Here is a 230,686-nt window from a genome sequence, read left to right as displayed (position 1 = left end):
TTGGCCAGTTATATACTTAGGTTGAATATAGTTCAACTATTTTTTATCGTATTTTTTGTCTGGGTGGCCTTGTTGCTTTTCAGGCAAAAACTACTATTTAAAACAGCTTCCATAACCGCGGTCATGGTTTTTAGTATTGGTCTGATAGGATTTTACAAAAAGTTGGCACATTATTTATATAAACGATTTAAATGGCAAGGATTCTTTTTTCACGATTGATTTTCATCATTTTTTGCTTAGTATATACTGCCGAAGGCTTTGGGCAGGAAAGCTATTATATATATCAAAAAACGGGAGAACCTTTGTTTTCTTCGGATAAAAAGGCCATTAGGGGCGTATATTTTGAGACTTTGGATACCTTGAGACTTTCGGATGATGAAAAGGTTACCCTTGTAAACCAAACAGGGGAGATTTTTGCTTTGTCAGGCCCAAATGCGTATGTTTTTCAGGATATTTCGAAAAACAAGGTGCAATTAAACCAAACTTCGTTTACAAGAAAGTATTTTACGTATGTGTGGACGCAGTTCACAAACCGCCGAAAAAGTAAGCAGGAAGCCGGGGTAGTGTATAGGGAAGATAGAACGATCATCAAACATTTTCCAGTGGATAGTGCCAAATTATATCAGCCCAGTATATTTTTCCGTTGGGAGAACAATTCAGAAGCCGATTTGGTTTATCTTTTTCTAAAACAGCGTGATGGCGACCATATTACCAAAATAGGAACCGCTTCAGATTCTATGCTACTTTATGTGGACAATAATCTTTTGAAAAAGGGAAGACAATATGAATGGGCCATTAGTCTGGAGCCATTTCCTAGTTTGAAGGACATAAAATACAACACACTTACTTTGTTGGATGATGAGACTTTTCAGGAATTGAAAAAGGAAATGGATGTCTTGATCAAAACGTTTACGTTATTGGGATATCCAGAGGCCAAGATTAAGGAAGCTATCTGTGCGGATTATAAATTTTGCCCCTATTAAACAAAGGCCTTCATGGATTCCGAACTTATACAGAAACGATCCAAAAGAAAATTATTATGGAGGGATGCTTTTTTGAGCACTATACTTTCCTTGATAACCTGCTTCTTGCTATCGCTACTTTTCGTTAACCTTAACTTTTTTAATCCCCTAAAAAAGGCCTTGGAGGACTTTAGTTTTCTGGATATTTACTACAGCGAACAAATGCATCCGAATTCGGATATGGTTTCTGAGATTGTATTGATTAACATTGGGCATGAAAATCGGGAGACTATTTTGGAGGGTTTGCAAAAGGTTCTCGATGAAAATCCAGCCATAATCGGTTTTGATGTTATGCTCCAACATTTTGATAAAACTAAGACCGATACCCTTTTGGCCCAAACACTGAATGATGAAAAAGTAATATCGGGCTATATTTTAAAGGAAAATCAATTCTTTTTGAATCATCCATTTTTCGTGCGCGATGGAAAACAGGGTTATGTAAACTACAATTTTGGCTATCAGGATGCGGTGGTTCGCGAATTTACGCCCACTCATGAATTTCAGGAGAATACTTTTGAGGCATTTCCTGTAACCGTTGCCAAGGCATATATGACCACGGATGAATGGTACGCCAGAGGTTATCCCAAAAAAATGTTGAAACCGAAATTGATAAACTATAAGAGTGATTACTTGGGATTTGTCCATTTTCCTTTAAAGGATTTTCTTTCTTTTCCCGATAAAAAAATGGTAAAGGACAAAATTGTTTTGTTCGGTTATTTGGGCAGCCCTACCGGAAACCCCTTTGATGTGGAAGACAAACACTTTACCCCTTTGAACAAGGTAACGGCCGGTAAAAGCATCCCCGATATGTATGGTATGGTCATACACGCCAATATCATTTCAATGCTCCTGTATGATACTTTTCTATATGAAGTTCCTTTGTTTTGGATTGTTATCCTGACCTTTTTACTAAGCTTTTTGGCCAGTGCCTACTTCATTTGGCTGGACACGAAATTAAAGATCAGTTATAGGACCGTACGTAAAGCCATTTTATTCGTTTTTACCGTACTCTTTGTTTGGTTGACCATCGCCCTGTTCAAAAATGGGATTGTCATCAAATCTGCTCCCATTATTGCCGTGACGCTTTTTAGTGCAGGATTTGTAAAGTTTTATAAGCATTTGGTAAAGTATATCAATACCAAGACGGTATTCAACTCTTATTATAAGTAAAGGCGGGTTATTTTTCCCTCGCTAGCTCCACAATCTCTTTTTGAAACCGAAGGTCATTTTTCAAAATGGCAAAGAAGTCGGATATGAAATCGTGCGCCGTCTCATAGCTTTTAGATTCATTGAATAAGGGTTTATGCGCTTCCAGTATTTTTAGGATTTCTGATTCTTTTGAAAGAAAATGCATGCGGGTATCTTCAAAAAGGGCAAAATTTCTTTTAAATCCCCGGTACTGGCGTTCGGTCACTTTATCAATGTCCAAAGAAGTGTTATTTATGTTGGATACAACGGCATAGGAAGCATTCACCAGACCGCTCATATCAAAATCATAGGGAATGGGATAACTTTTTCCCTCTTTAAAAATCAGTTTTTGGTTGTGACTGTAGGCCGTTGAGAAATCGGTATTCCCGATCATAAACTGAAAAAATGCATTGATGATGGAGATAGTCTCCTCTTGGTTTAAGGGGTGCACAAAACGTTTAAGCACTTTGGCATCATGGCGCCTGGCCACCACCTTATCATCCTCGATAAGAATGGTTAGCAAGGTGTGGTTTTTTGCTTTTCGAGCGGCCCACGCTCCCTCATCGTTGTAAAGACTGTTTTTTGAGTCATTTAAAAAAATAGCCAAGGGGTGTAGTTCATCTTTTTCACCACGGGTATCCGTATATTCCAAGGTTGCCAGGCGGGTTTTAAAGTGGATAGGCGATAGCAATTCATACATTTTATAGGCCAGATACTCCTTGAGTACATCATCGTTACTACGGTCTTCCAAAAGACAGGGCAGTACTATTTTTACGTTTTTATGGTTTTCAAAAGGCGTGCTTTGGGTACCGCCTCGTTTAAAGTAGATTTTTAAAGGCGTAAAATAGCAGGTATTCCTTCTAAAGTTCCCCCGGGCCCTAAGGGATATGGGAAGGGTATCCCAATTTTGGCCTTGCTTGTATAGTAAATTGGTATGAATGCCCTTTTCTTTATTCGTCTCCTTTTTTATTTGTTTGTTAGTATAGGAGAGTTGGAGGGGCAGTATTTCTTTCGATTCAAATAATGGATTATTTTTTTGTTGAGCCTCAGCGTCAAATAAACAGCTTAGCAATAGTATATATAAAAACTCAATTGTTCTCATGTTTGAAAAAGTTTCAAATTAACTTTTTGAAATTTTTAAATATGAGTTCGTACTGTTAGTAATACCACCTTCGGTCTTATTCGTTTGAATCCGAAATATATAGTAATCACCAGATGACAACTCATTTAAGGGGATGGTTTCTTCCTTGGAATCAGATTCAGATCTAGTTGTACCCCGTTGATTATAGGTTAGGACGGTGACATCTTCGATAATTTCATTTGTTTCAAATTTATTGCTCAGAAAAACATCATAACTTAAATTGTCTATGTTTTCTCTGTCATTCGACCATGAAACAACAAATTCGGTTATTGTTGTTCTAAAGGAAATTTTAGAAGGTAATGGCAGAACATCCAATATAGGTTCAGATTCACTAAAAAAGCCTTGTTGATTAGTGGGGATTTCTTCGCCAGAGTTTAGTCTTCCAATAATTGACCATAGATAATTCTTACCCCTTTCCAAGGTAATTATCGTATCCAGTTTTATACCACTTACATTATAATTGGAAGTTGAATTATCATCTTCCCTTATCAATTGTATGCTAAATTCTTTGAAACCTGTTTCACTGTCTACGGACCAAGAAAACGGTATTTCTAATCGATTGTTTGTGGTTGAAACCCCTCCTTCACATAAACCATCTGGTTCAATTAGGGTAATGGAATTATCTTTAGGAATAAATTCACCCTCACAGGATACAAAAATGAGAGCTAGTATTACGAGTATGGAGAAATATCTAGATTTCATTTACTTAATTTTTAATTAATTTAATGGTGTTGATAACTTTATCCTCGGAAATGATTTTACAGAAGTAAGTTCCATCGGATAATGATTCCAAATTCACTTCCCAATTTGATGATTTTTGATTCAATCCTTCGAAAGTAGCTACAACTTTGCCTGTAGTATCGTAGAAAATTAATTTTAAGTTATTTGTACTTGATAATCCATCAATGTGAACAATACTATTTGCCGGATTTGGAAAAATCTTTAAATCGTTAAAGAAAATCTCATGATCTATTATACCTTGGCATTGAGTTTCCCCTATAATTTGGATTGAATTTTTTCCTATTTGTAAAGGAAGGTTAAATTCATTAGGCCCATCATTTTCAAATCGATGCTGGTATCTTTTATCATTTATTAGTACTTCATAAAATTTACTTCCTGATACTTTCAGACTCGCTTCCTTTTTCTCCGAATTAACCATTGAGGATAAAAGCTGAGGAGAATTTAAGTTCTTCCGAATAGTCAAATTAAAAGAAGGTGGAATAATCTCTTCATTATCAATAGCGGTTAATCTAATCACATATTCACCAGCAGGCAATTCATCAAAAGTAATGTCACTATCTTGAGCTAATTCTTGGTTCGGAACATTTTCTTGAGTTGGTAATAGTTCTGCTATAAAATTGAATTGGGTATTATTAGCTACCGAAATCGAGCCTTCATTAAATCCAGGGCAGGTTCGACTGCTGACTGTTGCCAGGATTTGACTTGGGTCAAATTGGTCACCTCTTTGTTCACTTACAATGAAAATAGACTCCGTCTTTTCAATTTGCCTGACCTCATAATTAGAGCCTGAACTTAATTGAATTTGTATTCTTTCGTTTTGAGGTTCAACCACTGTATCTGGTAAGGCCTCAACCGAAATTAAACCACGATTTTCACCGGAATTAATAGTCACATAAAACTCATTACTCTGAGATATGTCTACCTTATTATTATCATTACCATCAAATATTAGATAATCTACGCCTGTAATTGGTTGATTATCTTCTCTTTGAATCGAAAATTTAACCAAAATATCTTCGCTTGCAGTTAGAGCATTATTGTCTTGATCAAGTAATAAAACTTCAAAAAAGGATGTTGAACCCCTAGACTCATCTTCATATATTAACTGATTGTTATCTGCAACATCGGCAAGAAAAACAAAGTTTGTAGACCTATCCGTATCCAGTATAGAAACTTCTGCAAACTCACCTACTTGAACCTTATATCCAAAACTATCCACCAAGGTAAAAATTACCGACTCGCTTGGTTCTGGCTCTTGATTATTTGCGTCTTCATCAATCGGAACTACCACAACACTAGCCTCTCCATTTTGATCTAATGGAATGCTAAAAATTTGAGCGTCCTCATCAACTACCTCAATATTTTCCATAGGAGATAGTTGGTAGTCTACCAAATAAGTAGCACTACCCGTAAGTTTAAATTGAACTTTAATGTCTTCTACATTAGGATTATCAACCTTAAAAAAGACTTCTCCGTTTACAGCTTGAGGTTGCTCTTCCGAAGGTTCACTGGCATTTGATATTATAGTTTGAAATTGTGCAAATGGGGCTTCTATTATAACAAAGGTGTAATTACCACTTTCATCAGCACCTAAAAGGTTAAGATTATTCTGCGATTCGAAGTTTAAAGTAAAATATTCCAGTGTATCACCTTCATCAACATTGTCGGCTATTGTTAATTGCGTAAAACCATCAATTTCATTATTATTAACAACCTTTACCAATTCTTCCTCTATATTTTCCGTAAAACTATAATCATCTGTGTTGTTATTGAATGGGATATAAACACTTCCCTCTGGAGCAAATCCATTATTTGTTACATTTAAATTAACTCGATATTCTGACCCTTCAGGAGCTTGCTGTTCAGAATTATAATTAATCGTTATTTTTTCGCCTTCTTCAACAAAATACCAAAAACAACATAAAGGACTACCCACCTCATCTATTTGTATATTCCCCTCAAAAGAAATGTCGACTGCAAATGGTTGATTTGGATTAAATTTATTTTTAATAGTAACTGTAAAAGTGAACGAATCTTGAATGGTATAAACTTGATTATCATCAGAGAAAATTTCAAATTCATAAACTTTATCACCACTATTAACTCCATCATCAATTGCAGTAAATTCTATAAACCCATCCGGATTATTTGAATTAACAGTGATAGTTTTAAAAAGATTATCAATTTCAAAATCACTTGAATCTTCAAAACCATCTTTTATTATAAAAACTTGAGGATTGTATTCGGTACCATCCAAAGCAAATTCATCTGCTTCAAAATTTAGAAAAAAAGTCTGACCTTCAATAATTTCGAAGTTGGGTGAAGTTCCAGTTACATCACCAGTTACACTTGGTATTACTGTAAATACTGAACTAGAAGGTTCATTAATAGTAACACTAATTCTTAAAAAACCATCTCCGGCAACTTCTTCCCACTGATACCCTACTGGTTGGTCTAAAATGATATCTAGAACCTCGTCCGCATCGTCACCATCATTGGCTACAATTACGTAAGTTAAAACTCCATCAGGATTAGCATTAGCATCTACTGTAACGTCAAATGAGGTTTCTGGCCCAGTATAATCTGCACTTTGAGCGGTAGTATTACTCAAATCTAATGGTATAGTAAAAGAAGTTCCATTTATGCCATTTATAGCTTCTATTTGTATCTCTAAAGTCTGTCCTTCTAATATTTCATAATTATTTCCATTCGGTGTAGCTCCTATTACCGTTGTTCTCAAAAGTATTGGTGCATTTAAAGTGTCTGTCACCGTTACCACAAAAGTTTCTGGCGTTTGTATGGTATAAGCAGCTGTATTGTCGGAAGCCACCGTTATGGTATACACCTCATCACCAGTATCGTTACCATCATCCAATGGTGTAAAAGAAATACTACCATCGGGATTTATAGCATTATCAACAGTTATAGGCTGGTTTAGTCCAGTAATCGAAAAATCAGCGGTTGCATCAACGCCATTCTTGGTCACCAAGATAATTGGATTATATACAGTTCCGTTTTGAGCGGTTGCATCTGCATTAAAATTCAAGGTAAAACTATTTCCTTCTGTAATTTCGATTGCAGGCGGGTTACCTGTTGTACCAGGGATGCTCGCCGTTATCGTAAAAGGTTGAAGATTACAATTTGTGGAATAAGATGTCCCAGCGTCAATTGACCAAGCCCTTTGTGCAAAATCAAGGTTGCTAACTTGAATGCAAGTTAAGTTTGGATTGCCAGTGGCGTCCAAATCAAACAAGTTTTGATCTGCTGTACTTACATCCAAAGCAGAGAATACATTGTTTTCCACATAGAGTTCGGTTAAGGTAGTGGTAGTAGGCAATGAGATAGTAGTTAAATCATTGTCGCCAGCATAGACACTTCCAATTACGTTGTTATTGGAAAGGTCCAATGAGGTCAACGTATTTCCGCTGATATTCAAAAAGGAAAGCTGACCATTTTGACTTACATCTAATTCGGATAAGCCCGAAAATGATGCCCCTAAAGATTCTAGATTGTTCAGAGAACCCAAATTGGCCAAGGTCGTAAGATTGGGACAATTATTAGCCAATAGTGTTTCAATGGAAGTGGATTCATTAAGCTGGATGGTTCCAAAATTATTATCACTTATATCCAAATTGGTAACGTTGGGGACGCCACCAAAACTGATGGTGGACCCGGGAGATCCAATACCATTGTTTTGTAGTTCCAACCTTGTTACATTCGTTAAAAATGGACCATTGGGTGGGCGATTTTGGAATCGAATTGGCTTACCTCCCAAATTACAGTTGTTTGCACGTATTTCAACCAAACTTAGATTCTGTAATCGTAGCTCATCTAAATTGTTGTCACTAACATTTAAAATTTCCAATGAGGAGAAATCCTCAAGACCTGATAAATCGTTAATACCCTGTCCAGAAATATCCAAGGAAAGTCTACTAGAAATATCAGAGGTTAGTATAAGGCCATTTGGGGGTCCACCTTCGGAATCAATTCCCTGGGTTATTAAGGCTAGTTCAAAATTGGTGTCAGGTATAAAAGTATATCCACAATTTTCACTATAAGTGGTTGCGGCATCTTTACTCCAGTTTCCCAGTAGGGTTTGTTGTTCGGAATAAGTTACATCATCCACTTGGATGCAAGCTAGATTTGCGTTGCCATTCAGTTCAACGGATGTGAGTAGATTATTTGCCCCGTTTTGTAAATTAACAAAAGTCAAGGATCCATTATCACTATTTAATCTTGTTAAATTAGTGTTTTGTGATAAATCTAATGTGGTAATCTGTGATTCGTATGTATCCAAAGTCTCTAGTGCGGATAAAGACTTAACATCCACATTTGTCAAAGGGTTAATAGCTAAACTAAGATCTACCAAATTGGGTACACCACTTAAGTCAATATCGGTAATTTGATTATCAGCAAGCTGTAATGAGGTCATACTGCTCTTTCCGGAAAGATTAATAGTAGAGAACAAATTACCCCGAGTAACTATTGTTAAATTTGTTATAGCGCTATTTTGAGAAATATTTACACTTGGTAAATTTGGCACATTAATTATTGTTATATCTTCTAATAATAAGTTAGCACTGAAATCAATTTCTTGTATTGTTGCAGATTGATTGTTTGTAAGGGTAAAGGCAGTTAAATTGGAAAAAGCTTCCAAACCTTGAAAATTTGTAATATTATAACTAGTCAGTTGCAATTGAGAAATAATGGATATATCAGCAGTCAATATTTGACCATCGACAGCCCCCCCTTCTGAATCATACCCCTGGTCAATTAAAGCTTGTTCAAAATTTGCGTCAGGAATAGCCGTATATTGACCATAAGACCAAGTCGTAACAATTAGTATAATGAGAAGTAGTAATTTTTTTTTCATATTCAATCTTTTTAAAACACCTCTTCCAAAACAGGAAGGCTGATTCCAAAATAAACGTGATTTAAAGGTTTGCCAGTAGCTATATTAGCTAAGGCAGCGCAACCGGCCGTGATGTATTTATAGCGAACTGCCAACCCAACATGGATACTACTTGTTTCCATTACATACGCAAAGGGGATACTTACGCTAAAATCCGGGGTTTCAAACCGCGGAGCCAACGTAGCCATACCAAACCTCGAGTTGGTAAATTCATCTTCCTTGGAGGTCAGTGCCTGTACATAGTTGAAGTTTACGTAGTATTTATTGTCATTAAGGACTAGGTAGTCGGCATTGATATGTAAGGAACGAGGAAGCGCAAAAGTGACGCTGCCCTGTTGTATAGGCATATCCAAATCATTATTTCCATTCAACTCATTAAATAGCGTAGGTAGGTCGCTGGTTGATAGAGGATTACCCGTATACGTTATTTCCCGTTTCTCTATATTATTATCCTGTTCAGAATTTCTATCTTCTTTACTATACTTTACACTACCAATATCCAAAACAGCCGCGCTCAATCGTAATTTATAAGTATTCACAGTTGCACTACTGTTTCTAGCCCCAACCCGGTTGGTTTCCCTGGGTCGCCATTCGTATACGAGGCCAATATCTCCCCCAATTCCCTGTCCATTATAATCAAACCCAAAGCTGTAGGTGTAAAAGCCTTCGGTATCCATATTGCTATTTGAGGGAGGAAACTCGTTACTGGTATTTAAATAGGTCAGTTTCTCAACGCTCGTTACATTTCCATTTTCATCGGTTGTAATGCTACCTCGAACTTCGGTACCCCGTCTACCTGCCAAATATTTAATGGTACCACCAATTTTTAAAAAGTGATAGTTACCCCTAATGGCGGCAAAAGCATAGTTGATACCAAATTCGTCCCATTGGTGGGTGGTATTGTTGAAGTTGGATGTATTTATGGATATGGAGCCGTTATAATCGGCATTGCTCAGTCGTGCCCAAAGCCCTCCATTGTATCCTTGGTAATCCGTATAGGAACGGGAACGCCATAAAAATGCAGCGGCATGTCTGGGAGAAAACCCCCAAAGCACTGATGGCAGCATAATATCCTGATTTACGGCAGAATTGTTCTCATTGCTCGCATTCCCCTCGTTTTCGGAAAATTTTAGGGCATTAAAACCATTTGGATTTTGGTTGATGTCTTGAAAATCGGTTTCGCCAATGTCCGTAGGGTTGAAAAAGTGATAGGACATGCCGTTGATATGATATCTGTATTTGGATTCAACACTGTTGGCCGGGTTTTGTACCACGTTATAGATGCCGCCATAGTTATCAAAAACGGTTCCGTGTCCATATTGGGCAAGTGCCAGAAATGGTAAAAAAAGTATAAATGATATAATATAGTGGTCTCTCTGCATTTGGTTGGTGGTTTGAAAGTCCTTACGGACAAATAAGGGGATTTTCAATATAGAAAATTTTCATGGTTTTTATCATTGTTAAAATGCTTTTTGTCGATAAAAAGATAGGTTTATCGATAAAATCAAATATAATGGGTTAGACCAAATGAAGAAATACCCATTACTGGGTATAATTTGGAATTGGGTATTGATAATCAATTAATTACAGGGAAGGAAATGGCTGGTATATATTAAAGAAAACACCTACAAAATATCACTTTTCAAGTATTGTTAGAACTGAATATCCATTATTTTTCTTTCCTGATACCGACCTTCTTCGGTCTGAGGAATGTCACTTTTTAAGGGAACCAGACTTGCGGTAATTTCAGTTGGAAAAAGAAGGCCTTGGAAATCTTTATAATTTCCATAAATTATTTTTCGTTCATTGTTTTCCTTATCCTTTGGATTTCCTTTTTTAAAAGATTCGATCAGTTCTTTTTCTACGATGGCATACAGCAATCCCGTGGCCGTTTGATAATAATAGCTTTTTTCTACGGTCACACGTTTCCCCTTTTTTTGTAGGTCACCAAATTCCAGGCGTTCCTCGGGCAGTTTGAGTTCAAAACATTCGATGCCGTCGATTCTTTCCCTTCCGTCGTAGGTCGCTACCTCTGGATTGGACAGTAAAACAAAGTCTTCAAAAAAATTGCTCAAGCTTGGCTCAATGTCCTTTTTAAACTCATAGTCATCTTGTTTTTCTGTACCTATGCGGGGAGCACCTTGGTTCCATTTTTCCTTATCTGAAAATTTCCATAATAACGAGTCGTTTTCCACTTTGTAATTCTCACTGTAATCCCGTCCCTCCAAGGGCTTGTTTACCAAGATGATATTTGGGTTCAGCACATATTCATGTTCAAATTCATTGGATACGGCATTTAAGCTTTGACCAATTTTTTCGGTAATTTTTTCGCTAAATTTTAGTTCCCTTATTTGGCCTAGTTCCTTTTGACCTCCAACTGACTTATAATACCTGTTAATAATATGTTCTGGAAGAATATCCCGATCCGGGGTATTTTCATTTAACAGAACCGTTCTTTGGGTTGGATTATTGATCCTGTTCCATCCTTCTTTTATGGCTTCCAAACGTTCTGCCCTTCCGGGATGGGTGCTAGAGGCTTTTTCAGGATAGTTTTTGAACATGCTTTGCGCTTCCTCAAGCGTACTTCCCATACGTGCCATGGTAGACCCGGCAAACCGGTCTGCACTGATCTCATACCTGTGATTGCTCCCCACATTGTTCAAAGAATGATAGTTTAAAAGATGACCCACCTCATGGGCCAAAACCCCTATGGAAGCCCAATCCGTACGGGAACTGTTCTTCATTTTGGAAAGCCAAATGGGGTCATATAGGATATATGGGTCTTTTTTACCACTATTGTCTTCTTGTATACTGGCCAATGCGTTTTGAATATTTGGGCATTGCCTAATTTTAAAGGTTCTGTTTAAGCCCATCTGGGCCATGATTTCGTCCACGATAGCTTCGGCTTCGGGGTCGGCTTGATAGCTTTGGTTGCCAAAGCAATTTTCATCCACTTCTTCGTATACAATATCCTGTTGGAAACCCTGACCAACAGCTGATTGGTAGAACCATAAGAACAATAGTAAAGTGAGATATTTCAAACCTTTAAAATTTGGTTAATAGCTTGATGCTTAAAGAGGTATATAACGTACCCTAACAAATCCCTAAATGTGGGTTTCATACTATTTTTAAGACTTAGAGTTGTAAAATACTAAATTTTGTCAATTGTTTAAAATGGATGGTGCGTACAGTGCTTTTTAATTGAATTTGGTAATTAAAATGCGTACCAATTGTAGGTTATTGTTTTTTTGATTTGAAATCTTTACTCTTTCTTTTGTGGTACACAGGTATTTTAAGTCCAAGGAATATGTCTGCCAATTGGGCATTATTGCCTAGGTTGGAAAATAAACTTCCAGAACCTATCAAAAGCGGACCCAATCGCAACCCTAAGCCTATTGAGGTTCCACTTAATTTACTATTGGAAATAGGCAGGTAGGCTCCAAAAATCCTGGATTCATACCTTGGTGTTAGCGTAATGAGATTCAAAGGGTTGTTATTAAAAGTGGCATTCATATCCAACAAACCTTGGTTTATATTTAGGTTCAGATACCATTGCTTGGTTAACCAGTAATCAACGTTTAAATTAATGGTGGCAGGTAGTTTCCAGGCTTGGTCATTTACAAGGGTTTGTGGAACAACCTGATCCTCAATGGCCGATATGAAATCTTCTTCTAGATCTTGGGCAGCAAATGTTGCGTTAATTTGATAGGTGGAACTCTCTGTATTGCGATAGGTTATTTTTCCAATATCCAAAAAAGATAGGCCCATTCTTAGTTTATATTGATTGAATCCCCTAGGATTATCGCCATTGGAAGGAGCTAAGGATGAGGGGGTTCTAAACTCGTAAACAACGCCAAAATCAAAACCATACCCTGATGAAAGGTTGTCAAAATAGTCAACATCCCCCTCAGTTTCCGTGGCACTAAAGGCATAGGAAAGGTCACCGTTTAGGGATACCTCTTCGATACTGGAATCGTACTGGCCATTAAGCTGCGTACTGCTACCTTGAATAGCCCCTCCGCCAAGAAGGTATTTTAAAGAAATCCCTCCTTTTAACCTATGGTATTTTTTTTGTAGCAGTATTGAGCCATAGGATAGGCCTATTTCAGCCCATGCGTGTGTGGTAAAATCCATATTGTTCGCAACAAAATCAAAGTCCTGGTTGGCAAATCCATCATAAACACTTTCAAAAAGAGTACCGTTAATATTGTTTATGTTTCCAATGGCCCTAATTCTTGTAAATAGTGCAAGTCCGTTTTTCTCATTAAGTGAAAATTGTATGGAAGGCCCCAATACATCCAAGTTTATCAAAAAGTTATTAGTATCGGAAGCAAGTCTCTCCAAACTATCAAAACTATCATTTTCAATAAAAGAAGTGATATTCCCCAAGGTTAAGGGGGTGTAATCAGTACTTGCTATACTATTGATGGAAAAAAGGTTGAGTTCCCACTTAGTACGGCTGTCCGCAAGGCTACCCGGATTGATAATGGTGTTATGTATTCCGCTAAAATTATCTGTAAAAAGACCGCTATAGGATTGGCCGAAGGTTTTACTCCAAAGTATAAATAAGAATAGAATATACGCGTATTTCATAAGGTTATCCAAGAGTTTGGTTATGATCAAAAATAGAAGGCGGGCATACCTGATTCAATACCTAGTAAAGGGTATATATAGTTCTCCTTAGTATCGATTTGAAGGAGTAAGTAAGTTTCTTTGAAGCCAGTTGAAGAAAAACTTGGTCATTCGCCAAGTGCCCGTATCAAAAATTTGGAAATATTGTTCTGGTTACTTTGATAAAGTTCAAGATATCGGTCCCAATTTTGGGTCTTTGCATTGATTTCACGTACCCTAACCTGAACGGTCTGCAGCACTTTCATTTTTGGTATTACCTGATAGTTTATTTCTGGAATTTCCCTTTTTTCTCCATCGATGAACTGTTCGTCCAAAAGAATGGGATTAATGTGGAATTCCTGGGCCTTATCATCCTCGTCAAAATAATAAAATCCAATGTCCAGAATATAGTTTATTCGGTTGCCTGGTCCACTTAGTTTACACAAGGAATGATTGAGTTCGTAGGATTTTAGGCCTAGATAATAATAACCTTCTACATTTTTTACGGTACCTAGGTCAAAGACAAATCGATTGATTACTTCCTGTCCCCCAAATTCGTTGAGACCAGATTGTTGGAAGACCATATTTTGCTCAGAATCTAGTTTTTTAAAACTTCCGGAATTCTCAAAAAAGGAATAACTGGCAAAATATTCTTTATTGAAATTATCAGGATTATAGAATAATTTGGAAGCCCCATCGACCAACAAGGGTATCAGTCTGACGGCCAAAGCACCCAGGGCCAGCCCAAAGGTTTCCTTAGTATCCGTTGATTCCGCTTTAAATAAGAGCTCTCGTTTAATCTCTTTGAAATCGGTCTTTACAACCTCTTGGTTTTTCAGGGCATAGTGCGTTTCAACTTGGGAATATCCGGAAACATGGGCAATCATAAAAATGGTTAGAATGTACAATGACCTGATAATCATTTTCTTTGAGTATTTCAATTATCTTTAAAAATAGGGGAAAAGATTAAAATTCATACTTTTTTTCCAAGGCGTACCTCAATAACTCTCCTTTTCCCTGGATTTCTAATATGCGCATCATGTTTTTTCTATGGGTGTCAACTGTGTGTATACCAATAAAAAGTTCATCCGCAATTTCCCTTGAGGTTTTTCCTTGTGCGATCAAGGATAATATTTCTTTTTGTCGCTTGGTCAACAGACCTTTGCTGGAGGCTTTTTTTTGATTTTCTGCAAATGAGAGATCAATATTGCCATCATAATAAGTACCGCCTTGTGCAACGGTCAAAATTGCCTCTAAGACTTGGTTTAGGGAAGCGTTTTTAAGGATATACCCGGTTGCGCCGGCATGTAACATTTTTTTTACGGCCCCCTCTTGGTCGAACATGGTAAAGGCCAAAACGGTAATATGGGGGTGTTCTTCTCTAATTATTTTTGTTGCTTCAATCCCGTCCATAATGGGCATTCTGATATCCGTTATTATTACATTTGGATTTCTTTTCCGTACCACTTCCAATAACTCCTGCCCGTTATTGGCTGTGCCTACAATTTGAATGTTTTCCTCGTATTTGAGTAGAAGCTCCAAACCATCAATCAAGGACTGATGGTCTTCGGCGATTGCTAACCGTATCATATGGGTATATCTATAATTATGGTCGAACCTTTACCAGGTTCAGATTCTATGTGAAAAGTGCCCTCCAATTGGGATATTCGTTTGTCGATACTTTTGAGGCCCATTCCATCTTTTCCTTTCTTTAAGGTTTTAGGGTCAAAACCTATTCCGTTATCTTCGACCAAAATGTTTAGTACATCACCGTGGTTGGTGAGGTGTATGTTTGCCATTGTGGCCTTGGAATGTTTAATAATATTGGTCGTTAATTCTTGTATAATTCTGAAAAGGTTGAGTTCCAAGCTGTTTTCAAGCCGATTGTCCAAACCAAAATCCTGTACCGATACCGCTATTCTATTTGATTGCGAAATTTTATCAGCCATTTGATTAACAGCCCTTAATAGTCCTTGTTTCGCAATGACCCCGGAATTTTTTTCATGGGCGATGGCCCGTATTTTTTGATAGGCCTCTTCCAATAGTTCATTGGTCTTATCATAAAGTTTTTGCTTGTTACTTATTGATTTTTCTTGCAAGGAGTTGAAATGAAGTTTTACGTTTGCCATCAATCCACCTAAATCATCATGAAGGTCATGGGCGATGCGTTGCCGCTCTTTTTCCTGCCCTTCTATCATGGCATCAATAGTAGCAAGTTCTTGGTCCTTTAGAAGTGTTGCTACTTTCTGTTCCTCCAATATTTTTCCCTGCTCAGCGAGCAATTGTTTGCGCTTGGTATTTTTATAGGTAAGCACACCAATGACCGACCCAAAAAGAAGGGCCAGTCCAAGCCCCAAGGTCCAAATTTTTATTTTTTTGTTTTGGGCATCCAATTCGAGCTTGTCTAGCTTGAGTTTGTCGGTTTGGTTTTGGACGGTTAAAATGGAAGATTCTAAGGTGTTGTTCTTATAGCCCAATTCATATTCTATATCCACTGATTTTCTAAGGTAATAATAGGCAGAATCATACTGATTTTCTTTTTGGTAAATTAAAGAAGTGAGACGGTCATTGTAAAAGGAATCCCTTAAACCTTTTGAAAGACCTTTTGCGATTTGAAGGTAATTTTTGGATTTTTCCAATTTGTTGTTTTGCATATTTATAGCAGCAAGTTGCCACGCGATATCACCACGTAGAATTTTTAAGAAGTTATTTTTTGCGGCCAAACTATCTGCTTTTAAGAAAAAATCTTCAGATTTTTCAAAATCTCCCTCAATTTTATAGTAGATTCCTTTTTCGTAATAATATTTAGGATAAAAAGCATGTGACTCGGGAATTTTTGTAAAAATGGAGTCCAGTTTATCGAAGTAGTGGTAATACTGACTGTCTATCGAGTTTATATCATCATCCGCTTTTGAAAAAAAAATCAAACTGTAAAGAATGACCAATACCTCATCAGTAAGGTCTGACTTTAGTTCGATGAAGCGCTCTAGGAATGGAATATATTGCTTACTTCCTATAAAAATTTCAAATCGGAATAAATCCAATAAAGCTATAAGTGCCGCTTTGGTCAAAATAGGATTGTCAAGTTCGTCACTTAGCTTTAGCGCTTCGGAAAAATTTATATATGCTTGTAGATTGTCTTGTTTGGAGGCATAGGTTTGTTGGTAGCCTGCGATGAGCCGCTTGACGAATCTTATTTCCTTAGGGTCCGTGTAGTCCAATTTCACTGGTGATTGATCCGGGTTTTTGGAAGACATTAAATCTAGCAACGTAGAGAGTGAAACTCTCAATTCACCATTATCAAAAATTTCAACTAGCTCTTTGGCACCTATATAGTCTTGATTTTTTAACAATACAAAAAAGTCGTCTGTATTGACTGCGAACAACCATGTAAAATTGATTAGGTAAGCTATAAGAAATGCAAAGATTCTTTTCACACGTTTAAATTTAAGGTAACAGATAGATTTTTAAGCATTTCCTTTTGTGAAAGTATTGAGTTTGTCATAAAAACCCCCTTTATGACGGTTTCATTAAAATAGAATTTTATTAAAACTTTCTTTACATCTTTTACCTGGTAACCCAAATGGTATTTCATTGTTTGCACCTAGTTCCGTTTCCTTTTCTTTATCATAATCTTCCTTAAGTACTACGTGTCTGCCATCCTTATAAAAGAACTCAAAATCGAAAGCTTTGCCATTATCGGGTTTACAAGCAATTCGACCATCGTCCATAAGGATAGCGTTACCGTTCTTGTCAAGTTCTGGAAACATAGGATTTAAATAACGTTCGGCATGTAGATAACTGCCTTTTTCAAAATGGATATTCTCTAAGTCTTTCTCATTAAGTGAGAAGGTCTGTTGATCGGACAAGGCCCTTGTGTACACTTTAAATGTAATCGTGTTTTTACCATAATTAGAATCGACCACAACGGAATCTATTCCTATAAAGTAAGTAGGTTTATAATTGACAATCTCAAATTCAATATTCTTTAAGGTTCTATACTGGGGTCCTAAAGAGGAATTTTTAATTTTGATGGAGGCATATATTCCATAATTGGTTTGATAATTCTGCCCCGCCATTAAAAGTTGTTTTCGGGTATCATTCAAATCCATGGTTGAACTATATTCCTGTAGTCCAGTTACTTTTTTGACTATAACTTCATTACTTCCCTTAAATTTCTGTCCCAAAAGAGGATGAAAACTAAGACTTAAAAGAAGGAAAGTAATTAGAAGAGGGAATTTTTGAAATGTTTTCATTTTTTGTATAGTTTTTTGGTTTGGTCTTCAAAGATTATAATAACCAACAAAGTAGGCTATACCGGATAGTGGGGATATTTCTAAAAGATAGGAATTTAATCGGATATTGGTTTATCAATAGTGCCTTTATAATCAATATTTTAATGAATAAGCATCCGGTTTATCCAGAAAAAAGGTATGGTTAGTGACCTTAACCAACACTCTGGGTCCTATAAGGAAATATCCCCCATGATGTACTTTGTTTTGGTTCTGGTTACCTTCGTTTTGTTGATTCTTGTGGTATTAGCCATCATCGATTTAAGAAAGTCGACCAAGGAATATCGCGAGTACAAAGATCAGGGAAGCGATACCAAAACCGACCTTTAGATGTATCGTTTTGCCAAGTTTCATTAAAAGTGTCTACATTTAGGTACATTAAATTTTCCTATGAAATGAGCCATAACAAGTCTTGGTTCTATCGAGATAGTTTTTGGCGAAATCGAAGATTCATGAACACCCAAATTAGACAAACTTAAATGATGTAAATAATTACATCTGACCTATGAAAAACAATAGAAATAAACAGATGAATAGATGGACAACTGCAATGATGTGCTTAGGCATATTCTGTATAATGGGATGCAATATGAATTCTAATCACATTACCTATGATCTATATGTAGGAACCTATACGGACGGGGATAGCAATGGTATTTATCAACTGAAGTTCAATGCGAATACAGGGGCCTTAACCAACAAGCAATTGGCCGCCAATATTGAAAACCCTTCCTTCATCAAATTTTCTCCGGATAATTCTATACTCTATTCGGTACTTGAGACCGATACCTTCGAGGATACCTCCGGTGGGGTAATGGCCTATGAACTTTTGGATGGCAAGCTTATTCAAAAAGGGGCCATGGCTACGGTAGGAGCCCATCCTTGCCATATCGCTGTTTCAGATGATGGCCAGTATTTGGCCGCTTCGAGCTATACAGGAGGCAATGTCACCATTTTTAGCTTGGACGAATTTGGTGGCCTTATGAATGACCCCCAGGTTATTGACCTCCAAAGCTTGGATACAGTGAAGACGTCCCATGCACACTCTGCCGCCTTTACAAAGGAAGGGTTATTTATAGCCGATTTAGGGCTGGATGCCATGAAGCGATTTTCTATGGATGCCGGAAAGTTCAAACCAAACGAACAGCCTTCCATTGATTTACCAAGTGGTGCAGGGCCAAGACACTTCACCTTTGGTCAGGATGGGAAGTTCTTATACACCATAAATGAATTGAATTCTACCATCACTGTTTTTGAAAGAACGGGTTCAAAATATATTGAAAAGGAAACCCATACTACCCTTGCGAACGATTTCTTAGGGGAAAGTTACTGTGCTGATATCCATTTGTCCCCTGATGGTAATTTTCTATATGGATCCAACCGTGGCGAACAGACCATCGTCATTTTTAGGGTGGACAAAGCAACAGGTTCCTTGAGTCTGGTGGACAGGGAGTCCGTCCGGGGAGATTGGCCCCGTAATTTTACAATGGACCCAACTGGGAAGTATCTGTTGGTAGCCAATCAAAAAAGCAGCAATATTGTGGTATTCAGAAGAGACCAGGAGCTAGGTACTTTAGAATTCTTGGAAGAAATTGAACTGCCCAATCCCGTTTGTTTGGAGTTTCTGGATTAATATTTACATAGGCCACGTTCCTAAAAAATATCCATTCTTATGTTATTGAATTTTATAAGCTTGGAAAAAAACCATAAGCCCCAAAATCATTATTGTCTTTTTTAAATGGGTGTATTAAAAGCTTTTCTTTAAATTTAGGGTTGACTAATTCAAAGAACTGAAAATGAAATCCAAGTACTCTTTTATGGCCCTCGTGGCCCTTTTCCTATTGCTACTGCCCAGTACAACAGAGGCACAACGTAGAAGTAAATCCAATAGCGCAACTGTTTCCTATCCAGAGGAATTGTACTCCAGCCTTGAATATCGGGGTATAGGGCCTTATCGCGGTGGTAGATCGGCTGCCGTTACCGGCGTGCCGGGAGAACCCAACCTTTACTATTTTGGAGCCACGGGTGGAGGGGTCTGGAAGACCTTGGATGGCGGTCGAACCTGGGAAAATATTTCCGATGGATATTTTGGCGGAAGTATCGGTGCTGTGGAGGTGGCAAAAAGCGACCCGAATGTAATCTACGTGGGCGGTGGCGAAAAGACCCTAAGGGGAAACGTTTCTTCAGGTTATGGCATTTGGAGAACCGTAGACGGCGGTAAAACCTGGGAAAAGGCCGGTTTGGAAAAGAGTAGGCACGTGCCTAGGATCAGGGTACATCCCACGGATTACAATACGCTATACGCCGCAGTATTGGGGGATATCTACAAACCGACAAAAGAAAGGGGCATCTACAAAAGTACCGATGGTGGCGACACTTGGAGACAAGTACTTTTCGTAAACGAACAGGCCGGTGCGGTGGATTTGACCTTCGACCCAAACAACCCAAGAATTTTGTACGCTTCTACGTGGCGCGCCCAAAGAACCCCATACAGTCTAAGTAGTGGAGGGGAAGGATCGGCCCTATGGAAAAGTACGGACAGTGGTGAAACTTGGAACGAGATATCCAAGAACGAAGGTTTTCCAAAGGATACTTTGGGAATCATTGGGGTAGCGGTTTCGCCCAAGAATTCTGAAAGGGTTTGGGCCATTGTCGAAAATAAGGAAAAGGGCGGTTTGTACCGTTCCGAAGACGGTGGTAAAAAATGGTCCTTGGTCAATAGCGACCGAAACCTGAGACAACGTGCCTGGTACTATACCCGTGTCTATGCGGATACCCAGGATGAAGATGTAGTGTATGTTCTGAACGTAAGCTATCACAAATCCATGGATGGGGGAAAAACATTCAAATCCTTCAATGCCCCGCATGGAGACCATCATGATCTTTGGATTTCTCCAGAAAATGGCCAGCGGATGATTATTGGGGATGATGGGGGTGCCCAAATTTCCTATGACGGAGGGGAGACCTGGAGTACCTATTACAACCAGCCTACAGCTCAATACTATCGGGTGACTACGGACAACCATTTTCCATACCGAATTTATGTAGCGCAACAGGATAATTCCACACTTCGTGTAAATCATAGAAGTGATGGTTCCGCTATTACTGAGGACGATTGGGAGGAAACCGCCGGTGGGGAATCCGCCTGGATTGCCGTAGACCCGGAGAATGATGATATTGTTTACGGTGGTAGCTACGATGGCTTCCTTACCCGCGTGAACCATGAAAAAGGCACCGTTAGGGGCATCAATGTATGGCCGGACAACCCCATGGGTGCAGGGGCGGAGGCGATGAAATATCGTTTTCAATGGAATTTCCCCATTTTGTTCAGTAGGCATGACCCCAACAAATTATACACTTTTTCCAACCATGTACACATGACCACGAATGAAGGCCAGAGTTGGGAAGTGTTGAGTGGGGATCTTACCAGGAACGATCCAACAAAATTAGGTTCCAGTGGTGGGCCAATTACACAAGACAATACCAGTGTAGAGTACTATTGTACCATTTTCACTGCCAATGAAAGCCCTTTGAAGGAAGGCTTGTTGTGGGTAGGTAGTGATGACGGATTGATCCATGTGTCCAAAAATGGGGGCGAGACTTGGGAAAATGTTACTCCTTCCAATATGCCGGAGTGGAACATGATCAATAGCATTGAACCTTCAGCTTTTGATGAGGGTACATGTTATGTGGCCGCTACCCGATATAAATTGGGCGATTTCCAGCCCTACCTATACAAAACAACGGACTATGGCCAAACATGGACCAAGATTACCAATGGCATAAATGAGGAACACTTTACACGTGTAGTGCGGGAAGACCCCAAAAGAAAAGGCTTGCTGTATGCGGGAACGGAAATAGGTATGTATATTTCCTTCGATGATGGGGCGAACTGGAAATCTTTCCAGATGAACCTGCCCATCGTACCCATTACGGATTTGACCATCAAGGACAATAATTTGATTGTGGCCACCCAGGGACGCAGTCTATGGATCATTGATGATTTAACGGTACTACATCAATTGGATGAAAGCAAGAAATCATCGGAACATATTCTGTATAAACCCAAGGATTCCTATCGTACGAAAGGGAGGGCAACAAGCAGTCCTTCCAAAACATCCGGACAAAACCACCCTAACGGTGTGGTGACCCATTTTTACATGAAGAATCTCAGTGAAAAGGATAGTGTTCATCTAACTTATACCTCCATGGCAGGGGATACCTTGGCCACTTATAACAACTATACAAAAGAAAAGGACCAAAAACTAGAAGTAAAGAAAGGTGGGAATACCTTTGTTTGGGACACTCGGGGTAAGGGTGCCAAATTGTTGGACGGTATGATACTTTGGTGGGCCAATTTGGATGGGCCAAAAGCGGTTCCCGGTAACTACAAGGTACATTTGAATGTCAATGGGAATTCCAGTATGCAGGAGTTCAAAATTGTCCCAGATCCGCGGGCGGAGGCATCGGTAGCCGATATGCAAAAACAATATGACTTTATTACCGATATCAACACGACCATAGATAAGGCCCACAAGTCCATTGAAAAGATCAGGAACGTAACGGCCCAATTGGATGCATTCACTAAGCAGTATGCAGATAACGAATCCACTAAGGAACTTATCGAAAAGGCCAAAAAGATGAAGGAAAGTTTGGGCGAGGTGGAGAAGGCCTTATACCAGACCAAGAATAGGAGTCGGCAAGATCCTTTGAACTTCCCCATTAAGTTGACCAACAAATTGGGACATTTGAATAGTTTGGTGGCGATTGATGACTTTCCTCCCACGGAACAGGACATTGCCGTTAAGAACGAGCTTACGGCCGCTATCAACAAGGAATTGGACAAGTTTGACGCTGTGATGTCGAATGAGCTAAAAACGTTCAATACATCCTTTAACGATTTGAACTTGAACTATTTGTTTGTTGAGTAATATAAGGTGTTATTCTATTGATCTGTCACTTCTAGCGGCCTATCCAGAGTGTACTCAAAGGGGGGGCGAGAAGTTAAAAAGGCATCAAAAAACTAGAAATTAAATGAAAAGATTACTTGTGATTTTATTCACCCTTGGAGCAACGGGAACCTTTGCCCAATTGGCCAACGAGTATTTCAAACCGATGAAATACCGTAATATAGGACCCTTTAGAGGTGGGCGTTCGGTTACGGCAAGCGGGGTTATCGGTGACCCGATGACGTATTATATGGGCACCACTGGTGGCGGACTTTGGAAGACCGAGACCGCCGGTCAGAAATGGGAAAACATCTCTGATGATTATTTCAAAACCGGTTCCGTAGGCGCCGTAGCCGTTTCAAAATCGAACCCCAACATTATATACTGCGGTATGGGCGAGCATGCCCCAAGGGGAGTGATGACGTCTTACGGAGATGGTGTGTATAAATCCACCGATGCCGGTAAAACATGGCAACATGTGGGATTGGAAAAGACGCAGCATATCTCGCGTATCATCATTCATCCAACCAATCCGGATATTGTCTATGTAGGCGCCCAGGGAGCACTTTTTGAAGGGAATCCTGAAAGGGGTATCTATAAGTCAGTGGATGGGGGGAAAACTTGGAAAAGCACCCTTTTCGTGAACAATTTGACCGGTGCAGCAGAACTTTCTATGGATGCCAATTATCCTGAAATTATGTACGCGGCCATGTGGGAGCACCAACGCAAACCCAATATAGTAATCAGTGGCGGGGAAGGCAGCGGACTCTACAAATCCACCGATGCCGGAGAGACCTGGAAAAAAATCCACGAAGGCCTTCCAGAGGAAAAAGGAAAAATGGCCATAGCTGTTAGCCCTGCTAATTCAAATAAAGTGTACGCCTTGATCGAAAGCGATTCCAATGCGGACAAGGGCGGACTTTTCGTCTCCAATGATGCAGGGGAATCCTGGTCCATGGTGAGTGGTGATAATAGACTGGTACAGCGTGCCTGGTACTACATTGAAGTATTTGCGGACCCCAATGATGAGGATACCGTGTATGTGTTGAGTGCGGCCATGTTCCGTTCCGAAGACGGCGGGAAGACTTGGGAAACCATTGATGTACCGCATGGGGATACGCACGATTTGTGGATAAACCCTGATAATTCCAAAAACATGGTGCTGGCCGATGACGGAGGGGCTACCATTACCTTTGATTATGGTAAAACTTGGTCAGCGCAGGACAATATGCCAACAGCGCAGTTTTATAGAATAAGTGTCGATAACCTGTTCCCATACAATATTTACGGTGGGCAGCAGGACAATACTTCGGTGCGAATCGCCAGTTTGTCCTTGGGAAGGGGCGGTATAACGGAGGAGGACTGGACCTATTCCGCCGGTGGTGAAAGTGCCTTTTTGGCCTTTGACCCAGATAATCCAAGATATGTGCTGGGCGGCAGTTATTTGGGTACTATCGAAGTGCTTGATACGGAAACCAAGAGTTCTACCAACATTATGGCAGCCCCCATACAGTATTTGGGAAGGGAAGCCAGGAACATGAAATATTTGTACAACTGGAACGCCCCGATCATTGGTTCCATCCACGAACCTGGTACGTATTATCATGGCGCGCAATTGGTTTTACGCACACGCGATATGGGGCTTACCTGGGAAGAAATCTCTCCTGATCTAACACGCGATATCGATGCCAAGCAAGGTAACGGTGGCGGACCTTACACTAATGAGGCGGTAGGTGCGGAAAACTACGGAACCCTGGCCTATATGATAGAATCGCCGCATGAAAAGGGAGTGTTCTGGACGGGAAGTGACGATGGATTGGTACATATTACCAAAAATGGTGGGGAAACTTGGGACAATGTAACCCCAAAAGGACTGAGCGAATGCTTGATCAATGCCGTTGAGGTATCACCTCATGACCCCGCTACGGCGTACATCGCCACCACCCGATACAAGTTCAACGACTACACACCGGCCCTTTACAAAACAACCGACTATGGAAAAACCTGGACCAATATTAGTGCTGGTATCCCTTACGGGGCCTTTACAAGGGTGGTTCGGGAAGATGAAAATAGGAAAGATTTATTGTATGCGGGTACGGAACTCGGTATGTACATTTCTTGGAACGGAGGCAAAACATGGGAGCCCTTTCAGCTGAATTTACCGGTAACCCCTGTGTTGGATTTAAAGGTGCATAGAGGGGATTTAATCGTGGCGACCTCGGGACGATCTTTCTGGATTTTGGACAATATCAATACCATTAGCCAGTATGAACCAACCAAAAAGGGCCTGAAATTTTTGAAACCAAATGCGGCCTACGCAGGATCTTGGGGAAGTCCCATGAGCAGCAATGCCAAGGAGGTTACTGCCACGGATGCCTTTGACGGGGTCAATCCGGCGAACGGTATGGTGCTGTATTACGAATTGCCAAAATTGAATGATTCCACCAAGCTTACCATGGAAATCAAGGATTCCAAAGGGAAATTGATTCGCAGTTTTAGTTCGGAAAAGGATAAAGACTATATACCACATAACGGTGGGGGAGCCCCTCCGGCCCCTGTATTGCCAAAAAATAAAGGCTTGAATCGGTTTGTATGGGATATGGGCCATTCGATCGTTCCAGGAATTCCAGGCGTGTATATAGAGGCCAACTTTAGGGGACACCAGGCAATTCCTGGAATGTATACCATAACACTTACTATGGATGGGCAGACGGTAACCACGCAAGGTGAGATCAAACCGATTCCAACCATTGAAATGAAACCGGGACAATTTGAGGAGTACGATGGGTTAATGAGCGAAATGGAACAGAAGATTACCGAGATGCATAAAATGGTCAATACCCTTTTTGAGGTTCAGAAAGACCTAAAGGAAGTGTTGAAGGAAATCGAGGATGAAACCTTAAAATCAAAAGGTGAAGCACTGTTGGAAAAAATGAAGGCGTGGGATGCCGATATGGTCCAAAGAAAGTCGCAGGCCTATGACGATGTGGAGAATTTCCCCAACAAATTTACGGCGGAATATCTATTTCTCTTGAATCAGACCAGCGGTAGTATTCCACGGGTAAACAAATCCAATATGGATAGAAAACAGGAATTGGATAAGCAATGGATACCTCTAAAGGCCAGAGGAGAAGCCTTGCTAAATACAGATATTCCGGCGTATAACAAAGCACTTTGGGAAGCGGGTATTGGGGCATTAAATCCGAAGTAGTTAATTTATTGTTCTTTCTTTTTGAACGTTTCAGGTTTTGTTTTGTAACCGTTTTATTAGTGAGTTAGTTGGATAGTGATATAGTGAGTTAGTGGGATGGTGAGTTAGTGAAATCCTTGTGGAAATAATAAGTGTTTGAACTTGAACTTGACTCTTGTATTTGAATTTGATTTTGTATTTGAGTTTAATAGAATATGACCGAATATTATAATTATATAAAAGCCCTGCACCTGATTTTCGTGATTACGTGGTTCGCGGGGCTTTTTTATATCCCAAGATTGTTCATTTATCATATCGAAGCGCAACAAAAACCAGTGGTAGAGCGAGAAATATTGAGCACCCAGTTTAAGTTGATGGAAAAGCGGCTGTGGTATATCATCACGTGGCCATCGGCGGTCTTGGCTACTTTGTTTGCCATTTGGTTATTGATCTTAATGCCCCAGTGGTTACAACAACCTTGGATGCATATTAAATTGGGGTTTGTACTGTTGCTGATTGTGTATCACTTAAAAAATCACCTCATATTTAAAAGATTCCAGCAGGATGATATCAAATACTCCTCAAATTACATGCGTATATGGAATGAAGGGGCTACACTTATCCTATTTGCAGTGGTCTTTCTGGTTATATTGAAAGGTACTTTTAACTGGATTTTTGGCGTAGTCGGAATCATTGTTTTGGGAATCCTTTTGATGCTGGGAATCAAGCTCTATAAGCGAATACGTCAAAAATGACATTTCCTATGTTAAAAGACGACCTATAATTACTTTGAAGGGTGCTTATTATTCCTGTTACTGGATATACCTTTTCAAAATTGAAATATACCGCTTTCGAAATTAATTTTCGTTCCAAATGTCATGTGTGGTCAACCATGAACCATCTGACTGTCGTCTTAAAATATTTAAATATTTGGAGGAAGTTGTTATAGTTTCCCCACCGTTCTTCGGTGTCGCTTTGACAATAGCTTCACCTCGGCCATAGGCCATGTTTCCTGAAACCTCCACTTCCTCGTAGTAACTATCCAATTCAAGGTTAAAATTATCAAAAAGACCTTGATAATATGCCTCTATCGATTCTTGTCCAATCTGTACATTTTTATTAGGTGCCATGAGTATAGCATCTAGAGTAAAATAAGAAGCAATTGTCTTAGCATCCGATTGATTAAAAGCTTTAGCCCTTTCTTTGCTCAAATTTTCAATCTCAACAATTGCTTTGCTATGTTCGTTTTGAGCAAAAATTGAGGTAAAGACAAGTAAGCTCAAAATATGAGTAAGTTTTTTTCTCAATGTTTTTTGAGTTATAATTACCATTTTTGATGACATATTATTACGATTTCATTTGGTTATTAATTCATTTACAATCTTAAAACTCTTTTCTGAAAAACTCGAATGTATTCTGATAATTGGAGCGTATCAAATGTCTCTTTAAAAATATAAACAATAACACATGGATGGAATTATATATGGAATAATTCGAATTTTAGCTTACAATCTTCAATCAATACGATGTACGAACTATCTTAGGTTTTCTGTACCTAGTGAATTGGTTGTAATTCTTATTTGAATTTATTTTTTCCGTTTGGCTTTAACTTGAGATTTGCGCTTGAACTTGATTTTGAACCCGCTTTGGTGCGATATTTGCTAACTTTGAACGAAATGCCCAGCTTTTGTTAAGTAGATTTTCTTTACGGTCGCGCATCTTCGTATCAATGATATTATTGGTACTGATCGCTTCCGTGCTTATATTGGCCGTTACCATCTATCAGTTTAGGGAAATCAACAGGGATTACCATGAAAACAGAATGGAGCGGAAAGAAGAGCAGATCAGGCAGAGCATCGACTTGACCATTCAAAAGACCACCTATCCTGTCACTACCGAGAATCTTGGTCTCATTTTCAAGGAGGAAATTTATGAGATTGCCGTGGTGCAGAACATGAATTTCAACATTTACAGTTTAGAGGGTGAATTGATCAAAAGTTCACGCCCAAAATTTGAAAACGACCCCATTTCCCTTTGTTTAGATCCGGAAATCCTAAATCAGCTCGATGCCAGCGCTGATAAAAGATATGTGGAGCGGAACAAGGCGGCCGGCGACCAGTATCAGGCTTCCTATACGTATATCGCAGACCGACAATTCAAGCCTATCGGGATATTGAATTTGCCTTATTTTGAGGATAATTCATTCAATGACAAGGAGTTGAACGAGTTTTTGACCCGTTTGGGAGGGGTCTATTTTCTGATGTTCCTTTTGGCCATAGGACTGGCCTATTTCATTTCCAAATATATCACCAGGTCCCTGGAAACCATCAGTGATATGATGGAGCGTACGGACCTTACCCGCAGGAACGAGAAGATCCATTTGGAAAAGCCTGGTGAGGAAATAGAGAAATTGATTTCCTCCTACAATGCCATGATTGATGAATTAAGCCTGAGTGCGGCAAAATTGGCAAAAAGCGAGCGGGAACAGGCCTGGCGCGAAATGGCCAAGCAGGTGGCCCATGAAATTAAGAACCCATTGACGCCCATGCGGCTGAGCGTTCAAAGTTTTCAGCGAAAATTCGACCCCAACGATCCTGATATTGCCGAAAAGGTGGCGGAATATTCCAAGACGCTTATTCAGCAGATCGATACCATGAGCAGCATTGCTTCGGCCTTTTCAAGTTTTGCAGAAATGCCGGCGCAGCAGAACGAAACCCTCAACGTGGTAAAAATCGTGAAACTGGCCCTGGATATCTTCAATGAGGATTACATCCACTTTATTGCGGAAGAAGAGGAAATCATCGCCAAATTGGATCGCACCCAGTTGATACGCGTGGTAACCAATTTGGTAAAGAATGCAATACAGGCAATACCGGAGGAGCATAACTCCCCTAGGATTTTGGTTTCGGTTGCAGTAGACGGGGAAATGGTAAAAATTTCAGTAGCCGATAATGGAATCGGTATCGGAAAGGAAGTAGAGGACAAGATTTTCGAACCCAAGTTCACCACCAAGACCAGTGGAATGGGGCTGGGTCTTGGAATGGTAAAGAACATCGTGGAAACCTATAAAGGAACCATAAATTTCACGTCCCAACCCGGGAAAGGCACGGTTTTTTGTGTTAAATTCCCAAGAGTAGCAAGTATGAGGACCATAAAATAAAAAGCAAGGAATATGTCTTACGAAACGATACTGGTAACCATTGTAGAATCGGTTGCGACCATCACCATCAATCGGCCAAAAAAGCTAAACGCCTTGAACCGGGAGACCATTCAAGAACTGCATGAGGCCATATCGGAGCTCGAGGAGGATGCTGATGTAAAGGTGCTTATCATAACCGGTAGCGGGGAGAAGGCCTTTGTGGCAGGGGCCGATATTTCAGAGTTCGCCGATTTTTCGGTAAAAAAAGGAAAAAAATTGGCTGCCAAAGGGCAGGAACTGTTGTTCGACTTTGTGGAGAACCTTTCCAAACCGGTCATTGCCGCGGTAAACGGTTTTGCCTTGGGCGGTGGTTTGGAACTGGCCATGGCCTGTCATTTTCGGGTGGCAAGCGATAACGCCAAAATGGGCCTTCCTGAGGTGTCCCTTGGCGTGATTCCCGGTTATGGGGGTACCCAGCGCCTTCCCCAACTGGTAGGGAAGGGAAGGGCCATGGAAATGATCATGACCGCAGGAATGATTTCTGCTGATCAGGCTAAAAATTACGGCTTGGTAAACCATGTCGTAACACAGGAGGAGCTTTTACCACTGTGTCATAAGATTGCCGAAAAAATCTGTAATAATTCCTCCGTCGCCATATCCCATGCAATAAAAGCGGTAAATGCGGGTTTTATGAATACTGTTAACGGCTACGAGCAGGAAATTGAGGCTTTTGGGGCATGTTTTGGAACGGATGATTTTGCAGAGGGCACCTCGGCATTTTTAGAAAAAAGAAAAGCTGATTTTCCGGGTTCGTAGGTAAAGCGAACTGACCATGTTTAGAAAAATTTTCCTAGTACTTTTTTTGGCGACACTAAACCTTTCCGTTGCCCAAAAGGCCCATGTTGCGTATAACATTGGCGAAAAATATAATGACAAGTACAAGTATTCCAATCTATTGGCCATTGCGGACGATGGCCAGGGCGGAACGGTCATCGTTAGGGCCTACTACACGGGAATCGTGCTAAAACCAAAGGGGTATTTCATTGAACATTACAATGAGGATTTGGAACTGCTTTCCGAATTCAACTATAAGCTGAAAAATGCCAATTTTGTGGATGCATATATCAAGAACGGTCAGGCATACTTACTTTTTCTGGAATACAATTACGACAGAATGGCCTATGAATATCAAGTTCATAGAAGTCCGTATACGGATTATCAGTTCACCAAGGAGACTATTTTGACCATCCCATCGGATCCCGTGGCGGAGCCGCTGGACAGGAATTACTACAATAGGAATTTCTCATCGGGGTTCACTACATCGGTGTTGTTTAACGATGAGAAATCGGCCTTTGCCATCACTACCCATTTTAAAAAGGGTAAGAACAACCAGCACTATATCCATGTTTTTGATGCCGGACTGAACAAATTGATGGAACATGATTTTTCGGCAGAAGTCGAAGAAAAAAATTATGCCTTTGAGACGATCACCTTCTCGGAAGACTTTAGCAATGTATACTTGGTAGGAAAGGCCTATTTCAAGAAAAAACGTTTCAATGCCACGGAGCGCAAGTTCCAATATGAAATGGTACGCGTTTCCAGTACTGGGGGTACAACGCAGTCGTTTTACACGCCGGGCAAGTTTCCAGAGGCCCTGAAACCTATTTTTAAGGGCAAGGAATTATTGTGTCTAGGTTTCTATGCCGATAGAAAGGATAACCGATATAACGGCATCTCCTACTTTAAAATGAATCCGAGGACCTTGGAAATCGAAAGTCAAAAGTTCAATCCGTTTTCTGAACAGTTCATGAAGGATAAGTTCGGTAGGGAAGACGATAAGACGTTGAAAAACTTGGTATTCAAGGGAATGAACATTACCTCCAAAGGAAATATTTTATTTAATGCCGAAGAGTATTTCACCAGTACCAGTACACAGGCCAATAGTAGTGGTGGTAGGGTGTTGGTCACCAGATATCACCACAACGATATTGTAAGTGCCAAACTGAGCGGGGAGGGCGACTTGATCTGGGCCAGAAATATCAACAAGACCGAAGTTACCCAAGGCGATGGGGCCTACGCCTCGTACAGTTCCCTCACCAAGGACGATACCACCTACTTTTTTATCAGTACCTCTGCCGAAAACCCACAGCAGTTAAGTGACGAACGCATCATGTTCAAACAGGGATTGAGCAGAAATAGGAACGTGTTTTTGATCAAGTTGGATGAACATGGCCGCATGAACTATGAAAAGGTTATCGACGATACCGATGCCCGCTTGCCCCTAATGGTTTCCAAACCCTATATAGACAAATTGCATGACGAGCTCCTATTCTATGCCAAGCGCGGCTCCAAAAAACAATTGGTCCAAGTAGCTGTTAAATAATATCTTTTAATGGATTTATTCCATATTTTTGGAATAAATCCATTAAAATGAATAATTCCCCTATAAAAGGAAGAGGGGCACAGGAAAATACGCCCAACAAATTCCTTCAACATAGTTATGAGACTCGGGACGATTTTCTGGAGTTTTGCCGATTGGAAGGAGAGGAGGCCGATAAAAACAAAACCCAGTACATTCCTATTTTTCCGAAGACGATCGTCAACGAAGTAACGAGTCCGGATGTGGGGATGATGTATTCCATGAACCCTTATCAAGGCTGTGAACATGGCTGTGTCTATTGCTATGCCCGAAATACCCATGAATACTGGGGCTACAGCGCCGGCTTGGATTTTGAGCGAAAGATTCTCGTTAAAAAGGATGCCCCTAAATTGTTGGAGGCAAAGCTAAAAAATACATCCTGGAAAGCTTGCACGATTGTACTATCTGGCAATACGGATTGCTATCAGCCTGCGGAAAAGGAATTCAAATTAACGCGGGCCTGTTTGGAGGTCTTTTTGAAATACCGGCATCCCGTGGGCATCATCACTAAAAATGCCTTGATTTTAAGGGATTTGGACATTATAAAGGAATTGAACGCATACGGATTGATTGGGGTGAATGTCTCTGTAACCTCATTAAGGGAGGAAACAAGAAGAGTTTTGGAACCGAGAACTGCTTCTATCCCCAAAAGGCTGAAGGTTATAAAAGTTCTGTCCGATAACGGCATTCCGGTCAATGCGATGTTGGCCCCCATCATTCCGGGAATCAATAGCCATGAGATCATGGATTTGGCCAAAGCCGTTTCGGAAAATGGAGCATTATCCTTTGCTTTTACCGTGGTGCGATTGAACGGTGACATTGGATGTATCTTTACCGATTGGATTCGTAAAACCCTACCCGATAGGGCGGACAAGGTGCTTAACCAAATCAAGGAATGCCATGGAGGTACGTTGAACGATAGCCGCTTTGGCATACGGAGTAAGGGTGAAGGGAAAATAGCTACCCAAATCCATGATATGGTAAGGCTCGCCAAACAGAAATACTTTAAGGACAAAAAATTCCCTGCATTAAATACGGAATTGCATGAACAATATAAGACGGGGCAATTGAGCCTTTTTTAAGGATTTGGGAAAAAAGTAAGCTGAGTGAAGTTTTAAACTTCGCAGTGTAAGTTAAGGCTTGAGGAGATTTCTAGCGCAAGCGGGCGGAAAAATCCGAATGGATTTTTCCCAAAAGGCGGTGGTCAAGCAATTACTTTTATCAATGTTAGATGCTGGGCTTATTGATGTAAATAAATATAAGTCAACAATGAAATTAATATTGATGCAATCATATTTAGGTATCCATGTAAAGATTTGGCAATAGGTTTTCCCATTTGGAGAAGGCCATAAATGACTGTAACAATTAGGGGAAGAAGACCAATCCCGAGTAACATTAGTCCAACAATCCCTTTTCCTATTCCTGCTTGGCCGTCACCCATTGGGTACACCTCCATTTGGTCAAACTGTGATTTGAAATAGAAAATCATAATGATCACAATCATCAAGAATATGGAGTATAATATATTAGAAATCTTCATGTTGGTTAAAACCTGCGTCTAACGCCGCGCTATGTACGCCATCTGCGCTAGCAGTGGGCGAGTTGTAGCGTTGGTGGCTAATTTTATGGAAATATAGTGAAAGCCTGTAAAGATGATAAGGTTTTATGTCTGGTTTTGGATATTGTGAAATGTATCATCGTTTATCGATAAAATCATTTCGCTAGAGTAAGCTCTAAGCTTGTGCCCTCAGAAAAGCATCATACTCTTTAGTGCATTATTCCACTGGTTTTGAGTACACTACTTGCCCGTTAAAAATGGTCATTTCTACTTGGGTATCTAATAATGTTTCCTCCGGTACGGTCATTAGATCTTGGTCAAAAATGGTGAAGTCGGCCAGTTTTCCTTCCGTTATGGAACCCTTAATACCTTCTTCAAAGGCGCCATAAGCGGCATCAAGCGTATAGGAACGTAAGGCCTGTTCCCGGGTCATCTTTTGAGCGGGTTCATAACCCCCCTCTGGATTCCCTTCCAGGGTTTTCCGTGTGACACTTGCGTAAAAACTGGCAATAGGGTTCAAGGGTTCCACGGGAACATCGGTACCGTTAACCACCGGAATCCCGCTCTTTAAAAGGGCCTGCCACATATAGGCGCCTTCCTTGATTCGTTTTTCTCCCAAACGGTCTATCGCCCAAGGTCGGTCGGAGGATAAATGCACGGCCTGCATTGCGGGAATGACTCCAAGCTCCGCGAACCTTGGAATATCGTCCGGGTGTAAATGCTGGGCATGTTCTATACGAAACCTATTGTCATTGACCATCTGCGGTTTTTCCTTAAAAGCCGCTTCATAGCGGTCCAAAATTTCCCGATTGGCGCGATCTCCAATGGCGTGGGAACAGACCTGAAAGCCATGTTCCAGCCCTTTCAAGGATGTTTCCTTGACAAATTCCATGGGCAAGGTCTCATGGCCAAAATGATCAGGCCTATCGGAATAGGGTTCCAACAACCAGGCCCCTCTAGACCCAAGGGCCCCGTCGCAATTCAGTTTTATGGACCGTATGGTAAAAAGGTGCTCAGGATCTACGTTGGGACCTTTTTTGTACCATTCGTTGAGGAGCTCTTTGTCCCATCCCGTTAACATGGCGTACATACGTATCCCCATTTTACCTTGGGCCTTCATTTTGTCATAAAGGGCAATGGTTTCCCTCCCAATGCCGGCATCATGGAAACCCGTAATACCGTTTCGGTGGCAGGCGGCCACGGCCAATTCGAAGGCCTGAATGTCCTTCTCTGGCGTGTTCTCAGGGATGTGTTTGGTGATAAGGGTCATGGCACGTTCGTTAAACACCCCGGTTGGGAGGCCCAAATCATCCACGATGACCTCACCACCTTCCACGGAAAGGGCATCCATGTTTTCGGTACCCATCAATTGAAGTCCGGCCAATTCCATTGCTTTTGCATTTGCAAAACCGGCGTGTCCGCTGGCATGTCTTAGGTAGACAGGATTATCTGGCGATATGGCACTAAGTGCTTCATGGGTGGGAAAACCTAAAACGCTATTTTCCGGCAGTTGGTCCCATTTGCTCTGGTGCCAGCCCCGTCCCGTAATCCACTCACCGGGTTGTGCTTTTTGGACCGCATCTGCAACGGCATCGATAATTTCCTGAAAGCTTTTGGTGTTGATAAGGTCGAGATTAAGTTCATTGTAGCCGAGACCCATAAAATGTCCGTGCCCTTCGATCAGTCCGGGTGTCATGGTCTTACCCTCCAAATCGATTACTTGGGTTTCTGGGCCTTTTAGTTTTTCGGCATTTTCCAAACTACCGGAAAACAGGATTTTGTTATCAAGGGTGACCACGGCTTCCACCACGGGATTCAGGGAATCCATGGTGTAAATGGGGCCACCGTGGATCAATAGGGTGCCGGTTTGTTTCTTTTCGGTTGTACAAGAAAGTACGACCAGGGCAATGATGACATAGCTGATAAGGACAATCCGTTTTTGAAAGGCAAGCAACAATAGTTTTCTCATGATAGTCAAATTAGTTAATCGGTTGGTTATCAACCTACATGTATTATTCTAAATCAAGATAATAATCAAAGAAAGGTAACATTTGTTGCGGAATTCGGCCATCTTCTGTATAGATATTGTTCGTATGGTTGCCAATATATTCTTCGGCAAAATGTTTTACACCTACGTTTTCCAAGCGCTGACTGAACATTTTACATTGTATGGTAAAACGTTCCCCGGCATTTCTTCCCCAATCGAATTTTATGGCCCTAAGCGCATTGAGATTTTCCATATATTCATCGATCATATGAACGGGCATTTCGGAATACCATTTTTGTAGCACTTCGGGATTGGCAGCAATTTCGTCATTTACATATTCAAAAGGTAAATCAAAATAAAATGGCGGTTTATTGGGGTTTGGGGACCATGACCTTCCGAACGCCATAATGACTTTTCCAAAATAGGATTTTGAAAGATCTTCTATGGTTTTCATTTTGGAAAATTCAACATAAGTATTGCTGTTCGGTCCATATTCCCTTACAATGGTCAGTGCTCCAGGACTCAGCGCATAAACGGTTTGAAAAATATCCGGGTGTTTCATGGCGATTTTTAAAGCACCGTATCCCCCCATACTATGTCCGGTAATTCCTCGGCTACCGGGTTTGGCCAAGGTTCGATAGTTCTTATCCATATAAGAGACCAAATCATAGGCGGTAAAATCTTCCCAGTTTCCAAAAACTCCCGTGTTCGAGTAAAAGCTTCCGTCATAGGTGGTCCGCTGATCGGGTATTACAAGAATAAAGGGGTCAATCTTTTCGGCCGCGATGGCATAATCCAAAAGGTCTTTCATGTAATCCATTAGACTATTGTCGTTCAAAAAACCGTGTAAAAAATAGATTACGGGATATCTGGTTTCTGAACCGTCATAATTTGGTGGCAAATAAACGGACACCTTTCTGGTTGGGTTCTCGCCTAAATCATTCTCCAGGTTCTTCGAATAAATAGAGTCTAAGACCACTTTTCCTTGGAATACCTCTTGAGCGGATAGCAAACTTGTTAGCGATAGAAATAGAATGACCAATATTTTTTTCATAATCTGTGTTTTAAAAAGGTATGTCCAATAAATAAGCCCCAAGCGTTTTTCCGTGTTTGTCCAAGGCGGTGGAAGACGTCACCCCACCTCCAAGAGCATCATACATTACAAAATTGAGCGCGCCAAGTTGAGGTAGATCATATCTTTTGACCTCACCCAGTACCTGTTTCCCAAACCATTTCTTAATAAATTCCGGAGTTAATTTTTCCGAAACCATATTAAAATGTTCAGGGTCATAGACGGTAACGGAAACATTACTGATGTTTCCCTTGTCCCCGGTTCTCACATGAGCAACTTCCCATAATTTCATGGCTAGGTAGTTTTATAGAGTACGTTAATTTCAAAATCATCTTTGGGAACCAATATGGAGGCAATGGAAATAATCTCCTCTACTTTTTTGGTTGCACCGCCACCACCATAAGGACCATTGGTATATAAGGTCTCCACCTCATTGGCAATGAACTGGGCCTGTTCTTTGGTGTTTGTTTTCCCCGCTACCCTTAATCGAACTTCATTGATTTCCTTGGGCATTTCCCCTTCATCAAATAGGGAATTTATACCGATAAGATCACATCGTAATTTCGAGATTGGGAAAGGCAGGTTTTCTAACCTTTTTTCTACGATTTCCTTGGCCAATAGCACCCTTGCAATACAGTTGGGGCCGCCGTAACTTATTTGGCCTTCGCCAATAAAACCATTCAAATAGCCAACGCTTACTTTATACGTTGCCGTAGCCGATTTTCCCGAGGCCCCGGAAAATTCAATAATGTCCTTTTGTAATTCATGGAACGTAACTTTCGAAAAATCAGCGGTGCAATCTGGGGTTAGATAATTTTCCGGATCATGTATTTCATACAGCAATTGTTCCGTACATGTAGCGGTGGTGACCATACCCCCGGTATTCTCCAATTTAGTGATAAAGCCTTCCCCGGCATCATTTACTTCAACTAGGGGAAATCCTAAATTCCAAAGATCTGGAACTTCTTTAATACCGGGATCGGCAAAATAGCCCCCGGTTGCTTGTCCGGCACATTCCAATAGGTGGCCGATCATGGTTCCGATGCCCATTTTTTTCCAATCGGTTTTTTCCCATTCAAACTCATAAAGCAAGGGTGCCAGGAAAAGGGAAGGGTCCGCAACCCTTCCGGTAATGATAATGTCCGCATCGTTGCTTAAAGCTTCAACAATGCCATCGGAGCCCAAATAGGCATTTGCGGAGAATAGGTCCTTATTAATTTCAGATAATGGCTGCCCGGTTTCAATAACAGTTTCTCGGATGTAATCCTGTATTTTATGCGATATGTCATCCCCAATAACTGCAGCTACTTTCAGGTTTTTAAGCCCCAATGTAGTAGCCAATTTTGCAACCTCTTCCATGGCTTTTTTTGGATTGGCCGCCCCCATATTGGTAATGACCTTGATCTTGTTTTTATGTGCCAATGGAAGAACTTTTTCCATCCGATAAAGAAGAAGGTCATTATAGCCTTTTTCCGGATCGGCCTTTTTAGCTTTTTGGGCCAAGGCGATGGTCCTTTCGGCAAGGCCTTCAAAACAGATATAATTTAGATTGCCATGCTCCATTAATTCAAGGGCAGGTTCTAATCGATCTCCAGCATACCCAGCTCCGCTTCCTATTCTAATCTTTTTCATGCTACCAGCTTATTGCTCCAATCATTAGGGATAAAACTAAGATAACCATGGTCACCAAAAATGCCAATGGTATGGTTTTTTTCTGATGATCCCCCAATTCGATTCCCGTGAGTCCAATTAATAGATACGTGGAGCCCGTTAACGGACTTACCGGAAACCCTGTTGTCATTTGACCGATAATCGAGGCCCTTCCTACCTCAATAGCCTCCACACCAAAGTGGGATGCCGTGGTGGACAATAAGGGCAGTATTCCAAAATAATAGGAATCCGGATCAAACAACAGACTGGCAGGCATGGATAATACACCGGTTATGACGGCCAAGTGACTACCTATGGTATCTGGAATGTAAGTTACTGCACTTTCTGCCATGGCATTTATCATCCCTGAACCTTTTAAGATTCCCGTAAAACATCCTGCGGCAAATAATATACTGGCCATTAAAAGAGCTGCCTTTGCATGTGCGTTGATTCGCTCGCCCTGCTCCTTTGGATTCGGGTAATTTACTAGTAAGGATATAGAAAACGCTATCATAAAAATAATATGCGGCGGGGCGATTCCACTGATCAAAACTCCCACTGCGACCAATACAAGGGCAATATTGAAATAATATAGCCTTGGACGTTCCAGTTTGGTATCTGTTTCTTGTTCCCGTGCTATGACATCAATATCAGCACCTTTATTCACACGTTCCCTTTTGCCAAGAATATAGGCGATAACCAAAACGGTCAAAAGGCCTCCAATAACGGGAATCAATAATGGGTTAAATAATTCGGTAACGTTTACCTCCAAAGCTGTGGCTGCCCGTATGGTTGGTCCACCCCAAGGTAGGATATTCATTGTGCCCGCGGCCAACGCGGCTATGGTGGCCAAGGTGGTTCTCTTCATTTGCAACGTATCGTACAACGGTAAAAGTGCCGGAATTGTCACCAAAAACGTTACGGCGCCCGAGCCATCCAAATGAACGGCCATGGCCAATAATGCCGTAGCCACGGCAACCCGGGACGGATTGTTCCCGGCAAATTTCAGTAGGGCCCTTATCAGGGGTTTAAAGGTTCCCGCATCGGTCAATATACCAAAGAATAGAATGGCAAAAATGAACATGACCCCAGTGGGAGCGATGGATTTTAAACCATCGGTTATAAAAGTTGCTATTTCCGTAGTAAAACCACCCAAAAGAGCGGTTACGATAGGAACTATAATCAAGGCTACAACAGCGGCCATTTTCTTGCTCATGACAAGGAACAAAAGAGCAACTATGGTTAAAAGACCCAGCCAGGCAAGCATGTAAAATTAAGTATTAAGTTGGTTTACGTTTTTAAATATAGGGATTTGGACCGTTTAAAAAGTAAAAGGCCAGGAATTAAACCCTAGCCCTTTTATACATTTTTGATTATTGGCCGCTTAGCTTAATTCCCATCCTTTTCGGTAACTTCCTTTTACCCATTCGTTCGCTTTTTCCCAATTGGTTACCCGCATGTTGTCGCCATCCCAAAGGATTTTTCGTCGACCTGGATATTCAAAAGGGTCCCAGTCTCCCAATTTTTTGCCTTCCTTCAGTTTCTTATATTGGAAGGCCTTAATGGCCAAATTACCCATGAGAACTGCTTCGGTCAAAGGTCCGGAGCGTTCAAAGTCAGAAGAGGTTTCCACTCCTTCCAAACATCCTTCCACAAAATTTCTTTGGTGGCCGCCCGTATCCCCAGGAATACGTTTTAAATAGGGTTTTGGAGGTGTCAACAATTCCATGGTCGTTGAGGGCAATAATCGTGCGTTTCTAGAATAGGTATCACAGACCAAAATTCCTCGGGTACCGTAGAAAATGCTTCCACCACCGTTATCTCCAATCGTTTCTCCATCCTTCAATTCATCCGGTAAATCAGGGAGTAATCCACCATCATACCAGTTCAAGGCGATATCGCCATGTTCTGGCGTGTTGAATTTTAATCGTACAATGGACGAAGCCGGACAGGATTCGCTGTAATCTGCCTCCACAAAATCACCCACCCAATTCGTGGTGCAACTTGCCTCGGCTTCGGTTGGATAACCAAGTCCCAAAACACTAAATGGGGTTTCCATAATGTGACAGCCCATATCGCCCAAGGCACCTGTTCCAAAATCCCAAAAACCTCTCCATTTAAAGGGTAGATAAGCATCATTATAATCCCTCATCTCGGCGGTCCCCAACCAAAGGTCCCAATCCAGACCCTTGGGAATACGGTCTTTTCCTTGGGGAACGGGAACACCCTGTGGCCAAACGGGTCGGTTTGTCCAACAATCTACCTTATACACTTTTCCAATAATTCCGGAATCTATCCATTCCTTGGCTTCGCGACTGCCATCACTGGAAGCGCCTTGGTTTCCCATTTGTGTAACGATTCCGTTTTCCTTGGCCACTTGGGTCATTAAACGCGCCTCATTGATATTGTGGGTCAACGGTTTTTCAACATAGGCATGCTTTTTTGCCCTCATAAAAGGCAGGGCAATAGATGCATGCATATGGTCAGGAGTGGCTACCATAATGGCATCCATATCGTTCAGATGCTTGTCATAGACCGTTCTAAAATCCTTGTACCTTTTAACATCGGGGAAATTGGCATAGGTTTCCGCTGCCCTTCTATCATCGACATCGCAAAAGGAAACAAATTTCACTTTTTGAGTTTCATTGAGCCCCTGGATTACACCGGCCCCACGTCCACCAACACCAAATGCACCCAAATAAAGGGTATCACTTGGAGGCACATGGGTTTTTCCCATTACAAAACTGGGAACAATACTAAATGCGGTCGAGGCAGCAACCGTATTTTTTATAAACTTTCTTCTTTGCATGATAAAATAAAATTTGACTGAGCTAGGAAGGTACAAAAAATTGACTTTTTATATAAACCAATCGGATTTTATTAAACCAATAAAATTTAGTCTTTAATTTTTAGGTATTCACAATGCAACCAAGTAGGATTTCAATGTTGTGGATGTCGTTTAAATAAGGCGAAAACCATCACAGATTCTTAGCTAAAAGTTAAAGAATCCCATTTTGCATAAATATATCATAATGGATAATCCATAAGGGGTTTGTAGCCGTATAACAACTAGAACAAATCAAGAACACAAATGAAATCTGAAAATACTTTTACACCTGAATTGAACGCTACCAAACAGTCCGATACCAGACCGAGTATCAAGAACGGATTCTTATTGAAAACCAGACTCCAATCCTTTATCCAAAATGCCAATGCATGGGGGGTCTTTGTAATGGGAAGCACCTTTGTCCTTATGATCGCTTCCATCTATGTAATGTATGTGTTGCAGTCCGATTACGACCAGTTTAATCAAGACCGATTGAGTACCACTTTTGGTATGATTTTTATGGTCATCGCTACCGGACTCTTTGCTTTTAAAGCCGGATTTTTTGTCTATACACTGTACCGATATTTCCGTTATAAGGCAATCGAATCCGTATCCAATGAGGAATTGCCCACATGTACCGTAATCGTTCCTGCATATAATGAGGGAAAACAGGTATACGCCACTTTGATGAGCCTGGCGAACAGTGATTACCCTGTTGAAAAACTACAATTGCTATCCATTGATGATGGCAGTAAGGACGATACTTGGTATTGGATGCAGGAAGCCAAAAGAGTTCTAGGGGATAGGGTCGTTATCTACCAACAACCTAAGAATATGGGTAAAAGACACGCCCTTTACCGCGGATTCAACGAGGGAACTGGAGAGGTTTTCGTAACCGTGGATAGTGATTCCATCGTTAAAAAGGACACGCTTAGGAATTTAGTAAGTCCGTTCGTGACGAATGAGAAATGTGGGGCGGTAGCCGGTAACATTAGGGTACTGAACAACGAAAAGGCCTTGATTCCTAAAATGCTGGACGTAAGTTTTGTGTTGAGTTTTGAATTTGTAAGATCTGCGGAAAGTAGCTTAAATTCTGTGTTGTGTACCCCGGGAGCATTGGCCGCGTATAGAAGGACCGCCGTATTCGCCTGTTTGGATGCCTGGATAAATCAGACCTTTATGGGACAACCTTCGGACATTGGCGAGGACAGGGCCATGACCAATATGATTTTGAAGCAGGGATACCATGTGCTATTTCAAAGAAACGCCTATGCCTATACCAATGTTCCCGAAAAATATAAGGGGCTTTACAAGATGTTCATCCGTTGGGGTAGGAGCAATGTTAGGGAGAATATAGAAATGTCCAAGTATGTTTTTACAAACTTTAGGGAAGGTTCCAAAGCGGGCACTAGACTATTGTTTTTTAGCCAGGCGACCAAGATTGTAATGAGTTATCCTTTCTTGTTGTTCATGTTGTACTTTGTGGTAACACATCCGCTGTTGTTTGTAGCATCCACACTAACAAGCATTTTGGTTTTGTCCACATTCCCGGTCATATTTTATGCAAAGCGATATAATTTCATGGAATCCTTTTGGGCCTATTCGTATAGTGTTATGTACACCTTTGGGTTGTTTTGGATTACCCCATATGCCATAGCCACAGCCAACAGAAGAGGATGGTTGACCCGCGGTTTGGCAGAAAAGAAATAAGTTATAGAGAATTTGAGGATATTTGGAAAGGAGCCGGTCTTAACGGGCTCCTTTTTTATGGATTGGACTTCGCCGATAATGGATTCCATTCTTTATAAAACTGCTCAAGGTAGTCTAACATGAATTGGTGCCTCTCAGCTGCCAGTTTTTTCCCGGTTTCAGTATTCATTTTATCCTTCAGAAGAAGCAATTTTTCATAAAAATGATTGATAGTGGGCGCCTTGGATTTTTTGTATGCTTCTTTGGTCAGCTTTAGATTGGGTGGAATGTCAGGATTGTAGAGCTCCCTATTTTTAAATCCGCCGTAATTGAAAGCCCTTGCTATACCAATGGCCCCAATGGCATCCAAACGGTCGGCATCCTGTACTACCTGTAGTTCCTTTGAAACGAATGCTTTCTTTTTGGAAGTACCTAAGCTGTTTTTAAAGGAAATATGTTTTATGATTTTTACGACATGACCAACGACCTTTTTTTTGACCTTTAGCGATCGTAGAAAATCGGAAGCCATTTGCGGACCCATGTTTTCATCGCCACCGTGAAATTTTGCATCGGCTATATCATGCAAAAGGGCCCCAAGGCTTACCACAAGAATGTCCACATCCTCGTCCTTCGCAATGAACATCGCATTTTGGAACACCCGTTTAATATGGAACCAGTCATGTCCGCCTTCCGCATTTTGTAACGTTTCCTTGACAAAGGTTATGCTCTCCTCAACGATTTCCGTATTGCTCATTTAAAAGGGTTTTATTGAAAACCTCATGGACTTGTCCTGAAGTGTTTTATACCGGAAACTACCGCAGCTTCCGCCTTGGCGAGCAAACCGTCATAGTCCCCGTCGTTTTCAAAAGGTTCGTGAACGTCAAAGGACACTTTTGCGCCCAAGCCCATGGGGAATTTACCAAATCGGACCAATTTCCATGAATTGTTAATGCTAATAGGAACGATCAATGCAGATGGCGCCTTTTTCATCAGCATTTTTAGCCCCATGGGTTTAAAAGGTTTTGGATGGCCGTCCCTACTTCTGGTACCTTCCGGAAAAATAACGGCTGCCCGATTGTGTTTTTCAATATACGCGCCTAGTTTGCCTATTTCCATTAGCGAAGCCTTGGCATCTTTCCGATCGATCAAAACGGAACCGCCGTGCCTTAAATTGAACGAAACACAGGGAATACCTTTGCCAAGTTCCTTCTTGCTCACAAACTTGGGGTGGTGTTTTCGCATATACCAGATAATGGGAGGGATGTCGTACATACTCTGGTGGTTGGTGACGATGATCAAGGGTCTATCCGTGGGTATGGTATAGGGATTCGTGAATCTGTAGGTGGTTCCAAGAATATTTGTGGAACGCATTAGAAACCAGTTGAGCATACTGACCGTTTTTTTAATGCCAGGGTACCCAAAAAGTTTTAACCCCAACCAAAGTATGGGATGAAAAATAACCAATATCAACCCAAAGGCTATAAAGAAAAAGGGGGTGACAATGTAGGATAGCGTTTTTTGCATGCTACAAAAATAAAAAACCGCTCTGGTAAGAGCGGTGATTCCGTATTAAAATAAGAGCTCGTTAGAAGGATTTGTTCTAACAGAATTCGTTATAGGCCTGTACCAAGTTTTCCGCGATCATTTCCGCAGGTCTTCCTTCAATATGATGACGTTCTATCATATGGACCAGTTCTCCGTCTTTGAACAAGGCCATGGATGGTGAAGATGGAGGAAATGGGACCATCAAGTTTCTGGCAGCATTGACAGCTTCCGTGTCCACACCGGCAAAAACGGTAACCGTATGGTCCGGCGTTTTGGCGTTCTGTAAGCTCATTTTTGCGGCGGGCCTGGCATTGGCAGCGGCACAGCCACACACAGAATTTACGACTACCAAGGTAGTTCCTTGTTGTTTGATGGCATTTTCGACAGCTTCGGCCGTATATAATTCTTCAAACCCGGCCGAAGCCAAGTCGTCTCTCATAGGTTTTACTAATTCCGCAGGATACATAGTATTATTTTTTTTAAAATCCGAAATACAAATATAACCAATTTGATATATTTCCTCGGTCACCTTAACGTTTCCTTAGTCATCCGTATTCTGCCTAAAATCATATCTTTGGAAATTATCAAAAGATTGGAATGATTAAATGGATCGGGGCCTTCATAGGCTTTTTTTTAAGGGGATTTGTTGGGGCCATTTTGGGCTTTTTTGTGGGTAGCGCCCTGGACAGTCTCTTTGGCTCGGGTACTGGTAGGGCACAGAGCGTATTTAGTGATTTTACGAGACCTAACGTTTCACCGGCAGATTTTGAACTGAACTTACTTTCATTGTGCTCCATTGTCATAAAGGCCGATGGTCAGGTAAGCCAACAGGAAATGGACTACGTACGGCAATACTTTGTGGGTACCTATGGAAAAGAGAAGGCGAATGCCATTTTTAGGACCTTCAATGATATCAACAAGAAAAGGGAGATTTCCGCACAGCGAATAAGCAGTTTTTTGGCGCAAAGGACGCGTTATGAAGTCCGGCTGCAGTTGCTTCATTTTTTGTTCGGTATCGCCCAGGCCGATGGAAATGTAAGCACGCCCGAAATCAACAAAATCAGGGAAATTGCCGGTTATCTGAGGGTTTCCCGGCAAGACTTTGAAAGTATCATGGCGATGTTCATTAAATCTGCCGATAATGCCTACAAAATACTGGAAATTGAAAAAACCGCTTCCAACGAGGAGGTCAAAAAGGCCTACCGGAACATGGCCAAAAAATACCATCCGGACAGGGTAAATACCCAGGACGAAGCTATAAAAAAAGGTGCCGAGGAAAAGTTCAAGCAAGTGCAACTTGCCTATGAGACCATTCAGAAGGAAAGAGGAATAAATTAAAAATAAAAGACTATGGGGAACTTTTGGTTTTATATTGAAATGGGTCTCAATCATGTATTGGACCTTAGTGCCTATGACCATATTTTGTTTTTATCGGCCTTGGCAATACCATTTACCTTCAAGAGTTGGAAAAAGGTGCTGGTATTGGCCACTGTTTTTACGGTTACGCATTGCCTGTCCCTGATGCTTTCCGTTTTTGAAATGGTGGTAGTCGAAGTGTCCTTGATCGAGTTCTTGATTCCGGTGACCATTTTTCTGACCGCGTTGTTCAACATCATTTATCAACGGCGAATACAGGAACACAATAGCATTTTGTTGCATGTTTTGGCCACAGCGTTCTTTGGTCTCATCCATGGTTTTGGATTTTCCAATTATTTTAAAATGTTGATTTCGGGGGAAGAGGAAAAATGGACCCCATTGTTGGGTTTTGCTACCGGAATTGAAATTTCACAGGTAATCATCGTACTATTGGTCCTATGCCTGGCATACGTTTGTCAGTCCTTGTTTAAGGTGAGGCCATCTATTTTTGTAATAGTGGCGAGTGCAATTGTGTTGTTAATCACAATACCCTTGTTGTATTCAACGTTTCCTTGGTAAGGAGGTCGAAGCTATCTGGGTCCGAACGGAAATTTGAGTCTTTTGGTTGAGTCCAAATAACAAATATTGAGGAAAAGTTAAAATTGTCACTATACCTTTGTAAAGGTATTTAAAGCGGGTATCTTAGACAATCCAAGCATTTTTGCTTCCGGTTACATGAACAAATCGAAACAGGAAAAATACGATAAGGCCTACCTAAGAATGGCCAAGGAGTGGGGCAAACTCTCCTACTGCAAGCGAAAACAGGTGGGGGCCATTATTGTAAAGGATAGAATGATCATTTCCGATGGATATAACGGCACTCCAACCGGCTTTGAGAATTATTGCGAGGACGAAGAAGGCTACACGAAGTGGTATGTGCTCCATGCGGAGGCAAATGCCATTTTAAAGGTGGCCTCGTCAACACAGAGCTGTCAGGGCGCTACCTTATACATAACGTTATCGCCCTGTAGGGAATGCAGTAAATTGATACACCAATCTGGGATAAAACGTGTGGTATATCAAATAGCATACAAGGATGATTCCGGCCTCAGTTTTTTGAAAAGGGCGGGAGTGGAGCTTGAATTTATGCCACAAATAGAGGATTGACCTTAATGAAGAACAAGTATACATATCTATTGCCCACTATAATCGCCTTGGCCCTGGCCATTGGTATTTTTGTAGGTGGTAAACTTAACTTCAACGATACGCCCGAGAAATTATTCACCACCAATTCCAAAAAGGACAAATTAAATAGGCTCATCGATTATATCGACTACGAATATGTGGACGATGTCAATACGGACAGTATTGTGGACGTAACGGTGAACAGCATCTTGGAGAAATTGGACCCCCATTCCGTGTACATCCCTGAAAAGGAGATGACCCGCGTATCAGAGAACATGAAAGGGGATTTTGTAGGGGTTGGCATCAATTTTTATCCTTACAGGGACACCATATCGGTAATACGCGCTGTAAAGGACGGCCCTAGTTTTGCCAAGGGAATAAAGCCGGGAGACCGTATCCTAATGGCGGACAACGACACGCTTTACGGAAAGAACATGCCCAGTGATCTCATCGTTCAAAAACTAAAGGGCAAGGAAGGTACCCCGGTCAAATTGAGAGTATATCGAAAGTCAGAGGATAGAATGTTCGATGTTACGGTAACCAGGGGTGTCGTACCGATCAAAAGTGTGGAATCTTTTTATATGCTTACGGACGATATAGGGTATATCAAAGTGACCCGTTTTGCGGAATCTACATACGACGAATTTAAATCGGCCTTGAAACAGTTACAAAAAGAAGGGGCCCATAAATTGGTCCTGGATTTGAGGGACAATCCTGGAGGATACCTGAACATTGCCGAACAGATGGCGGATGAATTTTTGGAGGACAACAAACTAATATTGTTCACTAAGAACAAAAAGGGAAAAATAGACAAGACCTATGCAACCCGCAGGGGCAGTTTTGAGGATAAACCGGTCTACGTCCTAATCAACGAACGTTCCGCTTCGGCCAGTGAAATTGTTGCAGGGGCGCTACAGGATAACGACATAGGCATCATTGTAGGGAGAAGATCCTTTGGGAAGGGCTTGGTACAGCGGGAAATGGCCTTGGGGGATGGTTCCGCGGTTCGCTTGACCGTATCCCGATATTATACGCCCACCGGTAGGAGCATCCAGAAAAGCTATGCCAACGGAAGTAAGGACTATTACGAACGATTTACAGAAAGATACCATAGCGGGGAGATGGTTTCCGTGGACAGTATCAAGGTGGCCGACTCCCTAAAATTTACCACACCCAAAGGAAAGGTGGTTTATGGAGGAGGGGGAATTATTCCCGATGAATTTGTTCCCATTGGCACCAATGAGGAAGAAGCCGTAGAAAGTATGGATAGTTTAGGGTTTTTATCCTTTTTTGTATTCGAACATCTTGATGAAAACCGGGAACTATATGCGGACTATACGGCTGAAGAATTTTTCAGGTATTTTAGGGTGGACGATATCCTTTTTGAAAAGTTTGTGGATTATTCTTTGGAACGAAATCTCAAAATGAATTTTTATGATTTTGAGGATAACATTAAACTGTATCTAAAGGCCTCCTTGGCGGAGCAACTGTTCAATGCCAATATGCATGCCAAAATAAAAAGCGTGGAAGATCCCATGTTGTTAAAGGTGTTGGAACTGGACAACCCTACCATACAACAAGGGGAGGCCGAAGCTATAGAATCCCAAAATTAATCCTCGTTAATTTTCTTCTGGATTTTTTTGCTTGTATAGAAGATGAGTATCAGGACAATGGCACACAAGGATGCCATAACGCCAATAATGGCCACGACACTATTGCCTTCAAAAGGATTCTCAAAATCAATCAACGTTACGTTGTATGCAATCAGCGCAACCGCACATATCACCAGTATAATCGATAAAGTCTTGTTCATTTTAATCACTTAGGACATTAAAAATACACTAATTTCTATTGATTGAAAAGCTCGTTTATGTTGGCGGCAAAGAGCTTAACGGCAATGGCCATCAGAATAACTCCAAATACCTTTCGAATAACATTGAGACCTCCCTTGCCCAAGACTCTTTCGAGTTTGACAGAGGATTTAAGGACCAAATAGACAAAAATGACATTGACAATAATCGATACGATGATATTCTCAACGTAGTATTCCGCCCTTAGGGAAAGTAGTGAGGTCAGGGTACCTGCACCTGCAATTAGGGGAAAGGCAATAGGTACAATGGAGGCACTTTCAGGTTGATCGTCCTTATAAATGGAGATGCCCAAAATCATTTCGATCGCCAAAAAGAAAATAATAAAGGCACCAGCTACGGCAAAGGAATTTACATCTATTCCAATTAGATTGAGGATTTCCTCACCAAGGAAAAGAAAGGCGACCATAATACAGGCGGCAACGATCGATGCCTTTTCTGATTGGATGTGCCCCACTTTTTTGCGGAGTCCAATAATGATGGGGATACTTCCCAATATGTCGATAACGGCAAACAATACCATACTGGCCGTGGCGATTTCCCTAAAGTCAAAATGAAAGGTCATTCTTCAAAATTTTTTGCAAATCTACGTTTATAAATAAGTCTTTGGATGTTATGAAATTGATAATGTTTAAATGACGATGTAAATGCCGTATCTTTCAGCCCAAAATTTTCTCATGTTTCAATTAGGAAAAACCATCGTCTCCGAAGAAATCATTGAAAACGACTTCGTTTGCAACCTAAATGCTTGCAAGGGTGCTTGTTGTGTGGACGGTGATGCCGGTGCACCATTGGAAGATAAGGAAACGGAGATTCTAGTGGACATCTATGATAAGGTGAAGCCTTTTTTGAGACCGGAAGGAATTGCGGTTATTGAAAGTGAAGGAGCTTTCGTCAAAGGCGATGACGGGGAATGGGAGACACCGCTAATAAACGGAAGTGAATGTGCCTACGTCACCTTTGATGAAAGAAATATAGCAAAATGCGGTATTGAAGAGGCCTACAACCAAGGTAAGATCAAATGGAAAAAGCCCATTTCATGTCATTTGTATCCAGTGCGGATCAGGGAATACTCGGCCCTAACTGCGGTGAACTACCATAAATGGCAGATCTGTGATCCTGCCTGTACGCTGGGCGCCGAATTGAAAGTTCCCATTTACAAGTTCGTAAAAGAAGCATTGATCCGCAAGTTTGGGAAGCAATGGTACGATGAGTTGGAAGAAGTAGCTACGGAACACCTCAAATAGTTGGGATGTGCAGTAATATCTTGGTGCCCGAAGGATTGTTCTCGGTATCATAGATGTCGATAATTTCCACTTGGAAAGAGTTTTGGTAGTCCTTGGAAAAGTTGGCCAATCGCTCTTTGGTTATATCAATACCTACCGATTTTCTTTTTAGCACTTTACGCTCCTTGATTTTTTCGGCGGCATCGCGACCCACCCCATCATCGGTAATGGCAATCCTAATAAATCCTTCCCTGCCCTTCATTACGTCCAACTGAATGTTTTTTTCACCTTCCTTAGAGGATAATCCGTGCCACAAGGCGTTTTCCAGAAATGGCTGAAGAATCAAGGATGGAATTTTTACATTGTGTACGTCAATATCATCCGCAATGTTAACTTTAAAAATTATTTCGTTCGAGAAACGGATATTTTCAATGTTCATATAGAGTTCCACGGTCTCCAGCTCTTCGGCCAGGGATATTTCCCGCTGGGAGGAGGCTTCCAAAATTTTCCGTACCAATTTGGAGAATTTGTTCAAGTAATGGACGGCATTTTTCTTTTCGTTGTTTATGATATACAACTTAATGGAATTCAACGAGTTGAATAGAAAATGCGGATTCATTTGACTACGTAACATCGTCTGTTCCAGGGTGAGTAGTTTCTTTTCACTGCTTAGTTGGTATTGTCTATACAGGATATAAAGAATTCCGGCAGCAAGCGCCAAACCAATAAAGGTGATGAGCAACATGGTCCTATTTTTCCGCAAGGTAATGGCCTGGTTTTTTACTTCTTCTTCCAAGGATTTTAGCTGGTCATTTTGCTTTTCCGCCTCATATCGTACTATCATGTCGTTCACATACCTAACGTTCAAGTTATTGGTAACCTGTTCCTCGTATTTTTTGGACTCCTTATAATAATTCATGGCCTTTTTGAAGTCGTCCTTTTTCATCCATAATTCGGATAAAAATTTATTGGCCTCCGCTATTTCCGATGGAAAATTGTACGCCTTGGCAATTTTTAGCCCTTCGAGCAAATAGGATTCGGCCTGGTTGTAATCGCCTGTGTTCAGATTGGCCCAACCCAAATTATTTAGAATCGTGGCTATTATTTCCTGGTCTCCCAAGGCCTTTGCCCTCGTTAAGGATGACTGGAGCAGTGCAAGTGCCTCGTCCATTCTATCCATATGAACATATACATGGGCAATGCTATAGTTGCATATGATTTTCCCTTTTTCTGAGTTTATTTCTTCATTGTAGGAAAGCGATTTTTGAAAGTTTTCCAAGGCGGGTTCCAACTTTCCCTGTGCTTCATAGCACTCCCCAACATTTTGATGATTTATGGCCAACCCAAGTTTGTTTCCCAGCTCCTTCTCCAATTGCATTGATTCCTTGAACTTTTGAATGGCCAGATCGTATTGTTCCAAAAGCTGATAGATGTTCCCAATGGAGTTCAGGGAAACGTTGATACTTCTTTTAAGTCCTATGGACCTATCCTCCGGTTTAATAGTTTCTGCAAGTTCCAATGCTTCTTGGCTGTAATCAAGTGCGGATTTGATGGCCTCCGTGCGCCTGTAAGCCACACTAATCATATTAAGACTGTAGATTCTAAACTCTATGTTTTCTGCTTGAATCGAGAGTTTAAGAGCTTCTTGAAAAAGGGCAAGTGCTTTTGGATAGTTTGAGATATCCCTATACACCCTTCCTATTTGATTTATGGCATATAGTTCTGCTTCTGGATAGTTGTTTTTCTTTGACGCTTCAATAACGAATCTCATAGATATGGTATCTTTCCGGAACTCCCGTAAAAGGCTGTCTATTTCCGCATAGGTCCTTGGTGTTGCTGCTATCAATTGGGTTATCTTTTGCTTTAGAGAATCCGAAGCATCCTGTGATATAACAACATGTAACGAGAGTACAATACCATAAAAAAGGATAAACCTTCTTATAAATAAAGAAGGTTTCAAGTATGCTGAATCGCAATGATTTTTAAAAAGGTTTAAAATCATGTAAACTTATAACAAATCAAGAAAATCCGATTTCTTTTGTCTGGAAACAGGTATCTTATGATTGGATTTTAAGACCACATATCCGTCCGTCTTAAGAAATTCCTTAATCTTATTTAGGTTGATGATATAGGAATTATGAATTCTGAAAAAGCATTCTTCGGGCAACAGTTGGTTTACTTCCTTTAATTTTTTGGTAAGTACGATTTTCTGACCGTCGGTTAAGAATATTGTACTGTAATTTCCGTCGGATTCGGCATACAAAATTTCATCGCTTTCCAAAAAGAGTAACTTGCCGTCCGTGTTCAAGGTAATTCTTTTGTTCGTGGACCTCGCATTAAAATTGATAAGGATGCTTTCCAACTTCTCGGCCGTTAAATTCTTTGAGTTGAACTTTTTTATCTTGGTAATGGTTTCCTCCAAATCATCGGAATCAATAGGCTTTAATAAATAGTCAATGGCCTCGTTCTTAAGTGCCTTAATGGCATATTGGTTGTAAGCGGTAGTGATGACGACCGGAAAGTTCTTATTAGTTAGCTTTTGGATGAATTGAAAACCATCCATTGTTGGCATTTCAATATCTAGGAAAAGACAGTCTGGTGTATTTCTTTCCAAATAATCCAGTGCCTCAAAAGGATTTGTAAATGATGCCATTACATGAATTTCCTCACTAAAGTTCGTTAGTTCCCAGGTAAGACTTTGGAGCGCCTTTATTTCATCGTCGACGATTACAGCTTCTAACATATTTACACTTTACGGTACGGGGAAGTTAATCAAAATTAGTACTTAGAGTATACACTCATTGGTAATTTGTATCAATGGATAATTTTTCAGTATAACTGGTAAAAATTGTAAAATCAGTCGTTTACGGGGTAAAAATCAAGTTAAACTGTAAGAAAATAAATACAAAGAGTAATTTTTTTTGGAACCCCTAAAATCCTGCCTTCCGATTATACAAAAAAGAATGCAGTTTATACATGTTGCCCACGGCAAGGCTATTCTTGTCATAAATTCGTAGTGGATAATTGTGCAACTTGTAAATTAACTGATTATGAAAAGATGCTTGCTTATGTTCGGGATATTATTGGTGGTCGTAATTGTAGCATCTATACTGGAACACAAAAATTCAGAAGAGGTTTTGAACGAAAAATTGGCCATAGGACAAAATTCGCCTAAGACGATAGTTAATGCCCGTAATTAGATATTGAGAAAGGGATGTATCGTTTCATCATTAAAATAGTGAAATATGTTTCTTTGGGCATAATGCCCTTTGTTCTGATTTCCAATGCAGGGGATGAAATTGACTATGGCTTTTCTGAAGTTATAAATCACGATTTGATTCCGAATCAACTAGATTTTGGTTTTCAAAGCGAAAGATCTGAGACTGGAACTATTATTAATAGTTTGAATCTTGTATTTACGGATACTAGGGATAACGGTAGGATGGAACTTGTTATGAGAATCCCCAATAGCGACACTAAATTGTATAACGGTGAATATCAAGTTGGCAAAGTGGATGGTTTCCTGAATGGTTTCGAGGGTATTTTTGGATTCTTTACTCATAATGATTATGGAGAAAAGCCATTTTTTGCCAATAGCGGTATAGTACGGATTTTAAGTTTGGAAGATAATCGGATTCAGGGTTATATGGATGTAACCTTGGTCAACGATTATGGGAAAAAAATTAGGATTTCGGATACGTTTCGAAATTATTAGCAATATACGACCCTAGGAATGTTCTATTCCGGTCAATGTTTTGAGCGCCAATCGTAATGGCAACGCAGAAGTGTTGCATTACAGGTCTAATATTAGGTTTCGGGGGAACTACCTAGATTAGCACTTGGTGGGCATTTTCATATTATGAAGCATTGAGGGTCGTATTTTTAGATTTTATTCTGTATTAAAGATGACCGGGGAATGAATTCCCCGGTTTTCCTTTTTGTAAAAAAGTAAGGCCAAAACATAAGTATTGGAATCAAAGCTTGTACCTTTTTTTAAGATAGGAACAACTTATTTTGGAAATACATAATAAGGCGCAGTATACGACAAGTAAATACAAATAGGAATGCATACCAACTATAACGAAAATGTAATATAAATCTTACATTTTATTATGGTTGTTCATCGAAAAAAAGAAATTTTAACTTGATTTTTAAAGGTCAAGCAGGAAGTCAAAAAGGAAGCCACTAGCGTACAAATTCATAGAAATCGATCAACACTTTTGTAGGCTTCGATTACCGCTGTCTCCCCTTCCTTGCCGGACATTGAATTTCCGTGCTCCATTCCCAATACCCCGTCAAAACCTTTTTCATGTATGAATTTAAAGACATTTTTATAGTTGATTTCACCCGTAGTAGGCTCATTTCTACCTGGATTATCCCCAATTTGTATGTAGGCTATTTCGTCCCAGGTAAGGCCCATATTATGAATTAAGTTCCCTTCTGTTTTTTGCATATGATAAATATCGAAGAGAATTTTGCAAGAGGGGCTATCTACGGCTTTACATATCATATAGGTTTGATCCGAGTTCTGTAAATATAGGTCTGGGGAATCTGACAGTGGCTCCAATACCATTACAAGACCATGGGGTTCAAAAATCTCCGCGGCACGCTTCAAAGCCTCAATAACGTTCGCATCCTGCACCCCAATGGGCAGTTTTCTTTCAAATGCACCAGGAACCACGGTCATCCATTTGGCATTTACCCTTTTGGCGACCTCAACGGCACGTTTGCAACCATCCAAGAAAATATCCAAATGCTGCTGTTTACCCGCTGCCAAGGTATTTGCCATATTACCGCCTTTATCCACTACAAATACACCCATGGTCATTCCCCTTTTGGCGAGGGTTTCTCCAATGCTCGTTTGCATGGCTACATCCCGACTCATTAGACCATTATCCTCAAAAGCCGTAAACCCTTGATCGGCCATAAAGTTTAATTGATCGATGAGGTTTTCGCCGGCATGTTGTTTGAACATACCAAAATGAGGGGCATATTTAAGGTTGAAAGTAGTGGCAGAAGTCTTCTTATTCTTTTCGGATGCATACGTAACGACCCCTCCCAGTGTAATAACTCCACTGGAAAGGGCCGTATTTTTAACAAAATCCCTTCTTTTCATTTGTTGGTACTGATTGATTTAAAAAGGTCGGATGCAATTATCCACATCATTTCCTATTGTCTTTATATGGGTTCATGAACCTTTGATTTCGCCAATGATAATCTAGTTATAAAGGTTTTTTTGGCTTATTCCAGACGTTCAAAATTAGTTCAAAAGACTGATTATTAGATATTTACTCTTGCAGAGGTATTTCACTTATCATAACAAATCCCTCGATGAGGGTTTCATCTTATAGGGACCAGGCTTTTCCTCCTGTCAATTCTTGGACATCCCCGCAAGAAATATACTCCCCGGGTACGGGAAGGTAGGCCATTACTTCCTCACCAACATATTCGGAAGTTTTATAGCCCCAAATTGCGAGACCGCGCAAGTTATTGGTAAATGCGAATCTTGAGGTTTCATCATCTATGGTAGCCTCTTTTCCTTCAGCCACGGCCTCCGTATAGGAGGTAATGGACTCGAACATTTTGGCCTCGTCTTCCTTGCTGTATTTCAATGAACTCGCCAACACCGGTTCCAAGTCTTCGGCCGTGAGGTCTTCCACTGTTGATTTACCTGAATCCTGTAGGGCTTTGTCGGTAAATTTACCCATAGCCATTCTAAGGAAATCCTGTTGGTCTTTTTCCATGACGTCCATAGCAAACTTGTCGATGAAAACATCCACTTGAAGTTCTGAAGCTGATGGGGTATCCGTCTTTGGAAGGATGACATCTACCAATTTGGTAAGTATCCCTCCTTCGGCAGGGGTAAAAAATTCAGGTGTCCATGTGGCCACCGGTTCCCCTTTACAACTTTGCATGATACTTAACAGCGTGGGTGTTGCCACGGTATAACCCATGGCAAGGCCCATATTTTTGAGTGCTTTTCTTCTATCCATTATATATTTCCTTTTTTAAGTTCTTCGGCGGCATGATTGGCGGCCCTTGCCGTAAATGCCATATAGGTCAAGGAAGGGTTGACACAACTTGCGGAGGTCATAAAGGACCCATCCGTTACATAGACATTGGGTACGGCATGTATGGCATTGTTTCCATTAAGTACCGATGTTTTTGGGTCTCTACCCATTCTTGCGGTACCCATTTCATGAATACCGAGCCCTATGGCATGGGATTCCTTATTGTCATGTCCTACAACATCCCTAAGACCTGCTTTCTCCAACATTTCTACGGCAGATTCCTGCATGTCCTTACGCATGTTGTATTCATTTTCCTTAAACTCGGCATCGAAAGTTACCGTTGGGAGTCCCCATTGGTCTTTTTTATCGTAGTCCAAGGTGAATCTGTTTTCCTCATAGGGTAAGATTTCACCAAAACCACCAATGCCAAAAGTCCATCCGCCTGGTTTGGTAATGGCTTCTTTTAAGCTTTTACCGTGTGACATTTCCGCGATCACTTCTTCCCAGTTTCCACGGCTGGCACCACCTTGGTATCCAAAACCGCGCTTGTAGTCGGTACGATCGGAATCACCTCCCAAGTTTCTGAATCTTGGAATATATACACCATTGGGTTTTCTGCCTTTATAATATTTATCATCAAAACCGTCGAATTTTCCCGATGCACCCACACCAAGATGGTGATCCATGATATTTCTACCCAGCTGGTCTGAGTCATTGCCCAGTCCGTTGGGGAATCTATCCGATTTGGATTGCATTAAAATAGAGGTAGAGGCTATGGCTGAAGCACAAAGGAAAATAACCTTCGCCTTAAATTCATAGGACTCTTTGGTTACCCTATCGATTACTTTTACACCCGTAGCTCTTTTGGTATCCGGGTCGTACATAATCTCATGAACGATGGAATCAGGTCTTAAAGTCATATTTCCTGTGGCTTCGGCAGCTGGCAGGGTAGATGATAAGCTACTGAAATAGGCACCAAAAGGACAACCCCGTATACATCTATTCCTAAATTGGCATTTTGAACGCCCATCAAAATTTTTAGTTCCCGTAATGTGCGCAACCCTTCCCGAGGTAATGACACGTCCATCAAAATTTTCGGCTACCTTTTCCCGAACATGTTGTTCTACGCAGTTCAGTTCCATCATGGGAAGGAAATCACTGTCCGGTAATTGTGGAAGATTAAGGGCTTCCCCACTCACACCAATAAAATTCTCCACTTTGGAGTACCAAGGTGCTATATCCTTATAACGAACGGGCCAGTCTACCGCAATACCTTCCCTTTGATTGGCGGTAAAGTCGATATCGCTCCAGCGATAACTCTGTCTACCCCATTGAAGGGAGCGTCCCCCAAGGTGATAACCGCGCATCCAATCAAATCGTTTGGTTTCATTGTAAGGGTGTTCCAAATCGTTTACAAACCACATATGGCTTGCTTGGCTAGTGGTGTAGCCCGTCCTGTGCTGCTTTGGTTGCTGTGCAATAATCTCTTTGGTAGCAACGCCTCCATTTGTAAAATCCCAGGGATCCATGTTTGCGGTCTCATAGTCCTCAATATGTTTCACCATCCTACCCCTCTCAAGAACCAAGGTTTTCAATCCATTTTCACAAAGCTCCTTTGCGGCCCAACCGCCGCTAATACCAGTACCAACAACAATCGCATCATACGATTCCTGTTCTTCGTTATAATAAAATTTACTCATAGAAATTGTTTATTCCCTAAATTTATTAAATATTAAATTAATTCTATACATTTAAAACTTAATCTTATTGAGAATATCTTACTACATCGTTATAGGATATATGGAATTATAATTCTCGCTCTATCGAAACTAAAAGAAAATCAATTACATAACCAAAAAATATCCACGGATTCATGAAAAGAAGAAATTTTATTAGCAAGACCACGGTAGCTGGGGTAGGAGTCACTTTCTTTGGGGCATATGCTTGCAAAGAGGCAAAGAAAGAAGAAGGGAAGACTGCGGAAGTGGAGGAGGCAACACCGGCAGCACCATTTTTTGAGCTTTCCTTGGCACAATGGTCCATTCATAGAATGATCAGGGAAAATGGGGTAGACCCCTATACCTTTGCCGAAAAGGCCAAAAACTGGGGCTTCAAAGGCTTGGAATATGTAAGTCAATTGTACAATCCTGAACTTTCCGATGCCGATTATTCGGAGGAGGCCATGGCCGCCTTCGTTGAAAAGAGCAATGCAGAAGCCCAGAAGCACGGAATGAAAAACGTGCTCATCATGATAGATGGTCAGGGCAATTTAGCCGTGAATGACGAGGCCGAACGTAATGAAACGGTGGAGAAACATAAAAAATGGGTGGATGCCGCCGCCGCTATGGGATGCCACGCCATACGCGTTAACCTCAATGGAAGTAATGTCCCAGAGGAATGGATAGAGAATTCCGTAGACGGATTGACCAAATTGGCCACATACGCAAAGGACAAAAATATAAATATTTTGGTGGAAAATCACGGGGGACTTTCTTCCAATGGAGAGCTTCACGCACAGGTAATGGAAAAAGTGAACATGGAGAACGTGGGTACCTTGCCCGATTTTGGGAACTTCTGTATGACCAGAAAACCGGATAGTTGGGAGTGCGAAGTGTCCTACGATAAATACAAGGGTGTAAAGGAACTGATGCCATACGCCAAAGCGGTAAGCGCAAAATCAAATGTTTTTGATGCCGATGGCAATGAGGAAAACATAGATTATGTCAAAATGCTACAAATGGTAAAGGATAATGGCTATACAGGTTTTGTTGGGGTAGAATATGAGGGGAACGTACTCAGTGAGGAGGAAGGCATTATCGCTACCAGGGACTTACTTATAAAGGCAGCTCAAAAAGTTGTTTAATTCTATGTTTCTCAAAAATGAAAGCATTTTTTAATGAGCTTTTTGATTACAACTATTATTGTAATAAAAGGATAATCGAACAATGCATTGCGATGCAGCGGGTTCCTGAAAACACTCAAAAGCTTTTTAGTCATATTTTGAACGCCCATCACGGATGGAATGCTAGAATCCTTGGTAGTAAGCCTGAGTTTAATTCCTGGGATGTTCACAATTATAAGGATTGGGGGGATATCCATTACGAAAACCAAAGGAATTCCTTTGAGATCGTTACCAATGCCGACAGTTTTGAGAAACGTATCGACTATGAAAATTCGGAAGTAAGATTGTTTACCAATACCTTAAAGGATATCCTGTTCCATATCATCAACCATTCTACCAATCATAGGGGACAGATTGCAGTTGATTTCAGGAACAATGGCTTGGAGCCTTTGGTCTTGGACTATGTGTTCTATAAAAGATAGGTTGCTATGAACTTGGGAGTAAGAATGCAGCTTTGTCTAATGATGTTCCTTGAATTCTTCATTTGGGGCGGCTGGTTCGTAACCTTGGGTACTTTTCTTGGAAATAATGTTAATGCGACCGATAGCGAAATTGCATTGGCGTTCTCTACACAGTCATGGGGCGCGATCATAGCTCCTTTTGTCATTGGTTTGATCGCCGATAGATTTTTTAATGCCGAAAAAATATTGGGCCTTCTGCATTTAATAGGTGCCGGCCTTCTGTTCTTAATGTATAAAACTACCTCTTTTGAGGTTTTTTACCCCTATGTATTGGGCTATATGATTTTGTATATGCCTACGCTGGCCCTTGTAAATTCCGTTTCCTTTAACCAAATGTCGAATCCGGCCAAGGAGTTCTCATTGATAAGGGTTTTTGGTACCATGGGCTGGATTATGGCAGGTGTACTGATCAGTTACTTTTTTAAATGGGATTCCACGGGCGGTATTATGCAGGGTATGCTAAAAAATACCTTTTTAATGACTTCCATAGCCTCGATTTTTCTCGGGGTTTTTAGTTTTACTTTGCCCAAAACACCCCCAAAGGCGAAGAGTAACGGTGATAAACTATCACTCAGGGAAATTTTGGGTCTGGATGCTTTGGGCCTTTTTAAGGATAGGAATTTTTTGATCTTTTTCATATCCTCTATTCTAATTTGTATTCCATTGGCATTCTATTACCAAAATGCAAATCCCTTTTTGGTCGAGGTGGGAATGGAGAGTCCCACCGGTAAAATGACCTTGGGACAACTTTCGGAAATCCTATTTCTGTTGTTATTACCTGTTTTCTTTACCCGCTTCGGATTTAAGAATACGATTATTGTGGCGATGTTGGCTTGGTTTGTTCGCTATTTACTTTTTGCCTTTGGTGATGTTGGCGAACGTGAGTTCATGTTGCTTATTGGGATTGCCTTACATGGAATCTGTTATGATTTTTTCTTCGTTTCTGGACAAATATATACGGATGGCAAAGCGGGACCCAAATATAAAAGCTCCGCCCAAGGATTGATTACCTTGGCCACCTATGGGCTTGGAATGCTGATAGGATTTTGGATTGCAGGGGTAATATCCAATAAATACTTGTTGAGTGATGGAATGCATATTTGGGATAGCATTTGGCTCTACCCGGCCGGTTTTGCCCTGGTTGTGTCTATTTTGTTCGCTCTTTTGTTTAAATCGGAAAAAATCGACTATCAATCTTAGATTTTTTACATAAATTGAAAACCTTAAAACTTAAAATACGATTACAACATGCCAAAGAAAATTAGATTAGGAATTTTAGGAGGAGGAGGAGATTCTCTTATTGGGGTATTGCATAGGGTAGCTTCCCACATCAATGACAATTATCAGATTACAGGAGCGGTTTTTAACCCGAATTATGAAGACAACGTGGCGTTCGCCAAGGAAATAGACATTCCCTTGGACAGAGTTTACAAGGATTTTGACACTTTGGTAGAAGAGGAAATGAAACTGCCTGAAGATGAGCGTATCCAGGTTTGCTCCGTATTGACCCCAAACTTCCTGCACTTTCCAATGGCAAAAAAATTATTGGACAATGGTTTTCACGTAATCTGTGAAAAGCCAATGACCACTACTTTGGAAGAGGCAAAGATACTCCTGGAGGCCCAACAAAAATCGGGAACGGTATTTGCGTTAACACATACCTATACCGGATATCCCATGGTACGCCAAATGAGGGAAATGATCAAGGCAGGGGCCTTAGGAAGAATTCATAAGGTCGATGCAAGGTACTATCAGGGATGGATCAATGCAATTATCCATGATAAGGAGAAACGAAATTCTGTTTGGCGTTTGGACCCTAAAAAAGCGGGTATCAGCTCTTGCATGGGCGATATTGGGGTACATGCCTTTAATATGGTGGAGTACACTACAGGGCTTAAGGTAAAATCCGTTTTGTGCGATTTTAACTATTTATACGATGATAACCAAATGGATGTGGATGGTACCGTCTTGATTAGAATGGGGGACCATGTAAAAGGGGTGATTCGAGGAAGCCAGGTGGCTACCGGCGAGGAAAATGGCTTGGCCATTCGCATTTATGGTGAAAAAGGCGCATTTGTATGGGAACAGGAAAATCCTAATTTCTTGTACAAGATGAGCGATACGGAACCTGTACAGGTTTACAAACCAGGTCACGCCTATAATACTGAGCTGTCCTTGGATGGCACTAAATTACCTCCAGGACACCCGGAAGGAATTTTTGATTCCATGGCAAATATCTATCTGGGTGCTGCTAGGGCCATCCGTGGTGAAAAATATAACGATGGTGAATTCCCAACGATCATCGATGGGGTACGTGGTATGGATTTCATCCTGTCTACTGTGGAATCCAACAAAAATGGAAGTACTTGGGTGAATTTAGAGGATTAATTAATAAACCCATTTAAAAAAGGACCGGCTACTCACCGGTCCTTTTTGCTTTAAAATATTCTTTCGAATTCCTGACATATCAAGATCATGCTTTCCCTTGGGACACGCCCAAAAGGTTCCAGTTCCCGTGTGTAATAATCCCAATGAACTTTTTTCCAATAGTCCAGACTTTTGTCACCTTCTCCCTCCAACTGGGCATAGGCGGCATCGATACTGAAATAGGGTTTTAACTTGACGGAAGTTAACTTTATGATACATTGGGCCTCGCCCTTCCAATTGGTCACTACTTTAAAATCCCCAATTTTTGGCAAGGGTTCGTTTCTGTACTGAAGTCCCAAAAGGGAGTCCGTAGTGGCCTTTTTTATTCCTTTTTTAACAAGATCCGCACATAAATCGGCATCTTGTTGGTTATCGCAAAAATGAATTACCTGTGGGGCTTCGTGGAAGGCATCTTCCAAGTGCTTGTCCAAGTAATCTCCCCACATGTTCCTAGCTGAGGCATTTTCCATAATCTAAAGCGAATGGTTGGTTAGCATACAAATGCTAAAGAACTGGCATAAAATTTAAAAGTGCAATTAAATCGATACATTTTATTCCTTTCCCGATTACTGTTCCGCTTATGAAAAAGTGCCCGACTTAAATTCCTTCGCCGCATGGTTTGCGGCACGGGCCGTAAAAGCCATATAGGTTAAGCTGGGATTTACACAGCTGGAGGACGACATAAAGGCACCGTCCGTTACATATACATTTGGAACAAGGTGCACCTGGTTATGCTTGTTTACAATGGAATTTTTTGGACTATGTCCCATTCGGGCACCACCCATTTCATGTATGCCCAAACCGGGACCAGTCTCTTCGTCATAGGCTTGTACATCCTTAAAACCGGCGGCCTTGAACATGGCCACAATTTGCTTTTTAATATCCTCCCTCATATTGTATTCGTTTTCCTTGAACTCAACGTCAAAGGCCAATTGTGGCAGGCCCCATTTATCCTTTTCAGTGGGGCTTAGTGTTACCCTATTATCGTCATAGGGTAGGAATTCCCCAAAGCCGGTAGCCCCTATAGTCCATTTACCTGGTTTTAGGACTTGGTCCTTGAGCTCTTTTCCATAGTTGAGTTCAGCGATGGCTTCCGTCCAATCTCCCCTGCTGGCCCTACCTTGATAACCAAAACCCCTTAGATATTCATTTTTCCCGGTACTTTCGTCCAAGTTTACAAACCTTGGAATATAAAATCCAGAAGGCTGTCTTCCTTTATAATACCTATCCAAATAACCATCCACTTTTGCGGTCGCCCCTAATTTATAATGGTGGTCCATGATGCCTCTTCCCAAAGCATCGGAATCATTGCCCAATCCGTTGGGAAAACGTTCGGATTTCGATTGAAGCAATATCCCTACGGAGGCCATGGCCGAGGCACATAAAAAGATGACCTTTGCCTTAAACTCCAGTTTTTCATGGGTTTCGGAATCTATAACCTTCACGCCGGTGGCCAACTTTGTTGTATCATCATATACGACCTCATATACAATTGAGTTAGGTCTCAATGTCATATTTCCTGTCCTTTCCGCAGCAGGTAATGTGGAGGAGTTACTGCTAAAATATCCGCCAAAGGGGCATCCCCTAGAACAGCGGTCTCTGTTTTGACAGGTATTACGTCCTTCAAATTTGGCCTCCGGATCCGTAATATGAGCCGCCCTACCTATGGTAACTAATCGTCCATCCTCAAATTTTTTTGCCGTTGCTTTTTGAAAGGCCTCCTCTACACAATTCAGTTTCATGGCAGGTTGGTAGATGCCGTCCGGCAATTGCTTGAGGCCTAAATTTTGACCACTTACCCCAATATATTTTTCCACTTTATCATACCAAGGCGCAATGTCGTTGTATCGCACCGGCCAATCCACGCCAATATTCTCTTTTTTATTGGCTTCAAAATCGATATCACTCCAGCGATAGCTCTGTCTACCCCATGTAAGAGATCTTCCACCTACCTGATAGCCCCGTATCCAATCGAACCGTTTGGTCTCTACATAGGGATGTTCCAAATCGTTTACAAAAAAATGCTTGTTATCATCCTTTGGCGCCCAATTAACCCTACTTTGCACGTGGTACTTTTTTTGATCGTCCGCGGAAAGCTCCCCTTTATAAGGAAAATCCCAAGGGTCGTCGTTCATGGTCGAATAGTCCTTAATGTGTTCCACCATGCGTCCCCTTTCCAGGACCAAGGTCTTTAGGCCATTTTCGGTAAGTTCCTTTGCTGCCCAGCCGCCGCTAATTCCTGTGCCAACCACAATAGCATCGTATGTTTCGTTTTGATTCATTCTGATATTTTTATCTTATTTTATCGGTATTTGCTATATTTATGACTTGACTATTGGCAAAAATGGAAAAAGTGAATTGATTCTCTAAATATAAGATTAATTCATTTACGTCTAGTGCCAAGATAAACAACAGGTTAACAACGAAATCTTAGGTTAAGTAAGGAAATTGGCCATTATCTACGATAATGGTCATCGAGATGGGTAAAGTGAGAATTTATTAAAAACATAGAAAAAACAGCAATCAAGGTATTGAATAATTACATCTAACCGCTTAAAAACAATTAAAGATAAGAGATGAAAACAATTAAAGGGCCAGGAGTATTTTTAGCACAGTTCGTAGATAGCGAAGCACCGTTCAATTCCTTGGATGGATTATGTAAATGGGCTGCCGATTTAGGTTACAAAGGCATTCAAATACCCACGTGGGAAAGTTTCCTTATAGATTTGGACAAGGCTGCGGAGAGTCAGACCTATTGTGACGAGCTCAAGGGCAAGATAAATTCCTATGGATTGGAAATCACGGAACTTTCCACGCACCTACAGGGACAATTAGTGGCGGTGCACCCAGCATATGATTTGATGTTCGATTCCTTTGCGCCAAAAAATGTACATAACAAGCCCAAGGCCAGAACGGAATGGGCCATTGAAACGGTAAAGAAGGCCGCTACCGCCAGTAGAAGGCTGGGCCTAACGTCCCATGCCACGTTTTCAGGCTCGCTGCTATGGCATACCATGCATCCATGGCCACAAAGGCCGGCAGGACTTGTAGAGATGGGCTTTGAAGAGTTGGCCAAAAGGTGGATGCCCATATTGAACCACTTTGACAAGGAAGGTGTGGATGTCTGTTATGAGATTCACCCAGGTGAAGACCTTCATGATGGCGACACCTTTGAACGCTTTTTGGAAGCGACGAATAATCACAAACGCGTAAATATTCTTTACGATCCGAGTCACTTCGTGCTCCAGCAATTGGATTATATTCAGTACATCGATTTTTACCATGAATTCATAAAATCCTTTCATGTAAAGGATTCCGAGTTTAACCCAACGGGAAAGAAAGGAGCCTTTGGCGGTTATAACGATTGGGGCAACCGCGCGGGAAGATACCGTTCATTAGGCGATGGCCAAATCGACTTCAAGACCATATTTTCCAAGTTGACACAGTATGGCTGTGATGTATGGGCCGTAATGGAATGGGAATGCTGCATTAAAAGTCCGGAACAGGGAGCGCGGGAAGGTGCCGTTTTCATTAAGGACCACATCATTGAGGCAACACAAAAAACATTTGACGATTTTGCCGGTGCCGAAACCGATGAACAAATGTTAAAAAACATTTTAGGACTTTAATCATAAAAACTGAACTTATGAAAAATATATTTAAAACAGCTTTTCTTGTAATGCTTGTACTAGGTTGCAAGGAGGCAAAAAAGGAGGCCGAGGAAACCAAGGAAATGGTGGAGGAAACTACAATGTCTTCAAAGGCCGACGAATGGACAACGCTATTCGATGGGGAATCCTTCAACGGTTGGCATGAATACCTAAAGGAGGATGTATCCGATAACTGGAAGATTGAGGACGGCGCTATGGTCTTTTATCCGCCGGAAGCCAGGGAAAATGGAAATCAGTTCAACTTAGTTTCACACGGTAGTTATACTGATTTTGTCCTGTCCATGGATTGGAAAATCGCCCAAAATGGGAATAGCGGCGTAATGTGGGGCGTGAAGGAAATAGATAGTCTGGGGCAACCCTATCTTACAGGCCCAGAGATCCAGGTATTGGACAATGAAGGACACCCCGATGGTAAGAACGGAACCAGCCATCAATCCGGGGCATTGTACGATATGGTATCGCCTATGAAAGATATGACAAAGCCCGTGGGCGAGTGGAATACCATGGTCATTACCATAAACCATAAAACCAATGAGGGAAGGGTTGAATTGAACGGGGAAACCGTGGTGGAATTTCCAGTGAACGACCCGGAATGGGGCGAAATGGTGGCCAATTCCAAATTTGCGGATTGGGAACATTTCGCAAAATACCCTACCGGTAAAATAGCGCTACAAGATCATGGTGATGGAGTAGCCTATAAAAACATCAAAATAAAAGAGCTTTAAAACCCAGAACAATTATTATGAAGAGAATCTATTGTGCCGGATTGTTATTTTCGCTAGTATTCACCGCCTGCCAGGAAAAGGTACAGGAAGTTGCCAAGGAATCCGCAACGGAAATAAAAGATGAAGTTATCGTACATGAGGAATACAGTGGTACCGAGCCTACCACTCCTGAGGAAACGGAGTTCTACGAACCTAAGGTTCCAGTGGTAAACCCCTCTTCCCAAAATGGTGCGCCCAGTGATGCCATAATTTTGTTTGATGGCAGCGGTTTTGACAATTGGATTTCCGCTAAGGACAGCACTGCAGCAAAATGGCATTTGAATGACGATGGTAGTATGACCGTTAACGATAAAACAGGTGACATCCAAACCAAACAAAATTTTGGGGACATTCAACTCCATATTGAATGGAAATCGCCGCTACCTGTTCAACGGGAAGGGCAAAACAGGGGTAATAGTGGTATTTTCCTAAACGGTCTGTACGAGGTTCAGGTATTGGATAATAACGATAATCCAACCTATGTAAACGGACAGGTAGCGTCCATCTACAAACAGCATGTGCCTTTGGCCATGGCTTCCGTGCCTACAGGGGAATGGAATACCTATGATATCATTTACCATGCCCCGGAGTTCAATGAAGAAGGTGGTAAAATTAAGTCTGGTACCATGACCGTTATCCATAATGGTGTTCTGGTTCAGGACCATATTGAGATCAAAGGAACTACACCTTATATTGGGTGGCCCAAGAACCCTGCCCACGGTAAAGGTCCTATAATTTTACAGGATCATGGGGACGATAGCCGCGTAAGTTATCGCAATATTTGGGTCAGGGAACTTTAGTATTTGAGCTCGGCTTTGCAACGCTCGTGAAGGGCATCTCAATACCCGTTCAAAAAAGGTATCTTTGCCCCAACTAAATTCGATTTATGATTCAATCCATGACTGGATTCGGGAAGCATGTTGTACAGCTTCCAACTAAGAAAATTACGGTAGAAATTAAATCCTTGAACAGCAAGAGTATCGATTTAAATGCTCGGATGCCGTCTGCCTATAGGGAAAAGGAGTTGGAGCTTAGAAAGCTGATCGCGAACTCCCTGCAACGTGGTAAAGTCGATTTTAACCTCTATGTGGAGATCACGGGCGATGAGGCTTCAGGCCAGGTCAACGAGAACGTTGTTAGGCAGTACATGAAGCAACTGAAGTCCATTGCTGACGGGCAAGATATTCAGTTGTTGGAAATGGCCCTAAAGTTGCCCGATGCCATGCGAACGGATAGGGACGATATTGATGATGAGGAATACCAGGCAATTTTAGGTGCCTTGGAAGGGGCCTTGGCTGAAATCAACACCTTCAGGTCTGAGGAAGGGAGTGTCCTTGAAAAGGACTTTCTGGAGCGAATAGCGGCATTACAGGGGTTGTTGGAAAAAGTCGTGGCCATGGACCCTGAAAGGCAGGCCAATGTGCGGGAGCGATTGGAAAAGGCCGTACAGGATATCAAGGTGGAGGTAGATGCGAATCGTTTTGAACAGGAACTCATCTATTACTTGGAGAAGTACGATATAACGGAGGAAAAGGTACGCTTGGCCAACCATTTGGATTATTTTGAAAAAACCTTGATGTCCAGTGACAGTAATGGTAAAAAGCTGGGTTTTATCTCCCAAGAGATAGGGCGTGAGATCAATACCATCGGTTCCAAGGCCAATTACGCCCCCATGCAACAATTGGTGGTCCAAATGAAGGACGAATTGGAAAAAATCAAGGAACAGATGCTAAACGTTTTATAATGGAAGGAGGAAAGCTCATTATTTTTTCGGCGCCGTCCGGAAGTGGAAAAACGACCATAGTACGTCATCTTTTGGGAATCCCAGAACTGAATTTGGCGTTTTCCGTATCGGCTACGTCCAGGCCCAGAAGGGGAAAGGAAAAAAATAAGGAGCACTACTATTTCATGACGGTTTCGGAGTTTAAGAACCATATCAAGAACGATGATTTTTTGGAGTGGGAGGAAGTATATCGCGACAATTTTTACGGCACCTTGAAAAGCGAGGTGGAACGGTTATGGGCCCAGGGCAAGAACGTTATTTTTGACATCGACGTGGTTGGGGGGCTTCGAATCAAAAAGAAATTTCCGGACCGTACCCTGGCCGTATTCGTAAAGCCGCCCAGTGTGGACGAGCTTAAGATACGCTTGAAAAAAAGAAGTACGGAGAGCGATGATAAAATCAATATGCGCATCGCCAAAGCATCGGTAGAATTGGCTACCGCACCTCAATTCGATAAGATCATTAAAAACTACGATTTAAAAGTGGCCCTAAAGGAAGCGGAGGAATTGGTCGCGGATTTTGTAGGGGTTAAGAATAAGGAGTAGTGCGTTCTCACAGCTTTTTTTCCTTCTTAATATGATTAGCTAGAAATGCCGATGAAAAGGATAGGACTGTATTTTGGTACTTTCAACCCGATACACATCGGTCATTTGGTCATTGCGAACCACATGGTGGAGTTTTCCGATCTTGATGAGGTTTGGTTCGTGGTAACTCCACAAAGTCCTTTTAAAATGAAGAAATCGCTTCTGGACAACCACCACAGATACCAAATGGTATTGGAGGCTACGGAGGACTATCCAAAGTTAAAACCTTCCAAAATAGAGTTTGAACTTCCCCAACCCAATTATACTATCAATACCTTGGTCCATTTATCAGAAAAATACCCGGATGGACATCAATTTTGCCTGATAATGGGGGAGGATAACCTAAAAGGTTTCCATAAGTGGAAGAACTATGATGCCATTTTGGAGGGATATGATTTATATGTATATCCAAGGATTTCGGAGGGAGAGATGGGATCCAAATTTAAGGAGCATCCCAAAATACATAGGGTAAATGCTCCAATTATGGAAATTTCTTCAACCTTCATTCGCAGGGAACACAAGAAAGGAAAGAACATCAAACCTATGTTACCGGCTGCCGTTTGGAAGTATATGGATGAGATGAATTTTTATAGATAGCAGCGGTTAATCCAAAGCGTATGCTTTTACAAGGTCGTCCGTTCCTAAATATTTATCATTCGTATTATAGTACCATGCCCTTATTTTGGGCATTTTTATGTCGTTGACGGTAATTTCTTCCGATAATAGGATGTACTCACCGTCGTTTTTGGATTCATCGTGGAAGAATTGATAGACTTCCATCTTGTAATTGGTTGGGTCAAAATAAAAGTACCAAGTATCGCTCCCTACTTCTTCGTCGTATTTTACTTTTAAAACCAGATACTCTTTTCCCTTAAATGATTTTTTGCCCACTTTGGGGTCTATAAGGGTCCCAGGATCTTTTAATTTCATGGGCAGGCCATAGAGATAGGTGTAGTAATCCTTCATTTTAAGAGCCCGCTCACACGTAATCTGAAGACTATCCCGGTACGTGTCGGCAATAACGGGACTGTTGTTCAGCAATAGTTCACATTCGCCCTTGTCTATGATATAATCAACCGTATAATTTCCTTTTCGTACGGACGATTTAAAATATTGGCCGGGTAGGTTCAATTCCAACTGTGTCCTACGCGTTTCCGCATCTGGGGTTGACATGAGAATGGCCATTTTTCCCTTAAAACTTTTCCAATTTCCATTGGGATCGTGGTAGGCAATGGCCTTTTCCAACAATTTGGGTCCGGTCAGTTCTTCTTGGGCACTGCTTTGAAGAATGTTAAAGAAAAGTACTGGAAGAAACCACTTTAGAATTTGAATACTTTTCATAGGTCTCTATTAAGTTCATAATGGCGGTCAATAAATCCTTGGTCTCCAGCAAAAGGCTAAAGTAGAGGGCGGTGTTTTTAGGGCTGGATTCGTCCGATCGGGTGCGTTCTACCTGCTTGGCAATTTTAGCATCGAGTTTGTTGAGCAGCTCCTGTTTATTCATGAGAAGCGGTGTCAATTTTTCAAACCTTTTGTTCTCAAAAATATCCTGAATGCTTTTGAATAGGTCTTCCACGTACGACTCGGTTTCCTTTAGGTCCTTTATTTGGTTAAACCGAAGTCTTTTATGGTTGTTATGGACATGCTTGTATCCCGCTTTGGAAATATACTCCAAGGATTGTGTCATATCCTGTAAATAACTCAGAGCGGTGATGTAAAAGTTACTTGTTCCCACACTGGATTCGTCCAAATTCTTGATAAAATAGAAAATGTTATTTCGTAGGTCCTCAACCTCCTTGTCCAGTTTATTGATGCCTTTTTTTCCTTTTTTAAGGGTGTCTATGTCGTGTTTTGCCAGTCCGTCGATACTTTGGGTATAGATTTTATTGCCCCTTTTCATCGAAAGGGCAATGTTTGAGGAACTTTCCTCTATCAATCCAATAATCGTATTGCTTTCTGCACGCTGTAGTTTTTCCTCCAATTTGGTTTCCTTTATTTTTTTGGAATGGGAGAGGTAGTTTTTACCTATGAGCAGGAAAGCCAAAATCAATAGGGCACCAATGGCAATAAGGCCACCAAGGTGTATTATGTAAGCAATTATGGCCGCGGCCGTAAAGGCGCTAAACGCGGTAAAGAACCATCCGCCAATAACATTGAGCACACCTGCGACCCTGTAGACGGCGCTCTCCGGCCCCCAAGCCCTGTCGGCCAAGGAAGACCCCATAGCCACCATGAAAGTCACATAGGTGGTGGACAAGGGCAATTTCATGGAGGTTGCCAAGGAAATCAAAACACTGGCCACCATTAAGTTGACCGAAGCCCGTACCAAATCAAAAGCAGGTTGGTCCTTTACCTTGCTCTTTGGAATGTATACGTACGGTTTTTGGAATTGCTTGTCGATTCTTTCCTGGATACTTTTCGGTATAATTCCACTTAGATTTTCGGAAGCGACAATGGTGTATTTTACGATATTCCTGGAAAGGAAATTGGGTTCAAATCGTTCGTCTCCTTCATCCTGTCTGGATAGGTCAACACTGGTTTTTACCACACTTTTGGCTTTGGATGAAAACCAAAGGGTAATAATCATGACAACCCCTGACAAAAGCAATAGGTAGGTTGGGGTCTGTACGGCCGCAGAAAGTCCTTTCATGTTGAACTCGGTAGGAAGGATTCCGGAGCTTTTCCAGCTAGTGAACGATTCCAATGCCGCCAAGGGCACCCCAATAAAATTGACCAAATCATTACCGGCAAAGGCCATTGCCAATGCAAAGGTGCCCAAAATGATAATGATTGTGTAAATGTTCCATTTCAAAAAGGCGGAAACCATATAGGAAACCAAGGTCCAAAACGCAATATTGATTGCAATAAATAAAGACGCTTGGGTATCGATGAACTGGTTTATAGCCTCAGGAAGGATGGAAGTTCCACTAAGACCTTTGACCAGAATAAAATAAATGATTCCCGTAATAGCCAAACCACCAAATATAGCCCCATACCATTTGGGTTTTTCATGGAATTTAAAGGAAATAAGGATACGGCTGAAAAACTGAACGATAGCGCCAATGGTAAAAGCCACAACAACGGATAGCAGTATGCCCAAGATGATTTCCGTGGCCTTATCTGTATTTATGTAATTGGCCAAATCTGAAAAACTTCCTTCATCGGCATATATTTTTACCAAGGAGATGGCAACGGCGGCACCCAACAATTCAAATACAATGGAAACCGTAGTGGACGTGGGCATGCCCAAGGTATTGAAGAAATCCAAAAGCAGGATGTCCGTAATCATTACAGCCATGAAAACGATCATTATTTCCGAAAATACGAACTCGCCGGGATTAAAAATGCCTTTTCTGGCGACTTCCATCATACCGCTCGAGGAAATGGCGCCAAAAGCTATCCCTACACTGGCTACGATCATGATCGTCCTGAACGAAATGGCCTTACTCCCGATGGCCGAATTCAAAAAGTTGACCGCATCATTACTTACTCCAACCACCAGATCCGTGATGGCCAAAACGGCCAAAGCAATGATCATGAAGAGGTATATGTTTTCTCCCATCTAAAAATTAAATAAATGCAAAAATGATATTATAAATCGTCAATAAGGTTAAAATAAGGTTATGAAGCAGGTGGGAATCAAACCGTAAATGCCCGTCTTTTTGTTATTGAAGATGAAAATAGGAAATAAATCCGTAATAGTCGGAAAATTGACCAAATAGTATTTTGAAGTCCTTCGGTATCAATAATTGGGTTCGATAGACTGGTCCGATGTCATTTTTTCGGATGTTTCGGCCATTACAGGTATGGTCAATGTCTTGGCTTTTAGCGACTCCTGAATTACCAGTTGCTCGTCTTCTTTTATTTTAATGGGAACTTCCAAGGGTTCATACCCTAAAAAGTTGATTTCCATTATGTATTCGCCAGGGGCCACATCTGTAATCTCGAAATTTCCATTGAAATTTGTCTGGTCAGACCAATCGGTATTTTTCAAGGAGACCGATGCCATAAGCAAGGGCTCGTTGAACATTTCGCTGTCCAGAATTTTTCCGCGAACGGATCCGGTCACCTGTGCATACATTAGGGTCGTGAAAAGTCCGGCAATCGCAAAAAATAATACTCTCATTTATCAATAGTTTATTTGCCTGCAAATAAAAACATGCAAGGTTAACTTAAGGTTATGTGCTGGTTATCTATTTATTTTCTTTAGGTTAAGGAAATGGTTGATTTCCGTCCCGTTTTAGTCTCTTTTCATCGCTCTACATCACAAAAAATGTATCTTGCGAGGATTAAACAAGCATCATGAATTGGGAGCAATTACTGTCCTTGCGTAGAAAGGGCGATGTAAATAAACGAATCAGGAACGAACAGAACGAGACCCGATTGGGCTTTGATGTAGATTATGACCGAATCATTTTCTCCGCAGCTTTTAGAAGCTTGCAGGACAAAACCCAGGTGATTCCGTTGTCCAAAACCGACTTTGTACATACCCGATTGACGCATAGCTTGGAAGTTTCCGTTGTGGGCAGGAGCCTTGGTAGGTTGGCCGGTCAAAAAATTTTGGAGAAACACCCGCACTTAAGCGAAATCCATGGCTATAAGTTCAACGATTTTGGGGCGATTGTCGCCGCGGCCGCTTTGGCTCATGATATAGGAAACCCTCCTTTTGGACATAGCGGGGAAAAGGCCATTGGCGAGTATTTCAAGAACGGTAATGGGCGTATTTTCAAGGAGCACCTACGTCCAAAGGAATACCAGGACATTATAGATTTTGAAGGGAATGCCAATGGCTTTAAATTATTGACACAGGATAGGGAAGGTGTTTCTGGCGGCCTTCGTTTGAGCTACGCGACCTTAGGGGCCTTTATGAAATATCCTAAGGAATCCTTGCCCAAAAAACCTACAAAACATATTTCCGATAAAAAGTTTGGTTTTTTTCAGTCGGAAAAGGAAGCCTTTATGGACGTTGCCCAAGATTTGGGACTGATCCAGACTAGAAATGGATCGGATGTTTCTTTTGCCAGACATCCCTTGACGTATTTGGTGGAAGCGGCGGACGACATTTGTTATACGATCATCGATTTTGAGGACGGTATCAATTTGGGATTGATTTCGGAGGATTTTGCCTTGGAATACCTTATAAAATTGGTCAAGGACTCCATAAATACCAAAAAGTATAATACCCTTGAGTATAAGGAAGACCGCATCAGTTACTTAAGGGCCTTGGCCATAAACACGCTCATTCAGGATGCGGTATCCATTTATATGGACAACGAAGAGAATATACTCAATGGTACTATGGATACCTCCCTCATGGATAAAAGTAAATACGATGCCCAGATACGGGACATCATAAGCCTGAGCGTGGAGAAGGTCTACAAGGACCAGGAGGTCATTGAAAAAGAGATTGCCGGATATAAGATTATTGCCGATATCCTAGAGGTATATACCGATGCCCTGGTTAAAAAAAGGGACCTTACGGCATCCAATTACCATCACTTGTTGCTGGAGACCTTGCCGGAATTTTACAGAAAGACGGACCTTTCCCTTTATGAAATACTGCTGAATACCTGTTGCTATGTTGCTAGTCTATCGGACAGTTCTGCCGTGCATATCCATAACAAAATAACGGGAAAACAGCTTTAGAAGTCAACGGCCACTCCCACACCCAGCACTTGTTTGAACTGTATTTTGGGTATGCCGGGATCCACAACAATGCCTGCATCGTTTTGGATTTCGTCAAACAGGATGTCATCGTCATAGATGATATGTGTGCCCAAGGTGGTAAGAATGTATTTGTTCACCCTCATTTTTATGTTCAGTTCCCAATCCACGTCCACATTGCCAAAACTCTTGAGGTAATCGGTATAGAGGTTTAACCGACTATTGGCGTCGATGTTTGTGGCAATATTGAAGTCCCATTTGTGCGTAATCAGAATTCCAAGCTCCAACCGGTGGTTTTCCCCGGGTGTAATTACATTGCCATTTGCATCCAAAATGGCCTTTTCCACACCAAAGGAACCTCTGTCTGCCAAATCCTGATCAAGGACAAAAGTGGATTTTTGGGTGATGGGCGACATGTAAAGATTGAACTTCTGGTTTTTGCTGATATAGGAAGTACCGGCACCAAAAAATAAATATCCGGGAGCCATAAACCGTGATATGGGATTATCCCTATCAGGATATTTGTAACCGTTCGAAAATTGGGTATTGAAGTTAAGCTGCACGGAATAATACCAATTGCTGATAGTATCCCTCCTGTAGCCAACGTTTGAGCTTAGTCGGATCACATCCTCGGTCTTTCTTATTTGACGTCCTTCCTGGGCGTTGAGGCCATACCGAAGTTCAACGATATTGTCCCACTTAAAATACCGGAACTTATAGTCCCGTACGAGCTTTAAAAAACTCAGCCCACTAATGGCATTGTCACCACCCGCATTCCAATTGACAAAAGCCACCTCGCTCAAGTTGATGCCCAACAGGTTTTCCTTCGTCCAAAAAGATGGTACGCGAAAAGGGTCGTACTTGTCCTTTAATGCCTTTGTGCGTTTAAAGGAGATAACCGGGTTCATCAAATTCACCCCCCTAGGTACATGTCTTATTTTCTCCTGTGTCTTGCGGATGACAATAGTGTCTACCACCGTGGTATCGATTACAACGGTATCTGCAATTATGGGCGATGGTATCGTATCCTGGGAATAGGAGGTAACAGAAATGAAAAATACTAGATAGTATAATACTTTGGATTTATGGAAAAAAACATCTTTCATAAAAGTCTCTCAATATAGGTTCGTATTGATTGAATATCGATTTGTGCCAATTGGTATAATTCTTCTTGGGTGCCGTGGGGTATGAATACATCGGGGATTCCAAAGACTTTGATTTCTTTTGGACTGCCCAAATCGTTCGCCACTTCAAGGATACCACTTCCAAAACCACCTATGGCCGATCCATCCTCTACCGTTATGATATGCATATAATTTTTTAGTATTTGATGGATACGTTTCGTGTCCAAAGGTTTGATAAACGGAAAGTGGTAATGACCTACGCTTTGGTCGTTCGTGATTTCTTTTAGCACCTGTATAATGCTGTTGCCTATAGTGCCCGTACTGAGGATGGCAATGTTCGTGCCTTTTTTCAATTCAAGGGCCGTACCGATTTCCATTTCTTCAAAGGGCCGCTCCCAATCCAAAAGTACGCCTCTCCCACGCGGATACCGAATGGCAATAGGGTTTTCCAATCCCAATTGGGCCGTATACATGATGTTGCGCAGCTCCACTTCGTTCAAGGGGGCGCATAGGACCATGTTGGGAATACATCGCAAATAGGCAATATCAAAGGCCCCGTGGTGGGTAGGACCATCCTGGCCTACTAAACCTGCCCTGTCCAAACAGAAAACGACCGGTATATTTTGTAGGGCCACATCGTGGATGATCTGATCATAGGCGCGTTGTAGGAACGTGGAATATACATTGCAAAAGGGGATGAGTCCCGTTGCCGCCATTCCCGCTGCCATGGTAACGGCGTGTTGTTCCGCAATACCTACATCAAAGGCCCGATCCGGGATGGCTTCCATCATATATTTTAACGAACTTCCCGTGGGCATGGCCGGAGTGATTCCCACGATCCTTTCGTTGGCGTTGGCAAGTGCAACCAAGGTATGCCCAAACACATCCTGATATTTTAAAGGCTCCGGTCTATCACTCTTTTTGAGCAGTTCCCCCGTCTTTTTATCGAACTTGCCAGGGGCATGATAGGTTACCTGATTTTCTTCGGCTTTTTGCAGTCCCCTTCCTTTTGTTGTGATAACGTGGAGCAATTTAGGGCCAGGAAGGCTTTTTAAGCGCTCCAGTTCCTGTATCAATGCGTTTAGGTCATGTCCGTCCATAGGACCCGAATAATTGAAATTGAGACATTCAAAAATGTTCTCGTCCTTAGCGGTTCCCTTTTTTACATTGGTCAGGTATTTTTTTAATGCACCTACGCTGGGGTCTATGCCTATGGCGTTGTCATTGAGGACAATAAGGATATTGGTGTCCGTAACCCCGGCATGGTTCAGCCCTTCAAAGGCCATACCACTGGCAATGGAAGCATCACCAATTACGGCAATGTGCTGTCTCTGATGTTCTTCCTTTAATTTGGATGCCAAGGCCATTCCCAATATGGCTGATATGGAAGTGGAGCTATGTCCCGTTCCAAAGGCATCATATTCACTTTCGCCCATTTTTGGAAAACCACTAATGCCGTTGAGTTGTCTGTTGGTCCCGAATATCTCTTTTCTGCCCGTAAGGATTTTATGTCCGTATGCCTGATGTCCCACGTCCCAGATCAATTTATCCGTTGGGGTATTGAAAACATAATGCAGTGCCACGGTGAGTTCCACCACGCCCAAACTGGCGCCCAGATGCCCTTCCTTGGTCGCCACGATGTCGATAATGAATTCCCTAAGTTCCCGGACCACTTGGGCCAATTGGTCCTTGGACAGCTTTTTAAGGTCCTTTGGGGCGTTGATATGTGCTAAGAGTGTGTCCAATTGGGATTTAATTCGTGGCAAAAATACTTCTTTTAAACGCCAAAACAATTGTTTTTAAATAGTAGTGGCCCTGTATATCTTATTGTATTTTTGAAATATGATCGCACCTTTTGATGATTCCTATTTCATGAAAAAGGCCTTGCAGGAGGCCGAGCATGCCTTTGAACAGAACGAGATTCCCGTGGGAGCCGTTGTCGTGATCCAGGACCGGATCATTGCCCGAGCCCATAACCTTACGGAAAAACTGCACGATGTTACGGCCCATGCGGAAATGCAGGCCATAACCGCCGCTGCCAATTTTCTGGGGGGAAAGTACCTTAGGGATTGTACCCTGTACGTTACCTTGGAACCTTGCCAAATGTGCGGTGGCGCACTTTTTTGGAGCCAAATCTCAAAAATTGTTTATGCGGCATCGGACCCAAAACGGGGATTTAGGGCCATGGGTACGCATTTACACCCAAAAACAGAGGTGGTAGGAGGTATTTTGGAGTACGAGGCATCTGAACTTTTACATCGGTTTTTCGAAAAAAAAAGGAGGTAGTCCATAAGTATGTATAAAAAAACCACGCAATGCGTGGTTACAGTTCCTGCAAAATGTAATACTTATGATTAGAGAACGGTCACCTGTCCCGCTACTATGCCTTTTCTGCCTTCTTGTTCAACGTATTCTACTTTGTCTCCTTCCCTGATCTCTTTTCCGTTAAGAGCGGTCGCGTGGACAAAAATGTCCTTTCCCGTGTCGTCGTTGGTAATGAACCCATAACCTTTGGATTCATTGAAAAATTTTACTTTGCCAGTCATTACAATAAAAATTAGGTAATTAATATCCTAAAAATAGCAAATTTTAGGTCACATAGGAGATAATTAGTCTTTTTTATCCTTTGGAAATATTTGATTTTCAGTGTTTTTTGCCGATTTCCCCTGCATTTTCCGAATGTTTTCCTCGGTCAGCATATAGTCGTTCATTTTTTTGCCCCTACTTTCCTTGATCAAGAACAGCGGCATGGCCACCAAAAAAAGCCCTACCGTGCCACCGCCAATAAACTTGTGCGCCGTTGCCTCTTGCGAATCCTCCAGATTAAATCCGTAAACGATACATCCAAAGGAAGCCAATACGATAAGTAAAATCAGGTACCTCATGGCACAAAGTTAGGAAATATGGAATGGAATCCATCGGGTTTACCAAAACACAGGTTTGCAGCAAATCGGTCCAAAATCCCTATTGGCATGCTAAGGTTCGTTAGGATAAAAATCGTCGGGTAAAAAAAACCTTACTTGAAATTCTTGATAAGCTGGTAGGAAAATGAAATGATTTCCTTGTAGTTATCCTTGCTGATTTTCTCGTCTATTCCGTGAAAACGAGACATGCTATCCGGTCCCAACCTAATGGGATAAAATCGGTACACATCGTCCGCGACTTCGTAAAAATACCGTGCATCCGTACCTCCCCCTACCAATCCAGGCACCACTACGCTGTTCGAGAATTGGGTACGTATGGTCTGCTCCAGTATTTTATAGGCGTCTGAATCGATGCTCGATACTTCAGAAGGATTGGTCAAAAACCCTACAGGTTCTACCTTGATCTTATCGGAAATGGTGTTTTCAATATGTTCCTGCACCGATGCTATCGTCTCGCCGGGCAATATCCTAAAGTTGATGGTCGCCTCGGCTACCGTGGGGATTACGTTGTTCTTAACGCCGCCGCTTACAATGGTAGGGGCCGTAGTGGTGTGGGCGTTCAATGCTTCCAGTATGGGGTCCTTGAACAGCCAAGGGTTAGCGAAGGCCATTCTTTTAAAGAACGGGAGTTCCGCGCCCATATATTCCAGTTGGTAATCGATGGGTTTCACCAGTTTGTAGGGCAGTTGGTTGTTTTCCAGGTCCACAATGGCCTTTGCCAACATTCCAATGGTATTTTCCTTGGGCGGTTGGGAACTGTGGCCCCCTTTGGTTTCTACAATAAGCCTAAAAGAGGCAAATCCTTTTTCGGCCAGGTTGACCATGGCTACGGTCTCAATACCGGGAACTAGGTTCTCCGCCAAAAATCCGCCTTCGTCCAAGGCCATGGCCGCGGTAACGCCTTTTGACTTTAAATGCTTTGCGATTTCGGCGGCACCTTTGCTGCCCCCAACTTCCTCATCGTGTCCAAAGGCCAAATATATCGTCTGGGAGGGTACAAAGGACTCCTCCAACAGTTTTTCCACGGCCTCCATAAGACCGATCAAGGTTCCCTTGTCGTCCAAGGTGCCACGGCCAATGACGTGGGTATCGGTAATCGTACCGGCAAAAGGCCATGCCTCCCAGTCCGCGAGTGTGGGCTGGTCCACGGGAACCACATCTTGGTGCGACATTAAAATAACCGGCTTCTTGGAAGCATCGGAGCCTTTCCAGGTGTATAGCAGGCTATAGGTATTTATCTTCTCAAGGGAAAGATTTTTATGCACTAGGGGAAAGGTTTCTTCCAAATACCTGTGAAAGCCAAAAAAGGCGGTCGAGTCCGGAATGGCGTCCTCGCTAAAGGAAATGGTCTCGTATTGCAGTCCCTTCGAAAGGTTTTGAAAGATATCGTCTGGGAGCTCTATAGTTTCGGCAGTGCCCGGGGCCACTTGTTTGGAGCCCATTTGTAGGGTGTTAAAGACCAAAATGCTTGCAATGACAATCAGTATCAGCAGTAAAAATAGTAGTATTTTTTTCATAAGGTGGTGGTTGTTTAGGAATAACTTGTTTGGTCTCTCTAAAGGTATGAAATTCTGGAATGGCTCAATACGTAAAAGTGAACTGCCAAAGGCTAAGAATTATGTTTTTAATTCAACTAAAAGAACTTGTTTTTTTACCTCAGTTCTTTGTTAGCAACTGGCTTTTATTTATTGCGTTAATTGTTTCGAAAAATATATTCTTCTGTGTCCTTTTGGGAAACCTTTTATTTCTCCAATTGGTTTATATCCGTTTTTCAAGTAAAATTCCTCTGCTTGAAAATCAAATGTGTCAAGCATTGAAAATTCCGCTCCTCTTTCAATAGCTATTTTTTCGATGTATCTTAAAATTTTAGTTCCAACTCCTTTTTTTCGGTATTCTTCTTTTACCCACAGGATTTTTATTTCGAGACCATTCCAATATCCAAGTCCACCCAATATTCCACCAATCTCAATTCCGTTTTTATCTTTTGCTACAAACTCCAAACGAGTCCACATATCAGCAATTGCAGAAACTTTATTCAGGTTGTATTCATTAAGTCCGTCAACGATTTTCTTTATATTTTCTTTTTTGCAAGATTCAATAGTAAATTCAATTTCTATTTCCATGTGAGTACTATAGCTTGTTGCTAACGGTCCGGCTATGATTTGTGGCGGCGTTGGAAATCGTTAGATTTCCAGCCGTGGCAAATCCAGCCGTTGATGGTTTTATAGTTTGAAGTTAACGAATTGCAGCTATAAATTATAGCCCTTGTTGTAACACGTTTTTTTTATTTGTCCACCCAAAAGACCTCCTGCTATAAAAGTCGGAATAAAGCCAAATAATAGTATCCAAAAGAATGGCTTGTAGTAGTAATCAACAACTGCTTCGTAAACACTGTCGTTATTCATAAGTCCCTCTTCAACAAATCCAACGGTTGAACCGCCAAAAACTCCACAAATTAAAATTACCATAAGTCCAACCATTCCGACTAGAATAGAATTCCATTTTCGTTGGCAAATCAGATTTTGCATTTTAATTGCTATGTAGTAGCCAGAAAGAAATAAGGCTGTAATTCCAAGTGCAAAATTTAAAGGAAAGTCCAAGATAAAGTCAATTAAATCTTTTATTGGGTTTTTAGCTCCAGTCAAAAGCCAAAGGAAAATCAAAATTGCAATCAAAAGATTTATTCCAATTGTTAGGTATGTATATTTTACCGCTTTGTTCACAATAATAAGTGCTCGATTTTGGGTTTTAGAATTTCGTTATAAATTCCATTTGAATAGTCGTCAAAATTTGAATAACAACCTATAAGCCTACCGTCGGGGAAGGTGACACAATATTTTGAATTTAAAGCTAAGGCTCCAAGCTTGTTCTTTGCTCTATATCGAAGTAAATGAACTATGGGGTAACTGTCCTTATCTTGTAGAATCTCATCTTGTATTTTTTTAATTCCCGATTCCTTCTGCAAATATTCTTCAATAGTAAGTTCTTTTGGTTTTCCGCCTATAAAAAGCTCATACTCTTCAAAACTTAATTGGCTGGAGGAAATATCCACGATTTCAAAGCTATTAGGGTCATGAAGATTCTTCTCAAAATAAGTAGCTATTTCTTTCGGCAATTCTGAAAATGGATTTGCACACGAAACAAAAAGAAGTACTATAAATAATGTTTGTTTATAAAATTTCATAGGTGAAATTAAATGTGTTACAACTTGTTTATATGGATGTAAAATACATCTATATACCTCCAATATAGGAATAAAACAGATGAAAGCTATAAAAGATTAAAATCAAGGTTGGTCAGTGGAAACTAGTTTTAAATTGGTGTCTACCGCATTGGGCGAACTAAGCTTAAAACCTTAGTTTCCCGTAAAGTTGATGAGTTCCCTACGGTAGGCAGTCAACAATTTGGACTTGGAGACAAAGCCCAGATATTTGCCGTCCTTGACTACTGGTAAGTTCCATGCCCCGCTATCCTGGAACTTTTGCATGATTGCTTGCATCTTGTCCTGCCCGTAAAAGATGATCTCCGGTGGTTTTTGCATAAAGGTAATGGCCTTGGTGCTTTTGTACAGGGTGGTATCGAACATAAACTCCCGTATATCGTCCAGCAGGATTATGCCCACCAAGGCTTCCTGGCTATCCACTACGGGGAAGATATTTCGGGTAGACTTGGCCACGGATTCATGGAGCATTTCGCCCAAGGTCATGTGTTGGTCCACCTTTTTAAAGTTCATCTCAATGAGGTCGTCCAACTGCATCAGTGTCAGTACGGCCTTGTCCTTGTTATGGGTGAGGAGGTCGCCGCGTTCGGCAAGTTCCCGGGTATAGATCGTATAGTCTATGGTGTTTTTTGTGATTAGGTAGGAGATGGATGCCGTAATCATCAGTGGAACAAAAAGACCGTAGCCTCCTGTGATCTCAGCAATGAGGAAAATCGCTGTGAGGGGCGCGTGCAACACCCCGGCGATGAGTCCGGCCATGCCAATGAGCGTAAAATTACTCTCCGAAACCGAGAAGCCCAATCCCAGATTGTTAATGACCTTCGCCACCACGTTGCCCAAGGCACTTCCCATCACCATGGTGGGTATGAAGATTCCCCCCGCCCCGCCGGCCGCCAAGGTAGTGGTCATGGCCACGGCCTTGAAAATGGTAATACCGAACAACAGGGCGATGACCACCCAAATATTGTCCAGGAAGGCGTCAAAAGGTGTCTTTCCAAGGGCCTGTATATGGTTGCCGAGCAATAGGTTGTTGATAAAGCTGAAACCTTCCCCGTAGAGCGGTGGTATCATGTATAGCATGATGCCTATGGCGAGTCCGCCCACCAGGAGCCTATATTTGGGACTTTTTAGCGGTTTGAACAACTGCAGGATGCCAAAGTACATTTTGGTAAAATAGATGGAGGCTACTCCCGTCCCTACTCCTAGAACGATGTAAAAAAGCGTATCCTTCACCGCAAAGGCACGTGAAATATTGAAGGTGAACAATACCTCGTTGCCCAAAAAGAAGTAGGAGGTAAGCACCCCCGATATGGATGCCAATAGCAGGGGCAGCATGGAGATCATGGTAAGGTCCATGCTAAAGACTTCTACAGCGAAAATGATGGCCGCGATGGGGGATTGAAATATGGAGGCGATGGCACCTGCCGATGCACAGGCGATCAATAACGAGCGGGTCTTGGCACTGATGTGGAACAATCGGCCCAAATTGGAGCTAATGGCCGCTCCCGAAGCTACCGCGGGACCCAAAAGTCCTACGGACCCTCCAAAACCAACGGTCAACGGGGCGGCGACCAGTTGGGTCAGAATCTGTTTTCGGTCAATGATGCCTTTCTTTTTGGAAAGGGAGAACAGGATGGAGGACACGGCGTGTTTCAAGCGTTCCTTGTGCACAAACTTTACGTAGAGATATACCAAGGTCAACCCGATAATCGGCAGTATAAAGTATAATTGGTTACTGGAGAAGATGATGCCTCGTTCCAGGGAGGCTTCAATAAAATAGGTAATGTTTTTTAGGGTGACCGATGCCAGGCCCGCCAACAACCCTACTACAACGCTAAGGATGTAGATGAACGTTTTCTCGGAGATATGCTTGTACCTCCAAATGAGCAAACGCTTTAAGAATGATTTGTTTTGGGTTGGCATAGTAATACCTTGAATTGAAGGAACGTTCAAAGGTATTTAAATAGTGTTTAATTCCGATGGTTCTTTTTTTGTCATCTGAGTGGAGCTCAGCGGAACGAAGAATCCGTTGTGTGTCTAGTACTCTCAAAAATAACCTGAATTTCTATGGAAATTCGTTTCTAGGATAGATACTTCACTACGTTCAGTATGACAATCGTGTCTGTTAAAGATTCAACTTCAAATGCAATTCCTCCAACTGCGCATTGTCAATGGGGGCAGGAGCATCGATCATAACGTCCCTACCGCTGTTGTTTTTAGGGAAAGCAATAAAATCACGGATGGTTTCCTGTCCGCCTAAAATGGCTACCAATCGGTCCAAGCCAAAGGCGATTCCCCCATGGGGCGGTGCACCATACTGGAAGGCATCCATCAAAAACCCGAACTGTGCCTTGGCCTCCTCTGGGGTAAATCCTAAATGTTTGAACATAATCGATTGGGTCTCCTTGTCATGGATACGAATGGAACCTCCTCCAATTTCGTTCCCGTTCAACACCAAATCGTAGGCATTGGCGCGGACCGCCGCCGGGTCTGAATCCAACAACTCCAATTGCCCCGGTTTTGGGGAGGTGAATGGATGGTGCATGGCATGGTAATGTCCGGTTTCCTCATCCAGTTCCAACAACGGGAAATCAACGACCCATAAAGGTGCAAACTCATTGGATTTCCGCAAGCCTAATTGTTGTGCTAATTCCATACGGAGGGCGCTCAATTGGGTACGTGTTTTATGTGTTTCCCCAGATAGTATACAAATCAAATCTCCAGGTTTGGCGCCCGTGACTTTAGCCCATTTGGCAAGGTCCTCTTGGTCGTAAAACTTGTCTACAGAGGATTTGTAGCTACCATCTTCGTTGCAACGGCAGTAGACCATTCCCAATGCCCCAACTTGTGGTCTTTTGACCCAGTCAATCAGCTGGTCTATTTCCTTTCTGGTATAGGCGTTTCCACCGGGCACGGTGATACCAACGACCAGTTCGGCATTGTTGAATACATTAAAGTCTTTATGTTGGGCCACCTCGTTCAATTCCCCGAATTCCATCCCAAAACGGATGTCCGGTTTATCGTTCCCATATTTTTCCATGGCCTCGTCATAGGTAATTCGGGGGAAGGTATCTACTTCCACCCCGTTGATTTCCTTTAAAAGATAACGGGTCAGTCCCTCAAAGACGTTCAATATATCTTCCTGCTCCACAAAGGCCATTTCACAATCTATCTGAGTAAACTCCGGTTGTCTATCCGCCCTGAGGTCTTCGTCCCTAAAACACTTTACGATCTGGAAATATTTGTCCATGCCGCCCACCATTAACAATTGCTTAAAGGTCTGTGGGGACTGCGGAAGGGCATAGAACTGACCTTCGTTCATACGGCTGGGCACTACGAAATCACGTGCGCCCTCTGGGGTGGATTTTATCAAATAGGGAGTCTCTATCTCTATAAATCCTTGTTGCGAAAGGTACTTTCGCACCTCCATGGTAACCTTGCTTCGAAAGATGAGGTTGTTTTTTACCGGATTTCGGCGAATGTCCAGATATCTGTATTTCATGCGAAGATCCTCACCGCCATCCGTATCGTTCTCGATGGTAAAAGGTGGAGTTTTGGAGGTGTTAAGTACAGTTAGTTCCTTTACCAGTACCTCAATATTCCCTGTAGGGATCTTATCGTTTTTGGAAGCCCTTTCAATGACCGATCCTTTTACTTGGATAACGAATTCCCTACCTAGGTTTCGGGCGTTTTCCAAGAGTTCTGCAGAAGTGCGGTCCTGATCAAATACCAATTGGGTAATCCCATATCTGTCGCGTAGGTCCACCCAAACCACAAATCCCTTGTCACGGGTCTTGTGCACCCAACCGGACAAAACAACATCGGTATTTATATGTGAATCCCTTAATTCCCCACAGGTATGGCTTCTGTACATAAGTATCGGTTTATAAAAGAAAGGGCAAATTTAAGAAGTCTTTGTTGATTAGAAATTTATTTATTCCATCCCTTTTTTAAATTGTAAGGAAGGGTATAATTGTTAAAGTTAACATTGTAAGTTTCTAAAAAACAGATACCTATCTTTTTAATGTAAATTTAATGTTAAGTAAATGTTACCTAAATATTGATTTATAGTAAAATAATGCTACATTTGTAACGTTAATGTTATGTCGAAGGTACTTAATTAAAAAATATATATTATGAAATGCCTGATATTAATGTTTGTAAGAACATCATAAAAGTTTCTGGCATTGCATCTGACAATTGAAAAACAATAAAAATATAAACAGATGAAACGTTTACTGATAATCGCCATTTTAGCACTTTCTTTCGGTGTAAATGCGCAACAGATAGCTCCCAAGTTTGAAAAAATAGGGGAAAAGGTAAAAGCCACCTATTTCCATGCCAATGGGGAAATTTCCCAACAAGGTTTTTTCCTGAACGAAAAATTACAGGGAGAATGGATTATGTACGATACTAAAGGCGAAAAAATTGCCATGGGTAACTACGATAAAGGTGTTAAGACCGGTAAGTGGTTGTTTTGGGAAGGTGAAATTGTTAAAGAAGTTAGTTTTGACAACAACAAAATCGCCAGTGTAGAACAAATGAATGTGAAGGAGTCCGTCGTGACCAACTAGTGTCTCCTTTTAAAAAATAAAAAGCCCGATACTTTTGTATCGGGCTTTTTTGTTGCGTGCCATTTATAACACTATTCAGAAATCATTGTCTCTTTTTTATATTCTGTTGAACGAAGACCCCTTAACTTGATTTTAATTCGGTAAACGATATTGAACAATACCGGTACAATGATCAAGGTCAAGAAGGTGGCTACCAATAGGCCGAAAATAACTGTCCATGCCAAGGGTCCCCAGAACACCACGTTATCCCCACCAATGTAAATATGCGGGTTAAACTCGGAAAAGAGGGCAAAGAAATCGATATTCAAACCAATGGCCAAAGGGATCAATCCCAACACGGTGGTAATAGCGGTCAAGATTACGGGGCGCAAACGTGCCTTACCTCCCTTAACGATGGCTTCGGTAGCTTCGGGCAAGGTCAAAAGGTCCTTGTCGTCCATGCCCAATTTTACCTTTTTTCGGTCTACCAAAATCTGGGTATAATCCAGCAGTACCACGCCGTTGTTCACCACAATACCTGCCAAGGATATAATTCCCATCATGGTCATCATGATCACAAAGGACCAACCGGTAATCATCAATCCACCAAACACTCCAATAAAGCTTAGGAAAATGGCAATCATAATAATCAAGGGTTTTGAAATCCCCCCAAATTGGAATATCAATATCAACATGATGAGTCCTAGTCCGGAGAAAAAGGCACCGATCAAGAACATCTGCTGCTTGTTCTGTTCCTCGATCTCCCCGGTATAATCCACCTTTATATTTTCCGGCATGCCCTCAAACTGCTTCATTTCCTCCTGGATTTGGGCAACGATGGCCGCGGCGTTCCCCCCGGCTTTTAACCCCGAGTAAACGGTAACCACCCGGTTACCATCACGGTGTTTGATCGCACTGAAGCCGGAAGTATTGGTTTCCTTGGCAACGGCGGAGATGGGAACTTCCTTTATCTGTCCGCTTGCGGGATCCCTAAAAATGATGTTCTGGTTGAACAGGGCACTTTTATTATACCTTAGATCTTCGTTGAAACGAACGTTGATGTCGTAATCCTCCCCGTCTTCCTTATAGACCCCGGCCTTTTCGCCAAAAAGCGATCGGCGCAATTGGTTCCCTACCTGGCCCACGGCCACGCCCAGTTCCCCGGCCTTTTCACGGTCCACGTTCACGCGCATGGCGGGCTTGCTCTTGTTGACATCGATTTTCAGTTCCTCGATACCTTCAATGTTCTTGGTGTTCAAGAAATTACGGATGTCCTCTGCAGTGCTTATCAACTGATCGTAATCCCTGCCTTCCAATTCAATGTTGATGGGAGGGCCCGCTGGCGGACCGTTGGCTTCTTTTTCAACGGATATGGCCACCCCGGGATAAATTCCCGCTACGGCCTCCTGTACCTTGGCACGGATATCCTCCGTATTCACACCATCACGGTATTTGAATTCCGCAAAGTTTACGGTCACTTTTCCCTTATGAGGCATTTCTGCAGATGAACCACCATCTGTCAGTGGGTTTCCGGCCCCTTCGCCTACTACGGATACCGCCGAGGTTACGATGAAGTTCTCCCCATTCTTTTTGTATGCGGGGTCGTCCATGAGTCCGTATACCTGTTTTTCGACTTCCTTGGTGATCTCGTTGGTTTTTTCGATTGCGGTGCCTTCTGGGTATTCTATGTAGACATAGATTTCATTGGGTATGTTGTCCGGGAAAAATTCCACCTTGGTCCTGCCGGTGCCCAACGACACGCCAAAGAGCATGAATACCGCAATCAACAAAAGAAAGGTGAGGCCAAAATACCAGTACACGTTTTTGCCCCGTAAAGCATGCTCTAGACGTCTCTCGTACCAATCCTCAAAACGGGACATAGTGTTCTTTTGAAATCTCTGCGCAGCTCCCTTAATTACATATTTGTAGACCCAAAACATGATTCCGGTTAAGATCAATACTGAACCCAATCCGCGCATGGCTCCACCAAAAATCAATATTAGGGCACCAAACCCACCTAAGATGATGCTCAAACGGATCAACTGTTTTTTGGTAAGTTCCTTTTCACTGGTATTCATGAATTGGGACACCAACATGGAGTTCATAAAAATGGCCACAACCAAGGATGATCCCAATACTACGGATAGCGTTATAGGAAAATACTTCATGAACTGACCAAAGATTCCGGGCCATAGTCCTAGCGGAACGAAGGCCGCTACCGTGGTTGCCGTTGAAATAATAATGGGATAGGCGATTTCACCAATACCCTTTTTGGCAGCCTCTATTTTGGGCATACCCTCGTCCATGAGTCGGTATACGTTTTCCACCACCACAATACCATTGTCCACCAACATACCCAGTCCCATGATCATCCCAAAAAGGATCATGGTGTTGAGGGTGTATCCCAAGGATGAAAGAATCATAAAGGACATGAACATGGACATTGGGATGGCGAATCCAACGAAAAGGGCGTTTCTGAACCCAAGGAAGAACATCAATACGGTGACCACCAGAATGATTCCGAAAATGATATTGTTCACCAAGTCGTCCACCTGATTCAGCGTTCTAGTGGAAGAGTCGTTGGCGATGGATATGTGCAGATCTGCCGGAAAGTAGTTTTGCTGCTCCTGTTTCACGATTTCCCTAATCTTGTCCGCCGCTGAAATGGCGTTCCTACCGGCACGTTTCTTCACGTCCAACATCACCACATTATCCCCAAATTCCCGGGCATACGTAGTTTTGTCCTTTTCCTCAAAGGTAACCTCGGCTACATCCTTTAAATAAACCGCACCGTTTTCTGATTTTACCACAAAGTTGTTCAGGTCACTGGGATTTTCGATCTCCCCCAAAACCCGGATCGTTCTTCGTTGTCCACTGGCCTTTAAATTTCCGGCGGATATGGTCATGTTTCCGTTACCGATGGCATTCAATACATCCTGAAAGCTGATCTTGGCGGCCATCATTTTGTAGATGTCCACGGCTACCTCCACCTCTTTTTCCTGGGCCCCGCGTATATCGGCCTTTTTGATTTCCGGAAGGTCCTCTATTTCATCCTGAAGATATTCGGCAAATTCCTTCAAACGCTCCACCGGATAATCTCCGGTAAAATTGATGTTCATGATGGGTACTTCCTCAGAGAAGTTTAGGTCGAACACATTCGGTTCTACCTTGGCACCATTGAAAGTGGGCCAGTCCTCACTGGCCTTCTCCGAATCCACTTCGTCCTTTACGTTCTGTTTGGCCTGTTCCACGGTAATTTCCTCATCGAATTCAACCGTAATAATGGCATAGTCCTCTTGGGAAGTGGAAACAATTTCTACTACGTTGCTCACGTTTTTGAGTCGGTCCTCCAACGGGTCCGTTATCAATCGTTCAATATCCTCCGCGGTATTCCCGGGGTAGGGGGTGCTGATGTAGACCTTGGTCTCCACGATTTCCGGGAAATCCTCCCTTGGCATCGCCATATAGGCCGAAAAGCCCAGCCACAGGAAAATGGCGATCATCACATAGATGACCGATGGGTTGTCAATGGCCCACGAGGACAGCTTAAACTCCTTGTCGGCGTTTTTCTTTACTTTATCGCTCATGGAAACTTACTTTTGAATTTTTACTTTTTGGCCGTCCTTTACACTCCGGGCACCTTCCTTGATTACTTGGTCACCCGCTTCCAGACCGGACAATACCTCTGCTTGACCCTTCTGGGTTTTGCCAATGGTTATTATGGTTCTCTTCACGACCGCTTCATTTTCGGAATCGGGATTACCGGCCACGAAAACATATTGATCACCTTCCGCGTTTTCGGAAATAATGCTCGAAGGTATCAAGATGGCATTGTCGCTTGTGTAATCGTTAAGGTTCACCTTGGCGGTGAGGTTTGGTTTGATCTGTCCGTCCTTGTTGGGAACCGGAATTTCAACGCTGAACGATCTATTGGCGGGATTGATAAAGTTTCCGGTTTCCCTGATTTGTGTTTGGATGCTGTCACCCAAAACCGGGAAATACACCAAGGCCTCCTTGCCTTTTGAGATGGCCCCTAGATACGTTTCTGGCACATCGACCTCTATGAACATATCGGAAAGGTTTACGATGCGGAATACTTCCGAACCCGGACCGGGTGCAACAACCGTCCCTTGATCTTTGATAACATCGTCAATAATACCAGAAAAAGGGGCCCTAATGGACGATTTCCCCAATTGACTTTCCGCTTGTTTTACGGCATCCTGTCTGGCCTCGAATTCGGCCTTCGCCGATAGGTATTCGATTTCAGACCCTATCTGTTGGTCCCACAGCCTTTTCCTTCTTTCAAAGGTGGTTTTGGCCAGTTCTGCCTGCGTCTTTAACTGGGAAAGCTGGCTTCCCATGCCGCCATCGTCTATGGTCGCCAATAACTGCCCCTTGTTTACGCGCTGCCCTTCCTTCACGTATACCTTTTGCAAGGTACCCGCCATTTCTGGATAGATAAGCACGTTCTGTTTGGTGCTTACATCGCCCTGAAGTTCCAAGTAGTGATTGAATACTTGGGGGTTTGCTTCGATCGTATTGACCAAGGGTAGTTTTTCTTCCGTACCAAATTTCAATATGGCGGAATCCAACTGTGCCAATTGGCTTTCCAGTTCTTTTTGTTGGGTTACCAGCTCGTTCTTTTTGGCCCGTATCGCTTCCAAATCACCCTTTTCTATAACACCCGTTACGGATTGGTTTTCGCCCCCGCAGGATGCTAGTCCTAGTGAAATGGCCAGAAAAAGTAGTTTTTTCATAATACTATATTTAATTGATTGATTGCTTAGGATTGTTTGTTTAGAATGATTTCCAGTTCCGTTTTCTTATTGATGACGTCCACCATGAATTGTAGGTATTCCTGTTGGGCCGTATACAATTGCGTCTGCGCCTGCCTTAGCTCAAAACTACTGGCGAGACCTTCCGTATATTTGATTTGGTTCTTGTTTTCTATACGCTCTGCAAGTGCCAGGTTTTCCTTGGAGGTCTGGTATTGTTCAATGGCCAATACGTAGTTGCTTTTGGCATTTTCTAATTGTAGACGTATTTGTTGTTCTGCCTCCGTTAACTGGGTCTTTGCCTTTTGCATAGCGATTTTGGCTCGCTGGGTGCTTGCACTTCGCTTTAAGGAACTAAAAATGGGGATGCTTAGATCAATGCCAAAGGAAGAAAACTCGAAATAGTCCTGGCCCCTATCAAAAAAAGTAAATTGATCCCCAAAGGAAAGCGCACCGTAGCTTACAAAACCATTTAGGGTGGGCAGGGCCCGGCTTCTGGCCAATTTCCATTCAAAATACCGCTGTTCGTTGAGGTTGAGGGCAATTTTATAGTCCACGTTTTCTTCAAGGTTCAAATCGGTTTCCATGATTCCCAAGTCGATTTGTTCTTGGGTGAGGTTTTCCAAATCCTCCTTTAGTTGGGTTGGGGCATCCAGATCCAGTCCCATGACCACGTTCAGCATCTGAAGGGTAATATCTTCCAATCGTACCGCGTTCTTCAACTGGTTTTCAATGGATGACAATGTTATTTTTAGCTGGTCCACGCTTTCTTCATCACTAAGTCCGTTCTCAAACAGTTTGGTGGTCTCATAGAGATTTTTGTCCAAGGTTTCCTTGTTTCGCTGTAGAATTGCGACGCTCTCTTTCGCCAAAAGGACATTTCCATAGGATTCTACCACCGCTTTACGAACTTCTTGGGTCGTTTTTTCATTGTTATTGGCACTGTAACGTAAAAAGGCCTTGGTCGCCTGCACGCCTACAATATAGGAGCCGTCAAAGATTTTCTGGCGTAGTGTGGCGGAGGCATTTACCTGCTGGGGTTGCCCAAAGACCACCTCCACAAAGGTTCCAGGTTCACCACCGGCAATTTCGCCCGGCAACTGCACTACTTGTTGTATCAATTGGTTTTGGTAATTGACCGCACCTGATATTTGCGGCAACCCGTCCGCAATGGTTTCCCATTTTTGTTTTTGGGCATCGATGAGGTCCCTATCGGCATTGATGGCACTATAGTTGTTTTCGAGTGCAAAGGCAATGGCCTCCTCCAATGTAAAGCTATAGGTTTCTTCCTGCGCATGGCCCAATACAAAGGCCATGAGCGTAATTAAAGTGATTAGTTGATTGCGCATTTATTGTTGATTTGAATTGATGATCTCGTTTAATTTTTGTCGGCCTTCCGGGGAAACGATACCTCTTAAGTGATATTCCAAATAAGTTTCCATTAAAAAAATGGGGGAAAAACGATCTAAGGGGAACATAACTTGGTCTTTTATACTGTTCATACCGGCAAAATAAATGCGGGCAATGAACTCAACATCCAAGTTGGGTCTATAGAGCCCCATTTCCATGCCCCTTTGTATATTTGAAGTGACACAGTGCTGCATCATCTCAAATTGCATATCCTTGAGTTTCATGTAGATTTTAGGATAGTACTTCATTAATTGGTATTGGGGGGATGTCTTCTCGTCTTTAAGATGGCTAAGGACATATTTTTTAATTTCAAAGAGTTCCTCGATAGGGTCTTTTTCCAACTCGGTTATTTCGTTGATTCCATCACTCATGGAACAGAATTTGCCCATGACACAATCTTCGACCAAGGCAGTTTTGTTGCTGTACTCTGAATAAATGGTCTTTTTGGAGATGCCCATGGTATTTGCTATATCGTCCATGGTGACACTCTTGAACCCATAGTTCAGGAACATATCCGTTGCCGTTTCCCTTATTTTCTCTTTCATAATAGGTGGCAAATGTAGGGCAGGAAACTTTAAAAACCGAAAAAGTTTCCAAAGTTTTACAATTTATTAACAAACGGTGGATTCAATGGTTCGTGGCTGGTAGGAAGCGGGGTTCAGTGAGATTCGCTTCTTGTTCCTCCATCCTGGGCGTATCCACATTCAAGCTCCAAAAAAAGGCTTTGTTTAAAATATTATACTTTTTTCTAGGGTTGGCTTCCTTCTTCATTTTGTTCCTCTTTTAGTCGATTTACGAAGTTTTTATAGGCAATTTCTCCCTCTTCCTTCCAAAAGGCATCGTAATGCTCCCATTCTGAAAAATCCCTTCGCATGGGTCTGCATCGGTTTTTGAAGAATTCTTTTTTCCTGGATTTTTTCCTTTTGTCATGGCTGCCTCCGCCACCTCCAAACCCAAAAATTATTTTGGACAATAACAGAATACCCAAGGCCTGCCAGTAGCCCACCCTAGGTAATCCGAATAAATATGGCATCAACCAGTTCCACAAGTACATAACTACATAACCCACCAAAAATGCAATTCCTATACCCAGCAGTACAAAAAAGAAGATTTTCACTCCTTTTTTTACCGATTTCTTTACGGTGTTTTCCACCTGTTTTTCAATGTTTTTGCTTGTTTCCATAACTCATGTGTTTATTTTTTCCGATTTTAATTTTTTCAACAAAATGGACAGGGCCCTATGTCTTCTTGACATCAGTGTTCCAAGTGATATACCGGTCTGGTTCGCTATTTCCTTGTAGGTGTATCCTTCAAAGTCCACTGCAATGATGATGTCCCTATAGACCGGTTTCAGCGCTGCAATGGCTTCTTTCAGCTTCTCTTTCAATTGCTCTGGATAGGTCTCCTGAAAGTCATCCTGAAACAGATTCGTGAATTCCGTCCATAGAATTTCCAAGGTTTCCCCATCATCTACCCGATCTTTTTTAGTGCGCATGATATCGATAATCCTATTCCTGATGGCGTTGTAAACAAACCCGCCTATATTGTGAATGGGCAAGGCGTCCAAAGGCCTGGAGAAAATCCGTAGCGCAACATCCTGAATAATATCCTCCGCGTCACTTTCTGCCGTGTGCCTTATTTTGGAACGCACATAGCCCTTCAGCGAACTGTATTCTTCCTCAAAGAACTCGGTTAGGTTGTTATTCTGTTGTTTTCTTGAAACCACTGATGGTTTTTCTTTAGGTCCTCACTACTAGAGACGACAGTTTTAGAAAGTATTGCGTTTTTTTTGGAATATTTTCTTTTAACATCTGACGTATTTGTTCGCTTTTTGTAACAATGGATGTATTTTTGAAAAAAAACTGCATGCAATCCATCGATTTTTATAGGTCGGAATTCATTTCTTATATGGAGTCCAAATTTGTGTTGAAGGAACCTGTAAATCTTTACGAACCCATTAACTACATATTAAAATTGGGAGGGAAACGCCTTCGCCCAGTTTTGGCGCTGCTAACGGCCGAAATTTTTGACGGGTCCTATAAAAATGCCCTCGATGCCGCCCTGGCCATAGAAGTCTTCCATAATTTTTCCTTGGTACACGACGATATCATGGATGCCGCACCCGTGCGAAGGGGCCAGGCGACCGTACATGAAAAATGGGATATCAATACCGGGATATTATCGGGCGATGCCATGCTTATCTGTGCCTACCAACTTTTTGAAAATTATTCACCGGATACGTTTCGGGATTTGGCAAAACTCTTCAGTACAACGGCCCTGCAGGTCTGCGAGGGGCAGCAGTACGATGTTGATTTCGAGTCCAGGGAAGATGTAAGGTTTCCGGAGTATTTAAGAATGATCGAATACAAAACGGCCGTTCTGGTCGCCGCCGCCATGAAAATGGGCGGTATCGTGGCGAATACCAGCCTACGGAACCAGGAACATATTTACAATTTTGGGTTGAACCTGGGCATCGCCTTTCAGCTTCAGGACGATTTTTTGGACGTATTTGGGGATCCTGAGACCTTTGGAAAACAGGTAGGAGGCGATATCATCGAGAATAAAAAGACAATTCTCTTCATTAAGGCCTTGGAATCCGGTTCAGGATCGATTAAAAAGGAACTTTTGGACCTGTATTCCATTCAACCTGGTGACCCAACGGATAAAATCGAGGCCGTAAAGACCATATTCAGGGAGAGCGGAGCTGCGGAATCCACCCAAAATGCCATTGAATCCTTCACTCAAAAAGCCTTTCTTATTTTGAACGATTTGGATATAACCGATTCCAAAAAGGCCATTCTCAATCGGTTTGGAGAGAACCTGATGCGCCGTACGGTTTAATCCAAATTTTTCTATTGCATTTTCCGGGTTTAAAAAAGTCGTTTAAAGATTGCCTTGATGAAGGGTATGTTGGGGCATCCAGAGATAAATTGGAGCTCTTCCCCAAAACTCGTCTCTTCGTCCAGAAACTTGAAGATCAGTTCTGGTTTTCTTTTTTTGAACAGGCTGGTGAAAATTTCATGCCCTATCGCGTTATTGTTATAAAGCACGTCCAGAAGCAACAGATCGTAGAACCAAAATCGTTTTTTTTGCCCTAGGGCGTGTATAGTGTTGTCCGACTTCAAATTGGACACCAACAACGGAATTTTCTTGGAAGACCCCATAAAGGTGTAGCCTGTACTGGGTTTGGCCCATCCGCCCGCGGTTCCAATACGTGTAATCCTACCAGAATTGCGTTGGGTAAAATCATGGCAGGTCATGGGGATACTTCCCTGTTCCTGCTCCAGGATTTCGAAAGTATCGCATTGTAGATTGGTACGGATGTAGTCCCTAAGGGCCGCTTCATAGTCGGATTTTGGCAGCACCTCTTTGGAAAAGAGCGTGTACTCTACGAGGGCCTCGTCTTCCTTAAAAGGTAGTACGTACATAAACCGTGTATTTCCTTTTTGTGGAACGGAAAAATCCATGTACGTCGCCTTTTCCACCTCAAATACCGGCTTTGGGGTTTTAACGATCCATCCCACAAAGTGTTGTTGAAGCAGGGGGTATTTTTTATCGGCCTCCAGCATTTCATAATGAAACCGACTGTCAAAAACCTGCTGGCACGTATATTGGTTTTCTTGGGTATGGACCGAAACCGAACTTTCCGATTCCTTTACTTCGATTACCGATTCTTGTTGAAAACGGATATTGGGATACCCCTCAAGTTTTTCAAAATAATGCGCGTAGAAATCGATGCCCCGTACCATTTTATAGGAGTAGGGGGCAATGTCATAGCTTTTGGAAAAATCCTGCCCCTTGAAAATAATCTGCTTCCATTTTTTATACAAGATGTCATCAAATGCTCCATCGCCCTTTTCCCAAAAACACCAGGTACGATCGTTGCTCTTTTTGGCGTCCCTATCCAAAAGGAGGATGGACTTTTGGGCAAAAAACGAATCCTTGCCCAAGGCATGGGCCAAAAGTAGTCCAGAAGCACCTGCTCCAATGATGATGTAGTCGTAGTCCAATTTGGCCATACCCAAAAATAGGGATTTCCGTATCCAACTTTCAAAATTCTACTGGGTATTAATTTATCCGGTACCTCAGACCCAGAAATCCCCGTATGCCCTGATTGGGACCATAGACATACGAAGGGTCAAAGGTAAGGGCATTGGGATTGTTGGGTGTGGCAACGGGAATGCCGTTGGAATCGAACACCACCTCGCGGTCGAAGGGGTCGTTGGCACGGGCGATGATAAAGGGATTGCCTCGGTTTGGTGTCCAGTCCAACAAATTTTTAATTCCGCCATAGATTTCCATATCCTTAAGTCCCTTGTACGTAAATTGAACGTTCTGTATGCTCCAAAGTGGGGAATAATCGCTTCGTGGGTCCGTTTCGCCCAAGGTGGGAAGTCGCATAGGGCCATACAGATTTCCGGTATAGTCCACCGTTAGTTTTAAATTTTGAAACGTATAGCCCAAGTTCCAAGTGCCGGTGTAGCTTTCCGTAAGTATCTGCCTGGTTTTTATACTATTTTCCGTTTGGCTGACATCCTGAAACGTTGCACCGAGCAAAAACTTGAAACCACTGGGAAAGACCACATCCAAATTGGCACTTATACCTTTAGATTCCGAAAAACCGTCCAGATTGTCATAGATGATCTGGTTGGGATTGGTATCGTAATCAGGTAAGATGGCATTGCTGAACCGGGTATAGAAGGCCGATGCGTCCAAACTTGCGAACGTACCATTGGAACCATATATCTTTTTAAGATAGTTCAGGTTCACGTTGACGGAACGTTCCGGTTCCAAAGCTTCGGTTACGATAACGTCCCGGGCACCGGTCAATGCGGCATGGTCTTCCGTGAATAAATTCACTACCCGGAACCCCGTACCCGCGTTCAGGCGTAGTATATCGTTATCCGTTATCTTAAACCGGTAGGCAGTCCTGGGCGTGTAAATCGCCCCGTGCCGATTGTCATAATCGTATCGGAGTCCCACTAAAAGGGAATGTTTGTTGGCCAAGGCCACTTCGTCCTGTAGGAATAGGCTAGGAATCCAAACTTGGTCCGCAAGGGTTGTTGCCGGAGTATTGTCGTTGTAAAAATTGTATCGGAGGGACGTGCCCAGCAAAAGATCGTGCCTGCCCACTTTTTTGTCCCAGGTCATTTGGGCAAAGCCAATGCGCTGATCCGCCAAATACGGGGTATCCCCGTACACCGAATTCTGACTGTGGTCATTGTACGAAAAGGAGAACAACACTTTTTCCTCCAGGGGTAGCTGATATTTCCCCAAAACTTCCCATCGGCTGGTGTAGATACTCTCACCATATATTTCATCTCCTCCACGAAACTCCGGGGTCCATTGCAGCTCCCCGCCCCATCGGTCTTCATAAAAATAGCGGCCGGCCAGTGAAAATATTCGGTTATCCTTTCGTTGAAAACCCCACTTTTGGAATATGGAGATACGCTCCTGAATCGTTAAATCGGTAAAATTATCCCCGTTGTTATCCACCAGCTGATCAAAATTGAAATAGTTGAGGCCTAGTAGCACGTTCGCTTTTTTCCCTACGTCTATTTTGGCACCCACATCCAGATTGTATTCGCCCCATCCGGTCAAAAAGGTATCTGCGGCGAAATCCGGGGCTTCCAAATTGTTTTTGGTGATAATATTGATTAATCCCCCTACGGCCTCGCTACCATATAAACTGGAGGCAGGCCCTTTGACGATTTCGATCTGTTGGATCAGGGAGTTAGGGATTCCCATAAGGCCATAAACCGTTCCCAGGCCGCTTACAATGGGCATGCCATCGATCAACACCAGGGTATACGGACCTTCCAATCCGTTGATGTGGATATCACCCGTATTGCAGACATTACAGTTTATTTGCGGCCGAACCCCATTGACGTTCTGCAAGGCCTCGAAAATGTTTGCCGTTGGGTTTTGTTTCAGAAAAGTAGTACTATAGACCTCCACAGGAACCGGGCTTTCGGAACGGCTCACGGCTTTAAGGGTACCTGTAACCACCAATTCATCCAGGCTTTCCGCCACTGGGGCCATTTCTATATCGAATACCAGTTGCTGGTTTTTTACAATTGAAATTCGTTGTTCAAAAGGGGCATATCCCATAATGGAAGCGATAAGGGTATACGTTCCGGCATCCACATTGTTAAGGGAATAATTCCCAAATTCATCGGTAGCACTTCCGATTTTGGTGTTTTTTAAATAGATGTTTGCAAAAGGAATCGCCTGCCCCTCAGATGAAACATGGCCCGATACAGTAGCTTCCTGTGTCCATGTCCTAAGACAAAACAACATTAGAAGCATACAGCAAACATATCTAATACACATAAGTCAAAATATTATTTTAACAATTACTAAAAATAAATTTAGACAAAACTAAATATTTGTTTTTGGATATAAAAATGTAATTTAGCAGGATATAAAAAAATAATGACCCTTTCAGAAGAAGATTATATAAAGACCATTTATCATTTGAGCGGAGGGCAGGAAGCTTCCATTTCCACGAACGCCATTGCGGACCAAATGGATACCAAACCATCTTCCGTAACGGATATGATCAAAAAACTATCCGAGAAGAACATGGTGAACTACAGGAAGTACAAAGGGGTTTCCTTAACGGAAAAGGGTAGGCTTACGGCGCTTTCCATTGTTAGAAAGCACCGGTTGTGGGAGGTCTTTTTGGTGGATAAACTGGATTTCGCATGGGACGAGGTCCATGAAGTAGCGGAGCAGTTGGAGCATATAAAAAGTGACAAGCTCATTGATAAATTGGATACCTATTTAGGAAACCCTAGGGTAGATCCGCACGGCGACCCTATTCCATCCAAAGATGGGGAGTTTAAAAAGTCGGTCAAAAAATTGGTCAGTGAACTTCCCGTTGGTTCCGAAGGTGTTTGTGTGGGGGTCAATGATTCCTCCGTCGCTTTTTTGAAATTTTTGGACAAGAACCAAATATCCTTGGGAGATACCTTAAAAATTGTGGAGCGGGAGGATTTTGATGGTTCCATGAGTATCCTGATTAACAAAAGGGAAATGAGGATATCGGACCAAATAGCCTCTAACCTCTATTTGGAAGTATTGGAAAAGAACTAAACGAACGTATATGGATGCTGTTATCACCTATTTTGAATCGATAAACCCTGTGTTGGCTGCCTTGTATGCCACCTTGTTCACATGGATTCTTACGGCGGCAGGAGCCTCCTTTGTCTTTCTTTTCAAGACCATGAACAGGGCCGTGCTGGACGGTATGCTTGGCTTTACTGGGGGCGTTATGGTCGCCGCCAGTTTTTGGAGCTTGTTGGCCCCGGGTATCGAAATGAGTCCGGGCGAGGGCTTTGTAAAAGTAATACCCGCCGCAGTGGGCTTTTTATTGGGGGCTGCATTTATTTTTGGTTTGGATAAAATTCTACCCCATTTGCATATCAATTTTAAGGAAAGCGAGGCCGAAGGTGTAAATACCCCTTGGCATAGGACAACCTTGCTCACCTTGGCCATTACCTTGCACAACATTCCAGAAGGATTGGCCGTGGGGGTATTGTTTGGGGGGGTTGCCGCGGGTTTTGAGGGCGCTTCCATTGGTGGGGCCGTCGCCCTTGCCTTGGGAATAGGGCTTCAAAATTTCCCGGAAGGTTTTGCAGTGGCCATGCCCTTGCGTAGGCACGGACTTAGCCGGACGAAGAGTTTTCTATTCGGACAGGCCTCTGCTATTGTAGAGCCCATTGCAGGCGTTTTGGGAGCCTGGGCGGTACTTACGTTTCAACCCATTCTGCCCTACGCACTTTCCTTTGCGGCAGGAGCCATGATATTCGTGGTCGTGGAAGAGGTTATACCGGAAACACAACAGGATAAGTATACGGATATCGCAACCATGGGCTTTATAGGTGGCTTTATCATCATGATGACGCTGGATGTTGGATTGGGATAAACCGATCTTTCATAGTGGGGCCAAAATAATTTTTCAGGAAATACGCAGTTATAGTTAGTGAACTTTCGACTTGAGTAACGGCGAATTCGTAATGACCCTAACAGCTTAAAAATATGGATTCAAAAAAGAGACATTGGTTTTGGAACTTGATTTTGGTCATCACCATCGTACTATGCGTCTCGGCCTTAACGGTCCATTATAAAAACTGGATAAAGACCGCACCGGACTATATTCGGCTGCTATCCGGGTTTTATTTGGAAAAAGTAGCTTATTCCGACTTGGACAGTGTGATTTTCGTAGAGCGAATTCCGCCCATGATCCGTTTGAACGGTTTTTCCGCCCTTGAGAAGGAAAAGGGCATCTTTCAGGAATTCAAGGATTCCTTGACAGATAAGCAAATCCATGTCTTTGTTGACAATATTTCCCAGCCCAAAATTAAATTGGTCTACAAGGATTCCCTAAAACTCTATTTCAACCTTAAGGATTCAACTGAAACGATTGAGTTGTTTAATGGTTTGCAAGAGAAATTAAATATTGGCAGGCCTAATTAACGCCTTATTGAAAGGTAGTTATAATAATAACACCATTAGCTCCTTGGGTTCCATAGGTGGAAGCATCCGGACCGGAAAGTATTCTAATAGACTTAACGTTAAAACTATCCACGAGGTCGTTCACCGAGTAAAAGGAATTGCCCAAAATTTGTGAATTTACAATGTAAAGAGGTTCCGGACTTCCTTCAGAATTGAATGAATTTGCAGCTTTATTCAGAAGAGGTACGCCATTTCTAATTATGATTCCACTTTTTTTACGAATTCTGTCCAATAAAGGAATATCCGTGCGTTCACTTGATATGGTTTCATTTGAATAATTAGTGCTGGAGCTGTTTTTGGAGGTACCGCAGCTTATAATTACAATTAAAATGCTACAGAAAAGAAGGATGACTGTATGTTTCATGCAAGATTATTTCTTTAAAGATAGCCATTATTAAAAAAGACTTAAGTACCAATATACTTACTGGCAAAATACCGGTATCTTTGAAATAAAGTTATGGTATTACTTTCTCAAATTATAGGTGCGCTTCTTGGATTATTGGGAATTATATTGGGGGCTTTTGGGGCCCATAAGTTAAAGAAATCCTTTTCTCAAGAGCAATTAGTGAGTTTTGAGACTGGGGTCAAATATCAAATGTACCATGCCTTTGTCCTCTTGATGATCGGGTTTAATTACAATCTGGAAACCAAGGCAGAGCAGTACATGGTGCTCAGTTTTATTTTGGGAACCATCCTATTTTCCTTCAGTATTTATGGCTTGTGCGTGAGCGCATCCAAAGGCAAGAAACTTAGATTTCTGGGATCTATAACCCCGCTTGGCGGCCTGTTGCTTGTCTTGGGGTGGGCATTGCTGTTTTATTCCTTTATAGATACGTTGATTTGATTATTGGAATTTCCTGACGGTTTTTCCTCCTGTGCCGTTCAGTCGGGCGCAGCGGTCTTGATTTTCATACCCCTATAACTTTCTTCGTAGTAGTTCAGGCGGTCGACAATCATTCGTTTTCAACCTGTGAGGTAAACTCCTTGATTGCCATATTGGGCTCCATAATGGTATAGCCTTTCCAAAATTCAGGGTCATAATTGGGCATGTATTGGGGCAGCACGTCGTTCTTTTCGGAAAATGCTTTGAACTGGGCCTCCGAGATAGATTCAGTATCGAACACCACCACTTCGTATTTGTTCCTACCATTAAAAGCGGCATCTATTTTCAAATGGAGTTCGTTCTGCTTCCTACGGCCTTTGACATTTTTGTTCTTCTCAATGATCTTCACCGGTCGTTTAAATCCAACCCGGTTTCCTTTTGTGATCTCGTAGTAGCGGAGACTGTAGGTTCCATCGTCATCCTTATCAAAAAGTATACTGCCCTTTGCCAGGTACTCATTTAGGGAAATGCCCAAGAGGCTGAATTTTCTCAGCGGTTCCACATTTTCAAATTCCATCTTGACTAAGGCAAAATCATTGGCGTCTATGTAGAGTTTTCCTTGGAATTCTTCGGAACGTTTCGGTTTAAAATCGATTACATAGAGTGGTTTGTCCCCAATGTAGGTAAAGGTTTCCAAGGTTAGGTCGTATCGGTTGGACTTCCACAGTACGTTATAGTCCGTATCCTTAAAAATGGGCAGGTTGGTGTATAGGTTGGCCAAGGTGCTGCGTTTGTAGTTGGCGAAGAACTTTTTGCGCTCCGTTGTTTTTTCAAGTTCCTTGTTGAGCGATTCCACTTCACTGGAATCCACTTCCTGTTCAAAGAGTTCCTCAGCATCTACCTTGGTCCCGAACAGGCCTGATTTTACCTTGAAATAGCTATCGGTCTTTACGTTCTTTTTGATGATATCATTGAAACGTTCCTCCAGGTTTTCCAGGTCTAAGCGGCTTCTCTTATCGTAGAGTTCAGAGGCCTTTATCAGGTTCAATTTTTGGGCATCGGTATCGTCGTTACCATATAGGTCGCCCAGCACCTCGGTATAATAGGTATCGTTTGATGGGATGGAATTTAGAACACTGTCCAAAAACTGTTTGTTCAAGGCCGGAATAGTGGATTCCTTGATGGTATAGTTAGATTTTTTAATGTAATTTCTGTACGATTCCCTGAGGAACAGGCGCTTTTTGGTAAAGTTGTTTTTATAATTTTTGCCGATGTTTTCTTCGACCAATTCCAGAATTTCCTCCGGCGTATAGTCCTTGTTTGAAACGATCACTTCCTTGAGTTCTATGGCTTTTGGGCTCAAAAGTATAGCCTTGCCCGTAAATTGGTTCAAAGGCTTCCCTATGGATTCATAACCAATGCATGAAATGAAAAGTGAGTCCGTTTCTTTGATGCTTTCGGTCATCAAAAAACTGAATTTCCCTTCTTCATTGGTAATGACCCCATTTTTGTTCAGGATGATGGTAGCATAGGGCACAGGTTGTAAGGTGGTACTGTCCAGTACCGTGGAGCTTATGTTCTGTGAGAACAGTAAGGTGCTAAAGAGTAGGGTAAGACTAGAAATGGCAAAGGTCCGTGTTCTGTACATTGGATGATGGAATGGAGTACAAACTAACTAATCGAAATGAACAAAACCATGTCCTTTTGGATAGTATTGTGAAAGGTTTATTGATTTTTTAACAATGAAGCATATAGAGGGCGCTCCGTTTCAATGACAGCCACAATCGTCCTGTCCACAGGCTTTACTGGATTTTTTACCAACGGAAAACAGTCGTTTGGGCAACACAAATTTATAGGCGAGGTATCCAACCGAAATGAGTAGGGTTATATAGACCAATATGTGTTGTACTATTTCCATTACTTTAAGATTTGATAGGCGATCAGCGCTATAATATAGGCAAAAAGACTCATAAATACCAGCTGAAAGGTAGGCCATTTCCAAGAATTGGTTTCCCTTTTCACAATGGCTAGGGTACTCATGCATTGCATGGCGAAGGCGTAGAACAGCAATAGAGATATCCCCGATGCCAAATTGAACAAAGGTTCTTTGGTTACCGGATTCACTTCTGCCGCCATGCGGTTCTTTATGGTTTCCTCCTCGTCATTGCCTACACTGTAGATGGTGGCCAAGGTACCAACGAAAACTTCCCTGGCGGCAAAGGAGGTCAGAACGGCGATTCCTATTTTCCAATCATACCCCAAGGGTTCCACCACAGGCTCAATGGCCTTGCCCATATAGCCCATGTATGAATGTTCCAATTTGTAACTGGCTATTTCTTGATTTAGGGCCCTACCTTCCAAGGTGGATTCCATAGTTTGGATAGAGTCCTGTATCACGTTGGGATACATCCCGCTATCTACCAAGGATGCGCGGTACTGTTCCAGGTTGTTCTTGATGTAGGTTTCACTGTAGGTAGAATAGCCTTCTTGAGAAACTCGTTTTTCTATAATCGATTCGGCATTATTGAAATCATCGGAAAACCCATTGGAGCCCAAGAACCAAAGAATGATGGAAATGGCAAGGATGATTTTACCCGCTCCAAAGACAAAGCTCTTGGTCTTTTCCAAAACGGTATAGCCCACATTTTTCAATAGTGGCAGCTTATAATTAGGCAGTTCAATCACAAAAAACGATCTACTCTTGATCTTTAGAATTTTGTTAAGAGCCATGGCCGATACAATCGCGGCCACAAAGCCAAGAATATACAAGAGCATTAAGGTTAGTGCCTTAAAGCTTAGCCCAAGAAAATTTCCCTCCGGGATTACCAAGGCGATGATGATCAAGTACACTGGCAATCGCGCGGAACAGGTAGTAAAGGGCGTCACCAAAATGGTAATCAACCGTTCCTTCCAGTTTTCGATCGTCCTGGTGGCCATGACCGCGGGAATGGCGCAGGCAGTCCCAGAAATTAAGGGCACAACACTTTTTCCACTAAGGCCAAAGGGTCTCATAATACGGTCCATAAGGAACACCACCCTGCTCATATATCCTGTTTCTTCCAAAAGGGAGATGAACAGGAACAAAAAAGCGATCTGGGGGATAAAAATGACGATACCGCCAATGCCGGCGAGGACGCCTTCTGCAATAAGGTTGGTAAACACTCCGGGTGGTAAGGTATCCTTTACCCATTCCGTAGCCGAGGCAAAAAAACCATCTATCATATCCATGGGGTATTCGCTCCAACCATAGATGGCTTGGAAGATGGTGAGAAGAATAATGAAGAAGATGAGATATCCAAAAACCTTATGGGTCAGGATTTTGTCCAAGGTAGCCCTAAAACCTTTGGCGGCGTTCCTATCTACCTTGTAGGTCTCCTTTAAGATGCCATTGATGAACTGATACCTTAGGATGGTTTCCTTTTGCTGCAACCTTTTTAATTCGGATTTCGTCTTTGTGCTAAAGGAAGATGCGTCCTTTATAAGCTTTTTCTCTATGGGCATGAAATTGACGTCCTGGGTAATGACCAGCCACAATTTATAGATGTCCTCCTTGGGGAAGGTTTTTTTAAGCTTGTCAAAATACTCCGGGTCAATTACGGTTGTGTCCACATTGGGTGTCTTGGAAAGACTTTTATAATCCGCAATAAGTTCCTTTAACTGTTCTATGCCCAAACCTTTTCGGGTACTCACAAGGGCTATCCTTGCATTGAGTTTTTCCTCTAAAAGGGGAATGTCTATACTGATACCTTTTCGGGCCATACGATCGGCCATGTTGATGACCAAAATAGCGGGAATCTTCAGGTCCTTGATCTGGGTAAAAAGCAGCAGGTTCCGTTTGAGGTTTTCTACATCGGATATAACAAGGGCCACATCCGGATGGTCCTTATCGTTCTTGTTGAGAAGCAGTTCAACGGCAACGCTCTCGTCCAAGGAAGTAGTGTTCAAACTGTAGGTGCCCGGTAAGTCAATGATGTGTGCACGTACGCCCCTGGGCAGTTTGCAGATGCCTTCCTTTTTTTCGACCGTGATACCAGGGTAGTTCCCTACCTTTTGGTTGAGTCCGGTCAATTGATTGAAAACGGAGGTCTTTCCTGTATTGGGATTTCCAATGAGCGCTACGTTGATCTGTTTGCTCATGGCTGCCTATCTTCCTCAATGATCTCCAAAGCGATCTGTTCCGCAATTATGCGCCTAATGGCAATATGGGAGCCGTTGACATTGATATAGATGGGGTCTTTTAGGGGAGCTACCTGTACCAGTTCCACTTCGTTACCGGGCAAGCAACCTAATTCAAGTAACTTAATGGGCAACAAATCCTCCGTGAACTCCTTGATAATCCCTTTTTGACCTCGCTTTAAGCGTGCAACCGTTGTCTCCAATTCTTATTTAGATTCAGTATAATTAAGCAAAAATAAGGTAAATTTTAGGATAAGCAAGTATTAAGAGCCTGTTTAAATTTCCATCCATTGTTTTTCTATGCACCTTTTTGCGAATAATTTGGTTAAAATCTCATCAAGTAGCGCTGCTATTATCTTCGATTTTGCCTTATTCTGCCCCAAAAATGGGCTGTACAAAAAATCAATCATACAAATTTTAAAAGGCTCTAAGGGCGATATATCTTTAAGGGAATTATCGAACAAGGTTTTAAGTCTACTCCTTGTAACTGGATTTTAGCACTTGCAGGTCTTCCAATAACCTTTCTACTTCTTCGACCTTGGTACCGTCATAAAACCCGCGTATACGCTTTTTCTTGTCCACCAGGATAAAATTTTCCGTATGGATCATGTCAAAAGGGCCGCCGTCTCCATCCGTCTTAACGGCCAAATAGGATTTGCGTGCCAGTTCATAGATCTGCTTTTTATCGCCTGTTACCAAATTCCATTTGGAATCGTCCACGCCTTTTTCAAGGGCGTACTTTTTTAGCTGTGCCACGGAATCTATCTGAGGAGTAACGGAGTGCGAAAGCAACAGGACATCATCACCGATTTTGTCCTGGATGGACGCCATGTTCTTGGTCATGATCGGGCAAATGGTAGGGCAGGTGGTAAAGAAAAAATCGGCTATATAAATCTTATCCTTGTAATCCTCTTGGGTGATGGTGTCCCCGTTTTGGTTTACCAGGGCGAAGTCTGCAATGGTATGGTATTTTCTAACATGCTGTATTTCGGCTGCCACCAATTCACTGTTCACCATGGCAGGGGTGTAGACAGGGAGGATTTTTTTGGGCTGTAAGGCGTTATAAAATAGGTAAATGATGACCCCCGAAACGAAAAGCATCACCACGCCAAAAATCTTGAACTTACTAAAAAAGGAGCCCATATTTTTTTGTGCAAAGGTACGCCAGCACGGGATTCCGTTCAAATTTTTAGCCCCTATTGAAGCCAAAATATTCTTAAAATGGAGGGTGTATACCGAGTTTCTTTTTTTTAGACCTCGTAAAACTGTACTTTTGTCCGATTTAATTTTTAGAAGACGTAAATGAGCCCCATCGCTATAAAGACTATCCAATTTTTTTTAAGCCTTTCCTTGTTGATCGTACTTCATGAACTTGGACATTTTATACCCGCCAAATTGTTCAAGACACGGGTAGAGAAATTTTACCTCTTTTTTGATGTTAAGTTTTCCCTTTTCAAAAAGAAAATAGGGGAGACCGTTTATGGCATTGGGTGGCTTCCGTTGGGAGGCTATGTAAAAATCGCCGGTATGATTGACGAAAGTATGGATACCGATGCGATGAAGGAAGAACCCAAACCTTGGGAATTTCGTAGCAAACCGGCCTGGCAACGTTTGATCATTATGTTGGGCGGGGTAACCGTGAATTTTATTCTAGCGGTTATTATTTACATAGGCATGGCCTATTCCTATGGCGAGGAGTACATTCCTGCCGATAGTTTAAAGGACGGTTTTTTGGTGACCGAAAAGCATATTGGCGATGAATTAGGGATTCAGACTGGGGATTTGATTACCGCTGTGGATGGGGAAAAAGTGGAGAAGTTCAGTTCCCTTCCTTTGGAAATCATCAATGGCAATACCATTACCATACAAAGGGATGGAAGGACCTTTGACCAGGAAATTCCGGTTGACTTTATCGCTACCTTATTGGAAGACGAGGACAAGGCCAGGTTTTTAAGTTTACGAACGCCATTTGTGATTCGCGATGTGTCAGAGGATTCTCCCAACACCGACATCGGTCTTCAAAAGAATGATGCCATTGTGGCCATCAATGGAAACGAAGTGGCCTACCAAGATGAAGTGGCGCCCTATTTGGAAGAAAACAAAGGCGGCACGATACAGCTCACTGTTAAGCGTGGGGATAGAACTTTCCCAGTGGAGGCAAAGGTTACGGAAGATGGAAAACTGGGGGTTATGTTGGGCCTAGATACCTATGAGGACTATGCCAACATGGGGTATTTTAAAATTGAAAGAATAAAGTATTCCTTTCTAGAATCCATTCCCGCGGGTATTGAAAAAGGAGTGAGTACCCTTAGCGGTTATGTAAAGCAGATGAAGAAAATATTCAACCCTTCTACGGGAGCCTACAAGGGAGTTGGTGGTTTTGCGGCCATTGGAGGCCTCTTCCCCGATGGTTGGGACTGGCCCGCTTTTTGGAGCGCCACGGCCTTTATTTCCATCATTCTGGCCTTTATGAATATACTGCCCATTCCCGCATTGGATGGAGGACACGTCATATTTTTATTGTACGAAATGATTACAGGCAGAAAGCCGAGCGACAAGTTTTTGGAATATGCCCAAATGACCGGATTCTTTCTGCTGATTGCACTATTGTTGTTCGCCAATGGGAACGATTTGTACAAATGGTTGTTTAAATAGAAAAACAACTTTTTTTTGTTTGGCAAAGTTTAAAAAACATTTATATTTGCACCCGCTTTAAAGGATAAAGTACGGTATTTTCCTCCTTAGCTCAGTTGGTTAGAGCATCTGACTGTTAATCAGAGGGTCCTTGGTTCGAGCCCAAGAGGAGGAGCAAAAAAGAGAAAACCTTGTCGAGAACGGCAAGGTTTTTTTATGCCTAAAAGTATTTGGGCGAGAAGCCTGTTCCCAAGATTTCGACTACCTCAAAATAAACGAAATCAACGGAAACCCCCATGCTTTACTGAGCTTGGGATGTAAGGAGGATTAAAAATGGAAACGACCCTATCTACAAAGATGGAACTTTTTGTATCCAACAGTTTTTGGGAGAGAAGTCTGTTCCAACCATTTACTCAACGCTCAGTGGGGACTTTTTAGAGGTGATTTAAGGAAAAAATGAAATCCAATCTATTGGTGCCGGTTTTTTTAGGTAAGCTTCATTTAACTGCAATTAAGAGGGTTATCCGAATCAAGTTAAAACTTTAGAATTTGCCTTATTGGTGACAGATTGCTTTAACCTATATTGGTACCATAATCATTTTTAAAATCATATTTTGGAGTCTAGAAAAATTCTGTCGGTGATTTTTCTGTTCTTATTCTCGTCATTGGTTTTTTCACAAAAAGGAATGTCCATTGCAGATAGTATTATTAAATCGGTACAAGAGAAAGAATCGTATGAGGAAAGAATAGGTCTTTTGCAAAAAGAAATTCAAACCATTTACCTAACCCAATATGAGGAGACCCTAGCCTTGGCGCGTTATGGTTATACCTTGGCCAACAGCAGAAACGATAGCATAAATAAGGGGGATTTCTTAAGAAGTATAGGTGGCGCCTACCAAAAATTGGGTTTCATTGATAGTGTTTCCATATATTTTTTTAAGGCCCTAAAATTATTGGAACCCACCAAGGACAGTGAAAAGTTGGGTCTACTTTACGATGATATGGCCAGGCTCTATCGAAAACTGGAACAACCCAAAAGAGCTTTGGAGTTTTATGATCGGGCTCTTGAACTCTATGAAAAAGAGAATGATTTAGAGGGGATTGCTCGTATCAATAACGAAAGTGGTGCCGTGTATAGCGATAACGGCGATTATAAAATAGCAAATGAACGTTTTGAAAAATCCTTACGAATTCAAATACAGCGCAATGATTCGGTTGGAATTGGTTATTCACTGGAATTTTTAGGGTATAATCAATTACAGATTAGAAACTACCAACGGGCAGAATCCTATTTAATGCAAGCCCTAAAGGTCCGCAAAAATGTAGGTGATGAATTTGCAATAATGCTTAATTATACAGCTTTAGGGGAATATTATAAAGAGATAAATAAAGCTTTAACTTCGAACGAATATTTTGAGAAGAGCAATTCCTTGGCTCGCAAGATCAATTTTTTGGATATTCAGGCTTATAATCATCGCCAATTAATGGAGAACTACGAAGTTTTAGGTGATTACAAAGCAGCATATGAAAACCTAAATGCCTATAATATATTGAATGATAGCCTCTACAATACACAAAAAATTAGAGATGTTGAAGAGATAACCGCAAAATACGAAACGGCCGAAAAGGAAAATGAGATTTTGCAGCAACGGGCCAAAATTGCGGAGAGCGAACTGCGTTTAAAAAAGCGCAGTCAGTGGATCTTTGGTCTGTTGGGCTTGGCCCTCATCGTGGGGCTTTTGGGTTTTTTATTCTACCGCCAACAGGTCTTTATCAATGAAAGACAGAAAAGGGACGGTGAATTAAAACTGGCCATGGAGAAGATAGAAAGTCATACCAAATTACAGGAACAGCGTTTGTCCATTTCCCGTGACCTCCACGATAATATAGGCGCTCAACTATCTTTCGTTATTTCGACCATAGATACTCTAACATTTCATGTTCAAGGAACCAATGATAAAGTCCTTACCGGTTTGGCAAACTTGGGAACCTTTACCAAGGAGACCATGCAAGAGCTAAGGGACACGGTTTGGGCTATGAACAAATCGGACATTACCATACAAGATCTACAGGCGCGTATGGCCAATTTTGTGGAAAAAGCAAAGCATGCCTATCCCGGCAGGCATATCGCCATACAAGTGGCCGCCACGGTTCCGTCCACACTCGGGTTTACGGCGTTAGAGGGCCTTAATATCTTCCGGATCCTTCAGGAGGCCCTTAACAATGCACTGAAGCATGCCGGGGCGCAGGCAATGCTCGTAAGAATAGAGAAGGAGGAAAATGCCGTTCTTTTTGAAATATCGGATGATGGCAAGGGTTTTTTGGAGAACGAGGTTGAACCGGGAAACGGGCTATATAACATGCGCAAGAGGGCCAAGGAATTGGGCGGTGAATTTCATTTGGAATCCCGGCCCGGCCAGGGTACCCGTATCGTTTTTCAACTAGAAGAAAAAAAGGACAGCAAATGAGCATACGTACGGCAATCATAGACGACAATCATTTTCTCATTAAGAGCCTACAGGAAAAACTCTCGTTGTTTCCTGATATTACCATCTCTTTTACGGCGAATGACGGGCTACAGTGCATGGACAAGCTGAACCAAGATCCGCAGGTAGACCTTATGCTGATGGATCTGGAGATGCCCGTGAAAAATGGTATAGAGGCTACGGCGGCGGTCAAGCAAAGGTGCCCTGACTTAAAAGTGATCATACTTACGGTTTTTGATGATGACGAAAATATATTCAATGCCATACAGGCAGGCGCAGATGGCTATCTGCTAAAGGAGACCGGGGCCCATGAACTGCATAACGCCATGGTACAGACCCTGAACGGCGGTGCCATAATGACACCGTCCATAGCGCTAAAGGCACTGAACCTCCTGCGTTCGCCCTTGGCCCCAACTGTGGCCCATATGGAAGAGTCCGTCCAACTTTCAAACCGCGAAGTGGAGGTGTTGGAACAGTTGTCCACCGGAATTCCCTATACCGCCATTGCGAAAAAACTCTTTATTTCCCCGTTTACCGTGCGCAAGCATATTGAGAACATCTACAAGAAATTACAGGTAAATTCAAAGGTGATGGCCATAGAAAAGGCCAAAAGAAATGGGCTAATTTAAACCTATATGATGTAGCAATGGTAATCTAAAATAGGGCATATGCCCTATTGAAACAAAAATGTAGGAAGCATAGTTTTGCAAAAACTATAATTTTTACTTTATGAAGCTTATTAAATTAAACCTGCTACTTGTTTTAGTATTGGGCTATTTTCATTTTACTTGTGCACAAAATGTTCAGGACTTTAAAATAAAGTTATTGGGGGCTGCCAATTTAAATTATAGAAAAAGTCCCAAAAAAGTGGTCATTTCAGATTTTCAGTTGAATTTCCAGACCGCATTGGAAATGCAGGACAAAAAGGCCGGGGGTAAAATGTGGCGAGGAGGTTTAAAGGGAGACGCGACGGCCTCTTTGGCACTTGCTTTGGAAGGGTTGAACGAAGCGTCCCTACAAGAGATTACCGATCAACTTTTTGAACAGTACAAGGCCGAGCTCAATGCCAATGGTTTTGAGGTTGTACCTATAGAAGGACTTTGGGCCAACAATGCTTATGACAAGAGCCGCGATAAAAGATGGGAGTTAAAGGCAGGTAAGGGTGCGGAGAAAGGAAATGTGTTCGGGGATATTGTCATGCGGCCAAGCAGCCAACAGTTTATAGTGGCGAAAAAATCGTTCAATGGAAAGCAGAAGAACAACTTTACGGTACTTAGTGATTTTGAAACTCAAGTGGAATCTAAGATAGCTAGCCAAAAAAACGATTTTATCTTTAACAAAGTTGTGATTTACATTCAAGCGTTTGAAAATTCCATGAGTGAAGCCGAAAGGTCTTTGAACCGCATGGCAGGTTATGCTCAGGTGAAAGCGGAAACCGATTTTAGGCTAAGTGATATGAGCTTTAATAAATTTGGTTCTGGTCAGATGATAGCTAAAGATGGGGTAGAAGTGACCAATGTATTGGAAAAGCAAAAGTTTGATGCATCCCAGGCAGCGGATGTGGACAAGCTTGGTACCGATGTTGGGGTTTTACGTATTTGGGACGTGGATGATAGGGAGGAAATGACATTAGGTGTAGTAAAATGTGACCCGGATAAATATGCAAAGGGCACCCAGTTAGGAGTTGAAGCCTTTTTAAAGGCCACGGTCCAAAAGTTGAGGGAGAAGTCCTAGCATTATTAATTTACCAAATTGAAAAATCCCTTGGGGCATTTGCACAAGGGATTTTTTATTGAAATAAGTCTTAGTAGTTGGCGTAAGTTTAATACTTAAATTTGGTTCAGTTTTCCATTTATTGTTAGGGTTTCTCAAAAAATTGTAGTACCGGGTTTCCTTAAAGTATACAAAATGTAATTAGTGACTTGAGCTTTAGAATAAGTACTAACATTTCAGTTCTTGTTTTTTAAGTAAACATATCATAACTATGCATATTCGTATAAATGTAATTTTTACATTTAATTTTTGTGCGGTTCCATTTTGCTTTGAATCCTTTATGTCGAATAAAAATGATCGTGTATCTTAACGTCTTTTTAAAATATAAGAACGAATCGATACTAACTTTTGCCCAAAAAGAAAGCTTGGTGCGAATAATACAATCCAATTAAAGTGAAAAATTTCATCACCAATAATTTTTTGTTACACAATCAATTTGCGGAAGAGCTTTACCACGGCTATGCGGCTTCCATGCCTATCATCGATTATCATTGCCACCTTCCCCCTGCTGAAATTGCCAAGGACCATATTTTTGAAAACCTTACAAAAATTTGGATTGAGGGTGATCATTACAAATGGAGGGCAATGCGGGCCTTTGGTATCGATGAAAACTATATTACGGGAAGCGCACCAGATAGGGAAAAGTTTCTGCAATGGGCCAAGTTTGTTCCATACACCCTTAGAAATCCATTGTACCATTGGACGCATTTAGAGCTGAAACGATATTTTGGCATCGATAACTTATTGAACGGGGATACTGCCCAGGAAATTTACCATGAAGCCTCTAGCAAATTAAACACTCCTGAATATAGCTGCCAAAATTTGATCAAGCAAATGAACGTGGAGGTGGTATGTACAACGGAGGACCCTACTGACAGTTTGGAACATCACAAGATACTAGAACAAAGTGGCTTTTCAGTGAAAGTCAGTACCGCCTTTAGACCGGACAAGGCAATAGTTATAACCAATTCAAATTATCTGGAATATCTTCAACAGCTATCACAAGTTAGCGGGGTATCCATAAACTCCTTTAAGTCACTTTGTGATGCACTTTCCCAACGGTTGGATTATTTTGGAGAAAACGGCTGTAGCCTTTCGGACCACGGTCTAAGCTATATTCCCTATCAGACCTTTACCGATCAAGAAGTGGAGAATATCTTTCAAAAGAGAAAGGAAAATAAGGTCTTGGCTCCTGATGAAAGTGAAAAATTCCAAACGGCGGTTCTGCTCTTTTTATGTGAACAATACAGTAATAGAGATTGGGTACAGCAATTTCATTTAGGGGCCCTTAGGAACAATAATTCAAAGATGACACGTTTATTGGGTCCCGATACGGGTTGGGATTCCATTGGAGATTATAGACAGGCCGAAGGGCTATCCAGGTTTTTGAATGCCTTAGACGAAAGGAATGTACTTGCCAAGACCATATTATATAACCTAAATCCTTCAGATAACGAGGTAATTGCTACCATGACAGGGAATTTTAACGATGGCCGCATAAAAGGAAAAATGCAATTTGGTTCTGGATGGTGGTTTTTGGATCAAAAGGATGGTATGACCAAACAGTTGAACGCCCTTTCCAATATGGGATTGATCAGTTGTTTTATAGGTATGTTGACGGATTCTAGGAGTTTTCTTTCCTATCCCAGGCATGAATATTTTAGAAGGGTACTTTGCAATTTGTTCGGGGAGGAAATGAAAAACGGTGAAATTCCACAGGATTTTGATTTGGTAGGTGGCATTGTTCAGGACATTTGTTACAGGAACGCCAAGGAATATTTTAAATTTTAAAATAAACAATATTATAATGAAAAGAGTAGTCACTTTTGGGGAAATAATGCTTCGACTTTCGCCTCCTGGGTTTTTAAGATTCTCCCAAGCGGATTGTTTTGATGTTGTATACGGGGGAGGCGAGTCCAACGTAGCGGTCTCCCTGGCCAATTATGGCGTCCCTGTCGATTTTGTCACACGCTTGCCCAAGAATGATATCGGGGATTGTGCCCTTATGGAGATGCGAAAGCGGGGGGTAGGAACTGACAAGATAATTTATGGGGGCGAGCGATTGGGAATCTATTTTTTGGAAACCGGAGCGGTCAGTCGCGGTAGTAAGGTAATCTACGATAGATCCCATTCCGCCATTTCAGAAATTGAACCCGGTATGATCGACTGGGATTCCGTTTTTGACGGTGTGGGCTGGTTTCATTGGACAGGGATAACACCCGCCATATCACAGGGTGCTGCCGATGTTTGCCTAGAGGCTGTAAAAGCGGCAGACAGAAAGGGAATTACAATTTCTACGGATTTAAACTATAGGGCCAAATTATGGCAATTTGGCGGCGACCGTGAAAAAATAATGACGGAACTGACTTCCTATTGCGACATCATTTTGGGCAATGAGGAAGATGCCGAAAAACATTTTGGAATACATCCTGAAGGTCTGGATGTCCATAAGCACGGACAGGACGTAAAGGCCGAAGCTTTTCTATCTGTCTGTAAACAGATGATGGAAAAGTTTCCCAAGGCAAAAAAAGTAATCACTACCCTTAGGGGTTCCATATCGGCCTCCCACAATACATGGGCCGGTGTACTTTGGGATGGCAAAACCATGTACGAGACCAGACAATATCAGATCACGGATATCGTGGATAGAGTCGGTGGTGGCGATTCCTTTATGGGCGGACTCATTTATGGATTGATGAAATATGAGGGCGATGACCAGACCGCCTTGGATTTTGCCGTGGCGGCTTCCTGTTTGAAACACACTATTAAGGGCGATGCCAACTTGGTCACGGTCGATGAGGTAGAAAAGCTAATGGGCGGAGACGCTTCGGGTAGGGTTGCGAGATAAGTCTACCTTTCCCCGGGTTGTAGAGGGAAAAATAGCTTTATCATGAAAATTAAGAATTAAAATTTTAAAGAATGGAATCCTCACCGTTGGAAGGGTTTATATAGGAAGGGCTTATGGCAACATTTTCAAGGATAAAGGTCGCTTTGACCATGAAAGAAACGGGCATGGTTCCGTTATTTTACCACCCAGATATCGAATTGGGTAAAGAGGTCTTAATGGCCTGTTATGATGGTGGGGCGAGATTGATGGAATTTACCGCCCGAGGGGACTTTGCATTTGAGGTTTTCCAAGAACTTAGCAAATTCGCCATAAAGGAACTTCCTGGAATGATCATGGGGGTTGGCTCCATAACGGATGCGGCGGCGGCCTCGCTGTTCATGCAGATGGGGGCCAATTTTATAGTAACCCCATCACTAAGGGAGGATATCGCGATCGTTTGTAACAGACGAAAAGTGCTTTGGTCCCCGGGTTGTGGTTCCCTAACGGAAATCAACCGTGCTGAGGAACTCGGGTGCGAGATTATTAAACTGTTTCCAGGTTCCACCTATGGACCTGGATTTGTAAAGGCTATCAAAGGGCCACAACCATGGACCAGTGTTATGCCCACGGGCGGCGTAAGTACGGACAAAGCCAACCTAAAAGGCTGGTTTGATGCCGGGGTGACCTGTGTGGGAATGGGCTCCCAGCTAATCAGTAATGAGGTTTTGAAGAATAGGGATTTTGTTGGTTTGAGCAAAAGCGTGAGGAATACCCTAGACCTCATCAAATCCCTCAGAAAATAGTTATATGAAGTTTCATCGGATATATTTTGGATTGGTCACGGCACTAGTAGTGCTTAGCTGTTCCGATGAAAATGCCGTAAAGACCTTACATTTGGGCCATGGTCTAGATGTTAGCCATTCGGTTCACAAAGCCATGGTGTCCATGGCTGAGGATTTGGCAGAGCGTTCAGGTGGTAGGCTAAAACTAGAAATCTATCCAAGTCAGCAATTGGGTACTGAAAGGGAATGCCTGGAACTGTTGCAGATAGGAAGTTTGGATATGACCAAGGTATCCGTAGGTGTGCTTGAGAACTTTGCTCCCAAAATGAAAGTGTTAGGTTTGCCTTTTCTTTTTAGGGACAGACAGCATTCGTTTAATGTTTTGGATGGGCCTATAGGGGAAATGTTGTTGAAAGATGGGGAAAAATATTGGCTAAAAGGTTTGGGGTACTATGATGCTGGGAGTCGTAGTTTTTATACGATGAACAAGCCTATTTTAAAGCCTTCAGATTTGGAGGGAGAAAAAATTCGGGTGATGGAAAGTGCCACGGCCGTAAACATGGTCAAGGCTTTGGGCGGGTCTCCCACTCCTATCTCATGGGGAGAGCTTTATACCTCGCTGCAACAAGGGGTGGTGGACGGTGCCGAAAACAATCCTCCAAGTTTTTATCTTTCAAGACATTATGAAGTATGTAAATACTATAGTTTGGACGAGCATACCGTATTACCCGATGTACTCTTGATCGGAACATATGCCTGGGAAAAACTCACTGAACAGGAGCGGGAGTGGTTGAATGCATCGGTTGAAAAATCCATAAAATATCAACGGAAACTTTGGGCGGAAGCGGAGACCGAAGCACTTCGGGAAGTTGAAAAAGCGGGCGTTGAAATAATCAGGCCGGACAAGACCCCTTTCGTCGAAAAGGTATCCGAGATTTTTGAAAGCTATAAGGATGATGTTGAAATGTACCCACTAATTAAGCAGATCCAGGAAACCAATTAGCACATGAGAGCGACAATAGATAGGATTTTGGGCAAGACGCTGGTATTTATTATGTCCGTGATGGTCATCAACGTATTATGGCAGGTGTTTACCCGGTTCGTAACCGGTAATCCCAGTTCCTTTACGGATGAGTTGGCGCGGTACTTAATGATATGGATCGGGGTTTTGGGAGCGGCCTATGTGTCTGGGCGAAATCTTCACGTGGCCATTGATATTCTGCCTGCCCGTTCAACCAAGCGAAGACAGAAAGTACTCAAGGCCATAGTGTATTCGTTGATTATATTGTTCGTACTGTTTGCATTTGTTATAGGTGGCTCTAGGCTGGTCTATATCTCGTATGTCCTTGGCCAACAATCCCCCGCCCTCCAATTGCCCTTAGCGGTAGTTTATATGATCATCCCCATTAGCGGTCTTTTAATAATGTACTACAAGATTTCGGATTTAAAAAAGCTATTGTCATGATGGAGCACGTCCCTATTCTGGTCTTGGTCATCAGCTTTATTTGTTTATTGTCCATTGGTACGCCAGTGGCATGGAGCATTGCCATATCCTCCCTGCTGACCATGTTGGTCAGTATCCCTGTAATGCCTGCTTTGACTACGGTATCCCAACGCATGGCCACAGGTCTTGACAGTTTTGCATTATTGGCCATTCCCTTTTTTATTTTATCGGGAGAACTAATGAACAAAGGTGGTATCGCACACCGACTCATAGCCTTTGCAAAGACCTTGGTGGGTTCCCTTCCAGGTGGCTTGGCATTGATCAATGTGATCGCTGCCATGCTCATGGGGGCAATTGCAGGTTCGGCAATGGCCTCGGCCTCGGCCATGGGTAGTATTTTAGGACCAGAAATGGAAAAGGAAGGATACTCAAGGGAATTTGGAGCTGCGGTGAACATTACCTCCTCTACTACAGGTTTGGTCATACCCCCAAGCAATGTGTTGATCGTATATTCCTTGGCCAGTGGTGGTGCCTCTATCGCCGCCCTATTCCTGGCAGGCTATATTCCAGGAATATTGACAGGTCTATTTCTCATGATTGTCGCCTTGGTATGGGCCAAGAAGAAGAAGTATAAGGTTGGAAGGAGAAGTAGTTTTAAACAGGTTGTGAAAACCTTTATTGAAGCCTTGCCAAGTCTCTTTATGTTGGTCGTGGTCATTGGAGGAATTGTAACAGGTGTCTTTACGGCAACGGAAGCATCTGCAATTGCGGTGTTGTACAGTCTGATTCTTGGTTTTATTTACAAGGAAATAAGTTTTTCATCACTACCACAAATACTATTGAATTCATCCGCCACTACGGCCATTGTCATGCTGCTCATTGGTGCGTCCATGTGCATGTCCTGGGCCTTGTCCTATGAAAACATTCCCCAGGATATCAGTTCAGGTCTGTTAAGTTTGAGCGATAATAAAATCGTCATCTTGTTGATTATCAACTTAATACTACTTTTTGTAGGGATATTCATGGATATGACGCCCGCCGTATTAATTTTTACCCCTATATTTTTACCGATTGTCACGAAATTGGGCTTGGACCCCGTACATTTTGGAATCATCATGGTATTGAATCTCTGCATTGGGCTTTGTACACCTCCTGTGGGTTCTGTTTTGTTTGTGGGTGTCGGTGTGGCCAAAACCACCATTGAAAAGGTTTTTAAGCCACTGCTGCCATTATTTGTAGCTATGATTATCGCCTTGTTCCTTGTAACTTACATTCCCGAATTGAGTTTGTGGTTGCCAAGCTTGTTCGATTTATAATCCAGTATGGAAAACCTTAATAGAGAATCATCTTCAAATTCCGGAGCCTTGCCCATAAAAGTGGTACAATTTGGGGAGGGTAATTTTTTACGGGCCTTTGTGGATTATGCCATTAAAATATTGAACGATACCGTAGGTTTCAATGCAGGGGTGGCCTTGGTACAGCCCATTGAAAACGGAATGGTTTCTGTGTTGAACGAACAGGATGGGTTGTACACCTTATTCACCAAAGGTATTAAGAAAGGTAAGGAGGTTCAGGAGAAGATGCTTATAGATACCATTGTAAAGGGTGTCAATCCCTATGTTAATTTTGAAGAATTTCTGGAATTGGCTCGTGAGAAGGACCTCGAGTTTGTGATATCCAATACCACCGAAGCTGGGATTCGTTATGATGGGAAAGACCTATTTGATATGACCCCACCCAGTTCGTTTCCTGGAAAACTGACCTGCTTACTGTATGAGCGCTTTCATTACTTTGATGGAAATCAAGATTTTGGGCTGACGATTATTCCGTGTGAACTGATCAATTATAACGCGGACACTTTGAAAAAAGTTATCCTGCAATATATTGATCTTTGGAAGCTTTCGGGGCTATTTAAAAACTGGGTCTTGAATGCCTGCACATTTCACAATACCTTGGTAGACAGGATTGTACCGGGCTATCCAAAGGACGATATTGAGGAGTATAATCGACAATTGGAATATCATGACCGACTCATAGTCACTGCCGAAACATTTTTTCTATGGGTCATTGAAGGGGATGATAATCTGAAGAAAAGACTTCCATTTCATAAGACGCCTTTGGATGTTCGTATCGTGGAGGATATGCAGCCTTTTAGGACAAGAAAGGTGCGAATATTGAACGGTGCCCATACCGCTATGGTCCCCATGGCATTGCTATATGGCAACGAAACCGTAAAGGAAACAGTGGACGACGTGTTTACAGGGGAATTTATTCGGTCCCTAATTCTTGAGGAAGTGTTCCCAACCTTGGCCATGGACAAGCAGGAATTGGAAGTTTTTGCCGAAGAAGTTTTTGATCGCTTTAGAAATCCGTTTATTAAGCATCAATTGTCCAGTATCGCTTTAAACTCCATTTCAAAATTTAAGGTTAGGGTGCTGCCCAGTCTTTTGGAATATGTTGAAATGAAAGGAAAATTGCCGTTGAGAACGGTATTTGCCTTTGCCTGTTTGGTCAGATTTTATCAAGGGCATTGGCAAGGAAATGAAATGCCTTTGAATGATGATGAAGCTATCATCAATACGTTTAAAAATCGTTGGCAGCTTCCCTTAGAAAAAATGGTAAATGAACTACTGGGAAATACCACGTTCTGGGATACCGATTTAAATCAGGTGGACGGACTCCCTTTGGCCATGGAAGGTGCCTTGCGGTTTTTGGAGACCCATGGTGTGGAAAAAGGATATCAAGAATTTGAGGAAGGTTACAAGTAAGAACTATGCAACAACGGTTGATCAAAGTACACGAGGATGATAATGTTGGGATAGCCCTGACAAATCTTTCCGAAGGTGAAATTGTCCCTTTTCAAAATGACAATTTGCAAATTCAGAATCTTACAAATGCAAAGCATAAAATTGCACTGGAAGAATTATCAAAAGACGCTAAAATAACCATGTACGGGGTTTTGGTAGGCAAGACAACCAAGCCCATCAAAAAAGGCGGGCTCTTAACCACGGAGAACGTAAAGCATCAAAGCGAAAGCGTACAAGGACGAACGGAAAAGTATCGTTGGAACCCTCCAGATATTTCCAAATGGAAGGATAGGACATTTTTGGGCTACCACAGACCAGATGGGCAAGTTGGCACGCAGAATGTATGGCTGTTCTTTCCGTTGGTCTTTTGTGAAAACAGAAATATTCAGATTTTAAAGGATGCTTTTGAAAAGGAACTGGGCCTTGGCAAAATAAGCAGGCAACGGCAATTGCTACGGCAACTCATACAGGGCAAGCGCCCCAATGTTGACGAGGATGCCGTGCTGGGCGAGAGGACTTTTGAAAATGTCGAAGTTAAGTTTATCACACACCAAGGAGGTTGTGGAGGAACGCGCCAAGATTCGGAAATGTTGGCCAGGTTATTGGCGGGTTACATTAAAAATCCCAATGTAGCGGGAGCTACGGTCCTAAGTTTGGGATGTCAAAATTTACAGATAGGCCTCCTGAAAGATGCCTTGAAATCGTTGGATAATGACCTTCAAAAACCTGTATTGATCTACGAACAGCAACAAATGGGGACCGTTGAGGAGATGCTGAACACAATTATCCTGGAATCTTTTGAAGGAATCAAGGAGGCGAATACAATCGAAAGGAAACCGGCACCGCTTTCCAAAATAAATATGGGATTGGAATGTGGCGGTTCCGATGGTTTTTCGGGAATTTCCGCCAATCCTGCCCTGGGATATGCTTCGGATATTTTGGCCGCACTGGGAGGTTCTCCCATGCTCTCCGAATTTCCTGAACTATGTGGTGTGGAGCAGGAATTGGTAAACCGATGTGTAAGGGATGTGGATGCCGAAAGATTCATTGATTTGATGAAGGCCTATGAACAATCGGCAGAACGGGTAGGTTCTGGTTTTGATATGAACCCATCTCCGGGCAATATTAAGGACGGTTTGATTACCGATGCGATGAAATCTGCTGGAGCGGCCAAAAAAGGAGGTACCTCACCCATACAGGCGGTTTTGGATTATGGGCAATATGTGACCAGAGCCGGTCTCAATCTACTTTGCACCCCAGGAAACGATGTGGAAAGTACTACGGGTATGGTAGGATCTGGCGCCAATATAGTCGTCTTCACGACCGGTTTGGGAACGCCCACGGGAAACCCGATCGCTCCCGTAATCAAAGTGTCCTCCAATACCGAAATGGCCAAAAAAATGCCCGATATCATCGATATCGATACAGGACCGATAATCAGGGGAGAGACTTCCATCCAACAAATGGGCGAGGAAATTCTGGAATATGTCATAAAAGTGGCAAGCGGTGAAATCACGGCAAAGGCGGATATCTTAGGACAAGATGATTTTATCCCATGGAAACGGGGAGTATCCTTATAAAAACCTAAAATCATGCCGGAATGCTGAGGTCAGCTCTAACAGTTTCCCTAATTTTAGGGGTAAATTAATGAATACAAGGAAAAAGAATAACAAATGAGTAAAGAAACAACCTATTATCAGGCAATAAACCCGGCAACAGGAGAAAAGCTAGAAGGTGAATTCAAAAATTCCACTTGGGAAGATGTAGACCAAGCCGCTCAAAATGCAGCCAAGGCCTTTCAGGTTTACAGAAGGCTTGATAACGAGACCAAAGCTAAATTTTTGGAAACAATTGCCGATGAAATTCTTGCATTGGGTGATGCCCTGCTTGAGCGTTGTAATCTAGAAACTGCTTTGCCATTGGGACGGCTTACCGGAGAACGGGGAAGAACCATGAATCAATTAAAATTGTTTGCCAGTGTAGTTAGGGAAGGTTCTTGGGTAGATGCCCGCATTGATTTGGCACAACCTAATAGGGAGCCCCTACCCAAATCGGACATACGACATATGTTGATTCCATTGGGTCCGGTTGCGGTCTTTGGGGCAAGTAATTTTCCATTGGCATTCTCAACAGCTGGTGGTGATACGGCTTCGGCCTTGGCAGCGGGATGTCCTGTGGTATACAAAGGGCATCCGGCGCATCCAGGAACCACTGAAATGATTGCAGGTGCCATTCAAAAGGCCGTCGAAAAAATAGGGTTACCAGAGGGTGTGTTTTCCTTGGTTCAGGGAACCTCGATCGAAGTCGGTGAAAATCTGGTGAAGCATTCAGCAATAAAAGCTGTTGGTTTTACGGGATCTTACAATGGGGGTATGGCTATATTCAATTATGCGAACTCAAGGCCCATTCCAATTCCCGTTTTTTCTGAAATGGGAAGTACAAACCCCATGTTCATTTTACCGGGGGCACTTAAGGAGCGTGCCTCGCAATTGGCCCAAGGCTATTCCAATTCACTTAATATGGGCGTTGGCCAATTTTGCACCAATCCCGGTCTTAGTTTTTATCCAAAAGGGGACAAGTCCAATGAATTTCTTGAGGTGTTATCAGATCAAATAAAGGCTACCGAGCCGGCAACCATGCTTACGGCTGGAATCCAATCGGCCTATAATAAAGGGTTGGAAGAACTCTCCGGAACAAAGGACTTGGAAGTTCTGGGCGAAGGAAAATCCGCAGGTGGGGGTATCGGGGTTTGTTCAAAGGTTTTCAAAACTACGATAGACACCTATTTGAAAAATAGTAAACTCTCTGAAGAAAATTTTGGTCCTTCTTCCATATTGGTTGAAGCATCAGCTAAGGAGGATCTTTTGAACGCTGCAAGAAATCTTGAAGGCCATTTAACGGCCACCGTGCACGCTACCGAGGCCGATTTGGAGGAATATGCAGAACTATTTGAAATTTTGGAGCAGAAAGTTGGGCGTGTATTGGTGAATGGTTATCCCACCGGGGTGGAGGTATGTCATTCCATGGTTCATGGAGGCCCGTTCCCCGCTACAACGGCACCAAGTTCAACGTCTGTGGGGACCAATGCCATAAAGCGATTTGTACGGCCGGTCTGTTATCAGGATTATCCGCAAAGTTTACTTCCACCGGAACTTAAAAACGACAATCCCTTAGGCGTTTGGCGTTTGGTAGATGGCGAGTTTTCCCAAAAATCGGTGTAGTTCTTTCTTTAAATTATTTGGTGCCCCTTTGAATTAAGTTTTAAAGGGGTACTTTTTTTAGTTTTTTATATTCCTTCGGGTTTACACATATCTTTTTCCGCTTGCAATTAAATAGGTGCCGTTGCTTCATTTTAACACGAAGCGGTTTCAGGTCAATTTTCAGTCACTTCACACTAAAACATCCCTTGAGGCACTACTTCTATCCTACATTTGCCCTGTAAATAATTCGTAAACAGATAAATAATTTAAAAATAGATATAATGAAAAAAGTAAGTGTTTTACTAGGGATAGGAATTTTGGGGGGTTTATTGATTTCGGCAAAAGGCGATTGCAACCTTAAAAATTTGGAGCACAATCCGCATACGACAAAATATAATCCATTTGCCGAAGGATTGCAAATTGCCATAGAGTCAGCCAACCTGAATGCCAGCGAAATCGTCGTGTTGGAGATCGAGGAAGAAGTGGATTTGGGTTTTGACACATTAGAATACCTGCCTCTTGGTTTTAATGCCTACGACGGAATGGAATTAGCTGTTGAGGATATTGTGGTTCTTGAAGAAGATGAAGAAGTGGATTTGGGTTTTGATGTAGCCCTTTACCTCCCAAAAGATTTCAATGCATATAAGTAACAGGTGGTTGATTGTTGTTAGTTAGCACCTTTAAATAGGCCTTCATTAACTTGGAGGCCTATTCTCCATACAAGGTCCAACCAACCAAAATTAATGTACTTTTGAAGCCTAAGAATCCATGCGACCAACCACTATGATAAAACCAATAAAGGCCGGACAGATAATCAAGGTTTCCTTGCTTTTGGCCATTCTTATTTCGCTTCCCAGGTCTATTTATCTATACAATATGTTTTCCGGTGGAAGTATTGACCTTTCCGGTGAGTTGGTAATGGATTTTCTGTATCGTTATATCTTCTTTGCTTTATTCTCTTATTTGATTCTACAAGTAAATACCAATTTGGTATATCAAAAGATAAAGGCAAGGCATACCGTACAATTGGTCATAGTAGTGGTGATTGATTTTCTTATTTTACTGTTGTTATTGACATTATACCATTTTATGTATTATCATGTGATGGGCGTTGATATAGATAAACGTGATTGGGGGTTTGTGAAATTCAATTACGTAGTACTTACCGTAGTCCTTTTTTTTATAGCTAGGGTATTGCGCTTGCAGACAGATCAGCAGGAAAGTAAATTGGAGAACGAACGGTTAAAACAGCAAAACCTTCAAAACGAACTTGCCGCATTAAAGAATCAGATAGACCCACATTTTCTGTTCAATTCCTTAAATTCGCTAACTTCTTTGATAAGGGACAATAAACCGGCAACACAATTTGTGAACAAACTTTCATATATGTACCGATATATCCTCCAAAGCGGAGACTCCAATTTGGTGACGGTTAAGGAGGAGTTGAAGTATTTGGAAAGTTATGCATATCTCATTGAAACGAGGTATAGAGACCGTTTCCAGTTGAATATAAAGATTGACGAGTCTTTTTTGGATAAAAAACTACCGCCTATGGCCTTACAATTGCTGGTTGAAAATGCCGTAAAGCACAATGAGATATCCGCTTCCCACCCACTTAAAGTGGACATTTTACAAAGGAACGGGTCTATTTTTGTAGAGAACATTATCAGGCCAAGGACCAATTTGGCGGATGGAACAAAGAACGGTTTGATAAATTTGAAAAAACGCTATGCTCTGCTATTAAAACAGGACTTAAGTATTCGGCAGGACAACGATATTTTCAGTGTGGAGTTACCTTTGGCATGAGAAGCATGTAGTTACATTGAGTTTTATTGTAAGCTATATACCTTCTAAGAAGGGAATGTTTAAAAAGCAAAATAATAACCAAATTTTAAACGTGTGCAAGTAATCATCGTAGAGGACGAATTGGCGGCCAGTGAAAACTTGGCCTATTTACTTAAATCCATTGATGAAACCATTGAAGTGGAACAAGTTCTGGAATCCGTGACCGATGCGGTAGAATATTTTTCCGTACCCTACAAGGCATCCCTCATTTTTATGGACATCCACCTGGCGGACGGACTTTCCTTTGAAATTTTCGAAAAAGTTAAGGTTAGTACTCCCGTCATTTTTACCACGGCCTACGACCAATATGCTCTAAAAGCTTTTAAGGTGAACAGTATCGACTATCTCTTAAAGCCCATAGACGAGGTTGAACTTTTAGAAGCCATAAGAAAGTTTAAAAGTAGGACACCGGACAAGGGTATAGACAAGCAACAAATAGACAGTCTACTAAATTTGATCGGTGGTCGAGGGCAAAATTACCGGGAGACCTTTTTGGTAAGTCACCGGGATCAGCTAATTCCCTTAAAAACGGATAGTATCGCTTATTTTAGAATCGATACGGGCATCGTTAAAGGAGTTACGGTAGATAATCAATCGTATGTAATGGACACCAAGTTGGAAGAAATCGAGGAGGGCTTGGACCCTGCAAAATTCTACCGTGTCAATAGACAGTTCATTGTAAAAAAAGATGCCTTGGAAAGCATCAAATACTACTTCAACGGAAAGCTCATTATAACCCTATCTCCCGCCTGTGATGAAAAAGTGGTGGTTAGCAAGGCCAAGGCCACGGCCTTTAAAAACTGGGTGAATACGTAATTAAAAGAGTATTTTACAGGTTGCTGTAAGCAGTCGTTTTTCCTTATTTCTTATCGTATCTTTGGGAAAGTACCATTGATATAATCCCGTAATGTCAAAAAAACAGGCAACGCCTCTTTTTAACGATTTTCCCCCGGTTTCCGCCAAAGCTTGGAAACAGAAAATTCAGTATGACCTAAAGGGAGCCGATTACAATACTGAGTTGCTATGGACTTCCCGGGAAGGAATCCATGTAAAACCTTTTTATCACAGGGAGGATCTTGAAGAAACCTTACCTGCCACGGGTACAATCACCTCATGGAAAATAGGGCAATCCATGTACGCCGGCAATGCGAAATCGGCGAACAAAAGGGCATTAAAAGGATTGGAAAATGGGGTCGAGGTGCTAGATTTTACCATTCCCGATATTGAAGTAAAGCCTGAAGCGCTTTTAAGGGATGTCGATTTGGAAAAAATTCCGGTGTCGTTCCAATTTCAATTTCTATCAGGGTCCTATATAACCTCCCTGCTCAAATCCGTAGGCAAAGGAACATCCAATCTGCAATTGAACATCGATATCATCGGGAATTTGGCCCGTACCGGAAATTGGTTCCACAACCTGAACAAAGACCATGAAGAGCTGGAAGTGCTGCTACAAACCGGGGCGGATACCATTTTGAGTATCGACACCACCTTGTATGAAAATGCCGGGGCGGATATGGTGCAGCAATTGGGATACGGACTCGCCCACGCCCATGAATATGTACAGCATCTGTATGACAAAGGCCTATTAAATAACCTGGGAAAGGTCACATTTAAGGTGTCCGTTGGGGGCAATTATTTTTTTGAGATAGCTAAGCTTAGGGCCTTGCGGCTACTCTGGAAAACGTTGATGGACGAGTACGGTCTCGCGGCGGACTGCCATATCGTTGCGGAACCTTCCAAGAGGAACAAAACGTTGTATGACTACAATATGAATATGGTCCGGACTTCGGCAGAATGTATGAGCGCAATCTTAGGCGGGGCGGAGGTAGTTTTCAATCACCCGTATGATAAAATATACCATAAGGACAATGGGTTTTCAAGCCGAATTGCCCTAAACCAGTTATTGATTCTCAAGGAGGAAGCCTATTTCAATAGTGTACATAATCCTGCCGATGGTGCCTATTACATCGCATCCTTGACCGCCCAATTGGCGGAAAAGGCCTTGGAACTTTTTAAATCGGTCGAACGCGAGGGCGGTTTCCTTCGGCAATTGAAAAACGGCACCGTACAACAAAAGATTAAGGAAGCCGCCAATAAGCAACAGGCTGAATTTGATACCGGGAGGCAAGTGCTGGTAGGCACGAATAAATTTATAACCGGTTCTGATAGGATGAAAGCCGATTTGGAGCTGTACCCTTTTGTGAAAACCCGGTCCAGAAAAACCTTGACAGTACCCATAATAGAATCACGCTTGGCCGAAGCCATGGAACAAAAAAGGCTGAACGATGAGTAGAAGGAACTTACAACATATCAAACTTAAAACCGGGAATGCCACGAATGATTCCACCAATAGCTCCCAGGAGGAATTTGTGACAGCGGAAGGAATTGCCTTAAAAAAGGTGTACACGAAATGGGATTTGAGCGGATTGGAGCATCTGGATTTTGCAGCGGGTTTGCCACCTTTTTTACGAGGTCCGTATCCTACCATGTACGTCCAGAAACCTTGGACAATCAGGCAGTATGCCGGGTTTTCTACGGCCGAGGAAAGTAACGCCTTTTACAGAAGAAATCTGGAGGCAGGACAAAAGGGTCTGTCGGTCGCCTTTGACCTTCCCACCCATCGGGGCTATGATAGCGACCATGAACGCGTTGTGGGCGATGTTGGCAAGGCTGGGGTTGCTATCGATTCCGTGGAGGATATGAAGATTTTGTTCGATGGCATTCCGCTGGATAAAATGTCGGTTTCTATGACTATGAACGGGGCGGTAATCCCAATCATGGCCTTTTACATTGTTGCCGCTGAGGAACAGGGCGTATCCAAAGAGCAATTATCGGGAACCATCCAAAACGATATTCTTAAGGAATTCATGGTCAGGAATACCTATATCTATCCCCCCGGGCCTTCTATGCGTTTGGTCGCCGATATTTTTGAATACACAAGTAAGTTTATGCCCAAGTTCAATAGCATCAGTATTTCCGGGTACCACATGCACGAGGCCGGTGCTCCGGCCCAAATGGAATTGGCCTATACTTTGGCCGATGGCTTGGAATATATACGAACAGGTCTTGAAGCCGGACTCAAAATCGATGATTTCGCACCAAGGCTTTCCTTTTTCTGGGGGATCGGGATGAACCATTTTATGGAAATCGCCAAGTTACGTGCGGGTCGCATGTTATGGGCAAAATTGGTACAAAAGTTTGGTCCGCAGCAGGTGAAGTCCCTCATGCTACGCACTCACTGCCAGACAAGCGGTTGGAGCTTAACGGAACAGGACCCCTTTAATAACGTGGCGCGAACCACCATCGAGGCAATGGCAGCGGTCTTTGGTGGGACACAAAGTTTACATACCAATGCCCTGGACGAGGCCATTGCCTTACCCACCGATTTTTCGGCACGGATTGCACGTGAGACCCAATTATTTCTTCAGGAGGAAACTAAAATTACGAAAACGGTGGATCCATGGGCCGGCAGCTATTATCTGGAAACCCTAACCCATGAATTGGCACAAAGGGCCTGGGACCTCATAACAGAGGTGGAGGAATTAGGTGGAATGACAAAGGCCATAGAGGCAGGAATCCCCAAAATGCGCATTGAGGAGGCAGCGGCCAAAAAACAGGCCCGATTGGACAGTGGAACCGATGTACTTGTAGGGGTTAACAAATACCAATTGAAACAAGAAGATGTCCTGAGTATTTTGGAGGTGGATAATGAGAAGGTTCGGGAGCAACAGCTATCCCGACTCGCAACCATCAAGAAAAATCGGGATGAAACAGCAGTAATGCGACTTTTAGATCAACTTACAAAAGGGGCAAAGGATTCACTTGAAGAAAACAAACAGCGTGATAATTTATTAGCTTTAGCAGTCGAAGCCGCTAGGGCCAGGGCGACTTTGGGCGAAATCAGCACGGCGCTTGAAAGGGCCTATGGCAGGCATACGGCAAAAACCAATACGATTACAGGCGTGTATTCCAAGGAAATCAAACAGGACGAAAGTTTTAAAAGGGCGATTCAGCTAGCCGACGAATTGGCGGAAAAGGAAGGCCGAAGGCCACGAATTATGGTTGCCAAAATGGGTCAGGACGGACACGATCGTGGGGCCAAGGTGGTGGCAACCGCCTATGCCGATTTGGGATTTGACGTGGATATAGGACCCTTGTTCCAAACACCGGGAGAGGTCGCCAAGCAGGCCGTTGAGAACGATGTACATATTTTGGGGATTTCCTCATTAACGGCCGGGCATAAAACCCTGGTCCCAGCCGTTATCGAAGAACTTAAAGCCTATGGCAGGGCCGATATTCTTGTGATTGTTGGGGGTGTAATTCCCAAACAGGACTATACATTCCTAAAGGAAAAAGGTGTTACCGCCATTTATGGCCCGGGAACAAAGATAAGTGATGCCGCCATAGAGATATTAGAGATACTATTGCAATAGAATCCGTTCAGGGCCAATAAAAAAAGGGACCTTGTACGGGATCCCTTTTTTATGGTATTGTTTCTATATTAAGCCGTGGCTACTTCACCAGATGATTTTTTGTTTTTCATCCAAAAATATAGGATAATGAACATCACAACGGCCAATGCAGGAAAAATGGTTATAGTGCGCATGGTTTCCTGTCCTGCTACCAATTCCAATTCATCACCAGTGAGTCCGGTGGCGGCTACTTTTTCTAAATCGGAATCAATCCACATTCCCGTAATGGGTTGAAAGATTGTTTGGGAAAACATTCCCACGGCTCCTATAATGGACATACCCAAAGCGCCGCTTTTTGGGATTTTATCGGCTACAAAACCTATCATGTTAGGCCAGAAATAGGCAACGCCCAAGGCAAAAAAGATAGCGGCTACATAAGCCATGGCTCCAGTTTGGGTACTAAATAGATATACACCTATCGTAGCTAAAACAGCAGACCCTAGCAATACCCCGGTTTGGTCGAATTTTTTGACCATATCACCACCAAAATATCGGGCAACGGCCATAATACCCGTAACCAAGGCTAGAATCAACATAGGCTGGGCACCACTTTTTGCCAGTATGATACTGGACCACTGTTGTGGAATGAATTCTGAGGCGGCGGTTAGTGCCATACAGGCGATCATGAAAATAAAAAGCGGAGAAATCATTGCTTTTAGGTTACCACTCAAGGTAGCACCTTCCTCCACCTTGGCTTTTGGCCAAGTTTGTCCTAAGAATAGATATCCGTAAATAAGTGTTGGGATAACGATAACCCAAATTTGGGATTCCCAACTCAATCCGGCATCCGTCATAAATTTTGAAATCAAACTACCTATTACAATGCCCCCGGGAAACCACATGTGGAACCTGTTCATCATGGTGCTCATTCTTGTACCCTGATAGGCATCTGCAATCATTGGATTACAAGCGGCCTCGGTACAACCATTGCCAAGTCCAATAAGCAGGGTAGAAATCAATAGACCTGTGTAACTACCGGAATAGATGGTTAGGATAATTCCTAAGGCGTGGGCAAAAAAGGCAAAATTCATAATGGCCTTTCCTCCAACCTTATGGTAAATCAATCCTCCAATTACCATAGATATTGGAAATCCTAAAAACCACATGGAGTTAATAAATCCTAATTGTTCTGCGGAAAGGCTCAGTTCCTCTCCCAATTGCGGTAAAATACCAGCCCTGATACTAAAGGAAAAGGCTGTTGTAATCAAAGCGAAACAACTTGCATAGAACAATCTGTTCGCATTTACGTTTGAAGTTGCTGTTGAACTCATATTAGTTGGTTTTGTTAATTTGTTTTTTGGTTAGCATGCTAAGCTAAGAAAAATGCGATAATTTCCCCTATTTTTTAAGAAAATCATAGTTTAAGTGTTTGCTTATACACGATAATGAGGTTTTGGAAATGTTTGCATGATTTTTAAGTAGTTGTAAAACAGACCGTTTTCCCATTTGTAAACTACCCTGTTTAAGACTACCTTGGAGGAAAAATGATACAGTGACATCATGATACTTAGAAAGACATTACCACTTATTGCATTATGCATCGTTTTAAGTTGCAAGAATGAACCGCCCAAAGAGGCCCTAGAAAAGGTGACCATGGATGAGGATTACGACCCTGAAGCAAATCTGTCGGCTTTGCGAATCGAACTAAGGCCAATAGGTTCACCCGTGGCGAACTATGTACACGCCGTACGAACGGGCAACTTACTTTTTTTAGCAGGAAAAGGCCCTAGACAAGCCAATGGTGAGAACGTGGTTGGAAAATTAGGCTTGGATTTAACCGTGGAAGAAGGATATAATGCGGCCAGGGAGGCGGGCATCAACCAGTTATCCGTCCTAAAGGAGGAGTTAGGCGATCTGCGCAAGGTGAAACGCATTGTAAATGTTAAGGGCATGGTGAATGCCATCCCGGAGTTCGCAGAACAATCCAAGGTCATCAATGGATATTCAGATCTGATGGTCGCGGTTTTCGGTGAAAAGGGAAAGCATTCACGGGCCGCCGTGGGTATGGGATCCTTGCCTGGAAACATGGCCGTAGAGGTTGAAATGGTCGTAGAGGTTTATGAATAAAGAATTTTAATGAATGCCATTAGACCCATGGAAATAGCAACGGTACATCCACATAAAAGCGAATTGGGGGAAGGTCCCTTTTGGGATGCCCATAAAAAGGCCATTTGTTGGGTGGATATTTTGAATGGGCATCTTCATGAATATGTGGTACATGCGGATGCGTACAGGCGATATGAGATCGGTAAAATGATAGGGTGCGCCGCAGTTTGTAAGGACCAAAATTTTATTTTGGCCTCTACGGGAGGCATCGGATTTTTGAATAGGGATTCCGGATTGATAACCTATGTGGACCACCCTGAAAAAGATATACAAGGAAATAGGTTCAACGATGGTGCCTGTGACCCCGCCGGAAGATTTTGGGTCGGCAGTATGGCCCTTTCAGAGGAAACGGGAGCCGGTTCGGTCTATATGTTCGAGAACGGGATTAGTAGTAAAAAGATTGAAAACAGCACTATCTCAAATGGTATGGCTTGGAATGCGGATCATACCCTTTTTTATTTTATAGATACGCCTACGGGGAGTGTCGTAGCGTATGATTTTGAGGTTAAAACGGGCATGATATCTAATAAAAGGGTGGTTATTTCAATAGATGAAAAAGAGGGGTTTCCAGACGGGATGACCATTGATTCCGAGGGTATGCTCTGGATTGCCCACTGGGGCGGATGGCAAGTGACCCGTTGGAACCCGCAAAATGGTGAATTGTTAACCCGGATCAAACTACCCGTGGCGAAAATCACCTCGTGTACCTTTGGAGGTGAGGACTTAAAAGATTTGTATGTGACCTCCGCAAAAGTGGATCTGACCGAGGAAGAATTGAAAAAGCAACCTTTGGCGGGTTCCTTATTTGTAATTCGAAACGGTGGGTACCAAGGTGTGCCCGGATTTTTATATAAGAACTAAATTATTCATAATGAGACTAATAAGATTTGGAAAACAAGGAGTTGAGAAACCGGGAGTGCTGGATGAAAAAGGTATCAGAAGGGACCTTTCCAATGAGTTTACGGATTGGAACAGAGCCTTTTTTCAGAGTGGGGGACTTCAAAAATTGGGAACTTTGGATATATCCAAGTTACCGGAAGTGGATTCCAAGGAACGTTTGGGATCCTGTGTTTCGCGTCCTGGGAAGGTGATTTGCATCGGTCTAAATTATTCGGATCATGCGGCCGAATCAGGTATGGCCATTCCCGAAGAGCCCATCATCTTTCAAAAAGGAGCGAACACCGTAGTAGGCCCCAACGACGACATCCTCATCCCACGAAACAGCCAAAAAACCGATTGGGAGGTGGAACTGGGCATCGTAATTGGGAAGGATGCAAGATATCTCGATTCCGTGGAAGAGGCCAAGGAATACATTGCGGGGTATTGTATTTCCCATGATGTATCGGAGAGAGCCTTTCAACTGGAAAAGGGGGGGCAGTGGACCAAGGGCAAGTCCTGTGACAACTTTAATCCCTTGGGTCCTTTTTTGGCCACCCCAGATGAAATAGCCGATGTACATAACCTACGAATGCAGCTTTGGGTCAATGGGGTTAAAATGCAGGATGGAAATACCAAGACGATGATTTTTGATTGTTATTATGTCGTGCATTATCTGTCCCAATTTATGACGTTGGAAGCTGGTGATGTCATCTCTACGGGAACGCCACCTGGCGTAGGTTTGGGTATGAAACCTCCCATATACTTAAAGGCCGGGGATGAGGTAGCCCTGGAAATCGAAGGTTTGGGTCGGCAAGAACAAAAATGTAGTAATGCCTAAATATAACGATATTTAATATGTTTAGTTTAAAAGGAAAAATTGCCGTCATCACCGGAGCTGGCAGCGGAATTGGAAGGGCCATTGCCGTTGTCTTGGCTGAGCAAGGTGCCGTAGTACATATTTTGGAGGTCGATGAAAAAGCGGCCAACGAAACCTTGAAAACGGTCATTGAAAATGGGGGTAAGGGCTATTTCCATTGGTGTGATGTTAGCAATCAATCAGCCGTTGTAGAAATCTTTAATAGAATTGACAGAGTTGATATCTTGATCAATAATGCCGGGGTCGCCCACATTGGTACGGCTGAAAGTACTTCGGAAGCTGATTTTGACCGAATCTATCGAATCAATATAAAAGGCGTTTATAATTGTCTTCATGCATGTATTCCTTTAATGAAAAAACATGGCGGCGGACGTATTTTGAACATGGCAAGCATTGCGGCATCCCTAGGAATATCAGATAGGTTTGCCTATTCCATGTCCAAGGCTGCGGTATTGAATATGACCTTAACCGTTGCCAAGGATTTTATAAACGACAATATTACTTGTAACTCCATTTCGCCTGCCCGAGTACACACCCCTTTTGTGGATGGATTTATCGCCAAAAACTTCCCCGATAATCAAGAGGAGATGTTTGAGAAATTATCAAAAACGCAGCCCATTGGCAGAATGGCCAAACCTGAAGAAATTGCCGCTTTGGCAGTATATTTATGTAGTGATGAGGCCCAATTTATTACCGGAACGGACTATCCCATCGATGGTGGGTTTATTAAACTCAATAGTTGAAAAATGAGACTTAAAAACAAAATTGCCTTGGTAACGGGTGCCGGTAAGGGCATCGGGAAGGAAATTGCTTTAGGTTACGCTGCGGAAGGGGCTACCGTAATCATCAATGATTTGCCTGGGACGGATTATGCGGGACATGTTGTAAACGATATCGTAAAAAAGGGAGGTAAAGCCGAGTTGTACGAAGGGGACATGTCCAAGGTTGCGGAGATTCGGAAAATGTTCGCCTATATTCGTCAGGAGTATGGCCAATTGGATATTTTGGTCAACAATGCCGGAATTACTGGTTGGAGCGATTTTTTTGATACCGATGAAGCCTTGTTCGACAAGGTAATCGGCCTGAATATAAAGGGAACCCTGTTTTGTTCCATTGAAGCGGCACGCCTCATGAAAGAAAATGGAAAGGGCGGTAGTATCATAAATATATCCTCCATCTGTTCTGTACTCAGTGTGAAGAACCTCATCTGTTATTCCACCAGTAAGGGAGGCATAGAGGCCATGAGCAAACAAATGGCGGTGGAATTGGCTCCGTTTAAAATTAGGGTGAATACCTTTGGACCGGGCCCAATAAACACGGAACGGAACTTGAATGAGGATCCGGAGTATAAAGAAAATTGGGGTCGGGTGGTACCCATGCAAAGGACCGGAGAACCGGAGGAAATGATTGGGCCGGCTATATTCTTAGCTTCTGATGAGTCCAGTTATGTGACAGGCCAATTGTTCTACGTAGATGGCGGCTGGAGCGTACAGGGGAAATTTGCGGAGGATAGTATGGATAGCCAGTTGAAGAATAGTGGGGCAAAATAACAAAACCTAATAATTCAACTATTAAACGCAAACAAAAAAAGGAGAAATAGGATTCCCACTTTTTGTTTAAAGTAGCCTCGGCAAGAGATAACCGCGTTTTTCTTTTGTGTCTCATGTTGAAAATGCATATAGAAAGCTAAGGCTTTACAAACTTCAACAAAAAAAGGACCAGCAAGCTGTCCTTTTTTTATTTTCGTATGTAACACCTTCGGTGAATCTATATGCATTTATTTGTAGCCTCGGCAAGAATCGAACTTGCATCTAAAGTTTAGGAAACTTCTATTCTATCCATTGAACTACGAGGCCAAATAGGCTGGCAAAAATAGGGTTTTTTGTGGATTTTAAGCAAAAGGAATTACATCAATTTCTTCTGGACCATATTTCATACATGGGTTCCCCCCTGCTATTATTGCCGGTATGATGCCAATCGTCACCTTTGATTTCGTAGTTGAATTCTAGACGGGCACCTACCCGATCGTTATCACGGGAGAAAAACTCGATGTTCTCCGTATAGACCCCGTCCACCGAAGTAAAACTGCCGCCCCCAGTTCCAGAAAAGGCCATGGTCTCTGTTTGGTAGGCAATCCATTGAAACCGACCGTCCATCAGGAATTTTAAGGTTTTCCTTGGGTTTTCATCGCCCCGGCGTTCTTGGCCCGTATCGGGACCACGCGTAGCAAACAGCCATTGCCCTTCCAGGGCTTGGTTCAAGGATTCTTTTTTTTCGAAGGTTATGGCATCCTCCATGTGTATTATGATCTTATCTCCATCCATGGAAAAAGGCATTTCCAATGCCCTGATTCCGTCCTTTTCAAAATCCGAATTGAACTCGAGCTGTACTTTTAGCATCTTTTCATCCGCAGTATAAAACCCACCTACCGTTTTTATAAATTCGGCCGGGTCCAATTTGTATACCGAATAGGTCAGATAACCCTTGTTGATTTTAAGTTCGTGCTGCGTATTATCATGATCGGAAAGATAGACACCGGCCGCAATTTGGGCATTTGCCATGGATATCAGCAAGGCCATTACCACAAAAGGTAGTATTCGTATTATTTTAAGATGTTTCATTTCCATGGATATATTGATTAATATTCTTGGTAAGATACTGAATATAAATATTTTGTAAATTTAAAAAAATCATAAACCCGACTCTGTTGAACAATTATTGGTCCTTGAACGTATTTTGTTTGAAAACGGTTGTTTTTTCAATTTTTTTGTTTTCATTTGTGCCCTAAAATATGAGGTTAACTCAATGTAAGGCCATGGTCTTTAGCTGAACATAATGCAATTTGTTTCTATGTTCGGGTTTTTGGGAATTAGGAAGTCAAACCCAAAAATGGCTTATAAGATAAGCAACCGAATTTTAAAGCTAACTTCCGAATGTAACTCCTCGATCGTGCAGAGTCAGCACATCTATTTTTTCATTCCCACCACCCAAAAACAAATTCTTATTTGATTTGAAAATACATCATGTTTTCTTAACATGATATGAGCACATTTTATTAATTATTAAACCGTATTTTCAAACATCAAATATTTTTTTACATGAATACCAAGTATATTGATCTTATCGATCAGACCTATTTTTTCCCCCAAGAGGAATTTACATTAGACGGTGACCACTTGAAGTTTCACAATATTCCCCTAAACGATTTGGTCGAGGAATATGGTAGCCCTTTGAAGTTTACCTACCTACCCAAAATATCCGAGAATATTGCGCGTGCCAAGAACTGGTTCGTAAATGCCATCAAAAAGAACGATTACAAGGGTAAGTACCATTATTGCTATTGCACCAAAAGTTCACACTTTCAACATGTAATGCATGAGGCATTAAAGAACGATATCCACATTGAGACCTCTTCCGCCTTTGACATCAACATTGTTGAACAGTTGAAAAAGGACGGTAAACTTAAGGACGACGCCTATGTCATCTGTAACGGGTTCAAACGCGAGCAGTATATCGATAACATTGCCCGGTTGATCAATAACGGCCATGACAACTGTATCCCGATCATCGATAATTATGAGGAAATAGAACTTCTTTCGGATAGTATTAATGATACGTTCAAAGTTGGTATCCGTATTGCATCGGAGGAGGAGCCCAAATTTGAATTTTATACATCCAGATTGGGCATCGGCTATAAAAATATAGTGCCGTTCTACGAAAACCAGATAAAGGACAACGATAAAGTGGAGCTTAAGATGCTACATTTTTTCATCAATACCGGTATCAGGGACAATGCCTACTATTGGAACGAATTGGTAAAGTGTCTAAAGGTGTACGTGCGACTTAAGAAAATCTGCCCTTCTTTGGACAGCCTGAATATTGGTGGCGGATTTCCAATAAAGAACTCTCTGGCCTTCGAATACGATTATCAATATATGGTGGATGAGATCTTGAACCAGATCAATATTGCCTGTGCAGAAGCCGATGTACCCGTTCCCAATATTTTTACCGAATTCGGGAGCTTTACCGTGGGTGAAAGCGGTGGTGCCATTTATGAGATCCTCTACCAAAAACAGCAGAACGACCGTGAGAAATGGAATATGATCGATTCCTCCTTCATCACTACCCTGCCAGACACTTGGGCCATTAACAAACGATTTATAATGCTGCCCATAAACCGGTGGAACGATGAGTACGAAAGGGTCTTGCTGGGAGGCCTTACCTGTGATAGCGATGACTACTACAATAGTGAGCAGAATATGAACGCCATCTATCTCCCAAAGTACAAACGTGATAAACCTTTGTACATTGGGTTTTTTAATACCGGTGCCTATCAGGAGACCATTGGGGGCTTTGGCGGTCTGCAGCACTGCTTGATTCCACAGCCCAAACATATCTTGATCGATAAGGACGCGAATGGTGAACTGGTAACTACCCTGTATAGTCCACAACAGACCGCTGAGGATCTTTTGGAAATTTTAGGATATGGGGACAATCAAAAAGCAAAAAAGAAAAAATCCGCAAAGGCGGAAAAACAACTTTCAAATTAATTAGTTCTAATTTTTAAATAAGATGACTACATCAAAGAATTATGCAGGTATACCTGACAAATTCGCACAGCTGGAAACCGCAAAGGTTATTTTGATTCCTGTGCCTTACGAGGGCACTACGACTTGGGGCAAGGGAACGGTCAACGGACCCAAGGCCTTTTTGGAAGCCTCCGAGAATATGGAGCGCTATGATATTGAGACCGATACCGAGGTGTACGAACAAGGTATTTACTTGGCCGATGCCATTGCAGGACACACCTCTCCAGAGGCCATGGTGAACGAAGTCCACAAAATAACCAAGGACTATATAAAACGAAATAAATTTGTAACCCTGGTAGGCGGGGAGCATTCCATCTCCATTGGTACGATCCGTGCCTTTAACGAGTGCTTTGATGACCTTACTGTACTACATATAGATGCACATGCAGATTTGAGGGATTCGTATGCGGGTAGCAAATACAATCACGCCTGTGCTGTCCATGAGGCCAGTCAGACTACCAATTTGGTGCAGGTAGGAATCCGTTCCATGGACGCCATTGAAAAGACCTTGATCGATGCGGACAAGACATTTTTCGCGCATGAGATGGTGGCCGATGAATATTGGATGGACAAGGTCATTGAGGCCATGACGGACAATGTATTCATTACCTTTGACCTGGACGCTTTGGATCCTTCGATTATGCCATCTACGGGAACACCGGAACCTGGGGGGCTTTTATGGTACGAGACCTTGGAGTTCTTAAAACAGGTTTTTGAGGAGAAAAACGTGGTAGGCTTTGATCTGGTGGAACTTTGCCCTAATCCTTCCGCTAAATCCTCGGATTTTGTGGCCGCAAAGTTGTATTATAAGATGTTGAGTTATAAGTTTATGGGCCAGGACGCTGATGAGGAGTACGACAATACCTATGATGTGGACTATAAATCGAACAACAGTTTAAAATTTAATGATGACGAAGAATAAGGGAGCTATCTCCAATTTTATTGAAAAATACTATTTACACTTCAATGCCGCAGCTTTGGTGGATGCCGCCAAGGGCTACGAAGAGCAACTGAACAAGGGTGCCAAAATGTTGGTTTCCTTGGCCGGGGCCATGAGTACCGCGGAGCTGGGAAAGATTTTCGCGGAAATGATCCGTCAGGACAAGGTTCAGATAATTTCGTGTACCGGAGCCAATTTAGAAGAGGATATCATGAACTTGGTAGCACACTCGCACTATAAGCGTGTGCCAAATTATCGAGATCTTACGCCGCAGCAGGAATGGGATTTATTGGAAAAGGGACTGAATAGGGTAACGGATACGTGTATTCCAGAGGAAGAGGCCTTCCGTAGGTTGCAAAAGCATATTTTTAAGATCTGGAAGGATGCCGATGATAAGGGAGAACGCTACTTGCCCCATGAATTTATGTACAAAATGTTGCTCTCAGGTGTTTTGGAGGAATATTATGAAATAGATTTGAAGGATTCCTGGATGTATGCAGCAGCGGAGAAAAACTTGCCAATTATCTGCCCAGGTTGGGAGGACAGTACTATGGGCAATATATTTGCATCGTATGTACTTAAGGGAGAGCTGAAGGCCAGCACCATGAAATCCGGTATCGAGTATATGACTTTTTTGGCAGACTGGTATACCGATAATTCCGAAAACGGAATTGGGTTTTTTCAGATAGGAGGTGGTATTGCGGGGGATTTCCCAATTTGTGTTGTGCCCATGCTGTATCAGGATATGGAACGCACGGATACCCCTTTCTGGAGCTATTTTTGCCAGATTAGCGACAGTACCACAAGCTACGGTTCCTATTCAGGTGCCGTACCCAATGAAAAGATTACCTGGGGCAAGTTGGATATAGACACCCCAAAATTTATTATAGAAAGTGATGCGACCATTGTTGCACCTTTAATTTTTGCTTATCTTTTGGACTATTAATTATTTATGGACAAGAACGCACATTTAAAAAAAGTAATCGTAGATTTTAAGAAGCTGACCCCCGAAGTGTTGAAGCTTTTAGTGGAGCGCTATCCAGATGGGTATGATGATCGTAACATCATATCCTTTAAAAACGCCCAAGGCGAGCGGATCGAGGCGGTGGAGGTTCTAACGGAGGACACCAAATACCTGGTAAAGATCAGTGCCAAGTTGGAGTATACCATGGAAAACTATGATGAGGACGACTATGAGGATTTTGACGACGACGATCCCGACGCAATCATGGAACCAGATCCAAAGGATATGGTAGATGGCGATGAGGACGACGATTAGTCTTTGGATTTCGGTTTAAAGTCAGTAAACTAAATATGAATATTGGGTTTGGGTCCTGTAGGCCTAAACCCATACTTTTTTATCGGAATAAGTCCGTTGAAAACACACTCCTAAAATTGATATGAAAGTAGAAGAGATTGAAAATATTGAGCTGGAATACCTTAGCCTTTCGGACTATAAGGAATTGAAGGAAGCTATGGTTTCCTCTTACACCAGCATGCAGAATGCCGTTTGGACCTTGGAACAAATAGAAAAATTGATTAACACGTTTCCTGAAGGACAGGTCGTCATCAAGATAAACGGGAAGTTGGCAGGTTGTGCCCTTTCAATCATAGTGGATTTTTCCAAGTTTGAAGGCGAACATACCTATAGAATGGTTACAGGGGATTATACGTTCAATACCCACAATGAAGACGGTGATGTACTTTATGGTATTGATGTGTTTATTGTTCCTGGATTTAGAGGACTTCGTTTGGGAAGAAGGCTCTATGATTACAGAAAAGAACTATGCGAAAAACTGAATCTAAAGAGTATAGTTTTTGGTGGTAGGATGCCCAATTACCACAAATACATTAAAGAGTATACGCCCAAACAGTACATTGATTTAGTTCGTCGTAAGGAAATCCACGATCCGGTATTAAATTTTCAGATAAGTAATGATTTTCATCCTTCCAAGGTAATGAAAGGGTATTTAGAAGGGGATGTTGAGTCTAATGATTTTGCTATTTTGATGGAATGGGACAATATCTACTATCAAAAGCCCACAGGTGTGGCCACAACCGTAAAGACAATCGTAAGATTGGGTTTGATCCAATGGCAGATGCGTCCGTACAAGGATATAAATGAGTTATTACAACAGGCCGAATATTTTATTGATGCCGTTTCGGGATATCGGTCGGATTTTGCCTTGTTTCCGGAGTTTTTCAATGCACCATTAATGGCCAGTGCCAATCATTTAAGTACTTCTGAGGCCATTAGGGAACTGGCGAAGCATACGGACTTGGTAGTACAGAAATTTTCGGAGTTCTCCATTACCTATAACATCAATATCATCGCGGGGAGTATGCCAGAAGTTATTGACGGCAAGCTTTACAATGTGGGGTACCTGTGTAGAAGGGACGGTTCCTTGGAGCGCTATGAAAAACTACACGTGACCCCAGACGAGGCCAAGGTTTGGGGGCTACAGGGAGGAACGAAGTTGCAGGCCTTTGATACGGATTGCGGAAAAATTGGCGTACTTATCTGCTACGATGTGGAGTTCCCTGAACTCCCGCGTTTGTTGGCTGACGAAGGGGTGGACATTCTTTTTGTGCCCTTCCTGACGGATACACAGAACGGATACTCCCGTGTGCGCAATTGCGCCCAGGCACGGGCCATAGAAAATGAATGCTATGTGGCCATTGCCGGTAGTGTGGGGAATTTGCCCAATGTGCAGAATATGGACATCCAGTTCGCTCAGAGTATGGTTTTTACTCCCTGCGATTTTTCCTTTCCAACGAACGGCGTTAAGGCGGAGGCGACTCCCAATACGGAGATGATCCTCATAGCCAATGTGGACATCAGTTTGCTCAGGGAGCTCAATCAATTTGGAGCGGTCCGGAATTTAAAGGACCGCCGCAAGGACATATTTGAACTAAGAAAAAAATAATATTGGAAAATTTAAAGATCATAGGTAGCGAGGAATGGTGCGTTTTTAAGGAATTGGGAGTTCCGGCCATTAAGGCGAGGGTAGATTCCGGCGCTAAGACCTCCTCCATACAGGCGACCAATTTAAAGATTGTGAACAAAGGGGCCCAGGAATGGGTAAAGTTCGAGGTGAACCCCTTACAGGAGAACCGTAGTATTGCTATCAACTGCGAGGCCCGGTTGATAGACCGTAGGATGGTGAAAAGTTCCAGTGGTATATCTGAGGAGCGCTTGGTAGTACGTACGCCCGTTACTATGGGCGATAACACCTTTGATATAGAACTGACCCTGGCAAATAGGGATACGATGGAGTTCCGGATGTTGTTGGGGCGTGAGGCCTTGACGGATAGGTACATTGTAAACCCGGCGGTAAATTATCAGATCCAGGAATTTACAGATGAGGAGATTACGGAAAAATACAAACCCTATTACAAGGAAAAAACCGGACTGAAAATCGCCTTATTGGCAAGCAACCCCAACCTGTATAGCAACAAAAGGTTGATGGAAGCGGCCGAAGCCCGTGGCCACGAAATCGTATTTTTGAACGTGGAACAGGCCTATATGAAACTGGACGCGCATTCCCCGGAAATCCGCTACCGTGGAGGTAATATCCTAAAGGATTTTGATGCGGTCATCCCACGTATAAAACCGGCCGTTACGTTTTACGGCTGTGCGGTGATACGGCAGTTTAACAATTTGGGTGTGTATTGTCAGAATTCGGCGGAATCCATTACCCAATCGCGGGACAAGCTCTTCGCATCGCAGTTGTTTTCCAAGAACGATATCCATATTCCCATCACGGGATTCGCCAAATCGCCCATGGATACCAAGGATTTGATCAAAATGGTGAACGGTGCGCCCTTGATCATCAAATTGTTGGAAAGTACCCAAGGAAAGGGTGTTGTTTTGGCGGAAACGAACAAGGCAGCGGAAAGTGTGATCAATGCCTTTAAAAGTGTGAATACGAATATCCTTGTTCAGGAATTCATCAAGGAGGCCAACGGACAGGACATCCGTTGTTTTGTAGTCAATGGTAAGGTGGTGGCCAGTATGCAGCGCCAGGCGGAAAAGGGCGAGTTTAGGGCCAATATCCACCAAGGTGGCAAGGCGTCCATGATCAAGATTACACAAGAGGAAAAGAAATTGGCGTTAAAGGCTACCAAAGCTTTGAATCTGGCCGTCGCCGGCGTGGATATCATCCGTTCCAACAAAGGTCCCTTGTTGTTGGAGGTAAATTCCTCCCCCGGACTGGAAGGCATTGAAAACGCTACGGGCAAGGATATTGCCAATGAAATGATCAAGGCGATTGAAAGGAAGCTCAAGTTTAGCTAATGAGCACCCTTTATCGGGTTTGTGCAAGTACCTTTATAGGCCGTAAATGTATGGAATGAAAAAGCATACTAACCGTATCGACAAGCTTGTTCGATGGTATAAAAAGTTCCAGGTAAGCAAATCCCCCCAAATGAATTTGGTGTGGGGTTTTTTTCTGTATACGGTTATCGGCTTTGGCCTGTTGTCCCTTCCCATATTCCATAAAACGAGTGTTGGCCTATTGGACAATCTGTTTATTTCAACCTCGGCAATTTCCACGACCGGTCTTGTGACGGTAAGTGTTTACGATTCCTATAATTTCTTTGGGCAGTTCATCATCATGGCCCTGTTCCAGATTGGGGGCATCGGTTACATGACCTTGACCACGTACTATTTACTGTTCACTACGAGAAACATTTCGGCCTGGCACAACAAAATTTTGGGGGCGGAATTTACCATGCCCAAGACCATAAAAATTAGGGATTTTATCAAGAGCGTGGTTGTTTTTACCACGGTCATGGAAGTGCTGGGGGCCATTTGTTTTTATATCGCGTTTCGGCAATCAGGGATGGAAGCGTTAAAAGCGATTTGGTTTTCGGTATTTCACAGTGTTTCGGCCTTTTGTACTGCCGGTTTTGGCCTGTTCAACGATAGTTTTGAGGGATATAATGACAACGTGTTCATCAATACCGTTATATCCGTTTTGGCCATTGCGGGATCCTTGGGTTTTATCGTAATTACGGATATATGGTACCGTATCACCGGGCGGTCCCAAAAACTATCCTTTACCACTAAGATCATTACCTATGGATTTTTACTGCTATTGGGATTGGGGACCCTGCTGGTGTATTTTGCGGAACCGAGTGTTCAGGGGTCCGAGTCCAAATTGACGGAGTCTTTTTTTCAGGCCATGACCGCCATGACCACGGTGGGTTTTAATACCATTCCTACGGGCGGATTGAGCCTCCCCATTTTGTTATCGGTCATATTTTTAATGTACATAGGTGCATCACCTTCCGGAACGGCGGGTGGAATGAAAATCACGACCTTGACCGCGATGATATCCGTGCTTAAAAGTAGGTTGTTTGGGCAACGTCAGATAACATTTTTCAAGAGGACCATCCCTTTTGAACGGCTTTATGTGGCTACGTCCACCTTCATTCTGTATACCAGCATCATTTTTCTGTTCACTTTTCTACTGACCTTTACCGAAGCCTTTGAACTACGGCAAATCCTTTTTGAGGTCGCTTCCTCCTTAGGTACCGTAGGTCTGAGCACGGGAATCACCGGCGAGCTTTCCCAATGGGGTAAATTGATGGTCATTGTATTGATGTTCATTGGCAGGGTAGGGGTACTTACGTTTGGGTTTGCGTTGTTGGAACGTAAATCAAGTAATTCTATCGAGGTGATCAAGGACGATTTGGCGGTCTGAAATCGACCTTTTCCAGTCAAGTCCGATAAAATTTTCAATTCTTTGGTTGCGATTCCGATGCTCTAGAGAAGCTTATACTGGTACCGTTGTAGCTTATTCCTAAAATAGAACTGGTATTTGGGAAAGTATCTCTTTTTAGTTGACAAAAAAACGAGCCAAAAAATTACATCTTGATAAAATCGGCCCACCGAAATTGATAGAGTATTATTTCTTATTTGTGGCCGAATCAAATTCCAGACTCGGACTATTTTTTTGAATACATTTAGTTGTAACAAAATGATAGATATGTAGTTAAGAGGTCGCATTCCGATGATTTTGAAGGTACGCCCCGCGGGAGGTTTGAACCTAAGGAAATCGATAAAAATAGTAGTAATCAGATACACCTTGCTTTATGAAATCTTTTCAAAGACCCACCCAGCACGCCGATAGCAAACACTTATTTTTTCAAAGACCTGTAGTCCGTTCCACAAAGGAGACCTGCCATATTTTTGGTATTCAGGAATCGCATAATACCTTTAAGGGGTTGCATGAATACAGCTTTAAGGCTTCCAGATAATCTAAGGTTTAAAACGAAACTAACTCAAAAGGAAAAGCCCTTCTAGAAAGGGCTTTTCTTTTTGATACATTTCCTGATTATTGGGCAATCCGGCGAACAGAGAAGAGAGGAGGAAGCATCTTTTTTGGGAGAGATGCTTCCTTGTACACTATTATAAAAGACCTATGTCATTTCGAACTTTCTCCTCGGCTCAAGCTAAACCCGAGCTGAATTTGACCAAAAGGGACTCAAAAAACTCAAAACACGTTATTTCAATCTAATACTTACCCTTAGCACCATTCAATTTTCAAAATACTTTACATTAGAACCAACAAATCCAATTAAAAACCTTTCCTTTACCGTACGTGAATATTATCGACGTGCATGATACCTGTCCTTAAATAAAAAAGACAGCCCATCCTTTTCTTTATTCAATCAAAGGGCCTTTTCTTACTTATTTTTCGCTCGTAAAAAATCCAGATTTCGTAGGTGGTAGCCACAAACGAAGTTCGCGTCGCTTTAATCTCAATATGCCGCTCTTAAAACTTCTTTAGAATTATCCTTTCTCTAGTGGTGTGGTAAAATTCAAAAAACAAGAAATAACATGCTAAAAATTAAAGTCATCTCTGGTGAAAATATTGACAGAGCCCTTAAGAGATATCGGAACAAAGTGAAGAGCACCAAACAGTTGTCAACTATTAGGGCCAACAATGAATATACAAAAAAATCCAAGGCCAAAAGAGATCAACGTGCGAAGGCCGTGTATCTAAAGGACTATAAGCTGCGGATGGAAGAATAGTCCTAAGAGATAATATCATCTATTTGGGGCAACCACTTAAAAAGACATTATGAGAGCACTTACCATATCCCAGCAGATTACCAATAGGGACAACCCGTCCCTTGTCAAATATCTAAGCGATATCAAACATATTCCAATGATTACCGCAGAGGAGGAGGTGCAGCTTGCTATTCGAATTAAAAATGGCGACGAGGAAGCCCTTCAAAAATTGGTTTTATCAAATTTGAGGTTTGTAGTCTCGGTCGCAAAGCAGTACCAATCTAGGGGAATGAATCTGCACGATCTTATCAATGAGGGAAATATTGGTCTTGTAACTGCGGCCTCCAAATTTGACGAGACCCGCGGATTTAAATTTATCTCCTACGCCGTATGGTGGATCCGGCAGGGAATTTTACAGGCTGTTTATGAAAAAGTCCGCATGGTACGGTTGCCCTTGAATAAAATCAGCGTGATCAATAAAATAAACGATATTAGCTCCAGTTTTGAGCAGTCGCATCAAAGGCCCCCAACGGCGGAAGAAATCTCCGATATCATTGACCGTTCCGTTTCCGAAATCAATACCTGTTTGGAACAGGATTCTTGGACCATTTCAATGGACAAATCCTTAGGTGCCGATGAGGATGGATTCAATCTATATGATTTGTTTCAGTCAGACCATTTTGACCGTCCAGATCAAAACTTGGTATATACCTCTTTGCAAACGGATATTGAGGTCCTTTTGGGAACACTTTCCCACCGGGAAGCCTATATTGTCAAACAATTTTATGGGATTGGGGAAGAACATCCGCTGTCTATTGAACAAATAGCCCAAGACCTGAATTTGACGGCCGAAAGGGTAAGGCAGATAAAATTAATGGCCCTAAAGCGGTTGCAAAACTCCTCAAAGACAGCCTTTTTAAAAGAGTATTTGGTATAGATTCTCTTTTTGTATGCTTTACCAAGGCCAGTGCCTTTGGCACATTACAGGCACTATTGCATGACCCCGTCTTGTAAAACCTCAGTAGGCAGCATTAGAAGTCACTGTGCTTTGTAGTCGTTATATGGCCATGCCCATTTATGAACATATCCATTCCCGTTTTTTAATTCTGACCACGCACCTCTTTTTTATTCTGTTGACAATCGTAGCGAGGAGGAGGAAACTGTTCTAGGACAGATGCATTTTTTGGGCTAAAAATGGCTTTATTGTCACTTCGAGTGAATTTTCGAGGCACGAGAAAATTAGTATCGAGAAGCTTCGGGACACACTAGGGTTCTCGATACAGCGTCTCTTCCAGGACGCCACCCGAACTGACAGTATGCTGTAATTGACCCTCCCCGTTCCGCGATAGCGGAACACCCCTCCCTGACCAGGGAGGGCAGCTTTTTTGGATGTTAAAGAGTACCATGTAACACAAATTGATGTTAGGTGGTAAAACGGCCTATTTTGGGATGCGTAGCAAATCCGGGAGGCCTTGGAATTGGGCAAAAGGAAATCGCCCATAAAGTATTCCGATGCAATCGGAAACGGCCTGGGCGATGCGGGCCAAGGATTTCTTGGGTTTCAAGTATCGCATAATCAGCCTAGCCTTTTTGGATACTTTTTCGGCGATGGAAAAAGTATCTGAACAAAAACCCCAGCCCTCCCCGTTTCGCTACAGCGAAAAACCCCTCCCTAACCAGGGAGGGGGAGCTTTTGGGTGTAAAACGTGTAGGAATTAAAACACGGCACTTATAATAATTCTGACGACGAACACCCCCGTTCTTGTCCTTCTAACGACGAACGAAGTGAGGAGGAAGAATCCGTTCTGGCCTAATACCTTTAATTACCCAAAACTTTATTTGCACCAACCAATTATTTATAGGATTTTTAAAGCACTTCCCCTAAAATAGAAATATAGTAACTTGTTACTATATACAATCGTTGCCAACAAGCTAAAAAATCGATATGAAAATTAAATACAGTCTCTTTTATTTAGTATTTATAATTCCAATTTACGGAATTGGACAAAGTACAGGTACAACTTTTCCTATCCAAGAAAAAGTTACATCGATTATGAACAAGTCGATAAAAACAACTGATTTACCAGCAGTTGTTGCAATTGCATCTAATACAAACAACGATGAAGTTTCATTTGTGTACGGTAAAGCAATTTGGACGGAAAACTTGGATGTCACAAAAGACCATATTTTTAGACTTTATTCAATGACAAAATTAATTACAAGCGTTGCCGCTATGCAATTAGTTGAAAAAGGCTTAATTGGTTTAGATGATGATTTAAGTACAATTGTACCTGAAATGACTGAAATTCCAATTTTATCAAACGGAAAGCTTAACCAAGCTAAAAACAAAATTACTTTAAGACACCTCTTAACTCACACATCTGGATTTGGTTATGGTTGTTGTACAGATTTGGAATTGTCGCAGTTTGATTATGAGAAGTGGAAATATCCCGATGCACCAAGAAGATTTGAAAGTGGTACAGAATTTTTATATGGTACGAGTTTAGAATGGGTTGGTAAAGTAATTGAAAAAGTTTCAAATTCAACTTTAGAAGATTATTTCAGAGAAAACATCACCAAACCTTTAAAAATGGACAGAACATTCTTCAATGTTCCAGATTCGTTAAAGCAATATATTGTTTCAAGAGGAAATCGAGGAAAAGACGGGATAGAACCATTGGCTGAAAATAAAGGTCGGGTACCCAAGAAAAAAGTTACAAGATTCAGCGGAGATGATGGTCTGTGGTCAACACCGAATGATTATATACGAATGCTAAAATGTTTATTAAATTACGGCACTCTTGATAATGTTAAAATACTAAACAGAGAAACAGTTGTAGAAATGACTAAAAACCAAATTGGAGATATAAATATGAATAGTGAAGGAAACTATTTCAATCCTGAATATTGCTGTGATTTAAGCGGACTTGCTACAAGTTCTACGAAATGGGGTTTGGCTTGGGCAATTGACAATAAAGGAAAAGACTCTGGACAAAAAGCTGGAACTGTTTTTTGGGGCGGAATGATGAACACCTACTTTTTCATTGACTATAAATCTGGAGTTACAGCTTGTATTTTCACTCAACATACACCTTTTAATCATATAGAAACAACCAAATTATTCGACAAATTCTCTGAAGTTATATATTCTAGAATTGACTGAACAATTTATTGAATAAAAAAGCCAGTTGGCAACAATGTATATAAAAAATAGGCGAAACAGTAATAAATTCAAGGCTTTTCGTTCGTATCAAAGTTGGTGCTTAACCGAAAGTTTGGTGCTTCGAAATCGCCTACTTTTCATATACTAACCGTTGGCAATAAGCTAAATCTTGATAATCATATCAAATTCTGATGCAGTAGCCATCACTTCATTAATAATCTCTGGAGCAAGTGATTTCTCAACAGCATTTTCTTCATTTTCGGGAACACCAATTTGCTCGAAAAAATCTCTAAATCCTTTAGGACTATGAATATTTATCCATTTACAAGGTCTTTCGCTTTTATTAGCAAACGTATGCAACGTCTTAGGCGGAATATCTACTGATTCTCCTGCCTTAATAACCTTAACATGTCCGTTTACCATAAACTCCATTTCACCTTCAATGATTAGGAATGATTCCTTAAATGAATTATGCATATGAGGTGGTGGACCTTGCATTTTGGCAGGGGTTTCAGCTAACATCAAATCATAATCTCCAGTGGTTTCATGAGGTGTTACCTTGTGCCCTAGTACCCATTTTGTATTGTTTTTATTCATTTTATGAGATATTTGTCTCACAAACATAAGAGTAAATTTTTTTGAATCCAAATTTTGTGAGATATTTGTCTCATGAATAAAAGATATTTAAATTCTGGCAGAACCAATCAAAAGTTAGAAACAAGAAATAAAATCCTTGCTAGTGCCCAATATTACCTTAATAAAGGATTAGAATTCAACCTTGAAGACATTGCTAAGAAAACTGGTATTTCTAGAGCAACTATATATAGATACTTTTCAAATATTGACATATTGGCCGCAGAAGCTGGGTTAGATTTTAGTACAGAAAGCCCAGAGAATTTATTTAATAACCTAAAAGGCAATGAAATCCATGATAAGATTCTCGAAATACAAGACTATTATAACAAACTAGCCTTAGATCATGAAAATCTTTTTCGAAAATACATTAGTGTTGTTTTAGGTTCAAACACTTCGACTATCAAAAGAGGTGCTAGAAGAACGATGACATTGAAAATGGCTCTGGAAGAAACAAATTTTACTCAAAAAGAAAAGGAGAATCTTTCGAACTTATTTACAATTCTGATGGGTATTGAGCCTCTCATTGTTACTAAAGACGTATGCAACTTAAATAACAAGGACTCTATAGAACTCATGAAATGGGGAATAAATCTAATATTCAAGGGACTTGAAGCTTCCAAAGAATAGTTAAAAGCCAATTGCCAACAAAGAACTGAGGCAAAAAACAAATAAATTCTTCCGTGATTTGAGGCATAATTATTTTAGGCCCTCTTGGAAATACCTTGTTTTTCGACTTAATTCTACCTATTACGAGTATGTTTTGTTTCACTACCTTGGTGCGGAAACCACGTAGTCCATGCTCGCCCACTTTGAACAGTTCTACATCTACATAAAAAGCAACCGCTGGTATTGGTTGTTTTCCATTTTTTGTCGGGTTTCCTAGGCCTTTGCCTTTTTGGTGGCCGGGTGGGTAAAGATCATAGGGGAACGCTTCGCCAGTGGCCTGTCCATCATACATCCCATGGGAGCCTATCTAGAGGCCCTGCACCATACTGGCTATTATTACACCTTTATTGGCGTGACACAGATTTTGGCCGCTATTTTATTGTTGATTCCCAGAACCATGACCTTGGGCGCACTCTTATACTTTCCCATAATCGTAAATATTTGGATCCTCTCCTATGCGGTACGTTTTGAGGGGTCTTATGTCACGGCGCCCCTCATGGTGTGGGCCTGTCTATTTTTGATCGTTTGAAACTATGACCGCGTGCGCTATTTGCTGCCACTGAACTACTTTTCGGATTTGGGAATCTTTCAAAAACCGGAGAAATACAGTTGGAAATTTCCCTATCTTTTTGCGGGTTTTGTGTTTTTGGTGATGGTGGGCACTGTGGCCTACGCCGAATTCGGACATGAAGTGATGCCCCATAATTCGATAAAGGATTGTAAAAAACAATTCACCGATGCCCCCAACCAGGAAGCGGGATATCAATTCTGCGAATGCATCCATACGACCGGAAACGACTTGGATACCTGTTTGGAAACCTATGAAGAAGTTAAAATGAGTTTAAACCTTAATATAACTACCATGAAAACAAGTATCTTTTTGCTGCTCTGGCTTCCATTTATGGGACTGGGTCAGGACGTGAATCAAGAAACTCAAAACGAGTTAAAGGCATTGAACGAACGCTTATTTAAAGAGTATACCTTGAATAAGAATACAAAGCCTTTGGAGGAATGTGCTACCGAAGGATTTGTGTTGATTGCAGGGAATGGTATGTTGGAAACCAAAGATCAGGCGATAAACGGAGTTGATAATGTAAATGTTTCCGAGATCAAGGTGCAAGTTGATAAGGTTATCCTTTCCGGGAATACTGGAATCGTTATTGGCGTTTTGGATATGAAAGGAACCATTATGGGAAGACCCGTTCCAGGGAAAATCCGATTCTCAAGTACCTTTTTAAAATTTGAGGATAGGTGGCGATTGGTAACTCGAACCATGACCATGATGCGCAGGCTGGAATAATAGCCGTACGTAAAAACCCATACCAATGAAACTATCCGAAGAACTCAAAGCATGTATGGCCAAAAGCGTCTTGTGCTGGATGGCCACGGCATCCAAGGATAACCTGCCCAACGTCTCCCCCAAGGAAATCTTTGCGGCATATCAAGAGGACAGTATCATCGTGGCCAACATCGCCTCGCCCCAATCGGTAAAAAACATAAAGCAGAATCCAAAGGTATGTATCAGCTTTCTGGATATTTTGGTACAAAAGGGCTTTCAGGTGAAAGGCAAAGCGGAAATTCTTACGAAAACCCACACCAATTTCCCGGAAATGGAAGGGATACTGACAAAAATGACCCAAGGGAAATTTCCTTTTTGGACCATTACGAGGATAACCGTGGAACAGGTAAAACCCATCATCGCCCCAAGATATCTGTTGTACCCTGAAACCACGGAGCAGGAACAGATTGCAAGTGCCAGAAAATCCTATGGGCTTTAAAATTAACGATATCTAAAAGGGCAATGGGATTTACCTAAAACTACCAACGTAAATCGGTCTCTTGAAGACGGGAAGGGCATGAAATAGAGGGCCATCTCAAGGAGGTCATACCCTATCTGGAACATGTCCTTATTCATATAGAGCCCGATGATCTGACATAGACCCCTTGACGTTAAAAATGGGTTAAACATTTGGTAAGTCTAGCCGGGATCGTAATTTTGGCCCGTGTTCGGTCAATTAAGAAATAGCGTTTATATAAGGTCTCTATGGGGTTTCATGGGAGTGTACCTTTTGAACATTAGTGTGGATACCATAGACCCAAAGCCAGAATATATTCCAGAAAATCTTGCCTTTAATGACCAAGAGAGTATTGTGGAAATTGTGGTGGAGCAGTTATTGGGTTTTGAGGAAGCTTTTGAGGAATTTGATGACCCGGATACGGAGGAGCACAATACTTCTTCCAAGGTGAAAATAAATCTTATTTCAGCATTCTTTTTTGAATATGGTTTGGATATTTCGAATTTTGAAACCGCTATAAAGACCTTTCCCAATTATCGAATGCACTTGCCCCACGGGTTTGGTCAATTGATTACACCTCCGCCCAAGGTTTAATTTGTTTTTCAGCACACTGGTTTCCCATCGCAAAAGCGACATGGGATTATTTTCTAATGCTTTAACAAATTAAAAATGCAAACTCAAAAATTAGGGGTGTTCTTCTTCGTATGGACACTTTCGGCCACCGGCATGGCCCAAATTTCAAATGCCGAAAAAGACAGTTTATATATTCAACAGGTGGAAAACCAAAAAGAGCCCAATAAGGTACTGCATGCGGAACCTCTTTATATTGATCTTATCCGTGATTTGGGCGCCAGAAGGGGAGAAAAGGAATGGAACCTAGGGTTGGGACTCACAGATAATTTAAAGTTTGATTCCTACGAAGCTTTGATCGAGTACGAATGGGCCCCCATGGATCGGTTGGGACTGGAAGTTGAGCTGCCATTCACTTTTTACTCGCCCCTAAACGGTACCCAAAGGGATTCGTTGCCTTCAAACAAATTGAACAGTATAAAGATAGCTGCGCAATGGTCCTTTTTTGTGAGCGAACCTATGGCCACTTCCATGGCTTTGGGATACATCAACGAATTTGAACTGTCCAACTTTAGAAATTTTGGGGCACCATTAATTTCAGGAAATGTCTATAATCCTTTTCTGGTCGTAGCAAAGCGATGGGGGACCAATATTCATTCCCTAATCTATACAGGTCCCATGATAGCGCAAAATTTTGAGACCCAAAAGTTTCACACCACCTACGACATCAATACCAGTTTTCATTATATGATAACGGGTACCCGAAATTTTATTGGAGTGGAATTCAACAAGACCATGGACCGAAGGGATTTTGACATGACCATACGACCTCAGATGAGATTGGGTATAGCCGATAATCTTATGATCGGTATCGTTGGGGGAATTCCTGTGAGTCGCGAAAATGAGCGTTTAAGCTCCTTTCTTAGACTGATTTGGGAACCCGCGCACAAAAGAAAATAAATGGGCTTGGGGACGTAATCGAATATTTTTTAAAACGTCCCCAAATGCATTTCAATAGTCGACCATACGCTTTGAGATTACAAAAGAGTGTATCTTATGGCCCGATGATGATAAAGAAACAGATCTGACCGGAATATCCATCGACACCTTTGGAGATAAACGGTTGCTAACTTTGAAAACCAAAAACAATTGAACTATGGGCATGAATAAAATAGCGGTAATCACTGGTGGAAGTAGGGGACTGGGCAAAGATATGGCCCTGCAGATTGCAAAGAAAGGTTTGGATGTCGTCATTACCTATCACTCCAACCAAGCTGCAGCGGAGGACGTGGTGGCACAAGTAAAAAGACAGGGCGTAAATTCCTTTGCCCTGCAATTGGACACAAGCGATGTTTCCACTTTTGATGCCTTTTATGGCCGTTTGGAAGAAGGCCTTCAAGAAACCATGGGGGGCACCCACTTCGACTTTCTCATCAACAACGCCGGTACGGGCATTTACAAACCTTTTTTGGAAACCACCGAAGCGGATTTTGACGAGATGATGAACATTCACTTGAAGGGCGTCTATTTTTTGACCCAAAAGGCCTTAAAATATTTGAACGATGGTGGTGGCATTATCAATATTTCCTCCGGTTTGGCCCGATTCACCTTTCCAAAATCCTCGGCCTACGCGTCCATGAAGGGTGGCGTGGAGGTATTTACCCGGTATTTGGCCAAGGAGCTTGGCGAACGAAAAATCAGGGCCAATGTGGTAGCACCTGGTGCGGTTGCAACCGATTTTGGGAATGGGGAGAACAAGTCCAACGAGCAAAAACGAAAAATGGTGTCCAGTGTAACGGCTTTGGGCCGGGTAGGGGAACCCGAGGATATTGGAGGTTTGATCGCGTTTTTATGCACAGAAGATGCCCGATGGATCAACGGCCAACGCATTGAGGCCTCAGGCGGTACCATGTTGTAAGGTATTGCTAGGATTTTAAATTTTCCAGCATGGTTTCCGTAGTGCGGTCCAAATCAAATTCCGGATGCCAATCCCAATCCTTCTGTGCATCGGAATCATCGATACTTTTCGGCCAGGAATCGGCAATGTCCTGTCTAAAATCGGGAGCATATTCGATGGTGAAATCGGGAATATGCTTTTGGATGCTTCGGGCCATTTCCGCGGGATCAAAACTCATGGCTGCAAGGTTGTAGGCGGACCGCACCTTGATCTTTTTTGTATCGGCCTCCATCAATTCCAAGGTGGCCCGTATGGCATCGTCCATGAACATCATGGGGAGCATGGTATCCTTCTTTAAAAAACAGGAATAACGCCCTTGGCTTAAGGCCTTGTGATAGATTTCCACGGCATAGTCCGTGGTACCGCCACCGGGCATGGTCTTCCAGCTAATGAGTCCTGGATAGCGAAGACTGCGCACATCCACATTGAACTTTTTAAAATAATATTCGCACCAACGTTCCCCAGACTGTTTACTGATGCCGTACACCGTGCTAGGTTCCATGATGGTATGTTGTGGCGTATGGTCCTTGGGGGTATTTGGGCCAAAAACGGCAATACTTGAAGGCCAAAAAACCTTGTTTATCTTTTTTTCCTTGGCCAGGTTCAACACGTTGAAAAGGGAATTCATGTTGAGGTTCCAGGCGCGCATGGGGAATTTTTCGGCCGTGGCACTGAGCATGGCGGCCATTAAATACACCTCGCTGATATCGTAATAGGCGACTACTTCCTCCAAGGTATCGTAATTGGTGGCGTCCAAGATTTCAAAAGGCCCGGAATTCATCAAAGTATCGCTGCCCTCCCGTATATCACTGGCAATGACCTTGTCGTTCCCATAGCGTTCCCTTAGGGTAAGGGTCAGCTCCGTTCCTATCTGTCCGCATGCGCCGATAATCAAAATGTATTTTTCCATTAAAAATGTAGTTAAATGACCTGTGGGGTAAAGATACCTTTTCTTAAAATTTGTACCTTCGGTCCATGCCAAAATTCCCGTATTTTATTTTATTTCTGTTGCTTTTGGGCTCCTGCAAAGACGTCGTCCAAGAGTCGGCCAACGTAGCCGAATCCAGCTTTGAGACCATGGCCAACGAGCTGCCCCCGGTGGTTGCCGTAAATGCGAAGTCCGATGCCATTTTGGCCCAATGGAAGGAGTATTATTCCTTTCACCAGAGTTTTGAACGTATTTACACCATTGGCTTCCGGGAGGATTTGGTGTTGGTCATTGAGGATTTGGTGGAAAAGCAAAAGCTATTGGAAGCCAGCGAATACCCGGCGGAGTTCAATATTCCCCAGGTGAAGGGCAGGCAAAAGGTGGTGAAAACGTATATTTTAAAAACCAAGGGGGATTTGGAGTACCGACTGAACCCGGAAAATTCCATCAAGGAACTCATTACGGCCTATAATGCGCTGAGAAAGCAGTTTGATGTGACCGTAAATAATACCCTACCGACCGATCTGATCGAAAATGAAGACGTATAGCTATATCCTGTTTCTACTTATATGTGCGGTTTCAACAGGGCAGGAAACCGATACAAAAACCATTGAAAAGACCTTGGATGCATGGCATCGGGCTGCGGCCGAAGCTGATTTTGATGGGTATTTCGGATTAATGACCCATGATGCCGTTTTTATCGGTACCGATGCTACGGAAAATTGGCAATTGGCCGAATTCAAGGAGTATGCAAAACCCCATTTTGACAAGGGAAGGGCATGGAGTTTTACGGCCGTGGAACGAAATGTCTATGTGGATGCTACCGGACAGTTTGCGTGGTTCGTTGAACTTTTGGACACCCAAATGAAACTTTGTAGGGGCTCCGGGGTCCTCAAAAAGATTGACGGATCTTGGAAGATTGCCCACTATGTTCTGTCAATTGCCGTACCCAACGAACATGTTGGGGAGTTGATCAAGATCAAGGAGGCCATGGACAATGCCTTGTTGGAGGAACTACGTAAAAATTGAGGGACCGTCCAAGAAAAAGATTCTCGAACGGTCCCTTCAATATTTCTTAAACAGTTTACTTCTTTGGTTCTTCCGAAGGAGCTTGTTTTCTAGAGTTAAGTGCCTGCTTGCTCAAGCTTGCCAGGTTAAAGTTAGGGTCAATGGCCAGCGCCTCGTCGATGGTCGCAATGGCCGCATCGATGTTTTCCTTGTCCGTGTTGAACTGCACAAGTCCCTTTAAATGGATGAATGCCGCTTTAAGGGGAACATCATAGGGTTGCTGACGCTCGTAAAAGGCATAGCGCATATCGTCCTTGGAATTGGCAATACCATATTCAATGTGGGTGGATGCCTTGGCATTGTCACCTATTTGAATGTTGAGGTCTGCCAGCTCATAGGCCAGATACGGATTTGGATTTCTCTGGTACAGTACTTCAAAATGTTCCAAGGCCCTTTTGGGTTGGTTCAAGGCTTTTAGGGAAATAGCCTTAACCTGCACGGCCAAATCTGAATCCGTGTCCACTTTTTCAATACCAATGGTATTCAGGGCCTGTAGGTGCTGGTTGTCGTTGGCATAGATATAGGCCAAGGTATCCATACGCTCCTGGGAAGGGGCCAACACGTTCAAGTGCGTTAGTGCATTGATGACACCATCCACATCGCCTTGTAACCGCATTTGGTTGTAGAAGGCCTCATAATGCTTTAATAGCTCACTTTTGGTCTGTGCCGTTCCATAGAAACCCATGGTAAGCACTAAAATAACAATGAATCTTTTCATCACGAACTGATTTATTTTTCGGTGCGCTAAACTATTAAATTATTCCCAATGAACTTGTTAATGAACCGTTTAATTGTCCTTAAACCCAAATAATGCATTATGACTTTGTAATGAGGGTTCAAAATACAATAAACACAGTTGTTTTCTTGATTTTAGCAGAGCATCGCTATGGTTAAATTAAAAAACAGCTTAAACAGCGTGTGTTTGAAGTAGTTTGAAGCCGTACTAGACTTTCTATTGCGTATTTTGGGTTAAAAGAGAAAGGACACCGTTGGGTGTCCTTGATTTCCTTTATTCGAACTTTCCTAGGCGAGCGAATAGACCTGTTCCTTTTGTTTGAAATTATTCAGGATTTGGGCATAAAAACCAAGACTTTTGCGGTCCCTGTCAATACAGGAACGGAGAAAGCTCTTAAGGTTGCCAAACAAAAGGTTGGTATGCAGGACGGGTAAGTTAATGTTCAATTTCCCGGGCCTGTAGGCTTCATCGTCCATTATGACATCCATTGTTACGCGGTGTCTGTGATAATCGATGGAAACATCGGCGGCATTATAGTATTTTTTGAGCAAGGCTACATGTAGTTGCGTAAACTTCCTGGATTTTCGCTCGTTTCCGCAACTTTGTGCGATCAAGCGTTCCAACTCCATGATAATCCGTTCGTTAAGCTTAGATTTTTTCATGACAATTTATTTTAAAGTTCACTCTAAGTTATGTATTTCGTCGATAACCCATTAAAAACCAACATTTTATTAACAAAAAATGGCGGACTTTGTTGTGAAAGCGCCAAAAGTTGTGGTGAAAATAGACTAAATAGAAGCCGAAAAAACGTAATTTTTAGTAATAAAAGGATTACAAGAAGTGATTTTTTTCAGATTTTCAGTCTCACTCGTATTGTAACTGGGTGGGTTTAATCCCTTCTCTTGGGCCTTTTGAGTATAGTAGGATTTCTTTGTTGGATGCGCCGGATATACCCCGTTTATCGTTTCGCCCCACAAATTATTTTGGATTATGGAAGTAATGATGCCGATGCAATCCTCCAGATGGATGAGGTTCACGGAGGCATTGCCTCCCGAAAGGTTCGTTCTACCGGATAGCATATGTATGGGATGTCTATCCGGACCGATAAGTCCCGCAAACCGAAGGATGGTCACTTCAAAATTTGGATTTTCCGTGAGTAATTTTTCCGTTTCCAAAAGCTGTTTGCCGGCTTCCGATGTCGGTACCGGGAGGGTTTCCTCATCCACTTCCCCTTGGCCGTCCCCATAAACCGATGTACTGCTCACAAAAAGCACCTCGCGAACGGCCGAGGTCGATATGTTGGCTGCCAACAGTGCTATCTTACGGGCATAGTTCTCTTTAGGTCCCTTGCCCCTAAGTTTTGGAGGAATATTGACCACTAGCGTGTCCGTCCCGTTTAGGAATTCCTGGATATTTCCCTGTATTTCATTTTCGGAAAGGTGCACCCGTAATGGTGCGATACCCGCATTGGAAAGGGTTTCCAATTTTTCCTTGGAGGTTGTGGTACCCTTTACCTCATACCCTTTTGTTACGAGCGATTTTGCCAAGGGAAGTCCCAACCAGCCGCAGCCTATGACTCCTATTACCTTATTCAAACTTCATTTTTTGGATGGTTAGTATGGCATCGTTCAGCACAAAGGGCATCGGGATGTTGTCTTCTGGCCGTTTTGGGACGGTGAACTGTGGATTTGTCAGCAGGTCGTTGCTTGCCTCGTAAAAGGTAAGTTCCAGAGTTGCATCCGCCGGATATACGAGCGATAGCAAGGTAGGCTCGTTGTCAGTGATGTAATGGGTTACCAATTTCCCGTTCCTTCGGTCTTTTAAGTAATAATCAGAAAGTTCGATACCGTTCACCATGGCCTTGTTTATGGGCGTATCGTTGGTGAACACTTCCAACCGGTTTACATTGCGTTGTGGGATAACCTGGAGTTTTAGGGATCGATGCATGCCGATAACGGTATCCGATAGTACCTCGATGATCGGCGGGGCGATTTCCTTTTTTGGGGCTTCAGCTACGTAACTGAATCCCGAACCGTATTTGCTGCTGATGGTGTTTTCGGACAGCTCCTCAGGTCGCATTTTGGTATCGCCAATATACTGCTTTGTCCAATCCGACACTACCTTTTCATACGTGGCCCATTGGCTTTCGTTTTTATCGACGTTCCATACGTACAGTAGACTGGTCGGTTTTGGGTTATCCGCATCAAAATCGGAATTCATGTGCGCCGATACAAAAAAGCCCAAAAACAGTAAAAAACTTAAAAAGGCCAAGCCCCTTTTGTTTCGTATCCGATTGATCAGGGGCAGCAAGAGAAAGAAGGTCAGCGTGGTAAACACCGTACTGGCCACCATCATTTTGAGCCCTAGGGCAATGGGAAATAGCTGAATAAATGGTGCGAAAATAAAAATGGCCGGTAATCCCAAAAACAACAATAAAAACCCGTTAGGGCTTTTTTGGTTGATTACTATGTACAGGGCCACCAAGCTTGTGTACACCGGGATGATAAAAAATGCCGCACCGTTCAGATAGTAACAGATCAGCGTGCAGACGACCAGCCAAAGAAAGAGGGGCGCCACCAATAAATTGGGTGTTTTCACCACCTGGAACTTGTGGTAGGCATAAAAACAGCTGCTCAAGCAGAAAAAAACAAAAACGAGAATGTAGGCATGACCGTTATAGGTAAAACCATGCAACATATCCGTATATGCCGGGTATATGGATTTTAGCGCGCCCCAAGAAAAGTATCCAACCGCTCCGTTGATGCTCAATGCGATGAGCATGGGTACAAAACCTTTTAGCATGTCCTTGCCGCTCAGTACCTTTTTTTGGATACCCAAGACCAACAACCCTAAGAAAAGGGCAATGCCCAGAAAGAGCATGGGCCAGATCCATTCAAAGGGATAGGAGACCATTTTAAAAATGGGAACATTGAAATAAACGGATTCCTTCAAACTCCGTACGGTGGTCAAATCCATGGCGCTGAAATGATCTAACAAAGCGGTGAGGTAGCTACCTTGGTGGGCGAGGGTGTTTTTATCCAAGCGTTCGTAGGAGTCTTTAGCGGTATGATAATCGAAATGGTCGTCAATAAAGGCAAAGTTAAACCCATCGATATCCGCCTTTTCCCTGAAAACAGTCAAGTCCGTATCGTTGGGAAGCAATTTGTAGATGCTGTAGGCGAGGGAGTTCGCCACAGGATATTCAGGATTTGCTTTTGTAAACTCCTTGATCAAATTATAATTGCCCCGGTTCGTTTCCAAAAGCATGATTCCTGGGCCACCGCTCCCACGGGCCTCAAAATTGATAACAAGACCAACGTCCTTGGTCCACGGATGGTCCCTTACAAACAGATCGGCCCCGTTAAGGCCCAACTCCTCGGCATCGGAAATGAGGATAATTATGTCATTTTTTGGCGATTCGTTTTTGGCCAAAAAGGCCCTTACCCCTTCCAGAATGGTGGCAACCCCACTACCGGCATCGCTGGCGCCCAAGGAGGAATGCGGACTACTATCGTAATGGCTTAATAAAAGGAGGGCCTTACCGGTACCCGTTCCTTTAATCCTGGCCAGAATATTGGTCGCCTTACTGAGGTTGGCCCAGTCCCCGGCGGTGTATCCCTTTTGTAATTGGGTCTGCAGGCCCATTTTTTCCAATTGGGAAACGATGTAGGAGCCTACTTTTTGATGTGCGGGAAATCCAACGCCGTGCGGTTCCTTGGAAATCGCTTCTACATGGGCCAAGGCCCTATCCGTGGAAAAGCTATCCTTACCAAGGTCAATATCCGCGGAATATGTGGGCATTAGGGAAGCAATGCTCCAATACACGGCCAACGTCAAGAGGAGCAATATAAGTACGGAGGAAGTCTTTTTCATTGGTTATCGGTTCTGTCTAAAATTATTAAATATTAAAGAGATGTGACCATTCATCTATTTTTTTTACCATATTAACTTTTTTTTAATATATTTATTAATCAACCGCTAAATATATACTCATGGGAATCAAAAGCTTTCAAGGAATCAGGAAGACCGTTAAAAAGGAATTTGAGGCCCCTATATTGGTGGCCGATTATATGACCACCAAATTGGTGACCTTTAGGCCGGACCAGTCGATTTTGGAGGTCATGGAAAAGTTTGCCAAGCACCATATTTCCGGTGGGCCAGTTTTGGATGACAACGGATTTTTGGTGGGGATCATCTCCGAGGCCGATTGTATGAAGCAAATATCAGAGAGCCGCTATTTTAACCAGCCTATTTTGGAAAAGAACGTGGAGAACTTCATGACAAAAAATGTGGAAACCATCCCCGATGATATCTCAATATTCGATGCAGCCGGTATCTTTGCCCAGCATAACAGAAGAAGGCTTCCCGTAATGCGCAACGGTATTTTGGTGGGGCAGATCAGTAGAAAGGACATCGTCATTGCGGCCCTAAAGCTGAGCGGCCACAATTGGAAATAAATTTTTAAACCAAGTTAGTTAACAAAGGTGCTTCCGAAAGGAGGCATTTTTTTTGGGTTCCAATGCTATGTTTTCAGCATGGAGCCTATCCAATGAACCTGCAATATGTCATGCTATCGTTTTGGAATTTGGAATTTTTGAAAATTCAAATTTTGAAGGTTTTTGCTACCTCCTAAAACGTGCTATTTATTGTCAGTTGTTAGTTGGTTCAATTCTGCCCATTCCGTCCAAGAACCGTCATATAGTTTTAGACTTTTTTCATATCCGATAGCACTGGCCAATAAAATGATACTGGCCGTAATGCCGGAACCACAACTAAAGACCATTTCTTGGGGTTCTTTGACGATACCCTGAAATAGTTTATTGAGTTCATCTGCAGATTTGTATTTGCCATTGTCAAGTACATCCTCAAAAGGAAGATTCACGGAATTTGGTATACTGCCGCTTTGTAGGTGTTTTCTTGGTTCCGGAGCCGTTCCGTTGAACCTGCCGGCCGACCGGGCATCCACAACAACAAATTTTTGTCGGTCGATATTGGCCTTGATCTGGTCAAAGGTTACTACCATATCGGTTTGATAATCCGACTTAAAATTTCCCTTTTTTGTTGGCTTTAAATGTTCCGTAACCGTTTCAAAACCATTTTCGATCCAGGCGGGCAGGCCACCGTCCAAAACGCTAATGTTGCTATGTCCCATAAGCTGGAACAACCACCAAACCCGTGGACTGGTATAAATGCCCTTGGTATCGAACACTACAATTTCAGAATCTTGGTCGATGCCCAGGTTTTGACATGCAAGCTCAAATTGTTCCGGTTTGGGAACGGTATTGGGAAAAGGGCTGGAGGCATCCACAAAAGCATGATCCAGGTCCGCGAACCGTGCCTTTGGAATGGTCCGTCCATTGGTTGTTGAACTGGCATCTAGAATGACCAGGTTCGGTTTTTCCATATGCTGATGAAGCCATGTTGCGGATACTAGTGTTTTCATAGATTCGGATTTTTTTGTTTTGCGGTTTTCGTGACTATTATTCCCGCTTTACGATCATATAAAAATCATTATCCAAGGGCAGATAGCCCAAGTCATAGACAAAATAGTAGGTGGTTCCTTTTTTGGTGGTATAAAGATTGGTGATGTACTCAAAATCAAAACCCTTATCCATCAGTCGGGTTTTTGTGGTCTTTGTTTTACCGTCCGTAAGTTTGAAACTGTCCAACACCCTGTAATTTTTTCGTAGGCGATTGTTGATGTTCCGTACGAGGTTTTTACTATCCTTGTTGAATTTGTTATTGTAAGCGTTTCGGCAGTAATCGTTGCAGAATTTTTTGTCTGCCCTGCCCATGACTTCCGTCCCACATTCCAGACACTTTCTTTTTTCCATCTATTGCCTTTTGTAATTGAACTGCACTTCTTCCTGGGTGCCATCTTCATTCTCTATGACAACGTATAGATTCACTTCCTGATCCGAAATCCTTTCAAGGGTAAACTCGTCAAAATAGACCCTGTTTCCGTCTATTTTGACCAATCTAAAGTCTACCGTTTCTTCTTTTTCTTCCCACCCAAAGAGGTCTCCGTCAAAGTGTTTTAATTGAAATAACAAAGTTCCGTCCAATTCCCGGATGTGCCCTAATTCATAAAAACTTACGGTACCATCCGATACCAATTTAAAGGAAAACATCATGGTGCCTCCCAATGGCGGACTCCAGATTTCTTCCGTATTGCCGCCAAAAGCTTCCCCTTTCCAGTGCCCTGTCATCCATTCTACATGTTTGAGGGTGGCTTCCGGGGATTCCATTCCTTCTTCCCAAGAAAGGGTATTCTGTGCACCTATGGAATGAATAAGAAACAAGGAAATAATCAAGAATAGTCTCATATATGATTCGTTTGCAACAAGGTAAGAATTATCCGTTTACAAATGGATAAAATTATTGTTCGTAAAATTCGATGGGCAAATCGTCCGGATCGGAGATGAAGGTGAATTTTTTTCCGGTGATTTCATCCACCCGGATAGGTTCTACCGCAATATTGTTTTGGTTGCAATGGGTGACCATTTCTTCGATACTCCCAACTTGAAAGGCCAAATGTCGCAATCCACAAGCTTCCGGTCTGGAAGTGCGTTTTGGAGGTTGGGGGAAGGAGAAAAGTTCTAGGATATAATGACCGTTTAGGGCTAAATCCAGTTTATAGGAATCCCGCTCGGTTCGGTAGGTTTCATTTAAAATGGTCAGTCCCAGAAATTGGGTATAAAATTCCTTGGATTTTTCATAATCGGAACAAATAATGGCAATATGATGGACCTTTGAAAGCATTAGGAAACTACCTTTATTTTGTATTTGGCCAATAATCCGGGCAGATTTTCCATGGAAAACGTACAGTTGGACAGAACGTTCCTTTCCGGATCTATATTCATATTGGTTGAAGTGCTTACATCCGCTTGGGAGAGGTTGGTGTTTTGAAATAGGGCATTTTCAAGGTTACATCGAACGAATTGGGACTGCGTTAAGTTACAATCCGTAAAATCGGCCCCAATAAGTTTCGAGTCTACCATGCGAAGCCCTTTCAGCGTTAGGCCATAAAAGGAGCTATAATTCAAGGTGCAGTCCAAAAAACTGAAGTCAATGAACAGGGCGTTGCATGTCTCAAACTTTAACCCCATCATCTTGCAATGTTCAAAGCGGACTTCCTTAAAAATGGTATTGACCACGTTGGCGTTGCTCAAGTTGCATTCCAAAAAGGTACATTCCATAAAGTGTTGGTTGTCCAAAAAGCCATCGGAAAAATCGCAACCTTCAAAACGGCAGTTTTCATATTCCGCCCTCTTTAAACGGGTTTTGGTGAAATCCTGCGCTTTGAAGGTTCGGTCGCAGATAAAATCGGCCATATATTTCTATCCTTATTCTTCCATAATAATAGCTGGAAGCTCCAGAGAACGGTACGTTTGATTGTACTCCGCCATTTCTTTTTGAATGATGGTTTGTTGCTCTTGTTTGAGTCCGTTCCAAAGCTGCAACAGATCCCTATACCGTTCCTTGGCCCCTTGGGTAACCTTGGGTTCGGCCACGTCTATATAGCCTTTTAAGGTTAGAAGTTGCGCATTTAGTTGGTTCTTAAAGTTGATGACATCCTGAAATGTTTTTTGTTTGGGTTGTATCAATTTTTCTTCCCATTGGGTAATCCTTTTCATAATGGAATCCCCCTGTTTTAGTAACTCCGAAGCACTATTGGTATCCTTCAACAACTTCTTATAATTTTCCAATTGTGCCTTGGCAGACCGCATTGCATTGACGGCTTCGTGTATCTCCGCGACCGTTTTATCAATGGTGTTCAACATTTCCTGTTGCTCTGCATAGTCGGCCGGAGTTGCCTTTACGTTGGGGTTTGCCAAGATGTTGACCTCCGTTTCGGAAGAGGTTCCGGGCATGGAAAGACGTAGCGTATAGGTTCCCGGGGCTACGGTGGAGCCTTGGTCACCTCCCAGTACGAATACCTTGTCCACGGCCACAACGGGGTCCTTCCTAAAATTCCATGTAAAGCGGTTATAGCCTTTTTTGGATGGCAAAACTTCCGGTTTTGAAGGACCTCCCGGCCACGATTTAAAATCCTTTGGTTTTTGGTTGGTTAGGGTGCGGATGACCTTGCCCTTGTACAACACCTCCAATTTAAGTTCAGTGGAATCCAGTTTTTCTTCCAGATAGTAATCGAAAGTCACGCCACTTTTTGGGTTGGAGCCTTCCCCTGGCCCTGGATTTTCAGTATAGCCTCCAAAAAATAAATACGTGTCCTTGGGTTGAAAAACGGTTACTGCCTGCTTTTCGGTCTTAATATTTTGTAAGGCCGATAGGTCGTCCAGAATCCAAAAGGCCCTTCCGGCCGTAGCGGCTACTAGGTCATTGTCATGGATAATGAGGTCGTTAATGGGCACTATAGGCAAATTCAATTGCAGAGGCTGCCAATGGGCACCATCGTTTAGGGAAATGAAAAGACCGGTTTCGGTGCCAGCGTACAAAAGCCCCTTTTGTTTGGGGTCTTCCCGAACGACCCTCGTAAAGGTATGCTCTCCCGTGATGCCGTTTACGATTTTGGTCCAAGTAGTACCGTAATCAGATGTCTTAAATATATAGGAATTCAAGTCCATGGACTTATAGCGCATGACCACTACGTATGCGGTTGCCGGGTCATGGGGAGAAACCTCAATGCTGTTCACAATACCATCGGGGATTCCTGATGGGGTTACGTTTTGCCAGTTTTGGCCACCGTCGCGAGTTACATGCAAGAGTCCGTCATCACTACCTGCCCAAAGTACACCTTCCTCATGCGGGGATTCTACCAAATAGGTTAGGGTATTGTAATTCTCGCCCCCCGCGGCCTCATTGGTAAAGGGGGTTCCGCCTGGGCCATGCTTGTCGGTTTCGTTTTTGGTCAGGTCCGGACTGATGGCGGTCCAACTGATACCCTCATCGGTCGATTTAAAAACGACGTTCCCTGCATGGTAAATAGTCTGTCTGTTATGGGGCGATGTAATGATGGGTGCATTCCAGTTATACCGATATTTCGCATCCTTGGGCGCAATGCTCAGACCCAGTTCCGGATATTGTTTGATGGGTTTGGATTCCTTGGTCGCGGCGTCCCACTTGTCGATATTACCCTGATAGGTGCCGCCATAAATAATTTTAGGGTCATCCGGGTCAAAGGCCAAGAAGGCACTTTCACCACCTGCCACAGCATACCAGTCCTTCCAATCGATACCTGAATCGTTGGTCCTGGAGGCAATGGCCACAGTTGTGTTGTCCTGTTGTCCGCCATACACATTATAAGGCACCAAATTATCCGTAATCACCCTATAAAATTGGGCGGTTGTCTGGTTTTCCTGGGTGCTCCAACTTTTTCCACCGTTGTTTGAGACATTGGCACCCCCATCGTTGGAATTGACCATCTTCTGGTTGTCATAAGGGTTGATCCATAAATGGTGGTTGTCTCCGTGAGGAGTAGGTACAGGTGTAAAGGTTTTTCCCCCGTCAATGGATTTGGTAACTGGGGCGTTCAAAACATACACGATGTTTTCATTTTGGGGGTCCGCAACTATTTCCATGTAATACCAAGATCTCGCAATATTGATACGGTCCTTGTTGACCTGGATCCATTTTTTTCCGGTATTATCGGAACGGTAGACCCCGCCTTTTTCGCCTTCTGCCTCAATAACGGCAAAAACCTTTTCTGGATTGGCCCTGGAAACGGATATTCCAATTTTACCCATTTCCTCTGGAAGTCCTTCTTTCAATTGTTTCCATGTTGAGCCGCCATCAGTAGACTTATAGATGCCAGAATTTTTCCCACCGGATTCCATTACCCAGGGATAGCGTCTGTGCTCCCACATGGCGGCATACAGAATCAAGGGATTTTTCATGTCCATGGATAGGGAAGAGGCTCCGGTGGTGTTATCCACAAAGAGGACGTTTTCCCAAGTAGTACCCCCATCGGTGGAACGATAGATACCTCGTTGCGCACTGGGGCCGTATTGCGCCCCCTGGGCTGCTACAAAAACAATATCAGGATTGCTTGGGTGAATGATCACATCCGAAATATGTCGGGTTTCATCCAAGCCCACATGGGTCCAGGTCTTTCCGGCATCGGTAGATTTGTAGACTCCATCACCCATGGAGGTCATCACCCCCCGGGCCGCATGTTCGCCCATACCTGCAAAGACGATGTTCGGGTTGCTTTCCGCCACGGCAATGGCTCCTACGGTTCCGGTTTTTAGGAATCCGTCCGAAATATTTTTCCAAGTAAGACCGTCATCCGTAGTTTTATAAATTCCACCGCCCACGGTACCCATATAATAGGTCATGGGTTCACCGATGACCCCGGTAGAGGCTACGCTTCTTCCACCTCGTGAAGGTCCAATGTTGCGCCACTTTAGGCTGGTAAACATGGAGTCCTGAACTTTTATGTATTCTGGCTGGTTTCTGTTTTTTCTACGCTGGGCTTCTAGGGTTGTTGGTACGATAAAAAGTAGTGCGATGAGACAGCTTAGTTTTTGTATCATGGTTTCGGATGGTTTTAGGGCTATGAAGATAATGAATTGGGGTTTATTTTCCGTTTTAAAGTGGGAATCCTGGCAAACACCTAAAATATCTTACTCAGACCCTCCCCGTTTTGCCGAAGCAAAACACCCCTCCCTACGCAGGGAGGGGAGCTTTTTTGGTATTAGGCATAATCCCACTCAACTATAAAAAAGGCAAATCCAAAACCTAAAGATGAATGAGTGGTTCCCTTTCCAGAAGAATACATCGAGAAAGCTCGGGATGGAACCTGTTCCGTGAAACGGAACGGCCGAGTTTCGAGATGGGTATTACGAAGTAAAAATTCCTGCTGGAAAGTCTCCTTTCTTTTGCTTCCTTTTCTTAGGAGAAGCAAAGAAAAGGAAGGATAAAATATTGAACCCAATCCCTACCCACCTCGTTTCGTTATCGCAAAACACCCCTCCCTAATCAAGGAGTGAAGCTTTTTAAAGGAAGCCTCTCCTTTAGTGAGGAATTCTTCTTGTGTAGGGGGTCTAGGTAAGAATGTTATTTAAAGATAATTATATGAAATGGGGTTACATCCAGATACTAATCGGCATATCGTACCTTTGCCCGCTAGAGTTGTTGCTAAATGGGATATCTAAAGGAATTAAAATCGGGATTCGTAAAGATTTGGAGGAATATTGGGTTTAAGGTGCCATCCGATGATGTATTGGGCGAAATATCTGAAAATGTCTTACCGGACGGCGAAGAACCCTCCGACTTCTGGCGCAACCAGATAAACCGACTCAAAAGGAGGGTCCGAAGTGTTGAAAACCAAGAAAACCTAGTTGTCTTTTATGGGAGTTCCTCCATACGGCTGTGGGTGCATATGAGGGAAGACATTGCTCCCTTAAATGTGTTGAACCTGGGTTTTGGTGGTTCCAACTATGCTTGGTGTGCCCATTATTTTGATGAGGTATTCGGCCCTTTACATCCTAGCAAAATTGTTCTATATGCTGGGGAGAACGATTTGGGCGAAGGAAAATCCCCCGAAACAGTTTTGGCCGACTTCAAGTGGTTGGTGCAAAAAATCAAGGCAAAGGATGCAAACATAGCTTTGGCGATTATTAGCATAAAACCCACGATGGCAAGGCAGGAGATGCTTCCGGATATTTTGGAAACCAATCGGTTATTGGAAAAGTATGTGGTCCATGAACTACAGGCCCAATTCATTGATGTCTTTTACCCGATGATATCCAAAGACCACAAACCTCGGCCCGAACTGTATATGGCGGATGGACTACACTTAAACAAAGCGGGTTATGAAATTTGGAGCCTGACCATACGATCGGCACTACTACCTTCATAGGTGCATTTTCCCGATAGCATGAATTTTAATCCATGCCACCCTTTCTGGTAGGACTACGTTGGGATGGCCATTCCCGTTGTTCCCCGGTTCTGGGATCGATACCCAATACCGCTTTTTCCCTAGATGTTTTTACTGGGTCCTCACAGGCCATATAGGTTAGGATGGCCGTAAGGATGGCGTTGTTCCGAACGTCGTCAAAGACAATTTTGTCATAGGTATCTAGATTGGTATGCCACGTATAGTTCCAATAGGCCCAACTTAGGGAGCTCAATGAAAACGCAGGAGCACCGGCAGCCACAAAAGAGGCATAATCGGAACCGCCGCCTCCAGGTGTACCGGGAAATGTAGTTTCAATTTCGTTTTTATAGGCATCCGGAACCGCTTCTAACCATCGGCCTAGATAATCATAGGCATGCAGAAAGCCCTGCCCTGAAATTCGCACGACCCTTCCAGTACCATTATCCTGGTTGAACAGTGCCTGAAGTCCTTCCACAATTTTTGGGTTATCCTCCACAAAGGCCCTGGACCCGTTTAACCCCTGCTCTTCGCTTCCCCAATGACCGATCAAAATGGTCCTTTTGGGATTGGGGTATAACTTTTTAAGTATCCGTGCGGCTTCCATCATCGTGATGGTCCCTGTGCCATTGTCGGTTGCACCTGTAGCCCCGTCCCAAGAATCGAAATGGGCGGATAAGATTACGTATTCATCGGGGAGTTCCGTTCCGGGAATGGTGGCAATGGTGTTGAAGGTAGGTACTTCACCAAGTTCCTTGGATTCGGCCATAATCTTGATATGAGGCTTGGCGCCGTGCTCCACCATACGGTATAGCATCCCATAACCCTCCAAGGAAATGTCCACTACGGGAATTTTGTCGGTTCCGGCACTAAAAATTTTGTTCGCCCCAAATCCACGCGACCATCGGGATTGTGCTATTGCAACGGCACCTGCCGCTTCCAATGCTTTGTTGATGGTCCTACTGGAATATCCGGTATTTTTCATGTTCTCGTCCCAGGCTTTTTCCATCGCTTCCCGCTCTTCCTTCATTTTTTTGAAGGATGCCTCGGTAGCGAATTCTTCCCAATTGTCATCCGGTCTTCCGGTGGGCTGCATCATGCTAACCATAACAATTTTTCCCTTTACATTGGGAAGCCATTGGGCAAACGCCAAGGAATCCTGTATTGTAGGGAGGGTAATAAGCTCGGCCGTAACCCCCTTTTTACCCGCACTTGGGCTCCATGCCAGTTGGGTAGCATGCAAGGAGGCCACTCTGGGATGTACCATATCAACATGGGTAATGCCCCGTTGCCAACCTTTCCAAGTGCCCCATTGTTGGTTTTCCGCATCGATACCCCAGCTTTTATAGGTGTTTACCGCCCAATCGTGCGCAGATTTCATTTCAGGTGTACCCACCAATCTTGGTCCATTAAAATCCATAAGCTGATAGGCCAATTCTTCGAGCTGTGAGTTTTCGGTTCCTTCTTTTTCGATGGCGGCTACCATTTCTTCTGTGGTCTGCGCCTTCGTTGTTAGCAATAAACCTAGGACGAAAATTATGGTAAAGAGTAGTTGTTTCTTCATTTTCTGGTGCTTTACGAATGAAGCTCCAAGTTAGCAATTAAACCTCGAAAATGAATCTTACCCTATGGATTAATCCATCATTTTATCCAAAGAAAGTAGGGAACTCAGCAAGACATTGGCCCCGTTTGCTATATCTTCTGCAGAAGTGAACTCTTTTGGGGAGTGGCTAATGCCGCCCTTGCTGGGGACAAAGATCATTCCGGTAGGGGCAATAAGTGCCATATCCTGGGCGTCGTGTCCTGCGCCACTAGGCATATATTTATAGGTAAGTCCCAAGGATTTGGCATTTTCGGCAATGATTTTTTGTACTTCCGAATTCATAATGGCAGGGTCTGCTGTGGTATCCAAGGGTCGGAATTCCACCGATACATTGGAAGACGCCACAATTTCTTCCGTTTTGGTTTTAATGGCCTGATACACTTTTTGGATCACATCCGATGAGAGATCCCGTATTTCCAAGCTGGCGGTTACCTTTCCAGGAATTACATTTGGTGCACCGGGCTCCGCTTTTATCCGTCCCACCGTACCTACTTGGGCCCCGTTAAAGCTGTTGGTGATTTCGTTTACGGCAACGATGAATTTTGCCGCTGCTAATAGCGCATCCTGTCGGGCATCCATGGGCGTGGTGCCTGCATGATTGGCAAAACCTGTAAATACGACATCCCACCATTTAAGTCCCACAATACCTTCAACTACCCCGATTTCTATGTTCTCCTTTTCCAAAGTGCCTCCCTGTTCAATATGAAGTTCCAAGAAAGCGGTAACATCCCCTTCTTTTCTTGCGACTTCAGCGATGCGGGTGGTATCGCCTCCCAAACGCATGATTCCTTCAACCATGGAATACCCCGTGGAGTTTCTCACGCCCAAAGCGGTTTTTCCCAAATGCCCGGCAATGGCCCGACTGCCCATAACGCCACCTTCCTCATTGGAGAAAATAACGACTTGAAGAGGGTGTTTTGTTTTGACATTGTTCTCGTTCAAGGTTTGGATAACCTCCAAAGCGGCCATGGAGCCCACACAGCCATCGTAATTGCCTCCGTTTGGGACACGATCTATGTGCGACCCAAAGACTATGGGTTTCATGTTTTTCTTAGTGCCCGACCTGGTCGCCACAATGTTCCCCGCAAAATCGGTATGCGTTTCCAAACCCATTTTGGTCAATTCCGATATCACCCACTTATTTGCTTCAATATTGGCATCACTAAAAGCGACCCGCTCCGTTTCCCCATTTTCCTGAAGTCCGAATTTTGCTAAATCGAAAATGCGCTGTTCCAATCGGTCCTGGTTTACGGATACTTGTGAATGCCCAGAAACAATGGTAAAAAGAGTGAATATGGATAGTAACGTTAGTTTGGGTTGATACTTCATTTTTATCGATTAAGCTCGTTTAATTCTTTTAAGTTATAAATGCAGTTGTTTGCCGGAGCTTCGCCGCGAAGAATGGCCAAGGTATTTTGTACCGTGAACATGCACATAAAGTCATAGGTGGTCTTTGTCAGACTTCCAACATGGGCGGTGATATACGTGTTGGGCAGTTTTAATAATGGGTCGTTTTTTTTCGGGGGTTCTTCCGAAAGTACATCGGCGGCAAAACCGCCCAATCGGTTGGCGTAGAGTGCTTCGGTCAGCGCCGTTTGGTCAATGATCTTGCCCCTGGCGGTATTGATGATTAGGGCCGATGGTTTTATTTTTGCCAGCGCAGCGGCATTTATCAGGTTTTCGGTCTCCTTTGTAAGGGGTAGGTGCAGACTGATGCAATCCGAAGTTTTCAGGACTTCATCCAAATCCCTAAAAGGGTAGGGGACTTCTTCCTGTTTTGAGCTCCAATAAACGACTTCCATACCTAGGGCATCGGCAATTTTGGCAACTTTTTTACCGATGTTGCCCATCCCCAAAATGCCCAAAATCTTCCCGTGCAGTTCGTCGCCCACATAACCACCTCGATCTTGCCATCGGTCTTCCTTGACCATGGTAATGGCATTGTAAAGGTTTCGTTGTAAAACCAGTAGCAGGGAAATGGTATGTTCGGCAATGGTATTGGCGTTGGAATTGGGTGCATTTACGACCTTGATGCCCCTTTCGGTCGCCGCTGAAACATCGATGTTGTCCAAGCCCACACCACATCTGGAAATGACTTCCAATTTGGGGAGGGATGCTATTAATGATGACCGCACCTGACCTTTTCCACGGGTGATAATGGCATGAATTTCATTCTCGGAAAGATGCGTTTCCAAAGAAGCTGGGTCAAAACCGGTTAGGATGTTCATATCCTCGGCCGATTCCAAAAGCTCCATGGCTTCCTCGGCTACAGTTTCCAATAAAAGGATGTTTTTGGGCATTTAGTAGTTTTGATGTTGCAGACCTGTCAGGTTTCCAAAACCTGACAGGTCTAAGCTTGTTTAGTGAATGCACATTACTTGTTGTGGTACAGGGTGGCATCCTTGGTCTTGTATCCCCTAAAATCGTTTCTTCCGGACACATATATACCCTCTTGATATAGTTCGTCCTCAAAAATCTTGGGGTCGATTTTATCCTTATCGTCCGGGTCCGAGGATATTTCCACCAAGTTGCCCGATGGATCCCGCACGAACATCTGGATAGCACCATCGGGCAGTTGGCGCACCTTTCCCCAAGGTTGGATGTCAATGACTCCCAGTTCCTTCATCCGAAAGAAAACCGCGTTGATATCGTCTACGGTAACGCACAAATGTCCTCGAAAGGAGTAGGTATCTTCCCATTCGGTCAGGTGGAGCTGTTGCTCCTCATTGAACTTGAAAAAGGCCGTAGGATAATCGAACAAAAATGCGGGAATGGGTTCCAGGCCTAATTCGTGTTCATAGAATTTACAAGCTTCCTCCAAATTGCTTACTACCAATGCCACATGGTTAATCTTTACTGCTCTTGCCATGATATTTATTGTTTAAAATCTTTTACAAAATCCCAATTGGGGGTTACCCCCAATCCGGGTTTATCCGGTGCCGAAATCATCCCCTTATCGTCCACACGTATGTGTTCCTCCACCAAATCGTACATCATTGGATTTCCGCCCAGCGAGAATTCTATGACGTTTGCGGACGGAGAGGCAAAGGCCACTGAAAGTCCGGCCATAAAGGAAAATGCGGAACCCCAACAGTGTGGGGCCAGTTCCAATTGGTAGGTGTGTGCCAATTGCGATACCCGCATGGCTTCCGTAACTCCGCCAATGATGGCACAATCCGGTTGCAGCACATCCAAGGCCCGTTCCGAAATCATATCCCGAATGTCAAAGGCGGTGTATTCACTTTCACCTGCCGCAATGGGGATATCGGTTTGCGAACGAACTTCCGCCGTACCGATTTTGTTATCGGGGTTGATGGGTTCCTCAAACCAATATAAGTTGCAATCGGCTACGCCGCGACAAAACTGTTTGGCCTCCGGCACACTGAAGGTGCCATGAGCATCCGTCATTAATTTAATATTGTCCCCTAAAGCTTCTCGGGCTGCCTTTACACGTTCTACACTGGCCTTTACCGTTTCATCCATGATGCCTACGCGCATTTTTACTCCGGAAAATCCTTTACTCGTATAGCCTTTCAGTTGTTCCCCAATGGCATCCACTTTGGCCCATCCGCCACTGGCATAGGCTTCCATTTTATCTCGGCAACTTCCACCCAACAATTCCACCACCGGAACTCCCAGGGATTTTCCCTTAATGTCCCAAAGGGCGGTGTCTATGCCACTGAGCGCTGAAATGGTGAGGCCCCTTCGTCCCAAAATGGGAAACTTTCGACCACGGGACAGCGAATAATGGTCCCGGGTGCCATTATAGACCATTTCCCAAATACGAGAGATGTTTCGGGCATCCTGGCCTATGAGTTGGGGTTTTAATTCGTTTTCCACACAGCTGACAATGCTGGCACAAGATCCTGATGAGCCCACAGCTGCTTTGGCCTCCCCAAACCCTTTCAAACCGGAATCCGTAGTGACCACAATCAAGGTCATATCAAAATTCGTGAGTAGTCCGTAATCGCTAAAATGCTGCTTTTCCTTCGGGATGGGGCAACGCAACCAGAAGGCCTCTATATTCGCTATTTTCATCTATTGGATCAGTTTGGTCAAAGTTTCCATGGATTTTTTAGTCAGCATGGTATAAAATTCATCGGTAATGGCAGAACTTCCATGGTCTTCCAAAAACTTTTTTTGCTCTGCTGTGAGTCCTTCCGGGTTGGTCTCGATGGAATTTGGAAAGGGATTGGCAGGGGTCCTGTCCAAGGGGGCGCAGAACTCAACTGAGAGCACCTTGTCATAATTGATTTCGTTCAGCGTACGTATGATTCGTGCCCAGTCCAAATGGCCCATGCCGGGCGCCATGCGGTTATTGTCCGCCACATGGAAGTTTACCAAGCGGTCGCCCACTTTTTTCATCGTTTCGAACATGTCCACCTCCTCAATGTTCATGTGAAAGGTGTCCAAGCACACCCCGCAATTGGGTCCTACGGCCTCTGCAAGGGCCAATGCCTGTCCGCCCCGATTGATAAAATAGGTTTCAAACCGGTTGATAGGTTCAATACCTATTTTCAGCCCTAAACCCTCGGTATAGGCATAGATTTCCTTAACCCCTTCAACGGCCCACTCCCATTCCTGTTCCGGGGTGGCATCCGGGATAATTTTACCGACCGTTGCCGGAACGAGCGAGATCACGGAACCACCAAGGTCATATACCATTTTGGCCACATCCTTCACATACTGCACGGACATTTTACGCTGCGCGGGGTCCTTCGCCAATAAGTTTCGCTCTTGCAACATTAAGGTAACGGAACCCCAGCATTGTATGCCATGGTCGTCCATGACAGGTTTTATTTTTTTTGCATCATAGTTTTCCGGGGTGCCCTGGATTTCCAGACGGGTATATCCCAGCTTGGCAATACGGCCCAAGGTATGTTCCAGGGATTCTGCCCGCATCCAGTTATGTATGGCTAGTTCCATAGGGTTGCTTTGTTTTTATCTTGGTTATCCGATGAATTGTATTTTTCGATGTGATCCATCGCAAAAAGGTTTGTTTTCCGAAGCACCACATCTACAAAAGCCCGTGGTTCCTTCTTTTTGTACCGTTTCTCCGGAAGCCAATTGTATCTGCAAATTGCCAGACACGCGTAGGGGACCGTTCGCAAGTACGGCAATCGCCGTTTTTTGTCCTTCTTCGGTTTTTTCAGACGCTTCCTTTGTACTACCGTTCATATAGAAGGTCAAAGCTCCGGATGGACATGCCTCGATTTGGGATTTCAAAGCCTCCGTGCTGGCATTTTCCGGGGTAATCCAAGGTTTTCCGTTGGGGTCATATACCTCTGGGAGGGTTTTTACACAGACCTCTGAGTGAATGCATTTTTTTGGTTTCCACACCACAGTCAGTTCTCCGTTGGTGTATTCCTTCACGATTTCTTTATCCATAAAATTCGATTATTCAATGTTGATGCCTTTCATGACCAATTTTTTCCATTCGGGATGTTTTTTTAAGTACATCGCTACGAAGGGGCACAGGGGAACAAGGGTCAGATCCTGTCGTTCTACGTCTTCCAATACTTTTAAGACGAGCGATGAACCGATGCCCTTACCTTCCAAGGCCGTTGGTACTTCCGTATGGGTGAGGTAGATTTTATCCTTTGCCTTGATGTACTCCAAAAAGGCCATTGAGCCTTCAACGTTGGCCTCGTATCTCTTTTTGTCCGGATTATCGGTCACGTTTAAAACCATAGGGAGTTCGTATTTTGAGGCTTTTAAGATAGGAAAAATTACGGAGTTGCTACTATTATTTCAAGGTTCCATTTACCTGGCTACTCCCGGCTTGGAAAACCCGGTTGGGGTCGCGTCCAGCACCAACACCCAATCATGGCCTTTACCGGAGGTGGGCGCGTTAATGATTACGTGGTCCGATTTCAACACTTCATCGCCCAAAAAGCTATTCCCCGTTCTGGGGTCATACCACCAAGCTGTCAATTTGTTGGAAGTCAATGCGGTCACATCCAAATCAACTTTTCCGCCAGTAGGCATATATACCATGGCGTAGCTACCATTTTGATCTCGCGTGGCAATCTTGTAATCATTGTTCTCCGCTTGTTCACCATGAATTATACCTTGGTCGGGTATACGGGTTAGGTAGGGTCTGGACAGCATTAAATTTTTAAGATACTTTACCTGATTGGCCATGGGCATGTCCAAAGCGGCGGTCCATGGGCGCAAGGGTCCGTTTATAGGTTCCTTGTCCGGAGTGTACATCTGCCAAACGGCATGGCAACCGTAAGTCTGACCCAATGCCCCTGCAAAAACGTTCCAATACATAATTCTTCTGATATCTTCCGCTGAACTGTAGCCAAGCTCCTTTGCATTGAAGCAATTAGGATGATCTTCATAGAGGGGTTCTCCATCCAAAACGGGTTTTATGGGATTAAGGGCATAATCGTGTTGGATGTGCTTGTATGTACCTTTGTTTGCACAATGTCCGGTTTGATGCATATTGAAATCCAACGATTTTTGATCGTGAAACCAAGTGGAGGAACCTCCGTTTTGGGTCGGTTGTGGATGATAGGTCATTAAGGTTCGGTCATAGCCACCGGCACCTTTGACGATGCCTTCGGCCATTTGGTTCCAAATAAGTACGTCATCACTTTCGTTCCTAGGGTTTCTATCTCCCCCGATGACCCAAATGATATTCTCGAAATCCTTGTATCGGTTTCCCATCCATTCACCAAATGAGTAGGCGTTTTTCGGATGGAAGATTTCCGGACCAACACCCCACTCCTTGGTGTTGACCTTATCACCCCAAGTGGGAAGCAAGGCTATATAAAGTCCTAAGGAATCCGCCATTTGGATGATACGGTCCACATGCTGAAAATAAGCCTCGTTTGGAGATGTTGGGTCGTTGTTATTCAAGGGTGTTTCTCCATACGGGTTAGGGTCGTTCAACCCATCCAGTTCTGCCAGCGCCACCGCTTGTATGACATTGAATCCCTGTTCCGCTCTTTTTGATAGGTACAGGGCAGCCTGTTTTTCATCGCATCGATGAAAAAGTTCCCAGGCCGTATCCGCCAGCCAAAAGAAAGGTTCGTTTTCTTGGGTCACCAAATACCGCCCGTTGGAGCTCACTTGCAACCGTTGTGAAAACAGACCCTGCAAGCTGAAAAGAATCCAAAGTGAACAAATAAAAGTAAAGGCTGATTTCATATGGAAGTTCTTGTTGTATTATATAGTGTTTGAAATATGAATGATTTTATTTATTTGGTCAAGGCATTTTAATATATAGTATCCTAATAAATTTAAAGTTTTTTGAATAACAGTAAAATGAATATTTTTATTGAAGTGTCAAAAGGTCGTAAAATACTAGAGACAATACTTGGGATATTTTTCACCATATTAAGTATTGCAATTGGAGTTTTCCTTCTTCCCGATTTATTACCCATATTAGGGCGAACTCCGTATTTAATTCTTGAACCAGATTCAGGGGTAAGACATGAGTTATCAATAGATTGGTTCTGGCAATCCATTGGTTGGGTTATTGCCTATTTCTGCTTTAGAGGGGGCAGGTCCTTTTTAAGAGATGCTCGGAAACCGTAAAACGCAAGTAAATAAATCAATTTAAGTAATATTAAAAATTAAATTCAATATATTGTAAATCAATCAAATAAAAGTTTACAAACGACTGTAAACGATAACAAACGAAAATAAGTGTTTTAAAACCGAGTACCGATTTGGAGTGGTTATAAGTTTGTCCCGTCGAACAAAAGCAATTCGATAGTATTAACTGTTTAACGCTAAAAATTAAAATTATGAACGCACTTAAAAACAAAGTACAGTTGATTGGAAACTTGGGTCAGGACCCAGAAATCGTAACCATGGAGAATGGTACCAAATTGGCCAAATTTTCATTGGCTACCACCGAGAGCTACAAAAATGCAAAGGGCGAGAAAGTAGATGACACCCAATGGCATAACATAGTAGCTTGGGGCAAGACAGCGGAAATCGTAGAAAATTATTTGACGAAAGGAAAGCAAGTGGCCGTAGAAGGTAAACTGACCCATCGCTCTTATGAGACTAAGGAAGGTGACAAGCGTTATATTACGGAAATCCGTTGCAATGAACTCTTGATGTTGGGAAAATAAATTAAATCAAAGTTTTGATAAGCCCCGGTGCCCTTTATGGATATCGGGGTTATTTTTTAGGAGTTCCTAGTCATCGTAGTTTACGAAGATACTTCTCCACATTTTCCCGATCTGGAACAGTAGTAATTTCCAATTCCAAGGCCTTTTCAAAATAGCCTTTGGCTACCAAATCGTAGCCCTTGTTGTAATTATACAATCCTGCCAGATAATAGCCTTCCCAGAAATAAGGGTTTAGTTGCACCAATTTTTTCAATTTGGTTTGCTCTACATGGGCTTCATTGGAAATAGCATCCTCTATTTCATCTCTCAAAATTCTATATCGTTCGTAATTCAGGTAAGCTTCGCTTTGTAAAAAGGGATCTTTGGAAATATTGCGTTCCGTTTCGGCTATAGGAGCATCGGCAAATGCGGAAAGATTAAACACCTCGTTTAGGTCATAGGCCACAAATTCGCCCAACTGATAGGGGTTGCTGGATACCCAGACCAATAAATCTTCGGGCTGAAAAACAATGCCATGGTGGGCCAACATTTGGTTCAATGCCTTTTCATTTCCGTACCCTATTTTTTCCTCGTCCAAGCCCTCTTTGTTCCGCAATATGGAAACCACATCTTCTGGGCCGATTTTTGGTGTTTCCTTCAAAAGTTCTTCCATGCGTTCGTATCGGTATTGGGAATGGCTTTCCAAAATATGTTTCTGATTTTTTTTATCATTTGCATAGGCAGCACTTTGGAAGTGGTTGGCACAGATCAATTGATCGGAATTTTCCACTTCATAGACCCCGAAATTCTTGGGAGAGACCTCAATGATAGCCGCTTTTTTGTCTTTGGCGCTTCCCACGAATATGGATTCCGAAACAAAGACTTCACGTTTCTTGGCAATTTCTATGGCCTCATCGATGGTGGAGGCATATTGTAAAATTTCACGGGTTACCAATGAGACAGGAGTTTTGGCAATTAGGGGAAATTGGGACTTTCCGGCATTGATGGTGACGGTCAACCCTTGATCGTTCATCCCGGATACCACACCGATCATGCCACCCCAGGTAACCGACATGAATTTGTAACCATGATCAGGCTCTACAAATGCAATGATTTTATTCTTAGCAAAGGCATCCCCGGCGTAGAAGTCGAAATTCCTGCCGATCAATAATTTACCATCCTCAGTGCTATCTCCCCAAGCCGCAAAGGAGGAGCAGCCCACTAAGGCCAAATCCTGTAGGGCATGACCAATATCATGGGCCCCGTGAAAATACATGACCCGTTGGTACGGTTTTGCTATGTAATCGTAGTTGGGGGAGGCATATTGGGAGACCCCATAAAGTTCCGCTTTAAATTGCGAATCAATATTGAGGTACATTTTACGGTTAAACCAGGCCAAAAACTTACGGAGTAGATTTTGATAGCCCTTGGAGGGTACCAGTTCATCTATCTTATTTACAAAAATGTCCTCCTGTTCATTGAACAATTCTTGTGTGAGGCTGCCCGTTTTTAGCCCCAGTTCCAAGGGATTTCCACTAACCTTAAGTTCCCATAGACCTTGACGGTTCTTACGCAGGAAATTATGGGCAACGGTAAAGGTGGAATCGTTTATTTTTTTACGTGCCGGAATTTCGGTTTGATACATGGAGACATCGGGCTTCTCCTGTAAGGATTTGGAAACCCCACAGGATACGCATAGTGCCATGCACATCGGTATCCAAAAAACTCGCAGTAATGGCCTGTAATTTCCCAATTATGAAAGGTTCACTAGGTTTTTATGCGTCTTTTTTATGGCGATCCGGTCTTTGTAATCCAACCATTTTTGACCCCAATGCTTTCGGGTAAAGTTGTCAAAATTGCGCATTACCAATACATTATAGAGCATGTTAGCAAATCTCTTGGGGTTTCGGGGAAGCGCGCGGAGCGTCATGGAGAAGCCGCCATCCAGATATTTTATGTAGTGCCAATAGCCACTGGGCATAAAAAGGGCATCGCCATGTTCCATGTTTGCGGTAATTCCTTCGGCATATTGTAGGGCAGGATATTTTTCAAAATCCGGATTGTCCATGTCGATGGATTCCAGGTTATGGATGGAATACGGCACTCGATACAGGTATTTGGTCTGTTCCGGTGAAAATAGGGTCACATGCTTATGACCGTCAAAGTGAAAATGCATACTATCCGGTAAATCGATATCATAGTGCATAAAAACCTTGGACTCCCCACCACCGAAAAACAAGGCGGGTAGTTTTTTAAAAAACTTTAGGCCAATGTCCGGGTACTCAAAATCGTTGGTTAGTTCGGGCATTTTTTTCAGGATTTCATAAAAGAAAATCCGAAGGTCCGTAGGCTTGGTTTTAAGTATTTCAATATACTCCGCCAATTTCATTTCCTCCACGGGCGCGTATACACTCTGTTTGTCCTTCGCCGGTTCGTTGTTGTACAAAGGCACGATTTGGTCGCCCGCCTTTCTTTGAATATAATCCAAGGACCATTTTTCATAGGCGGGCCAATCTTTGGTCAGACCCTTCAACAACACAGGTTTCTGGGGCTTGTAATAGTTTCGGATAAAATCTTCCTTGGAAATAGTTTCCAAAACTGTAATTGGAGTCGTTTTAAATGTGCCCATTAGACGGTCATTTTTTCGTTGGCCTTTTTCGCAAGTGTTTCGGTAATCTTGTTGATCAAATAGGAGCCTCCCAAAATCTCGGAGCAGGTAACCACACCACTGATAGTGACACCTAGAATGCCATGCATGTTCAGGCTTTGCCCCGTTAAATATAGGTTTTCGATTTTGGTCCGGGGCGAAATAAAGGATTTTAAAGGGTCGTTAACGTCCTTTACGTAACCGTACATGGATCCTTGATGATTCCCTATATAGTCCCTATACGAAAGTGGGGTGGAAGCATATACGGACCGGATACACTCCCTGATATTAGGAAATTTTTTCTCCAGTTCCTTCAGAAACACGGCTGTTTTGTGCTTTTTAAATTCCTCATAACTTTTTCCGCGGTCACGTGTATGGGCTACCGTATTAAAGGTGTTTTCCCATTCTTTTACCTCCTCATATCGCATGTAGGTAATGGCCGTAAGTTGCTCTGCCCATGCATCCTGATTTTTACGCACCCCCATGGAAACCATGTAGGTTTCCGGCCAGGTTTCCTGGGTATACTTGTGGGCGTCCCAGACCTTTCTATAATCCTTAAAATGGTAATAGTTTTTGTTGAGGTATTTAAAAGTTTTCGGTTTCAATACAATATGAATGCTAAAGGCAGATATTATACTCTCCATTTTCTGGATGCGGTGATTATAGGATTTTCTAAAGTGCTCCTCCCCGATCATCCGTAGGGTATGCTTAGGTTCTATGTTGGAAATGAAGATATTGCCGAACACTTTTTTGCCTTTCTTTAGGGTAACCGATTCCAATTTCTTGCCCGTACAGGTTATATCCGTTACCTCACTGTGCTTGTAGGCCTCCCCGCCGTTTTCCTTAAGCCTTCTGATCAATAATTTGGTAATCTGGCTACCCCCATCGGCACATCTGTAGGCACTTTCAATATAGGAATTGATGGATAGGGCGTGTACATACAATGGAGTTTTGTCAGGGTCGCCGGCGTACAACAAATTGGAACCTGCCAAAACCGCACGCAGCTTTTCGTTTTGGGTAATACTGGCAATGTATTCCTTCGCGGTTTGTTGAAAAAGCTCCGGGTCGTTTCCATAGGGCTTTCCTTCCTCCAAATTGTAAAGCGGAAACTTGTAGCATATTTCCCTAAGTTTTTTGCAATAGCTCTCAATAGCCTTTCTTTCCTGCGGAAATTGTTTTGCCAGTTGGTCTATGAAGTTTTCATAGCCTTGGGCATGCGGGTAGGCAATTTCATCGTTGTCAAATGTGATGATGTCAAACCCGTCCCTGTTCATTTTTCTCAGATGCAGACCATCCAGAATACCCAAATAGTCGAAGTAGCGATGTAGGTTTTGCCCTGGTGCCAATCCGCCAATATAATGGACCCCGGTATCGAATATGGTACGGTCCCGAACAAAGGTCTGCAGATTGCCCCCAAATTGGTTGTTCTTTTCCAGCACACAAACAGTAAGTCCCTCACGGGCCATGATATTGGCGGCCACGAGTCCGCCCATACCACTACCAATGATGACGACATCGTACTGTTTCTTCAATTTGATGGATTTTTGTTGAGTACAATAAAATTATCATTTTGCGCTTTAACCAGAAAATCTGAGGGTAAAACTTCGGCATACTTCAACTGTTTGCCCTGCTTCAATAGAAATATGGTCTCAAATTTCGCAAATAAAGATTCTGAAAAGGAGTATGTATCCAAATTGAATAATAGAATTTCCGCCTCGTTTGCTAATGCATCCTCTGGAGTATCGTACAGGTTTATTTTACTATAATTATTGTAAAGAAAATTCTGTTTCAAGGCTGTTGAAGCCTCCTTGTTTTCTATAAATGAGTGAAGTTTACGTTCTGAAGAATCTATGGATAAGAGTAGGTCCAACTGTCCATTGTCCTTGGAAAGATGTACGATTTTTCCTTTGGATGAAATTGACCTTAGCAAATCATGATAGACTACAGCATTTTGTTGTAAATCGGTTTTTACCCGATTAAACAGCGCCTTCCCTTTAAAGCGAGAATGCTCCAACAGGGTTTTTCTCCAATAATCCTTGGTTTCTACATGCGTACGCATGTTTTGAAATTCGTTCCTAAAATAAACACCTATCTTTTTTGCCTGTTGGGTATAATTCTCCCCGTATTTTTTGTCCCCATGTACAATTCGCGGTAGGATTTTCACCGTGATACCGCCGTCCCTAATCACAAAACTGCCTTTTGGAAGTACTTCGGAATTCCCATGTATCAAAATGGGGATGATGTCCAATTTGAATTTTTCGGCCAAGTAAAATGCTCCTTTATGAAACCTGTTTATTTTGTTGGATGTGGAACGTGTACCTTCCGGGAAAGCGATGATGGAAAATCCTTGCTGGAGTTTTTCGGCCACATATTCCTCCCCGTTTTCCACACCGCCAGAGACTGGATAGGCTCCTGCCAACTTTGCTGCCTTTCCAAAAATGGGAGAGTTGTAGACCCAGTCGTTTACTAAGAAAACAATCTTTGGATGCAGCATCCCAATACACAAAATATCCAAAAATGAGGTATGGTTGGCGATGAGCATTGCCGGTTTTTCAAAAGTTTCCTTAGTAGGATTCAACACCCGCTTTTTGACAAAAGGGTTGGTGTATAAGACCGATTTCATCAACTTGGAAACCGACTTATGAAAACCTAGGTTCTCTTTTTTAGGTTGGGTTGGGTTCAACAAAGTCACTACCCATGCATATAGGGAAAATAGGAGTCCGCCCAGGCCAAAATAGGCAAAGGAAAGAACGGAATGCACAAAATAGCGCAGTGAAATAGGCCGCTTATTTTTAGTGCCGATAAACAGCTGGAACAATAGCGGTTGAATGGTGAACGCCACAAAAGCCGCTGAAAAAATCCCTATCAAGGATACCCTGGATATAGAAAACAGCGCGGGATGTTTGGCAAAAACCATTACCCCTACACTGGCAATGGTCGTTATGACCGAAAGTATGATCGAAGTTTTATGCGTCGGGAGGGTTTTAATGCCCGTTCGGTGCTCCATGAGCAACCCGTTGGTAATGAAGATACTATAATCCACTCCCAGCCCAAAGATAAAACTGCAGATGATGATATTGAAAATATTGAATTCGATATCCAAAATCCCCATGATCCCCACGGTCAAAAACCATGTTAAAAAAATGGGTATACCAGTGACCAGGGTAAGCGAAAGGCTTCTGTAAAATAGGGCCAGAATAATGACAACCGCGAGTAGGGACAGCCAGAGCAGACGATTAAAGTCTTCCTTTAAAGTTCCCAGGAAGGATTCGTTGACCTCTTTTCGGTTGATCAAAAGCGTATTTTCATGATTGGCAAAGTAGGTTTTGATGCCAGGGTATTGATCTTCGTTCAATTTGAGGAGCGAAGTGGCCGTTGTTCCTGTGCTGTCGGTTACAAGATAGTCATCGACACTGAGTGCCGGAAATTCCTTGAATGAGGATACGGACATGGGTTTGAAATCACCCTGGAGCCAATCGTAAAAATGTTGAAAGGTACCCTCCTTAAAGCCCAAAGCATCGGCGCTATTATTTAATTGTTTCTTTAAGGAATCGTTTCTGGGTCGCGACCAGAATTCCTGCCATTGCCTTATTTTATCGGTTTGGGTCTTTTCGGATTTAACAAGGCTGGATACAGAGGTGAAATTGACCAGTTTTCCTTCTTTTTTCAGTCTTAGTAGGTCGGTATAAATGACATCGTTCTGCTGTAATACCTTTTCCTGTTCGGTCCCGTAGGTGGATAGGTATACCGATTTTGATTCCAGATCTGTTAATGACTCCAACTTCTTACGTGCCTGGGTCAATACTTCTGATTCATAATTGAGTTTGGCGATATCCTGGTCAAAACCCACGCGGTTGTAGAAAAAAATACTCAGTATACTCCCCAAGAGTACAGTACCAATGGCCAATTTATTTTTATGGAATTCAAAAGCTGCCATTCTTTCCAATACGTTGGAATCCTTCGGCCGATGTCCCTCAAAAGCATATACCTGTGGGATGAACAACAACGAAAAAACGGCCGATCCCACCACACTGACCGATGCAAAAACTCCCAAATCCTGTAGCGCTTGGGATTCCAAAAACAATAGGCATAGAAAGGCCGAAGCCGTCGTAAGGCTGCTCATTAAAATGGAGGGAGCCACCTCCCGGTACATCGTTTGCAGTTCTTCGCCTTTGCGAATGTGGGTCAAAATATGCAGGGCATAGTCTAGGGTAACCCCCAGTAATATCGCCCCGATTCCCAAAGAGACCGCCGAAAGGAACTCCCGTGAAATCGCCAATAGGGCCATCGCCAAAAGCGCCCCAAAAAGTGTTGGGGCAAAAAGTATGAAGGGCAGGGCGAGGCGTCTGTAAAACAAGATCAATAGTACAAGAAGAACGACCATGGCGATGCTCACCGTAAATAGGATGTCGTTCTTGACTTGCTGGGCATTGGCCACCGCAACCAAGGCCGCGCCAAAAAACGAAGCATCCACTTTACCGGCGTATGATACGTTCAAGCTATTTTGAATGTCATACAGGCCTTCGGCCAAGGGTTTGTTTTCCACCGTGGCGCTGGAAGGATGTGTAGGCGTGATGAACAATAGGATATTGGTCTCCTCCTTGTTCAACAAAAAACCATCGCGGATGATAAAATCCTCGGCAATACCTATTTTTTGAAGTTTTTTGAGTGCAATGAAGGAAAGTCCAAGCGGGTCCTTGAGAATATTCTTTTTGGCAATGATTCCCGATGGGGAGACCAACGTGCGATAGTTTTGGGCCATTTTCACGTCAATACTTTCATTTGAAAGTTTTTGTTCGATGCTACCATAATCCGGTTTGTCCAAAAAAACGGGAAGATTGTTGTACACCAGATCCAACGTGTTCAATACCTGCGCATCAGCGACATTTCCTTGAACGTTCTTGACATAATCTGAATACCCATTTTGAAGGCTGTCCAGGAATTCTGATGCATACTTGGTAAGTTCTTCCACGGACCCTGCTTCCTTTTTTTCAATATTTACAATGATTTTGTCCGTAAAGGCAATGGACTTCAATACTTTTTGGATGCGCCTAGACTCCGGGTTGGAAGGTATTAGGGCCGTGATGTCATCCTTGAAATTGACTCTGGTAGTACAAACTATAAGTCCTGCAATTATAAGAAGTAGCAGAAAAACACTTACTGTCCTGTTTTTTCGTATTCGCTGGTATGCAGTAAAAAAGAAATCACCCATTGTTGACGGCCATTTTCCGCTTTCCAAAAAATGTAAGGGTAAGATAGCCTATTCCCCCAAAAAGTACCGCACCTAAAATGGCCAATACCAAACTTCCCAGAAGATAGGCCTTGAGGTGTATCAAGAAGTCGAAATTCTCATTGATGGAATCCATTGAAAGTGTAAAGGATTCCCCTAAAAACCAACTACCGGTCTGCAGGCTTGCAAGTATTATGAAGGGTATAAAAGGAGGAAGGCTAACATTGGAAAAAGCAAAGGCAATGGGTTTGTTCAATTTCAATAAGAAGGATAAAAAAAGCACCAAAAGTGTATGGAGCCCCCAAAACGGACTAAGGCCAATAAACACCCCCAAGGCAATTGATCCAGCTTTCTTCGCAGGGGAATCGTTACTTCCCAGCACATCGTTCAAAAGGAATTTCTTGACTCCCTTTTTTTTTATCTTTCTAAAAAAATCCCGCGGTTTTATATAGAATATGGTGACCAGCACGAACCATGTATTGAGGATGCTGATCCGAGTAAAATCCGGGACCGTCCTAAAATGGGAGACCCGGTCCACGTCGTCATATAAAATTTTGACGGGGACGTTTTTAACCAAGGTGCCTTTCCAAGAGGCTTTTACAATGACCTCGATCTCAAATTCGAACTTGGGGGTATAAAGCGATAGTTTTTCGATCTCTTTAAGTGGATAAAGACGATAGCCGCATTGCGTATCCCGAAGCCAAGTACCAGTCTCAAACCAAAACCAAAAATTGGAAAATTTGTTGCCAAAACTACTTTTTCCGGGAACATCGGCCTGGGCCATGTTTCTAGCACCAATATATAGGACGTTTTTTGTGGTCTCGGTCTCCAAGGCATCCAGAAACACGGGAATGTCCTCCGCAAAATGTTGCCCATCGGAATCCATGGTAATGGCATATTGGTAGCCTTTTTTTAAAGCCTCTTTAAAGCCGGTTTTAAGGGCCTTGCCCTTACCTTGGTTTTTTTCCAAATGAAACACGTCAATTTCATGGAACTCTGCCAAGATTTGGGGAGTACCATCTGTGGCCCCATCATTTACCACTAAGATGTTGGAAGTGTACCGCAATACATCCTTCAGTACCCGGGCCAAGGTTTTTTCATTGTTGTACGTAGGTATAAGGACACAGCATCGCCATTGCTGCATTCTTTCCTGTATGGGCTTTTGGTTTGGCACGGGCTTTTAGGTTTTATGGGCCTAGAACTCTTCGTAAAGATACACAATCAAATAGGTCTACAGGGCCGACTTCTCCTCATAGGTAAATACCTTTGAACCCTGAATATAGTTACGGATCATTTTTTTCAGGGAACCATCCCTAATTCCTGAAAAGTGGTCTAGGATAAAATCCTTATCGGCATCGATAGCATCGTTATACTTTACAATCTTGGGAGCATTTTCCTGAACGCTCAAACGGATGAAACGAAGTTCGATGTTCCCAGGTTTCGAAGCGATGGCGGCCTCCAGGATGCTTACGCCTTCCTTAAAAAACCCTTTTTTATCCTTGACGGCTTTGGCATGTTCGGCCTTTAAGGTCAATACGGCTCCCTTATATCCATAAAGTTCGATGGCATCATCTTGGGAAATGCCAGATAGTTTTTCAGCGAGGGTGTTCGTTATGGAGGCATCGTCCTTGGCCTTTGGATACAAGCTACGTACCTCATCCAAGGATGTGGAATAGGCTATAAGACTCAGAAAACCAAGGAACAGCATCTTCATTAGGCCGTAATTTTAAAACTTGCGTTCAATTTTAGTGCCATGGTGTCCTCAAAGCTGACCGTATTTTTGATTTTTACCTCGTCATCTGACTGGGAAAGTTCAATTTCAAATTCAACGGTGTCATTCTTTTCTGGATTGATAACGGCCATGAACTTGACATTGGAAGCTACGGACAGCAGCAATTTTTTTTCTATGGATTTTTCGGTGAGTTCCTTAATTATCTGTATTACGCAGACCCCGGGCAACACTGGATGGCCGGGAAAATGACCTTCAAAGATTTCATGATCCTTGTTGAGTTTGACCGTGGCCTTCACATAAGGTTCCATGTAATTAAATTCCTGAATCTCGTACAATCCTTCTAACAGCATTTATTTGGTTTTAAATTTATAAGCGGCGCCCACTTGAAGAACACCGTTCAGGTTGCTTCCCGCTTCCTCGTAAAGGTCATTGGCACCAAAAAAGTCCACACTTACGGTTCCCTGTTTGTACCGCGCCTCCAAAGTAAGCCCAAATTTGAATTCATAACCAATGCCTCCAAAAACGACCACATCAAAAGGGGATATTTCTCCATCACCGTTACCATTGGACAAATTCACTAAATTGTTCTTTAAATTGACATCCAGACCCAAACCAAGATTGAAATGGAACCCCTTGTTGGGAACTACATAGAATTTGTTGGCGCCCATGATGGACAAATAATCGATCTGAACATCTCCGTAATCCAGGCTCACCGAGGTACCTCCCTGGGAGGAATAAAAAACTTCCGGTTGAATGGTATACAACTTCGTAATGGGAATGTCCAGAAATCCACCAATATATAATCCCGATTTTGGTTCCAGCCTTGTTTTGCTAATGGTGCTTTCGTTGTAGCCCATTTTGATGCCGGGAGCTACCTGAGCTCCTAAAAAATAGGGAAAGGTACATGCAAACAAAAACAGGAATGTTATGGACTTCTTCATTTGATGGCCTGTAAAGATATGGTAAGTTTCATTGTTTTGTGCGAAATTACAATTTGTCTTGCCACACGGTCATCGATCTCTGAGAATGTGATGACCACTTTTTCCTTTTCGTTTCCCACCCGTGTAATGTTGGTAAGGATATCGTTTTTGAACGTGTAGAAATGTGTTTTGGAACCTATTTTGGTCTTTGTCAGTTCGCTGTCGTTCTTCGTGTAGGTATTCAATGGTACAATTTCTTCCTGGATCAAGCTTCTAAAATCCTGTTCCAGGATACTTAAAAGGATTTTACGGTCCATTTCCTTTAGGATGCGGTTCACTTTAAAGTCGGTCCCGCTAAGGGTAAAATCAAAAATCGTGTTCCCAAGTTCCGTAGTAAAGGCAATTCTATGGGTTTGATCTGCCAACTTTTTTAGGACCAAGATCCCTCCGAAGTTATTCTCGAAAACAATGATGTTCGCCTTGTAGACGTAATCCTTTTGTACATCCGCAAAATAAGGGTTCCTGATTTCCCGTGCATCAAGTGAAGTGGGTTGGTAGCCCATTTTTTTTGGGAACGGGGCACAGCTTAATAGAAGCAGGAAAATGCTAAAGGTCAAAAACCGCATCGGGTAGGGTTTTGTTTTCTATCCGATTGGAAAAAACAATTCTGGTGTAATCGCCGCTGGGTTCGATCATTTTCACTTCTTCCACGGTCCCTCTTTGCGAAAATGTGATGTGGAAGGCTAGGATGAACTCCGAAAACTGAGGGTCCCTGGGTAAAAAATGCACCAAACTTGTCTCGTTCTCCTTGAAGTAGGCAATTTCAAAATCATTGGCATTGAACATATTCCCGTTAATACTGGCGCTTATCAAATGGTTTAGCTGTTTAAAAAGTTCGTTGGAACCAAGATCCAGTTTACTTTTGTTGCCGTTGTCATTGATAAGCAGTTTTTGGCCTTTAAAGACTACCTTATAGGAGAAAGGCTTTACGTATTGCCAACTCACATTGTCCGGGCTTTTGTAAGCCATTTTCCCGGTCGATTCGATGTCGCTTGACAAAAAGTCCAAATGCTTGTATTGTACAAAATCACTGGTGATGGTCTGGGTCTCTTCTGCCTTTTGTTTCACCAATTGCTGTAAGGATTTTGCCGCTTCCGCTGACATTCTGGTCTGTGCGAAACCCAAGTAGGAGAATAATATGAGGATTGCCAGGATTCTATTCATACGCCCGTATTTGGAACATTTGGTCTACCGTGACCGATTGCAACTTTCTTTCCTCCAAAAATACCAATAATCGTTCCAAAACGGCGATTGATTTTGCACTGGTGTCATGAAGTAGGATGATGGCCCCGTTTTGGGTACGGCTGGTTATCCGTTTTAAAACCTGGTCCTCATTTCTAAAGGTTGTATCCAAGGAACGCACGTTCCATCCTATGGTCTTTAAGCCCAACTTTTTTACCGCCCGGGCTATACTTGGATTGGTGACACCAAAAGCGGGCCGGTACAAGGCCATTTTTAACCCTGAGATACCTTCAACAAGTTTGTTGGTTAGGGTAAGTTCTTCCATAACCTTTTCAGTTCCAAAAAAACCAAAAGTGTTGGCATGTGAAAAGGTATGGTTTCCAACGGAATGTCCCTGCCGTATAATCTCCTTAAATAGCTCCGGATGTTTTTCAATATTTTTTCCGATGCAGAAAAAGGTCGCCTTGGCATTGTACTTTTCTAGGAGGGAAAGCGCCTTTGGCGTGTATTCCGGATGCGGCCCGTCATCAAAGGTTATGGCGACCTGGGGTTTATTGATTTCGTTATTTGAATTCAAGGAAGTCATGTGGTAGTTCCACCGGATAAAAAAAGAACCACCCAGTGTCAAGAGGAACCAACTTGCCATCAATAGGGCGAAAGCGGGCCAAGATATCGGTTTGAAAAATGATAGGGACACAAAGACTGCCAGGCCCAACAGGAAAATGGTATTTACTGTTTTCCGAGTTAGCATTTTTCCAGGACTACCAGACTGTGGTTTTTACCCCGATATTGGTTATATAACAAAAGCCTTTTTGGTTGGCTTACTTTTATATCGTTCCAGCGGATGACCTCTGGAACCTTACCGGTTTTGAAGATTTTATTGGCCATCCAAAAACCGAAACCGGAAGCCGTGTCATATTCTCCGGAAAGATGTTTATACACAAATTGTGGAATAGTTTGAAATATCCCATTTGCAAGGTCTTGGTAAATCGTATCGAAATCTACATCCCCATTGATACCTAAAATGACACCGTCCAAATCTTCGAGTGTCAATCCATTCGTATGCAAAAAACCCAGAATTGTATCGGAGACCTCCTCCTTCTTTAGGGTATTGTAAATTCCCATGGCAATGAGCCTTGAATAGGTTGTATCCTGTTTTTGATTGGACAGTACAAAAAAGTGGGATCCCTCTCCAAAAACAATGCCCTTGGTGCCGGAGCGGAGTACCTGTTCCCTGGAAACGGGTTCTTTTTTTATATGATCGATGAATTGATGGGTGGTTACATGGTGTTCTACCAATTCGTCCACGGCACCTACCAATATGTTTTCAGCTTCATTGTTCTCTAATTGTAGCTTGGCGTCCCATAGGCTGGACTCGAACGATATGTTGGAATGCACGTAGGTAAAATTGTATCCCTTGCACCCCATATCCAATGCAATGGAGCCCGCTACGGTGTTGTGGGAAGATTGAATGAACCGGGTAGGGGTAAGGTATTGTTCATCGTTATCCAATAAGTCCCGCACAAATTTTTCGGATTCGCCCAAGCAGCCTAGACCCGTACCTACGATGATGGCGTCCACATTGTCCAGACCCGCTTCCTTTAGGGCATTATGGGAGCTTACGGCGCTCATTTTTAAGCCTTTTGCCATTCTTCTAGCCGCGGCTGGAGGTATGTAGTCCCTATAAGTGGGGTCGACCGCTTTAACCGAAGTGCCCTCATAATCAACGACCTCATCCAAAAACCCCGAATCATCAAAAGTTTTTTGGACGGAAACAGATCCGATACTGTTTATGTACACCTCCAATTTCATGCGTTTAAAATTAGTTTATTGGCTTGACTTTTAAACATTTTCTTTCGCCTGGGTATTTCACTTACCATACCAATGCCCTCGATGAGGGTTTCATGCCTCTTTGGTAAAAATAAGGGTAGAACAGTTACCGCCAAAACCAAAGGAATTGGAGAGTACCGTTTTTATCTCCTTGTTCTTTAATTGGGTCTCCGGAACCAAATTAAATTCGGTCATGGGCGTCTTAAAGTTGAGGTTGGGATAGATGACGTTGTTTTGGATGGACAAAACGGAATAAACGGCCTCTACACCCGCTGCTACTGCCAAGGTATGCCCCGTAAATGGTTTGGTGGAACTGAATTCCGGAACGTTCTCATTAAACACACGAAGTAAGGCCCTCCCTTCGGAAAGGTCGTTGTTGGGCGTTGCCGTACCGTGGGCATTGATATAATCCACCTTGCTTGGAGTAATACCTGCTACTTTTAGGGCCTTCTCCATCGCCATGACGGCTCCGTCGCCATTTTCCGAGGAAGCGGTTTGGTGATAGGCGTCGTTGGCATTGCCATAGCCTTTTACATAGGCCAAGACCTTTTTGTTTTCCTTGGAAACGATTGCATCGGATTCCAAAATCAAAAATGCCGCCGCTTCGCCCAGATTCAACCCTTTTCTGTGTTCATCAAAGGGAGTGTTATACGTATCGGATAAGATCATCAAGGTCTTAAAACCGTTGATGGTAAACTTTGAAAGACTGTCCGACCCCCCCACGATTACCCGATCCAGTTCACCACTTTTTATCATTCTGGCCCCCAACATGATTGCATTGGCGGCGGAGGAACAGGCCGTACTAATGGTGGTTACAAAGCTTTTGGTAAGACCTATGGCATCCGCAATTTTTTGTGTGGAGTCACCGGCATGTAAGCTGTTTATATGATTCCAATGGAGGTCCCTTTCATAAAAGTCATAGAAATATTGCTCGGATTTGTCCATGCCCCCTACCGTAGTGCCGGATATAAGTCCGGTTCTGTATTCAGATATATCTTGAATTTCTGCCTGTGCCAGTGCTTCCTTTGCGGCCATGATCCCCAATAATGGAGTCCTCGAATGGGAATCTGCGGGCAGGCCCAGTAATTTTTCCAATTCCCCATTGGTCAACGGAACTTCCCCCACCATGATCTCATGTTCATGGACCGTTTTTATACGGCTAATTTTGGAAATGCCTGTTGTACCGGAAATCAAGGAAGCGAAGTTATCCGCAACATTGTTACCAATAGCGGAAATTAGGCCCATTCCAGTAATCGCAACTCCTTGATTCATTGAAAATATTTAGACAAATAGCAGATTACACCTTGTATGTAAATCTGTGATAGGGTACCAAGTTAGGCTTTGCTCGCCCTGATGTAAGCGGCCATGGTATCTATGGACTCGAAGATTTTTCGGCCTTCCTTTGGATCTGCCAGTTTAATGCCATAATCTTTGTCCAGCATTACGATGAGTTCCAACGCGTCAATGGAGTCAAGTCCCAAACCGTCTCCAAACAATGGATCGTTGTCCGCAATTTCAGCTGCGGTAACATCTTCCAGGTTCAGCTGCTCTATAATTTTTTCCTTTAATTCTTGTTTCAAATCACTGCTCATGGGTCGTCTTATATAATCGGTTTATTTCAGCATCCGAATGGACAAAAGTACCTTTCTTCGCTACAACATACAAAAATGCATCATATTTTTCATTATCCACATCTACCCACCCACATAATACCTTTTCGGCCTTGTTTTCATCCATCAATTCCGCAGTATAGGAACTCAGGGTTTCAGGACTGAATTCGTCCATGACAAAGAAACAGTTCTCCGAATGAATCTTGTGTTTAATGCTAATTTCGCCCATACAGATATTGGCCAAGGTATATACGAAAACGGCAGGGCTGGGATAGTACTGGGTGGCATCCTTTATGGAGTCTTGGTATCCACGGTCCGTATCCAAACTAGAAGCCCTATTGGAGAATACCATGGCGATATTTTTTTCCGATTCTTCCCTCAATAACACTTCTGCGGCCAAAAGTCCCAGTTTACTCAGGTTGTCCATTTTAAAGAACTTGGGATAATCCACAATCAGCTGTTTGTAGGCCAATTTCATGACCGATTTAAAATCGGTTTCCAAGGTCTTAAATACAGGCGCACCGTTAACGGAAACGATGCCATTGTTTACGTGGCTAAAGGATTCTATGTAGTACCGGTTCTCCAATAAAATTATTTCTTTTTGCAGACGAATAATGTGTGGAATTCGCCCAAACTTATATCATCCTTCAATTCCAAACCGGCGGCTTCGGCAAGTTCAATAAGTTCCGTGGCCTTGTACATCTTGCTGTTTCCGTTGGCCAAGGCGGTAAAGTAGAGGGATGTGGCCTCCAAGGTAAACTTGGCGTTGTCAAATTTTTGTCGGTCCGTATAGGTCTCAATAATGATCAATTCCGTTTGGGAATCCATGGCATTAACGGCCGTTTTGAGAATTTTTAGGATTTCTTCCTTGGAGAAACAGTCCAAAAACTGGCTCATCCAAATCGTATCCGCACCCATGGGAATTTGCGGATTTTCTGAAAGCCAATCGATTTCACTTCCTTGGACCCTGTCCCCAAAACCTTGATCTGCGGTATTCTTCAAGGCTACCTTTAATTGTCCCGGTAAATCGAAAATATGCACGTTTACCTCTTCGTTGTAAGCACAACATTGGATGGCAAATTTACCGGTGTTTCCGCCAATATCGAACAACAGTTTGGGCTGGTGCCTAAAGACGATTTTTAGCGCTTCCTCAAAAATGCCATCGGAATAGAAGTGGTCAAAAGCGAACCATGACTTCTGGATTTCAGGTTTCAATTGGGAAAGTCCCTCATAAATTGTGGGCCAATTTCCCAATTCCTTGAGTCCGGCAGGTTTTCCTTCCCTGATGGATTCTTCTAAGTGGAAAAGTCCCTGGTAACAAACATCCTGGGTAAAATTCATGTTCACCTGGGTCATAGGATTGTAATTTAAGAAATACCCAATTTTGGTGAGTTCATACCTTCCGCGCTCGTCCATGGAGACAATGTTGGCACTTTCGGCCATTTCCAATAGTACGCTCAGGCCATACTCGCTCATGGAGAGTTCCTCACAAATTTCGGTAAGGGTGACCCCGCCTTTGGCTACGTTTTGAAAGATAAAGTCAAAAACGCCTAGGTTTTTCAACGAAACCGTGGTCTGGAATACGAAAGGGGCAAAAGCTATCTTCTGAGCCTCCTGCAGTGCATCAATGGCCTTAATGTATTTTTTTGGCATTTCTTAAAATCAAGGATTGAAAAAGGCGAATTTAATACCCCACACCATAATAACAAAGTTTATACCTTTTTAAAGATGACCGCGGTGTTGGAACCGCCAAACCCCGAGGCGGTCTTCAGGAATACGTTTAGTTCCTTATTGGTTGTTTTTTTGATAATGTTCATGGGCCTTGAGACGCCCAGTTCCTCAAAACCCAAAGAAGCGAACAAAGTGTTTCTATGCAGGGAATGCATGCCGATGATGGATTCCAGTAGGCCCGATGCGCCCAGGGTGTGCCCAAAATAACTTTTTAGACTGTTTACGGGTGTTTTGGATAGGCCGGCCCGTTCAAAGGCGATCGCCTCCATTTCGTCATTGAACATCGTGGCCGTACCATGTCCTGATATATAATCGATATCCTTTTTGCGAACACCGGATTGTCCCAGGGCATTTTCGATACTTCTGTACAGCCCTTCACCCGTGCGGGAAGGACCCGAAATGTGATTGGCATCGTTGCACGATGCCTCCCCCATGATTTGAACAGATTCCGGCGCAAGTTCCTTCGGGTTTTTGGTCACCAAAACACTGGCCGCCACCTCTCCGATATTGATGCCGGTCCGGGAATTGCAGTACGGTCTACAGGGTTCCAAGCTTAAGGCTTGAAAAGCATTGAACCCAGAAAGTATGAACTGGGTTACCAGATCTCCAGCCAACACAAGAATACGGTCGTACCTACCTTGTTTGATCAGCCTTTTGGCTACGGCAATTGACAGAACCCCGGAAACACAGGCATTGGAAACAATGATGGCCTTGTTTTTAAATCCGAAGAATTTCTGAACCTGTTCGCCCAATTCCGCAAGATAGGCCCTGGATTCCGCAAAATTACTGTCCTCCTCCAGGACATCTATGTTTCCTTTTGTGGTGGAAATAAGAAGTCCCGATCTTTCGTCCAATCCTATTTTTGATTTGTCTAGCGTGTCCGCAAGGGAAACCAACATCATTTTCTCCAAACGGGTGTGTCCTGTGTTGGGATTGAGGTTTTCATATCGTTTTTGAAGCTCCTTTGGGGCTATCCGTGAGGAACAAAAGGGCACATGCAATACCTTGTTGTCTTCATAGACCGACAACCCGCAGTTTCCTTTTTCGATACTATCGATAACCGTGGTACTATCAAAACCTAAGGAAGAAACGATGTTGTTATGTGATAGGTAAACGTTATCCATCCAATAAACCTACTTTTTTCTTCCACTCCTTAAAAAAATCGGGAATGACCAAGGAAAGTTCCCCTTGGAGTTCCACAAAAACCTGTATGGTTTCCCCGGTACATACCACTTTTCCTTCGGGATTCATGATTTCGTACCTAAATATCATTTTGGCGGCGGCAGAATCCACGTAGGTCGTCCTTATTTCGGCCACATCGCCATAGCGAAGGGGAAGTTTGTGTTCACAGGTCGATTTAACAATAGGCGATGAAAAATTATGCTTTTGCTGATCCAAATAGGAAATACCGTGGTGCCTTCCAAAAGCTTCACGCCCATCCTCAAAATATTGAATGTAGTTTCCGTGCCAAACGATACCCAATGGGTCGGTTTCGGTAAAACGGACACGTACCTTGCTGGTAAAACTGATTTCCTTGGAACTGTTAGACGGCATTTTTTCTTTCGTTATAAATTATGGCCACAACCGTTGTTGCAATGAAAAATAGGAAAAGGGCGATTATTTCCGGAAGGATTTCCCCAAATCCAACATTTCTCAAAAATACATCATAAAAGGCATTCAGTCCCCAGTTCATTGGGGACAGTTTTGAGAGCAGCTGCATAAAATGAGGCATGGCAAAAACGGGTACCCAAACCCCTCCAATGGCCGCGAGAATCACCACAAAGGTTGCCCCAAAGGGAGCCGATTGCTCCTGGGACCTGGCAACGGTTCCCAACAGCAGTCCCAAACCAATGGCCGCCAGCCCTGCAAAAAACGCAACGATCATCAACAGCGGAATTCTTCCCGCGACTTCCAGTTTTGGAAGTCCGATTACGGGAAATAGGTATACCCCCAACAATAACATCAATATAAATTGGAGAAGGGAAACGACCAAAAAGACAAGGGCCTTGCCGCCCAATACCGTGGCATACGGAACGGGCTGGGTTCTAAGCCTGATAAAAGTCCCTTGGTTTTTTTCATGTACCATATTGATGGATAAGGGCAAAATGATAAAGAAGATGGCGAACAGGGTCCAGGCCGGAATATTGTGCTGTGTGGAATTGGGAATTCCCTCTTTTTTGTTGGTATTCGGAACGATTTCCGTGAAGGAAATAAAACTTTCCGTATCAAAAATGGGACTGTCCTCTTCTTCGCCCAAGGCCTCTTGGAAGGCCTTGTAAATGGATTTGCTCTCAATTTGGGAAATCATTTTATCAATGTTGTTCCGCACCGAGCTTTTGAACGATTGTTGGGTGGCGGGATCAAAGTAGAGCCTGATTTCCTTTTTTTCGATTTCTAACTCTTGACCATCCTGTGTTTCTTCAACCCCAAACTGGGCCAATATTCCAGATACATTTTGGTCTATTTTCAGATGTAAATCCTGCGTTAGGTGTTTGGGTAGGATAATGGCCAATTGATATTCTCCTTTTTGTACCAGGTTCTGAGCTTGTTCCTCACTTTCTTCCCTAACGATTTCAAAAAGACGGGACTCCATTAGGTTATTTCCTACCTGGTCCGAAACTTCGCCTTTGTCCAAATCGACCAGAAGAATAGGTATCTTGTTTTCTTGGATGGTCTTAAAGGTATTGTCCTGTATCAGCGTGATGGTAACGACCAAAAGCAATGGCATCAGGAACAAAACGGCCAGGCCACCTGCATCCCTGGTGAGCAACCAGAACTCCTTTTTTGCCGATACCCAGAGTTTATGCATAATCGCGAAGGGCTTTACCGGTTTGGGCCAAGAAAACCTCTTCCAAGTGTTCCGCACCTTGTTCATTTTGGATCAATTCCTTGGGCGTACCCAAACATAATAGCTTGCCATGGTCTATAATCCCAACTTGAGTGCAAAAGGTTTCCGCTTCGTTCAAGTGGTGCGATGTATAAATAATGGTCGTTCCACGGGCATTCAATTCCTTTAAATAATCGATAATGACCGACTTGGACTGAACGTCCACCCCAACCGTTGGTTCATCCAAAAACAGTACTTTGGGACGGTGAAGGATACTGGCAATTAGGTTGATTCTTCGTTTCATACCACCTGAAAAACCCTTTATTTTTTTATGGGCGAATTTTTCGAGCCCCAAAATTTCCAAGTGTTCCTGTATGGAAGTTTTGAACGAGGGTCCTTTTAACCCGAACATACTTCCAAAATAATAGAGGTTTTCGTACGCCGTAAGGCTGGGGTAGAGGGCATATTCCTGAGGCACGATACCGATCAGTTGTTTCAGTTCCTTTTTGTGCGCGTTATAATCAAGTCCGTCTATCTTGAAGGAACCGGAAGTGGGCTTTATCAAACCGCTTAGTATGGAAATAAGGGTGGTCTTACCGGCGCCGTTAGGACCCAGCAATCCAAATATTTCCCCTGTTTGGATGTTCAGGCCCAACTCTAGAAGGGAGTACTGTTCCGCCTCCTTGTATTTTTTGGAAAGTTGGTCTATTTGGATCATAGGGTAAGACGACTTATACGGCTTTCTTCAAGGTTTTGAAAAAATGTTCTTCCCTGTCCGCAATTGCTTCTAATTGGACGGCCACATCTTCATAGCCGTTACTTACAGCGTTTCGGTTTTTATAGATTCGGGAGGCGTCCACCGCAAAATCACGCCAAGCGTCACCTATAGAAGTCATCTCCTTGGAAAGCTCCATGAGCTTGGGATTTTCCAGTAAAACACTGGCTTCTTGTAAGAATGCGGCATAAATGTACCTAAATCCGCCACCGCCCGTACCAATTTCCTCCTGCATACGCACGATTTGGCCCAAATAATGGTTCGCTTTTTTAGGCCCCAGTTTTTTGGGCCATTTACGAATGTTTTTGGCTACCCAACGCATGGCCTTAACGCCCACAATGGGCACGGGGGCCGTCATATCCCTGGCCGTCTGTTTGATTCCCTTTACGATGGCGCTTTTTAGTTCCAGTTTCTCTGGAAAGGAAATAGGGTAGTACATATGACCTTTGGGCGCAAAGGCGCCTTTGGCAAAGCGTACCTTTTCCAACTCCTTACTCGATAGGCTGGTAACCTCTTCCATTACGGGGTCACTGATCAAATATCGGTCTCCGTGTTTGCCGTACACGACCATATTATGGGCATTGAAATGGAAACGGTACTCGTCTGGAAAATACACGAGATTGTACACACCTACCTGAAGACCTACCGGATTGTTCTTTGCCAAATTCTGGTCCAGACGTTCCTGCGCCTTTTTTGGATTATTGAACTTTTCCCGTTTCATTTTTATGCCTGTCCGTTTGGCGAACCTATTGAAAATGAACCCTGGCATGGATCGGTAGGTGAACACGGGAGCATAGTTGACCTTTAAAAAAGGAAGGTAACTAAAAAGCAACCCAGAACCTATGCCAAAGACCATTGGCTCGCTTATTTGGAAACCGTTGTGTTTCATGAGGTTTGAAACCACGCCGTTTTCACAATGTGAGGACTGATTGTGGGTAAAGTCTATTTTAAGATTTTCCGTCATCAATGGATTTCAATTGTTCAATACTGATATCGAATACATCGGCATATTTCTGTAACGTCTTCTGGCTTAATTTTTTAAATACCGATGGTTTAAAGTGCCTTTTTACGCGCCATTGCCATAGGCCCATATAGCTAGCCAGCACGGGAATATCCATTTTATGGACTTCCATGTAATATTCAATGGGACTTGTCTCATGGTTCAGAACCCGATTCCTTGCGTTGGCCACGCGCTCCTCTATTTCCTTGATGGCGTTGTCCAAGGCAATTTTTTTAGGGTCCCAGCCGGTGCTCAGTGAAGTCGTGTATTTGCCATCTTTGTCCACTGCATAGACCATTTCCCTGAAATTGGCAGATGCCAGGTTGCTTTCGTCCTGCGGCACATCTTCTTTCTTCATACGTGTACTTCTTGGATCAAACAGTTCAACGTACAATCTACAATTAAATCGTCATTTCTAAAAGTGCTGGAGCTCATCGTGCAGATACTGACACCATTGAGATCGTACCGTGACAAGAGCTGTGCCTTTGTCACCAGAACCTCATGTACTTTTGGCAGTTCATAAATGCTGACCTTTTTTATGGCACTTATATAGCCGATGAGGTCATTGCTTGTACCTTCAAAATCCTTTACGTCGTAAAAACTTTGGCCAACAATCGCGGAACAGGTTTGGGCGGCGTTTTCTATGAGTCCCGCTTCGGTAAAATATCCGTTTTCCAAAAATATGCAGTGCGGCTGTATGTTGAATTCCGTAATTACGGAAGTACTGTCCACAAAGGGCATATCGGTTACCAAAAGCATGGGAGGCCTATGGGGCAAGAACTTCCGAATGTCTATTTTTTGCCCGTCCCTTTCCATTGGATTTATGCCAAAGCGGTTTTAATTTCACTGGTTGCGATCACTCTTTCGCCACATTCGACTTTTGCCTCCACCAAGGTAACACCCATGATATCGTGAAGAATCGTGACCGTTGTAACCAATTCCGAACCCAATTTGGGCAATTCGAAAATTTCGGCTTTTTTAATGGCGCCAATGTATCCTACAGGAGCAGGTTCATTTTTTAAATAGTAGGTATAGCCTTTGTGCATGGCCACGGTTTGGGCCATATTCTCGATCAGCCCAGGCTCCAAAAATAGTGCATCGACACAGAAAAGGTTTTCGCTTTTCACGGTCAGTCCCGATACAATTTTATGTTCTGAAAAATGGTGCAACGTATCGACCATTACAAACGGATTTTTTTGGGGTATCAGTTCGATGATGAATTCCGAATCGGTAATTGGGGGTTGCAATCGTTCCATCTAATAGACGGTTAAATAAGCGTACATGTAGGAAAATCGGGCACTTTCCGGAACATGAAGCAAAATTCTGTCCCCTTTTTTCAAGTTTCCCGATGCTACAAGCTCTTCCAGCATCACATAAATGGAAGCGGCACCCACATTGCCTACCCGCTCAAGGTTCAAAAACCATTTTTCCCATGGCATGGGTATCCCTTGATTTTCCATTTCCTTGTACAGGCCTTCCTTAAAATAATACGAGGAGATGTGGGGCAAATAATAGTCTACTTCCCCTGGGCCTATGCCATGTTTTTCATACGCTTGTTTTAGGCTGTCCACTCCTTTGACCAAGATGTTGGCGCCCAATAAACGGGTGTCCTGTTTCATGGCAAATAGAGACATCTTTCCCCAATCCTCTGCGGGATATTCACTCCAGGGTTTTAGATTGCCATCCTCGGTTTTTTCGGCGCCAGCGTACATACATGCATCCATTTCGAACGCATACGAGTAACCCTCCATCCACTCGATTTTCAGGGGATTGGGTCCTTTTGGCTTACTTTCCAATAAGAGGGCGCCTGCGCCATCGGAAAGCATCCATCTAAGGAATTCCTTGTTAAAGGCCAACATGGGATTGTCCTCCAATTCCTTTAAATGGGTGACCTCGTTTTCAAAAATATCGTTGGTCATCCAAGATGAGGTACGTTCGGAACCGGCACATACGGCATTTTCCACTTGTCCTGTCATTACGGAGAGATAACCGTACTTTAAGGCATTCATTCCGGAACAACATGCCCCGGAAGGCGAATTGATCTCCATGTTGCCATTTTTCAAGTACCCATGCACCATGGCCGCATGCGACGGCAAAATTTGATCGGGACTGGAAGTGCCACAGGACAATAGTTGAATGTCCTTGGTGGTGAAACTCTCATCACACAGTTTCTCCACCACCTCTTTGGTCAGTTGTGCATTGTTATGGGTCGTATTGCCCTGTTCATCAATGGCATAATACCGTTGTTTTATTTGATTGTTGCGTAGGACGATACGGCGAGCTTTGGAGGCCTTTCCATCTATAACTCCCAGTTTTTCCTCCATTTCCTCATTGGATACGGGTTTATTGGGTAAAAATTTGGCAATTTTAGTTATAAATACGTCCTTCATCAATTCTCTTTTAACGCAACTGAGGAATAATAGATTTTATCCCTTTTCCTTCGTTTATAGCTTGGCAAATAAGTCAGCAAAAATACGACAAAAACTATAGGGGCTATGACCCAAATAGCAAATAACAAATAAATTTTGAAGAAACCAATCCATTTGAGGCGTTTGGGATTTCCGGGTTCGCCTTTCTTGATAATGTGGTTCGCCCATTTGGAAAAAAGTACGTTTCCCCTTTTATCGGTCATGATGAGAAAGGGATTTACGCTAACCCCGTTAAGGGCTAAAATTTCACTTTGGAGGTTGTCATAATTATTGGAAAGCAGGGCTTGCTTAATGGGAGCCCCAAACCGCTCTGCTTCTTTAATGTCCTTATCAGATACCCCGGGTTTTGGAAAAATACCCAAATACCGGTCCTTTCTGCCTGAAAACATCCAATGAGCGATGGTAATTACACTGATATGATTGATATTTCTATCTACAAGGGCGATATGCCCCACCAACTTCGCCCCCACATCAAGCAGGAGTTTCTTCATTTTCTCTTGGGCCATGATCCACATATTTCTACAGGCCACCACCGTAACCACTGGGGTGTCCTTAAGAAGTAATTTTGCATCGGCCGACTTTAAAAATGAGTTTATGGGAATCGATGGGGTCAGATACCAGACCGGATAGCCTAAAATCACCAAATCGTACTTTTTGTCCAAAATCGTTTTGGATGGAGATTCAAAATCGGTTGGAATCTGAAGGAAAGATTCCGGAAAGCTATCATAGAATTTTTCCTTCTTCCAGGGAAAGTCGTATGCTGGTTTCGGCACTACTTCATAATAGGAAATACGAACGTTATCGCCTTGGATGTTTCTTGCGATATTTTCCAGTATGGTCAATAACTGTCCGGTCTGGGAATAATATATAATTAAAACTTCCTTCATTTCTTTAGACTGTCTTTCCAAAAGTCAAAATAATTGAACCATTGATAGGGATACCTTACTAAAATCCATTCCATGCTTTGGGTGAATTCACTTAGTAAGGCTTGTGGATTCCGTGCCTTGGCAACCGCTTGTTTCGCGTAAAGATGGTATTCTTTTTTTGGGCCTTTCAGGACATACACGAATAGTACGGGCACCTTTAAACGGGTGGCCAAAAGATAGGGGCCCAATGGAAATTCAGCTTCGGCACCCAAGAATTCCTGTTTTAGGGTCTTGGTGCCTGGAAGGTATCTATCTCCCGTAAAAACGACCAGACCACCCTGTGCCAGGGCATTGTGTATTTCAAAGATGTGCGACATATCTTCTTGGACCACAATAAACTCCATGGAGGATTTTGATACAATGCCGTCCATATACTCTTTTATATTCTCATGTTCCGCATGTGTGGTCACCATGAAAATCTTTGAAATGGAATAACGATCCTCCAAAAAATAATGGGAAACCTCAAAGTTTCCAATATGTCCGCTTATTAAGATACCACCCTTGTTTTGTTTAAGCAACTCATCAATATGCTCCATGCCGTCATGGGTATATTGATATCTGTCCCTGAATTTTGTAGAAATGGCGACCCTGTCCGTCAACACCTTGCCCAGCATGTAATAGCTTTTGTAAATGGCGGCAATACTTTTTAACCGGGTGTATTTGAGTCTTCCATTGAAATAATAGAAAATGGACTTGGAGCTATTAAAGGAGAACAGGAAATAATACAGGACTACGAACCTCAGAATAAAATAGGCCGTGCCAATTCCAAAAGTGTTTAGGAAAAAGATATATAGCTTATAGCCTAGGACGGTACCTTTAGATTTTCCTTCCCATTCCGTCGCCATGTCTCTATGTTCTTTGGGATTTTATCGGCTCCGCCGAAGAATTTGATATCCCTTGGCTTGCCGCAAAATTGAGGTTCGGTTTCATATGAATGCCTCCGGGGCGCGCCCAGAGGTAGTTTGCTAATCCAGTTTTCGTTCTATAAGGTTGTAGAAATCCTGAAGGGTCACAACGTTGACAAAATCCTCACCAACCAATTTCACTCCAAAATTGCTTTCCACGGCGACCACCAAATCCACAAAATCCAAGCTGTCCAGGCCAATCGTATCCTTTAAGTTTGCGTTGGGTTCCAATGCTTCCTCCTCTACTTCAAAATCTTCTATCAAAAAGTCGTTTATCTTCTCGATTATGGTTTGTTTGGTCATCATTTTATCGGTCAACATTTTTTACGATAAGTGCGGAGTTTGTACCGCCAAATCCAAATGAATTGGACAAAAATACATCAATTTTTTTATCTATGGTTTTGTTGGCCAAGTTAAGTTTTGCCGAGACTTCATCGGGGTTTTCAAGGTTAATGTTTGGAGCCACAAAGCTGTGCCGCATCATCAACATGGAATAAATAACTTCACTGGCCCCGGCCATCCAACATTCGTGTCCCGTCATGGATTTTGTGGAACTTATCAAAGGGTTACTTTGACCAAATACTTCATAGAGCGCCTTTGCTTCGTTGGCATCCCCTACAGGCGTTGAGGTCGCATGGGCATTTATATAATCAATGGCAGCCACATCTATGTTGGCATCCTTTAGGGCCTTTTGCATGGCCCTGGATGGGCCGTCTACATTGGGAGTCGATATGTGGTCCCCATTGGAAGAAAAGCCATAACCAATGACCTCACCTAAAATAGGGGCACCTCTTCTTACGGCACTCTCATAACTTTCCAGGATAAGGGTGGCTGCACCACCACTGGGAATGAGTCCATTTCTGTCTTGGTCAAAAGGTCTGGAGGCCTTGGTAGGGTCGTCATCCCGCAAACCAAAAACACCCAAACCGTCAAAACTTGCCATAGAAATGTGGTTGGTTTCTTGTGCCCCCCCGGCGATTATACAGTCTTGCAGCCCGCTTTTAATCAAATGATAGGCCAATCCAATGGAATGCGAACCACTGGCACAGGCTGCGCTTAGGGTTAGATTTATCCCCCTCAATTTAAAAATGGTGGAAAGGTTCATGGTTACCGTAGAGTTCATGGCCTTAAAAATGGCACCCGATCCTACGAGCGTTGTATCTTTTTTCTCTTTTATGGTGTCCACGGATTCCACCACGGACAGTGCCGTGCTATCGTTTCCAAAAATGATTCCAACTTCATTCTTCTCAAAAAAGTCTTCCGTGATTCCAGCATTCTGCATGGCCTCGACCGTGGCGACGTAGGCATACCTGCTTTCCTCGCCCATGCTGATTCGCTGTCTTCGGGAGAGCATCATTTTTAGATCGGGATCCTCCAAAATACCGGTGAGGGGAGATCTAAAGCCAAACTCGGTTCGAACGGGGTCGATACCAATTCCGGATTTTCCTTGGTACAGGGACTCCTTGACTTCATCCAGATTCTTTCCAATGCAGGAATATATGCCCATACCCGTAATTACGACTCGCTTCATCTGCCTCTGCGTTTTCAGTTCATCAGGAATAGATACCTCCGTTGATATTGATTACTTCGCCCGTAATATAGGATGTTTTGTCCGAAGCTAAAAATGAGACGACATGGGCAACTTCCTCGGCCTTGCCAAATCTGTTAACGGGTATCATTTTTTTAAGCTCCGTTTCGTCCAATTCCTCTGTCATATCGGTTTCGATAAACCCAGGTGCTACCGCATTTACGGTGATTTTTCTCTTGGCAACTTCCTGTGCCAAGGCTTTTGTAGCTCCAATAACGGCGCTCTTAGCGGCGGAATAATTTGTTTGGCCCGGGGTTCCCTTAAGTCCGGATACGGAAACGATATTGATGATTCTGCCATATCTATTTGTAAGCAGTTTTTGGATGAGGGCATTGGTCACGTTATAAAAACCATTCAGACTGGTGTTTATGACCGATGACCAATCTTCCATCGGCATCCACATGAAGAGTCCGTCTTTTTTTATACCCGCATTATTAACCAATACCTCGATAATGGCATTTTTATTTTTTTCATGCCATTCGTCCAAGGCGTTTTTGACACCTTCGGAATCGGTCACGTTAAATTGCAGGATCTGCCCGGAGCCACCTACTTCCTCTACCATAGTCAATGTTTCTTGAGCGGCTTTTTTGTTACTGTTGTAATTTATCAAAAGGTGATACTCCAAATCCTTGGCCAATTGAATACAAACGGCCCTTCCTATTCCCCTAGATCCACCGGTGACCAAGGCATATTTGATTTTTTCGGCTCCCATTAAAAATCCTTCATTAATTTTTCACGAATGGCTCCGCATTTTGGTACCATTTGTTGCCCAAAAGTTCTCCTTTCGTGTTGAAAAAGCCCCATCCCTCTTTTGATTTTATTCGGGCGAAATCCCCTAAAAAGCCCTTGTCGTTGTTTCCGGCCAAAAAAGCGAATCCTGCGGTGATGTCATATTCCATAGGAATAATAAGGTTTCCCTTGGTATCTATAAAACCCCAATCCTTATCTTTGACTGGGGCCAACCCGTTTTCTGAATAGATTTCGGCATCCTTATACTGGAAATCGATTACTGTTTTACCTGCTGTGTTGATATATCCCCACTCTTTGTTTTCTGCAACAGGTGCCAAGCCGTTTGAAAATGCTCTTGCCTTCTTATAAATCGGCTGAATCACCCATTCCCCTTTTGAATTTACGAAGCCTGTCATCTTATCCTTTCGGGCATAAGTGAGACCGGAACTCCCATGAAAGTTCCAAACTTTATCCGCACCTGGGATAACATTGAACGATCCATTGTGGATAATTCCAAAATCGGCGCCTTTTTTGCCATACACTCCGGCTTCGTTCCAAGTATTCCCAATTTCTTCGTACTCAACTGGGATGACCACTTTTCCTTTATTGTCTATCATTCCCCATAATTCCCCATTTTGAACCTTCGCATATCCATCCCTAAAGGATTGGATTTCATCATAGGTAGGCTCTAGGACTATTTTTCCATCGGTACCTATGAGTCCTATTTTATCACCCTGACGGATAAAGGCGACGCCGTCTTCAAAGTCATAGAATTTCTCCGTGGAAGGAACTTCCAATTCCTTTCCGCTAGAATCGATATACCTCCATCGGTCCTCTTTTAGAACCAGGGCATATCCGGAATTGAAATATTTGACCTTGTCGTAAATCGGTTCTATGGTCCAATCCCCACTGGTATTGATATACCCCCATAATTTGTCCTTTTCTACGGCCGCTAAGCCTTCCGAAAAGCTTTTGGCCCCTTCATATTGCGGTTGGATTACGTATTCGCCGGATTTGTTAATGTAGCCGAAGAGGTCGTTTTCACGGACCAGTGCCAATTCTTGGGCAAAAGAAATGACAAATGAAAATAGGGTCAAAAGTGTTAAAAGTCGTTTCATGATTTCATATTTTGATGGTTAATAATATAGCTCTTTACTTGATTTACATAAGGATACATGACGGTATCTTCTTTGAATGGGGGAACTATCTTACGAACCGCATCGTACATTTTTTTGGTTTTGGAAGAAACCTTATCGGCCACTCCAAGGTATTCGATCGCTTGAACGATCGTAATCATTTCTATGGCTACTACTTCATAGGCATTTTCGATTACTTTTTTGGTAATAAGGGCGGCATTGGTACCCATACTCACAATATCCTGATTGTCATTGTTATTGGGGATGCTGTGAACATACATGGGATTGGACAACATTTGATTTTCCGCGGTGGTAGAAGTTGCCGTAAATTGAACCCCTTGCATACCGAAATTTAATCCTAATGTACCTAAATTAACGAAAGGAGGCAAAATATTGTTCAATTTGGAATTTAGCAAATAGTTAAGTTGTCGCTCCGCGAGCATGCTCATCTTAGTGACAACTATTTTTAACTTGTCCATTTCCAATGAAACGTAATCCCCATGGAAGTTTCCGCCGTGGTATACATGTTTCTTTTTCACATCCACAATGGGGTTGTCATTGGCGGAATTTACTTCCTCGATTAAAATACGTTCCACTTTGTTGAGCGTATCCCAAACAGGCCCCAGTATTTGGGGAACACAACGAATGGAATAATATTCTTGGACCTTTTCCTCAAAGACCGATACTTCGCTACTGGAATTGTACAAGTGATGTTCGCGCTTGCGCGTTAGGGAACTATCTTTTAAATGACTCCGCATAGCGCGGGCAATTTCTTGTTGGCCTTTGTGTTTTTTGGTGCCGTTGAGCGCTTCGGACAAATGGTCGTCATAGGCTTGCACGATCTCATTTATGGCCGATGAACAGGAAATGGCCCATTCCAACAAGCGCCGGGTGTAAATCGTGTTTACGATACCAATTCCCGTCATTACTGAGGTTCCGTTCATAAGTCCCAAACCTTCCCTAAGGGCCACTTTTATGGAGCTGATGCCTTCCATTTCAAAGACCTCACTGGTAGGTCTTCTTTTCCCTTTGTAAAAGACCTCCCCTTCACCGATCAAGACCAGGGCCAAATGTGCCAATTGGACCAAATCACCGCTAGCTCCAACACCGCCATGTTCATAAATTAAGGGGACGATGTTTTTGTTGAGTAATTCTGCCATCACTTCAATAACCGAGACATGAACCCCGGAATTTCCCAAACTCAAGGTATTTAAACGGGCCAACATGGCCGCTCTAACGTATTTTGGTTCAATGGGATTTCCCGTGCCGGAAGCATGGCTTCGTATTAAATTGTACTGTAGGTCCAGGGTCTGGGAATCCTTGATTTTGTATTGGGCCATGGGCCCAAAACCTGTATTTACCCCGTAAATGACCTTGTTTTTGGAAAATTTCTTTAAGAAATTATGACTTTCTTCTACAGTATCCAAAAGCTCCTTGGAAAGCGTAAGGGGCTTTTGATCAAAAATAATATCATAAAAATCCTGAATTCCTAGACTTCCTTTAATTTCTGGCATGTATGGTTGATTCTATAAGGTTTAAATAATACCTTTAGTCTATGTAATTGGTCTTGCAGAAGCAAATTTAAAATAATTAGTGAACTAGGTTCAGGATTGTTCTGGAAATCGTTTTTAGATGAAAAAGGAAAAAGTGGACATATTGATAATAGGGGCGGGACCTTCCGGTTCCGTTGCGGCGGCCTATCTCTTCAACGCAGGTTTTAAGGTGAAAGTAGTGGAGAAAAACAAGTTTCCAAGATTTGTTATCGGTGAAAGTTTGATCCCCAGATGTATGGACCATTTTGAGGCAGTAGGTCTTCTGGATTGCCTCAAGAAAAAGAAATTTGAGCTTAAAACCGGGGCCCGATTTTTACAGGGTCCTAAGGTGTGCGAATTTGATTTCAGTAAAAAGCATACCAAAGGCTGGGACTGGACATGGCAGGTTCCCAGGGCGGAATTTGATAAGACCTTGACGGACGAACTGTTGTCACGTGGGGTTGATATCGAATTTGAAAAGGAAGTTTTGGCCGTCGATTTCAAGGAGGACCGTTCCGTAACCACAATTATGGATGAAGAAGGCAATTCTTCTGAAATCGAGGCAAAGTTTATCATAGATTCCAGTGGTTTCGGTCGGGTGCTCCCTAGATTGTTGGATTTGGAAAAACCATCGGAAATACCCAAGCACTCCTCCATTTTTACCCATGTGAAAGATGTTCGAAGACCTGAAGGCTGGGAGGGACATCGCATTACCTTTGATATCGTAAGCCAGGAAACCTGGCTATGGGTCATTCCTTTTTCCAATGGCTACACCAGTATAGGATATGTGGGCCCCACGGAGTATTTGGAATCCTTTGAGGGCCCCACTGAGGAAAAGTTGCGGCAAATGATGAAATTGAGCGACCACTATCATGACAGGTTTGAAGGCCTGCCCTATGAATTTGAACCCAAAATGATAAAGAACATAGCCAAATCCGTCAAACAACTCTATGGTAAGGGCTATGTACTTACGGGCAATAGCGCGGAGTTTTTAGATCCCGTGTTCTCTTCCGGAGTAACGTTTGCAACGGAATCGGCACACTTATCGGCAAAATTAATTGCCAAAGAACTTAAAGGAGAGGAAGTGGACTGGGAAACCGAGTACTCCCAATATATGTTGGAAGGGGTGGATGTATTCTCTACCTATGTAAAGGAATGGTATACGGGCAACCTTCAAAAAATTTTTTTTAACGATTCTGAGAATCCAGTAATCAAGGAACAAATCTGTTCCGTTTTAGCGGGCTATGTTTGGGACAAGACCAATCCGTTTGTGAAAAACCATCATCGTTTAGTGAAGGCTGTGGCCCATTTCACGGATTTGGAAAAGGAGAATGCCAGTCTTTCCTAATTTAAATTGGTACTTGCAATAATCAATCATCAATAGTAGTAGATACCATCTGCCGGAACTTCCATCCGGTATCGTCATTAACGGGTCCCTGTGTTTGCTTCATAATTATACCGATGACATTTTCCTTGGGATCCGCAAAATACTGGGTGTTGAAGTAGCCGCCCCAGCTAAAGGTACCCTCGCTTCCTTCGCCTCCGGCCATGGCGCCTTTTTTGTTCACAATTTCAAACGCCAGTCCATAATCCTTGCCACCGTCCCAAATAGTGCCAATTTGATTGCTCAGGATGCTGTTGACGGTAGTTCTGCTAAGAAGTCGTTTTCCGTTCAGTTCGCCTCCATTGAGGTACATCTGTAAAAAATTGGCGTAATCCCTTGCCGTACTTGATAATCCTGCTCCGCCTGAAAAAAAGGTTCCTGGGCTGTTAGGGTAGTCAATATCGAAAACAGGGGTTTCAAAACGTTTCCATTTGTTCCCGTCCTTATATTGAACGGCTACCAACCTATCCGCTTTTTCCTTTGGGAGGTAGAAATACGTGTCGTTCATTTGTAGGGGTTCAAAAATTCGGGTGCGCAAAAATGCATCAAATGGCATTCCTGAAACGATTTCGATAAAATATCCCAATACATCCAGACCTTCACTGTAGGTCCAGGCCTCGCCTGGTTCATGGTGCAGGGGTAGCGTGGCTAGTTTTTTTATATTCTCCCCGATACGAATTTTTTCCGATGTAAACGCGTCAATGATTCCGGCCTTCGCGTATATTTTGCGAAAACGGGCGTCACCGTCGATCATGCCATAGCCAATACCCGATGTATGTGTTATAAGATCTCTAATGGTAATTTGATTTTCCGCAGGTTTTGTGGTATAGGTGGAATCGGCTTCGTTAAAGGTATCCAGTATTTGAGCGGCCTCAAATTGCGGGATATATTTTGAAATGGGGTCGTCCAATTTAAACTTGCCCTCTTCCCAAAGCATCATCACGGCCGTGGCGGTAATGGCTTTTGTTTGGGAAGCTATCCTAAAAATGGCATCTTTTTCCATTTCCTCGCCTTTTTCGGTATTTGCCATACCGTAGGCCTTATGAAAGACGATTTTCCCATTTCTCGCAATGAGGGCAACGGCCCCAGGTAGATTGCCCTTTGAAATTTCGCTGCTTAACATCAAGTCGATCTTGTCCAATCGTTCTTGGGACATGCCTTGGGCAGATGGAGTGCCCTCAGTTAGTGTCGGACTATTTTGAATGGAATTTGTTTGTGCCGCTAGGCAAAGGGAATAAAGCAACAGAAGATGGGCTGCGAGGTTTTTCATTTTAAGGGTGTTTGGTATGATTTTTTTAAATGTAGTAAAAGTTTTTCTTATTTAATCGGTAAAATGTGCGGACTAATATTGTATGTATTATATTAGTTGCCATTCTTTTGTGCGAATTTCATAATTTCCGAAAATTTCAATTTAGATTTTTTGTAATCAATTGAAATACAGCATTCAAGATGTAATAAAGTAAAATAACCAACAAACCTCCTTCCTATGGATTTTCTTTCAGTGTTCTCTTTTTTGGGATTTACCTTACTTGTAGCCATTATTGCTTGGTATGCCACAAGAACTACCAATGAAAAATCATCCGATGGTTATTTTTTGGGCGGGCGTAGCCTAACAGCGGGGGTCATAGCGGGATCCTTGTTGCTTACCAACCTGTCCACGGAACAGATTGTTGGCTTAAATGGAAGTGCTTATAAAGACGGATTGTCCGTAATGGCTTGGGAAACCCTTGCGGCCATGGCCATGGTGGTTACGGCCGTATTTTTGTTGCCTAGGTATTTGAAGGGCGGATTGACCACGGTTCCGCAATTTTTGGCGGACCGCTTCGATGTTACCACCAAAACGATTACCTCCGCACTCTTTTTGACAGGTTATGTAGTGGTCCTTTTGCCGGTCATATTGTATTCTGGATCTGTGGCCATTAGTGGTATGTTCGATGTGCCGGGTATGTTCAATATTTCTGAATCCGCCGCCTTGGTCTATTGTATTTGGGGGATTGGCATCATTGGGTCTATTTATGCGGTTTTTGGCGGACTCAAGGCCGTGGCCGTTTCGGATAGTATCAATGCCATAGGTTTGATTATTGGGGGCTTATTGATTCCCATTTTTGGTTTGATGGCCATTGGGGATGGAAGCGTGACGCAAGGTTTGGACGTTTTAATGACTGCCAATCCGGAGCGATTCGATTCGACAGGGGAGAAAGGACAGGAGGTACCCTTTGTGACCATATTTACGGGGATGATGTTGGTACAGCTTTTCTATTGGGGCACCAACCAACAGATCATTCAAAGGGCCTTGGGGGCCAAGAACCTCGCCGAAGGCCAGAAAGGATTGTTATTGGCCGCTTTCTTGAAAATTTTAGGGCCCATAATCCTGGTACTACCGGGAATGATAGCCTACTATTATTTTGAGGGAGGATTGGCTTCCAGTGATTTGGCATATCCGGAATTGGTGCGGGCCGTATTGCCTAAAACCTTGGTCGGGTTTTTTGCCGCCGTTTTGTTCGGGGCTATCCTAAGTTCCTTCAATAGCGTGTTGAACAGTTCTGTAACCCTGTTTGGTATCGACATTTACAAACAGCATATCAACAAGGAGGCTTCCGAAGCTACGGTAGTCAAATACGGTAAGATTTTTGGGATTTGCTTGGCCTTGGCCGCGATGTTCATTGCCCCATTGATTGCCAATGCGGGAAGTTTGTTCAATTACCTTCAGGAAATCAATGGAATTTATAGCATTCCTATTTTCACGATTATCGTAGTGGGATATCTCACCAAGCGTGTTCCGGCCATTGCGGCCAAAATTGGAATCTTTTTGGGTTCGGCGCTGTATATTATCAGTCAGTTCATCATGAAGCCCCATTTTATTGGAAAATCTTTGGAGGAGGCAAAAAATGCCGGTATAACAGACCCGGCACAGCTTACTTTGGTAGAGGCCGATGCTTATCCACATTACTTGCACGTAATGGCTATATTGTTCATGATGAACTGTATCATTATGCTTGTTATAGGTAAGTTTTATCCACGGAAGGAGGCCTTTGAATTACGCTACACGGAACAAGTGGATATATCGCCATATAAGTATGTAAAACAAGGAGGTATTGCGGTTGTGTTGATCGTTGTTACCATTTATGTTTACTTTGCAAAATAATCTAGAACTGTAAGTTAAGTCCAATTTGCCCCGGACCAAACGTCAGGTTCCAACTTACATTTTTATCATGGTCATTGTATTTTTGATCGTATTTGGAATCCAGATAACGATCTATGGACTCCACTGTGGCGATGCTAATGGCGAAAGCAAATACCATATCGCTCAGCCAATGTTGTCCGTCCCAGACCCTAGATATACCCGGAATGGCACCAACGGTATAAATACCGGCCTTGACCCATGGATTTTTAAATTGTTTGGCGATCGCGTATGCATTTGTAAAGGCCAAAATGGCATGACCGGATGGGAATGAATGAAAGTTCCTACTAGGATTAAAGGGATCAAAGGTGTCTTTTCCCAATTCTGCTAGTGGTCTTGCCCGCCCTACTGCGGACTTCAGTACTTGTTGCAATAATCCGGCCGAAGTCGCCGATGCTACCAATAGTACGCCCGTACGACGCAATTTTTCATTTTTAAGGATCAATCCTGTAAAATAGACACCTGAAGTCGCCAAGTAATTGTTCTCTGGATTCCCATAGGTTTCCCCATAATCCCGTATCCACTTGGGCACACCTTCGCGATTGTTTCTTATAAACCGTGAGGTATTGTCATCAAAAAGATACACAAATCCCGTTCCACCCACCACGGCACCAAAATCCGCCCATTGTTTTCCTTTCCAGTGAAAGGGTCTGGTATAGGAATGGCCAACACTGGTAAAAATGTTCCCCATGTCATAAGTGAACATTTTCCAACGTGTGTCTACCGTGTCTGGAGGTGTTGTCTGGGCATTTGAATACAGGGATATGGATAGAGTTATTAAAAGAAAGTATTTCAAAATAAATGTTTAAGATTTTAAAACTATTAAAAAATTTATTTTCACATATGCCATAAAAATAAAAAGCTTGACCCATACCGAGTTAATTTTGAGAGCACTTGGGTCATTATATTATTTTGCGGTATTCAGGTAAAAATAACGGTAGCTAGTCTAAACGTATTGGCGTGTGCCTCAATAATGGTTTTGATTTCCATGGAATACCCTCCTCCCATACTACATTGGACCGGAATTCCATGTTCTTTGCAGGTCTTTAGGACAAATTCATCACGTTGTTTGCAACCGTTCAATGTTAGTGCAAGAGTGCCCAGTTTGTCCGTAGCTAAAACATCCACCCCGCAGAGATAGAAAATAAAATCGGGCCGATGTTTTTCTATCAGCCCGGGCAGGGTATCCCTTAGAATCGAGAGATATACTTCGTCGCCAGTTCCTTTTTCCAACGAAATATCCAAATCCGATACCTCCTTTTTAAAGGGGTAATTCCCTGAACCGTGCATGGAAAAGGTAAACACGGAAGCATCGTTTTGGAAAATTTCCGCTGTACCGTTCCCTTGATGTACGTCCAAATCCACGATCAGTATGCGGTTTGCCAAGTTTTTGGACTGTAAATATCGTGCACCTATTGCTTGGTCGTTCAGCATGCAAAAGGCCTCTCCTCGATTGCTATAGGCATGATGGGTACCTCCTGCAATGTTCATGGCAACACCATATTGTAGGGCATATTCACAGGCTTTCATAGTGCCATCGGCAATGATCCGCTCCCGTTCCACCAAATTCTCGTCCAGTGGAAATCCAATTTTTCGGGCCTCCTTATGAGGAATTTTAAGGTTTAGGAGGTCATAAAAATATTCGGCATCGTGGGCGGCAACGATGTACTTGTCATTTGGGATTTCCGGGGCAAAGAAATTTTCATCGGTACAAGTCCCTTCATACAAAAGCTGCTTGGGTAACAGTTCGTATTTGATCATCGGGAACCGATGTCCTTCCGGCAACGGATGTTTGTAAATGGGGTGGTAGGCGATTTTTAGCATCGATGGACTATCAATATGCAAAAATATGGAAACCTTAATTACCTTTGACCCTAATGAAGACCTCAATAACCAAAGATGTTGCAAAATGCCAAAAGCTTCTACTGGAAGGTGAATTGGTTGCCATTCCCACGGAAACAGTATATGGTCTTGCCGCCAATGCGTTGGACAGTAAGGTGGTAAAGCGCATTTTTGAGATGAAGGGCCGGCCGGCGTTCAATCCCTTGATCGTTCACATTCACCAAATGGATCAGTTATCTATCTTGGCGAAGGATATTCCCCAAAAGGCCTATGACTTGGCCGAGGCTTTTTGGCCGGGTTCCCTAACCTTGATATTGCCCAAGCAGGATATAGTGCCTGAAATCATTACCGGTGGCAAGCCTACCGTGGGGGTGCGAATGCCAAATCACCCGTTGACGCAAGAACTTTTAAAAGGCTTGCCATTTCCCTTGGCGGCCCCCAGTGCCAATCCCTTTACGCGGGTGAGTCCAACCTCTGCCCAACATGTGTGGGACTATTTTGGTGACCGAATTCCAGCTATTTTGGATGGTGGTCCTTGTCAGGTTGGTTTGGAATCCACCATTGTGGGATTTGAAGGGGAGGCTCCTATTTTATACCGAAAAGGGGGCATTCCCAAGGAGGCCATTGAGGCTGTCGTTGGTGAACTAAGAGTATCCACAGAAAATGAAATAGCCCCGGAAGCCCCTGGCATGTTGCTCAAACATTACTCGCCCAAAACCCCATTGGTGGTATGTGATAATATTAAAGAAAAACTAAAGGAGAATTCTCTAAAAAAGGTAGGTGTTCTATCATTCTACGAGGAAGATTTTCCTTTGGCCACAAAAGTGATTGCCCTATCCAAAAACAAAATGATGGAAGAGGCGGCCACGTCCCTTTTTGAGGCTTTGCATATTTTGGATGCGAGCGGTCTGGATTTGATCCTTGCCGAACGCTTTCCGGAAAAGGGCTTGGGCAGTAGCATCAACGACCGCTTGTTCCGGGCGCAGAACTAAAACACTTTTTATATCCTAGCCTTTGTGTAGCTTCAATTGTATCCGTTTTCTAGGAATATCGACGGACAATACCTTTACGATAACCTGCTGATGAAGGCTTACATGGGCATTTACGTCCTTTACGAAACTATCCGAAAGGTTGGAAACATGGATCAGGCCACTTTCCTTGATGCCGATGTCCACAAAACAGCCAAAATTGGTAATGTTGTTCACGATGCCAGGCAACAACTGTCCGTCCCGCAAATCCGATATGGTTTTTATGTTTTGGTCGAAAGTGAAAACCTTTGCCTTTTCGCGACGGTCGAGTCCGGGTTTTTCCAATTCGGAAAGAATATCCTCCAAAGTGGGGAGGCCAATGGTGTCCGTGCAGTAATTTTTAAGATCGATTTCCCTCAGGAGGGCCTTGTTTCCAATAAGTTCAGATATTCCCTTCTTTTTGTCCGATGCCATTTTTTGTACGATGGAATAGCTTTCCGGGTGTACGGCGGAATCGTCCAAGGGATTTTCGGCATCCTTTATCCGAAGAAATCCAGCACCCTGTTCAAAGGCTTTTCCGCCTAAACGGGGAACCTCCATAATTTCTTGCCGACTCCCAAATGGTCCGTGGGCCGTTCTATGGGCCACGATGTTTTCGGCGAGTTTTGGGCCAATACCGGATACGTAACTCAACAAGGGAACACTTGCCGTGTTGATGTTCACCCCAACGGAATTCACACAGCTTTCTACCACGTTATCCAAGGATTTCTTCAATTTCGATTGGTCCACATCGTGCTGGTATTGCCCCACACCAATGGACTTGGGGTCAATTTTTACCAATTCGGCCAAAGGGTCCGCCAAGCGCCTTCCAATGGATACGGCTCCACGTACGGTAACATCGTAATTAGGAAACTCGTCCCGGGCAATTTTCGAAGCCGAATAGATGGAAGCCCCGGCCTCACTGACAACAAAAACCTCAATGGGATTTTTAAAGGCAACCCTCTTTACCAAACGTTCCGTTTCCCTGGATGCGGTTCCATTTCCAATGGCAATGGCCTCAATTTTATAGGCATCGGCCAGGGAACTTAATTTTTTGATAGCTCCGGTAACATCGTTCTGTGGGGCATGGGGATATATGGTTTCATTGTGCATAAGGTTCCCTTGTTCGTCCAGACAAACCACTTTACAACCGGTCCTAAATCCTGGGTCAATCGCTAAAATTCGTTTTTCGCCCAAAGGAGCCCCCAACAACAACTGGCGTAGGTTTTTGGAGAAAACTTTAATGGCCTCATCGTCCGCTTTTTCCTTGGCATTTTTGAGCAGTTCATTGGAAAGGGAAGGAAACAATAAACGTTTATAGGCATCGGCAATGGCCAATTCAATGTGTTCAGAAAAGGCATTGTTGGTTTTGATGATTTTGTTCTCGATGCGTTCCAGTATAGGCTCGTTCTCCAATTCTATTTTTACTCGGATAATTTTTTCCGATTCCGCCCGTAAAATGGCCAATAATCGGTGCGACGGACAACGGTTCAAAGGTTCGCTCCAATCAAAATAATCCCGGAATTTCTGGGCTTTTTCACTTGTGCTGAGCGTAGTCGAAGCATCCTTCATTGCCGAAACCACTTTTGTGGTAATCAACGCGAACCGTTCCAACTGGTTCCGGATAATATTTCTAACATCAGTGCGTTCATTGATCCATTCGGCAATGATGTGTCGCGCACCTTCCAAAGCTTCGTCTTCGTTTTGTATTTCAGGACCCAGATATTTGGAAGCTAAAAACTCTATATCGTCCGAACGTTGCGCCATGATGATTTTGGCCAAAGGTTCCAAACCTTGTTTTCGGGCTACCTCGGCCTTGGTCTTTTTACTTTTTTTGAAGGGGAGGTATAGGTCTTCCAATTGGGTCAAATCCTTGGCGGATTCAAACTTGGCCCTAAGTTCCGGGGTTAAAAGGTCTTGTTCCTCTACCGCCTTAATGATGGCGATTTTCCGTTTTTCTAGGGCCTCAAATTGTTCCTTAAACTGAACGATACTACCAATCTGTACTTCGTCCAATCCACCTGTTGCTTCCTTCCTGTAGCGAGATATAAAAGGGACGGTACAATCTTGGTTTGATAGGTCAACCGTGTTATGGATGGATTTTTCTGATAGCTTCGAATGAAGCATGATGTATTTGACCAAATTGTAATTATTGGTATCCTTCATAAATCAAATAAATATGAATTTAAATTTTTAGCTAATGGTTAACCCATTACCAACTCCTTCTTCGTCAGGGTTTACAAACACCAATTTCCCATCCTTGTTTTCCGTCATCAAGATCATGCCTTCGCTTTCCACGCCACGCAGGGCCCTTGGCGCCAGATTGACTAATACCGTAACTTTTTTACCGATAATTTCTTCTGGGATAAAACTTTCGGAAATACCCGAAACTATGGTTCTGACATCTAAACCTGTATCTACTTTTAAAACCAATAACTTTTTGGCTTTAGGCATTTTTTCGGCTTCCATTATGGTGCCTACGCGCATGTCCAGTTTGGAGAAATCGTCAAAGGTAATCGTATCTTTTTGTGGCATAAGGGCTTTGTTTTCTTGTTGATTGGCTTTTTTAGTGGCCTCTAGCTTCTCTAATTGTGCCTGTATCTCGGCATCCTCTATTTTTCGGAACAAAAGCTCGGATTGGCCTATTTTGTGTCCGGGGGGTAACAGGTTCTCATTTTGGGAAACGCTGCTCCAAATGAGACTTCGACTACCCTCAGTCTCCGATTTTGGGTCGCTAAGCGGAGCCAAAGCGACATTGAGTATTTTCTTAAGCTTATCCGAAGTGAACGGTAAAAACGGTTCGCTCAAAACCGCCAATCCAGCGGCAATTTGCAAAGCAACATACATAATTGTTTTTACCCGTTCCTCGTCTTCTTTAATGACTTTCCAGGGTTCTGCATCGGCTAAATATTTATTGCCCAAGCGGGCAAGATTCATCAACTCCTGACCTGCTTCCCTAAAGCGGTAGCGTTCCAAGGAACTGGAGATAATCTCCGGAAATTTCTTGAGTTCGTTCAAGGTTTCACTATCCACTTCCAAAAGGGTACTTGGAGCAGGTATTTCGCCTTCATAGTACTTATTTGTTAGCACTACGACACGGTTCACAAAATTCCCAAAAATGGCCACCAGCTCATTGTTGTTCCTAGCCTGAAAGTCCTTCCAGGTAAAATCGTTATCCTTTGTTTCCGGGGCATTGGCCGTTAAGGTGTATCGAAGCACATCTTGCATCCCGGGAAAATCCTCCAAGTATTCGTGCAGCCATACGGCCCAGTTTTTGGAGGTGGAAAGCTTGTTTCCTTCCAGATTCAGGAATTCGTTTGCGGGGACATTTTCCGGCAGGATATAATTCCCGTGCGCCTTAAGGATGGCAGGGAAAATAATGCAGTGGAAAACAATATTGTCTTTTCCAATGAAATGCACCAATTTGGTGTCCTTGTCCTGCCAGTAAGGTTTCCAGTCCTTTCCCTCCCTTTGGGCCCATTCCTTGGTGGAGGAGATGTAGCCAATAGGGGCATCGAACCAGACGTACAAAACTTTGCCTTCACCTCCTTTTACGGGGACGGGAATGCCCCAGTCCAGGTCCCGAGTGACGGCGCGGGGTTCCAGACCCCCATCGATCCAAGATTTACATTGTCCATAGACGTTGGGTTTCCAGTCGTCCTTGTGTCCTTTTAGTATCCAGTCCCTTAAAAAGTCCTCATAACGGTCCAAGGGCAAAAACCAATGGGTGGTTTCCTTTGTAGTAGGAACTGAACCCGTGATGGTCGATTTTGGATTGATCAAATCGGTTGCGTTCAATGAGGATCCACAATTTTCACATTGATCCCCATAGGCTTCTTCGTTACCACATTTTGGACAGGTGCCGATTACAAATCGGTCGGCCAAAAACTGTTTCGCTTCCTCGTCGTATAATTGGGCGGTAGTTTCCTCTATGAAATCTCCTTGTTCGTATAATTTTTTGAAGAATCCCGATGCTGTTTCATGATGTACCTCTGCTGAGGTCCTGGAATAATTGTCAAAAGAAATGCCAAAGTCCGCAAAGGATTTTTTTATGATACCATGGTATTTGTCGATGACATCCTTGGGCGAAACACCTTCCTTCTTGGCTTTCATGGAAATGGCCACGCCATGCTCATCGCTTCCACAGACAAAGGCAACCTCCTTGCCCGTTAGGCGTAAATATCGGGTATAAATATCCGCAGGTACGTAGACCCCGGCCAAATGGCCAATGTGTATAGGTCCGTTGGTATAGGGTAGGGCGGCCGTAACGGTATATCTTTTGGGTGTAATGGCTTTGGTCATCGGATTAAATTAAAGGCACAAAAATAACCATTTTTAATCCCTAGTTGGGCCAGATACGGAAAAAACAAAAAACCCTCGGTGTACCATAGTACGACCGAAGGTCAAGTTACATAGTGGGGAAACTCTTTACGCTACCATTACCGACTTGCTCATCTTTTGATTCTGTACACTTATGCGATAAATGTACTTGCCGGATGATAGGTGTTTGGGCATGCGCTCTCGTATGTTGATCTCTGTGGACCCTTCTAGCATCATTTCGTTAAAAACGGTGCCAACGTGTTGTCCAAGAATATTGTACAATTGAATATCCACCTGCGCCGAGAACGGCATTTCCAGATAAATATGTGGGGTACTATCCGTAGGATAGAAAGGTTTGTGAACTATAGCGTTCAATAGATCGGGGTTTGCGGGATCTGTTCCTTCCTCACCGGGTTGTGTTGGCGGGGTTACCGGACCGTCGCTGTAAACAATATCGGGGAAATCAGTACCGCTACAGTTGAAGCCTAAATTCACCGGATTGTAGGGGTGGTCCAAAAGATGTTGTTCCACCAGCGGAATGTCCACGCACAACCATTCGGCCAACACCGTGGCATACAAATCCCGGAAATCCATGGTGTATTCCAGGTTGCCTCTTCCGTCAGGGTCGTCCAACGTGGGATGGTCTCCCACAAAGGCACTTCCGTTCAATCCCGAGCCAAAGAATAGGGTAGGGGCCGCCTTTCCATGGTCCGTTCCGTTGGAACCGTTTTCGAAAATTCTTCGGCCAAATTCTGAAAAGGTCATGCTCAATACCTGATTGTCCTGTTGGGTAAACCCGAGATCCTCGTAGAAATTATTGATGGCCACGGATAGATTGGTCATTAATCGCTCATGTGCCAAAGGCTGATTGCCGTGGGTGTCAAAACCACCCATCGATACCATGTATACCTTGGTGCCCAAATTGCCTTTTATCAATCTTGCCAAAAGGGCCATTTGACGGGCAAACCCGTTATCCTGATATTCCACTTGGTTTTGGCCCCTCGCATAGGCTTCGTGAATAAGACCTGAATATTCATAGGTAGTATTCGCCACCCCTCTTAAAAACTTTAATTGGTCCCCGTACATACAGCCATTAAAGAGGGCATTGTCCAAACCATAAACTACGCCAGATTCTGCAATCTCCTGTAGTTGCTCCACGTTAGAGGTCACAAAGGCGTAATTGGTTTCCTCCCCTTGGAAAATCAAATTTCCAAACTGCCCGATCTGTATCGCTGCCGGAGCGGCGGGAGGGTTTATCAAATAATCGGGATAAATATTTTCGAAATGTCTTCCCATCCATCCGGTATTGAGTCCACTAAAACCGGTTGTGGTCAAATCCGTGTTCGCATAGATATCGGAACCCGTAAAATGGGAGAGACTTTGGTTTTGATACCCTACTCCGTGAACAGCTTTAAACTGGCCATTGCCCCACATAGGCTCCAAGGCACCCATGTAAGATGGAACACCAAATTCATCCGTCAGTTTCAATACTTTACTTTCCGGGATGTAGATATTGGGCCTTGCGTTGGCATAGCTGTCATATTGCTCAATGGGGATTACGGTACTTAGACCGTCATTGCCTCCGGACAGTCTAATAAGAATTAGGATGTTATCCGTTTCCGCCGCGGCAATACCTGCGGTCAATGGGGAGGGAGAGGATGCGGTAAGCATATTGGCTCCCAATAACATAGAACCGGAACCGGCGATTCCCAATGCCTGTAAAAAGGAACGACGGCTCCATATTTGATGCTCTTTATCATGACCATCGTGTTCCAGTCCTTTGTGGGGTGAGTGATGTGTATGGCACATAGTAGTAGGTGTTGTTATTTTAATTGATATTCAGGTTGTCTGGCTAGGTATTGCATCAAGAGATACACTTGATATGGGGCTTGTGGCCATGTGGCCAAGGTCCAGGATTCCTGGTTGCCACCTTCGTAATAGACGTCTTCCACATCACTTCTAAAGATGGCGAATGCCTTTGCATACTCGCCTTCGTCCAATAATCCTTTGGGGAGGATAAAGTCGATGATGAGCCGGGCTACCGCATCAGGATTGGTACTGGTCAAACCAGTAGTGCCTGTTATGGATAAACCCAACGACCTGAATTGTTCGTTATCCTGTTGGTAGAAAGATTCCAAAATACTTTCAATGGTAAGCCATCTACCTATAATAAAATTGGTGTTGATCCACGTTCTGTCTCGCTGCCATCCGGCCACGTCAAAGGGGTCGAACAACTCTTGACCTAAAAGTCCGCTGTAATTGAGCATGGAGCCCAACACGGTATCATCATAGGCAAAGCTTGTTTCCTTCAAGGTGTTTAAGTAAAAATCGAACGGACTTTTAATGATGACGCCAATGGCCTCATCGTCAAAAAAGTGTTGGCTTTTAAATAGCTGCCTTAAGACAGGAGCCAAATCAAAGTTGTTTGAAATGAACGTCGATGCCATGCCATCAATAATTACTTGGGCGTTGTTCATGTCGTCCTGTGAATCTGGATGTACGAAAAACTCATAGAGTTTACGACAGATGAATTCCGCTATTTCATTGGGTCTTTGCTGAAACAGGATGTTGATAACATCGTCATAGCCCCAATTGCCCGTTTGGCCCAAAATGGTTTTGGTACCCGTATCATGTCTGTCTGCCCTAAAGGTCACCTGGGTACATCCTTCCTCTCCACGCTCCACGTAACCACTAAGGGCCCTTGCCGTTTCTATGATATCCTGCTCCGTGTACCCATTTCCTTCACCAAGGGTAAATAGTTCATAGAGTTCCCTTGCGTAATTCTCATTGGGATTGTTACCATTGTTATAGACACCGTCCAAATAATAGAGCATGGCACTGGTTAGGCCAATTTCACTTACGAACGTCCTGAAATTTCCAATGGCGTTTCTTTGAAGGCAGTTGATGTAGTGGTATAGGAAGGAGTTACAATCGTACACATCCAATTCGGTCACAAAATGGTTGCTCCAGAAGAAACTCAATCGGTCCCTAAGATTGTTCGACAATAGGGCATTGGTATAGCCAAGGGCGAATTCTGACCGTTGTTGGTTAACCAATTGCCTACGGGCATCATCGTCTGCCGGATAATTCGCATTGTTCCAATCCGCCCAAAGAGGGGCGGCCGTAGGGGCCATGTTTATGGCCTGGTCCACCAAGGCATCCACAAGGGTACCGGCATTTTGTCCAATGGCTTGGTTGATGGTATCTACCGATGCACTAAAGCCTAATCTTCTGTAAAGGTGTAAAGCTCTAGTCTGGTCTAAAAGTGCCGTATACGGAGCAAGGGTAGAAGTATTACAATTAATGAAATATTCCATAGTCCTGAAAGTAGGGCGTTAATAATGTTACGTTAATAGAGTTGGGGCTTCTATCTAACGCAACGAAATTTGGGATAGTATAAGAATCCGTATATTTTCGTTGTCCGACAGCCGAATTTAATATGTTCCTTTTTTAAAAACGGTAAAAAACATATTTTTTCGACGAAATACACTTTTTTACAGAATATTATGGGAAAACATAATGAGTTTGGGAAGGAAGGAGAGGAGATGGCCAAAGACTACCTTATAAAAAATGGATATCAAATCTGCTACCAAAACTATAGGTACCTGAAAGCTGAAATTGATATTATTGCCAAAAAGGATAACGTCTTGGCCATTGTGGAGGTGCGTTCGCGAAGCTCCGATTTTTTTGAGAATATTGCAGAAACGGTAACACCCAAGAAAATAAAGCTATTGGTCATGGCGGCGGATCATTATGTAACCTCCAACGATTTGGATGTGGAATCCCGTTTCGATATCATCACCATACTTAAGGAAAAGGGGACCTTTCAATTGGAGCATCTTGAATCCGCGTTTTACCATTTTTGATTATCCTATTAACTTTATAGAATAATATTTAAAAACATTTTGTTTTATTTATAACAAGTTGTTATATTTGCTCAAACAACCAAATGTCTGAAATGAGCCAATGGCATACTCGTAAGCCAACGAGGTGCTCCGAAAGTTATCGGGAAGGTGCATAGCATACAGCTTTTTAAATCAATAAATTCTAACATATGAAGACCATTTCTTCCGTTGTAGAGCATTACATCAAGAAAAAACCGTTCTTGCAAAGCGCCTTGGCACAAGGTATCATCAACCTTACATCGCTTTCAAGAATCGTCAAACCTGAAATTGAGTCCGAACTGGGAAAGGATATACGAAACGGTGCCATTGTCATGGCGCTGAAAAGACTTTCCGATGACCTTGAATTTAGGGCTACACACAAGATTTTAAAGGTGTTGAAGAATATCGGGGAGATTACGGTGCGGTCCTCCCTATCGGATTATACGTTTTTGGCTTCGGATAAAATACTGGTGCATCAGGCTAAATTATTGGAAGAAATCAATGAAAACCAAGATGTCTTTTATACTTCCAGTAGGGGCGTAAACGAAATCAATATCGTCATCAGCAGTATTATGGACGAAACCGTCCAAAGACTTTTCAAGGACGAGAAATGTACCCAAAAAGCGGATGACCTTTCCTCTATAACGGTCAAGTTGCCTGCGGAAAACGTATCCGTTCCAGGAATCTACTACTTTATTTTTCAGCGATTGGCTTGGGAAGGAATCGTGCTCTACGAAGTTATCTCCACAACCAACGAGTTTACCATTTTGGTGAATGACGAACAGGTAGATATCGCCTTTAAGACCATTAAGGACTTAAAAACCTTGTAGTTGTAGTTTAGGGAGTTATGGGAGTTCTTTAGTATTGGCTATTTAAAAATTCCAAGCTGTAAATTCCAAATTCCAAAAAAATGGTTGTATTTACAATTGTCCTTTTTCTTAAAAACAAATCTTTAATAAAACCCTAAAAATCAGCTAGTTTTAGGTTGGCAAACCTGAGTTCAGTTTTTTTAATTACTTCTCTTTAAATAGTCAACAACCGCCTCAGCACTTTCAGGTCTGTCCAAGAATCGTTTGTCCTTGTCCAGGATAAAGTAGGTGGGTGTCTGTTGAATCGCAAAAGTCTGTACATAGGGGCTTTCCCACTTCTCAAGGGCTATGGCGTGGTGGAAATCGGGCAACTTGGGAATGGTCTGTTCCCAATTTTCCTTACCGTCCTCCAAACCAACGGCGAGCACCTTCAAATCCTTGACGGTTTTTAGGTGTTCGTGAAGACCGGGCAATTCATTTAAACAATGGGAGCATGTACTGCTCCAAAAAATCAGGAGGTAGTTGGAAGCACCGGTCAAACCGGACAATGATTTGTTTACTCCATTTTCCTCCCAAGTAATATCGGGCGAAACGGCCCCTTTACGGAGTCGGGTTTGGGTTTCGATGTTCGTAATTAAGTTTGCATTATTGGTATCTGTAGCAAGTTTTTTCAAATAGATATTGAAAATATAGTCCGAAACGGTGTAGACCTCACTTTCATTTGCCTTGTTCCAAGCCTTGGCCCAAATCGATGTTTGCAAAACTTTTGGAACCACCTCCAATTTTGAGGCCAAAAAATCCACGTTTTTATTGATTTCCTTCACCAAATCCTTTTCTGGAGTTCCGGGGGGAATGGCCCAGAACATATAGTTTATGATCTTATCGGAAAAAAATTCTGAGGCCTGTAGCGTCGCGTTTTTAAAATCAATGGCATCAAAGTAGTGTTTCTTTTTCTCGATAAGATAGTTTTCCAAAGACATATACTCTTTTGGTAGATAGTGCCTATTCGCTTTTACGAAAGTATCGGCGATCAAACCTTGTGATTGGGTCTCGAAGGAATTTTGCACCTGTTTTAGGTTGTTCACCAAGTCCATATACTCCTTTTTATCCGATTTATCTTCGCTGTAAAAGGCCATGAGTTCATCCTTGGCATTTTCGATTTCGGCGAAGTAATCATAGTAGATCGTGTTTTCCTTAGAACTCACGATTGTAATGCCCTCGTCCAAGTTAAAATTGAAGACGATATCCTCTTCGCAGTTGTAAACGATATCGATAAAGTACTCATCTTGGGGAACGCCATACACCAATCTGTAGGTGCCCGGGGAAACGGAATTGGGCAAGGTAAAGGAAAACTGGCCGTCCTTTACACCCGTATCCGTAACGTATTGAATACCGTCGCTGGACAGGTGATATACCATGATATAGCGAAAAGCATCGGCCGGGGAGAAATTACCCGAAACCGTATGTTGTGATTGGACTTTAAAGGATAAAAAAAGCAATAACAAAATCTTTACGATCTTCATAAATTCTGATTTTTAGTTGGCATTATCTGCCTTGTAGGGGCCATAAACGGCATCCCTGAATTTTTTGTGCAATCCTATTTGGTCATAAGGGAACAGTTGTACGAACATGACGGCCGTGAGCTTATTTACGGGGTCTACCCAAAAAAGGGTGCTTGCAGCACCATCCCAATAAAACTCGCCTACTACGCCATGATTTTCATCTGCATCTGCAGGTGAGGCTACCCGAACGGCAAAATCGATTCCAAATCCTACCTGACCCTTGGAAGGTAACCAAGAACGCTCGGTGATGCTATCGGCCAACTGGTTAGTGGCCATGAGTTTTACCGTTTCCGGTTTTAATATTTGAACGGAATCAAGACTACCATCATTTACCAACATCTGGGCGAATTTCATATAATCGTCCAACGTAGAGGTTAAACCGGAACCACCTCGGGTCATAGGCCAGTGTTCCGTGTAATTGCTGTAGGTGACGGAATCCTTGACCAATTCCCCCTCCCCGGTTCGTATATAGAGTCTTGCAAATCGATCCCGGTCCCCTTCAGGAATAAAATAGCGTGTTTCTTGCATTCCAAGCGGGTCCAGCACATTGTTCCGTACATATTCTCCATAGGGGACCCCAGAAATCCGTTCCACCAAAAGGGCCTGTACATCTACACTTGGCCCATACTCCCATTGGGTGCCCGGTTGGAACCAAAGTGGGATGTCGCCTAATTTTTCCGCTAAATCACTTAGCGTAGTCTCACGATCGTAAATGTTTTTTTGCTCCAATAATTCGCTCAAGCCAGGAATATCCGGTCTGTTGGGAAACCCAGGAGTGTGCCGGGTTACGTCCCTTATGGTTACCGGCCGATCCAAGGGTTCCGTGGTGATATTTCCCTTTGGATCCATTCCTGTATAGACTTCCATATTGGAAAATTCCGGAGCATATTTTGATATGGGGTCGTCCAAATCGAATTTTCCTTCTTCATATAGTGTCATGAGGGCCGTTCCCGTAATGGGTTTGGTCATCGAGTAAATTTGGACGATGGTGTTCCGGTCCATAGGTTTTTGGGCTTCTTTATCGGCATAACCAAAGGCATTGAAATACACTTCTTGCCCATTCTCAAAAATCAAGGCCGATATACCTGCAATATTTCCAGCATCAACGAAGGATTTCAAGGTGGAATCTATTCTTTTTTTGGTGGCTTCCGTAACAACGGAAATTTCCACGGGCTCATTATCCGATTTATTAATTTCCTTCTTGCACGAAACCAATACTAGGAATGCAAGGCAAAAGCAACTTGCGATGGGTTTTTGAAGTTGTCCTAAGAAAGTATCCATACCTACTTTTTTGATTTTTTGTAAATGAACTCCATAAGGAAGCAGCTAAAGATAATTGAAATGGAAACGATTACCTGAGAATTTATGGCTCAGATTTGCCCAGTATCCAAATTGAAGGGAGGTATGAAAGTATAATGGAATAGGGCTGGGTGTCGTTTTTTAGGACCGAAATCTGATTATATTGCCTTCCTAAGCTATTAACAGTACCATTTACACATTGGAATGAATGTGCATTTTGATGGAGGATAGTACACTTTCCATCATTTCAATTTCCTTTTGATGGACAAAACCATCTGATTTTGCCACCTCCTCCATAAGATTCTCCAACATTTCCCTTTTTTCATGGGAAAAATTACGAACCATGGAGATGCTCTGTTCGGTTTCCAGAAAACGTGCCTGAATCAAAAAGTTGGCGTCAAAATCCAAAACCTCCATCAGTTTCCCAAAGGCGTTTATTTCACCGTCATGCACAACACCATCGGCATGGATAAGTGCATCAATAACCTTTACGATGGCCAGTTTTTCAGAGATATCAAAAGTCATATGTAAAGAACTTCACGTGGTTATTTAGAGTTTTAGCGGTTTTGCTAAGGTATCTGAATCAGGCTGTATCTGGGAGTTAATTCTGTTAAAATTGCTATTTTTTGGATTAACCACCTTTTTGCCCTTCCATTTTTGAGATATTTTCAATTCTAGCCCTTCTTTCAAAGGGTAACATCGCCTGTAATGCCTTATCCACGCTGGTAATTCCGTCAAAAGTCAGGAGCAAACGGAGCCCGTTACGGGTCTGCTTTTCCTTTATCCTACATTTTTGGTGGTTGGATTGTACGTATTGTAATATCCGGGTAAAATTCTCGCTTTGGTAGAAGTCGGATTGCTGGTCTCTTATAAAATAGCCGATCATCTTCCCCTGTTTCATTACTATTTTTTCAAGTCCGATGCCATTGGCGATCCATTTGATCCGTACGGAATTCAATAGGTCTTCGGCCTGGGGGGGCAGTTCCCCAAAACGGTCTATCAATTGTTTTTCAAAGTTCTGGAGTCCTTCCTCGTCATCTACCTGGTTCAAATCGGTATATAGTGTCAGCCGTTCCGTAATGTTATTGATGTAGTCATCGGGGAACAAGAGTTCAAAATCAGAATCTATCTGCGTCTCCTTTACATACACTTTTTCCTGGGGACCGTCCACTTCATCATACAGCTCCTTGAATTCGTTCTCCTTCAATTCCTCAATGGCTTCTGCGAGAATTTTTTGGTAGGTTTCAAAGCCGATTTCGTTAATGAATCCGCTTTGTTCGCCACCCAGTAAATCGCCGGCACCCCGTATTTCCAAATCCTTCATGGCGATGTTAAAGCCACTGCCCAGATCTGTAAATTGTTCCAGTGCCTCGATACGCTTTCGGGCATCCGTGGTCATAACCTCGTAGGGCGGGGTAATGAAATAACAAAAGGCCTTTTTGTTACCTCGGCCCACACGACCGCGCATTTGGTGAAGGTCGCTCAGTCCAAAATTGTTCGCATTGTTGATAAAGATGGTATTGGCGTTGGTAAC

Annotated in this window: 212 protein-coding genes and 2 tRNA genes (2 of these 214 running past the window's edge); 90 read left to right on the top strand and 124 right to left on the bottom strand. The window is 42.8% G+C overall.

The annotated features are described in order from the left end of the window. The 3 genes in view from PP181_RS02005 to PP181_RS01995 are tightly spaced (at most 12 nt apart) and all read left to right on the top strand, a layout consistent with a single transcriptional unit that may run on beyond the window. On the top strand, nucleotides 1-219 hold the end of the coding sequence (locus PP181_RS02005; protein ID WP_272635787.1) for a CHASE2 domain-containing protein. 957 nt of this gene lie to the left of the window's left edge; the window shows 219 of its 1,176 coding nt (coding positions 958-1,176); its start codon lies off the left edge, out of view; its stop codon occupies nucleotides 217-219. Further along, nucleotides 192-983 carry a hypothetical protein gene (locus PP181_RS02000; RefSeq protein WP_272635785.1) on the top strand — a complete coding sequence of 264 codons (792 nt, stop codon included), beginning with the start codon at nucleotides 192-194 and terminating at the stop codon, nucleotides 981-983. The genes PP181_RS02005 and PP181_RS02000 overlap by 28 nt, the downstream gene beginning before the upstream one ends. Before the next feature lie 12 nt (nucleotides 984-995). Beyond that, on the top strand, nucleotides 996-2,192 hold the full coding sequence (locus PP181_RS01995; RefSeq protein ID WP_272635784.1) for a CHASE2 domain-containing protein: 1,197 nt from the start codon (nucleotides 996-998) through the stop codon (nucleotides 2,190-2,192). Between the two features lie 7 nt (nucleotides 2,193-2,199). On the opposite strand, the gene PP181_RS01990 is transcribed toward PP181_RS01995, so the two are convergent. The 10 genes from PP181_RS01990 to PP181_RS01945 form a co-directional block, all read right to left on the bottom strand. After that, a complete protein-coding gene (locus PP181_RS01990) occupies nucleotides 2,200-3,312 on the bottom strand; it encodes a hypothetical protein (RefSeq protein ID WP_272635783.1) in 1,113 nt (370 codons plus the stop codon). A gap of 18 nt (nucleotides 3,313-3,330) precedes the next feature. After that, complete coding sequence (locus tag PP181_RS01985) at nucleotides 3,331-4,053, bottom strand: hypothetical protein (protein WP_272635781.1); 723 nt, start codon at nucleotides 4,051-4,053, stop codon at nucleotides 3,331-3,333. 4 nt (nucleotides 4,054-4,057) lie between these two features. After that, nucleotides 4,058-8,965, bottom strand: coding sequence for a T9SS type A sorting domain-containing protein (locus PP181_RS01980; RefSeq protein WP_272635780.1), 4,908 nt, complete (start codon nucleotides 8,963-8,965; stop codon nucleotides 4,058-4,060). 11 nt (nucleotides 8,966-8,976) lie between these two features. After that, on the bottom strand, nucleotides 8,977-10,386 hold the full coding sequence (locus PP181_RS01975) for a DUF5723 family protein (RefSeq protein WP_272635779.1): 1,410 nt from the start codon (nucleotides 10,384-10,386) through the stop codon (nucleotides 8,977-8,979). A 270-nt stretch (nucleotides 10,387-10,656) separates the two neighbouring features. After that, complete coding sequence (locus PP181_RS01970) at nucleotides 10,657-12,045, bottom strand: M48 family metalloprotease (protein ID WP_272635778.1); 1,389 nt, start codon at nucleotides 12,043-12,045, stop codon at nucleotides 10,657-10,659. 196 nt (nucleotides 12,046-12,241) lie between these two features. Then, a complete protein-coding gene (locus PP181_RS01965) occupies nucleotides 12,242-13,597 on the bottom strand; it encodes a DUF5723 family protein (RefSeq protein WP_272635777.1) in 1,356 nt (451 codons plus the stop codon). A gap of 146 nt (nucleotides 13,598-13,743) precedes the next feature. Beyond that, the gene (locus PP181_RS01960) at nucleotides 13,744-14,538 is read right to left on the bottom strand and encodes a hypothetical protein (RefSeq protein WP_272635776.1); all 795 of its coding nucleotides are present in this window, start codon (nucleotides 14,536-14,538) and stop codon (nucleotides 13,744-13,746) included. 43 nt (nucleotides 14,539-14,581) lie between these two features. Continuing rightward, nucleotides 14,582-15,205, bottom strand: coding sequence for a response regulator (locus tag PP181_RS01955; RefSeq protein WP_272635775.1), 624 nt, complete (start codon nucleotides 15,203-15,205; stop codon nucleotides 14,582-14,584). Then, the gene (locus PP181_RS01950; protein ID WP_272635774.1) at nucleotides 15,202-17,052 is read right to left on the bottom strand and encodes a sensor histidine kinase; all 1,851 of its coding nucleotides are present in this window, start codon (nucleotides 17,050-17,052) and stop codon (nucleotides 15,202-15,204) included. The genes PP181_RS01955 and PP181_RS01950 overlap by 4 nt, the downstream gene beginning before the upstream one ends. A gap of 93 nt (nucleotides 17,053-17,145) precedes the next feature. Next, nucleotides 17,146-17,871, bottom strand: coding sequence for a hypothetical protein (locus PP181_RS01945; RefSeq protein WP_272635773.1), 726 nt, complete (start codon nucleotides 17,869-17,871; stop codon nucleotides 17,146-17,148). A 177-nt stretch (nucleotides 17,872-18,048) separates the two neighbouring features. Between PP181_RS01945 and PP181_RS01940 the strand changes: the two genes are divergently transcribed. From PP181_RS01940 to PP181_RS01920, 5 genes are all read left to right on the top strand, one after another. Further along, nucleotides 18,049-18,237 (top strand): hypothetical protein, encoded by a 189-nt coding sequence (locus tag PP181_RS01940; protein WP_154917598.1) that lies wholly within the window; start codon nucleotides 18,049-18,051, stop codon nucleotides 18,235-18,237. Between the two features lie 259 nt (nucleotides 18,238-18,496). Beyond that, entirely contained in the window at nucleotides 18,497-19,540 is a 1,044-nt protein-coding gene (locus PP181_RS01935) for a lactonase family protein (protein ID WP_161598208.1), read from the top strand. A gap of 163 nt (nucleotides 19,541-19,703) precedes the next feature. Next, entirely contained in the window at nucleotides 19,704-22,838 is a 3,135-nt protein-coding gene (locus PP181_RS01930) for a WD40/YVTN/BNR-like repeat-containing protein (protein WP_272635772.1), read from the top strand. Between the two features lie 103 nt (nucleotides 22,839-22,941). Further along, nucleotides 22,942-26,067 (top strand): WD40/YVTN/BNR-like repeat-containing protein, encoded by a 3,126-nt coding sequence (locus PP181_RS01925; RefSeq protein ID WP_272635771.1) that lies wholly within the window; start codon nucleotides 22,942-22,944, stop codon nucleotides 26,065-26,067. 194 nt (nucleotides 26,068-26,261) lie between these two features. Next, nucleotides 26,262-26,801, top strand: coding sequence for a CopD family protein (locus PP181_RS01920; protein ID WP_154917594.1), 540 nt, complete (start codon nucleotides 26,262-26,264; stop codon nucleotides 26,799-26,801). A gap of 102 nt (nucleotides 26,802-26,903) precedes the next feature. Here the strand turns inward: PP181_RS01920 and PP181_RS01915 are convergent, their stop codons facing one another. After that, a complete protein-coding gene (locus PP181_RS01915) occupies nucleotides 26,904-27,389 on the bottom strand; it encodes a YybH family protein (protein ID WP_272635770.1) in 486 nt (161 codons plus the stop codon). Between the two features lie 386 nt (nucleotides 27,390-27,775). Between PP181_RS01915 and PP181_RS01910 the strand changes: the two genes are divergently transcribed. Genes PP181_RS01910 through PP181_RS01895 form a run of 4 tightly spaced genes read left to right on the top strand, consistent with a single transcriptional unit; the run spans nucleotide 27,776 to nucleotide 32,686 of the window. Next, nucleotides 27,776-29,206, top strand: a complete 1,431-nt coding sequence (locus PP181_RS01910; protein WP_272635769.1) for a sensor histidine kinase — start codon at nucleotides 27,776-27,778, stop codon at nucleotides 29,204-29,206. 12 nt (nucleotides 29,207-29,218) lie between these two features. Further along, nucleotides 29,219-30,001: an enoyl-CoA hydratase/isomerase family protein gene (locus PP181_RS01905; RefSeq protein WP_272635768.1), complete on the top strand. Its 783-nt coding sequence runs from the start codon at nucleotides 29,219-29,221 to the stop codon at nucleotides 29,999-30,001. Nucleotides 30,002-30,017: 16 nt separating this feature from the next. Then, nucleotides 30,018-31,568 (top strand): hypothetical protein, encoded by a 1,551-nt coding sequence (locus tag PP181_RS01900; RefSeq protein WP_272635767.1) that lies wholly within the window; start codon nucleotides 30,018-30,020, stop codon nucleotides 31,566-31,568. A 47-nt stretch (nucleotides 31,569-31,615) separates the two neighbouring features. Beyond that, on the top strand, nucleotides 31,616-32,686 hold the full coding sequence (locus PP181_RS01895; RefSeq protein ID WP_272635766.1) for a PA0069 family radical SAM protein: 1,071 nt from the start codon (nucleotides 31,616-31,618) through the stop codon (nucleotides 32,684-32,686). A gap of 693 nt (nucleotides 32,687-33,379) precedes the next feature. Here the strand turns inward: PP181_RS01895 and PP181_RS01890 are convergent. The 6 genes from PP181_RS01890 to PP181_RS01865 all read right to left on the bottom strand — a co-directional run bounded on the left by PP181_RS01890 (nucleotide 33,380) and on the right by PP181_RS01865 (nucleotide 40,680). After that, nucleotides 33,380-35,131, bottom strand: coding sequence for an amidohydrolase (locus PP181_RS01890; protein WP_272635765.1), 1,752 nt, complete (start codon nucleotides 35,129-35,131; stop codon nucleotides 33,380-33,382). 43 nt (nucleotides 35,132-35,174) lie between these two features. Continuing rightward, the gene (locus tag PP181_RS01885) at nucleotides 35,175-36,203 is read right to left on the bottom strand and encodes an alpha/beta hydrolase (protein ID WP_272635764.1); all 1,029 of its coding nucleotides are present in this window, start codon (nucleotides 36,201-36,203) and stop codon (nucleotides 35,175-35,177) included. Nucleotides 36,204-36,213: 10 nt separating this feature from the next. Next, entirely contained in the window at nucleotides 36,214-36,513 is a 300-nt protein-coding gene (locus tag PP181_RS01880; RefSeq protein ID WP_154917585.1) for an AtuA-related protein, read from the bottom strand. A gap of 2 nt (nucleotides 36,514-36,515) precedes the next feature. Then, nucleotides 36,516-37,853 (bottom strand): acyclic terpene utilization AtuA family protein, encoded by a 1,338-nt coding sequence (locus PP181_RS01875; RefSeq protein WP_272635762.1) that lies wholly within the window; start codon nucleotides 37,851-37,853, stop codon nucleotides 36,516-36,518. A gap of 1 nt (nucleotide 37,854) precedes the next feature. Next, nucleotides 37,855-39,138, bottom strand: a complete 1,284-nt coding sequence (locus tag PP181_RS01870) for a CitMHS family transporter (protein ID WP_154917583.1) — start codon at nucleotides 39,136-39,138, stop codon at nucleotides 37,855-37,857. Between the two features lie 117 nt (nucleotides 39,139-39,255). Then, the gene (locus PP181_RS01865; RefSeq protein WP_154917582.1) at nucleotides 39,256-40,680 is read right to left on the bottom strand and encodes a Gfo/Idh/MocA family protein; all 1,425 of its coding nucleotides are present in this window, start codon (nucleotides 40,678-40,680) and stop codon (nucleotides 39,256-39,258) included. Nucleotides 40,681-40,962: 282 nt separating this feature from the next. Between PP181_RS01865 and PP181_RS01860 the strand changes: the two genes are divergently transcribed. Next, nucleotides 40,963-42,408 (top strand): glycosyltransferase, encoded by a 1,446-nt coding sequence (locus tag PP181_RS01860; protein WP_154917581.1) that lies wholly within the window; start codon nucleotides 40,963-40,965, stop codon nucleotides 42,406-42,408. 55 nt (nucleotides 42,409-42,463) lie between these two features. On the opposite strand, the gene PP181_RS01855 is transcribed toward PP181_RS01860, so the two are convergent. The 3 genes from PP181_RS01855 to PP181_RS01845 all read right to left on the bottom strand — a co-directional run bounded on the left by PP181_RS01855 (nucleotide 42,464) and on the right by PP181_RS01845 (nucleotide 44,398). Next, nucleotides 42,464-43,141 carry an HD domain-containing protein gene (locus PP181_RS01855; protein WP_272635761.1) on the bottom strand — a complete coding sequence of 226 codons (678 nt, stop codon included), beginning with the start codon at nucleotides 43,139-43,141 and terminating at the stop codon, nucleotides 42,464-42,466. A gap of 23 nt (nucleotides 43,142-43,164) precedes the next feature. Next, nucleotides 43,165-43,911, bottom strand: a complete 747-nt coding sequence (locus tag PP181_RS01850; protein ID WP_272635760.1) for a lysophospholipid acyltransferase family protein — start codon at nucleotides 43,909-43,911, stop codon at nucleotides 43,165-43,167. A 76-nt stretch (nucleotides 43,912-43,987) separates the two neighbouring features. Beyond that, on the bottom strand, nucleotides 43,988-44,398 hold the full coding sequence (locus PP181_RS01845; protein WP_138256479.1) for a BrxA/BrxB family bacilliredoxin: 411 nt from the start codon (nucleotides 44,396-44,398) through the stop codon (nucleotides 43,988-43,990). Between the two features lie 131 nt (nucleotides 44,399-44,529). Between PP181_RS01845 and PP181_RS01840 the strand changes: the two genes are divergently transcribed. The 4 genes from PP181_RS01840 to PP181_RS01825 all read left to right on the top strand — a co-directional run bounded on the left by PP181_RS01840 (nucleotide 44,530) and on the right by PP181_RS01825 (nucleotide 48,086). Next, nucleotides 44,530-45,270: a TerB family tellurite resistance protein gene (locus tag PP181_RS01840; protein ID WP_138256478.1), complete on the top strand. Its 741-nt coding sequence runs from the start codon at nucleotides 44,530-44,532 to the stop codon at nucleotides 45,268-45,270. A gap of 12 nt (nucleotides 45,271-45,282) precedes the next feature. Further along, a complete protein-coding gene (locus PP181_RS01835) occupies nucleotides 45,283-45,867 on the top strand; it encodes a HupE/UreJ family protein (protein WP_272635759.1) in 585 nt (194 codons plus the stop codon). Nucleotides 45,868-46,023: 156 nt separating this feature from the next. Next, complete coding sequence (locus PP181_RS01830) at nucleotides 46,024-46,455, top strand: deoxycytidylate deaminase (RefSeq protein WP_154917576.1); 432 nt, start codon at nucleotides 46,024-46,026, stop codon at nucleotides 46,453-46,455. A 5-nt stretch (nucleotides 46,456-46,460) separates the two neighbouring features. Beyond that, on the top strand, nucleotides 46,461-48,086 hold the full coding sequence (locus PP181_RS01825; protein ID WP_272635758.1) for a S41 family peptidase: 1,626 nt from the start codon (nucleotides 46,461-46,463) through the stop codon (nucleotides 48,084-48,086). Here PP181_RS01825 and PP181_RS01820 read toward each other — a convergent pair. Beyond that, nucleotides 48,083-48,286 (bottom strand): hypothetical protein, encoded by a 204-nt coding sequence (locus PP181_RS01820; RefSeq protein WP_154917574.1) that lies wholly within the window; start codon nucleotides 48,284-48,286, stop codon nucleotides 48,083-48,085. The two genes, PP181_RS01825 and PP181_RS01820, sit on opposite strands and share 4 nt — an antisense overlap. A gap of 35 nt (nucleotides 48,287-48,321) precedes the next feature. Further along, the gene (locus PP181_RS01815) at nucleotides 48,322-48,906 is read right to left on the bottom strand and encodes a MarC family protein (RefSeq protein ID WP_138256473.1); all 585 of its coding nucleotides are present in this window, start codon (nucleotides 48,904-48,906) and stop codon (nucleotides 48,322-48,324) included. Between the two features lie 112 nt (nucleotides 48,907-49,018). Between PP181_RS01815 and PP181_RS01810 the strand changes: the two genes are divergently transcribed. After that, the gene (locus PP181_RS01810; RefSeq protein WP_272635757.1) at nucleotides 49,019-49,588 is read left to right on the top strand and encodes a DUF3109 family protein; all 570 of its coding nucleotides are present in this window, start codon (nucleotides 49,019-49,021) and stop codon (nucleotides 49,586-49,588) included. On the opposite strand, the gene PP181_RS01805 is transcribed toward PP181_RS01810, so the two are convergent. Further along, nucleotides 49,581-51,413, bottom strand: coding sequence for a tetratricopeptide repeat protein (locus tag PP181_RS01805; RefSeq protein ID WP_272635756.1), 1,833 nt, complete (start codon nucleotides 51,411-51,413; stop codon nucleotides 49,581-49,583). The genes PP181_RS01810 and PP181_RS01805 overlap by 8 nt on opposite strands. Nucleotides 51,414-51,575: 162 nt before the next feature. Continuing rightward, on the bottom strand, nucleotides 51,576-52,310 hold the full coding sequence (locus PP181_RS01800; RefSeq protein WP_138256471.1) for a LytR/AlgR family response regulator transcription factor: 735 nt from the start codon (nucleotides 52,308-52,310) through the stop codon (nucleotides 51,576-51,578). 307 nt (nucleotides 52,311-52,617) lie between these two features. Here PP181_RS01800 and PP181_RS01795 point away from each other — a divergent pair, with 307 nt between their 5' ends. After that, a complete protein-coding gene (locus PP181_RS01795; protein WP_272635755.1) occupies nucleotides 52,618-52,767 on the top strand; it encodes a hypothetical protein in 150 nt (49 codons plus the stop codon). A gap of 38 nt (nucleotides 52,768-52,805) precedes the next feature. Then, a complete protein-coding gene (locus PP181_RS01790; protein ID WP_272635754.1) occupies nucleotides 52,806-53,282 on the top strand; it encodes a hypothetical protein in 477 nt (158 codons plus the stop codon). A 483-nt stretch (nucleotides 53,283-53,765) separates the two neighbouring features. Here PP181_RS01790 and PP181_RS01785 read toward each other — a convergent pair whose 3' ends face one another. From PP181_RS01785 to PP181_RS01775, 3 genes are all read right to left on the bottom strand, one after another. Then, complete coding sequence (locus PP181_RS01785) at nucleotides 53,766-54,683, bottom strand: hydroxypyruvate isomerase family protein (protein WP_272635753.1); 918 nt, start codon at nucleotides 54,681-54,683, stop codon at nucleotides 53,766-53,768. Nucleotides 54,684-54,912: 229 nt separating this feature from the next. Continuing rightward, a complete protein-coding gene (locus PP181_RS01780; RefSeq protein WP_272635752.1) occupies nucleotides 54,913-55,560 on the bottom strand; it encodes a gluconate 2-dehydrogenase subunit 3 family protein in 648 nt (215 codons plus the stop codon). Next, nucleotides 55,560-57,278 (bottom strand): GMC oxidoreductase, encoded by a 1,719-nt coding sequence (locus tag PP181_RS01775; RefSeq protein ID WP_272635751.1) that lies wholly within the window; start codon nucleotides 57,276-57,278, stop codon nucleotides 55,560-55,562. The genes PP181_RS01780 and PP181_RS01775 overlap by 1 nt, the downstream gene beginning before the upstream one ends. Nucleotides 57,279-57,451: 173 nt before the next feature. Between PP181_RS01775 and PP181_RS01770 the strand changes: the two genes are divergently transcribed. The 4 genes from PP181_RS01770 to PP181_RS01755 are packed head-to-tail and all read left to right on the top strand — an operon-like array spanning nucleotide 57,452 to nucleotide 61,329. Further along, the gene (locus PP181_RS01770; protein ID WP_272635750.1) at nucleotides 57,452-58,441 is read left to right on the top strand and encodes a sugar phosphate isomerase/epimerase family protein; all 990 of its coding nucleotides are present in this window, start codon (nucleotides 57,452-57,454) and stop codon (nucleotides 58,439-58,441) included. 17 nt (nucleotides 58,442-58,458) lie between these two features. Further along, nucleotides 58,459-58,902 (top strand): DinB family protein, encoded by a 444-nt coding sequence (locus tag PP181_RS01765; protein WP_154917566.1) that lies wholly within the window; start codon nucleotides 58,459-58,461, stop codon nucleotides 58,900-58,902. 6 nt (nucleotides 58,903-58,908) lie between these two features. After that, nucleotides 58,909-60,141 (top strand): nucleoside permease, encoded by a 1,233-nt coding sequence (locus PP181_RS01760; RefSeq protein WP_272635749.1) that lies wholly within the window; start codon nucleotides 58,909-58,911, stop codon nucleotides 60,139-60,141. A gap of 48 nt (nucleotides 60,142-60,189) precedes the next feature. After that, nucleotides 60,190-61,329, top strand: a complete 1,140-nt coding sequence (locus PP181_RS01755) for a Gfo/Idh/MocA family protein (RefSeq protein ID WP_138256463.1) — start codon at nucleotides 60,190-60,192, stop codon at nucleotides 61,327-61,329. Nucleotides 61,330-61,379: 50 nt separating this feature from the next. On the opposite strand, the gene PP181_RS01750 is transcribed toward PP181_RS01755, so the two are convergent. Both PP181_RS01750 and PP181_RS01745 read right to left on the bottom strand, forming a co-directional pair. After that, nucleotides 61,380-61,838: an ASCH domain-containing protein gene (locus tag PP181_RS01750; RefSeq protein WP_138256462.1), complete on the bottom strand. Its 459-nt coding sequence runs from the start codon at nucleotides 61,836-61,838 to the stop codon at nucleotides 61,380-61,382. Between the two features lie 108 nt (nucleotides 61,839-61,946). Next, entirely contained in the window at nucleotides 61,947-63,650 is a 1,704-nt protein-coding gene (locus PP181_RS01745; RefSeq protein WP_272635748.1) for a GMC oxidoreductase, read from the bottom strand. Between the two features lie 294 nt (nucleotides 63,651-63,944). Between PP181_RS01745 and PP181_RS01740 the strand changes: the two genes are divergently transcribed. The 6 genes from PP181_RS01740 to nadD all read left to right on the top strand — a co-directional run bounded on the left by PP181_RS01740 (nucleotide 63,945) and on the right by nadD (nucleotide 68,767). Further along, nucleotides 63,945-64,997, top strand: a complete 1,053-nt coding sequence (locus PP181_RS01740; protein ID WP_272635747.1) for a sugar phosphate isomerase/epimerase family protein — start codon at nucleotides 63,945-63,947, stop codon at nucleotides 64,995-64,997. 17 nt (nucleotides 64,998-65,014) lie between these two features. Continuing rightward, on the top strand, nucleotides 65,015-65,764 hold the full coding sequence (locus tag PP181_RS01735; RefSeq protein ID WP_272635745.1) for a 3-keto-disaccharide hydrolase: 750 nt from the start codon (nucleotides 65,015-65,017) through the stop codon (nucleotides 65,762-65,764). A gap of 17 nt (nucleotides 65,765-65,781) precedes the next feature. Further along, on the top strand, nucleotides 65,782-66,603 hold the full coding sequence (locus PP181_RS01730) for a 3-keto-disaccharide hydrolase (protein WP_272635744.1): 822 nt from the start codon (nucleotides 65,782-65,784) through the stop codon (nucleotides 66,601-66,603). An 86-nt stretch (nucleotides 66,604-66,689) separates the two neighbouring features. Continuing rightward, on the top strand, nucleotides 66,690-67,547 hold the full coding sequence (locus PP181_RS01725; RefSeq protein WP_272635743.1) for a YicC/YloC family endoribonuclease: 858 nt from the start codon (nucleotides 66,690-66,692) through the stop codon (nucleotides 67,545-67,547). Further along, a complete protein-coding gene (gene gmk, locus PP181_RS01720) occupies nucleotides 67,547-68,131 on the top strand; it encodes a guanylate kinase (RefSeq protein WP_138256456.1) in 585 nt (194 codons plus the stop codon). The genes PP181_RS01725 and gmk overlap by 1 nt, the downstream gene beginning before the upstream one ends. 51 nt (nucleotides 68,132-68,182) lie before the next feature. After that, complete coding sequence (nadD, locus tag PP181_RS01715; RefSeq protein ID WP_154917557.1) at nucleotides 68,183-68,767, top strand: nicotinate (nicotinamide) nucleotide adenylyltransferase; 585 nt, start codon at nucleotides 68,183-68,185, stop codon at nucleotides 68,765-68,767. Between the two features lie 6 nt (nucleotides 68,768-68,773). Here nadD and PP181_RS01710 read toward each other — a convergent pair whose 3' ends face one another. The 3 genes from PP181_RS01710 to PP181_RS01700 form a co-directional block, all read right to left on the bottom strand. Then, nucleotides 68,774-69,511, bottom strand: coding sequence for a DUF6503 family protein (locus tag PP181_RS01710; RefSeq protein WP_246160813.1), 738 nt, complete (start codon nucleotides 69,509-69,511; stop codon nucleotides 68,774-68,776). Continuing rightward, nucleotides 69,462-71,732: an inorganic phosphate transporter gene (locus PP181_RS01705; RefSeq protein WP_272635742.1), complete on the bottom strand. Its 2,271-nt coding sequence runs from the start codon at nucleotides 71,730-71,732 to the stop codon at nucleotides 69,462-69,464. Before PP181_RS01705 ends, PP181_RS01710 begins: the two co-directional genes overlap by 50 nt. Nucleotides 71,733-71,912: 180 nt before the next feature. Next, nucleotides 71,913-72,296, bottom strand: a complete 384-nt coding sequence (locus PP181_RS01700; protein ID WP_272635741.1) for a carboxypeptidase-like regulatory domain-containing protein — start codon at nucleotides 72,294-72,296, stop codon at nucleotides 71,913-71,915. A gap of 176 nt (nucleotides 72,297-72,472) precedes the next feature. Between PP181_RS01700 and dgt the strand changes: the two genes are divergently transcribed. Further along, complete coding sequence (gene dgt, locus PP181_RS01695) at nucleotides 72,473-73,816, top strand: dGTP triphosphohydrolase (RefSeq protein WP_272635740.1); 1,344 nt, start codon at nucleotides 72,473-72,475, stop codon at nucleotides 73,814-73,816. Here dgt and PP181_RS01690 read toward each other — a convergent pair. Both PP181_RS01690 and PP181_RS01685 read right to left on the bottom strand, forming a co-directional pair. Continuing rightward, nucleotides 73,813-74,940 (bottom strand): DUF3078 domain-containing protein, encoded by a 1,128-nt coding sequence (locus PP181_RS01690; RefSeq protein WP_272635739.1) that lies wholly within the window; start codon nucleotides 74,938-74,940, stop codon nucleotides 73,813-73,815. The two genes, dgt and PP181_RS01690, sit on opposite strands and share 4 nt — an antisense overlap. Beyond that, nucleotides 74,937-76,724: a 1-deoxy-D-xylulose-5-phosphate synthase gene (locus tag PP181_RS01685; protein WP_272635738.1), complete on the bottom strand. Its 1,788-nt coding sequence runs from the start codon at nucleotides 76,722-76,724 to the stop codon at nucleotides 74,937-74,939. Before PP181_RS01685 ends, PP181_RS01690 begins: the two co-directional genes overlap by 4 nt. Before the next feature lie 76 nt (nucleotides 76,725-76,800). On the opposite strand from PP181_RS01685, the gene PP181_RS01680 reads away from it, so the two are divergent. Beyond that, entirely contained in the window at nucleotides 76,801-77,244 is a 444-nt protein-coding gene (locus PP181_RS01680) for a nucleoside deaminase (protein ID WP_272635737.1), read from the top strand. Nucleotides 77,245-77,312: 68 nt separating this feature from the next. Here PP181_RS01680 and PP181_RS01675 read toward each other — a convergent pair whose 3' ends face one another. From PP181_RS01675 to aspS, 8 genes are all read right to left on the bottom strand, one after another. Further along, the gene (locus PP181_RS01675) at nucleotides 77,313-77,504 is read right to left on the bottom strand and encodes a cold-shock protein (RefSeq protein ID WP_138256449.1); all 192 of its coding nucleotides are present in this window, start codon (nucleotides 77,502-77,504) and stop codon (nucleotides 77,313-77,315) included. A 63-nt stretch (nucleotides 77,505-77,567) separates the two neighbouring features. Then, nucleotides 77,568-77,843 (bottom strand): hypothetical protein, encoded by a 276-nt coding sequence (locus PP181_RS01670; RefSeq protein WP_154917551.1) that lies wholly within the window; start codon nucleotides 77,841-77,843, stop codon nucleotides 77,568-77,570. A 131-nt stretch (nucleotides 77,844-77,974) separates the two neighbouring features. Further along, on the bottom strand, nucleotides 77,975-79,399 hold the full coding sequence (locus tag PP181_RS01665; protein WP_272635736.1) for a M20 family peptidase: 1,425 nt from the start codon (nucleotides 79,397-79,399) through the stop codon (nucleotides 77,975-77,977). A gap of 168 nt (nucleotides 79,400-79,567) precedes the next feature. Next, on the bottom strand, nucleotides 79,568-80,005 hold the full coding sequence (locus PP181_RS01660) for a GNAT family N-acetyltransferase (protein WP_272635735.1): 438 nt from the start codon (nucleotides 80,003-80,005) through the stop codon (nucleotides 79,568-79,570). Nucleotides 80,006-80,131: 126 nt separating this feature from the next. Beyond that, nucleotides 80,132-80,605: a hypothetical protein gene (locus tag PP181_RS01655; RefSeq protein ID WP_272635734.1), complete on the bottom strand. Its 474-nt coding sequence runs from the start codon at nucleotides 80,603-80,605 to the stop codon at nucleotides 80,132-80,134. Further along, nucleotides 80,602-81,066: a hypothetical protein gene (locus PP181_RS01650; protein WP_272635733.1), complete on the bottom strand. Its 465-nt coding sequence runs from the start codon at nucleotides 81,064-81,066 to the stop codon at nucleotides 80,602-80,604. Before PP181_RS01650 ends, PP181_RS01655 begins: the two co-directional genes overlap by 4 nt. 171 nt (nucleotides 81,067-81,237) lie before the next feature. Further along, the gene (locus PP181_RS01645; protein WP_272635732.1) at nucleotides 81,238-83,025 is read right to left on the bottom strand and encodes a chloride channel protein; all 1,788 of its coding nucleotides are present in this window, start codon (nucleotides 83,023-83,025) and stop codon (nucleotides 81,238-81,240) included. Nucleotides 83,026-83,227: 202 nt separating this feature from the next. Then, nucleotides 83,228-84,976 carry an aspartate--tRNA ligase gene (gene aspS / locus PP181_RS01640; protein ID WP_272635731.1) on the bottom strand — a complete coding sequence of 583 codons (1,749 nt, stop codon included), beginning with the start codon at nucleotides 84,974-84,976 and terminating at the stop codon, nucleotides 83,228-83,230. A gap of 352 nt (nucleotides 84,977-85,328) precedes the next feature. On the opposite strand from aspS, the gene PP181_RS01635 reads away from it, so the two are divergent. Then, nucleotides 85,329-85,676 carry a toxin-antitoxin system YwqK family antitoxin gene (locus PP181_RS01635; protein ID WP_272635730.1) on the top strand — a complete coding sequence of 116 codons (348 nt, stop codon included), beginning with the start codon at nucleotides 85,329-85,331 and terminating at the stop codon, nucleotides 85,674-85,676. A 71-nt stretch (nucleotides 85,677-85,747) separates the two neighbouring features. On the opposite strand, the gene PP181_RS01630 is transcribed toward PP181_RS01635, so the two are convergent. The 6 genes from PP181_RS01630 to PP181_RS01605 form a co-directional block, all read right to left on the bottom strand. Further along, complete coding sequence (locus tag PP181_RS01630) at nucleotides 85,748-89,242, bottom strand: efflux RND transporter permease subunit (protein WP_272635729.1); 3,495 nt, start codon at nucleotides 89,240-89,242, stop codon at nucleotides 85,748-85,750. Nucleotides 89,243-89,248: 6 nt separating this feature from the next. Then, a complete protein-coding gene (locus tag PP181_RS01625) occupies nucleotides 89,249-90,412 on the bottom strand; it encodes an efflux RND transporter periplasmic adaptor subunit (protein ID WP_272635728.1) in 1,164 nt (387 codons plus the stop codon). A 26-nt stretch (nucleotides 90,413-90,438) separates the two neighbouring features. Then, nucleotides 90,439-91,779 (bottom strand): TolC family protein, encoded by a 1,341-nt coding sequence (locus tag PP181_RS01620; RefSeq protein ID WP_272635727.1) that lies wholly within the window; start codon nucleotides 91,777-91,779, stop codon nucleotides 90,439-90,441. Beyond that, nucleotides 91,780-92,385, bottom strand: coding sequence for a TetR/AcrR family transcriptional regulator (locus tag PP181_RS01615; protein ID WP_272635726.1), 606 nt, complete (start codon nucleotides 92,383-92,385; stop codon nucleotides 91,780-91,782). It abuts the gene before it with no gap. 203 nt (nucleotides 92,386-92,588) lie between these two features. Then, complete coding sequence (locus PP181_RS01610) at nucleotides 92,589-93,023, bottom strand: hypothetical protein (protein WP_272635725.1); 435 nt, start codon at nucleotides 93,021-93,023, stop codon at nucleotides 92,589-92,591. A gap of 3 nt (nucleotides 93,024-93,026) precedes the next feature. Further along, nucleotides 93,027-93,566: an RNA polymerase sigma factor gene (locus PP181_RS01605; protein WP_272635724.1), complete on the bottom strand. Its 540-nt coding sequence runs from the start codon at nucleotides 93,564-93,566 to the stop codon at nucleotides 93,027-93,029. 140 nt (nucleotides 93,567-93,706) lie between these two features. On the opposite strand from PP181_RS01605, the gene PP181_RS01600 reads away from it, so the two are divergent. Then, nucleotides 93,707-94,681, top strand: coding sequence for a polyprenyl synthetase family protein (locus PP181_RS01600; protein ID WP_272635723.1), 975 nt, complete (start codon nucleotides 93,707-93,709; stop codon nucleotides 94,679-94,681). Between the two features lie 29 nt (nucleotides 94,682-94,710). Here the strand turns inward: PP181_RS01600 and PP181_RS01595 are convergent, their stop codons facing one another. Continuing rightward, nucleotides 94,711-95,859: a lycopene cyclase family protein gene (locus PP181_RS01595; protein WP_272635722.1), complete on the bottom strand. Its 1,149-nt coding sequence runs from the start codon at nucleotides 95,857-95,859 to the stop codon at nucleotides 94,711-94,713. 49 nt (nucleotides 95,860-95,908) lie between these two features. Further along, complete coding sequence (locus PP181_RS01590) at nucleotides 95,909-98,149, bottom strand: TonB-dependent receptor (protein WP_272635720.1); 2,241 nt, start codon at nucleotides 98,147-98,149, stop codon at nucleotides 95,909-95,911. Between the two features lie 126 nt (nucleotides 98,150-98,275). Here PP181_RS01590 and PP181_RS01585 point away from each other — a divergent pair, with 126 nt between their 5' ends. From PP181_RS01585 to PP181_RS01575, 3 genes are all read left to right on the top strand, one after another. Beyond that, nucleotides 98,276-98,938: a metal-dependent transcriptional regulator gene (locus tag PP181_RS01585; RefSeq protein ID WP_138256429.1), complete on the top strand. Its 663-nt coding sequence runs from the start codon at nucleotides 98,276-98,278 to the stop codon at nucleotides 98,936-98,938. A gap of 10 nt (nucleotides 98,939-98,948) precedes the next feature. Next, complete coding sequence (locus tag PP181_RS01580) at nucleotides 98,949-99,770, top strand: ZIP family metal transporter (protein ID WP_138256428.1); 822 nt, start codon at nucleotides 98,949-98,951, stop codon at nucleotides 99,768-99,770. 113 nt (nucleotides 99,771-99,883) lie between these two features. Then, entirely contained in the window at nucleotides 99,884-100,321 is a 438-nt protein-coding gene (locus PP181_RS01575) for a hypothetical protein (RefSeq protein ID WP_272635719.1), read from the top strand. 4 nt (nucleotides 100,322-100,325) lie between these two features. On the opposite strand, the gene PP181_RS01570 is transcribed toward PP181_RS01575, so the two are convergent. Then, nucleotides 100,326-100,724: a TonB-dependent receptor gene (locus tag PP181_RS01570; protein ID WP_272635717.1), complete on the bottom strand. Its 399-nt coding sequence runs from the start codon at nucleotides 100,722-100,724 to the stop codon at nucleotides 100,326-100,328. Nucleotides 100,725-100,817: 93 nt separating this feature from the next. Between PP181_RS01570 and PP181_RS01565 the strand changes: the two genes are divergently transcribed. Next, nucleotides 100,818-101,204 carry a DUF423 domain-containing protein gene (locus PP181_RS01565; protein WP_272635716.1) on the top strand — a complete coding sequence of 129 codons (387 nt, stop codon included), beginning with the start codon at nucleotides 100,818-100,820 and terminating at the stop codon, nucleotides 101,202-101,204. A 109-nt stretch (nucleotides 101,205-101,313) separates the two neighbouring features. Here PP181_RS01565 and PP181_RS01560 read toward each other — a convergent pair whose 3' ends face one another. The 5 genes from PP181_RS01560 to PP181_RS01540 all read right to left on the bottom strand — a co-directional run bounded on the left by PP181_RS01560 (nucleotide 101,314) and on the right by PP181_RS01540 (nucleotide 106,502). Continuing rightward, nucleotides 101,314-102,831, bottom strand: a complete 1,518-nt coding sequence (locus PP181_RS01560; protein WP_272635715.1) for a carboxypeptidase-like regulatory domain-containing protein — start codon at nucleotides 102,829-102,831, stop codon at nucleotides 101,314-101,316. Between the two features lie 120 nt (nucleotides 102,832-102,951). After that, nucleotides 102,952-103,101 (bottom strand): hypothetical protein, encoded by a 150-nt coding sequence (locus PP181_RS01555; RefSeq protein ID WP_162850203.1) that lies wholly within the window; start codon nucleotides 103,099-103,101, stop codon nucleotides 102,952-102,954. Beyond that, on the bottom strand, nucleotides 103,101-105,320 hold the full coding sequence (feoB, locus tag PP181_RS01550; RefSeq protein ID WP_154917524.1) for a ferrous iron transport protein B: 2,220 nt from the start codon (nucleotides 105,318-105,320) through the stop codon (nucleotides 103,101-103,103). Before feoB ends, PP181_RS01555 begins: the two co-directional genes overlap by 1 nt. Next, nucleotides 105,317-105,562: a FeoA family protein gene (locus PP181_RS01545; protein ID WP_138256422.1), complete on the bottom strand. Its 246-nt coding sequence runs from the start codon at nucleotides 105,560-105,562 to the stop codon at nucleotides 105,317-105,319. The genes feoB and PP181_RS01545 overlap by 4 nt, the downstream gene beginning before the upstream one ends. Before the next feature lie 271 nt (nucleotides 105,563-105,833). Next, nucleotides 105,834-106,502, bottom strand: a complete 669-nt coding sequence (locus PP181_RS01540; protein ID WP_138256421.1) for an SCO family protein — start codon at nucleotides 106,500-106,502, stop codon at nucleotides 105,834-105,836. Between the two features lie 159 nt (nucleotides 106,503-106,661). On the opposite strand from PP181_RS01540, the gene rseP reads away from it, so the two are divergent. From rseP to scpA, 19 genes are all read left to right on the top strand, one after another. Beyond that, nucleotides 106,662-108,014: an RIP metalloprotease RseP gene (gene rseP / locus PP181_RS01535; protein WP_154917523.1), complete on the top strand. Its 1,353-nt coding sequence runs from the start codon at nucleotides 106,662-106,664 to the stop codon at nucleotides 108,012-108,014. Nucleotides 108,015-108,094: 80 nt separating this feature from the next. After that, nucleotides 108,095-108,168: transfer RNA gene (locus PP181_RS01530), tRNA-Asn, on the top strand. A 511-nt stretch (nucleotides 108,169-108,679) separates the two neighbouring features. Beyond that, entirely contained in the window at nucleotides 108,680-110,461 is a 1,782-nt protein-coding gene (locus PP181_RS01525; protein ID WP_272635714.1) for a sensor histidine kinase, read from the top strand. Beyond that, nucleotides 110,458-111,108 (top strand): response regulator transcription factor, encoded by a 651-nt coding sequence (locus PP181_RS01520; protein WP_272635713.1) that lies wholly within the window; start codon nucleotides 110,458-110,460, stop codon nucleotides 111,106-111,108. The genes PP181_RS01525 and PP181_RS01520 overlap by 4 nt, the downstream gene beginning before the upstream one ends. Before the next feature lie 100 nt (nucleotides 111,109-111,208). Next, on the top strand, nucleotides 111,209-112,213 hold the full coding sequence (locus PP181_RS01515) for a hypothetical protein (protein ID WP_272635712.1): 1,005 nt from the start codon (nucleotides 111,209-111,211) through the stop codon (nucleotides 112,211-112,213). Nucleotides 112,214-112,639: 426 nt separating this feature from the next. Then, the gene (gene uxaC, locus PP181_RS01510; protein WP_419776367.1) at nucleotides 112,640-114,043 is read left to right on the top strand and encodes a glucuronate isomerase; all 1,404 of its coding nucleotides are present in this window, start codon (nucleotides 112,640-112,642) and stop codon (nucleotides 114,041-114,043) included. A 16-nt stretch (nucleotides 114,044-114,059) separates the two neighbouring features. Continuing rightward, the gene (locus PP181_RS01505; RefSeq protein WP_154917502.1) at nucleotides 114,060-115,100 is read left to right on the top strand and encodes a sugar kinase; all 1,041 of its coding nucleotides are present in this window, start codon (nucleotides 114,060-114,062) and stop codon (nucleotides 115,098-115,100) included. A 113-nt stretch (nucleotides 115,101-115,213) separates the two neighbouring features. Further along, a complete protein-coding gene (locus tag PP181_RS01500; RefSeq protein ID WP_272635710.1) occupies nucleotides 115,214-115,882 on the top strand; it encodes a bifunctional 4-hydroxy-2-oxoglutarate aldolase/2-dehydro-3-deoxy-phosphogluconate aldolase in 669 nt (222 codons plus the stop codon). Nucleotides 115,883-115,886: 4 nt separating this feature from the next. Continuing rightward, entirely contained in the window at nucleotides 115,887-116,864 is a 978-nt protein-coding gene (locus tag PP181_RS01495; protein WP_272635709.1) for a TRAP transporter substrate-binding protein, read from the top strand. A gap of 3 nt (nucleotides 116,865-116,867) precedes the next feature. Then, nucleotides 116,868-117,326: a TRAP transporter small permease gene (locus PP181_RS01490; protein ID WP_138256377.1), complete on the top strand. Its 459-nt coding sequence runs from the start codon at nucleotides 116,868-116,870 to the stop codon at nucleotides 117,324-117,326. Further along, nucleotides 117,326-118,621: a TRAP transporter large permease gene (locus tag PP181_RS01485; RefSeq protein ID WP_272636198.1), complete on the top strand. Its 1,296-nt coding sequence runs from the start codon at nucleotides 117,326-117,328 to the stop codon at nucleotides 118,619-118,621. The genes PP181_RS01490 and PP181_RS01485 overlap by 1 nt, the downstream gene beginning before the upstream one ends. A 6-nt stretch (nucleotides 118,622-118,627) precedes the next feature. Beyond that, complete coding sequence (locus tag PP181_RS01480; RefSeq protein WP_272635708.1) at nucleotides 118,628-120,073, top strand: tagaturonate reductase; 1,446 nt, start codon at nucleotides 118,628-118,630, stop codon at nucleotides 120,071-120,073. A gap of 5 nt (nucleotides 120,074-120,078) precedes the next feature. After that, on the top strand, nucleotides 120,079-121,692 hold the full coding sequence (locus PP181_RS01475) for a UxaA family hydrolase (RefSeq protein ID WP_272635707.1): 1,614 nt from the start codon (nucleotides 120,079-120,081) through the stop codon (nucleotides 121,690-121,692). 93 nt (nucleotides 121,693-121,785) lie between these two features. Continuing rightward, the gene (locus PP181_RS01470) at nucleotides 121,786-123,333 is read left to right on the top strand and encodes an aldehyde dehydrogenase (NADP(+)) (RefSeq protein ID WP_272635706.1); all 1,548 of its coding nucleotides are present in this window, start codon (nucleotides 121,786-121,788) and stop codon (nucleotides 123,331-123,333) included. A 260-nt stretch (nucleotides 123,334-123,593) separates the two neighbouring features. Then, nucleotides 123,594-123,962 carry a hypothetical protein gene (locus PP181_RS01465; protein ID WP_272635705.1) on the top strand — a complete coding sequence of 123 codons (369 nt, stop codon included), beginning with the start codon at nucleotides 123,594-123,596 and terminating at the stop codon, nucleotides 123,960-123,962. Nucleotides 123,963-124,095: 133 nt separating this feature from the next. Next, the gene (locus tag PP181_RS01460) at nucleotides 124,096-125,118 is read left to right on the top strand and encodes a sensor histidine kinase (protein WP_161598204.1); all 1,023 of its coding nucleotides are present in this window, start codon (nucleotides 124,096-124,098) and stop codon (nucleotides 125,116-125,118) included. Between the two features lie 93 nt (nucleotides 125,119-125,211). Continuing rightward, the gene (locus PP181_RS01455) at nucleotides 125,212-125,973 is read left to right on the top strand and encodes a LytR/AlgR family response regulator transcription factor (protein ID WP_272635704.1); all 762 of its coding nucleotides are present in this window, start codon (nucleotides 125,212-125,214) and stop codon (nucleotides 125,971-125,973) included. 91 nt (nucleotides 125,974-126,064) lie between these two features. Continuing rightward, nucleotides 126,065-127,450 carry a methylmalonyl-CoA mutase subunit beta gene (locus PP181_RS01450; RefSeq protein ID WP_272635703.1) on the top strand — a complete coding sequence of 462 codons (1,386 nt, stop codon included), beginning with the start codon at nucleotides 126,065-126,067 and terminating at the stop codon, nucleotides 127,448-127,450. Further along, the gene (scpA, locus tag PP181_RS01445) at nucleotides 127,443-129,590 is read left to right on the top strand and encodes a methylmalonyl-CoA mutase (protein ID WP_272635702.1); all 2,148 of its coding nucleotides are present in this window, start codon (nucleotides 127,443-127,445) and stop codon (nucleotides 129,588-129,590) included. The genes PP181_RS01450 and scpA overlap by 8 nt, the downstream gene beginning before the upstream one ends. A 68-nt stretch (nucleotides 129,591-129,658) precedes the next feature. Here scpA and PP181_RS01440 read toward each other — a convergent pair whose 3' ends face one another. Beyond that, nucleotides 129,659-130,900 (bottom strand): MFS transporter, encoded by a 1,242-nt coding sequence (locus PP181_RS01440; RefSeq protein ID WP_154917491.1) that lies wholly within the window; start codon nucleotides 130,898-130,900, stop codon nucleotides 129,659-129,661. A 229-nt stretch (nucleotides 130,901-131,129) separates the two neighbouring features. Between PP181_RS01440 and PP181_RS01435 the strand changes: the two genes are divergently transcribed. The 5 genes from PP181_RS01435 to PP181_RS01415 are packed head-to-tail and all read left to right on the top strand — an operon-like array spanning nucleotide 131,130 to nucleotide 135,041. Then, entirely contained in the window at nucleotides 131,130-131,696 is a 567-nt protein-coding gene (locus tag PP181_RS01435) for a RidA family protein (RefSeq protein WP_272635701.1), read from the top strand. A 9-nt stretch (nucleotides 131,697-131,705) separates the two neighbouring features. After that, nucleotides 131,706-132,596: an SMP-30/gluconolactonase/LRE family protein gene (locus tag PP181_RS01430; RefSeq protein WP_272635700.1), complete on the top strand. Its 891-nt coding sequence runs from the start codon at nucleotides 131,706-131,708 to the stop codon at nucleotides 132,594-132,596. A 10-nt stretch (nucleotides 132,597-132,606) separates the two neighbouring features. After that, complete coding sequence (locus PP181_RS01425) at nucleotides 132,607-133,452, top strand: fumarylacetoacetate hydrolase family protein (protein ID WP_272635699.1); 846 nt, start codon at nucleotides 132,607-132,609, stop codon at nucleotides 133,450-133,452. Nucleotides 133,453-133,469: 17 nt separating this feature from the next. Then, complete coding sequence (locus tag PP181_RS01420; protein ID WP_272635698.1) at nucleotides 133,470-134,234, top strand: SDR family NAD(P)-dependent oxidoreductase; 765 nt, start codon at nucleotides 133,470-133,472, stop codon at nucleotides 134,232-134,234. 3 nt (nucleotides 134,235-134,237) lie between these two features. Beyond that, the gene (locus tag PP181_RS01415; protein WP_272635697.1) at nucleotides 134,238-135,041 is read left to right on the top strand and encodes an SDR family NAD(P)-dependent oxidoreductase; all 804 of its coding nucleotides are present in this window, start codon (nucleotides 134,238-134,240) and stop codon (nucleotides 135,039-135,041) included. Nucleotides 135,042-135,275: 234 nt separating this feature from the next. On the opposite strand, the gene PP181_RS01410 is transcribed toward PP181_RS01415, so the two are convergent. Both PP181_RS01410 and PP181_RS01405 read right to left on the bottom strand, forming a co-directional pair. Then, nucleotides 135,276-135,347: transfer RNA gene (locus tag PP181_RS01410), tRNA-Arg, on the bottom strand. A 54-nt stretch (nucleotides 135,348-135,401) separates the two neighbouring features. Further along, complete coding sequence (locus tag PP181_RS01405) at nucleotides 135,402-136,112, bottom strand: hypothetical protein (RefSeq protein ID WP_272635696.1); 711 nt, start codon at nucleotides 136,110-136,112, stop codon at nucleotides 135,402-135,404. Between the two features lie 477 nt (nucleotides 136,113-136,589). Between PP181_RS01405 and PP181_RS01400 the strand changes: the two genes are divergently transcribed. From PP181_RS01400 to PP181_RS01355, 10 genes are all read left to right on the top strand, one after another. Continuing rightward, on the top strand, nucleotides 136,590-138,041 hold the full coding sequence (locus PP181_RS01400) for an arginine decarboxylase (protein ID WP_272635695.1): 1,452 nt from the start codon (nucleotides 136,590-136,592) through the stop codon (nucleotides 138,039-138,041). 22 nt (nucleotides 138,042-138,063) lie between these two features. Then, entirely contained in the window at nucleotides 138,064-139,002 is a 939-nt protein-coding gene (gene speB / locus PP181_RS01395) for an agmatinase (protein ID WP_272635694.1), read from the top strand. Continuing rightward, nucleotides 138,989-139,966 (top strand): deoxyhypusine synthase family protein, encoded by a 978-nt coding sequence (locus PP181_RS01390; protein WP_154918496.1) that lies wholly within the window; start codon nucleotides 138,989-138,991, stop codon nucleotides 139,964-139,966. The genes speB and PP181_RS01390 overlap by 14 nt, the downstream gene beginning before the upstream one ends. A gap of 6 nt (nucleotides 139,967-139,972) precedes the next feature. After that, nucleotides 139,973-140,299, top strand: a complete 327-nt coding sequence (locus PP181_RS01385) for a hypothetical protein (protein ID WP_138256359.1) — start codon at nucleotides 139,973-139,975, stop codon at nucleotides 140,297-140,299. A gap of 121 nt (nucleotides 140,300-140,420) precedes the next feature. Continuing rightward, a complete protein-coding gene (locus PP181_RS01380) occupies nucleotides 140,421-141,947 on the top strand; it encodes a bifunctional GNAT family N-acetyltransferase/carbon-nitrogen hydrolase family protein (RefSeq protein WP_272635693.1) in 1,527 nt (508 codons plus the stop codon). A gap of 2 nt (nucleotides 141,948-141,949) precedes the next feature. Further along, nucleotides 141,950-143,317 carry a 30S ribosomal protein S6--L-glutamate ligase gene (gene rimK / locus PP181_RS01375; protein WP_272635692.1) on the top strand — a complete coding sequence of 456 codons (1,368 nt, stop codon included), beginning with the start codon at nucleotides 141,950-141,952 and terminating at the stop codon, nucleotides 143,315-143,317. Between the two features lie 55 nt (nucleotides 143,318-143,372). Beyond that, nucleotides 143,373-144,728: a TrkH family potassium uptake protein gene (locus PP181_RS01370; protein ID WP_272635691.1), complete on the top strand. Its 1,356-nt coding sequence runs from the start codon at nucleotides 143,373-143,375 to the stop codon at nucleotides 144,726-144,728. A gap of 391 nt (nucleotides 144,729-145,119) precedes the next feature. Next, nucleotides 145,120-145,284 carry a hypothetical protein gene (locus PP181_RS01365; protein ID WP_161598203.1) on the top strand — a complete coding sequence of 55 codons (165 nt, stop codon included), beginning with the start codon at nucleotides 145,120-145,122 and terminating at the stop codon, nucleotides 145,282-145,284. Between the two features lie 583 nt (nucleotides 145,285-145,867). Next, nucleotides 145,868-146,062: a small ribosomal subunit protein bS21 gene (locus PP181_RS01360; RefSeq protein ID WP_272635690.1), complete on the top strand. Its 195-nt coding sequence runs from the start codon at nucleotides 145,868-145,870 to the stop codon at nucleotides 146,060-146,062. A 49-nt stretch (nucleotides 146,063-146,111) separates the two neighbouring features. Further along, nucleotides 146,112-146,978: a sigma-70 family RNA polymerase sigma factor gene (locus PP181_RS01355; RefSeq protein WP_272635689.1), complete on the top strand. Its 867-nt coding sequence runs from the start codon at nucleotides 146,112-146,114 to the stop codon at nucleotides 146,976-146,978. 502 nt (nucleotides 146,979-147,480) lie between these two features. Here PP181_RS01355 and PP181_RS01350 read toward each other — a convergent pair. Beyond that, nucleotides 147,481-147,615, bottom strand: coding sequence for a hypothetical protein (locus tag PP181_RS01350; RefSeq protein WP_272635688.1), 135 nt, complete (start codon nucleotides 147,613-147,615; stop codon nucleotides 147,481-147,483). 371 nt (nucleotides 147,616-147,986) lie between these two features. Between PP181_RS01350 and PP181_RS01345 the strand changes: the two genes are divergently transcribed. Next, nucleotides 147,987-149,204, top strand: coding sequence for a serine hydrolase domain-containing protein (locus PP181_RS01345; RefSeq protein ID WP_272635687.1), 1,218 nt, complete (start codon nucleotides 147,987-147,989; stop codon nucleotides 149,202-149,204). Nucleotides 149,205-149,366: 162 nt separating this feature from the next. On the opposite strand, the gene PP181_RS01340 is transcribed toward PP181_RS01345, so the two are convergent. Continuing rightward, a complete protein-coding gene (locus PP181_RS01340; protein ID WP_154917478.1) occupies nucleotides 149,367-149,801 on the bottom strand; it encodes a cupin domain-containing protein in 435 nt (144 codons plus the stop codon). Between the two features lie 72 nt (nucleotides 149,802-149,873). On the opposite strand from PP181_RS01340, the gene PP181_RS01335 reads away from it, so the two are divergent. From PP181_RS01335 to PP181_RS01305, 7 genes are all read left to right on the top strand, one after another. Then, entirely contained in the window at nucleotides 149,874-150,467 is a 594-nt protein-coding gene (locus tag PP181_RS01335) for a TetR/AcrR family transcriptional regulator (RefSeq protein ID WP_154917477.1), read from the top strand. Nucleotides 150,468-150,738: 271 nt separating this feature from the next. Beyond that, the gene (locus tag PP181_RS01330) at nucleotides 150,739-151,035 is read left to right on the top strand and encodes a hypothetical protein (RefSeq protein ID WP_272635686.1); all 297 of its coding nucleotides are present in this window, start codon (nucleotides 150,739-150,741) and stop codon (nucleotides 151,033-151,035) included. A gap of 12 nt (nucleotides 151,036-151,047) precedes the next feature. Beyond that, nucleotides 151,048-151,806: a nuclear transport factor 2 family protein gene (locus PP181_RS01325; RefSeq protein WP_272635685.1), complete on the top strand. Its 759-nt coding sequence runs from the start codon at nucleotides 151,048-151,050 to the stop codon at nucleotides 151,804-151,806. Nucleotides 151,807-151,831: 25 nt separating this feature from the next. Then, entirely contained in the window at nucleotides 151,832-152,284 is a 453-nt protein-coding gene (locus PP181_RS01320) for a pyridoxamine 5'-phosphate oxidase family protein (RefSeq protein ID WP_272635684.1), read from the top strand. 276 nt (nucleotides 152,285-152,560) lie between these two features. Next, nucleotides 152,561-152,896 carry a hypothetical protein gene (locus PP181_RS01315; protein WP_272635683.1) on the top strand — a complete coding sequence of 112 codons (336 nt, stop codon included), beginning with the start codon at nucleotides 152,561-152,563 and terminating at the stop codon, nucleotides 152,894-152,896. Nucleotides 152,897-152,971: 75 nt separating this feature from the next. Continuing rightward, entirely contained in the window at nucleotides 152,972-153,832 is an 861-nt protein-coding gene (locus PP181_RS01310; protein ID WP_419776348.1) for an HAEPLYID family protein, read from the top strand. A 196-nt stretch (nucleotides 153,833-154,028) separates the two neighbouring features. Continuing rightward, nucleotides 154,029-154,790 carry an SDR family oxidoreductase gene (locus PP181_RS01305; RefSeq protein WP_272635682.1) on the top strand — a complete coding sequence of 254 codons (762 nt, stop codon included), beginning with the start codon at nucleotides 154,029-154,031 and terminating at the stop codon, nucleotides 154,788-154,790. A 7-nt stretch (nucleotides 154,791-154,797) separates the two neighbouring features. Here PP181_RS01305 and PP181_RS01300 read toward each other — a convergent pair whose 3' ends face one another. Continuing rightward, nucleotides 154,798-155,739: an NAD-dependent epimerase/dehydratase family protein gene (locus PP181_RS01300; RefSeq protein ID WP_154917472.1), complete on the bottom strand. Its 942-nt coding sequence runs from the start codon at nucleotides 155,737-155,739 to the stop codon at nucleotides 154,798-154,800. 65 nt (nucleotides 155,740-155,804) lie between these two features. Between PP181_RS01300 and PP181_RS01295 the strand changes: the two genes are divergently transcribed. Together PP181_RS01295 and PP181_RS01290 are read left to right on the top strand one after the other, a co-directional pair. After that, complete coding sequence (locus PP181_RS01295; RefSeq protein ID WP_154917471.1) at nucleotides 155,805-156,305, top strand: hypothetical protein; 501 nt, start codon at nucleotides 155,805-155,807, stop codon at nucleotides 156,303-156,305. Continuing rightward, on the top strand, nucleotides 156,292-156,786 hold the full coding sequence (locus PP181_RS01290) for a nuclear transport factor 2 family protein (RefSeq protein ID WP_272635681.1): 495 nt from the start codon (nucleotides 156,292-156,294) through the stop codon (nucleotides 156,784-156,786). The genes PP181_RS01295 and PP181_RS01290 overlap by 14 nt, the downstream gene beginning before the upstream one ends. A gap of 55 nt (nucleotides 156,787-156,841) precedes the next feature. Here PP181_RS01290 and PP181_RS01285 read toward each other — a convergent pair whose 3' ends face one another. The 4 genes from PP181_RS01285 to PP181_RS01270 all read right to left on the bottom strand — a co-directional run bounded on the left by PP181_RS01285 (nucleotide 156,842) and on the right by PP181_RS01270 (nucleotide 161,434). After that, a complete protein-coding gene (locus PP181_RS01285; RefSeq protein WP_272635680.1) occupies nucleotides 156,842-157,543 on the bottom strand; it encodes a tetratricopeptide repeat protein in 702 nt (233 codons plus the stop codon). Between the two features lie 305 nt (nucleotides 157,544-157,848). Continuing rightward, on the bottom strand, nucleotides 157,849-158,223 hold the full coding sequence (locus tag PP181_RS01280) for a hypothetical protein (RefSeq protein WP_272635679.1): 375 nt from the start codon (nucleotides 158,221-158,223) through the stop codon (nucleotides 157,849-157,851). 126 nt (nucleotides 158,224-158,349) lie between these two features. Then, nucleotides 158,350-159,156, bottom strand: a complete 807-nt coding sequence (locus PP181_RS01275) for an SDR family oxidoreductase (protein ID WP_272635678.1) — start codon at nucleotides 159,154-159,156, stop codon at nucleotides 158,350-158,352. Continuing rightward, entirely contained in the window at nucleotides 159,149-161,434 is a 2,286-nt protein-coding gene (locus PP181_RS01270; RefSeq protein WP_272635677.1) for a M28 family peptidase, read from the bottom strand. The genes PP181_RS01275 and PP181_RS01270 overlap by 8 nt, the downstream gene beginning before the upstream one ends. A 119-nt stretch (nucleotides 161,435-161,553) precedes the next feature. Here PP181_RS01270 and PP181_RS01265 point away from each other — a divergent pair, with 119 nt between their 5' ends. Next, nucleotides 161,554-162,018 carry a CBS domain-containing protein gene (locus PP181_RS01265; protein WP_125221560.1) on the top strand — a complete coding sequence of 155 codons (465 nt, stop codon included), beginning with the start codon at nucleotides 161,554-161,556 and terminating at the stop codon, nucleotides 162,016-162,018. Nucleotides 162,019-162,200: 182 nt separating this feature from the next. On the opposite strand, the gene PP181_RS01260 is transcribed toward PP181_RS01265, so the two are convergent. From PP181_RS01260 to PP181_RS01235, 6 genes are read right to left on the bottom strand one after another with little or no spacing between them, the layout of a single operon-like run. Continuing rightward, entirely contained in the window at nucleotides 162,201-163,004 is an 804-nt protein-coding gene (locus tag PP181_RS01260; protein WP_272635676.1) for a sulfurtransferase, read from the bottom strand. A gap of 37 nt (nucleotides 163,005-163,041) precedes the next feature. Next, nucleotides 163,042-163,395, bottom strand: coding sequence for a hypothetical protein (locus PP181_RS01255; protein WP_154917464.1), 354 nt, complete (start codon nucleotides 163,393-163,395; stop codon nucleotides 163,042-163,044). After that, the gene (locus PP181_RS01250) at nucleotides 163,396-163,887 is read right to left on the bottom strand and encodes a DUF6265 family protein (protein WP_272635675.1); all 492 of its coding nucleotides are present in this window, start codon (nucleotides 163,885-163,887) and stop codon (nucleotides 163,396-163,398) included. Nucleotides 163,888-163,939: 52 nt separating this feature from the next. Continuing rightward, complete coding sequence (gene gloA2, locus PP181_RS01245; RefSeq protein WP_272635674.1) at nucleotides 163,940-164,323, bottom strand: SMU1112c/YaeR family gloxylase I-like metalloprotein; 384 nt, start codon at nucleotides 164,321-164,323, stop codon at nucleotides 163,940-163,942. Next, the gene (locus PP181_RS01240) at nucleotides 164,323-164,895 is read right to left on the bottom strand and encodes a pentapeptide repeat-containing protein (RefSeq protein ID WP_154917461.1); all 573 of its coding nucleotides are present in this window, start codon (nucleotides 164,893-164,895) and stop codon (nucleotides 164,323-164,325) included. Before PP181_RS01240 ends, gloA2 begins: the two co-directional genes overlap by 1 nt. 12 nt (nucleotides 164,896-164,907) lie before the next feature. Then, nucleotides 164,908-168,057, bottom strand: coding sequence for a VPS10 domain-containing protein (locus tag PP181_RS01235; RefSeq protein ID WP_272635673.1), 3,150 nt, complete (start codon nucleotides 168,055-168,057; stop codon nucleotides 164,908-164,910). A gap of 608 nt (nucleotides 168,058-168,665) precedes the next feature. Between PP181_RS01235 and PP181_RS01230 the strand changes: the two genes are divergently transcribed. Continuing rightward, entirely contained in the window at nucleotides 168,666-169,385 is a 720-nt protein-coding gene (locus tag PP181_RS01230; RefSeq protein ID WP_272635672.1) for an SGNH/GDSL hydrolase family protein, read from the top strand. Between the two features lie 25 nt (nucleotides 169,386-169,410). On the opposite strand, the gene PP181_RS01225 is transcribed toward PP181_RS01230, so the two are convergent. The 9 genes from PP181_RS01225 to PP181_RS01185 all read right to left on the bottom strand — a co-directional run bounded on the left by PP181_RS01225 (nucleotide 169,411) and on the right by PP181_RS01185 (nucleotide 178,161). Next, the gene (locus PP181_RS01225; RefSeq protein ID WP_272635670.1) at nucleotides 169,411-170,964 is read right to left on the bottom strand and encodes a M20/M25/M40 family metallo-hydrolase; all 1,554 of its coding nucleotides are present in this window, start codon (nucleotides 170,962-170,964) and stop codon (nucleotides 169,411-169,413) included. Nucleotides 170,965-171,033: 69 nt separating this feature from the next. After that, complete coding sequence (locus PP181_RS01220) at nucleotides 171,034-172,332, bottom strand: Zn-dependent hydrolase (protein WP_272635669.1); 1,299 nt, start codon at nucleotides 172,330-172,332, stop codon at nucleotides 171,034-171,036. 2 nt (nucleotides 172,333-172,334) lie between these two features. Then, entirely contained in the window at nucleotides 172,335-173,303 is a 969-nt protein-coding gene (locus tag PP181_RS01215; protein WP_272635668.1) for a 2-hydroxyacid dehydrogenase, read from the bottom strand. A gap of 74 nt (nucleotides 173,304-173,377) precedes the next feature. After that, on the bottom strand, nucleotides 173,378-173,872 hold the full coding sequence (locus tag PP181_RS01210; protein WP_272635667.1) for a VOC family protein: 495 nt from the start codon (nucleotides 173,870-173,872) through the stop codon (nucleotides 173,378-173,380). Between the two features lie 5 nt (nucleotides 173,873-173,877). After that, complete coding sequence (locus PP181_RS01205) at nucleotides 173,878-175,041, bottom strand: mandelate racemase/muconate lactonizing enzyme family protein (RefSeq protein ID WP_272635666.1); 1,164 nt, start codon at nucleotides 175,039-175,041, stop codon at nucleotides 173,878-173,880. Next, nucleotides 175,042-175,929, bottom strand: a complete 888-nt coding sequence (locus tag PP181_RS01200) for a sugar phosphate isomerase/epimerase family protein (RefSeq protein ID WP_272635665.1) — start codon at nucleotides 175,927-175,929, stop codon at nucleotides 175,042-175,044. Nucleotides 175,930-175,953: 24 nt separating this feature from the next. Then, on the bottom strand, nucleotides 175,954-176,391 hold the full coding sequence (locus PP181_RS01195; protein ID WP_272635664.1) for a (4Fe-4S)-binding protein: 438 nt from the start codon (nucleotides 176,389-176,391) through the stop codon (nucleotides 175,954-175,956). A gap of 9 nt (nucleotides 176,392-176,400) precedes the next feature. Next, entirely contained in the window at nucleotides 176,401-176,694 is a 294-nt protein-coding gene (locus PP181_RS01190) for a GNAT family N-acetyltransferase (protein WP_272635663.1), read from the bottom strand. Between the two features lie 72 nt (nucleotides 176,695-176,766). Beyond that, nucleotides 176,767-178,161, bottom strand: a complete 1,395-nt coding sequence (locus tag PP181_RS01185; protein WP_272635662.1) for a glycoside hydrolase family 140 protein — start codon at nucleotides 178,159-178,161, stop codon at nucleotides 176,767-176,769. Between the two features lie 602 nt (nucleotides 178,162-178,763). On the opposite strand from PP181_RS01185, the gene PP181_RS01180 reads away from it, so the two are divergent. Continuing rightward, a complete protein-coding gene (locus tag PP181_RS01180; RefSeq protein WP_138257959.1) occupies nucleotides 178,764-179,096 on the top strand; it encodes a single-stranded DNA-binding protein in 333 nt (110 codons plus the stop codon). A 70-nt stretch (nucleotides 179,097-179,166) separates the two neighbouring features. Here the strand turns inward: PP181_RS01180 and PP181_RS01175 are convergent, their stop codons facing one another. The 32 genes from PP181_RS01175 to PP181_RS01020 form a co-directional block, all read right to left on the bottom strand. Continuing rightward, nucleotides 179,167-180,780, bottom strand: coding sequence for a C45 family peptidase (locus PP181_RS01175; protein ID WP_272635661.1), 1,614 nt, complete (start codon nucleotides 180,778-180,780; stop codon nucleotides 179,167-179,169). Nucleotides 180,781-180,828: 48 nt separating this feature from the next. Next, nucleotides 180,829-181,704: a cupin-like domain-containing protein gene (locus PP181_RS01170; protein WP_272635660.1), complete on the bottom strand. Its 876-nt coding sequence runs from the start codon at nucleotides 181,702-181,704 to the stop codon at nucleotides 180,829-180,831. Beyond that, nucleotides 181,704-183,254, bottom strand: a complete 1,551-nt coding sequence (locus tag PP181_RS01165) for a phytoene desaturase family protein (protein WP_272635659.1) — start codon at nucleotides 183,252-183,254, stop codon at nucleotides 181,704-181,706. Before PP181_RS01165 ends, PP181_RS01170 begins: the two co-directional genes overlap by 1 nt. After that, nucleotides 183,251-186,934: a 1-acyl-sn-glycerol-3-phosphate acyltransferase gene (locus PP181_RS01160; RefSeq protein ID WP_272635658.1), complete on the bottom strand. Its 3,684-nt coding sequence runs from the start codon at nucleotides 186,932-186,934 to the stop codon at nucleotides 183,251-183,253. The genes PP181_RS01165 and PP181_RS01160 overlap by 4 nt, the downstream gene beginning before the upstream one ends. Continuing rightward, nucleotides 186,927-188,096, bottom strand: coding sequence for a DUF2062 domain-containing protein (locus PP181_RS01155; RefSeq protein WP_272636196.1), 1,170 nt, complete (start codon nucleotides 188,094-188,096; stop codon nucleotides 186,927-186,929). Before PP181_RS01155 ends, PP181_RS01160 begins: the two co-directional genes overlap by 8 nt. Before the next feature lie 87 nt (nucleotides 188,097-188,183). After that, on the bottom strand, nucleotides 188,184-188,666 hold the full coding sequence (locus tag PP181_RS01150) for a hypothetical protein (RefSeq protein WP_272635657.1): 483 nt from the start codon (nucleotides 188,664-188,666) through the stop codon (nucleotides 188,184-188,186). Next, a complete protein-coding gene (locus PP181_RS01145; RefSeq protein ID WP_154917444.1) occupies nucleotides 188,666-189,034 on the bottom strand; it encodes a 3-hydroxyacyl-ACP dehydratase in 369 nt (122 codons plus the stop codon). Before PP181_RS01145 ends, PP181_RS01150 begins: the two co-directional genes overlap by 1 nt. After that, nucleotides 189,035-189,625: an outer membrane beta-barrel protein gene (locus PP181_RS01140; protein WP_154917443.1), complete on the bottom strand. Its 591-nt coding sequence runs from the start codon at nucleotides 189,623-189,625 to the stop codon at nucleotides 189,035-189,037. After that, a complete protein-coding gene (locus PP181_RS01135; RefSeq protein ID WP_272635656.1) occupies nucleotides 189,622-190,230 on the bottom strand; it encodes a hypothetical protein in 609 nt (202 codons plus the stop codon). Before PP181_RS01135 ends, PP181_RS01140 begins: the two co-directional genes overlap by 4 nt. Further along, a complete protein-coding gene (locus PP181_RS01130; protein WP_272635655.1) occupies nucleotides 190,211-190,828 on the bottom strand; it encodes a LolA family protein in 618 nt (205 codons plus the stop codon). The genes PP181_RS01135 and PP181_RS01130 overlap by 20 nt, the downstream gene beginning before the upstream one ends. Beyond that, nucleotides 190,821-191,597 (bottom strand): polysaccharide deacetylase family protein, encoded by a 777-nt coding sequence (locus PP181_RS01125; protein WP_154917440.1) that lies wholly within the window; start codon nucleotides 191,595-191,597, stop codon nucleotides 190,821-190,823. The genes PP181_RS01130 and PP181_RS01125 overlap by 8 nt, the downstream gene beginning before the upstream one ends. After that, nucleotides 191,591-192,658 carry a beta-ketoacyl synthase N-terminal-like domain-containing protein gene (locus PP181_RS01120; RefSeq protein ID WP_272635654.1) on the bottom strand — a complete coding sequence of 356 codons (1,068 nt, stop codon included), beginning with the start codon at nucleotides 192,656-192,658 and terminating at the stop codon, nucleotides 191,591-191,593. The genes PP181_RS01125 and PP181_RS01120 overlap by 7 nt, the downstream gene beginning before the upstream one ends. Nucleotides 192,659-192,748: 90 nt before the next feature. Continuing rightward, a complete protein-coding gene (locus PP181_RS01115) occupies nucleotides 192,749-193,948 on the bottom strand; it encodes a beta-ketoacyl-[acyl-carrier-protein] synthase family protein (protein WP_272635653.1) in 1,200 nt (399 codons plus the stop codon). Between the two features lie 62 nt (nucleotides 193,949-194,010). Further along, on the bottom strand, nucleotides 194,011-194,268 hold the full coding sequence (locus PP181_RS01110) for a phosphopantetheine-binding protein (RefSeq protein ID WP_154917437.1): 258 nt from the start codon (nucleotides 194,266-194,268) through the stop codon (nucleotides 194,011-194,013). Continuing rightward, complete coding sequence (locus PP181_RS01105; RefSeq protein WP_272635652.1) at nucleotides 194,258-194,872, bottom strand: 3-oxoacyl-ACP synthase; 615 nt, start codon at nucleotides 194,870-194,872, stop codon at nucleotides 194,258-194,260. Before PP181_RS01105 ends, PP181_RS01110 begins: the two co-directional genes overlap by 11 nt. Before the next feature lie 5 nt (nucleotides 194,873-194,877). Further along, nucleotides 194,878-195,939 (bottom strand): methyltransferase, encoded by a 1,062-nt coding sequence (locus tag PP181_RS01100; RefSeq protein ID WP_272635651.1) that lies wholly within the window; start codon nucleotides 195,937-195,939, stop codon nucleotides 194,878-194,880. A 59-nt stretch (nucleotides 195,940-195,998) separates the two neighbouring features. Continuing rightward, entirely contained in the window at nucleotides 195,999-197,141 is a 1,143-nt protein-coding gene (locus PP181_RS01095) for a beta-ketoacyl-[acyl-carrier-protein] synthase family protein (RefSeq protein ID WP_272635649.1), read from the bottom strand. Then, nucleotides 197,134-197,571, bottom strand: coding sequence for an acyl-CoA thioesterase (locus PP181_RS01090; protein ID WP_272635648.1), 438 nt, complete (start codon nucleotides 197,569-197,571; stop codon nucleotides 197,134-197,136). Before PP181_RS01090 ends, PP181_RS01095 begins: the two co-directional genes overlap by 8 nt. Then, on the bottom strand, nucleotides 197,561-198,826 hold the full coding sequence (locus tag PP181_RS01085) for an ABC transporter permease (RefSeq protein WP_272635647.1): 1,266 nt from the start codon (nucleotides 198,824-198,826) through the stop codon (nucleotides 197,561-197,563). The genes PP181_RS01090 and PP181_RS01085 overlap by 11 nt, the downstream gene beginning before the upstream one ends. Next, entirely contained in the window at nucleotides 198,819-199,562 is a 744-nt protein-coding gene (locus tag PP181_RS01080; protein ID WP_272635646.1) for an ABC transporter ATP-binding protein, read from the bottom strand. The genes PP181_RS01085 and PP181_RS01080 overlap by 8 nt, the downstream gene beginning before the upstream one ends. Before the next feature lie 13 nt (nucleotides 199,563-199,575). After that, nucleotides 199,576-200,583: a BtrH N-terminal domain-containing protein gene (locus PP181_RS01075; RefSeq protein ID WP_272635645.1), complete on the bottom strand. Its 1,008-nt coding sequence runs from the start codon at nucleotides 200,581-200,583 to the stop codon at nucleotides 199,576-199,578. After that, entirely contained in the window at nucleotides 200,567-200,977 is a 411-nt protein-coding gene (locus tag PP181_RS01070; RefSeq protein WP_272635644.1) for a hypothetical protein, read from the bottom strand. The genes PP181_RS01075 and PP181_RS01070 overlap by 17 nt, the downstream gene beginning before the upstream one ends. Beyond that, nucleotides 200,974-201,435, bottom strand: a complete 462-nt coding sequence (locus PP181_RS01065) for an ABC transporter permease (RefSeq protein ID WP_154917428.1) — start codon at nucleotides 201,433-201,435, stop codon at nucleotides 200,974-200,976. The genes PP181_RS01070 and PP181_RS01065 overlap by 4 nt, the downstream gene beginning before the upstream one ends. A gap of 5 nt (nucleotides 201,436-201,440) precedes the next feature. Beyond that, nucleotides 201,441-201,875, bottom strand: a complete 435-nt coding sequence (locus tag PP181_RS01060) for a hypothetical protein (protein ID WP_154917427.1) — start codon at nucleotides 201,873-201,875, stop codon at nucleotides 201,441-201,443. Then, on the bottom strand, nucleotides 201,876-203,009 hold the full coding sequence (locus PP181_RS01055) for a beta-ketoacyl-ACP synthase III (RefSeq protein WP_272635643.1): 1,134 nt from the start codon (nucleotides 203,007-203,009) through the stop codon (nucleotides 201,876-201,878). Continuing rightward, the gene (locus PP181_RS01050) at nucleotides 203,009-203,935 is read right to left on the bottom strand and encodes a flavodoxin family protein (RefSeq protein ID WP_272635642.1); all 927 of its coding nucleotides are present in this window, start codon (nucleotides 203,933-203,935) and stop codon (nucleotides 203,009-203,011) included. Before PP181_RS01050 ends, PP181_RS01055 begins: the two co-directional genes overlap by 1 nt. Further along, nucleotides 203,932-204,819 (bottom strand): LpxL/LpxP family acyltransferase, encoded by an 888-nt coding sequence (locus tag PP181_RS01045; protein WP_272635641.1) that lies wholly within the window; start codon nucleotides 204,817-204,819, stop codon nucleotides 203,932-203,934. The genes PP181_RS01050 and PP181_RS01045 overlap by 4 nt, the downstream gene beginning before the upstream one ends. A 120-nt stretch (nucleotides 204,820-204,939) precedes the next feature. Beyond that, a complete protein-coding gene (locus tag PP181_RS01040; RefSeq protein ID WP_272636195.1) occupies nucleotides 204,940-205,182 on the bottom strand; it encodes an acyl carrier protein in 243 nt (80 codons plus the stop codon). Nucleotides 205,183-205,186: 4 nt separating this feature from the next. Beyond that, a complete protein-coding gene (locus tag PP181_RS01035; protein ID WP_272635640.1) occupies nucleotides 205,187-206,410 on the bottom strand; it encodes a beta-ketoacyl-[acyl-carrier-protein] synthase family protein in 1,224 nt (407 codons plus the stop codon). 22 nt (nucleotides 206,411-206,432) lie between these two features. After that, nucleotides 206,433-207,164 carry a 3-oxoacyl-ACP reductase FabG gene (fabG, locus tag PP181_RS01030; protein ID WP_272636194.1) on the bottom strand — a complete coding sequence of 244 codons (732 nt, stop codon included), beginning with the start codon at nucleotides 207,162-207,164 and terminating at the stop codon, nucleotides 206,433-206,435. A 28-nt stretch (nucleotides 207,165-207,192) separates the two neighbouring features. After that, the gene (locus tag PP181_RS01025) at nucleotides 207,193-208,314 is read right to left on the bottom strand and encodes a WG repeat-containing protein (protein ID WP_272635639.1); all 1,122 of its coding nucleotides are present in this window, start codon (nucleotides 208,312-208,314) and stop codon (nucleotides 207,193-207,195) included. Beyond that, nucleotides 208,311-209,846, bottom strand: a complete 1,536-nt coding sequence (locus tag PP181_RS01020; RefSeq protein WP_272635638.1) for an HAL/PAL/TAL family ammonia-lyase — start codon at nucleotides 209,844-209,846, stop codon at nucleotides 208,311-208,313. The genes PP181_RS01025 and PP181_RS01020 overlap by 4 nt, the downstream gene beginning before the upstream one ends. Nucleotides 209,847-209,964: 118 nt before the next feature. Between PP181_RS01020 and PP181_RS01015 the strand changes: the two genes are divergently transcribed. Then, nucleotides 209,965-211,212: an NAD(P)/FAD-dependent oxidoreductase gene (locus PP181_RS01015; protein WP_272635637.1), complete on the top strand. Its 1,248-nt coding sequence runs from the start codon at nucleotides 209,965-209,967 to the stop codon at nucleotides 211,210-211,212. A 22-nt stretch (nucleotides 211,213-211,234) separates the two neighbouring features. Here PP181_RS01015 and PP181_RS01010 read toward each other — a convergent pair whose 3' ends face one another. Continuing rightward, nucleotides 211,235-212,518, bottom strand: a complete 1,284-nt coding sequence (locus PP181_RS01010; protein WP_272635636.1) for a serine hydrolase domain-containing protein — start codon at nucleotides 212,516-212,518, stop codon at nucleotides 211,235-211,237. Nucleotides 212,519-212,734: 216 nt separating this feature from the next. Here PP181_RS01010 and PP181_RS01005 point away from each other — a divergent pair, with 216 nt between their 5' ends. Then, nucleotides 212,735-214,393 (top strand): solute:sodium symporter family transporter, encoded by a 1,659-nt coding sequence (locus tag PP181_RS01005; RefSeq protein ID WP_272635635.1) that lies wholly within the window; start codon nucleotides 212,735-212,737, stop codon nucleotides 214,391-214,393. 1 nt (nucleotide 214,394) lies between these two features. Here PP181_RS01005 and PP181_RS01000 read toward each other — a convergent pair whose 3' ends face one another. After that, nucleotides 214,395-215,225 (bottom strand): phosphatase PAP2 family protein, encoded by an 831-nt coding sequence (locus PP181_RS01000; protein ID WP_272635634.1) that lies wholly within the window; start codon nucleotides 215,223-215,225, stop codon nucleotides 214,395-214,397. A gap of 125 nt (nucleotides 215,226-215,350) precedes the next feature. Next, on the bottom strand, nucleotides 215,351-216,253 hold the full coding sequence (locus PP181_RS00995; protein WP_272635633.1) for a histone deacetylase family protein: 903 nt from the start codon (nucleotides 216,251-216,253) through the stop codon (nucleotides 215,351-215,353). A 53-nt stretch (nucleotides 216,254-216,306) separates the two neighbouring features. Between PP181_RS00995 and PP181_RS00990 the strand changes: the two genes are divergently transcribed. Beyond that, complete coding sequence (locus PP181_RS00990) at nucleotides 216,307-217,263, top strand: L-threonylcarbamoyladenylate synthase (RefSeq protein WP_272635632.1); 957 nt, start codon at nucleotides 216,307-216,309, stop codon at nucleotides 217,261-217,263. Between the two features lie 15 nt (nucleotides 217,264-217,278). Here PP181_RS00990 and PP181_RS00985 read toward each other — a convergent pair whose 3' ends face one another. From PP181_RS00985 to PP181_RS00970, 4 genes are all read right to left on the bottom strand, one after another. Next, complete coding sequence (locus PP181_RS00985) at nucleotides 217,279-219,444, bottom strand: Tex family protein (RefSeq protein ID WP_272635631.1); 2,166 nt, start codon at nucleotides 219,442-219,444, stop codon at nucleotides 217,279-217,281. Nucleotides 219,445-219,471: 27 nt separating this feature from the next. Beyond that, nucleotides 219,472-221,580 (bottom strand): methionine--tRNA ligase, encoded by a 2,109-nt coding sequence (gene metG, locus PP181_RS00980; RefSeq protein ID WP_272635630.1) that lies wholly within the window; start codon nucleotides 221,578-221,580, stop codon nucleotides 219,472-219,474. Between the two features lie 126 nt (nucleotides 221,581-221,706). Next, nucleotides 221,707-223,407 carry a DUF1501 domain-containing protein gene (locus PP181_RS00975; protein WP_154917413.1) on the bottom strand — a complete coding sequence of 567 codons (1,701 nt, stop codon included), beginning with the start codon at nucleotides 223,405-223,407 and terminating at the stop codon, nucleotides 221,707-221,709. 14 nt (nucleotides 223,408-223,421) lie between these two features. Next, the gene (locus PP181_RS00970; protein ID WP_272635628.1) at nucleotides 223,422-224,915 is read right to left on the bottom strand and encodes a DUF1800 domain-containing protein; all 1,494 of its coding nucleotides are present in this window, start codon (nucleotides 224,913-224,915) and stop codon (nucleotides 223,422-223,424) included. Between the two features lie 189 nt (nucleotides 224,916-225,104). On the opposite strand from PP181_RS00970, the gene PP181_RS00965 reads away from it, so the two are divergent. Continuing rightward, complete coding sequence (locus PP181_RS00965; RefSeq protein ID WP_154917411.1) at nucleotides 225,105-225,464, top strand: YraN family protein; 360 nt, start codon at nucleotides 225,105-225,107, stop codon at nucleotides 225,462-225,464. 188 nt (nucleotides 225,465-225,652) lie between these two features. Next, nucleotides 225,653-226,312, top strand: a complete 660-nt coding sequence (locus PP181_RS00960; protein WP_272635627.1) for an aspartate kinase — start codon at nucleotides 225,653-225,655, stop codon at nucleotides 226,310-226,312. Nucleotides 226,313-226,491: 179 nt separating this feature from the next. Here PP181_RS00960 and PP181_RS00955 read toward each other — a convergent pair whose 3' ends face one another. The 4 genes from PP181_RS00955 to mfd form a co-directional block, all read right to left on the bottom strand. Continuing rightward, entirely contained in the window at nucleotides 226,492-227,814 is a 1,323-nt protein-coding gene (locus PP181_RS00955) for a thioredoxin-like domain-containing protein (protein ID WP_272635626.1), read from the bottom strand. Between the two features lie 12 nt (nucleotides 227,815-227,826). Then, entirely contained in the window at nucleotides 227,827-229,134 is a 1,308-nt protein-coding gene (locus PP181_RS00950) for a serine hydrolase domain-containing protein (RefSeq protein WP_272635625.1), read from the bottom strand. A gap of 210 nt (nucleotides 229,135-229,344) precedes the next feature. Beyond that, nucleotides 229,345-229,677, bottom strand: coding sequence for a TerB family tellurite resistance protein (locus PP181_RS00945; protein ID WP_154917408.1), 333 nt, complete (start codon nucleotides 229,675-229,677; stop codon nucleotides 229,345-229,347). 106 nt (nucleotides 229,678-229,783) lie between these two features. After that, nucleotides 229,784-230,686, bottom strand: partial view of a transcription-repair coupling factor gene (gene mfd / locus PP181_RS00940; RefSeq protein ID WP_272635624.1) — the final stretch only. 2,505 nt of this gene lie beyond the right edge of the window; only the last 903 of its 3,408 coding nucleotides appear in the window; the start codon falls outside the window, past its right edge; the stop codon is at nucleotides 229,784-229,786.

Origin of the sequence: Maribacter sp. PR66 (genome assembly GCF_028464205.1) — a bacterium.
GTDB lineage: Bacteria > Bacteroidota > Bacteroidia > Flavobacteriales > Flavobacteriaceae > Maribacter > Maribacter flavus.
The sequence above is the reverse complement of the archived record's forward strand: the minus strand, read 5'-3'. Positions and strand labels throughout refer to the sequence as shown.

Bases quoted from the DNA above. Each gene is read 5' to 3' on its own strand.
- PP181_RS02000 (WP_272635785.1), top strand. From the start codon at position 192: ATGGCAAGGATTCTTTTTTCACGATTGATTTTCATCATTTTTTGCTTA.
- PP181_RS01995 (WP_272635784.1), top strand. From the start codon at position 996: ATGGATTCCGAACTTATACAGAAACGATCCAAAAGAAAATTATTATGG.
- PP181_RS01990 (WP_272635783.1), bottom strand. From the start codon at position 3,312: ATGAGAACAATTGAGTTTTTATATATACTATTGCTAAGCTGTTTATTT.
- PP181_RS01985 (WP_272635781.1), bottom strand. From the start codon at position 4,053: ATGAAATCTAGATATTTCTCCATACTCGTAATACTAGCTCTCATTTTT.
- PP181_RS01980 (WP_272635780.1), bottom strand. From the start codon at position 8,965: ATGAAAAAAAAATTACTACTTCTCATTATACTAATTGTTACGACTTGG.
- PP181_RS01975 (WP_272635779.1), bottom strand. From the start codon at position 10,386: ATGCAGAGAGACCACTATATTATATCATTTATACTTTTTTTACCATTT.
- PP181_RS01965 (WP_272635777.1), bottom strand. From the start codon at position 13,597: ATGAAATACGCGTATATTCTATTCTTATTTATACTTTGGAGTAAAACC.
- PP181_RS01960 (WP_272635776.1), bottom strand. From the start codon at position 14,538: ATGATTATCAGGTCATTGTACATTCTAACCATTTTTATGATTGCCCAT.
- PP181_RS01955 (WP_272635775.1), bottom strand. From the start codon at position 15,205: ATGATACGGTTAGCAATCGCCGAAGACCATCAGTCCTTGATTGATGGT.
- PP181_RS01945 (WP_272635773.1), bottom strand. From the start codon at position 17,871: ATGAAAACATTTCAAAAATTCCCTCTTCTAATTACTTTCCTTCTTTTA.
- PP181_RS01940 (WP_154917598.1), top strand. From the start codon at position 18,049: ATGGTTAGTGACCTTAACCAACACTCTGGGTCCTATAAGGAAATATCC.
- PP181_RS01935 (WP_161598208.1), top strand. From the start codon at position 18,497: ATGAATTCTAATCACATTACCTATGATCTATATGTAGGAACCTATACG.
- PP181_RS01930 (WP_272635772.1), top strand. From the start codon at position 19,704: ATGAAATCCAAGTACTCTTTTATGGCCCTCGTGGCCCTTTTCCTATTG.
- PP181_RS01925 (WP_272635771.1), top strand. From the start codon at position 22,942: ATGAAAAGATTACTTGTGATTTTATTCACCCTTGGAGCAACGGGAACC.
- PP181_RS01920 (WP_154917594.1), top strand. From the start codon at position 26,262: ATGACCGAATATTATAATTATATAAAAGCCCTGCACCTGATTTTCGTG.
- PP181_RS01915 (WP_272635770.1), bottom strand. From the start codon at position 27,389: ATGTCATCAAAAATGGTAATTATAACTCAAAAAACATTGAGAAAAAAA.
- PP181_RS01910 (WP_272635769.1), top strand. From the start codon at position 27,776: ATGATATTATTGGTACTGATCGCTTCCGTGCTTATATTGGCCGTTACC.
- PP181_RS01905 (WP_272635768.1), top strand. From the start codon at position 29,219: ATGTCTTACGAAACGATACTGGTAACCATTGTAGAATCGGTTGCGACC.
- PP181_RS01900 (WP_272635767.1), top strand. From the start codon at position 30,018: ATGTTTAGAAAAATTTTCCTAGTACTTTTTTTGGCGACACTAAACCTT.
- PP181_RS01895 (WP_272635766.1), top strand. From the start codon at position 31,616: ATGAATAATTCCCCTATAAAAGGAAGAGGGGCACAGGAAAATACGCCC.
- PP181_RS01890 (WP_272635765.1), bottom strand. From the start codon at position 35,131: ATGAGAAAACTATTGTTGCTTGCCTTTCAAAAACGGATTGTCCTTATC.
- PP181_RS01885 (WP_272635764.1), bottom strand. From the start codon at position 36,203: ATGAAAAAAATATTGGTCATTCTATTTCTATCGCTAACAAGTTTGCTA.
- PP181_RS01880 (WP_154917585.1), bottom strand. From the start codon at position 36,513: ATGAAATTATGGGAAGTTGCTCATGTGAGAACCGGGGACAAGGGAAAC.
- PP181_RS01875 (WP_272635762.1), bottom strand. From the start codon at position 37,853: ATGAAAAAGATTAGAATAGGAAGCGGAGCTGGGTATGCTGGAGATCGA.
- PP181_RS01870 (WP_154917583.1), bottom strand. From the start codon at position 39,138: ATGCTTGCCTGGCTGGGTCTTTTAACCATAGTTGCTCTTTTGTTCCTT.
- PP181_RS01865 (WP_154917582.1), bottom strand. From the start codon at position 40,680: ATGCAAAGAAGAAAGTTTATAAAAAATACGGTTGCTGCCTCGACCGCA.
- PP181_RS01860 (WP_154917581.1), top strand. From the start codon at position 40,963: ATGAAATCTGAAAATACTTTTACACCTGAATTGAACGCTACCAAACAG.
- PP181_RS01855 (WP_272635761.1), bottom strand. From the start codon at position 43,141: ATGAGCAATACGGAAATCGTTGAGGAGAGCATAACCTTTGTCAAGGAA.
- PP181_RS01850 (WP_272635760.1), bottom strand. From the start codon at position 43,911: ATGCAAAAAACGCTATCCTACATTGTCACCCCCTTTTTCTTTATAGCC.
- PP181_RS01845 (WP_138256479.1), bottom strand. From the start codon at position 44,398: ATGTATCCTGCGGAATTAGTAAAACCTATGAGAGACGACTTGGCTTCG.
- PP181_RS01840 (WP_138256478.1), top strand. From the start codon at position 44,530: ATGATTAAATGGATCGGGGCCTTCATAGGCTTTTTTTTAAGGGGATTT.
- PP181_RS01835 (WP_272635759.1), top strand. From the start codon at position 45,283: ATGGGGAACTTTTGGTTTTATATTGAAATGGGTCTCAATCATGTATTG.
- PP181_RS01830 (WP_154917576.1), top strand. From the start codon at position 46,024: ATGAACAAATCGAAACAGGAAAAATACGATAAGGCCTACCTAAGAATG.
- PP181_RS01825 (WP_272635758.1), top strand. From the start codon at position 46,461: ATGAAGAACAAGTATACATATCTATTGCCCACTATAATCGCCTTGGCC.
- PP181_RS01820 (WP_154917574.1), bottom strand. From the start codon at position 48,286: ATGAACAAGACTTTATCGATTATACTGGTGATATGTGCGGTTGCGCTG.
- PP181_RS01815 (WP_138256473.1), bottom strand. From the start codon at position 48,906: ATGACCTTTCATTTTGACTTTAGGGAAATCGCCACGGCCAGTATGGTA.
- PP181_RS01810 (WP_272635757.1), top strand. From the start codon at position 49,019: ATGTTTCAATTAGGAAAAACCATCGTCTCCGAAGAAATCATTGAAAAC.
- PP181_RS01800 (WP_138256471.1), bottom strand. From the start codon at position 52,310: ATGTTAGAAGCTGTAATCGTCGACGATGAAATAAAGGCGCTCCAAAGT.
- PP181_RS01795 (WP_272635755.1), top strand. From the start codon at position 52,618: ATGAAAAGATGCTTGCTTATGTTCGGGATATTATTGGTGGTCGTAATT.
- PP181_RS01785 (WP_272635753.1), bottom strand. From the start codon at position 54,683: ATGAAAAGAAGGGATTTTGTTAAAAATACGGCCCTTTCCAGTGGAGTT.
- PP181_RS01780 (WP_272635752.1), bottom strand. From the start codon at position 55,560: ATGGATAGAAGAAAAGCACTCAAAAATATGGGCCTTGCCATGGGTTAT.
- PP181_RS01775 (WP_272635751.1), bottom strand. From the start codon at position 57,278: ATGAGTAAATTTTATTATAACGAAGAACAGGAATCGTATGATGCGATT.
- PP181_RS01770 (WP_272635750.1), top strand. From the start codon at position 57,452: ATGAAAAGAAGAAATTTTATTAGCAAGACCACGGTAGCTGGGGTAGGA.
- PP181_RS01765 (WP_154917566.1), top strand. From the start codon at position 58,459: ATGAAAGCATTTTTTAATGAGCTTTTTGATTACAACTATTATTGTAAT.
- PP181_RS01760 (WP_272635749.1), top strand. From the start codon at position 58,909: ATGAACTTGGGAGTAAGAATGCAGCTTTGTCTAATGATGTTCCTTGAA.
- PP181_RS01755 (WP_138256463.1), top strand. From the start codon at position 60,190: ATGCCAAAGAAAATTAGATTAGGAATTTTAGGAGGAGGAGGAGATTCT.
- PP181_RS01750 (WP_138256462.1), bottom strand. From the start codon at position 61,838: ATGGAAAATGCCTCAGCTAGGAACATGTGGGGAGATTACTTGGACAAG.
- PP181_RS01745 (WP_272635748.1), bottom strand. From the start codon at position 63,650: ATGAATCAAAACGAAACATACGATGCTATTGTGGTTGGCACAGGAATT.
- PP181_RS01740 (WP_272635747.1), top strand. From the start codon at position 63,945: ATGAAAACAATTAAAGGGCCAGGAGTATTTTTAGCACAGTTCGTAGAT.
- PP181_RS01735 (WP_272635745.1), top strand. From the start codon at position 65,015: ATGAAAAATATATTTAAAACAGCTTTTCTTGTAATGCTTGTACTAGGT.
- PP181_RS01730 (WP_272635744.1), top strand. From the start codon at position 65,782: ATGAAGAGAATCTATTGTGCCGGATTGTTATTTTCGCTAGTATTCACC.
- PP181_RS01725 (WP_272635743.1), top strand. From the start codon at position 66,690: ATGATTCAATCCATGACTGGATTCGGGAAGCATGTTGTACAGCTTCCA.
- gmk (WP_138256456.1), top strand. From the start codon at position 67,547: ATGGAAGGAGGAAAGCTCATTATTTTTTCGGCGCCGTCCGGAAGTGGA.
- nadD (WP_154917557.1), top strand. From the start codon at position 68,183: ATGAAAAGGATAGGACTGTATTTTGGTACTTTCAACCCGATACACATC.
- PP181_RS01710 (WP_246160813.1), bottom strand. From the start codon at position 69,511: ATGAAAAGTATTCAAATTCTAAAGTGGTTTCTTCCAGTACTTTTCTTT.
- PP181_RS01705 (WP_272635742.1), bottom strand. From the start codon at position 71,732: ATGGGAGAAAACATATACCTCTTCATGATCATTGCTTTGGCCGTTTTG.
- PP181_RS01700 (WP_272635741.1), bottom strand. From the start codon at position 72,296: ATGAGAGTATTATTTTTTGCGATTGCCGGACTTTTCACGACCCTAATG.
- dgt (WP_272635740.1), top strand. From the start codon at position 72,473: ATGAATTGGGAGCAATTACTGTCCTTGCGTAGAAAGGGCGATGTAAAT.
- PP181_RS01690 (WP_272635739.1), bottom strand. From the start codon at position 74,940: ATGAAAGATGTTTTTTTCCATAAATCCAAAGTATTATACTATCTAGTA.
- PP181_RS01680 (WP_272635737.1), top strand. From the start codon at position 76,801: ATGATCGCACCTTTTGATGATTCCTATTTCATGAAAAAGGCCTTGCAG.
- PP181_RS01675 (WP_138256449.1), bottom strand. From the start codon at position 77,504: ATGACTGGCAAAGTAAAATTTTTCAATGAATCCAAAGGTTATGGGTTC.
- PP181_RS01670 (WP_154917551.1), bottom strand. From the start codon at position 77,843: ATGAGGTACCTGATTTTACTTATCGTATTGGCTTCCTTTGGATGTATC.
- PP181_RS01665 (WP_272635736.1), bottom strand. From the start codon at position 79,399: ATGAAAAAAATACTACTATTTTTACTGCTGATACTGATTGTCATTGCA.
- PP181_RS01660 (WP_272635735.1), bottom strand. From the start codon at position 80,005: ATGGAAATAGAAATTGAATTTACTATTGAATCTTGCAAAAAAGAAAAT.
- PP181_RS01650 (WP_272635733.1), bottom strand. From the start codon at position 81,066: ATGAAATTTTATAAACAAACATTATTTATAGTACTTCTTTTTGTTTCG.
- PP181_RS01645 (WP_272635732.1), bottom strand. From the start codon at position 83,025: ATGCCAACCCAAAACAAATCATTCTTAAAGCGTTTGCTCATTTGGAGG.
- aspS (WP_272635731.1), bottom strand. From the start codon at position 84,976: ATGTACAGAAGCCATACCTGTGGGGAATTAAGGGATTCACATATAAAT.
- PP181_RS01635 (WP_272635730.1), top strand. From the start codon at position 85,329: ATGAAACGTTTACTGATAATCGCCATTTTAGCACTTTCTTTCGGTGTA.
- PP181_RS01630 (WP_272635729.1), bottom strand. From the start codon at position 89,242: ATGAGCGATAAAGTAAAGAAAAACGCCGACAAGGAGTTTAAGCTGTCC.
- PP181_RS01625 (WP_272635728.1), bottom strand. From the start codon at position 90,412: ATGAAAAAACTACTTTTTCTGGCCATTTCACTAGGACTAGCATCCTGC.
- PP181_RS01620 (WP_272635727.1), bottom strand. From the start codon at position 91,779: ATGCGCAATCAACTAATCACTTTAATTACGCTCATGGCCTTTGTATTG.
- PP181_RS01615 (WP_272635726.1), bottom strand. From the start codon at position 92,385: ATGAAAGAGAAAATAAGGGAAACGGCAACGGATATGTTCCTGAACTAT.
- PP181_RS01610 (WP_272635725.1), bottom strand. From the start codon at position 93,023: ATGGAAACAAGCAAAAACATTGAAAAACAGGTGGAAAACACCGTAAAG.
- PP181_RS01600 (WP_272635723.1), top strand. From the start codon at position 93,707: ATGCAATCCATCGATTTTTATAGGTCGGAATTCATTTCTTATATGGAG.
- PP181_RS01595 (WP_272635722.1), bottom strand. From the start codon at position 95,859: ATGGCCAAATTGGACTACGACTACATCATCATTGGAGCAGGTGCTTCT.
- PP181_RS01590 (WP_272635720.1), bottom strand. From the start codon at position 98,149: ATGCTTCTAATGTTGTTTTGTCTTAGGACATGGACACAGGAAGCTACT.
- PP181_RS01585 (WP_138256429.1), top strand. From the start codon at position 98,276: ATGACCCTTTCAGAAGAAGATTATATAAAGACCATTTATCATTTGAGC.
- PP181_RS01580 (WP_138256428.1), top strand. From the start codon at position 98,949: ATGGATGCTGTTATCACCTATTTTGAATCGATAAACCCTGTGTTGGCT.
- PP181_RS01575 (WP_272635719.1), top strand. From the start codon at position 99,884: ATGGATTCAAAAAAGAGACATTGGTTTTGGAACTTGATTTTGGTCATC.
- PP181_RS01570 (WP_272635717.1), bottom strand. From the start codon at position 100,724: ATGAAACATACAGTCATCCTTCTTTTCTGTAGCATTTTAATTGTAATT.
- PP181_RS01565 (WP_272635716.1), top strand. From the start codon at position 100,818: ATGGTATTACTTTCTCAAATTATAGGTGCGCTTCTTGGATTATTGGGA.
- PP181_RS01560 (WP_272635715.1), bottom strand. From the start codon at position 102,831: ATGTACAGAACACGGACCTTTGCCATTTCTAGTCTTACCCTACTCTTT.
- PP181_RS01555 (WP_162850203.1), bottom strand. From the start codon at position 103,101: ATGGAAATAGTACAACACATATTGGTCTATATAACCCTACTCATTTCG.
- feoB (WP_154917524.1), bottom strand. From the start codon at position 105,320: ATGAGCAAACAGATCAACGTAGCGCTCATTGGAAATCCCAATACAGGA.
- PP181_RS01540 (WP_138256421.1), bottom strand. From the start codon at position 106,502: ATGGGCTCCTTTTTTAGTAAGTTCAAGATTTTTGGCGTGGTGATGCTT.
- rseP (WP_154917523.1), top strand. From the start codon at position 106,662: ATGAGCCCCATCGCTATAAAGACTATCCAATTTTTTTTAAGCCTTTCC.
- PP181_RS01525 (WP_272635714.1), top strand. From the start codon at position 108,680: ATGTCCATTGCAGATAGTATTATTAAATCGGTACAAGAGAAAGAATCG.
- PP181_RS01520 (WP_272635713.1), top strand. From the start codon at position 110,458: ATGAGCATACGTACGGCAATCATAGACGACAATCATTTTCTCATTAAG.
- PP181_RS01515 (WP_272635712.1), top strand. From the start codon at position 111,209: ATGAAGCTTATTAAATTAAACCTGCTACTTGTTTTAGTATTGGGCTAT.
- PP181_RS01505 (WP_154917502.1), top strand. From the start codon at position 114,060: ATGAAAAGAGTAGTCACTTTTGGGGAAATAATGCTTCGACTTTCGCCT.
- PP181_RS01500 (WP_272635710.1), top strand. From the start codon at position 115,214: ATGGCAACATTTTCAAGGATAAAGGTCGCTTTGACCATGAAAGAAACG.
- PP181_RS01495 (WP_272635709.1), top strand. From the start codon at position 115,887: ATGAAGTTTCATCGGATATATTTTGGATTGGTCACGGCACTAGTAGTG.
- PP181_RS01490 (WP_138256377.1), top strand. From the start codon at position 116,868: ATGAGAGCGACAATAGATAGGATTTTGGGCAAGACGCTGGTATTTATT.
- PP181_RS01485 (WP_272636198.1), top strand. From the start codon at position 117,326: ATGGAGCACGTCCCTATTCTGGTCTTGGTCATCAGCTTTATTTGTTTA.
- PP181_RS01480 (WP_272635708.1), top strand. From the start codon at position 118,628: ATGGAAAACCTTAATAGAGAATCATCTTCAAATTCCGGAGCCTTGCCC.
- PP181_RS01475 (WP_272635707.1), top strand. From the start codon at position 120,079: ATGCAACAACGGTTGATCAAAGTACACGAGGATGATAATGTTGGGATA.
- PP181_RS01470 (WP_272635706.1), top strand. From the start codon at position 121,786: ATGAGTAAAGAAACAACCTATTATCAGGCAATAAACCCGGCAACAGGA.
- PP181_RS01465 (WP_272635705.1), top strand. From the start codon at position 123,594: ATGAAAAAAGTAAGTGTTTTACTAGGGATAGGAATTTTGGGGGGTTTA.
- PP181_RS01460 (WP_161598204.1), top strand. From the start codon at position 124,096: ATGATAAAACCAATAAAGGCCGGACAGATAATCAAGGTTTCCTTGCTT.
- PP181_RS01450 (WP_272635703.1), top strand. From the start codon at position 126,065: ATGTCAAAAAAACAGGCAACGCCTCTTTTTAACGATTTTCCCCCGGTT.
- scpA (WP_272635702.1), top strand. From the start codon at position 127,443: ATGAGTAGAAGGAACTTACAACATATCAAACTTAAAACCGGGAATGCC.
- PP181_RS01440 (WP_154917491.1), bottom strand. From the start codon at position 130,900: ATGAGTTCAACAGCAACTTCAAACGTAAATGCGAACAGATTGTTCTAT.
- PP181_RS01435 (WP_272635701.1), top strand. From the start codon at position 131,130: ATGATACTTAGAAAGACATTACCACTTATTGCATTATGCATCGTTTTA.
- PP181_RS01430 (WP_272635700.1), top strand. From the start codon at position 131,706: ATGAATGCCATTAGACCCATGGAAATAGCAACGGTACATCCACATAAA.
- PP181_RS01425 (WP_272635699.1), top strand. From the start codon at position 132,607: ATGAGACTAATAAGATTTGGAAAACAAGGAGTTGAGAAACCGGGAGTG.
- PP181_RS01420 (WP_272635698.1), top strand. From the start codon at position 133,470: ATGTTTAGTTTAAAAGGAAAAATTGCCGTCATCACCGGAGCTGGCAGC.
- PP181_RS01415 (WP_272635697.1), top strand. From the start codon at position 134,238: ATGAGACTTAAAAACAAAATTGCCTTGGTAACGGGTGCCGGTAAGGGC.
- PP181_RS01405 (WP_272635696.1), bottom strand. From the start codon at position 136,112: ATGAAACATCTTAAAATAATACGAATACTACCTTTTGTGGTAATGGCC.
- PP181_RS01400 (WP_272635695.1), top strand. From the start codon at position 136,590: ATGAATACCAAGTATATTGATCTTATCGATCAGACCTATTTTTTCCCC.
- speB (WP_272635694.1), top strand. From the start codon at position 138,064: ATGACTACATCAAAGAATTATGCAGGTATACCTGACAAATTCGCACAG.
- PP181_RS01390 (WP_154918496.1), top strand. From the start codon at position 138,989: ATGACGAAGAATAAGGGAGCTATCTCCAATTTTATTGAAAAATACTAT.
- PP181_RS01385 (WP_138256359.1), top strand. From the start codon at position 139,973: ATGGACAAGAACGCACATTTAAAAAAAGTAATCGTAGATTTTAAGAAG.
- PP181_RS01380 (WP_272635693.1), top strand. From the start codon at position 140,421: ATGAAAGTAGAAGAGATTGAAAATATTGAGCTGGAATACCTTAGCCTT.
- PP181_RS01370 (WP_272635691.1), top strand. From the start codon at position 143,373: ATGAAAAAGCATACTAACCGTATCGACAAGCTTGTTCGATGGTATAAA.
- PP181_RS01365 (WP_161598203.1), top strand. From the start codon at position 145,120: ATGAAATCTTTTCAAAGACCCACCCAGCACGCCGATAGCAAACACTTA.
- PP181_RS01360 (WP_272635690.1), top strand. From the start codon at position 145,868: ATGCTAAAAATTAAAGTCATCTCTGGTGAAAATATTGACAGAGCCCTT.
- PP181_RS01355 (WP_272635689.1), top strand. From the start codon at position 146,112: ATGAGAGCACTTACCATATCCCAGCAGATTACCAATAGGGACAACCCG.
- PP181_RS01350 (WP_272635688.1), bottom strand. From the start codon at position 147,615: ATGCGATACTTGAAACCCAAGAAATCCTTGGCCCGCATCGCCCAGGCC.
- PP181_RS01345 (WP_272635687.1), top strand. From the start codon at position 147,987: ATGAAAATTAAATACAGTCTCTTTTATTTAGTATTTATAATTCCAATT.
- PP181_RS01340 (WP_154917478.1), bottom strand. From the start codon at position 149,801: ATGAATAAAAACAATACAAAATGGGTACTAGGGCACAAGGTAACACCT.
- PP181_RS01335 (WP_154917477.1), top strand. From the start codon at position 149,874: ATGAATAAAAGATATTTAAATTCTGGCAGAACCAATCAAAAGTTAGAA.
- PP181_RS01320 (WP_272635684.1), top strand. From the start codon at position 151,832: ATGAAACTATCCGAAGAACTCAAAGCATGTATGGCCAAAAGCGTCTTG.
- PP181_RS01315 (WP_272635683.1), top strand. From the start codon at position 152,561: ATGGGAGTGTACCTTTTGAACATTAGTGTGGATACCATAGACCCAAAG.
- PP181_RS01310 (WP_419776348.1), top strand. From the start codon at position 152,972: ATGCAAACTCAAAAATTAGGGGTGTTCTTCTTCGTATGGACACTTTCG.
- PP181_RS01305 (WP_272635682.1), top strand. From the start codon at position 154,029: ATGGGCATGAATAAAATAGCGGTAATCACTGGTGGAAGTAGGGGACTG.
- PP181_RS01300 (WP_154917472.1), bottom strand. From the start codon at position 155,739: ATGGAAAAATACATTTTGATTATCGGCGCATGCGGACAGATAGGAACG.
- PP181_RS01295 (WP_154917471.1), top strand. From the start codon at position 155,805: ATGCCAAAATTCCCGTATTTTATTTTATTTCTGTTGCTTTTGGGCTCC.
- PP181_RS01290 (WP_272635681.1), top strand. From the start codon at position 156,292: ATGAAGACGTATAGCTATATCCTGTTTCTACTTATATGTGCGGTTTCA.
- PP181_RS01285 (WP_272635680.1), bottom strand. From the start codon at position 157,543: ATGAAAAGATTCATTGTTATTTTAGTGCTTACCATGGGTTTCTATGGA.
- PP181_RS01280 (WP_272635679.1), bottom strand. From the start codon at position 158,223: ATGAAAAAATCTAAGCTTAACGAACGGATTATCATGGAGTTGGAACGC.
- PP181_RS01270 (WP_272635677.1), bottom strand. From the start codon at position 161,434: ATGAAAAAGACTTCCTCCGTACTTATATTGCTCCTCTTGACGTTGGCC.
- PP181_RS01265 (WP_125221560.1), top strand. From the start codon at position 161,554: ATGGGAATCAAAAGCTTTCAAGGAATCAGGAAGACCGTTAAAAAGGAA.
- PP181_RS01260 (WP_272635676.1), bottom strand. From the start codon at position 163,004: ATGAAAACACTAGTATCCGCAACATGGCTTCATCAGCATATGGAAAAA.
- PP181_RS01255 (WP_154917464.1), bottom strand. From the start codon at position 163,395: ATGGAAAAAAGAAAGTGTCTGGAATGTGGGACGGAAGTCATGGGCAGG.
- PP181_RS01250 (WP_272635675.1), bottom strand. From the start codon at position 163,887: ATGAGACTATTCTTGATTATTTCCTTGTTTCTTATTCATTCCATAGGT.
- gloA2 (WP_272635674.1), bottom strand. From the start codon at position 164,323: ATGCTTTCAAAGGTCCATCATATTGCCATTATTTGTTCCGATTATGAA.
- PP181_RS01240 (WP_154917461.1), bottom strand. From the start codon at position 164,895: ATGGCCGATTTTATCTGCGACCGAACCTTCAAAGCGCAGGATTTCACC.
- PP181_RS01235 (WP_272635673.1), bottom strand. From the start codon at position 168,057: ATGATACAAAAACTAAGCTGTCTCATCGCACTACTTTTTATCGTACCA.
- PP181_RS01230 (WP_272635672.1), top strand. From the start codon at position 168,666: ATGGGATATCTAAAGGAATTAAAATCGGGATTCGTAAAGATTTGGAGG.
- PP181_RS01225 (WP_272635670.1), bottom strand. From the start codon at position 170,964: ATGAAGAAACAACTACTCTTTACCATAATTTTCGTCCTAGGTTTATTG.
- PP181_RS01220 (WP_272635669.1), bottom strand. From the start codon at position 172,332: ATGAAGTATCAACCCAAACTAACGTTACTATCCATATTCACTCTTTTT.
- PP181_RS01215 (WP_272635668.1), bottom strand. From the start codon at position 173,303: ATGCCCAAAAACATCCTTTTATTGGAAACTGTAGCCGAGGAAGCCATG.
- PP181_RS01210 (WP_272635667.1), bottom strand. From the start codon at position 173,872: ATGGCAAGAGCAGTAAAGATTAACCATGTGGCATTGGTAGTAAGCAAT.
- PP181_RS01205 (WP_272635666.1), bottom strand. From the start codon at position 175,041: ATGAAAATAGCGAATATAGAGGCCTTCTGGTTGCGTTGCCCCATCCCG.
- PP181_RS01200 (WP_272635665.1), bottom strand. From the start codon at position 175,929: ATGGAACTAGCCATACATAACTGGATGCGGGCAGAATCCCTGGAACAT.
- PP181_RS01195 (WP_272635664.1), bottom strand. From the start codon at position 176,391: ATGGATAAAGAAATCGTGAAGGAATACACCAACGGAGAACTGACTGTG.
- PP181_RS01190 (WP_272635663.1), bottom strand. From the start codon at position 176,694: ATGGTTTTAAACGTGACCGATAATCCGGACAAAAAGAGATACGAGGCC.
- PP181_RS01185 (WP_272635662.1), bottom strand. From the start codon at position 178,161: ATGAAATCAGCCTTTACTTTTATTTGTTCACTTTGGATTCTTTTCAGC.
- PP181_RS01180 (WP_138257959.1), top strand. From the start codon at position 178,764: ATGAACGCACTTAAAAACAAAGTACAGTTGATTGGAAACTTGGGTCAG.
- PP181_RS01175 (WP_272635661.1), bottom strand. From the start codon at position 180,780: ATGGCACTATGCGTATCCTGTGGGGTTTCCAAATCCTTACAGGAGAAG.
- PP181_RS01170 (WP_272635660.1), bottom strand. From the start codon at position 181,704: ATGGGCACATTTAAAACGACTCCAATTACAGTTTTGGAAACTATTTCC.
- PP181_RS01160 (WP_272635658.1), bottom strand. From the start codon at position 186,934: ATGGGTGATTTCTTTTTTACTGCATACCAGCGAATACGAAAAAACAGG.
- PP181_RS01155 (WP_272636196.1), bottom strand. From the start codon at position 188,096: ATGCAGCAATGGCGATGCTGTGTCCTTATACCTACGTACAACAATGAA.
- PP181_RS01150 (WP_272635657.1), bottom strand. From the start codon at position 188,666: ATGAAGATGCTGTTCCTTGGTTTTCTGAGTCTTATAGCCTATTCCACA.
- PP181_RS01145 (WP_154917444.1), bottom strand. From the start codon at position 189,034: ATGCTGTTAGAAGGATTGTACGAGATTCAGGAATTTAATTACATGGAA.
- PP181_RS01140 (WP_154917443.1), bottom strand. From the start codon at position 189,625: ATGAAGAAGTCCATAACATTCCTGTTTTTGTTTGCATGTACCTTTCCC.
- PP181_RS01135 (WP_272635656.1), bottom strand. From the start codon at position 190,230: ATGCGGTTTTTGACCTTTAGCATTTTCCTGCTTCTATTAAGCTGTGCC.
- PP181_RS01130 (WP_272635655.1), bottom strand. From the start codon at position 190,828: ATGAATAGAATCCTGGCAATCCTCATATTATTCTCCTACTTGGGTTTC.
- PP181_RS01125 (WP_154917440.1), bottom strand. From the start codon at position 191,597: ATGCTAACTCGGAAAACAGTAAATACCATTTTCCTGTTGGGCCTGGCA.
- PP181_RS01120 (WP_272635654.1), bottom strand. From the start codon at position 192,658: ATGAAATTGGAGGTGTACATAAACAGTATCGGATCTGTTTCCGTCCAA.
- PP181_RS01115 (WP_272635653.1), bottom strand. From the start codon at position 193,948: ATGAATCAAGGAGTTGCGATTACTGGAATGGGCCTAATTTCCGCTATT.
- PP181_RS01110 (WP_154917437.1), bottom strand. From the start codon at position 194,268: ATGAGCAGTGATTTGAAACAAGAATTAAAGGAAAAAATTATAGAGCAG.
- PP181_RS01100 (WP_272635651.1), bottom strand. From the start codon at position 195,939: ATGCCAAAAAAATACATTAAGGCCATTGATGCACTGCAGGAGGCTCAG.
- PP181_RS01095 (WP_272635649.1), bottom strand. From the start codon at position 197,141: ATGGATAACGTTTACCTATCACATAACAACATCGTTTCTTCCTTAGGT.
- PP181_RS01090 (WP_272635648.1), bottom strand. From the start codon at position 197,571: ATGCCGTCTAACAGTTCCAAGGAAATCAGTTTTACCAGCAAGGTACGT.
- PP181_RS01085 (WP_272635647.1), bottom strand. From the start codon at position 198,826: ATGCATAAACTCTGGGTATCGGCAAAAAAGGAGTTCTGGTTGCTCACC.
- PP181_RS01080 (WP_272635646.1), bottom strand. From the start codon at position 199,562: ATGATCCAAATAGACCAACTTTCCAAAAAATACAAGGAGGCGGAACAG.
- PP181_RS01075 (WP_272635645.1), bottom strand. From the start codon at position 200,583: ATGACGGAAAATCTTAAAATAGACTTTACCCACAATCAGTCCTCACAT.
- PP181_RS01070 (WP_272635644.1), bottom strand. From the start codon at position 200,977: ATGAAGAAAGAAGATGTGCCGCAGGACGAAAGCAACCTGGCATCTGCC.
- PP181_RS01065 (WP_154917428.1), bottom strand. From the start codon at position 201,435: ATGGAAAGGGACGGGCAAAAAATAGACATTCGGAAGTTCTTGCCCCAT.
- PP181_RS01060 (WP_154917427.1), bottom strand. From the start codon at position 201,875: ATGGAACGATTGCAACCCCCAATTACCGATTCGGAATTCATCATCGAA.
- PP181_RS01055 (WP_272635643.1), bottom strand. From the start codon at position 203,009: ATGAAGGACGTATTTATAACTAAAATTGCCAAATTTTTACCCAATAAA.
- PP181_RS01050 (WP_272635642.1), bottom strand. From the start codon at position 203,935: ATGAAGGAAGTTTTAATTATATATTATTCCCAGACCGGACAGTTATTG.
- PP181_RS01045 (WP_272635641.1), bottom strand. From the start codon at position 204,819: ATGGCGACGGAATGGGAAGGAAAATCTAAAGGTACCGTCCTAGGCTAT.
- PP181_RS01040 (WP_272636195.1), bottom strand. From the start codon at position 205,182: ATGACCAAACAAACCATAATCGAGAAGATAAACGACTTTTTGATAGAA.
- PP181_RS01035 (WP_272635640.1), bottom strand. From the start codon at position 206,410: ATGAAGCGAGTCGTAATTACGGGTATGGGCATATATTCCTGCATTGGA.
- PP181_RS01025 (WP_272635639.1), bottom strand. From the start codon at position 208,314: ATGAAACGACTTTTAACACTTTTGACCCTATTTTCATTTGTCATTTCT.
- PP181_RS01020 (WP_272635638.1), bottom strand. From the start codon at position 209,846: ATGCCAGAAATTAAAGGAAGTCTAGGAATTCAGGATTTTTATGATATT.
- PP181_RS01015 (WP_272635637.1), top strand. From the start codon at position 209,965: ATGAAAAAGGAAAAAGTGGACATATTGATAATAGGGGCGGGACCTTCC.
- PP181_RS01010 (WP_272635636.1), bottom strand. From the start codon at position 212,518: ATGAAAAACCTCGCAGCCCATCTTCTGTTGCTTTATTCCCTTTGCCTA.
- PP181_RS01005 (WP_272635635.1), top strand. From the start codon at position 212,735: ATGGATTTTCTTTCAGTGTTCTCTTTTTTGGGATTTACCTTACTTGTA.
- PP181_RS00995 (WP_272635633.1), bottom strand. From the start codon at position 216,253: ATGCTAAAAATCGCCTACCACCCCATTTACAAACATCCGTTGCCGGAA.
- PP181_RS00990 (WP_272635632.1), top strand. From the start codon at position 216,307: ATGAAGACCTCAATAACCAAAGATGTTGCAAAATGCCAAAAGCTTCTA.
- PP181_RS00985 (WP_272635631.1), bottom strand. From the start codon at position 219,444: ATGAAGGATACCAATAATTACAATTTGGTCAAATACATCATGCTTCAT.
- metG (WP_272635630.1), bottom strand. From the start codon at position 221,580: ATGACCAAAGCCATTACACCCAAAAGATATACCGTTACGGCCGCCCTA.
- PP181_RS00975 (WP_154917413.1), bottom strand. From the start codon at position 223,407: ATGTGCCATACACATCACTCACCCCACAAAGGACTGGAACACGATGGT.
- PP181_RS00970 (WP_272635628.1), bottom strand. From the start codon at position 224,915: ATGGAATATTTCATTAATTGTAATACTTCTACCCTTGCTCCGTATACG.
- PP181_RS00965 (WP_154917411.1), top strand. From the start codon at position 225,105: ATGGGAAAACATAATGAGTTTGGGAAGGAAGGAGAGGAGATGGCCAAA.
- PP181_RS00960 (WP_272635627.1), top strand. From the start codon at position 225,653: ATGAAGACCATTTCTTCCGTTGTAGAGCATTACATCAAGAAAAAACCG.
- PP181_RS00955 (WP_272635626.1), bottom strand. From the start codon at position 227,814: ATGAAGATCGTAAAGATTTTGTTATTGCTTTTTTTATCCTTTAAAGTC.
- PP181_RS00950 (WP_272635625.1), bottom strand. From the start codon at position 229,134: ATGGATACTTTCTTAGGACAACTTCAAAAACCCATCGCAAGTTGCTTT.
- PP181_RS00945 (WP_154917408.1), bottom strand. From the start codon at position 229,677: ATGACTTTTGATATCTCTGAAAAACTGGCCATCGTAAAGGTTATTGAT.